This window comes from Alteromonas sp. BL110, from assembly GCF_003443615.1.
GTDB lineage: Bacteria > Pseudomonadota > Gammaproteobacteria > Enterobacterales > Alteromonadaceae > Alteromonas.
This window is the reverse complement of record NZ_CP031967.1, coordinates 519,043-749,728: the sequence shown is the minus strand read 5'-3', so window position 1 is coordinate 749,728 and position 230,686 is coordinate 519,043. Positions and strand designations below refer to the sequence as shown.

The 230,686-nt window shown below is 44.7% G+C and carries 186 protein-coding genes, 5 tRNA genes, 1 other RNA gene, 1 pseudogene and 1 riboswitch (2 of these 194 running past the window's edge); of the genes and pseudogenes, 148 read left to right on the top strand and 45 right to left on the bottom strand.

All coding sequences use genetic code 11. From position 1 onward, the window contains the following. The 6 genes from D1814_RS03255 to queF form a co-directional block, all read right to left on the bottom strand. On the bottom strand, window positions 1–696 hold the 5' portion of the coding sequence (locus D1814_RS03255) for an isocitrate dehydrogenase (RefSeq protein ID WP_118490081.1). It extends 312 nt beyond the left edge of the window; the window shows 696 of its 1,008 coding nt (coding positions 1–696); the start codon lies at window positions 694–696; its stop codon lies off the left edge, out of view. A gap of 355 nt (window positions 697–1,051) precedes the next feature. Then, complete coding sequence (locus tag D1814_RS03250) at window positions 1,052–2,662, bottom strand: histidine kinase (RefSeq protein WP_118490080.1); 1,611 nt, start codon at window positions 2,660–2,662, stop codon at window positions 1,052–1,054. Window positions 2,663–2,673: 11 nt separating this feature from the next. Next, complete coding sequence (locus D1814_RS03245) at window positions 2,674–3,048, bottom strand: DUF3192 domain-containing protein (protein ID WP_118490079.1); 375 nt, start codon at window positions 3,046–3,048, stop codon at window positions 2,674–2,676. Between the two features lie 197 nt (window positions 3,049–3,245). Further along, the gene (ppnN, locus tag D1814_RS03240) at window positions 3,246–4,607 is read right to left on the bottom strand and encodes a nucleotide 5'-monophosphate nucleosidase PpnN (RefSeq protein WP_118490078.1); all 1,362 of its coding nucleotides are present in this window, start codon (window positions 4,605–4,607) and stop codon (window positions 3,246–3,248) included. A gap of 10 nt (window positions 4,608–4,617) precedes the next feature. After that, on the bottom strand, window positions 4,618–6,174 hold the full coding sequence (locus D1814_RS03235) for a diguanylate cyclase (RefSeq protein ID WP_118490077.1): 1,557 nt from the start codon (window positions 6,172–6,174) through the stop codon (window positions 4,618–4,620). 74 nt (window positions 6,175–6,248) lie between these two features. Continuing rightward, window positions 6,249–7,109, bottom strand: a complete 861-nt coding sequence (queF, locus tag D1814_RS03230) for an NADPH-dependent 7-cyano-7-deazaguanine reductase QueF (protein ID WP_118490076.1) — start codon at window positions 7,107–7,109, stop codon at window positions 6,249–6,251. Window positions 7,110–7,271: 162 nt separating this feature from the next. Between queF and syd the strand changes: the two genes are divergently transcribed. After that, window positions 7,272–7,814 carry a SecY-interacting protein gene (gene syd / locus D1814_RS03225; RefSeq protein WP_118490075.1) on the top strand — a complete coding sequence of 181 codons (543 nt, stop codon included), beginning with the start codon at window positions 7,272–7,274 and terminating at the stop codon, window positions 7,812–7,814. Between the two features lie 62 nt (window positions 7,815–7,876). On the opposite strand, the gene D1814_RS03220 is transcribed toward syd, so the two are convergent. Further along, on the bottom strand, window positions 7,877–8,188 hold the full coding sequence (locus tag D1814_RS03220; protein WP_118490074.1) for a hypothetical protein: 312 nt from the start codon (window positions 8,186–8,188) through the stop codon (window positions 7,877–7,879). Window positions 8,189–8,563: 375 nt separating this feature from the next. Between D1814_RS03220 and D1814_RS03215 the strand changes: the two genes are divergently transcribed. Both D1814_RS03215 and D1814_RS03210 read left to right on the top strand, forming a co-directional pair. Continuing rightward, window positions 8,564–8,929: a DUF3192 domain-containing protein gene (locus tag D1814_RS03215; RefSeq protein WP_118490073.1), complete on the top strand. Its 366-nt coding sequence runs from the start codon at window positions 8,564–8,566 to the stop codon at window positions 8,927–8,929. 226 nt (window positions 8,930–9,155) lie between these two features. Then, window positions 9,156–9,803 (top strand): GNAT family N-acetyltransferase, encoded by a 648-nt coding sequence (locus tag D1814_RS03210; RefSeq protein ID WP_118490072.1) that lies wholly within the window; start codon window positions 9,156–9,158, stop codon window positions 9,801–9,803. Window positions 9,804–10,783: 980 nt separating this feature from the next. Here D1814_RS03210 and D1814_RS03205 read toward each other — a convergent pair. Both D1814_RS03205 and D1814_RS03200 read right to left on the bottom strand, forming a co-directional pair. Further along, a complete protein-coding gene (locus D1814_RS03205) occupies window positions 10,784–11,086 on the bottom strand; it encodes a DUF3301 domain-containing protein (protein ID WP_118490071.1) in 303 nt (100 codons plus the stop codon). Beyond that, window positions 11,087–12,136, bottom strand: coding sequence for a DUF3549 family protein (locus D1814_RS03200; RefSeq protein WP_118490070.1), 1,050 nt, complete (start codon window positions 12,134–12,136; stop codon window positions 11,087–11,089). A 237-nt stretch (window positions 12,137–12,373) separates the two neighbouring features. Between D1814_RS03200 and D1814_RS03195 the strand changes: the two genes are divergently transcribed. Genes D1814_RS03195 through D1814_RS03185 form a run of 3 tightly spaced genes read left to right on the top strand, consistent with a single transcriptional unit; the run spans window position 12,374 to window position 14,068 of the window. After that, window positions 12,374–12,718, top strand: coding sequence for a YqcC family protein (locus D1814_RS03195; protein ID WP_232368966.1), 345 nt, complete (start codon window positions 12,374–12,376; stop codon window positions 12,716–12,718). Further along, on the top strand, window positions 12,715–13,566 hold the full coding sequence (truC, locus tag D1814_RS03190) for a tRNA pseudouridine(65) synthase TruC (RefSeq protein WP_118490068.1): 852 nt from the start codon (window positions 12,715–12,717) through the stop codon (window positions 13,564–13,566). Before D1814_RS03195 ends, truC begins: the two co-directional genes overlap by 4 nt. 52 nt (window positions 13,567–13,618) lie before the next feature. Next, window positions 13,619–14,068 carry a flavodoxin domain-containing protein gene (locus D1814_RS03185; RefSeq protein ID WP_118490067.1) on the top strand — a complete coding sequence of 150 codons (450 nt, stop codon included), beginning with the start codon at window positions 13,619–13,621 and terminating at the stop codon, window positions 14,066–14,068. A 97-nt stretch (window positions 14,069–14,165) separates the two neighbouring features. Here the strand turns inward: D1814_RS03185 and dapD are convergent, their stop codons facing one another. The 3 genes from dapD to map all read right to left on the bottom strand — a co-directional run bounded on the left by dapD (window position 14,166) and on the right by map (window position 18,682). After that, window positions 14,166–14,990, bottom strand: a complete 825-nt coding sequence (gene dapD / locus D1814_RS03180) for a 2,3,4,5-tetrahydropyridine-2,6-dicarboxylate N-succinyltransferase (RefSeq protein ID WP_118490066.1) — start codon at window positions 14,988–14,990, stop codon at window positions 14,166–14,168. Continuing rightward, window positions 14,987–17,638 carry a [protein-PII] uridylyltransferase gene (glnD, locus tag D1814_RS03175; protein ID WP_118490065.1) on the bottom strand — a complete coding sequence of 884 codons (2,652 nt, stop codon included), beginning with the start codon at window positions 17,636–17,638 and terminating at the stop codon, window positions 14,987–14,989. The genes dapD and glnD overlap by 4 nt, the downstream gene beginning before the upstream one ends. Before the next feature lie 249 nt (window positions 17,639–17,887). After that, entirely contained in the window at window positions 17,888–18,682 is a 795-nt protein-coding gene (map, locus tag D1814_RS03170) for a type I methionyl aminopeptidase (RefSeq protein WP_118490064.1), read from the bottom strand. A 411-nt stretch (window positions 18,683–19,093) separates the two neighbouring features. Here map and rpsB point away from each other — a divergent pair, with 411 nt between their 5' ends. The 17 genes and pseudogenes from rpsB (at window position 19,094) to tilS (ending at window position 38,986) form a co-directional block, all read left to right on the top strand. Further along, on the top strand, window positions 19,094–19,825 hold the full coding sequence (rpsB, locus tag D1814_RS03165; RefSeq protein WP_025254289.1) for a 30S ribosomal protein S2: 732 nt from the start codon (window positions 19,094–19,096) through the stop codon (window positions 19,823–19,825). Between the two features lie 121 nt (window positions 19,826–19,946). Further along, window positions 19,947–20,819, top strand: a complete 873-nt coding sequence (gene tsf, locus D1814_RS03160) for a translation elongation factor Ts (protein WP_012517564.1) — start codon at window positions 19,947–19,949, stop codon at window positions 20,817–20,819. A gap of 237 nt (window positions 20,820–21,056) precedes the next feature. Then, window positions 21,057–21,794: a UMP kinase gene (gene pyrH / locus D1814_RS03155; protein WP_069943865.1), complete on the top strand. Its 738-nt coding sequence runs from the start codon at window positions 21,057–21,059 to the stop codon at window positions 21,792–21,794. Between the two features lie 23 nt (window positions 21,795–21,817). Next, window positions 21,818–22,375 carry a ribosome recycling factor gene (frr, locus tag D1814_RS03150; protein ID WP_118490063.1) on the top strand — a complete coding sequence of 186 codons (558 nt, stop codon included), beginning with the start codon at window positions 21,818–21,820 and terminating at the stop codon, window positions 22,373–22,375. Between the two features lie 9 nt (window positions 22,376–22,384). Then, the gene (gene uppS / locus D1814_RS03145; protein ID WP_118490062.1) at window positions 22,385–23,167 is read left to right on the top strand and encodes a polyprenyl diphosphate synthase; all 783 of its coding nucleotides are present in this window, start codon (window positions 22,385–22,387) and stop codon (window positions 23,165–23,167) included. Window positions 23,168–23,221: 54 nt separating this feature from the next. After that, on the top strand, window positions 23,222–24,085 hold the full coding sequence (locus D1814_RS03140; RefSeq protein WP_118490061.1) for a phosphatidate cytidylyltransferase: 864 nt from the start codon (window positions 23,222–23,224) through the stop codon (window positions 24,083–24,085). Continuing rightward, complete coding sequence (gene ispC / locus D1814_RS03135; protein ID WP_118490060.1) at window positions 24,085–25,272, top strand: 1-deoxy-D-xylulose-5-phosphate reductoisomerase; 1,188 nt, start codon at window positions 24,085–24,087, stop codon at window positions 25,270–25,272. Before D1814_RS03140 ends, ispC begins: the two co-directional genes overlap by 1 nt. Then, on the top strand, window positions 25,266–26,618 hold the full coding sequence (gene rseP, locus D1814_RS03130; protein WP_118490059.1) for a sigma E protease regulator RseP: 1,353 nt from the start codon (window positions 25,266–25,268) through the stop codon (window positions 26,616–26,618). The genes ispC and rseP overlap by 7 nt, the downstream gene beginning before the upstream one ends. A 58-nt stretch (window positions 26,619–26,676) precedes the next feature. After that, entirely contained in the window at window positions 26,677–29,154 is a 2,478-nt protein-coding gene (gene bamA, locus D1814_RS03125; RefSeq protein ID WP_118490058.1) for an outer membrane protein assembly factor BamA, read from the top strand. Between the two features lie 61 nt (window positions 29,155–29,215). After that, a complete protein-coding gene (locus D1814_RS03120; RefSeq protein ID WP_118490057.1) occupies window positions 29,216–29,731 on the top strand; it encodes an OmpH family outer membrane protein in 516 nt (171 codons plus the stop codon). Window positions 29,732–29,954: 223 nt separating this feature from the next. Beyond that, entirely contained in the window at window positions 29,955–30,404 is a 450-nt protein-coding gene (gene fabZ, locus D1814_RS03115) for a 3-hydroxyacyl-ACP dehydratase FabZ (protein ID WP_118490056.1), read from the top strand. A gap of 1 nt (window position 30,405) precedes the next feature. Next, window positions 30,406–31,177 (top strand): annotated as a pseudogene (gene lpxA / locus D1814_RS03110) (acyl-ACP--UDP-N-acetylglucosamine O-acyltransferase). Between the two features lie 2 nt (window positions 31,178–31,179). Next, the gene (gene lpxB, locus D1814_RS03105) at window positions 31,180–32,328 is read left to right on the top strand and encodes a lipid-A-disaccharide synthase (protein ID WP_118490055.1); all 1,149 of its coding nucleotides are present in this window, start codon (window positions 31,180–31,182) and stop codon (window positions 32,326–32,328) included. Further along, a complete protein-coding gene (gene rnhB / locus D1814_RS03100; protein WP_118490054.1) occupies window positions 32,321–32,893 on the top strand; it encodes a ribonuclease HII in 573 nt (190 codons plus the stop codon). The genes lpxB and rnhB overlap by 8 nt, the downstream gene beginning before the upstream one ends. Before the next feature lie 4 nt (window positions 32,894–32,897). Beyond that, window positions 32,898–36,362, top strand: a complete 3,465-nt coding sequence (gene dnaE, locus D1814_RS03095) for a DNA polymerase III subunit alpha (protein WP_118490053.1) — start codon at window positions 32,898–32,900, stop codon at window positions 36,360–36,362. 68 nt (window positions 36,363–36,430) lie between these two features. Further along, window positions 36,431–37,387 (top strand): acetyl-CoA carboxylase carboxyl transferase subunit alpha, encoded by a 957-nt coding sequence (gene accA, locus D1814_RS03090; RefSeq protein WP_118490052.1) that lies wholly within the window; start codon window positions 36,431–36,433, stop codon window positions 37,385–37,387. Window positions 37,388–37,660: 273 nt separating this feature from the next. Then, on the top strand, window positions 37,661–38,986 hold the full coding sequence (gene tilS, locus D1814_RS03085; RefSeq protein ID WP_118490051.1) for a tRNA lysidine(34) synthetase TilS: 1,326 nt from the start codon (window positions 37,661–37,663) through the stop codon (window positions 38,984–38,986). 167 nt (window positions 38,987–39,153) lie between these two features. Here tilS and D1814_RS03080 read toward each other — a convergent pair whose 3' ends face one another. Continuing rightward, window positions 39,154–40,053 carry a GGDEF domain-containing protein gene (locus D1814_RS03080; protein ID WP_118490050.1) on the bottom strand — a complete coding sequence of 300 codons (900 nt, stop codon included), beginning with the start codon at window positions 40,051–40,053 and terminating at the stop codon, window positions 39,154–39,156. A 268-nt stretch (window positions 40,054–40,321) separates the two neighbouring features. Here D1814_RS03080 and D1814_RS03075 point away from each other — a divergent pair, with 268 nt between their 5' ends. After that, complete coding sequence (locus D1814_RS03075) at window positions 40,322–42,289, top strand: cation:proton antiporter domain-containing protein (RefSeq protein ID WP_118490049.1); 1,968 nt, start codon at window positions 40,322–40,324, stop codon at window positions 42,287–42,289. A 70-nt stretch (window positions 42,290–42,359) separates the two neighbouring features. Here the strand turns inward: D1814_RS03075 and D1814_RS03070 are convergent, their stop codons facing one another. After that, window positions 42,360–42,587 carry a hypothetical protein gene (locus D1814_RS03070; RefSeq protein ID WP_118490048.1) on the bottom strand — a complete coding sequence of 76 codons (228 nt, stop codon included), beginning with the start codon at window positions 42,585–42,587 and terminating at the stop codon, window positions 42,360–42,362. A 628-nt stretch (window positions 42,588–43,215) separates the two neighbouring features. Here D1814_RS03070 and tadA point away from each other — a divergent pair. Further along, entirely contained in the window at window positions 43,216–43,707 is a 492-nt protein-coding gene (gene tadA / locus D1814_RS03065) for a tRNA adenosine(34) deaminase TadA (RefSeq protein WP_220667660.1), read from the top strand. Between the two features lie 112 nt (window positions 43,708–43,819). Here tadA and D1814_RS19380 read toward each other — a convergent pair whose 3' ends face one another. Both D1814_RS19380 and mltF read right to left on the bottom strand, forming a co-directional pair. Then, a complete protein-coding gene (locus D1814_RS19380) occupies window positions 43,820–43,975 on the bottom strand; it encodes a hypothetical protein (protein ID WP_012517585.1) in 156 nt (51 codons plus the stop codon). A gap of 249 nt (window positions 43,976–44,224) precedes the next feature. Continuing rightward, window positions 44,225–45,628: a membrane-bound lytic murein transglycosylase MltF gene (gene mltF / locus D1814_RS03060; protein WP_118490047.1), complete on the bottom strand. Its 1,404-nt coding sequence runs from the start codon at window positions 45,626–45,628 to the stop codon at window positions 44,225–44,227. Window positions 45,629–45,804: 176 nt separating this feature from the next. On the opposite strand from mltF, the gene purL reads away from it, so the two are divergent. Then, window positions 45,805–49,692: a phosphoribosylformylglycinamidine synthase gene (gene purL, locus D1814_RS03055; RefSeq protein WP_118490046.1), complete on the top strand. Its 3,888-nt coding sequence runs from the start codon at window positions 45,805–45,807 to the stop codon at window positions 49,690–49,692. A 257-nt stretch (window positions 49,693–49,949) separates the two neighbouring features. Further along, window positions 49,950–50,090 carry a hypothetical protein gene (locus D1814_RS19375; RefSeq protein WP_162889815.1) on the top strand — a complete coding sequence of 47 codons (141 nt, stop codon included), beginning with the start codon at window positions 49,950–49,952 and terminating at the stop codon, window positions 50,088–50,090. 157 nt (window positions 50,091–50,247) lie between these two features. Here the strand turns inward: D1814_RS19375 and smrA are convergent, their stop codons facing one another. The 4 genes from smrA to D1814_RS03040 form a co-directional block, all read right to left on the bottom strand. Then, window positions 50,248–50,835, bottom strand: a complete 588-nt coding sequence (smrA, locus tag D1814_RS03050; protein ID WP_118490045.1) for a DNA endonuclease SmrA — start codon at window positions 50,833–50,835, stop codon at window positions 50,248–50,250. 155 nt (window positions 50,836–50,990) lie between these two features. Next, on the bottom strand, window positions 50,991–51,116 hold the full coding sequence (locus D1814_RS19675; protein ID WP_259462653.1) for a hypothetical protein: 126 nt from the start codon (window positions 51,114–51,116) through the stop codon (window positions 50,991–50,993). A 132-nt stretch (window positions 51,117–51,248) separates the two neighbouring features. Continuing rightward, window positions 51,249–51,323, bottom strand: a tRNA-Arg gene (locus tag D1814_RS03045). Between the two features lie 192 nt (window positions 51,324–51,515). Then, window positions 51,516–70,994 carry a BapA/Bap/LapF family large adhesin gene (locus D1814_RS03040; RefSeq protein ID WP_118490044.1) on the bottom strand — a complete coding sequence of 6,493 codons (19,479 nt, stop codon included), beginning with the start codon at window positions 70,992–70,994 and terminating at the stop codon, window positions 51,516–51,518. Window positions 70,995–71,241: 247 nt separating this feature from the next. Between D1814_RS03040 and D1814_RS03035 the strand changes: the two genes are divergently transcribed. From D1814_RS03035 to D1814_RS03020, 4 genes are all read left to right on the top strand, one after another. Further along, window positions 71,242–73,191: a TolC family outer membrane protein gene (locus D1814_RS03035; protein WP_118490043.1), complete on the top strand. Its 1,950-nt coding sequence runs from the start codon at window positions 71,242–71,244 to the stop codon at window positions 73,189–73,191. 77 nt (window positions 73,192–73,268) lie between these two features. Continuing rightward, the gene (locus tag D1814_RS03030) at window positions 73,269–75,368 is read left to right on the top strand and encodes a type I secretion system permease/ATPase (protein ID WP_118490042.1); all 2,100 of its coding nucleotides are present in this window, start codon (window positions 73,269–73,271) and stop codon (window positions 75,366–75,368) included. Next, window positions 75,365–76,732 carry an HlyD family type I secretion periplasmic adaptor subunit gene (locus D1814_RS03025; protein ID WP_118490041.1) on the top strand — a complete coding sequence of 456 codons (1,368 nt, stop codon included), beginning with the start codon at window positions 75,365–75,367 and terminating at the stop codon, window positions 76,730–76,732. The genes D1814_RS03030 and D1814_RS03025 overlap by 4 nt, the downstream gene beginning before the upstream one ends. Continuing rightward, on the top strand, window positions 76,732–77,328 hold the full coding sequence (locus tag D1814_RS03020; RefSeq protein ID WP_118490040.1) for a helix-turn-helix transcriptional regulator: 597 nt from the start codon (window positions 76,732–76,734) through the stop codon (window positions 77,326–77,328). The genes D1814_RS03025 and D1814_RS03020 overlap by 1 nt, the downstream gene beginning before the upstream one ends. On the opposite strand, the gene D1814_RS03015 is transcribed toward D1814_RS03020, so the two are convergent. From D1814_RS03015 to D1814_RS03005, 3 genes are all read right to left on the bottom strand, one after another. Further along, window positions 77,303–79,237 carry a bifunctional diguanylate cyclase/phosphodiesterase gene (locus D1814_RS03015; RefSeq protein ID WP_118490039.1) on the bottom strand — a complete coding sequence of 645 codons (1,935 nt, stop codon included), beginning with the start codon at window positions 79,235–79,237 and terminating at the stop codon, window positions 77,303–77,305. The two genes, D1814_RS03020 and D1814_RS03015, sit on opposite strands and share 26 nt — an antisense overlap. A gap of 6 nt (window positions 79,238–79,243) precedes the next feature. Next, window positions 79,244–79,924, bottom strand: a complete 681-nt coding sequence (locus tag D1814_RS03010) for a transglutaminase-like cysteine peptidase (protein ID WP_118490038.1) — start codon at window positions 79,922–79,924, stop codon at window positions 79,244–79,246. Between the two features lie 168 nt (window positions 79,925–80,092). Continuing rightward, the gene (locus D1814_RS03005) at window positions 80,093–81,274 is read right to left on the bottom strand and encodes a flagellar assembly protein T N-terminal domain-containing protein (protein WP_118490037.1); all 1,182 of its coding nucleotides are present in this window, start codon (window positions 81,272–81,274) and stop codon (window positions 80,093–80,095) included. Window positions 81,275–81,613: 339 nt separating this feature from the next. Between D1814_RS03005 and D1814_RS03000 the strand changes: the two genes are divergently transcribed. Then, a complete protein-coding gene (locus tag D1814_RS03000) occupies window positions 81,614–82,051 on the top strand; it encodes an LPP20 family lipoprotein (protein ID WP_232368964.1) in 438 nt (145 codons plus the stop codon). Window positions 82,052–82,198: 147 nt separating this feature from the next. On the opposite strand, the gene flgN is transcribed toward D1814_RS03000, so the two are convergent. The 3 genes from flgN to flgA all read right to left on the bottom strand — a co-directional run bounded on the left by flgN (window position 82,199) and on the right by flgA (window position 83,847). Then, the gene (gene flgN / locus D1814_RS02995; protein ID WP_118490035.1) at window positions 82,199–82,630 is read right to left on the bottom strand and encodes a flagellar export chaperone FlgN; all 432 of its coding nucleotides are present in this window, start codon (window positions 82,628–82,630) and stop codon (window positions 82,199–82,201) included. 56 nt (window positions 82,631–82,686) lie between these two features. Beyond that, window positions 82,687–83,016 carry a flagellar biosynthesis anti-sigma factor FlgM gene (gene flgM / locus D1814_RS02990; protein WP_118490034.1) on the bottom strand — a complete coding sequence of 110 codons (330 nt, stop codon included), beginning with the start codon at window positions 83,014–83,016 and terminating at the stop codon, window positions 82,687–82,689. Window positions 83,017–83,118: 102 nt separating this feature from the next. Further along, window positions 83,119–83,847, bottom strand: coding sequence for a flagellar basal body P-ring formation chaperone FlgA (gene flgA, locus D1814_RS02985; protein WP_118495289.1), 729 nt, complete (start codon window positions 83,845–83,847; stop codon window positions 83,119–83,121). Between the two features lie 272 nt (window positions 83,848–84,119). Here flgA and D1814_RS02980 point away from each other — a divergent pair, with 272 nt between their 5' ends. The 13 genes from D1814_RS02980 (at window position 84,120) to flgL (ending at window position 97,020) form a co-directional block, all read left to right on the top strand. Continuing rightward, window positions 84,120–85,049 (top strand): chemotaxis protein CheV, encoded by a 930-nt coding sequence (locus tag D1814_RS02980; RefSeq protein WP_118490033.1) that lies wholly within the window; start codon window positions 84,120–84,122, stop codon window positions 85,047–85,049. Window positions 85,050–85,064: 15 nt separating this feature from the next. Continuing rightward, window positions 85,065–85,895, top strand: a complete 831-nt coding sequence (locus D1814_RS02975; protein ID WP_118490032.1) for a CheR family methyltransferase — start codon at window positions 85,065–85,067, stop codon at window positions 85,893–85,895. Window positions 85,896–86,097: 202 nt separating this feature from the next. Continuing rightward, on the top strand, window positions 86,098–86,532 hold the full coding sequence (gene flgB, locus D1814_RS02970) for a flagellar basal body rod protein FlgB (protein ID WP_118490031.1): 435 nt from the start codon (window positions 86,098–86,100) through the stop codon (window positions 86,530–86,532). A gap of 2 nt (window positions 86,533–86,534) precedes the next feature. Then, window positions 86,535–86,957, top strand: a complete 423-nt coding sequence (gene flgC, locus D1814_RS02965; protein ID WP_118490030.1) for a flagellar basal body rod protein FlgC — start codon at window positions 86,535–86,537, stop codon at window positions 86,955–86,957. 31 nt (window positions 86,958–86,988) lie between these two features. After that, window positions 86,989–87,675 carry a flagellar hook assembly protein FlgD gene (gene flgD / locus D1814_RS02960; RefSeq protein ID WP_118490029.1) on the top strand — a complete coding sequence of 229 codons (687 nt, stop codon included), beginning with the start codon at window positions 86,989–86,991 and terminating at the stop codon, window positions 87,673–87,675. A 14-nt stretch (window positions 87,676–87,689) separates the two neighbouring features. Continuing rightward, entirely contained in the window at window positions 87,690–89,075 is a 1,386-nt protein-coding gene (flgE, locus tag D1814_RS02955; protein WP_118490028.1) for a flagellar hook protein FlgE, read from the top strand. Window positions 89,076–89,300: 225 nt separating this feature from the next. After that, complete coding sequence (locus tag D1814_RS02950; RefSeq protein WP_118490027.1) at window positions 89,301–90,044, top strand: flagellar basal body rod protein FlgF; 744 nt, start codon at window positions 89,301–89,303, stop codon at window positions 90,042–90,044. A gap of 46 nt (window positions 90,045–90,090) precedes the next feature. Further along, window positions 90,091–90,879 (top strand): flagellar basal-body rod protein FlgG, encoded by a 789-nt coding sequence (gene flgG, locus D1814_RS02945; protein ID WP_014997599.1) that lies wholly within the window; start codon window positions 90,091–90,093, stop codon window positions 90,877–90,879. Between the two features lie 11 nt (window positions 90,880–90,890). Then, window positions 90,891–91,571 carry a flagellar basal body L-ring protein FlgH gene (gene flgH, locus D1814_RS02940; RefSeq protein ID WP_118490026.1) on the top strand — a complete coding sequence of 227 codons (681 nt, stop codon included), beginning with the start codon at window positions 90,891–90,893 and terminating at the stop codon, window positions 91,569–91,571. A 21-nt stretch (window positions 91,572–91,592) separates the two neighbouring features. Continuing rightward, window positions 91,593–92,708: a flagellar basal body P-ring protein FlgI gene (locus tag D1814_RS02935; RefSeq protein ID WP_118490025.1), complete on the top strand. Its 1,116-nt coding sequence runs from the start codon at window positions 91,593–91,595 to the stop codon at window positions 92,706–92,708. Between the two features lie 60 nt (window positions 92,709–92,768). After that, entirely contained in the window at window positions 92,769–93,719 is a 951-nt protein-coding gene (flgJ, locus tag D1814_RS02930) for a flagellar assembly peptidoglycan hydrolase FlgJ (RefSeq protein WP_118490024.1), read from the top strand. A 27-nt stretch (window positions 93,720–93,746) separates the two neighbouring features. After that, window positions 93,747–95,789, top strand: a complete 2,043-nt coding sequence (gene flgK / locus D1814_RS02925) for a flagellar hook-associated protein FlgK (RefSeq protein WP_118490023.1) — start codon at window positions 93,747–93,749, stop codon at window positions 95,787–95,789. A gap of 7 nt (window positions 95,790–95,796) precedes the next feature. Then, window positions 95,797–97,020 (top strand): flagellar hook-associated protein FlgL, encoded by a 1,224-nt coding sequence (gene flgL, locus D1814_RS02920; RefSeq protein WP_118490022.1) that lies wholly within the window; start codon window positions 95,797–95,799, stop codon window positions 97,018–97,020. 6 nt (window positions 97,021–97,026) lie between these two features. On the opposite strand, the gene D1814_RS02915 is transcribed toward flgL, so the two are convergent. Next, window positions 97,027–98,001 (bottom strand): hypothetical protein, encoded by a 975-nt coding sequence (locus D1814_RS02915; protein WP_118490021.1) that lies wholly within the window; start codon window positions 97,999–98,001, stop codon window positions 97,027–97,029. Window positions 98,002–98,240: 239 nt separating this feature from the next. Between D1814_RS02915 and D1814_RS02910 the strand changes: the two genes are divergently transcribed. From D1814_RS02910 to pseI, 15 genes are all read left to right on the top strand, one after another. Next, the gene (locus D1814_RS02910) at window positions 98,241–99,086 is read left to right on the top strand and encodes a flagellin N-terminal helical domain-containing protein (protein ID WP_118490020.1); all 846 of its coding nucleotides are present in this window, start codon (window positions 98,241–98,243) and stop codon (window positions 99,084–99,086) included. Window positions 99,087–99,789: 703 nt separating this feature from the next. Continuing rightward, window positions 99,790–100,638 (top strand): flagellin N-terminal helical domain-containing protein, encoded by an 849-nt coding sequence (locus D1814_RS02905; protein ID WP_118490019.1) that lies wholly within the window; start codon window positions 99,790–99,792, stop codon window positions 100,636–100,638. Window positions 100,639–101,400: 762 nt separating this feature from the next. Continuing rightward, window positions 101,401–102,240 (top strand): flagellin N-terminal helical domain-containing protein, encoded by an 840-nt coding sequence (locus tag D1814_RS02900; protein WP_118490018.1) that lies wholly within the window; start codon window positions 101,401–101,403, stop codon window positions 102,238–102,240. 88 nt (window positions 102,241–102,328) lie between these two features. After that, complete coding sequence (locus D1814_RS02895; protein WP_118490017.1) at window positions 102,329–102,829, top strand: flagellar protein FlaG; 501 nt, start codon at window positions 102,329–102,331, stop codon at window positions 102,827–102,829. A gap of 11 nt (window positions 102,830–102,840) precedes the next feature. Further along, window positions 102,841–104,271, top strand: a complete 1,431-nt coding sequence (gene fliD, locus D1814_RS02890; protein WP_118490016.1) for a flagellar filament capping protein FliD — start codon at window positions 102,841–102,843, stop codon at window positions 104,269–104,271. Between the two features lie 21 nt (window positions 104,272–104,292). Beyond that, complete coding sequence (gene fliS / locus D1814_RS02885) at window positions 104,293–104,721, top strand: flagellar export chaperone FliS (protein ID WP_118490015.1); 429 nt, start codon at window positions 104,293–104,295, stop codon at window positions 104,719–104,721. Further along, window positions 104,718–105,035, top strand: coding sequence for a hypothetical protein (locus D1814_RS02880; RefSeq protein ID WP_118490014.1), 318 nt, complete (start codon window positions 104,718–104,720; stop codon window positions 105,033–105,035). Before fliS ends, D1814_RS02880 begins: the two co-directional genes overlap by 4 nt. After that, the gene (locus D1814_RS02875) at window positions 105,035–108,397 is read left to right on the top strand and encodes a motility associated factor glycosyltransferase family protein (protein WP_118490013.1); all 3,363 of its coding nucleotides are present in this window, start codon (window positions 105,035–105,037) and stop codon (window positions 108,395–108,397) included. Before D1814_RS02880 ends, D1814_RS02875 begins: the two co-directional genes overlap by 1 nt. Before the next feature lie 78 nt (window positions 108,398–108,475). Continuing rightward, window positions 108,476–109,171, top strand: coding sequence for a pseudaminic acid cytidylyltransferase (pseF, locus tag D1814_RS02870; RefSeq protein ID WP_118490012.1), 696 nt, complete (start codon window positions 108,476–108,478; stop codon window positions 109,169–109,171). Window positions 109,172–109,173: 2 nt separating this feature from the next. After that, entirely contained in the window at window positions 109,174–110,295 is a 1,122-nt protein-coding gene (gene pseG / locus D1814_RS02865) for a UDP-2,4-diacetamido-2,4,6-trideoxy-beta-L-altropyranose hydrolase (RefSeq protein WP_118490011.1), read from the top strand. A 12-nt stretch (window positions 110,296–110,307) separates the two neighbouring features. Continuing rightward, the gene (locus D1814_RS02860; protein ID WP_118490010.1) at window positions 110,308–110,949 is read left to right on the top strand and encodes an acetyltransferase; all 642 of its coding nucleotides are present in this window, start codon (window positions 110,308–110,310) and stop codon (window positions 110,947–110,949) included. Further along, complete coding sequence (locus tag D1814_RS02855; protein ID WP_118490009.1) at window positions 110,949–111,539, top strand: hypothetical protein; 591 nt, start codon at window positions 110,949–110,951, stop codon at window positions 111,537–111,539. Before D1814_RS02860 ends, D1814_RS02855 begins: the two co-directional genes overlap by 1 nt. Before the next feature lies 1 nt (window position 111,540). After that, window positions 111,541–112,479 carry a ketoacyl-ACP synthase III gene (locus D1814_RS02850; RefSeq protein WP_118490008.1) on the top strand — a complete coding sequence of 313 codons (939 nt, stop codon included), beginning with the start codon at window positions 111,541–111,543 and terminating at the stop codon, window positions 112,477–112,479. Next, on the top strand, window positions 112,469–112,696 hold the full coding sequence (locus D1814_RS02845; protein WP_162889814.1) for an acyl carrier protein: 228 nt from the start codon (window positions 112,469–112,471) through the stop codon (window positions 112,694–112,696). Before D1814_RS02850 ends, D1814_RS02845 begins: the two co-directional genes overlap by 11 nt. Before the next feature lie 3 nt (window positions 112,697–112,699). Then, window positions 112,700–113,725: a pseudaminic acid synthase gene (gene pseI, locus D1814_RS02840; protein WP_118490006.1), complete on the top strand. Its 1,026-nt coding sequence runs from the start codon at window positions 112,700–112,702 to the stop codon at window positions 113,723–113,725. Here pseI and pseC read toward each other — a convergent pair. Together pseC and pseB are read right to left on the bottom strand one after the other, a co-directional pair. Beyond that, complete coding sequence (gene pseC / locus D1814_RS02835; RefSeq protein WP_118490005.1) at window positions 113,706–114,875, bottom strand: UDP-4-amino-4,6-dideoxy-N-acetyl-beta-L-altrosamine transaminase; 1,170 nt, start codon at window positions 114,873–114,875, stop codon at window positions 113,706–113,708. The genes pseI and pseC overlap by 20 nt on opposite strands. Continuing rightward, window positions 114,872–115,873: a UDP-N-acetylglucosamine 4,6-dehydratase (inverting) gene (pseB, locus tag D1814_RS02830; RefSeq protein WP_118490004.1), complete on the bottom strand. Its 1,002-nt coding sequence runs from the start codon at window positions 115,871–115,873 to the stop codon at window positions 114,872–114,874. Before pseB ends, pseC begins: the two co-directional genes overlap by 4 nt. A gap of 281 nt (window positions 115,874–116,154) precedes the next feature. Between pseB and D1814_RS02825 the strand changes: the two genes are divergently transcribed. The 36 genes from D1814_RS02825 to ppnP all read left to right on the top strand — a co-directional run bounded on the left by D1814_RS02825 (window position 116,155) and on the right by ppnP (window position 154,034). Beyond that, the gene (locus D1814_RS02825; RefSeq protein WP_118490003.1) at window positions 116,155–116,952 is read left to right on the top strand and encodes a flagellin; all 798 of its coding nucleotides are present in this window, start codon (window positions 116,155–116,157) and stop codon (window positions 116,950–116,952) included. A 163-nt stretch (window positions 116,953–117,115) separates the two neighbouring features. After that, window positions 117,116–118,579 (top strand): sigma-54 dependent transcriptional regulator, encoded by a 1,464-nt coding sequence (locus D1814_RS02820; protein WP_118490002.1) that lies wholly within the window; start codon window positions 117,116–117,118, stop codon window positions 118,577–118,579. A gap of 136 nt (window positions 118,580–118,715) precedes the next feature. Continuing rightward, a complete protein-coding gene (locus tag D1814_RS02815; protein WP_118490001.1) occupies window positions 118,716–119,855 on the top strand; it encodes a sensor histidine kinase in 1,140 nt (379 codons plus the stop codon). A 16-nt stretch (window positions 119,856–119,871) separates the two neighbouring features. After that, the gene (locus D1814_RS02810) at window positions 119,872–121,209 is read left to right on the top strand and encodes a sigma-54-dependent transcriptional regulator (RefSeq protein ID WP_118490000.1); all 1,338 of its coding nucleotides are present in this window, start codon (window positions 119,872–119,874) and stop codon (window positions 121,207–121,209) included. Window positions 121,210–121,449: 240 nt separating this feature from the next. Then, entirely contained in the window at window positions 121,450–121,785 is a 336-nt protein-coding gene (gene fliE, locus D1814_RS02805; RefSeq protein WP_118489999.1) for a flagellar hook-basal body complex protein FliE, read from the top strand. Window positions 121,786–121,797: 12 nt separating this feature from the next. Continuing rightward, the gene (gene fliF / locus D1814_RS02800; protein WP_118489998.1) at window positions 121,798–123,492 is read left to right on the top strand and encodes a flagellar basal-body MS-ring/collar protein FliF; all 1,695 of its coding nucleotides are present in this window, start codon (window positions 121,798–121,800) and stop codon (window positions 123,490–123,492) included. Window positions 123,493–123,504: 12 nt separating this feature from the next. Further along, window positions 123,505–124,545: a flagellar motor switch protein FliG gene (gene fliG, locus D1814_RS02795; protein ID WP_118489997.1), complete on the top strand. Its 1,041-nt coding sequence runs from the start codon at window positions 123,505–123,507 to the stop codon at window positions 124,543–124,545. 72 nt (window positions 124,546–124,617) lie between these two features. Then, window positions 124,618–125,400: a flagellar assembly protein FliH gene (gene fliH, locus D1814_RS02790; RefSeq protein WP_118489996.1), complete on the top strand. Its 783-nt coding sequence runs from the start codon at window positions 124,618–124,620 to the stop codon at window positions 125,398–125,400. Then, window positions 125,393–126,727, top strand: coding sequence for a flagellar protein export ATPase FliI (gene fliI, locus D1814_RS02785; RefSeq protein WP_118489995.1), 1,335 nt, complete (start codon window positions 125,393–125,395; stop codon window positions 126,725–126,727). Before fliH ends, fliI begins: the two co-directional genes overlap by 8 nt. Before the next feature lie 72 nt (window positions 126,728–126,799). After that, on the top strand, window positions 126,800–127,246 hold the full coding sequence (fliJ, locus tag D1814_RS02780; RefSeq protein WP_118489994.1) for a flagellar export protein FliJ: 447 nt from the start codon (window positions 126,800–126,802) through the stop codon (window positions 127,244–127,246). Between the two features lie 349 nt (window positions 127,247–127,595). Further along, window positions 127,596–129,860 carry a flagellar hook-length control protein FliK gene (locus D1814_RS02775; RefSeq protein WP_118489993.1) on the top strand — a complete coding sequence of 755 codons (2,265 nt, stop codon included), beginning with the start codon at window positions 127,596–127,598 and terminating at the stop codon, window positions 129,858–129,860. A 225-nt stretch (window positions 129,861–130,085) separates the two neighbouring features. Further along, a complete protein-coding gene (gene fliL / locus D1814_RS02770; RefSeq protein WP_118489992.1) occupies window positions 130,086–130,625 on the top strand; it encodes a flagellar basal body-associated protein FliL in 540 nt (179 codons plus the stop codon). A gap of 33 nt (window positions 130,626–130,658) precedes the next feature. Continuing rightward, a complete protein-coding gene (gene fliM, locus D1814_RS02765; RefSeq protein ID WP_118489991.1) occupies window positions 130,659–131,717 on the top strand; it encodes a flagellar motor switch protein FliM in 1,059 nt (352 codons plus the stop codon). Between the two features lie 17 nt (window positions 131,718–131,734). Next, the gene (gene fliN, locus D1814_RS02760; RefSeq protein WP_118489990.1) at window positions 131,735–132,142 is read left to right on the top strand and encodes a flagellar motor switch protein FliN; all 408 of its coding nucleotides are present in this window, start codon (window positions 131,735–131,737) and stop codon (window positions 132,140–132,142) included. A gap of 28 nt (window positions 132,143–132,170) precedes the next feature. Then, complete coding sequence (gene fliO, locus D1814_RS02755) at window positions 132,171–132,620, top strand: flagellar biosynthetic protein FliO (protein ID WP_118489989.1); 450 nt, start codon at window positions 132,171–132,173, stop codon at window positions 132,618–132,620. Further along, on the top strand, window positions 132,613–133,368 hold the full coding sequence (gene fliP / locus D1814_RS02750; RefSeq protein ID WP_118489988.1) for a flagellar type III secretion system pore protein FliP: 756 nt from the start codon (window positions 132,613–132,615) through the stop codon (window positions 133,366–133,368). Before fliO ends, fliP begins: the two co-directional genes overlap by 8 nt. 8 nt (window positions 133,369–133,376) lie before the next feature. Then, the gene (gene fliQ / locus D1814_RS02745; RefSeq protein ID WP_012517675.1) at window positions 133,377–133,646 is read left to right on the top strand and encodes a flagellar biosynthesis protein FliQ; all 270 of its coding nucleotides are present in this window, start codon (window positions 133,377–133,379) and stop codon (window positions 133,644–133,646) included. 12 nt (window positions 133,647–133,658) lie between these two features. Beyond that, complete coding sequence (gene fliR, locus D1814_RS02740; protein WP_118489987.1) at window positions 133,659–134,438, top strand: flagellar biosynthetic protein FliR; 780 nt, start codon at window positions 133,659–133,661, stop codon at window positions 134,436–134,438. 194 nt (window positions 134,439–134,632) lie between these two features. Next, on the top strand, window positions 134,633–135,757 hold the full coding sequence (gene flhB / locus D1814_RS02735; RefSeq protein ID WP_118489986.1) for a flagellar biosynthesis protein FlhB: 1,125 nt from the start codon (window positions 134,633–134,635) through the stop codon (window positions 135,755–135,757). A gap of 166 nt (window positions 135,758–135,923) precedes the next feature. Further along, window positions 135,924–138,023, top strand: a complete 2,100-nt coding sequence (gene flhA / locus D1814_RS02730; protein ID WP_118489985.1) for a flagellar biosynthesis protein FlhA — start codon at window positions 135,924–135,926, stop codon at window positions 138,021–138,023. A 29-nt stretch (window positions 138,024–138,052) separates the two neighbouring features. Beyond that, window positions 138,053–139,462 (top strand): flagellar biosynthesis protein FlhF, encoded by a 1,410-nt coding sequence (gene flhF, locus D1814_RS02725; RefSeq protein WP_118489984.1) that lies wholly within the window; start codon window positions 138,053–138,055, stop codon window positions 139,460–139,462. A 5-nt stretch (window positions 139,463–139,467) separates the two neighbouring features. Further along, entirely contained in the window at window positions 139,468–140,334 is an 867-nt protein-coding gene (locus tag D1814_RS02720; RefSeq protein WP_118489983.1) for a MinD/ParA family protein, read from the top strand. Then, the gene (locus tag D1814_RS02715; RefSeq protein ID WP_118489982.1) at window positions 140,331–141,062 is read left to right on the top strand and encodes an RNA polymerase sigma factor FliA; all 732 of its coding nucleotides are present in this window, start codon (window positions 140,331–140,333) and stop codon (window positions 141,060–141,062) included. The genes D1814_RS02720 and D1814_RS02715 overlap by 4 nt, the downstream gene beginning before the upstream one ends. 36 nt (window positions 141,063–141,098) lie before the next feature. Further along, window positions 141,099–141,482 (top strand): chemotaxis response regulator CheY, encoded by a 384-nt coding sequence (cheY, locus tag D1814_RS02710; protein ID WP_025254383.1) that lies wholly within the window; start codon window positions 141,099–141,101, stop codon window positions 141,480–141,482. 34 nt (window positions 141,483–141,516) lie between these two features. Further along, window positions 141,517–142,272, top strand: a complete 756-nt coding sequence (locus tag D1814_RS02705) for a protein phosphatase CheZ (protein WP_118489981.1) — start codon at window positions 141,517–141,519, stop codon at window positions 142,270–142,272. A 12-nt stretch (window positions 142,273–142,284) separates the two neighbouring features. After that, window positions 142,285–144,519 carry a chemotaxis protein CheA gene (locus D1814_RS02700; protein WP_118489980.1) on the top strand — a complete coding sequence of 745 codons (2,235 nt, stop codon included), beginning with the start codon at window positions 142,285–142,287 and terminating at the stop codon, window positions 144,517–144,519. A gap of 28 nt (window positions 144,520–144,547) precedes the next feature. Then, on the top strand, window positions 144,548–145,678 hold the full coding sequence (locus D1814_RS02695; RefSeq protein WP_118489979.1) for a protein-glutamate methylesterase/protein-glutamine glutaminase: 1,131 nt from the start codon (window positions 144,548–144,550) through the stop codon (window positions 145,676–145,678). Window positions 145,679–145,706: 28 nt separating this feature from the next. Beyond that, window positions 145,707–146,471: a ParA family protein gene (locus D1814_RS02690; RefSeq protein ID WP_118489978.1), complete on the top strand. Its 765-nt coding sequence runs from the start codon at window positions 145,707–145,709 to the stop codon at window positions 146,469–146,471. 7 nt (window positions 146,472–146,478) lie between these two features. Next, window positions 146,479–147,285, top strand: coding sequence for a chemotaxis protein CheW (locus tag D1814_RS02685; protein ID WP_118489977.1), 807 nt, complete (start codon window positions 146,479–146,481; stop codon window positions 147,283–147,285). Between the two features lie 17 nt (window positions 147,286–147,302). Next, window positions 147,303–147,794 carry a chemotaxis protein CheW gene (locus D1814_RS02680; RefSeq protein WP_118489976.1) on the top strand — a complete coding sequence of 164 codons (492 nt, stop codon included), beginning with the start codon at window positions 147,303–147,305 and terminating at the stop codon, window positions 147,792–147,794. Window positions 147,795–147,855: 61 nt separating this feature from the next. Next, window positions 147,856–148,290, top strand: coding sequence for a DUF2802 domain-containing protein (locus D1814_RS02675; protein ID WP_118489975.1), 435 nt, complete (start codon window positions 147,856–147,858; stop codon window positions 148,288–148,290). 122 nt (window positions 148,291–148,412) lie between these two features. Further along, entirely contained in the window at window positions 148,413–149,351 is a 939-nt protein-coding gene (gene metA / locus D1814_RS02670; RefSeq protein ID WP_118489974.1) for a homoserine O-acetyltransferase MetA, read from the top strand. A gap of 3 nt (window positions 149,352–149,354) precedes the next feature. Next, complete coding sequence (locus D1814_RS02665) at window positions 149,355–150,422, top strand: homocysteine S-methyltransferase family protein (RefSeq protein ID WP_118489973.1); 1,068 nt, start codon at window positions 149,355–149,357, stop codon at window positions 150,420–150,422. Window positions 150,423–150,431: 9 nt separating this feature from the next. Next, window positions 150,432–153,056 (top strand): methionine synthase, encoded by a 2,625-nt coding sequence (metH, locus tag D1814_RS02660; protein ID WP_118489972.1) that lies wholly within the window; start codon window positions 150,432–150,434, stop codon window positions 153,054–153,056. A 23-nt stretch (window positions 153,057–153,079) separates the two neighbouring features. Continuing rightward, entirely contained in the window at window positions 153,080–153,670 is a 591-nt protein-coding gene (locus D1814_RS02655; RefSeq protein WP_118489971.1) for a DUF938 domain-containing protein, read from the top strand. Window positions 153,671–153,749: 79 nt separating this feature from the next. Continuing rightward, window positions 153,750–154,034, top strand: a complete 285-nt coding sequence (ppnP, locus tag D1814_RS02650; protein ID WP_118489970.1) for a pyrimidine/purine nucleoside phosphorylase — start codon at window positions 153,750–153,752, stop codon at window positions 154,032–154,034. A gap of 104 nt (window positions 154,035–154,138) precedes the next feature. Here ppnP and D1814_RS02645 read toward each other — a convergent pair whose 3' ends face one another. Together D1814_RS02645 and D1814_RS02640 are read right to left on the bottom strand one after the other, a co-directional pair. Next, entirely contained in the window at window positions 154,139–154,981 is an 843-nt protein-coding gene (locus D1814_RS02645; RefSeq protein WP_232369009.1) for a LysR family transcriptional regulator, read from the bottom strand. Between the two features lie 68 nt (window positions 154,982–155,049). Continuing rightward, a complete protein-coding gene (locus D1814_RS02640; RefSeq protein WP_118489968.1) occupies window positions 155,050–156,018 on the bottom strand; it encodes a hydrogen peroxide-inducible genes activator in 969 nt (322 codons plus the stop codon). A gap of 159 nt (window positions 156,019–156,177) precedes the next feature. Between D1814_RS02640 and D1814_RS02635 the strand changes: the two genes are divergently transcribed. The 4 genes from D1814_RS02635 to betI all read left to right on the top strand — a co-directional run bounded on the left by D1814_RS02635 (window position 156,178) and on the right by betI (window position 161,808). Further along, complete coding sequence (locus D1814_RS02635) at window positions 156,178–156,831, top strand: carbonic anhydrase (RefSeq protein WP_118489967.1); 654 nt, start codon at window positions 156,178–156,180, stop codon at window positions 156,829–156,831. 11 nt (window positions 156,832–156,842) lie between these two features. Next, on the top strand, window positions 156,843–158,477 hold the full coding sequence (locus tag D1814_RS02630; RefSeq protein WP_118489966.1) for a SulP family inorganic anion transporter: 1,635 nt from the start codon (window positions 156,843–156,845) through the stop codon (window positions 158,475–158,477). 256 nt (window positions 158,478–158,733) lie between these two features. Next, window positions 158,734–161,157 carry a TonB-dependent receptor domain-containing protein gene (locus D1814_RS02625; RefSeq protein WP_118489965.1) on the top strand — a complete coding sequence of 808 codons (2,424 nt, stop codon included), beginning with the start codon at window positions 158,734–158,736 and terminating at the stop codon, window positions 161,155–161,157. Window positions 161,158–161,247: 90 nt separating this feature from the next. Further along, window positions 161,248–161,808 carry a transcriptional regulator BetI gene (gene betI / locus D1814_RS02620; protein ID WP_118489964.1) on the top strand — a complete coding sequence of 187 codons (561 nt, stop codon included), beginning with the start codon at window positions 161,248–161,250 and terminating at the stop codon, window positions 161,806–161,808. A 193-nt stretch (window positions 161,809–162,001) separates the two neighbouring features. On the opposite strand, the gene D1814_RS02615 is transcribed toward betI, so the two are convergent. Together D1814_RS02615 and D1814_RS02610 are read right to left on the bottom strand one after the other, a co-directional pair. Continuing rightward, complete coding sequence (locus D1814_RS02615) at window positions 162,002–164,077, bottom strand: M13 family metallopeptidase (RefSeq protein ID WP_118489963.1); 2,076 nt, start codon at window positions 164,075–164,077, stop codon at window positions 162,002–162,004. Then, a complete protein-coding gene (locus D1814_RS02610; RefSeq protein WP_118489962.1) occupies window positions 164,067–165,356 on the bottom strand; it encodes a GNAT family N-acetyltransferase in 1,290 nt (429 codons plus the stop codon). Before D1814_RS02610 ends, D1814_RS02615 begins: the two co-directional genes overlap by 11 nt. A gap of 119 nt (window positions 165,357–165,475) precedes the next feature. On the opposite strand from D1814_RS02610, the gene D1814_RS02605 reads away from it, so the two are divergent. The 9 genes from D1814_RS02605 to D1814_RS02565 all read left to right on the top strand — a co-directional run bounded on the left by D1814_RS02605 (window position 165,476) and on the right by D1814_RS02565 (window position 173,636). Next, window positions 165,476–165,925 carry a regulatory protein RecX gene (locus D1814_RS02605; RefSeq protein WP_118489961.1) on the top strand — a complete coding sequence of 150 codons (450 nt, stop codon included), beginning with the start codon at window positions 165,476–165,478 and terminating at the stop codon, window positions 165,923–165,925. 299 nt (window positions 165,926–166,224) lie between these two features. After that, entirely contained in the window at window positions 166,225–168,822 is a 2,598-nt protein-coding gene (gene alaS / locus D1814_RS02600) for an alanine--tRNA ligase (protein WP_118489960.1), read from the top strand. Window positions 168,823–168,956: 134 nt separating this feature from the next. Then, window positions 168,957–169,148 carry a carbon storage regulator CsrA gene (gene csrA, locus D1814_RS02595; RefSeq protein WP_032094439.1) on the top strand — a complete coding sequence of 64 codons (192 nt, stop codon included), beginning with the start codon at window positions 168,957–168,959 and terminating at the stop codon, window positions 169,146–169,148. Window positions 169,149–169,794: 646 nt separating this feature from the next. Further along, a tRNA-Ser gene (locus tag D1814_RS02590) sits at window positions 169,795–169,886 on the top strand. A gap of 37 nt (window positions 169,887–169,923) precedes the next feature. Then, window positions 169,924–170,000, top strand: a tRNA-Arg gene (locus D1814_RS02585). A gap of 53 nt (window positions 170,001–170,053) precedes the next feature. Then, window positions 170,054–170,130: transfer RNA gene (locus tag D1814_RS02580), tRNA-Arg, on the top strand. A 251-nt stretch (window positions 170,131–170,381) separates the two neighbouring features. Then, window positions 170,382–170,669: an OadG family protein gene (locus D1814_RS02575; RefSeq protein WP_118489959.1), complete on the top strand. Its 288-nt coding sequence runs from the start codon at window positions 170,382–170,384 to the stop codon at window positions 170,667–170,669. Between the two features lie 18 nt (window positions 170,670–170,687). Next, window positions 170,688–172,502: a sodium-extruding oxaloacetate decarboxylase subunit alpha gene (gene oadA / locus D1814_RS02570; protein WP_118489958.1), complete on the top strand. Its 1,815-nt coding sequence runs from the start codon at window positions 170,688–170,690 to the stop codon at window positions 172,500–172,502. 3 nt (window positions 172,503–172,505) lie between these two features. Next, window positions 172,506–173,636, top strand: coding sequence for a sodium ion-translocating decarboxylase subunit beta (locus D1814_RS02565; RefSeq protein ID WP_118489957.1), 1,131 nt, complete (start codon window positions 172,506–172,508; stop codon window positions 173,634–173,636). A gap of 52 nt (window positions 173,637–173,688) precedes the next feature. Here the strand turns inward: D1814_RS02565 and D1814_RS02560 are convergent, their stop codons facing one another. From D1814_RS02560 to pspF, 6 genes are read right to left on the bottom strand one after another with little or no spacing between them, the layout of a single operon-like run. Further along, window positions 173,689–174,492: an ATP-binding cassette domain-containing protein gene (locus tag D1814_RS02560; RefSeq protein WP_118489956.1), complete on the bottom strand. Its 804-nt coding sequence runs from the start codon at window positions 174,490–174,492 to the stop codon at window positions 173,689–173,691. Then, window positions 174,492–175,487: a peptide ABC transporter ATP-binding protein gene (locus tag D1814_RS02555; protein ID WP_118489955.1), complete on the bottom strand. Its 996-nt coding sequence runs from the start codon at window positions 175,485–175,487 to the stop codon at window positions 174,492–174,494. The genes D1814_RS02560 and D1814_RS02555 overlap by 1 nt, the downstream gene beginning before the upstream one ends. A gap of 1 nt (window position 175,488) precedes the next feature. Further along, complete coding sequence (locus D1814_RS02550) at window positions 175,489–176,382, bottom strand: ABC transporter permease subunit (RefSeq protein ID WP_118489954.1); 894 nt, start codon at window positions 176,380–176,382, stop codon at window positions 175,489–175,491. Then, window positions 176,369–177,349, bottom strand: a complete 981-nt coding sequence (locus D1814_RS02545) for an ABC transporter permease (RefSeq protein WP_232368962.1) — start codon at window positions 177,347–177,349, stop codon at window positions 176,369–176,371. Before D1814_RS02545 ends, D1814_RS02550 begins: the two co-directional genes overlap by 14 nt. A gap of 47 nt (window positions 177,350–177,396) precedes the next feature. Next, window positions 177,397–179,085: an ABC transporter substrate-binding protein gene (locus tag D1814_RS02540; RefSeq protein ID WP_118489953.1), complete on the bottom strand. Its 1,689-nt coding sequence runs from the start codon at window positions 179,083–179,085 to the stop codon at window positions 177,397–177,399. A gap of 3 nt (window positions 179,086–179,088) precedes the next feature. Further along, window positions 179,089–180,210 (bottom strand): phage shock protein operon transcriptional activator, encoded by a 1,122-nt coding sequence (gene pspF / locus D1814_RS02535; RefSeq protein ID WP_118489952.1) that lies wholly within the window; start codon window positions 180,208–180,210, stop codon window positions 179,089–179,091. A gap of 221 nt (window positions 180,211–180,431) precedes the next feature. On the opposite strand from pspF, the gene pspA reads away from it, so the two are divergent. The 7 genes from pspA to maiA all read left to right on the top strand — a co-directional run bounded on the left by pspA (window position 180,432) and on the right by maiA (window position 186,844). Further along, window positions 180,432–181,115 carry a phage shock protein PspA gene (gene pspA, locus D1814_RS02530; RefSeq protein WP_118489951.1) on the top strand — a complete coding sequence of 228 codons (684 nt, stop codon included), beginning with the start codon at window positions 180,432–180,434 and terminating at the stop codon, window positions 181,113–181,115. A gap of 79 nt (window positions 181,116–181,194) precedes the next feature. Beyond that, entirely contained in the window at window positions 181,195–181,434 is a 240-nt protein-coding gene (pspB, locus tag D1814_RS02525) for an envelope stress response membrane protein PspB (RefSeq protein WP_118495287.1), read from the top strand. Next, complete coding sequence (pspC, locus tag D1814_RS02520; protein ID WP_118489950.1) at window positions 181,431–181,877, top strand: envelope stress response membrane protein PspC; 447 nt, start codon at window positions 181,431–181,433, stop codon at window positions 181,875–181,877. Before pspB ends, pspC begins: the two co-directional genes overlap by 4 nt. Before the next feature lie 203 nt (window positions 181,878–182,080). Then, window positions 182,081–182,881 carry a phenylalanine 4-monooxygenase gene (gene phhA, locus D1814_RS02515; RefSeq protein ID WP_118489949.1) on the top strand — a complete coding sequence of 267 codons (801 nt, stop codon included), beginning with the start codon at window positions 182,081–182,083 and terminating at the stop codon, window positions 182,879–182,881. 214 nt (window positions 182,882–183,095) lie between these two features. Then, the gene (gene tyrR, locus D1814_RS02510; protein ID WP_118489948.1) at window positions 183,096–184,652 is read left to right on the top strand and encodes a transcriptional regulator TyrR; all 1,557 of its coding nucleotides are present in this window, start codon (window positions 183,096–183,098) and stop codon (window positions 184,650–184,652) included. A 350-nt stretch (window positions 184,653–185,002) separates the two neighbouring features. Continuing rightward, window positions 185,003–186,013, top strand: a complete 1,011-nt coding sequence (locus D1814_RS02505) for a fumarylacetoacetate hydrolase family protein (protein WP_118489947.1) — start codon at window positions 185,003–185,005, stop codon at window positions 186,011–186,013. Between the two features lie 177 nt (window positions 186,014–186,190). Beyond that, window positions 186,191–186,844: a maleylacetoacetate isomerase gene (gene maiA, locus D1814_RS02500; protein ID WP_118489946.1), complete on the top strand. Its 654-nt coding sequence runs from the start codon at window positions 186,191–186,193 to the stop codon at window positions 186,842–186,844. Window positions 186,845–186,886: 42 nt separating this feature from the next. Here maiA and D1814_RS02495 read toward each other — a convergent pair whose 3' ends face one another. After that, window positions 186,887–187,354, bottom strand: coding sequence for an Lrp/AsnC family transcriptional regulator (locus D1814_RS02495; RefSeq protein WP_014948689.1), 468 nt, complete (start codon window positions 187,352–187,354; stop codon window positions 186,887–186,889). 319 nt (window positions 187,355–187,673) lie between these two features. Here D1814_RS02495 and D1814_RS02490 point away from each other — a divergent pair, with 319 nt between their 5' ends. Both D1814_RS02490 and ffs read left to right on the top strand, forming a co-directional pair. Beyond that, window positions 187,674–188,732, top strand: coding sequence for a Glu/Leu/Phe/Val dehydrogenase dimerization domain-containing protein (locus D1814_RS02490; RefSeq protein ID WP_118489945.1), 1,059 nt, complete (start codon window positions 187,674–187,676; stop codon window positions 188,730–188,732). 86 nt (window positions 188,733–188,818) lie between these two features. Continuing rightward, an RNA gene (gene ffs, locus D1814_RS02485) (signal recognition particle sRNA small type) lies at window positions 188,819–188,915 on the top strand. Between the two features lie 15 nt (window positions 188,916–188,930). Here ffs and D1814_RS02480 read toward each other — a convergent pair. Beyond that, entirely contained in the window at window positions 188,931–189,236 is a 306-nt protein-coding gene (locus tag D1814_RS02480; protein ID WP_118489944.1) for a late competence development ComFB family protein, read from the bottom strand. 289 nt (window positions 189,237–189,525) lie between these two features. On the opposite strand from D1814_RS02480, the gene D1814_RS02475 reads away from it, so the two are divergent. From D1814_RS02475 to D1814_RS02400, 16 genes are all read left to right on the top strand, one after another. Next, window positions 189,526–190,614 carry a tryptophan 2,3-dioxygenase family protein gene (locus D1814_RS02475; protein WP_118489943.1) on the top strand — a complete coding sequence of 363 codons (1,089 nt, stop codon included), beginning with the start codon at window positions 189,526–189,528 and terminating at the stop codon, window positions 190,612–190,614. 290 nt (window positions 190,615–190,904) lie between these two features. Continuing rightward, window positions 190,905–193,853, top strand: a complete 2,949-nt coding sequence (locus D1814_RS02470; RefSeq protein ID WP_118489942.1) for a TonB-dependent receptor — start codon at window positions 190,905–190,907, stop codon at window positions 193,851–193,853. 45 nt (window positions 193,854–193,898) lie between these two features. Beyond that, complete coding sequence (locus D1814_RS02465) at window positions 193,899–195,371, top strand: sulfotransferase family protein (protein ID WP_118489941.1); 1,473 nt, start codon at window positions 193,899–193,901, stop codon at window positions 195,369–195,371. A 344-nt stretch (window positions 195,372–195,715) separates the two neighbouring features. Then, window positions 195,716–198,574, top strand: a complete 2,859-nt coding sequence (locus D1814_RS02460; protein ID WP_118489940.1) for a TonB-dependent receptor — start codon at window positions 195,716–195,718, stop codon at window positions 198,572–198,574. 59 nt (window positions 198,575–198,633) lie between these two features. After that, window positions 198,634–199,752: a prolyl hydroxylase family protein gene (locus D1814_RS02455; protein WP_118489939.1), complete on the top strand. Its 1,119-nt coding sequence runs from the start codon at window positions 198,634–198,636 to the stop codon at window positions 199,750–199,752. A 15-nt stretch (window positions 199,753–199,767) separates the two neighbouring features. Then, window positions 199,768–200,031: a hypothetical protein gene (locus D1814_RS02450; RefSeq protein WP_118489938.1), complete on the top strand. Its 264-nt coding sequence runs from the start codon at window positions 199,768–199,770 to the stop codon at window positions 200,029–200,031. 58 nt (window positions 200,032–200,089) lie between these two features. Beyond that, entirely contained in the window at window positions 200,090–201,073 is a 984-nt protein-coding gene (locus tag D1814_RS02445; protein ID WP_118489937.1) for an aspartyl/asparaginyl beta-hydroxylase domain-containing protein, read from the top strand. A gap of 1 nt (window position 201,074) precedes the next feature. Further along, window positions 201,075–202,889, top strand: a complete 1,815-nt coding sequence (locus D1814_RS02440) for a tetratricopeptide repeat protein (protein WP_232368961.1) — start codon at window positions 201,075–201,077, stop codon at window positions 202,887–202,889. 203 nt (window positions 202,890–203,092) lie between these two features. Continuing rightward, window positions 203,093–205,051 (top strand): tetratricopeptide repeat-containing sulfotransferase family protein, encoded by a 1,959-nt coding sequence (locus D1814_RS02435; RefSeq protein WP_118489936.1) that lies wholly within the window; start codon window positions 203,093–203,095, stop codon window positions 205,049–205,051. A 358-nt stretch (window positions 205,052–205,409) separates the two neighbouring features. Next, complete coding sequence (locus tag D1814_RS02430; protein ID WP_162889812.1) at window positions 205,410–206,096, top strand: 2OG-Fe(II) oxygenase; 687 nt, start codon at window positions 205,410–205,412, stop codon at window positions 206,094–206,096. 335 nt (window positions 206,097–206,431) lie between these two features. After that, window positions 206,432–207,193: a DUF3450 domain-containing protein gene (locus D1814_RS02425; RefSeq protein ID WP_118489934.1), complete on the top strand. Its 762-nt coding sequence runs from the start codon at window positions 206,432–206,434 to the stop codon at window positions 207,191–207,193. A gap of 6 nt (window positions 207,194–207,199) precedes the next feature. Further along, window positions 207,200–208,558: a MotA/TolQ/ExbB proton channel family protein gene (locus D1814_RS02420; protein ID WP_118489933.1), complete on the top strand. Its 1,359-nt coding sequence runs from the start codon at window positions 207,200–207,202 to the stop codon at window positions 208,556–208,558. 1 nt (window position 208,559) lies between these two features. Continuing rightward, window positions 208,560–209,084, top strand: coding sequence for a MotA/TolQ/ExbB proton channel family protein (locus D1814_RS02415; protein WP_012517736.1), 525 nt, complete (start codon window positions 208,560–208,562; stop codon window positions 209,082–209,084). An 11-nt stretch (window positions 209,085–209,095) separates the two neighbouring features. Then, a complete protein-coding gene (locus D1814_RS02410; RefSeq protein WP_012517737.1) occupies window positions 209,096–209,494 on the top strand; it encodes an ExbD/TolR family protein in 399 nt (132 codons plus the stop codon). 1 nt (window position 209,495) lies between these two features. Beyond that, window positions 209,496–210,107, top strand: coding sequence for an energy transducer TonB (locus tag D1814_RS02405; protein ID WP_118489932.1), 612 nt, complete (start codon window positions 209,496–209,498; stop codon window positions 210,105–210,107). A gap of 2 nt (window positions 210,108–210,109) precedes the next feature. Then, window positions 210,110–211,375, top strand: a complete 1,266-nt coding sequence (locus D1814_RS02400; RefSeq protein WP_118489931.1) for a tetratricopeptide repeat protein — start codon at window positions 210,110–210,112, stop codon at window positions 211,373–211,375. A 152-nt stretch (window positions 211,376–211,527) separates the two neighbouring features. Here D1814_RS02400 and D1814_RS02395 read toward each other — a convergent pair whose 3' ends face one another. Continuing rightward, a complete protein-coding gene (locus D1814_RS02395) occupies window positions 211,528–213,804 on the bottom strand; it encodes a GNAT family N-acetyltransferase (RefSeq protein ID WP_118489930.1) in 2,277 nt (758 codons plus the stop codon). Window positions 213,805–213,863: 59 nt separating this feature from the next. On the opposite strand from D1814_RS02395, the gene D1814_RS02390 reads away from it, so the two are divergent. The 10 genes from D1814_RS02390 (at window position 213,864) to D1814_RS02345 (ending at window position 221,797) form a co-directional block, all read left to right on the top strand. After that, window positions 213,864–214,289, top strand: a complete 426-nt coding sequence (locus D1814_RS02390) for an acyl-CoA thioesterase (protein ID WP_025254437.1) — start codon at window positions 213,864–213,866, stop codon at window positions 214,287–214,289. Between the two features lie 129 nt (window positions 214,290–214,418). Further along, a riboswitch (TPP riboswitch) is annotated at window positions 214,419–214,522 on the top strand. 55 nt (window positions 214,523–214,577) lie between these two features. Beyond that, complete coding sequence (locus tag D1814_RS02385; RefSeq protein WP_118489929.1) at window positions 214,578–216,668, top strand: TonB-dependent receptor; 2,091 nt, start codon at window positions 214,578–214,580, stop codon at window positions 216,666–216,668. Window positions 216,669–216,682: 14 nt separating this feature from the next. Then, window positions 216,683–216,946 (top strand): hypothetical protein, encoded by a 264-nt coding sequence (locus D1814_RS02380; protein ID WP_118489928.1) that lies wholly within the window; start codon window positions 216,683–216,685, stop codon window positions 216,944–216,946. After that, complete coding sequence (gene pnuC / locus D1814_RS02375; RefSeq protein WP_118489927.1) at window positions 216,946–217,590, top strand: nicotinamide riboside transporter PnuC; 645 nt, start codon at window positions 216,946–216,948, stop codon at window positions 217,588–217,590. Before D1814_RS02380 ends, pnuC begins: the two co-directional genes overlap by 1 nt. Beyond that, entirely contained in the window at window positions 217,556–218,416 is an 861-nt protein-coding gene (locus D1814_RS02370; RefSeq protein WP_118489926.1) for a phosphotransferase, read from the top strand. The genes pnuC and D1814_RS02370 overlap by 35 nt, the downstream gene beginning before the upstream one ends. A 187-nt stretch (window positions 218,417–218,603) precedes the next feature. Further along, a tRNA-Trp gene (locus D1814_RS02365) sits at window positions 218,604–218,680 on the top strand. Between the two features lie 359 nt (window positions 218,681–219,039). Continuing rightward, window positions 219,040–219,699 (top strand): alanine acetyltransferase, encoded by a 660-nt coding sequence (locus D1814_RS02360; RefSeq protein WP_118489925.1) that lies wholly within the window; start codon window positions 219,040–219,042, stop codon window positions 219,697–219,699. Window positions 219,700–219,708: 9 nt separating this feature from the next. Beyond that, window positions 219,709–220,209 (top strand): ribosomal protein S18-alanine N-acetyltransferase, encoded by a 501-nt coding sequence (rimI, locus tag D1814_RS02355; RefSeq protein ID WP_118489924.1) that lies wholly within the window; start codon window positions 219,709–219,711, stop codon window positions 220,207–220,209. A gap of 133 nt (window positions 220,210–220,342) precedes the next feature. After that, window positions 220,343–220,639, top strand: coding sequence for a 2OG-Fe(II) oxygenase (locus tag D1814_RS02350; protein ID WP_118489923.1), 297 nt, complete (start codon window positions 220,343–220,345; stop codon window positions 220,637–220,639). Window positions 220,640–220,867: 228 nt separating this feature from the next. Then, complete coding sequence (locus D1814_RS02345) at window positions 220,868–221,797, top strand: DMT family transporter (protein ID WP_118489922.1); 930 nt, start codon at window positions 220,868–220,870, stop codon at window positions 221,795–221,797. Between the two features lie 7 nt (window positions 221,798–221,804). Here the strand turns inward: D1814_RS02345 and D1814_RS02340 are convergent, their stop codons facing one another. Continuing rightward, complete coding sequence (locus D1814_RS02340; RefSeq protein WP_118489921.1) at window positions 221,805–222,701, bottom strand: LysR substrate-binding domain-containing protein; 897 nt, start codon at window positions 222,699–222,701, stop codon at window positions 221,805–221,807. A 187-nt stretch (window positions 222,702–222,888) separates the two neighbouring features. Between D1814_RS02340 and D1814_RS02335 the strand changes: the two genes are divergently transcribed. Together D1814_RS02335 and dkgB are read left to right on the top strand one after the other, a co-directional pair. Then, a complete protein-coding gene (locus D1814_RS02335) occupies window positions 222,889–224,055 on the top strand; it encodes an MFS transporter (RefSeq protein WP_118489920.1) in 1,167 nt (388 codons plus the stop codon). Between the two features lie 224 nt (window positions 224,056–224,279). Beyond that, the gene (gene dkgB / locus D1814_RS02325) at window positions 224,280–225,116 is read left to right on the top strand and encodes a 2,5-didehydrogluconate reductase DkgB (RefSeq protein ID WP_118489919.1); all 837 of its coding nucleotides are present in this window, start codon (window positions 224,280–224,282) and stop codon (window positions 225,114–225,116) included. A gap of 109 nt (window positions 225,117–225,225) precedes the next feature. Here the strand turns inward: dkgB and D1814_RS02320 are convergent, their stop codons facing one another. Continuing rightward, window positions 225,226–226,983, bottom strand: coding sequence for a diguanylate cyclase (locus tag D1814_RS02320; protein WP_118489918.1), 1,758 nt, complete (start codon window positions 226,981–226,983; stop codon window positions 225,226–225,228). 116 nt (window positions 226,984–227,099) lie between these two features. After that, window positions 227,100–227,291 (bottom strand): LytTR family transcriptional regulator DNA-binding domain-containing protein, encoded by a 192-nt coding sequence (locus tag D1814_RS02315; RefSeq protein WP_409049198.1) that lies wholly within the window; start codon window positions 227,289–227,291, stop codon window positions 227,100–227,102. A 525-nt stretch (window positions 227,292–227,816) separates the two neighbouring features. Between D1814_RS02315 and prfC the strand changes: the two genes are divergently transcribed. Together prfC and argS are read left to right on the top strand one after the other, a co-directional pair. Next, window positions 227,817–229,406, top strand: a complete 1,590-nt coding sequence (gene prfC, locus D1814_RS02310; RefSeq protein WP_118489917.1) for a peptide chain release factor 3 — start codon at window positions 227,817–227,819, stop codon at window positions 229,404–229,406. Window positions 229,407–229,438: 32 nt separating this feature from the next. Further along, window positions 229,439–230,686, top strand: partial view of an arginine--tRNA ligase gene (gene argS, locus D1814_RS02305; RefSeq protein WP_118489916.1) — the 5' portion only. The gene runs 483 nt beyond the window's last position; 1,248 of the gene's 1,731 nt are visible here — the first part of the coding sequence; the start codon lies at window positions 229,439–229,441; the stop codon falls past the right edge of the window.

Here is a 230,686-nt window from a genome sequence, read left to right as displayed (position 1 = left end):
GATGTCGCCGAAAAGGTTAGTCGTTACGATAACGTCAAACTGGTGAGGATTCATCACAAGCTGCATACAGCAATTATCAACAATCATTTCTGCTGACTCGATATCCGGATAACGCTCGCCAACCTCACGGGCAACTTTTAGGAATAGACCTGAAGTTGACTTAAGAATGTTTGCTTTATGAACCGCGGTTACTTTCTTACGACCTTCACGACGAGCTAGTTCGTAGGCGAAGGTTACGATTTTCTCAGCGCCGTCACGAGTAATTTTACTCATTGCTTCAGCTTCGTTGCCGTCTTCTGAAACTACTTGGCCTAGACCAGAGTACATACCCTGCGTGTTTTCACGTACAGTGATGATATCAATATCTTCATAACGTGCTTTTGTGCCTTTAAAAGACATTACAGGGCGAAGGTTAGCGTACAGTTTAAACTGCTTACGAAGACTAACATTGATAGACGTAAAGCCTTCACCAACTGGCGTAGTTAAAGGGCCTTTAAGCGCAACTTTATTTTTTGCGATAAGGTCTAGTGTTTCTTGAGGTAGAAGCTCGCCATGTTCTTCCAGTGCAACTAAGCCCGCATCGGCATAGTCATAGGCAAAGTCACAGCCAACCTTATCTAGAATTTTTGTGGTCGCATCGATAATGTCCGGGCCAATGCCGTCACCGCGAATGACTGTAATACGTTGCTGAGTCATGTGGAGGGATCCTCTGGTAATTCTGTTATCAAAATCGTTAGGTTTATTAAGTTTTTTGTTTGGCGCGTAAGGTGCCAAATTTTGCCTGCGTACATATTATAATGGAAAATGTAGGGAAAAGGGGTAAAGCACGGCAAAAGTTGTCTTATTTTACCCGATAGCCGGCGCAAGTTATAGCCATTCGTAAAGATAAATTTAATTGGTAATGGGCTTTTTCGACTATTAAATACTGTGGAAGTAATCGTTTAAAGTTGAAAGGTATTAAATACACTAGTTGATACCTTAGCACTCAACAGATGTTTATCATTGAACGTATAAACACATCTGGAGCGCCGCTAAAGAAACGTTAAAAACGCTATAAAGGTAGGGGGCAGAAGAGTAGTTGCCCACTAGACTCAAGCGCATCGAGAACATCATTGGGTTCTAAGCTTAAAATCCTTAAAAGGGTTTTCACGTTAATATCTTGCAGTAATGTATAAACATCTTGATTAAATAAGCATGCTTTCGCAAGTGAAAAGCTTAACACTAAGACTGCCTGTTCTTTTTGAATCGATTTGGGAACTTCGGTGCTCGCTTTGCCACACTGATGTATTACCGCGCGCCAGGTAGAACTTTGGTGCCAACTACCAGCGAGTTCCGACGCTATTGCTAGCCAAGGCGTATCGGACTTCACTTTAAACGCGTTATTAATAGAAACGGTTTTTTCGAGGTCGACGGGCAAGGATTTAGATACTTTGAAGCCTGGAAGGGTGAATAAAGGGGTGCAAATAAAGGTCATCGTTAAAGCTGCTGATTGTGGCGTAAACTTCGAATCTACAAGTTGCGCCAAGTAGCTGGAAAACGAACACGCTAGCAAGGTTATTTGTTTGCACATTCCCATAAGAGGAAATTGGTTTTGCGTTAATCGCTCTAAAAGGGCGAACTGAATAAGCATGTCGCCCACCCGTTCTATACCGTAGGTTAGTACTGCCTGTTTTATACTTTTAACAGGCAGTTGCAATCTGTTGTCTTGACTCGCCATGTGCATTAAAAAGTGATTAAAAGTGGGGACTTTTTCAATTTTTTCACACAGCTGTTCAATCACTACATCTTGCTTTTGCAATTCGTCGATAATGGTAATAAGCGCTTTCGGAGGTTGTTGGATAGCGAATGTTGAAGGCAGGTATGGTGTACCTCCCTGGTTTACTCTGGCACTGGCTGTGTCAGTGTACAGCGCCATAAAATGCTCAAATGGCAATGATAATGGCACCGGAGCTTGAATAGCCGTTAAAGGGAGCCACTTACCATCTTCGTCATCTTTGCTGAGCGTGAATACATAACCATGGTTTTGCTGCACATCGACTAATGCACCAGGCACGCCCTCAGCAAATACTTTTGCTCCAGGAAGTAAACCTTCGAATAGTCTAATAAGCGGTGCAATATGATGCCGATGATAAGCTGGTAAGCGACAGGCTATGCGGGTAAACACCGCTTGGTGATCGTTTTTTTTCACGTTTGTGGCGAAAACACCTGATAGAAGGCACAGCCTCTGCGCTAAATTCAGACGGTTATCTGCAATGAAGTTACTGCATTTTCCTGTCTGAAAGGCTTTTTGCAATTTTACCGTATCTTGCCAAATGGTCAGATTGTGTTTACGCAAAAAGCGAATGACTTCAGGAATGCTATCTCGTGGTGTTTTAGCGCTTGATAGCCAAAAGGTAGCAAGTAAAGAGGCGAGAACGTGCTGTAGGTAATGGTCGTTCAATCGACAGAGCTTGCCAAACAGTGCCAATAGCAAAAGTTGTTGCGTGTCTTTAGGTAAGTCGTTATCGATATGAAGCGTGGCCGCAGCTAGGGCTGGGTTTGCATTAACTAACGTCAATATCCGTTTTGCGTTTTTTAACCAATGATTAATACGCTGCTCAACTGATAACTCAGCTTCGCCTATATGAACAAGGCGTTTAAGTGTGGAAATGATGCCGGTCACTCCCCATCCTTTTAACTTTTTTGATAGCTGGAGTAAGCCCCTTCACCCCAAGCTATAAGCTTATCATTTTCGAACAGCAAAGGCGTGCACTCATCTTGTGTTGTTAAGCCGTCTGCGCGTACGTGCTGAGTTCTAAAAAACATTACTTGAATCGCTGTTGTGCCTTGCCGTTTAGCCTCTGTGATATCAGGCGAGCCCAGCAAAGCAAGCACCTCTTCTCGCGTACTGCCCAGCTTCAATTTAGTAATTTGGACGCGGTTGTACTCTTCACGGTCTTTCCAGTCCATATTTTCAGGTTTATCAGGATAAAAAGCGATAACCATAAAAACAAACACCGCATATAACGCGACGCCAGCTAAAATTAGACGAATAACCTTGGTATTCATGACCGTTACTTCTCGTTTTCTCTACTCAAATGTTCGTGAGGGGCATTAGTGCCAAAAAGCATGAGCATTTAACAAGGAAAACTCGCTGCTCGTAACATTTTTCTGCTTAACAACACTCTAGGCAAGTGTACCCTAAAACGCCTATTAAACATAAGTAGTAAACGTAAGCAAATGCGTCACCTTTTTATTTCGCTTTGTCAGCCATTTTTCACAATATAACAAGGTTCGTAAGCGCTTCCTGGAAGCTTCATTCTATGTTGTTTTACAAATGACTCTAATAACGTATCGACCTTTTCCATAAGCTTACTATCGCCGGTAAGCTCAAAGGGCCCGTGTTTTTTAATTTGTGCAATGCCCTCGGCTTTAACGTTCCCAGCAACAATACCTGAAAATGCTTTACGTAAATTTGCAGCAAGGTCACTTTTACTTTGATCTAAGTGAAGCTGTAGTGCCGCCATACTTTCATGAGTGGGTATGAAAGGTTGTTGGAAGTCCTGTTCGATTTTGAGGGACCAGTTAAAGCTGAAAGCATCACCCATCGCACCTCTAAACTTTCTCACTTTTTCTAGGTGCCTGCTCATAGTGCGGGCTACTTCTTCAGGATCATCCACGATAATCTGATATTTTGACTGAGCTTGTGCGCCTAACGTGGCACCTACGAAGGTATCTATGGCTTCGAAATACTCTTCGCTGCCTGCAGGACCGGTTAAAATAAAGGGGAATGGTTGTTGCGCGTTGCGCTCATTCATCAATATACCAAGTAAATAAAGCAGTTCTTCAGCTGTTCCTACGCCGCCAGGGAATACAATGATACCATGCCCTAATCTCACGAAGGCTTCTAAACGCTTTTCGATATCTGGCATGATAATAAGCTCGTTCACAATCGCATTAGGCGGCTCTGCGGCAATAATACTGGGTTCAGAAATACCTATGTATCGACCGGATTTGTGACGTTGCTTGGCATGACCTATCGTCGCCCCTTTCATTGGACCTTTCATTGCGCCGGGACCACATCCAGTACAAATATTCATATCGCGCAGGCCTAGTTGATAGCCCACTTCTTTCGTGTACTTATACTCGACTTGATTGATAGAGTGACCGCCCCAGCACACTATCGTATTTACGCTATCGTTACCTTCAAGCGCTTTAGCGTGACGCAGCATGTCGAACACCATATCGGTGATCTCGTTCCCCTCAGCAGGCGCTGTTTGATGAAGAAAAGCATACTTATTGCCCATGTAAAGCAAATCGCGTAGAACAGCAAATAAATGCTCATGAACACCGCGAACAAGCTTTTCGTCTACAAATGCGACTTCCGGCGGATTAACAAGCTCAATCTTTACGCCTCGCTCACGGCGTATGAGTTTTATTTCAAAATTCTCAAAAGGGGCGAAAAGCGCTTCAAAGTTATCTTCATCCACACCGCTGTTCAATACTGCAAGGCAGCAGTTCCTGAACATAGCAAAGAGCTCGCTATTCGTTGTGTCTTGCAGTCGAGAGACTTCTACTTGTGAAAGCTGACTCATCGAGCCAACGGGGTTAAGCTGTACTTTCTTCATACTTCACACCCTATAAGTCAGTGCTTAAATCAGTTACTACAAGGTTGCGACCGTTTCGCTTCGCTTTATAGAGGTATTCATCCGCGCGCTCAAAAACCGTTTCTGTTGTGTCTTCATTACCAAAGCAGGACGCGCCAAATGATGCAGTGATTTTTACTTTCTCTTGCTTAAATTTAAACGGCATAGCAGCCAGTTTAGTTCTAATTTCATTGAGCTTTTCGTCAATCTCTGTCATCTGCGATTCAGGCAGTAGCATCACGAACTCTTCTCCTCCCCACCGCGCAACAAAGTCGTTTTCAGAAAGGTTTTGTTTCAAAAACTTACTCACCACTTGAAGGGTTTTGTCTCCGGCGGCGTGGCCAAATCTATCGTTGATAGATTTGAAATGATCGATATCTACAACGGCGACTGCAAGTGTTGTTCCATTTTCCTTATAGTTAGCAAAAGCGGCATCCAGTTTCTCGTTATAAGCCTGTCTATTTGGTAAACGTGTGAGCGGGTCGGTGCGACTTTGCATCGCTTGCTCAGCCAGCTTCTTTTTATAAACACTGGTTTGCTGTTGCAATGTATCGATGCGCGATTGCATGGTCGATAACAGAGCCAAAAGTGCTTCTTGCCCCTGCTCATCGCTGTCTTGCTGCTCGCTTAAGGTTGCGACAAGTTTTTCTACGCGAAGCTGGGTTTGCTCTTTCAGTGATTCTAAGGAGTCGCTCTCTGATACAGTTTCCTCAATATAACTAATATGCCGTTTAATTTGCTCTGTACCAGCTTTGCGTTGCTCGAACTGTACTTGGCTATTTTCTATGGTTGTATTCACGTCGTTGCTTATTTCGCCAAGTGAACGATGAAGGCTTTGAATCACTTTCCCTGTTAAGCTTGCCTCTGACATTGCGTCTTGCACGATCATGCGTAAAATTACAACGCAACTCTTAAGTAGCTGCTCATTATCCATACCTTCATCAAGACGTTGCTTAATATCATTAAGCTGCTGATCACTTGGTTTTTTCTGAGCATAAGAAGTAATTAGATGGTTAAGCTCAACTAAAATAGAACGGTAGTGAGGGTTTTCATCTTTGATTGAGCCAGCTGTAGCGCTTTCTTTTTTTTCTGGTCTAGCTTCTACTGTTTCAGGTTGTTCAAGCCCTATCATTTCTTTATTCAGCGCAATACGATGAAGAGCAATGGCTTTGGCGTAAAGCTTATAGATACTGAATATATCGCCTACAGGCTGGTTTAGTTTAATTAACTCTTGTGTAGTAAGCCCTTTCAGTTCGCTGTCTTCAAAGACAATTTTCTGCAGCTGTTTCATTGCATCTTCTAGCGACGAAACGGTATCAATACTGTACTTTCTTAAGGTAATTTCTTGATGCTGAAGAGACTTATTAAGCTTTTCAATGCTAACAGCGGCTAGACTAAAATTAGGTGTGCCTGAAAGGTGGCCGCGCAGTACCTTAAGTTCAGTATCTATTTTATCGGAAAAGCCCTCATAAAATGCAGAGAGCTTCACGATAAATTGACAAAGAAGCGCGTTATTTTGTTTTAGGGCTTGTAATTGTTTTGCTTCCATAATCTCGTCTTTGTTCTAATTCGCAATTACCGTCGCGATTTAGTTAGCTTTTGATTGTGTGCTTCATCGCTGTATTACTGACGTGCCTGACGATGATTGGCATAAGGTGCTTCAAAATTCGACCGGAAAGGGTTGATATCTAACCCCCCGCGCCGAGTATAACGGGCACACACTGTTAACTTAGTGGGCCTGCAATGCTGCATAATGTCGCTGTAGATACGCTCAACGCATTGCTCATGAAATTCATTGTGCTGCCTAAAGCTAATCAGATATTTTAAAAGCCCTTCATGATCAAGGGCTTTTCCTTCATACCTAATTTGAATACTAGCCCAATCTGGCTGACTTGTGATTAAACAATTAGATTTAAGTAAATGAGAAACGAGGGTTTCTTGGGTATTGACGTTATTTTCGCTAACCGCTAAAAACTGCGTATTAGGAGAGTACTGCTCGATTTCCACATCAAGATTGTCCAACAAAACTCCCTCAAACTCTTTAAATTGCAACGAAGAAAATTGTTGAGGGAGAATGAGTTTTACCTGAACCTGCTCACCTGCACACTTAGATAGATCCGCTTGAAGCACTTTTTGTACTTCTTCTGGTGAATCAAACTTTGATTGATTGAAGCTATTCAAATATAGCTTGAAAGATTTTGATTCAATAAGGTTTGGGGAAGTAATAGGAACATGACACTCCAAAATTGCTACATTAGGCTTCCCTTTTTCATTAAGCCAAGAAAGTTCGTATCCCGTCCAAGTGTCTATCCCATCAAACGGTAATTGTGAATCGGCCAGGGCTAACGTATCCCGGCTTAAACTGCGAGGTACCCCTTGCAATAAGCTTGGGTTGTATTCAAATTCATAATCGACCTGTTTGCCCAGCGATAGGTCATCAGGTGCGGAGATAATAATTTTTTGAGGCGAATTGTCAGTCGACATAAGAACCTTTCATCTATCTACTTGAAGTGCTAACAGGCGTTCCGCTACAGCGTAATTTTACGAGGTTACGTTATGAACTAGCAGTACAGACTAAGCGACCCCAGTATTGACTTAACTGTTTAGTTGTATAGTGTACCCCAAAAATACGAGGGTAACGTCAAAATGGCTCTAACAATTCCTGCACAATTAGATAAATTTGTATCATCTTATGTCGAACAAGCTGAGGGTGAAGGGTTAAAAATCGCATTTGACAGCGAGTGGCCATCGCCTTGCTACAAAACCAGTGCTAGTGACGGCGAGCCCGTCAGCTGGACGCCCGTGCTACAATCTCCGCCACATTCTTTTGATAATGTTGAAGAAGCCCTGACTCTTAAACTAAATACAGATTATTGTCAGTTTTTCACCCGTTATTACAGCGACAATTTGAAAGCAATGGCGCCTCAAGGTAGCTGTGAATTACTTCAAGTGTTTAACAGCGAAGACTTTGAAAGGCTTCAACAAAATTTAATCGGTCATTTGTTAATGAAGCAAAGGCTAAAGCAAGCGCCTACGTTGTTTTTCGGATTAACAGACGAAGAAGATTTCATATTATCGGTTGTCAATGAAAGCGGTGAAGTTGCATTGGAACAGGTAGGAAAAGAGCCAGCTAAAATTCTTGCCCCGTCGCTTGCTGCATTTCTTGAGCAACTTACTCCTCGTCCTTAAAGCAAGCGGCGTTACACAACATACTTACAAACGGTCGCTACTTTCCTAGTTAGCACTTGTGCTTACTGAGCATTCATCATTTTAAGTAGTGTCTGTTTTAATTCGGCGACTTCTTTTTCTAAAGTTTCCACACGCGTTTGAAGGCTGTCTGTTCGGCGTGTATTAAGCGACGTGTTTTGTTCAGATGGGTTTTCTTTACCGGTGGCGTCAAGCTGAGGCTTATGTGCATTGAAACGCTTTATTGCTTCAATAGCTTCTGTTACTGACACCTTAAATGGGGCTTTAGACCTTAAAATGCCTACCGTTGGTGCTTTGCCTTCCTTATACATTTGAAGACACAAAACGTGAAGTTGCTGTAAGTTCGAATTTGACATGAGAGTAAAATGTTTGAAGATCGCGAATATAGCTAGTGTAGCTTGTTCACATAGTCAATTTCACTAATAAGTTACTGATTTCACTATTTTTTTGGATGTGCGAAAGCTGGGTGGAAAGATAAAAGTCATGTAAATCAGATAGATATGCTTTTGGTACTATTCTTGTTTATTTAGTTTTAAATCACGTTAGTTCACACCATTAAGTGGATGAAACATAAACGGAGCAGTCTGCATTCAGTGTCGATTCACATAGCAGGGGCGATACTTTAAATGGGTATAAGTATTGAGAATGCTTGCAACACTTAGGTTTGCAACTGTAAGGCCATTAGGCTCTAAACTTAAAAATAAAACCAACACAATATTTAAGGAATTCACATGAAAACGGTTCTTCTTTCTGTCGCTTTAGCATCTTCAGCTTTGCTTTCTGGCTGTGTCGTGTCTGTAGGTGGCGGTTCGGATAGTCACTATGGCGCTGATTGGGAAGATAGAGAGTTTAATAATCGCAAACATATCGCAAACCTAGAGACTGGCGCGAGTTATGAGAGTGTTTTAAGAAAAATGGGCGTTGCAGACTTTAACGAACTTTTTGAAAAGCAAGATGGTACATATCGCGTACTATATTACCGCACACAAAAAACAATGGGCGATGGTATAACGACGAAAGACGAATGTACGCCCCTTGTTTTTAGAAATAGCAGCTTAGTAGGTTGGGGCGATAGCGCATACAGCCTAATGCACTAATTTGTAATTTAGTGAATGTATAGCGATATAAAATTTGCCGAACAATTAAATGTTAATTAAAAGTTAACATGAAAGGGGTTTTCAAGTAGGCTAAAGTTTAGACAGTTTAAGTGAGTTGGTGACGCGAAGAAAAAGCGACTACCTTGTTACTCACTTGTTCTTTTTTACTATGCTTTTATCGAGTTTGGTAAAAATAACTAATCAGCTTTGCGTACATGGAGCCCCTATGAACACCGATGCCCTCAATAACGTGTTAGCCCCCTTGCAAGACACCGTCAAAGCGATTTACCTTTCAGTCGATGACCTCAAAGTTGCCGCGTCTCTACTTTACAATGCTTATGTGGATGATCCGTTATTTATCGATATCTTTCAGGCGGAAAAAGAAGGGTATGAAAGTCGCCTTCGTTCAGCTATTCGCGAGGAACTTAATGCGTTTTGGGTAGCAGAACAGCCCATGATTGGTTTGTTTGACGACGATAGATTGATTGCGGTGGCATGCCTTACCGCGCCAGATGCGGCTTTTGGTGCAGGGCGTTACTGGCATTGGCGATTGAGAATGCTGCTAACCGCAGGTTTATTCGGCACCAAACAAATGCTGGAAAAAGAAGAGAAAGTAAGAGCGTTAGTACCAGCAGATAACTTTCATATGCTAAGTTTTATCGCGGTTCACCCCGATTATCAACACCACGGTCTCGGTCATATATTATTAGGTGCCATTGATAGTGTTGTCGAAGAAGATAACAAAAGCGAGGGGGTTTCAGTATTTGTGACTGTAGATAAACACCGTACGTTTTTTAACGATGATAACTACCAGGTTGTTGGACAACTAAGCCTTTCCCATGTTCAGGGAGAAGTTATGTTTAGACAGAAATGACGCTTTTTTATTCAACGAAATATCCCTATCAAAATATCGCCAACTAAAGTTCTAATCTTTACGCCAAATTTACCACAGCGTTTGTAAGACATTTCCTACAAATGCTGTGAGTGATCTTACCTAAATTCTGAAAGAATAATTCATACTAAAGTATATAGCCCTTGTTTTTAAAAGGTTTTTTTTCGTTAGCCAAAAGTCGTACAAAAACTTTTCTTAAATCTCTGTAATTCAATATGGCGGTAATATTTGGAAGGGATACTATGAACATGTCACAAGGAAACACGACGAGTCAGGGATTGAGTCAGGAATTCATTAAAGGATTAAATTAGGACAACTTAAGGAAGAGATTCTCACAAGGTTGTGAGTAAAAGGAAGGGACGCAGTAGGGAGTTGCGAAACAAGGAAGTGACAAAGGATTGAAGGGAACGAACGGATTTCACGGATGGCATGTGTGATAGGAATGTCACAGACAGGACGTAGCATGGATAAGGACAAAGCTAGCAGGGAGCTAGTGGCACGGAGCCAAGAGCAAGGCAGCTTTTAAGGAATTTCTAGTTTGCATGGACGAGCAAACCAAGGATGAAAGAGGGACATGCTAAAGGATTAGCAAAGCTGTAGCAGGATGTGCAGCAAGCAAAGGACGAAGGAAGGGAAGGTCAGCGGAGCCTGACAAGGACAGCCTCAGGATGAGGAACACTGCATGAAGGATGTGCAGTAATAAAGGAAAAAAGGAAAGGGACCTACGCATGGAAGTGTAGCTCGCACAGGAAGTCGCGAGAGTAGATGGAAAGGGGCGTATACGGATTTTAATCGGGAAGATTTTAGTCGCAAAGGATAGCGGAGAAGGATACTCAAAATTCCAGGAAAAAGGGGAGCCGTCAGGTTCCCCTTTTTTTGGCGGTTTTGGGAAACATATTTTTCAATTTACTAAGAATTACTTCTTAGTACTGAAGAGATTGTAAATACCTGAGCATAAGCGTCTACACCCTATGCGGCGGTACCTCGGTTCGCATGACTTTCACGCCTACCAGTTCGACTTCGCCGGTATATCTGTCTTCACCATTACTTGAAAACTCAAAGTGAAATAAGCTGTGCCAGTCCGGCTTACCAAACTTAAATGAGAACCGAGTTTTAGCCCTTGCCACACTCAATAACTGCAAACCATGTTTATCGCAGTATTGCTTTAGATAAGCGTTTGTTCGCTCTGAAATAGCCCGAATACGCCAAAATTGATAGCCGGTAAAACCAATTGTTAACCATATGACCAATTCAAGTAATGTCATCTACTTTCTCGCCTGCGCAAACAACCGCTGAAATGCCTCGCTGAGAATATCCGAGTTGGCATCTGAGTGCAGCAATGTAAGCACTTGTCTGCGCAGTTTCGGAATTTGGACTAGATCAGAGAAGAAACCAGCAAATAAGGCACCTTGGTGGTCTTCTTTTTCGTCAACTTTAGCTGCTTGTTCTAAAAAAGTGCTAAGCAGTAGCGGTTCCATTTGTTCGAAATGCCGCGCCGCAATAACACTTAAAATATCGACTCGCTGCGATTTTTCGTTTTTCAATAAGTCTAGTAGCTTACTGTTTATCACCGGGTTGAAGTTCCCTTCTGAGGCCCCTCTCAGCGCCGCGAGGTTGATGTCGTCGCCATCATCAATTTTGCTCAAATACATAGCCAATAAGTTATCTGACAAAGAAACGCTCTCGCTTGTCTCCATAAGCGTATTAACGAATACATCTGAGTAAAGTGCTACATTGGCTTTAATTGCTTCCTCTAACACTGCTCGCTTTGCATGCACGCTGAGCCCATGTATAAAATCTGCCACGCTTTGCATAGATATTTGTTGCCAATCCACAAGTTGTGGGGCTTGAACGTAAGCTTCAACTTTCTGGCCCTCTTCGCTTAAGGGGTGGTTTAACGTGCTTTTGACTAGCGCATTAAACTGCGCAAGTTGCGATTGGTTCGGCACGAAGGAATAAGGGTTGTCGGGCAATTGCTGTGCATTTTCGGTATCTTCTGCAATCGACTTTCCTAGTGCATCAACAATAATCTCTAAAAAATGATTTCTAGCAGCGGCAACGATTAAGCCTTGTTCATCAAGTGGCAGTTTTACAAACCATATATAGTGTTGCGAGGATGCATTCTTGTTCCAAAAAACAATACCGAACCACGCATGTTGCTGACGAGGGTAGGGCGCGTAAGCACTGCCATTTTCTATTTCTAGAAACGTTTGATTATCAGTGGGTTCAATACGTCGACCTAAATCAAAAACATGATATTCAGTGCCTGCGTGTAACAAAAACTCACTGATAGAATTGATACTGTTAGCGCTCATAACTCGTTCCAAAATACTGCTATAATTAAATGTTGCTAGGCCCGTAGACCTTTGATGTTCAGCAAAGAGCAACCGCCTCTAGGGCGTGCTTATATTTGCTGTGGGCCATCAGCAAACCTCATTAATGGTATCACAGCAGAAGAATTTCAACGATATAACACACTGACTTATGTTGACCTTACGCCCCTGATATACTGCGCACTAAAAATTGAAGCGTATTTGTATTGCGGAGAAGTTGTGAATAAAGCGAATAGCGGCCGTCATTTAGTATTTATTAAAGCTCTAGAACAATTAGAATCTGTTATGCAGCAGGATGGCGTTTGGCCAGATGAAGTGCCAAATGAACAAGCGCTTAAAAATGCTATGGGAAGTGAAGTACCTTTCGCAGCTGACTGTTGTTCTTTTGAAGCTTGGTTAGCTTTTATTTTTATACCCAAAATGCGCATATTATTGACTCAATCACACCCTATACCGGCTATGCAAATCTTACCCGCGGCAGAAGTGTACTTATCACCCGCGAATCAAGGTACTCTGTCTGCGCTACAACACATTGACAATATTGCCAGTGGAGACATTGGATGAATAAGCTAGAGCAAGCTCCAAGTACCTTACATGAGAGGACTCCTGGGGATGCAATAGAGCTGGCGGAAAAGCAGACTAGTAAAAAAGCCGATCTTGAAGGACAAGGAAGCACGGACCTTCTGCACCTGCCTGTTTTATACCAAGACGAGCACATTATTGCGATTAATAAGCCGCCAGGTCTACTTGTTCACAGAAGTCCTATAGATAGGCATGAAACCGTATTTGCGGTGCAGACGCTCAGAGATCAAATTGGCAAGCATGTTTTTCCCGCCCACCGCTTAGATAGGCCTACATCAGGCGTATTGATATTTAGTTTTAGCTCAGATATTGCAGCAAAGCTTGGTCAACAACTGATGGATAAGCAGGTGATTAAGGTATATCACGCTTTGGTTAGGGGCTTCGTCAACCACACCGGCTTTATCGATTATGCCCTTAAGTATCGCTATGACAAAATCGCAGACAAACACAAAAGGCAGCAGCAAGCCCCCCAACCTGCGTCCACCATGTATGAACCACTTACAAAGTTTGAAGTTCCTGAGCCTGTAGGCAGATACCAAAGTGCTAGGTATTCATTAGTAAAACTTTCTCCCAGTACTGGGCGTAAACATCAGCTTCGAAGACACATGGTACACATTCGTCACCCTATCATTGGTGATACAACCCACGGCGATGGGAAGCAAAACAAATTCGCCAAGCAGCACTTTAATTTTAATAATTTGGCCTTAAGTTGTACTCATATGGGCTTTTCTCATCCTGTTAGCGGTAAATGGATAACGATTAATGGTGAGATGCACAATGAAATGCAACAATTCGTAAACAGGTTAAAACCGTTTAGCTTGATAAAATAGAAGCACTTTCCGCCTGTCGACATGGGCGACGATCATTGGTTAAGAGGTAAAAATGGCAACATTGAAGATAATTGCGGGTACGGTATACGGTAACGCACAACACGTAGCTGAGCAGGTGGAAGAAAATTTAGCTGAACAGGGTGTGGATTGCTCACTCGAAAGTGACCCATCGGTAGCCGATTTTACAGATGCTGACGCACTTTTAATTATTACCTCTACGACAGGCCAGGGTGATGTCCCACCTAACCTTGAATTTGCGTTTTCAGATCTAAAAGACGAATCACCTATGCTAACTGGCAAGCCCTTCGCTGTTGCAGCGCTAGGTGATAGTAGCTATGGCGAAAGCTTTTGTGGTGCCGGCAAACAATTCCAAGAATTACTCACTGAACTACAAGGTAACGCGGTTGCCGATATGTTAGAGGTTGATGCTATTGAAACCCTAGAGCCAGAAAAAGATGTGGTAGAGTGGGTCAACACCATTAAAGACAAGCTTTTGTCTTAAACGTTGAAGGCTTTATTGGTTATAAATAAAAAGAGGCGCTAAAGCGCCTCTTTGTTATTTACGAACGTCGTTAGTTATCTAACGAGGTTTAATGTGTTTATTCAACGCCGCGAAGGAGAGCGTTAATACCTACCTTAGCACGGGTTTTCGCATCAACTTTTTTCACGATGATTGCAGCGTATAGGCTGTATTTACCATCTGCACTAGGCAAGTTACCCGCAACAACTACAGAGCCCGCTGGTACACGGCCGTAGTGAACTTCACCGGTCTCACGGTCATAGATACGCGTGCTCTGACCGATGTAAACGCCCATCGAAATAACAGAACCTTCTTCAACGATAACACCTTCTACAATTTCAGAACGCGCACCGATAAAACAGTTGTCTTCAATAATGGTTGGGTTTGCTTGAAGTGGCTCTAGTACACCACCGATGCCTACGCCACCAGAAAGGTGAACATTTTTACCAATCTGCGCACACGAGCCTACCGTTGCCCACGTATCTACCATAGTGCCTTCATCTACAAATGCACCAATGTTTACGTAAGAAGGCATAACAACTGCGTTTTTACCTACAAAAGTACCTGTGCGTACTGCTGCTGGTGGAACAATGCGAGCACCATCCGCTGCAAACTGTTCTGCAGTGTAGTTAGTATACTTTAATGGCACTTTGTCATAAAACTTACTCTCCGCGCCTTCAATAACATCATTGTTGTGAAGACGGAAGAAAAGTAGAACCGCTTTTTTCAGCCACTGGTGTACTACCCATTCGCCAGCAATTTTTTCTGCAACGCGGCCTTTTCCGCTATTAAGTAGGTCGATAGCTTGCGCTACCGCATCTCTTACTTCATCAGGTGCTGATGACGGGCTAATGCTGTCGCGATTTTCGAAGGCGTCTTCAATAATGGCTTTCAATTCATTCATGGTATTGTGATATCTTCAAGTTGGTCGAGTTTAAACAGGATACGCTTTTTAAGGTTTACCTGTTGTTCTTGGGTTAATGCGATGCCAGCGTCATTGCTGACGATAAAAATATCTTCGGCTCGCTCACCAATGGTGGCAATTTTTGCAAGCTTAAGAGTCATATTAGTATCAACGAATGCATGGCCAATTTTAGCTAAAATGCCAGGTGCGTCCAGGGCTTCTAACTCGATAAGCGTGGCTTCATCGTTGATATTGAAAAAACGAACCTTGGTCGGTACGTCTAACTGTTTCATTTGGCGGGGCAATTTTCGCTTGTTTTCGTGAGAGCGGCCCGGCTTTTCTAATTGGGCAGAAATGGCATTCTCAATAGAAGCAATGCGCGACTCTGAGCTTATACGGCTGCCGTCATTTTCAAGAATAAGCATACTGTCGAATACATAGCTATCTTTAGTAACGGTAACGTGGGCATCGTGAATCGAGCAATTGCGGCTGTCTAGTACAGATGCAACTTGAGCAAACAGGGCTTTTCTATCTTTACCATATACAAATACTTCCGTGCCGCCTTTAGCACTGTTGTCATTTGCCTTTACTAAAAGACCATCGTGTTCTGGCGTAAGCCATTCATCCTGGGCTTTAATAATTTCATCGGTATGCCATGCAATCTGCGTAGGTTTAAAGCGAACAAAGTAATCGTCGTCAAGTCTTGCCCACAGCGCATCAATGGCGATAGGATCAATAGCACGCTCTTGCAGAATCTGTCTTGCCTGGTGTTTGTGAGTGGTTACTCGCTCGTTAAGCGTAACCTGACACTGTAGCCCATTATCTAATGCTTTTTGCGTCATTAAATACAGCTCGCGAAGCAAAGACGCTTTCCAGTCGTTCCAAAGGTTATCATTGGTGGCGCGAATATCGGCAAGGGTCAGCGTATAAAGTAAATTTAGATGATTGTGGCTTCTTACGGCACCCGCGAATTCACTAATAACATCAGGATCGTAAATGTCACGGCGTTGAGCAACGACTGACATAAGCAGGTGGTTTTCTACTAGCCATGCAATTAATTCTGCATCTTTACTTGGTACGTCGTGTTGTGCACAGAACTTAGCGACATCTTGTGCGCCAAGGGTCGAGTGGTCGCCATTACGACCTTTCGCGATATCATGGAAAATCGCAGCAATGTAAAGTATTTCTGGTTTGTCGAGGTTTCGACAAATTCTGCCGCAGCGCGGAAAATCTTTGTTCTCTTTCGAGAAAAAATAGTTTACATGCTTTACTAGTCGGTGCGTGTGTTCGTCCACGGTGTAGGCGTGAAACAAGTCAAACTGCATCATACCCACAATGGTATCCCACTCTGGAAGGTAGGCTTGTAAAATGCCGTACTGGTGCATAATGTCCCAACCGAAATCGAAAAATTCAGGCTGCTTCATTAACCGCATAAATTTTTCGCGGCATAGAGGACGTTCTACGTAATATTCGGCTTCAAAGGCGCGGTGAGCGTTGCGCAATTGTCGAATGCAAATGGTACTTAAACCTTTTACTTCTGGGGTGTTTGCCACCAAATGTAAAAAGTCTAAAATTGCCTCCGGTGAAGAAAATACGGTTTCGTGTCGTGGCGAAATCATATTGTCGAGCAGTTCAAAATCGTCGTTTATGGTTACGCTCTTTTGCACGCTTTGATTTAGCATGTCATACTTGAAGCGTTGTAGTAGCATTTGGTTTAGTTCAGATACACGCGCCACCGTGCGGAAAAAGTCACGCATCATTTTTTCCACAGATGCCTTACCTTCTTCACCGTACCCCATCATTTTTGCGACGTCGGGTTGATAGTCGAAAAGTAAGCGGTTTTCACTTCTGCCAGCGACTAAGTGCAGCGCGCATCGCATTTTCCAAAGATGCATACGACAGGCTATTAGCTCACTGTGCTCTTGCTCGGTGAAGTAACCGTGACCCACCAAGTTCCATCCGTCATACTCTTTAAAGTGCTTTTTCGCTACCCAGCCGATAGACTGGATATCTCGCAAACACCCTGGATTTTCTTTAATGTTCGGCTCAAGGTTGTATGCGGTGCCGTTGAACTTGGCGTGTCGCTTTTTCTGCTCGTCATACTTAGCCGAGAAGAAGGATTTGCTCGACCATGAATTGCGACCGTTTACCTCATCCCACAGTTTGTCGAATGTAGTTTCACTTCCACAAAGTAAACGGCTTTCAACTAGATTAGTGGCGATGGTAATATCGTCTTTCGCCAGTTTGACCGTTTCTTTAATAGTGCGTACCGACTGTCCAACATCTAGTTTTATATCCCATAAAAGGGTGATGAACATGCCAATTTTTTCTTGCACTTCGGGCTTTAGCTTCTTCTTGCTGACAATGAGTAAATCGATGTCTGAGTGGGGTTGTAAATGGCCGCGACCGTATCCACCCACTGCGCAAAGAGAAAGTTCGTCCACGGTATCTAAGCCGTAAAGTTGCCAAAGGTGACAAAGCAATGCGTCGACAAATTGCGCACGACCGGTGACTATTTGGTTAACCGGCGTAGCGTCGAAAGACTCTGTTATCCAGGTATAACTGGCTTCCACGCATGATTTAATAACGGGGATTTCATCAACAGAGCTAATTGTGTCGATATTCTTTATCAGTGATTGCAGCGTCAAAATGCACCTTTGAAATAGACTTCTTTTAAATCGCTAAGAACAATAGCATGAATTGATAGCAGTTCGCAGTAGCAAATTTATGCATAAGTTAGGTTGAATTGTGAATATTTATGGTTTTTTGTTATAGGTGTGTAGCCCTTTAAATAGGGTCATTGTATGAGGATAAAAAATAAAGATTTAGTATGTGGTTTTGGATGAGACAAAGAGGTAAACAAAGCGGCTGTATGCTCAACAGCCGCAATGTGAAAATTATCCGTGTGAAATAACACGCTCTAAGCTTTCTTCCTCGCGAAGCGTTAGAATTTCAACACCTGTTTCGGTAACTAGAAGAGTGTGCTCCCATTGCGCACTTAAACTTCTGTCTTTAGTCACAACAGTCCATTGATCTGGCAAAACTTTTGAGTAACGTTTGCCCGCGTTAACCATAGGTTCGATGGTAAAGCACATACCAGGCTCTAAAACGTCACCCGTTCCCGGCTTGCCGTAGTGAACAATCTGCGGCTCTTCGTGGAAGCTCGCACCAATACCGTGACCGCAGTATTCACGTACTATTGAATAGTTATGCGCTTCAGCATGGGTTTGACAAATATGACCAATATCGCCAAGACGCATGCCCGGCTTCACTTGTTCAATCGCTTTATATAGGCATTCTTGAGTAACGCGAATAAGGCGCTCGGCAAGAATAGATGGCTTACCTACTACGAACATCTTTGAAGTATCACCGTGATAACCGTCTTTTATAACAGTTACGTCAATGTTGATGATATCGCCGTCCTTTAGCTTCTTGTCAGAAGGAATGCCATGACATATACAATGGTTCACCGATGTACAGATAGACTTTGGAAACGGTGGGTGACCATAGTTTAGTGGAGCGGGCACTGCCTTTTGCTCATTTACTATATAGTCGTGACAAAGAGTATTCAGCTCATCGGTGGTTACGCCTTTTTTCACATAAGGCCCGATCATAGTAAGTACTTCGGCAGCCAGTTTACCGGCTACGCGCATTTTTTCGATTTCTTCTGGGGTTTTGATAATAGCTGTCACAGCGCCTCTCAAATCGTTTGAAACTAGTTTGGTGAAGAATTTAAATTACTTACGCAGTATAACACTATTCAGGCCATTCTTGGTAAGGTGCTGATATTCTTGGTTTTTAATTGCTGATTCTTAAGGCTTATAGCATTGCGGTGGGTAGTCTGAATATAGGTTGGCGAAAATACGTAAAAGCCTGGCTTTTTAACGTTAAAACTTGAGGCTATGGTGGTATTGTGATATAAAGCGCGCGCCCTGACGGAAAGCTCATTTTGCTATATGCATCATGCACCGTTTTATAGGGTAAATTTATTTTATTAAAACACACATATACCGACACTTCGTATCGGGGTGTTCAGTTCAACGCAGGTTGGCCTGAATCGATACAAGGGGTATATGGAGGCCTAACCCCAAGAGGAAAATAAAATGGCTAATGTTTCTATGCGTGACATGCTGAAAGCAGGTGTGCATTTCGGTCACCAAACTCGTTACTGGAACCCAAAGATGAAGCCTTTCATCTTCGGCGCTCGTAATAAAGTTCATATCATCAACCTTGAAAAAACGGTTCCACTTTTCAACAATGCACTTAACTACATTTCAGGTGTTGCGTCTAAGAAAGGTAAAATCCTTTTCGTTGGTACTAAGCGCGCCGCTGGCGAAGCAGTAAAAGACGCTGCTCTTAAGTGCGACCAGTACTACGTAAACAAGCGTTGGTTAGGTGGTATGCTGACTAACTGGAAAACAGTACGTCAGTCAATCAAACGTCTTAAAGATCTAGAGCAACAAGCTCAAGACGGTACGTTTGAGAAGCTAACTAAGAAAGAAGCACTTATGCTTCAGCGCGAAATGGACAAGCTTGAAAACAGCCTTGGCGGTATCAAAGACATGGGCGGTCTTCCAGACGCAATCTTTGTTATCGACGCAGATCACGAGCACATTGCTGTAACAGAAGCTCGTAACCTAGGTATTCCTGTTGTTGGTGTTGTTGATACTAACTCTAACCCAGACGGTGTTGATTACATCATTCCTGGTAACGACGATGCTATCCGCGCTATCCAACTTTACTTGGATGCTGCTGCAAACGCTATCAACTCAGGTCGCGAAAGCAACCTTGAAGTACAAGCTGAGCAAGACGACTTCGTAGAAGCGGCAGAGTAATTCTGATTGCTTACTGTCATATCTAGATAATATGGCGGTACTACAATACGAAACGTATTGAGAGGGGCGATATCGCCCCTTTTACCTAACGAATTTATATTTAATGCTGAGGAATTGAAAAATGGCAGTGACTGCAGCACTAGTTAAAGAACTGCGCGAACGTACTGGCGCAGGTATGCTGGATTGTAAAAAAGCCCTGGTTGAAACGGATGGTGACATTGAGTTAGCCATTGAAAACATGCGTAAATCAGGTCAAGCGAAAGCGGCTAAAAAAGCAGGCCGTATCGCAGCTGAAGGTGTTATCCTTACTAAAGTTGAAGGTGGTCGCGCGACCATGCTTGAACTAAACTGTGAAACTGACTTCGTAGCACGTGACGAAGGTTTCCTTAAGTTCGGTAACGAGCTTCTAGAAGTAGCAGCGGCTAACAACATCAATGATATCGACGCGCTTAACGATGCAGAGCTTAACGGTTCTAAAGTAAGCGAAGTTCGTGACGCACTTGTTGCTAAAATCGGTGAAAACATCTCTCCTCGTCGCGTTATCAACGTTGAAGGCGACACGCTAGGTGCTTATGTACACGGCGGCCGCATTGGTGTTATCTCTATCCTTACTGGCGGTGATGAAGAGCTAGCAAAAGACGTAGCAATGCACGTTGCAGCTGCAAGCCCGCAGTTTGTTAAGCCAGAGAATGTTCCGGCTGAAGTTGTAGAGAAAGAGAAAGAAATCCAAATCGAAATCGCTATTCAGTCTGGTAAGCCAGCTGAAATTGCTGAGAAAATGGTTGCAGGCCGCATGAAGAAGTTCACTGGCGAAGTGAGCTTGACTGGTCAGCCTTTCGTTAAAGATCCTTCAATCTCTGTAGCTGAGCTTCTTAAGAACAACAGCGCAGACGTAATTAACTTCGTACGTTTCGAAGTTGGCGAAGGTATCGAGAAGAAGACTGAAGACTTCGCTGCTGAAGTAGCTGCTCAAATGGAAGCTGCTAAGAAATAATTGAGCGTTTATCTTTTGCATTACGCAATAGTTAGATAAACTACAAAGCACCTCTTAGGAGGTGCTTTTTTATAGCTGCATATCTTTAGTATTGCTAATGCAGTGCGCAAGTGTGAAGCTAGGCGAGTTACAGCGTGCGCCTGCCAAACAAACGAAAGCGCTTTGTCCTATGTTTTTTACGTCAATGCTTTATTGAAAGACATAGGACAAAACGGGTTTACGAGGACAATTCAAACTATGAGTATCACACCAAAATCAGCATATCGACGCATTCTGCTAAAGCTTAGTGGTGAGGCCCTAATGGGCGAAGAAGGCTTTGGCATAGACCCTAAAGTGCTAGATAGAATGGCACAAGAAATAAAAGAGCTGGTTGAACTTGGTGTTCAAGTTGGTCTTGTTATCGGTGGTGGTAACTTATTCCGTGGCGAAGGCCTAGCAAAAGCGGGAATGAACCGTGTTGTTGGCGACCACATGGGCATGTTGGCTACGGTAATGAACGGCTTAGCTATGCGCGACGCGCTTCATCGTGCATTTGTAAACGCGCGTATGATGTCTGCTATCCCATTAAACGGCGTGTGCGATGCCTACAACTGGGCTGAAGCTATTAGCCTTCTTAAGTCGGGCCGCGTTGTGATCTTTTCTGCCGGTACTGGCAACCCTTTCTTCACTACTGACTCAGCGGCTTGCTTACGCGGTATCGAAATTGAAGCCGATGCGGTACTTAAAGCCACAAAAGTAGACGGCGTATACAGCGATGATCCAGTAAAAAATCCTGAAGCGACATTGTATGATCAATTGTCTTACCAGGAGGTGCTGGAAAAAGAATTAAAAGTAATGGACTTGTCAGCCTTCACTTTAGCACGAGATCATAGCTTACCAATTCGCGTATTCAACATGAATAAGCCGGGTTGCCTTAAGCGTGTTGTGATGGGTGAAAAAGAAGGTACCGTCATTTGCCACGCTGACAACGATTAATTAAGAACAATAGGATACAAAACGTGATTGATGAAATTGAATTAGATGCGCAAGAGCGCATGGAAAAAAGCCTAGTTTCTCTAAAAGGCCAATTCAGCAAAATCCGCACTGGTCGTGCGCATCCAAGCCTTCTAGATGGCATCATGGTACCTTATTACGGTGTAGACACACCGCTAAAGCAAGTTGCTAACGTCGTTGCGGAAGACAGCCGTACTTTAGCGTTAACTGTTTTCGATAAAAGCGCTATTCAAGCGGTTGAAAAAGCGATTATGCAGTCTGACCTGGGCTTAAACCCAATGAGTGCAGGCGGTTCAATCCGTATACCTCTTCCCCCGCTTACAGAAGAGCGTCGTAAAGACCTTATCCGCGTTGTGCGCAACGAAGCGGAAGGTGGTCGTGTAGCTATCCGCAACATTCGTCGTGACGCTAACGGCGACATCAAAGATCTTCTAAAAGAAAAAGAGATCAGTGAAGATGAAAGCCGCGCAGCAGAAGAAAATATTCAGACTATTACTAACGATTTCATTAAGAAAGTTGACAGCTTGCTTGCTGACAAAGAAAAAGAACTAATGGAAGTATAAGTAAGCATTATGATTGGAAAGCGTTTAAGCGCAGCCAAATCGACAAAGGCTGAGGCGCCGGCAGTGACTGCCGGCCCGAAGCACGTTGCTATTATCATGGATGGCAACGGTCGATGGGCGCAAAAGAAAGGGAAAATTCGTACCTTTGGTCACAAAGCCGGGGTAGAGTCTGTACGTTCTGTTGTGCGCTTTGCACGTCAAAACGGTATTGAATCACTGACGTTATTCGCGTTTTCAAGTGAAAACTGGAAACGTCCTGAGGAAGAGGTCAGCGTTCTGATGGAGCTGTTTAATCTCGTTCTCAATAGTGAAGCAAAACGGTTACACAAAAATGGTGTACGTTTGCAGGTTATTGGTGATGTCGAGGCGTTTGATGCCAAGCTAGTCGAAAAGATTCGCAAAGCTGAAGACATGACCAGAGACAACAAAGATTTGGTCTTAAATATCGCCGCAAACTATGGCGGTAGGTGGGACATCGTAAATGCGGCCAAGCAACTCGCATCGCAGGTTAAACGCGGCGACCTTGATGTAGAGAACATAAGTGAAGAGGCGCTTGGTACGCACATTTCTACAGCTAACCTTCCAGAGTTAGATCTTCTTATTCGCACTGGTGGCGAGCACCGAATTAGTAATTTCTTACTATGGCAGTGTGCTTATGCCGAATTGTACTTCACGGACGTACTATGGCCCGACTTCAATGAAGACGTGTTTCAATTAGCTGTAGACGATTTTAACGTTCGCCAACGTAGATTCGGTTTAACCGGTGAACAGGTAGTCACAGCCGATGGTTAATACCATGCAGGCAATTATCAGGCTAGCCCTGGTAACCAAAGCCAAGGGCAAATTATGCTAAAACAACGAATAATAACTGCATTAATACTCGCGCCACTGGCGCTTTACGCTATTCTTTTTCTTCCTATTTTCTGGTTTGAAATAGCTATAGCGGGCGTTGTTGGCATCGGTGCCTATGAATGGGCGAACATGTCAGGCGTGTGCGAGCGTCCAAAAAAACTTATCTATATGGCGGGGGCCTTCGCTATATGTATTGCCTTATCACTTACCGTTGATGCCAACACGATTTGGTATCAGGGGCAATTGCATGGACTTTACCGAGTTATATTGACCGTTGCTGTTTTATGGTGGATAGCATCGTTACTTATGGTGCTTGCCTATCCGAAATACTCAAGGTTCTGGAAAGATAGCCGTAGCGTAAGGACCTTGTTTGGCGCACTCACGCTCATACCAACATGGGTAGCCGTAGTTGCGCTTCGCACTAGTCTGCATGATGTGGACCCGTTTTATGGCGCATCGCTCATATTCTACGTTTTGGGTATCGTTTGGGCTGCTGACATAGGCGCTTTTTTCGTAGGCGTTAAATTTGGACGACATAAGTTACGCCCTAACGTATCGCCCGGTAAAAGTTTAGAAGGCCTTTTAGGTGGTATCGCAGCTTCATTCGCAATTATCGCTTTTGCGGCATTGCACTATCAGGTAGAGCCTTCTCGCATTTGGCTACACCTTGCAATTGGCGGTATAACCGTTGCTGTTTCTGCTCTTGGTGATTTGAACGAGAGCATGCTTAAGCGCTGCGCTGGCATTAAAGACAGTGGCAAGATACTACCAGGACATGGTGGCGTGCTAGATAGAATTGATAGCCTAACTGCAGCATTTCCAGTATTTGCCTTCTGCTATGTAACTTGGATGGCGTAATGCAAACAGTAACAGTGTTAGGGGCCACTGGCTCCATTGGTTGTAATACACTTGACGTAATAAATCGCCATCCAGACAAATACCGCGTTTTTGCTATCACTGGGAACTCTCAGCTTGAACTGCTTATGGAGCAAGCGAAAAAATGCGCGCCGCGCTATGTAGTGATCGCTGATGATACTCACTACAAAGTAGCGTGCGCATTAGCATCTGAGTATGGTGTTGATGCAGAAATTCTCGCTGGCGCCAAGGCGTTGGAAGAGGTGTCAAGTGCACCTGAAGTTGACGCTGTCATGGCAGCTATTGTGGGTGCAGCAGGTCTTTTGCCTACAATGGCGGCGGTAAAGGCAGGAAAGCGAGTTTTGCTTGCTAATAAAGAAGCCTTGGTCATGTCTGGCGCTTTATTTATCGAGGCTGCAAACCAAAGCGGCGCTGAAATACTTCCAATTGACAGCGAACACAATGCCATATTCCAATGTCTCCCACACGATTACGAATATGGTAATTTTGCTGCGTCAGGTATCCGCAAAATCTTATTAACGGGTTCTGGTGGCCCCTTCAGAGAAAGGGCACTTAATAGCTTTTCTTCAATTACCATTGATGAGGCCAGTACACACCCTAACTGGTCAATGGGCCGAAAAATAACAATCGACTCTGCGACTATGATGAACAAGGGGTTGGAGTTCATAGAAGCCTGTTGGTTATTTGGAGCCAGCGCTGAAGATATTGATGTTGTTATCCATCCTCAAAGCATAATCCATTCTATGGTGCAGTACATTGATGGCTCTGTGATTGCGCAAATGGGTAACCCAGATATGCGTACACCTATTGCCTATGGATTGGCTCATCCAGATCGTATTGAAGCGGGTGTCTCGCCCCTCGACTTTTCAGATATGGCTAATTTCAGTTTTCAAACACCTTGCTTTGATCGTTACCCTAATCTGAAGTTAGCTATTGATGCATGTAAGGAAGGGCAATGCGCTACGACCACAGTCAATGCGTCAAATGAAGTGGCTGTAGAAGCCTTTCTAGACGGCAAAATTCAGTTTTGTGATATCGCTAAAGTAAATGAAGCTACGCTCAATGCTATGCCGCATGTATCGGTAAGTTCTATTCAGCAAATATTAGAACAAGATTCTCTTGCAAGAACAAAAGCTAACGAGATTATTCGAGGTAAATTTCAGTGCTAGCATTTTTATGGAGCCTTGGGGCATTTATTGTCGCCTTAGGTATTTTGGTTGCCGTGCACGAATGGGGGCACTTTTACGTTGCCCGTAAATGCGGAGTACAGGTAGAGCGCTTTTCAATTGGATTCGGCAAGCCAATTTGGAGTAAGACGAGCAAGTCGGGCACTGAATATGTCATCGCTATGATCCCGCTTGGTGGTTACGTTCGCATGCTAGATGGACGCATCGATGATGTGCCGCCCGAACTAGAAGATAAGGCCTTCAACAATAAACCTGTATTGCAGCGCATGGCGGTTATTGCAGCGGGCCCTGGCGTAAACTTCATATTTGCATTTTTTGCACTCTGGCTAATGTACCTTGTCGGCTTAGAAACCGTAAAACCGGTTGTTAAAGCTGTCGAGCCACAAAGTATTGCTGCTGTTGCCGGGGTTCAACCTGGGGATGAGATCACCAAGATTGGCGACAGAATTACACCTGACTGGGAAGCCGTTAACTTAGAAGTTGTTTCTAACATAGGGTCAGAAAAAACTACTGTTACGGTTAAAAATTCATCAGATATCGAAAAAGAACTGACATTTACATTGGGTTCTTGGAACTTTGACCCAGATAGCGAGTCTCCATTAAGCAGCTTAGGACTAACCCCATATCGGCCAGATGCAACGTTAACTGTTGGGTTTGTTGGTGAGGGGAGTGCGGCTAAGCAAGCTGGATTGAAACCCGGAGATGAACTTGTCGCACTAAATGGAACTAAATTGACGTCGTGGGAACGTTTGGTTGACGTAATTGTTGAAAGTCCTGGTGAGAATATCTCCCTTGATATACAAAGGGATGGACAGCAACTTACGTTAAGTGCCACGATAGCGCGCCGTGATACACCACAAGGGCAAAGTGGTTATTTAGGTGTGAGCCCAACATTCGAGCCTTGGCCAGAAGGGTATGTGTTTACTCATCAATATGGCATTATAGAGGCTATTGGGAAGGCGCTAGACAAAACGTGGCGTCTTATGACACTCAGTGTCGATATGATAGGAAAGCTTATCACCGGCGATGTATCGGTGAAGAATTTGAGCGGTCCTATCTCAATTGCTCAAGGTGCGGGAACAAGTGCTGGGTATGGACTTGCGTACTTTTTGAGTTTTCTTGCCTTAATAAGCGTAAATTTAGGCATAATAAATTTATTACCCTTGCCCATGCTTGACGGTGGTCACCTCATGTTTTTTATTGTGGAGTGGATCACTGGTAAGCCTGTGCCTGAAGCGGTGCAGGAATGGGGTTACAGAATAGGTGGCGTGCTTCTGTTTATGATCATGGGTATCGCAATTTTTAACGATATCGCTCGCATAACCTGATACAAATCAGGAAGTACAAAACAGCTAATACAAAACGCGGCCAGGAAAAGAAAAATAGATGAAGTTAAAACAGTTAGTAGCAGCCGGAGCCATTCTTTCCAGTGCTAGCTTTGCCAACGCTGCGGCGCAAGACAGTGAATTTGTTGTTGAAGACATTCGCGTAGAGGGGTTGCAACGAGTTGCACTTGGTGCAGCTTTAACCTACTTGCCCGTTCAAGTTGGCGACGAGCTTAATACATTCAGGGTAACGCAGCTTATTCGCTCGCTATACTCTTCAACTCACTTTGAAAATGTAGAAATTCTTCGCGATGGCAACACCCTTGTGGTTCGTGTAGCGGAGCGTCCAACCATCAGTAATATCATTTTTGACGGCAACGATGACATTAAAGATGAACAGCTCCAAGAAAGCTTGGACGGCAATGGTGTCCGCATCGGTGAGCCACTTGATAAAACCGTACTAACCTCTATTGAGAATGGCCTTAAAGACTTCTTTTACAGCATAGGTAAGTACAATGCTGACGTAACGGCTATTATTACGCCATTACCGCGTAACCGTGTCGATTTGAAACTACTTTTCGAAGAAGGCGATGCGGCTGAAATCGAACAAATTAATATTGTAGGTAACGAAATCTTCTCAGACGAAGAACTGATGGAAGCGTTTGAGCTACAATATGATACGCCTTGGTGGGACTTTTTATCAGAGACTCGCTACCAGCAACAAACGTTGCAAGGGGACATGGAAACCTTGCGTAACCACTATTTAAACCGTGGTTACCTTCGATTTAACGTTGACTCTACGCAAGTGTCGATGACCCCTGAAAAGTCGGGCATCTACATAGCCATGAACGTAACAGAAGGTGAGCAATACACCATATCTGAAGTAGAACTCGTGGGTGATGTGCTTGGTCATGAAGAATACATCGAGCGCGTACTGCCGCTGACAGAAGGTGAGCTCTACAATCAAGCGGAAGTCACCTATACAGAAGAATTCATTAGTAAGTATCTTGGTCGCTTTGGTTATGCTTATCCAACAGTAACTACCGTACCTGAGATAAATGACGAAGACAAAACGGTTAAGTTGACGCTATCTGTAGACCCAGGTAAGCGTATCTACGTTAACCGTATTAAATTTAACGGTAACGTGGTAACTGCTGACAGCGTACTTCGTCAAAACGTAAGTCAGATGGAAGGTACTTGGTTATCTAATAACTTGTTAGAGTCTTCAAAAAATCAGCTTTCTCGTCTTACCTATATGGAAGAAGTAGAGTTTGAGACTGTTCGTATTCCTGGTTCTGAAGATAAGGTTGACGTTAACTATAACGTTAAAGAGCAGCCTTCGGGCTCTTTCAACGCAGGTATCGGTTACGGGGATAGAACCAAGTTAAGTCTACAGGCGGGTATCCAACAAGATAACTTCTTGGGCACAGGTAAGCGTGTTGGCCTAAACCTGAGCACGGTTTCTTATCAGCGCAGTGCGCAAATCACCTATAACGATCCTTACTTTACCATTGATGGTATCAGTTTGGGTGGAAGTATAGGCTATAGTGAATTTGACGGCTCTGACTTTAACGTAATTCAGTACAACTCGAAACGTTGGTCAATTGGTGCGAACATTGGTTATCCAATTAACGAATTCAACCGTATTAATTTTGGATTGACCTACAGCAATGTCGAGCTATTTAACCGCGGTTATTACGAGCAAACAGAGCAATTCTATAACCAGTTTACCGATGGTGAAGACCCGGATGCAGCCATTAAATATGATAGTTACTTAGCTAGCGTAAGCTGGAGCAGAAGTACCCTTAATCGTGGCTTATTCCCAACGGCGGGCTCTTCTCAACGTGCGTCGTTTAGCATTACCACTCCGAACTCTGACGTTAACTATTTTAAAACTGTATTTGATGGAAAATGGTACTTCCCATTATCCCGAGACCAGCGCTGGTCGTTCTTAACCCGTGTTCGTCTTGGTTACGGTAATGGTTATGGCGATATCAACGGCAATGAACAAATCCTACCGTTTACCGAAAACTTTACTGCAGGTGGTTCAGATTCATTGCGTGGGTTTGAAAATAATACAGTCGGTCCTCGTGGTATCTTCTTAGGTAACTCTGGCACTATTACCGGTCCTGATGGGGAACTTTTCCCAGCAGACCCTGCGGATGCTGCGCTTTCTTGGTCAACGCGAAGCCTGGGTGGTAACGCTATGGCACTCGGTGGTATCGAGCTAATTGTCCCTACGCCGTTTGTTGAAGAAGATATGGATAACTCTGTCCGCACAAGTTTGTTTGTGGATGTGGGTAACGTATGGGATACTGAGTTTGATTATGACTACTACCGTCAGTTTGATATAGCATCTACCCAAGATGGTGAGCTATTGGACTATTCTGACTGGAGCCTGTATCGTAGCTCGGCAGGTATATCGGTTCAGTGGATTTCACCAATGGGGCCGATGGTATTTAGCTTCTCGAAAGCGATACAGCAGCGTGATGGTGATGATGCTAGATTCTTCACTTTCAATATTGGTCAAACTTTCTAAGACATTAAAGCGAGCGCGTTTTAATCGCGCTCTATAATAAGATTCACAAAAGGAGTTCCCTTTGAAACAGTTGGTTAAACATATCGTTGCAGGAGCAATGTTGGGTAGCGCTTTAGTAAGTACATCTGTAATGGCAGAACAGAAAGTGGCTGTTGTTGATGTGCAAGGTATTTTTCAAGCGATGCCTCAAGCGGCTGAGATTCAAAATGCTATTCAAGCTGAGTTTAAAGATCAGCTTGAAGAAGTGAATCAACTGCAGCGTGACGGTCAGTTCTATGCAGAACGTCTTCAGCGTGATGCAGCTACAATGAGTGACACCGAGAAGAAAGAACTAGAACAAAAAATCTTGTCAGTTCGTGAAGAGCTTTCTAAAAAGGGTCAGCCTTTACAACAGAACATTCAGCGTCGCAGCAACGAAGAGCGTAATAAGCTGCTTGGCCTTATCAAGCAAGCTATCGATTCTGTTGCATCTAAGCAAGGCTACGACCTAGTACTTAATGCAGGTGCAGTTGCGTTTGCTAAAGAAGAGCACGATTTATCTGAACAGGTACTTCAGCAAGTAAGCAAAGCTAACTAAAAACTCTGGGCCTGCTGTACGTCAAAGAACAGCAGGCCCTAGTCAGTTATAAAATTTTCAGGCCAACCCCTTCAAAGGTGTTGGTCTGATTTGTTTTTCGCGCTTTACAGCGTATGGTTGCCGCCGTTTTTAGTTTTTACGGCGAGTTTGACCCAAATACCAATGCACCATCTGTATTGGTATGAAATAGTTAAAGGTCATGCTTGTATACAGGAGAAAGTTTTTGGCCAATTCACTTAATACCATCGAAATCCAGGAAATATTGGAACTGCTACCACACAGATATCCTTTCCTACTTGTTGATCGTGTTACTGATTATGTTCTAGGTGAGTCTGTAAAGGCTTACAAAAATATCACAATCAATGAGCCATGTTTCATGGGGCACTTCCCTGGACAGCCAATTTTCCCGGGGGTTTTAATCCTAGAAGCCATGGCACAAGCTGCCGGTGTTTTAGGTTTTAAGACCATGGGCAACAATGATAAGTTATACTTGTATGCAGGAATTGATAACGCACGTTTTAAGCGTCCTGTTGTTCCGGGCGATAAGCTTGAGTTTGATGTTGCTTTGGTAAAAGAGCGCAGAGGGATTTGGAAATTTAAAGGTACTGCAAGTGTCGATGGCGATATAGCTTGTAGTGCAGAGTTTATGTGTGCGATGAGAGAGATAGCCTAACGTGATCCATCCTACTGCGGTAATTTCAGATAGTGCAACGATTGGTGAAAACGTCACCATAGGTCCATTTTGTATGGTAGACGACAACGTCACCATAGGCGATGGCTGTATTCTGAAATCACATGTGGTGGTACGCGGCCCCAACGCGTATCGGTAAAAACAACAAGTTTTATCAGTTTTCTTCAATTGGTGAAGACTGCCAAGATAAAAAGTATGCGGGTGAACCTACCGAGTTAGTTATCGGCGACGATAACGAGTTTAGAGAAGGGGTAACCGTTCACCGCGGAACGGTCCAAGACAACGGCATAACCATTATTGGTTCCCGTGGACTTTTCATGGCTAACGCACACGTAGCCCATGACTGCGTTCTTGGTGATGATATAATAATTGCCAACAATGTGGCTGTGGCGGGTCATGTTCATATTGATGATTTCGTTATTATTGGCGGTGCTACAGGCATCCATCAGTTCTGCAAAATTGGCGCTCATGCATTTTTAGGGGCGGGCGGTATTATTCTGCGCGACGTCCCACCTTTTGTGATGGTTAGTGGGCAAAAGAATATTCCTCAAGGTATTAACTCTGAGGGACTAAAACGCCGTGGCTTTGCAAAAGAAGAAGTGCTTGAAATAAAGCGTGCCTACAAAGCGATTTATCGTGAAGGTAATACTATTGACGAAGCGGTGAACAAGCTCGCTGAGCCAGCGCAAAAATTTGATGGTGTGGCACTCATGGTTAAGTTCTTACAAGACGCGACGCGAGGCATTATTCGCTAATTATGTCTAAACCAATTCGTATCGGCATGGTTGCCGGAGAGCCCTCTGGTGACATCCTTGCCGCTGGAATGGTCGCAGAATTAAAACGCCAATATCCAGATGCTATTATCGAAGGTATTGGCGGTCCAAACATGATAAACGCAGGTTTTCATAGTCTTTTCGATATGGAAACTTTGTCGGTTATGGGGCTTGTTGAAGTCCTTTCCCACCTTCCCGCTATTTTAAAAGTTAAAAAGCAGCTACTCGCTCATTTCGAACAAAATCCGCCGGATATTTTCGTGGGTATAGATGCGCCAGATTTTAACTTAAGAGTAGAAAAAGCGCTTAAAGCCCGCGGTATCAAAACCATGCACTACGTGAGCCCTACCGTGTGGGCGTGGCGTGAAAAGCGTATCCATAAGATAGCGAAAGCGGCTAATCGCGTGTTAGGTTTATTTCCTTTCGAGCAGCAAGTTTACGATAAATACAATGTTCCCTATACCTTTGTAGGGCACACAATGGCCGACGCTATAGCGATTGAGCCAGATCAAGACGCATCACGAGTAGCATTAGGTGTAGATGCGAATGCCCCCGTATTGGCCGTACTTCCTGGTTCACGCAGAGGCGAAGTAGATACGCTTCTTCCTGTATTTCTCAAGACCATCGAAGCTATTCATGCTAAACGCAGCGACATTCACTTTCTTATTCCTGCCGCTAACGAGCATCGTCTTGCGCAAATAAAAGCACGCTTACTTGAAGCCAATAATGCAGAGGAGCGTTTACCTATCAAGGTAACTCAAGGCACATCGCGTGATGCCATGATAGCGAGCGATGTGATCTTGCTTGCATCAGGCACAGCTACATTGGAAGCTATGTTGTGCAAACGCCCTATGGTAGCCGCTTATTTACTGGCCCCGCTCACGTATAAAATCATGCAGCGCTTGTATAAAGCGCCGTTCTTCACTTTGCCAAATCTTTTGGCCAATGAGAAAATTATTCCTGAATTACTTCAAGACGAGGTAAACGCAGAGAATATGAGCAATCAGTTACTCAACTTCTTCGAAAGTGATAATTCAGCCCTTATTTCCCGTTTCACCGACCTCCACCATACGCTAAAATGCAACGCTGATAAAACAGCAGCAAAAGCTGTCGTGGAGGAATTGTTTGCATAAGTTAATTGCCGGTGTTGATGAAGTGGGGCGTGGCCCTTTAGTTGGAGATGTGGTTACCGCTGCGGTCATTCTAGACCCAGAAAACCCCATTGAAGGGCTAACCGACTCTAAAAAGTTGAGTGAAAAGAAACGTGTAGCCCTTGCCCAAGAAATTCGTGAAAAGGCGCTTTACTGGAATATCGGTAGAGCAAGCCCTGAAGAAATAGATAAGCTCAATATATTACACGCTACCATGCTCGCCATGACTCGAGCGGTAGAAGGCCTGCCAGTAATGCCTGACTTTGTGCGTGTAGACGGCAACCGAGTACCAGCCTGGAATTTTGAGTCTGAAGCGGTGGTAAAAGGCGATAGCCTACATGCTGAAATTTCCGCAGCGTCAATTATTGCCAAGGTAGAGCGAGATAACGACATGATTTCGTTGCATGAGGCCTACCCACAATATAACTTTGCAGGGCACAAAGGTTACCCTACAAAAGCACATTTTGAAGCTATCGCCGAATATGGCATCTTAGATTGCTATCGCAAAAGTTTTAAACCCGTAAAAGCGCTACTCGAAGAGAAATAACATCATGTCATCGCCATTTATTCATTTACGTGTTCACAGCGACTTTTCGATGATGGACGGCCTGAATAAGGTTAAGCCTATTTTAGGTAAAGTGGCCGCGCTTGGCATGCCTGCCGTGGCGATCACAGACCAAATGAATATGTGTGGCTTGGTAAAATTTTATTCCGAGGCACATAATTTAGGTATTAAGCCCATAATCGGTACCGATTTTTGGGTGACGAATGAAGTCTTTGGTGACGAACCTTTCAGGCTAACCCTTATTGCAATGAACAATGAGGGATATAAGAACATTACCATTCTTATCTCTAAAGCCTACCTTCGTGGTCACTTAGCGCACCGCGCGGTCATTGACCAAGAATGGTTAGCAGAACATAGTGAAGGCGTCATCGTGTTGTCAGGCGCTCAGCACGGTGATGTTGGTGTGGGTTTAATGAAAAACAACGCTAACATTCTCGACAGTGCGCTTGAGTTTTATCAAACCCATTTTTCTGACCGTTTTTATTTAGAGCTTATTAGAACTGGCAGACAAGGTGAAGAAGATTACTTACACCATGCCGTAGAGCTTGCTGAGCAGCGCGGCTTACCCGTAGTGGCCACTAATGAAGTGTGCTTTATTGATCGTGAAGGCTTTGATGCTCACGAAATCCGTGTGTGTATTCACGATGGCTATACGTTAGATGATAACCGCCGGCCTAAGCGCTACAGCGACCAGCAGTACCTTCGCACAGCAGAGGAAATGGTAGAGCTATTTAGCGACATCCCTGAAGCAATCGAAAATACGGTTGAAATTGCAAAGCGCTGTAACGTTACCGTACGCTTGAACGAGTACTTCCTACCCCAGTTTCCAACCGGCGGCATGACCACCGAAGACTTCTTGGTTAAAGTGTCTGAAGAAGGATTGGAAGAGCGTCTAGAATTCCTTTTCCCCGATGAAGAAGTGCGCAAAGCGAAACGGCCAGAGTACGATGACCGACTTCGCATTGAGCTTGAAGTTATCAACCAGATGGGGTTCCCAGGCTACTTCCTTATCGTAATGGAGTTCATCCAATGGAGTAAGGATAATGGAATTCCCGTAGGACCAGGGCGTGGTTCTGGTGCAGGCTCATTGGTGGCCTATGCCTTAAAAATTACCGACCTAGACCCGCTAGAATTCGATTTGCTATTCGAACGTTTCTTGAACCCAGAACGTGTATCAATGCCCGACTTCGACGTCGACTTCTGTATGGATAGACGAGATGAGGTAATCGACCACGTAGCTGAGCTTTACGGGCGTCAGGCGGTATCGCAGATCATTACGTTTGGTACTATGGCGGCAAAAGCGGTAGTGCGTGACGTAGGCCGCGTGCTTGGTCATCCTTATGGTTTTGTAGATCGTATTTCAAAATTGATTCCACCCGACCCAGGCATGACACTTGAAAAGGCGTTCGCTGCTGAACCTCAACTGCCAGAAGTGTACGAAAGCGATGAGGAGGTGAAAGACCTTATCGATATGGCGCGAATTCTTGAAGGGGTAACCCGTAATGCCGGTAAACATGCCGGTGGTGTTGTTATTGCGCCAACTACTATTACTGATTTTTCGCCACTGTATTGTGACGATGAAGGTAAAAACCCTGTAACCCAGTTCGACAAAAACGACGTTGAAACCGCGGGTTTAGTAAAATTCGACTTCCTAGGTCTTCGTACGCTGACTATTATTCAGTGGGCAATAGATATGATCAAAGAAGGGAAAAACGTTGATGTAGATATCAGCGCTATTCCGCTTGAAGATCCTAAGAGTTTCAGAACCCTTCAAAACGCTGAAACTACCGCTGTATTCCAGCTGGAATCTCGCGGTATGAAAGAGTTAATTAAGCGTCTTAAACCTGACTGTTTCGAAGATATCATCGCACTGGTAGCTCTGTTTCGTCCGGGCCCGCTGCAATCAGGCATGGTAGATAACTTTATTGACCGTAAGCACGGACGTGAAGAAATTTCTTACCCCGACGCTGAATATCAGCACGAATGTCTTCAAGAAATTCTTGAGCCCACCTACGGCATTATCTTGTATCAGGAACAGGTAATGCAGATAGCCCAAGAGATGGCGGGATATTCACTCGGTGGCGCTGACTTGCTGCGTCGTGCGATGGGTAAGAAAAAGCCTGAAGAGATGGCTAAGCAGCGTGGTACGTTCGCTGAAGGTGCTAAGGGCAATAATATTGACCCAGACCTAGCAATGAAAATCTTCGACTTGGTAGAAAAGTTCGCAGGTTACGGGTTCAACAAATCTCACTCTGCCGCTTATGCCTTGGTGTCTTATCAGACTTTATGGCTGAAAGTACATTATCCTGCGGAATTCATGGCTGCGGTAATGTCGGCAGATATGGATAACACCGATAAAATCGTGACGCTTGTCGATGAATGTGAGCGCATGGGCATTGAAATACTGCCGCCAGATTTAAACGCGGGCAAATATAAATTTACCGTCGATAGTGAAGGTCGCATTGTTTATGGTATCGGTGCGATTAAAGGGGTAGGTGAAGGCCCGATTGAAGCCATTATTGAAGCGCGGGAGAGTCAGGGGGCATTTAAGGATCTTTTTGATTTTTGCGCCAAAATAGATATTAAGCGTGTAAATAAGCGGGTACTAGAAAAGCTTGTATTAGCAGGCGCAATGGACAACTTAGGTCCTCATCGTGCAAGCCTTATGGCGAGTTTACCCGAGGCTCTAGCAGCCGCCGGTCAGCACGCAAAAGCCGAGTCTTTTGGTCAGTCAGACATGTTTGGGCTGCTTACTACCGAGCCAGAAGACGTGAAGCAAGCGTTTGCTGATGTACCTGAATGGCCTGAAAAAGTATGGCTAGAAGGTGAAAAAGATACGTTAGGTTTGTATTTAACCGGTCACCCCATCAACCAGTACGCAGAAGAGCTGCGTTACTACACCGACGGGCGTTTAGTAGATTTAAAACCCACGAACAAAGACCAAATGGCCAGTGCAGTAGGATTGGTGCTTGGCGTGCGTGTTATGACGAACAAACGTGGGCGCCGCTGGGCTATCGTGACACTGGATGATAAGAGTGCCAGAATAGACGTACGTTTCTTCCCCGATATGTACGAACAGTTCGAAAGTGTGTTAGAAACTGACAGAATATTGCTTATAAAGGGACAGGTCAGCTTTGATGATTTCTCTGGGGGCAATACAATCACCGCCCGTGATGTAATGGACATTGTTCAGGCACGAGAGAAAAACGCGAGAGCGCTGGCACTTAATATTGATACCCAGTTGCTTGAACCGAAGAAAATCAGTCAGATGCAATCTATCCTGCAGGCATTTAACGGTGGAAGTTGTCCTGTTCAGTTAGCGGTAACTCATCCAGACGCTGAAGTAACCTTAGCGTGTGGTGCAAGATGGTACGTTACCCCTGAAGACCAACTTTTACACGATCTCAAACAATGTTTGGGAGACAAAGCGGTTTCAATTCTCTACCATTAGGGTTAAGAGTTCGATAGATTGGACATCTCGCGTTTGCATAGACGAGCGTAGTACGAATAGGACATGAAATGAGTATACAGTTTTTGGACTTTGAACAGCCAATAGCCGAACTAGAAGCAAAAATTGAAGAGCTTAGGTTGGTGAATCAAGGTGGCGAGTTTGACGTTGGCATAGAAGAAGAAATCAATAAGCTTCGCGGTAAAAGTGCGGAGCTAACTAAAAAAATCTTTTCTGATCTTGGAGCATGGCAAGTTTCTCAACTTGCACGTCACCCAATGCGTCCATACACGCTAGATTACATTCCACGTATTTTTACAGAATTCGACGAGCTCGCTGGCGACCGCGCGTTTGCTGACGATAAAGCGATTGTCGGTGGGCCAGCGATGTTAGATGACCAGCCTGTGATGATTATTGGTCATCAAAAAGGGCGTGATACTAACGAAAAAATTAAGCGTAACTTCGGTATGCCTAAACCAGAAGGTTACCGTAAGGCCTTGCGCCTTATGAAGATGGCTGAGCGCTTTAACATGCCTATTATTACCTTCATCGACACGCCAGGGGCATACCCAGGTGTGGGCGCTGAAGAGCGTGGTCAGAGTGAAGCAATCGCAAAGAACTTATTCGAAATGGCTGAGTTGACTGTTCCAATCGTTTGTACCGTAATCGGTGAAGGTGGTTCGGGTGGCGCACTAGCAATTGGTGTTGGCGATCGCGTCAACATGCTTCAATATTCTACCTACTCGGTTATTTCACCGGAGGGCTGTGCCTCTATTTTATGGAAGAGTGCAGAAAAAGCCCCGTTAGCCGCTGAAGCCATGGGCGTAAGTGCGCCCCAAATTAAAGAACTAGGTTTAATCAACAGCATTGTTGAAGAACCATTAGGTGGCGCCCATCGCGACCACAATGGTATGGCAGCCAATCTTAAAGCGGTAATTAAGCAGCAGCTTAACCAGCTAAAAGAGCTAGATAAGGCCAAATTGATGGAAGAACGTTATCAGCGTTTGATGTCGTTCGGTTATTGCTAATTCTAGTTAGGGCTACGAGTTCTAAAACTGCGAATAGTCACGTCACGATACAAAGCGGTGTACGATTAGGCTAAGCGGCGTGCGATTAGCAAAATTGCTTGTTCTAAAATCAATCAAGCCGTTGCGTATTTCATATCGATTTAGATTAGTTCAAGGGGGTTGTTTACCATTGGTAACCACCCCTTTTTTGTTATGAGTAAGCAAGTATTTAATTAAACATAGCGCTAAAGCCCATTAAAACATAACATTGAAACAATAAGGTATTACTGGTCTGTGACCCCTCTACAAGCACCAATTATTGAACATATCGTCAACCGCATAGCGACATTACTAACAGATGTAAAGCGAGCACTTCAAACGCCTCTAGTAGTTGCCTACAGTGGTGGTGTGGATTCCACCGTACTTCTTCAAGCTGTTATTGCGTATAGGGACCAATTTGAGTGCCCAATACATGCTGTATATGTACACCACGGTTTAAGCGAAAACGCGGATGATTGGGCCCGGCACTGTGAACTGCAGTGCCGTCTCGAAGATGTTGAATTTCATCAATATCGCGTTGCCGTAGATACCAGTTCTAGAAAGAGCTTGGAGGCCGAGGCGCGTAAGGTACGATACAACGCACTGTTAGAAGTGTGCACCCAAATTGGCGGTGTGTTGCTATTGGGGCAACATGCTGAAGATCAGCTTGAAACCGTGCTATTGCAGCTAAAGCGCGGTGCAGGGCCCCAAGGCTTAGCTGGTATGGGGGAGGTACAGTTTCGCGGTGAAACCCTAGTAATGCGCCCCATGTTAGCGCTTGAAAAAGCGGCTATTGTCGCATTTGCAGAAGAGGAAATGCTGCAGTGGGTTGAGGATGAATCTAACCAGCAAAACAGCTTTGACAGGAATTTCTTAAGAAACGAGATAATACCTCATTTGCTTGAGCGATGGCCCCAGTTAACTAAGACAGTGGGGCGAAGCGCTGAGCTTTGTGCAGAGCAAAGTGCACTAGTCAGCGAATCTGCACAGCAATACTTCAAAGAATGTAAACGTACTGATTTAAGGCTAGATGGAGAAAAGCTTGCTGCATTATCTATCCCTTGGCAGGCTATGGTAATTCGCGCTTGGTTTAAAGCACAGGGGCAGCTTGCCCCCTCAAAAGCGCAGGCACACCAAGTACTTGCGATGCTGGGAGCGAAACACGATGCAACCCCTGAAGTAAACTTTAAGTGGGGCAGGGTTATACGTTTTGACCATGACCTTTACTGGGTAGTTAATGATACGTGTGAGATACCAGAACGTCTTGAGTTGGCGTTAGGCCAGTACATTCCTCTTCCTTGGTTACGCGGGCAGGTAAGAGTAACAATAACTGAAGAAAAAAATAACGATACGGTTTCTTTGCAAACTAATGCGCGTAATCTGCGGGTAAAACCTAAAGGTGCCAATGTATCAAAGCTATTGAAAGAGTGGTTTAAAGTATGGCGTGTGCCCCGATGGAAACGAGATGGTGTACCCACTGTATTTTTAAATGAAACGCCGGTGGCAATCATTATTGATGACAAAGTTGTCTATCTACAACCACAAGTAGAGCGTATCCATGTTGCCTTTAAACCCGTCTAGTCGATAATCAGGCTTATCACATTTTTTATAAGGTTTACTGGACCAATACCCGGCATTAGTAGGCGTAGAACCGGCATTCGCTTGAGCTTTTAAATTCTTTCGGCAGGTTACACTGATAAAGCGGCATTGAATTGCCGCTTTTAGTAGAAACAAACAAAACCTATTATTTAGGCGGCGTCGTAACTGTTTTTGCCTGAGTTTTTCACCCGATACAGCGCGTTATCAGCGCGATTAAATAAACTATCAATACTGTCGCCATCTCGATAAATTGCGCCACCGAGACTCGCCGAAACACCTAGTCGAGATAAGTAGGCAGAACTATTTATACTCATCTGGATTCGCTTGGCAGCACATGCTAATTGTTGCTGTGTTTGGCAGTCTAACAAACAGCAGAATTCATCGCCGCCATAGCGAAATGCTTCGTCCTCATCGCGCAGTACATTTTCTAGGTGTGTTGCCACATGAAGCAGTACTTTGTCGCCCTCACCATGTCCAAAGTTATCGTTTACATATTTGAAGTTGTCTAGGTCGATAACTAAAAGTGCAAATGGTTCATCATGTCTTTGTGTCCAGCCCAGCTGTCTTGTCATAGACTGCTGAAAGCCCGCGCGATTGCCTAAACTAGTCAACACGTCTTTGGTTGCCATTTGCTGAACACGCATCAAAGATAAGGCATGTTTTACTTGTTTTCCAAATAAATCATGCAGTTGGAATAGGCTCTCTCGTTGCGATAACGACAAGGGTGAACTAATGTAATAATAGACATGGGCTTGCTCGCCATTAACAGAGCGTGCCCCTTGTAGTGGTAAATCAATCAGTGTTGACGATATCTTTGCGTTACCGTAGACCCAACGAGAGTCGAAGTCGGATAAACTGAATCCGACAATAGGCAATAGCATATTAAGCTGCTGAAAATACACGCCTCCTAACTCTTGAAGTTCAAGCGTAGTCAGAAGCTGTGTTACGAAGCCTGATAATTCACTAAAAGAAAGTGATTTTTCTGTGCTCTCAGCAGGATAAAAATTGTCGTGTTGTGTGCTATCGTAGACTGACGTTGAAAAATCCACAGTAGTGCCCCTATACAAAATGCGTTGATATGCCGCAGAAATGAAACCAGTGTCAAAGCCCTGACGTTTCTGTGGTCATGCCCGCATTTTCGCGAAATTTATGACGATCACAGCGGCAAAACTTGCCGGATCTGCATTTACATAGGGGATTTTGCAAACTGAATGCCAACAAGATATTTGTCGCATTAGTCTTTAGTTTAAGTGTCAAGCCGAGTTTATTATCGCGCTTATTTTACAAGCGTAAGTTGATGTTGCTCTAGGAGGTTGTGTGGGGACGAGTTTTTTAAATATTGTGATATTGATGTTCATCTCGGTATGCGCGGTCGCCCTATTTAAACGAATTCACCTTCCACCTATCCTAGCTTATCTCTTTGCCGGTGTACTCGCAGGCCCACAGCTGCTTTCTGTGTTTGCACACCCCGAAGAAATGCATTTATTGGCCGAAGTAGGTATTGTTTTTCTACTCTTCTCCCTTGGGCTAGAATTCTCCCTTCCTAAGTTGTTGGCTATGCGCTCTTTGGTATTTGGCGTAGGCCTTGGGCAAATGTTGTTTACCACAGCGATATTTACCTGTGTTCCTCTTTTTTTCGGGGCTCCAGTTAGTGCGTCCATCATTATTGGCGGTACGCTTGCGCTAAGTTCTACCGCTATAGTTATAAAACAAGCCACCGAAATGGGCATTCTTAATAACAGGCGTACACAATTGGCCGTCAGTATATTGCTCTTTCAGGACTTAGCCGTGGTCCCGTTTCTTATCGCTATCCCACTACTAGCACAAACAGGCGAGGTGAGTATTGCGCTGGCGTTAGGAGAGGCATTGCTTAAAGGTGTGTTTGTCATCGCATTTTTAATGTCGGTAGGTAAGTGGTTACTTCCGTGGGTGTTCCGAGAAGTTGCGAGAACCAGAACCGATGAGCTGTTTGTATTGACCACTATTTTAATCGCGCTATTAGCCGGCGGCCTTACCTATTATTTTGGCCTGTCGATGGCGTTAGGCGCTTTTTTGGCCGGGATGATGTTAGGAGAAAGCCAATACAAATATCAGCTTGAAGCCGATATCCGCCCGTTTCGCGATATTTTGATGGGCTTGTTCTTTGTAACCGTTGGCATGCAGTTAGAACTCACCGTGCTCTGGAATAGTTTGTTTGAGATTGTCTTTGGCGTTTTTGCGCTAATGATAATTAAAGTTATCTTAGTAAGGACCGCGTCAACGTTAGTCAAAACTGACGCCATTGACGGCTGGTCCGCTGGCGTAAAACTTTGCCAAATAGGGGAGTTTAGTTTCGTTATCGCGGCGCTTGCCACAACCCACGGTGTGTTAACATCAGAACAATCATCATTGATTGTATGCATGGGCGTGATAAGTATGGCATTAACGCCATGGCTTATGAACAATAGTGTGACTATCGCTAAGCGTATTGTTAACAAAGATATTGCATTTGATGATAACACTAGCTTTGGTAATGCTGAGCCGCTGTCTAACCATGTCATTATTTGTGGGTTTGGCCGTGTGGGCCAGTCGGTAGCACGCATGTTGAAAATGGAAGGTATTCATTTTGTCGCTATAGATATGGACCCTGTAAGAGTGCACGAAAGCCGAAATGCAGGCGAACCCGTGATCTTTGGCGATGCCAGTCAAAAAGATATTTTGAGCAATGCTAATGTAGAAAATGCAAAACTTGTGCTAGTGACGTTTGATCAGGTCGATAAGGCCAAGCAAGTGATTACGCAGACCCGAAGTATAACAAATACTACAGATGTCATGGTTCGTACCAAACGAGACTACCAGTTAGAAAGTTTGTACAGCGCTGGAGCAAACCAAGTGGTGCCCGAGTTACAAGAAGGCAGCTTAATGCTGGTGTCGCAAGTGTTGCATTATGCCGGTGTACCTATGTCACGTATCTTAAAGCGGGTGCGAGCCGAGCGAAAAGGTCGTTATGATCATATGCACGGTTTTTACCCCGGTGAAACGACAGAAATTACCTACGGCACGGAAGATAAGCTAGAGTTTATACACGCAGTAGTATTGTCTGAACACGCCTCTTGCATTGGTAAAGCCATAAAAGATATCGACTTCTCTAGAATGCGGGTGGCGATTAAGGGCTTAAGACGAAATGGTAATGAAGTTAAAGACCCAGATCAGGACGCTATTTTACAGGCCCATGATGTGTTGGTTATAGCGGGTAAACCCCGACGAGTTGAGCGGGCTGAGCGCAAACTCTTAGAAGGGAATTGATGTTTAACTGCCAGCGCAGGGTACACTATAGGCGTAAGTTGCGCTGGCAGATGAATTTATTTCACTAAACTTAAGCGACGCGGTCTTTCTCTAAATCGGCAAACTGCTTTTTTAGGTCGTAGCGTTCATCAGTAACAATCTTTTCGAGTACAGATACACGCTCTTTCAAATCTGCAATTTCCTGCTTGTAAGCTTCGGCTTCTTTATTGCTAAGTTTCTTTTTGCTTTTGTCTTTTGCACTTTCGACAATGGTAACTAACGCCCAAGCACAAATGGCTACTATTGCAATCGCTGTCATGTTCACGGTGGTATCCCTCACAAATGGCTTTAAAAGAGTGTAGGTGAAAATGTGGTCAGTTGCCTATTTCACCCCGTATTTAGTTTTCATTTCTAATAAACAGAGGCTAAATACGTATTAGTAAAATTACTGCTTCGCTTAACGTACTATAAAGGTTTTTAAACTAAGTTTTTTTCAAAAAGTGTAACCAGTTAAGTCCTTCACACCAGCAGTGTTATAATGAAAGATTGCAAATAGGTTGCCAAGTGACAAAAGTCATTAATTTCTAGTGAGTTAGAATGTTTACCTAAGCTTATACTAAATAAATATTAACGAATTTCACCAAGTAAAATAGCAAGATTGACTAATGAGTGACCAAAATAGCAACCCTTCGACACCAAATTTCCACACTGGGGAAACGCAATCTAAAGAACAAGCCACCGAACATGTGGCAACGCAAGCGTTAGAGCCTGAAATGCTAAACGCTGAAGAGGCGCTTGAGAAAGTAAGCGCTTCAAAAGAAAGTACTACCCAAGAGAGCTCAATTAAAGAAAGCGCAATTAAAGAGAGCCTAGTTGAAGAGAACCGATGCAAAGAAGAGATTAGCCAGGAAAATCTTATTAACGAAACGGTTACTCATGAAGACGTAATGTGGATGAAGCACGCCTTAACCCTTGCTGATAAAGCGGAGTCAATGGGTGAAGTGCCGGTAGGAGCCTGCGTAGTTTTAAATGGTGAGTTAATGGGTGAGGGCTTTAATAGGCCGATATTGGATAACGATCCGTCTGCCCATGCAGAGTTGCGTGCTGTTAAAGATGCCGCTTCTAAGGTGCAAAACTACCGGCTTATTGACGCTACCTTGTATGTCACTTTGGAGCCCTGTTCTATGTGTGCGGGTATGCTTGTACATGCGCGAGTAAAACGGGTGGTGTTTGGTGCTAAAGATGCGAAAACTGGCGCTGCGGGTTCGGTAATGAATCTATTGCGACACCCTGCACTTAACCATCAAATTGAGGTGGTACCTGGCGTGCTAGCTGATGAATGTGCTAGCAAATTGTCAGATTTTTTTCGCAAGCGTAGAAAAGAAATTAAAGCTGCCAAAAAGGCGAAAAAACATCTAGAGGGGGATGCTTCAAGCTAATTCTTATGCCGTTGGCTTGAGCGCATGTTTATTAGTGTTATTCGCCTGTTTGGGTTATTGAGCTGGTTATTTTAATTAAGAGTTCTCAATCAACTGACCAGCTTAAATGTATTTAGCTAGGCTTACGGGTCAGTTGAGTGAACATATCACTTGTAACAAATAGCTTGCGACGTTGAAGTACTTTCTGATGGCAACGCTTAAGCATAAGTCTGCGTCTGTTGTTGTTTTTCAATTTTATTCCTTTTTTCATAAAGCGATTTTTTTTCATTTATTCTCCTTTCTCACAATAAGGTTATTGTTTCCTCGTTGTGACCACTTTTTTCCGCTAAGGAAAATACTCTGTCGTTTGAACTAAGCGCTATTTATTCGAAAGACGCTGTCCTTTTAGAGTTAATAATCTTTTAGAAAAATTAAGGTTCTGAGAATGCGAGTTAGTTAATTACTAACTCGTTCAAAGGGTACAGGGTAAAGATGACATCGAAATGACAGTTTTCAAGGAATGCTAGAGCCAACAGTATTAAATTTTTCCTTGTTCATCTAACCAGACTAGGCTGTCGTAGTAGCGACGAATGTTTTCTACGTATTGCAAAGCCTCATCACCTCTGGCGTAGCCATAGCGGGTGGTACGGTAATACTTCTTTTGCCTGAGCTGCGGCAAGCGACGCTTTACATCTACCCACAAGTCAGGATTACCCCCTTGTTGCTCAGTAAGAACTCTTGCATCTTCTAAGTGTCCCATTCCGATATTATACGATGCCATGGCCATCCAGGTTCTATCGGGTTCGCTTATTCGTGCGGGTATGCGGCCTAGCAAACTTGCAAAATAACGAGACCCGCCGCGAATACTTTGCTCTGGGTTCGTTCTATCGTCTACATCCCAGTCACTCGCTGTATCCAGCGTCAGCATCATTAGGCCGCGTACTCCGGTTCTAGAAACGGCTTCACTGTCCCAGTGACTCTCTTGATAGCTCATCGCCGCAAGTAGTCGCCAGTCTAGATCACCTGCATATTGTTGAAATAGCGGCTTGTATTGGGCTAGCGCAGTTTCAGCTGCGTAGTTAAATGCGCGGCTGTCTACATAATCGAACTGGCGAATATGACCGAAATACTTATCCTCCAGTACTGTAAACCAGCCTGACTGATGAACTGTACCAAAATACTCGATTAGCGCTGCTTTCACTGAATCGTCTTGATGTAATGGCAGCGCCCAAGCCATCGGCATATTTTCGTCAAGGGTTTTCGCTACAGCCAAATTTGGATAACGCCTGCGCTGTAACGCTAAACGGTTGCTGTCGGCTACTGTGTAAGCGATATCACCATTGGCCACTTGTTGTAGCAGTTCTTCAGAATCTGAATCTTCGGTGGTAATAAGCTCGGTCTTTACCGCTACTTTTTCAGTTTCTGTTGGTTCATCGCCTAAAGCGCTCAATAAATCAGAAAGTAAGTGAGCCTGACTGCTTTCTGCAACTGCAATGATAGGAGCATCGAGATCTAAAAGGTTTCTAGGTCTTGGTGTGCCCGCTTGAAATACAAGCTGCTGTTTGACATGTTGATAAGCGGGACCATACGTGAAGCGGTTTTTCAGTGAAGGCGGCACCGCATCGCCCGTGGCAACAATGTCTAAGTTACCTTCTTCTAGTTGTTCTAGCATGACTTCATAGCTGTAAAAAGGGTACAGGTCGAGTGTTACGCCAAGGTAATCGGCGAAGCCTGCCAGCAACTCATATTCAAACCCCTGGGGGCCTTCAGCGCCGTTATAAAAAGTTCCTGCGCCGTAAACGGTTCCTACGCGGATGGTTTCCCGTTCTAATAATGAGGAAAGGGCAGTGGGGACCGAGGGCACGCCACAACTCATAACAGCAATGGATAAAATGATTATTAGTTGTAGTTTTAATCGTTTTTTATAGTCTTGTGACTGCATAGACCTTTACTTGTTGTCATCAAACTCGCTAAGTTTAAAAAAAAGTTCATGTTAGCGCGTTATGAGGTTACTTACTGTGCATAATTGCTCTATAATCCGCGCCGAAATACTCATCAATCCAAGAGGCAACGCGTCGCATTGGTGGTCGTTGTTTCTAACAAACCAGGTAAATCAATATGTTGGTCCTTCGAGGCGCTCCTGCACTATCAGAGTTTAACCAAACTAAACTGATTGCAAAGCTGGGTCAATCCGGCGTTAGGGTTAAAAACCTATATAGCGAATATGTTCACCTAGTCGATTCCCAAGGTGACTTGTCTAAGCAGCAAATAGAAATACTCGAGAAGCTGCTCACTTACGGCCCCGCGAGGCAAGCACAAACACCTTCTGGAACCCTCTTCCTTATTACTCCTCGCCCCGGCACTATCTCTCCCTGGTCTTCTAAAGCCACCGACATCGCTCACAACTGTAGTTTAAAAAGTATCAATCGCATAGAGCGCGGATGCGCGTTTTATATCGAAACAGAAGATACATTAAGTGACGATGATTTTGCACTCATAGCTAGCTTCTTACACGACAGAATGACTGAGTCAGTATTTACTAAAACTGACGATGCAGTGGTACTGTTTACACAAACCGAAGCTAATACTTTCAACAGTGTAGACGTATTAGGGGAGGGCAAAGAAGCGCTGGTTAATGCAAACGTGGCATTGGGCCTGGCATTAGCTGATGATGAGATTGACTACCTGTTTGATAGTTTTACTAAGCTAGGCAGAAACCCGACTGACGTTGAACTTTATATGTTTGCGCAAGCAAACTCGGAACATTGTCGCCATAAGATTTTTAACGCAAGCTGGACCATCGACGGCGAAGACCAAGAAAAGTCGCTGTTCAAAATGATCAAAAACACTTACGAGTTATTACCTGATCACGTTTACTCAGCTTACAAAGATAACGCAGCAGTAATGGAAGGCTGGGAAGCTGGACGCTTCTTCCCAAATCCTCAGTCACATCAATATGAATACCATCATGAAAATATCGATATTTTAATGAAGGTAGAAACCCACAACCACCCAACGGCAATTTCACCGTTCCCGGGCGCAGCAACTGGTTCTGGTGGTGAAATTCGTGATGAGGGTGCTACTGGTCGTGGTTCAAAACCTAAAGCGGGTTTGGTTGGTTTTACCGTATCTAATTTACGTATCCCTGGTGCTGAGCAGCCGTGGGAGTTCGAATACGGCAAGCCACAGCGCATTGTTAGCGCTCTCGACATTATGCTTGAAGGGCCATTAGGTGGCGCAGCTTTTAATAATGAATTTGGTCGCCCAGCGCTACTCGGTTATTTCCGTACATTTGAGCAGGAAGTCAATAGCTTCAACGGTGTTGAAGTGCGCGGCTACCACAAACCTATAATGCTAGCAGGCGGTTTAGGTAATATTCGTCGCGAACACGTCGAAAAAGGCGAAATTACCGTAGGCGCTAAGCTTATTGTGCTTGGCGGCCCTGCAATGAACATTGGTCTTGGCGGCGGTGCAGCATCATCAATGGCGTCTGGTCAGTCAAACGAAGATTTAGACTTTGCTTCAGTGCAGCGTGATAACCCTGAGATGGAGCGTCGCTGCCAGGAAGTGATTGATGCATGTTGGCAGTTAGGGGATAACAACCCAATTCAGTTTATCCACGATGTGGGCGCGGGTGGTCTTTCAAATGCTTTACCTGAATTGGTTAACGACGGTGGCCGTGGCGGTAACTTTGAGCTAAGAAAAGTATTGTCTGATGAGCCTGGTATGACACCGCTAGAACTATGGTGTAACGAATCACAAGAACGTTATGTTATGTCTGTGGCACCGGAAAATATGCCGGTATTCGAAGCAATTTGCGCCCGCGAACGCGCGCCATTTGCGGTAGTCGGTGAAGCGACTGCCGAGCAGCACCTCAACCTGAACGACAACCAGTTTGACAACAAACCTATCGATATGCCGCTAGATGTACTGTTAGGCAAGCCGCCTAAAATGCATCGCGACGTAAGTTCAACCAAGGTGAGTTCACCAGCGTTAGACGATGTAGGCATTACCTTAAGTGATGCAGCAAATCGCATTTTATCTTTGCCTACCGTGGCAGAGAAAACCTTCCTTATCACCATTGGCGACCGCTCGGTTACCGGTCTTGTAAGTCGTGACCAAATGGTGGGGCCATGGCAAATACCAGTGGCAGATGTGGCGGTAACCGCAACAGCATTTGACACTTATCACGGTGAAGCGATGTCTATGGGTGAACGTACGCCAGTCGCGTTATTATCGCACGGCGCGTCTGCACGTCTTGCAGTAGGTGAAGCGCTAACCAATATTGCTGCAGCAAACATTGGTGATATTAAGCGTATTAAACTGTCTGCTAACTGGATGGCAGCAGCTGGACATCCAGGTGAAGATGCAGGTCTTTATGAAGCGGTGAAAGCCGTGGGTGAGGAGCTGTGCCCAGAGCTAGGTTTGACCATTCCTGTAGGTAAAGACTCCATGTCGATGAAAACCGCTTGGAATGAAAACGGTGAAGATAAAGCAGTAACCTCACCGTTGTCACTGGTTATTTCTGCGTTTGGTGCAGTAAAAGATATTCGCAAAACCCTAACGCCTCAGCTACGCACTGATAAAGGTGCAAGCCGCTTGTTGCTACTAGATTTGGGCGAAGGTAAAAATCGCTTAGGCGCTAGTTGTTTAGCGCAAGTTTATACACAGCTTGGCGATAGCCCAGCAGATGTGGTTTCTGCTACCCGCCTTAAAGGCTTCTTTGACGCTATGCAAATGCTTATCGAAAAAGGTTTGGTGCATGCTTACCACGACCGTTCAGACGGCGGCTTATTTACTACAGTGGCAGAAATGGCCTTTGCGGGTAAAACAGGTGTGAGCGTTAACCTTGATAGCCTAAAAGGTAATCACATTGCTGTACTATTCAATGAAGAATTGGGCGGTGTTATTCAAGTGCTTGAAAGCGACCTAGACGCCGTTAACGAAGTACTGGCTAAGTTCGACTTAACTGAATTGACTCACGATATCGGTACATTAAATAGCACAGATATGATTGAGTTTAGCCGCGACGGTGTAGCTGTACTTGCCGATAGCCGTGTATCAATGCGTACTACCTGGGCGAAAACTACCTTTGAAATGCAAAAGCTTCGTGATAACCCTGAGTGTGCTGAACAAGAACACGCGGCAATGCAAGATGCTGCCGATCCTGGTCTGCATGTAGCGCTATCTTACGATATCAACGAAGACGTTGCCGCACCTTATATTGCCAAAGGCGTTAAGCCAAAAGTGGCGATTTTAAGAGAGCAGGGCGTTAATTCACATCTTGAAATGGCAGCAGCATTTACCCGTGCAGGTTTTGACGCTATCGACGTGCACATGAGTGACGTGCTGTCGGGTCGCATTACCCTTGAACAGTTTGCGGGTCTTGCTGCTTGTGGCGGTTTCTCTTACGGCGACGTATTAGGTGCAGGTGAAGGTTGGGCGAAGTCTATATTGTTCAACAATATAGCGCGGGATCAGTTCGAAAGCTTCTTTAACCGCAATGACACTTTCAGTTTAGGTGTATGTAACGGTTGTCAGATGCTATCGAACCTAAAATCATTGATTCCCGGCACTGAGCACTGGCCGCACTTTGTTACTAACCAGTCAGCGCGTTTTGAAGCTCGCGTTGCTATGGTTGAAGTGATGGAGTCAAAGTCTGTGCTGCTTGATGGTATGGCAGGCTCGCGTATGCCGATTGCTGTGTCGCACGGCGAAGGTCAGGCTGAATTTGCAAATGAAAACGCGCTATCGCAGGTTAGCGGTCAGGTAGCCATGCGTTACGTAGATAACTACGGCAAGCCAACTATGCAATACCCAGCTAACCCGAACGGTTCACCGCAAGGTATTACTGGTTTAACGTCTGTCGATGGGCGCAGCACTATTATGATGCCGCACCCTGAACGTGTGTTTAGAGCCGTTGCAAACTCATGGTGCCCAGACGATTGGCAAGAAGATGGCGCGTGGATGCGTATCTTTAGAAACGCCCGTAAGTTTGTTGGTTAATGTAACAGAGTGACCTTAATAAACAGGGGGAAACCCCTGTTTATTTTCTATAAAAATACTGTTTAATAAATACGCATACCTTAAATAGGTGTCAAAGCTTTGGCAAAGTGTCAAAAATCTGCTTTTTGCCCTTGTCATCAGTTTGTCACTGATCTATTGTAGTGCGAGCAAGGATTGCAATTAGGTTACAGGAGTTGAGTTAGGGTTGTACCAGTGTTTAGCAATTGCTTACTGGTTTTAATAATAAGAGACGACCAATGAATCGTTCTTCAAAAGGGTTTGGCTTAACCGGAGTGGCTGTAGCTGTAGTGCTGATGTTCGTAACTGCTGTTTTTAGCACATCTGCGAAATCTGCCGAAGCTCCAACAACGCTAAGTGTGCAGTCTTCAGTTAAGTAGTCTGAAAGAAAAATTCTAACGCCCGTAGCAGGTCAACTGCTACGGGCGTTAATCATTAGGGCTATTAAAAAGTTTTTTGTGTATTGTGTTTTATAAAAAAGCTTAAAACGAGACGAACCCAATGCTCTGCCGTAGTCCGCAAAAGTTAGCTCTCACTTTATCCTTTCTTATTTTTTTCTCTGTTTATTAGTTTTTGCTGAGGGTGCTTTTTCAGCAACACATAGGTGGCGCCAAATCCGCCGTGCATAGGTTGGGCTGTATGATAGGCAATTACCTCATCAAGTTCACGTAGCCAATGATTTACGTAGCTTTTTTTCAAAGCGGGAAAGGGTTTGCTATTTTCACCCGTTCCATGTTTTATGAGCAGGGCACGAACCCCACGTTCGTGGCTTGATTTAATGGTGCTATAAATTAGGTCGCGGCTTTGTTCTAGGGTTTTTCCTGATAATGTGACATTGGTTTCCAACGGATATTTGCCAAGGCGCAGCTTTTTAAATACGCCGTCTTGTATGCCTGGCTGTTGATAATGTATAAAATCATCGGGCGGCACCGGCTTTACACCTTCCATGCTCAGTGGGTTAGCGAGTTTTTCACGGACGCTCAACTGCCTAGCCGCTCGTTTTTGCTTTTCGGCAAGCGCCTTTTCAGGGTCGTGTAATAAAGCCTTATCATCTGAAGCGATTGGTTTTACATCTTGCATTTCAGCAAAAAACGAATCGATATCGTCGTTTTCAAATTGGCTCATAGTATTCCCCGTATTAACTACTTATTATTTATACGTTACTTTGTGCCTGATGGTCTATGCGAAGTGTACTTATCGGAAAGCTAAACGCGCAGTAAGACGACGCTTTAAATAGGCAACGGCTATAAAAGTGGGGATTAATTTTTAAATTTCATCGTTTAGAAGATAGCACCGGGCTCAGATAGTGCCTCTATGGCAAGCCATTCCTCTTCCGTAAATGCTGAATCGATAGGTGTTTCAACATCATCGCCAGTTTCTTCTTGGGGGGACGAATCGAAAGTCATTGCGCTCTCCTGTTTAGAAGAGTATTGCTTAATTCGATTAAATTACAACCAAAGTAGAAGAAATAAACATGTCTCTAGGCTAGAGAAATGTATAGGAAGGTTTACTTTATTTAGGGTTTAAGTCAGCCAAAATGGCGTCCCCAGCTGGAATCGAACCAACATCTAAGCCTTAGGAGGGCCTTGTTTTATCCATTAAACTATGGGGACCTAACGCGTAGGAAGCTTTATTATACGTAGTTACAGAAAATACGAAACCCTTTGATTAATCAATGAGGTGTAGTGTTTCACAACGCCTCGCTTATGCAGCTAAAATGTTTTGTTAAATATCTTGTGACACTTGGAAGTCAATAAAAAAGCCCCCGTTAAATACGAGGGCTTAAGACTGACTTCATGACCAAACTAGATATCTGTTGGTGGAAGTTTATCTATCGCTGTCTTCAGCACCTCAGACTCTGTCGGAGACGCTGTTGTCACATCAGTGCTACCTTCTTTAGACGTATCGCCCACTAAGTCACTACCAGTATCAGACGACGTATTTGAGTTGCCCGAATCAGTGGATGTAGGCTCTGTTGAAGGCAGAATTAAATCTTCTGGTGGAAGATCTATATCTACAACATCAACAGTCACTTCGGTAACAGGCCCAGTAGTAACAATATCGCCTTCTTCAGGAAGGGTGATTGTGTCTTCTGGTACTGTACCGGAAGTGATAGGTTCTGGCGCTGTACTTTCTGGTGTAGAAAGCTCAGGCGAAAGCGGGCTTGTACCCTCGTCCGGGGCGATGGGCACAGGACCGCCAATATCAACCGTATCAAGCTTAGTGCCAGACAGGTCGATAGTATCTCCTCCACCAAAACCATCGCCCACAGTGGTACCAAGTGTGCTTACCTCGTCTTCAGGTAGCGTAATGATATCTGGTGTACTCTCTACAGGTTCTGGGCTCGCTGAAGGCTCGCTCATAAGCGGTGCAGTAGGCTCGTTTTCTGGTGTTACTAATCGAGTTCCAGCATTAAGGTCAACTGTTTGAAGCGTTTGCCCTGTTAGGTCAATCACGTCAGGTGCTGTAGGCTCGTCAGTTACAACGGTGCCACTGCTGTCTGACGCACTTACAGATTCAGATGAAGTGGTCGTCACTACTTCAGGTACACCTTCACCCGATGCCGTCACAAACACGTTAAACTCTGCCTGCTCGACAGTACCGTCTGGATATTCGATACGGTAAGTAAAGGTATCCGTTAAGATGCCACCAAATACCGCTTGCGTGTTATCTGGGGTATAAGTATACGCACCAGTTTCATCAATTTGCAGCGTGCCGTGATCACCGACTAACGTAATGCCGCCAGTGGCATCTTGGAAAATTGTTCCGTCAGTTGATACGGTTACGTCGTATGTTGGGCCAAACAGAACATCGTTTTCGAACAGGTTGCCTGTGGCGGTTTGTATTTCTTCAACAACAAATTGATCTAAAAAGTGTACTGTTGAGCTTAAATCGACACTAACGCCACCTAGAGCACTGACTGCTCCTGTGTCCACGTCCATTGTCACTCGGTACTCACCTTCCGTTAGGCCGTAAGAAGTAAATACACCACTACCGTCGAGACCTAATAAGCCGATTAACTGATCGCTGGAAAATGTTTCTACAACTTCCCATGTGCCGTTGTTATTTCGTTCAATGAATAGATCGAGACCTGAACCTAATGATAATAGATCGCCTCCATCCACTGTTAAGTTAAGATCCATAGTGGTATCCGTTGCCACTGTGAACGTGTTGCTTTGGGTATCTACAGTGGTAGGAATAACAATACCAAGAGCGCCAATTAACCAAGTGTATTCAAGCGCCTCGGCTTCAGCATAACCAGTGCTACTAGCAAAATCATAAATGAGTTCAGCGCGGGCCGAGTCTGCCGATACCCCTTGCCCTGACAAATTAAAGTTAAGATTGGCGGTAGAGGTATTCGTACCATCTGAAATGGTGTAGCTAAAGCTATCTGTACTACCCAAGCCGTCGCGTACACCGTTAGCTACGTAGGTGTAGCTGCCGTCTTCAAATATGGTGAGGTCGCCATAATCACCTTCAATAGTAATGCCCGATAGCCCAGTGCCCAATACAGTCACCGACTCACCATTGGTATGGGTAACTTGCGTCACCACACCACCCTCAGCAATGCTATCGGCTACATCGCCTGTATTAGCGGCATCGATTACATTACCTGATGTTGTCGTGCTACCTTCAAACTGATATTCCGTTAGTGTTGAAGTTATATCGGTAGACTGAAGCAAGGTAAGTGTATTACTTAGCAATGCTGCCGCAACCGCATCCAACACGCTATCGGCTAGAAGGCCCAATCCAAGAGCGTTGAGGCCATTAGTTATAGTGCTGACTAAGTCGCCTGCGCCTATGCTATCTGCTGCACCTAAAGCTGGCTCCAGAATGAAGTTGCGTACAACTGTACCTAAACCAAGCCCATTTAATACGCTGGCGTTGGTGCCGTTTAGTGCGGCCTCAACAGCAGTTAGAACTACTTCTTGGTTTTCTTCGCCAAGCACTACGCCGCCATCACCTAATTCTGTTAGCGTAATCGAGCCGTCGCTATTTTGATCGAATAGTGTCTCAAGGGCACTTTCATCATTGCGCACAACCACGGTGTAATCTCCGGCAGGTAGCCCAGAGAATTTCGCAACCAGCGTATCGTCACCGGTTACTCCGATTAGGTTTACGCCAGCTACATCACCTATTAACGGATTGTCCGGCGTCATAGCTGAGGCGACCACGTTGCCATCGGCATCTATAATATCAACACGATACGCATCAGCGACGGCGACTAACGCTGTTTGGCTAACTTCTACAACCACTTCGCCAAAGAAACCAGCATCAACGGTAAGTGTGGTGCTAGCCTCTGGCGAGCCCGCTGCTGGTGAGCCTTCGGTTAAGCCAAGCACTTGGAAGTCACTGTCGGTAACGGGTGCATTCACAATGGCCGTTTGTGCACCTAGCTCCATGTCATTGTTATCGGTTTGAGCTACTACCGGCGGGAAGTCGCTGCCAGATATGTTGATGGTAAGCGCCGCAATATCAGAAGTTTCACCATCTGAAAGGGTGTAATTAAACACTTCGTCCTGGCCAATTGCACTGCGGTCACCATCGGCGGTATAGGTGTAAGTGCCGTCTGCAGCAATTTCCAGTACGCCATAGTTACCTTGAATAGTAACGGTACCGGTAGCAGGAACAGCCACACTGTCCCCAGAGGCGTTGGTAACCAATGTTACTTGGGCACCGTCTAAGATAGTGTCGACACCTACGCCGCTAATATCACCGTCGATTAGGTTGCCTTGGGCCACCAAATCACCCGTATAGGTGTATTCGGTTAATGTGGTGGTGATGTCAGTGTCTTGCAATAAGGTTAATGTATTGCTGAGCAATGCATCGGCAATGACACTTAGAATGTCATCAAGGAAGCCGGTTAAACCAATTGCATCAAGAGGCGCGGTAAGTAAATTAACAAGCTGGCCCGCGCCAATTACTGTGGTGGCTTCCAGAAGTGTTTCTAGTACTCCCCTTACTTGCGTACCAACCGTACCAATTGGAACTCCCAAAACGCCGGTATTTAACGTTGTTTCAATAGTATCAAGAACGACTGTTTGATTGTCTGGTCCAAGTACAACGCCAGCTGAACCAAGTTCTTGAAGGTTAACATCGTTACTATTGTCGTTGTCTAGCAAGTCTTCAAGTAAGTTCTCATCATTGCGGACCACCACACTGTAGTTGCCAGCATCAAGGCCTGCCAACGTGAACGAAATGGTCTCGTCGCCGGTAACATCAAAAATGTCTAGGCCACCGACATCGGCAAGTTGAGAGTTTGCGCTTACTCCTTTGTAAACAAGTTGGCCGCTATCGTCATACACTTCAACAACGTAGGCATCCGCAACAGCCACCAGTGCTATTTGGTCAACCTCTACTAGCACTTCACCTACATGGTTAGGGGAAACGGTAAAGGATGCACTCGCATCAACACCGCCCGTAGCCTCGGCTAAGCCGATAACATCTACGTTGCTAGTAGTTTCCGGTGGGTTGACCGTGACCACAGGTTCGCCCATATCGACGGTGTTGCCGTCGTTTATAGCATCAAGAGCCTGTACAACAACATTTTGACTTGCTGTGCTCGCCGAGTTACCTGCTTCGTCTGTAACTGTTGCCACCACCGCGTAGGTACCTGCTGGTAGCGTTGTGCCTGTTAAATCAAGACTCCAGTTGCCACTGCCATCAATGGTAAGTTCAGGGTCAGTGCCAAAGGTATAGGACGTGCCGTCAACGGTAACGGTTAGGGTAGTGTTGTCATTAAGGTCAACCGTTCCATTAAAGATAAGCGTGCTATCGCTAGTTACAAAGTCTCCAACCACCCCAGAGTCATTTGAGATACTGTCGAACGTTACCGTTTGACCATTATTGTTTTCATCAATACTGGTATCGATAACAACTGAACCTGAAGCTGAGTCAGAATTACCCACAGCATCTGTAGCGGTAACTACAGCCGTGTAATTGCCTTCAGCTAACAGGGCGACAATATTGTCAGCTAGCGTCCATGTACCGTCTCCGTTATTTGTAGCGGTGTAATCATTGCCGTCAATCGTTACCACTACAACCGCATTCGGATCGTTCACCGTACCGGTAAGTTCTGGCGTGGTGTCGTTGGTAGTTAGATCGTCAATACCTACCGTAGGCGCGGTGGTATCAATTATTACTGTACCTGTGTTGGTGACAGTGTTGCCCGCGGCGTCTGTAGCGCTTACCGATGTTGGGTAGCTGCCTTCTGCAAGCGTAGCAACTGCGTTGTCAGTTATTGTCCATGTTCCATCACCATTGTTGGTAGCGGTGTAATCATTGCCATCAATCGTTACCACCACAACCGCATTGGGGTCGTTCACCGTACCAGTAAGCTCTGGCGTAGTGTCGTTTGTGGTTAGATCGTTTATTGCAACCGTAGGCGCGGTGGTATCAATTATTACTGTACCTGTGTTGGTGACAGTGTTGCCCGCGGCGTCTGTAGCGCTTACCGAAGTTGGGTAGCTGCCTTCTGCTAGCGTGGCGACTACGTCATCGGCTAACGTCCATGTGCCGTCTCCGTTATTGGTGGCGGTATAGTCGTTGCCGTCAATCGTTACCACCACAACCGCATTGGGGTCGTTCACCGTACCGGTAAGCTCTGGAGTAGTGTCGTTGGTGGTTAGATCGTTTATTGCAACCGTAGGTGCGGTAGTATCAATTACCACTGTACCTGTGTTGGTGACAGTATTACCCGCGGCGTCTGTAGCGCTTACCGAAGTTGGGTAGCTGCCTTCTGCTAGCGTGGCGACTACGTCATCGGCTAACGTCCATGTGCCGTCTCCGTTATTGGTGGCGGTATAGTCGTTGCCGTCAATCGTTACCACCACAACCGCATTGGGGTCGTTCACCGTACCGATAAGTTCTGGCGTGGTATCGTTGGTGGTTAGATCGTTTATTGCAACGGTAGGTGCGGTAGTATCAATTACCACTGTACCTGTGTTGGTGACAGTATTACCCGCGGCGTCAGTTGCAGTAACAGATGTTGGGTAACTGCCTTCTGCTAGCGCAGCAACTGTGTTGTCAGCCAGCGTCCAGGTGCCATCACCATTGTTGGTAGCGGTGTAATCATTGCCATCAATCGTTACCACCACAACCGCATTCGGATCGTTCACCGTACCAATAAGTTCTGGCGTGGTGTCATTGGTAGTAAGTTCGTTTATTGCAACCGTAGGCGCGGTGGTATCAATTATCGCTGTACCTGTATCGGTATCGGTATTACCCGCATCATCAGTTGCAGTGACAGATGTTGGGTAACTACCTTCAGCGAGTGTAGCGACTACGTCATCGGCCAGCGTCCACGTACCGTCGCCATTATTTGCAGCGGTGTAGTCAACGCCGTCAATGGTGACTACTACAGTAGCCGTTGGGTCATCAACCGTACCTGTTAGCGCAGGCGTAATGTCGTTGGTCGTTATATCATTGATGGTTACGACAGGTGCCACGGCGTCTACCGTGTCAGATGCAGGCCCACTGGTGTTACCCGCTTCATCAGTAGCTGTTGCCGTTACTACAACTCCATCTGCTATTGGTGTGTCTGGCGTTACGCTCCAATTGCCGTCGCCATCAGCGATGACGGTGAAATCTGGCGTGCCGTCTCCGTTTACATCCACATTTACCGTTGCGCCCGCTTCGGCTGTGCCGGTAATTTCAGTGCCGTTGCCTGCATCAACAGTAGGTATTGCTGGTGCCGTGGTATCAACGATAACCGTGCCTGTGTTGGTGGCAGTGTTACCGTCAGGATCTGTGGCTGTTACCGTGGCTGTATAAGTACCTTCGGCGAGGGCAGTGACTTCATCGTCAGTCAGTGTCCAAGTACCGTTACCGTTATTAGTGGCGGGGTAATCTATACCGTTGATGGTAACGACTACCGTAGCGTTACCATCGTCCACTGTGCCTGTCAGCGCAGGGGTTGTATCGTTGGTGGTTAAATCATCAAAGGTGACGGTTGGAGCCACTGCGTCAACCGTATCTGAGGCGGGGTTACTAATGTTGCCCGCTGCGTCAGTTGCCGTTACGGTCACAATTACGCCATCGGCAAGCGGTGTATCAGGCGTCACGCTCCAATTGCCGTCGCCATCTGCTGTGACGGTGAAGTCTGGCGTGCCGTCGCCATCCACGTCCACATTCACTGTTGCCCCTGCTTCGGCGGTACCAGTAATTTCGGTGCCATTGCCAGCATCTACAGTAGGGATTGCAGGTGGTGTAGTATCAATAACTACCGTTCCTGAATTTGAACCCACATTGCCATCGGCATCAGTGGCAGTAACCGTAGCGGTATAGCTACCATCTGCAAGTGTAGCCACTGCATCGTCAGCCAGGGTCCAACTTCCATCGCCATTGTTAGTTGCGGTGTAGTCCACGCCATCAATGGTCACTACTACGATAGCGCTTAGATCGTCAACCGTTCCCGTTAGCTCTGGTGTAGCGTCATTAGTGGTTAAATCATTGATTGAAACGACTGGCGCAACAGCATCTACCGTATCCGACGCTGGCGCACTGACATTGCCTGCTTCATCAGTGGCCGTTGCCGTTACAACCGCGCCATCGGCCAGCGGTGTATCAGGCGTCACGCTCCAATTGCCGTCGCCATCAGCGATTACGGTGAAGTCTGGCGTGCCGTCGCCATCCACGTCCACATTTACGGTTGCGCCTGCTTCAGCGGTACCGGTAATTTCAGTGCCATTACCTGCATCAACAGTAGGTATTGCTGGTGCTGTGGTATCAACGATAACCGTGCCTGTGTTGGTGGCAGTGTTACCGTCAGGATCTGTGGCTGTTACCGTGGCCGTATAAGTGCCTTCAGCGAGGGCTGTGACTTCATCGTCAGCCAGTGTCCACGTGCCGTTACCGTTATTGGTGGCGGGGTAATCTATACCGTTGATGGTAACGACTACCGTAGCGTTACCATCATCCACTGTGCCTGTCAGCGCAGGGGTTGTATCGTTGGTTGTTAGGTCGTTGAAGTCAACGATTGGCGCAACAGCGTCTACGGTATCAGACGCTGGTGCACTGACATTGCCTGCTTCATCGGTAGCTGTTGCCGTTACAACCACGCCATCTGCTAGCGGTGTAGAGGGTGTTACTGACCAGTTACCATCGTTATCAGCAGTTACCGTGAAATCAGGTGTGCCGTCTCCGTCAACGTCTACGTTTACGACAGATCCTGCTTCGGCAGTACCGGTAATTTCAGTACCATTGCCCGCATCAACAGTAGGTGCAGCAGCTGCAGTAGTATCGATAATTCCACCATTTTCGTTTGCAGTTGCCGTATTGCCCGAGGCATCAGTGGCAGTTGCAGTGACAGAATAATTACCTTCAGATAAGGCCGCTGGCACATCTACAGAGTAGGTACCGTTGGCTTGAACAAAGGCGCCAAATGTTTGCGTATTACCAGCATTATCAGTAACGCTGATAGATACGGTGCTGCCTGGCGCAATATCTGTAGTACCAGAGATGGTTGGGGTTGTATCGTTTCCTGTACCAAGCGAGTCTAAGGTTAGGTTTGGTACGGCGGTGTCAATATTTCCGCTGGTGGTATCAGACGCCGAGTTTCCTGCGGCATCAGTGGCGGTAGCAGTAACGTCGAAGTTTCCGTCTGCCATCGTATTGGGCACGTCTGCGCTAAAATTACCGTTGCTGTCGACAATAGCCGTAAATGTCTGTTCTGCTCCTGCACTGTCGGTGACGGTTATGGTCACTGAACTACCTGGGCTTAAATCGGTGCTACCGGTGATCGTCGGCGTGGTGTCGTTACCTGTGCCTTGTGCATCTAAGTTGATAGTCGGCGCGGTAGTGTCTACGCTACCGTTCGTTTCAGTGGCAATAGTCTCATTGCCGGCTGGGTCTTGGGCAACCGCTGTGACGGTATAGCCTCCTTCAGCCACTGGGTTAGGCACATCGGCCGAGAAACTGCCGTCTCCCTGAACGGTTGCATCGAAGGTTTGGCTTACACCTGCGTTATCTGTAACCGTAATCGTTACCGTAGCACCTGCAGGCAGGTCAGTATTCCCTGATATTGTAGGTGTAGTGTCACTGTCTGGGGCTAGTGTATCTAACAATAGAGTAGGGGCTGTCGTATCAATAACGCCTGTATTGTCTACGACGGTAGTACTATTACCCGCTTCATCACTCGCCGTGGCTTCTACACTGTATGCACCTTCAGCCAAAGGCGCAGGCACATCCACTGTAAAGTTTCCATTTACATCAACTGTAGCTGTGATGGTTTGTACATTTCCTGCGCTGTCGGTTACCACAAGAGTAACTTCACTGCCTTGCTCTAGGTTAGTGCTACCAGACAGAGTAGGGGTTGTGTCATTGCCTTCCTCAAGTGGTGTTAAGGTTAGAGATGGAGCTGTAGTATCTACGCTTCCTATATCATTTGCTGTCGCTGTATTACCTGCCTCATCACTGACGCTAGCGCTTATCGTGAAGTCGCCTTCAGCTAAATCGGTACCCGGGGATATAGAGAAAGTGCCATCACTCTGTACCACTGCACTTAAGGTCTGGGTTGCACCAGCACTATCGGTTACCAAAATGGTGACCACAGAGCCTGCTGGTTCATCGGTTGTACCGGTAATGAGTGGCGTCGCGTCGTTAGTGGTATCGGCAACATTTATAGTAAGTGTAGGTACAAGCGTATCAACTACGCCTGCTTCGTTATCGGTTGTACTGTTGTTTGCTTCATCTGTGGCGGTTGCAGATACAGTGAAGTTTGCTTCAGCCATCGCCGCTGGTACGTCGGCAGAGAATACGCCGCCCGCGGCAACCAACGCAGAGAACACCTGGGTATTACCCGCACTATCAACAACTGTTATCTGCACTGTAGAACCTTGCGGTAAATCTACAGTACCGCTAATGCTTGGCGTTGAGTCGCTAATTGTACCTGGGTCGTCCAGCGTAATAACAGGTGAAATTGTATCGATGACGCCGCTTTCAGCGTCCGATGCTGAATTGCCAGCTTCGTCTACAACCGTAGCCTCAACCGTGTAGTTACCCTCCGACAAATCGGCAGGCACCTCTACACTAAAGGAACCGTCGCTTTGTACGGTTGCTGTTAAGGTTTGTATATTACCAGCGTTATCAGTGACGGTAATGGAAACCGTGCTTCCAGCTGGCTGGTCAGTCGTGCCGCTAATGGTTGGCGTTGCATCATTGCCAACACCTTGCTCTGCCACATCAATAGCGGGTGATGTGGTATCTACCACACCGCCAGTTTCAGAGTCAGAGCCTGTATTTCCGGCACCGTCAGTTACTTCTGCGACAACTGTGTAGCTACCTTCGGCCAAATCTGACGGTACGCTTACGCTGAAGGTGCCATCTCCTTGCACTGTTGCAGTAAAGGTTTGAACTGCTCCAGCACTATCTGTCACTGTTAAAGTGACAACGGCACCAACTGGCGCGGTAGTTGTTCCAGAAATAAGAGGCGTAGCGTCGTTTGTCTGGCCAAGGGCATCTAGCGTAATGTCCGGGGCGCTAGCATCAATATTGCCGCTATCAGTAATGGTCGTGCTATTGCCCGCAGCATCGCTCGCACTAGCCGTCACATCATAGTTGCCGTCGACAAGGGCGCTAGGTACTTCAACTGAGAAAGCGCCACCCGCATCCACCGTAGCAGTAAGATTCTGTACATTACCGCCTGCATCGGTGACAACCAGTGTAATTGTTGTTCTCTCTGGCAAGTCGGTAGTACCACTTAATATTGGCGTGGCGTCATTGCCGCTGGTCACTGGGTCAAGGTTAATAACAGGCGGTGTGGTGTCAACTGTACCCTCGTTATCAACCGCTGTGTTTTGATTACCTGCATCATCAGTCGCCGTCACTTCTACTGTGTAGTCGCCTTCTGCAAGGTCAGCTGGCACATCAGCGCTAAAGCTACCGTTCCCTTGAACGGTGGCAGTGAAAGTTTGCGTATTGCCCTGGCTGTCAGTCACGCTAATGCTTACAGTGTTTCCCGCAGCCAAGTCGGTGGTTCCCGATATAGTCGGTGTAGCGTCGTTGGTTAGGCCTTGTGTGTCTAACGTTACGGTGGGGGCTGCTGTATCTATGATGCCGTTATTATCTATTGCGGTTGCTGAATTACCCGCATCGTCAGTCGCAGTGACGGTCACACTGAAACTGCCTTCAGCTAAATCGGCAGGAACATCAGCACTGTAAGTGCCATCGTTTTGAACAGTTGCTGTGAATGTTTGGGTATTTCCAGCGCTGTCTGTCACGCTTATGCTAACTGTGTCGCCAGCATTGAGGTCTGTGGTGCCAGAGATAGACGGCGTTGCATCATTGCCAAGCCCTTGTGAATCGATGGTTATCGATGGGGCTGTGGTATCGATGTTACCGCCATTTTCAGTTACCGATGCACTGTTGCCAGCGCCGTCAGTGGCGGTGGCAGTAACAGAATAGTCACCTTCAGGTAAGCTTGCAGGAACATCAGCCGTAAAGCTTCCATCGCCTTGCACTATGGCACTGAATGTTTGTGTGTTTCCACCACTGTCAGTCACAGTTAGCGTTATAGTGCTACCTGGCGCTAAGTCGGTGTCACCTGAAATAGTCGGCGTCGTGTCGTTGCTCGACCCAAGGGGATCTAACGATAGGGTAGGCACGGCAGAGTTTATGTCGCCACTCACTGTATCTGTAGCAGTATTACCAGCAGCATCAGTGGCCGTCGCAGTGACGTCGAAGTTTCCGTCAGCCATAGGAATAGGCACATCTGCACTGAAGTCGCCGTTAGCATCAACAGTTGCAGTAAAGGACTGAACCGTGCCAACACTGTCAGTTACGATGATAGTTACTGTGCTTCCTGCTGCTAGGTCGGTATTTCCGCTAATAGTTGGTGTGTTATCGTTTCCTGTACCAAATGCATCTAAGGTAATCACTGGTGCTGTGGTATCAACGCTTCCACCCGTTTCAGAGTCAGAGCCTTGGTTGCCCGCCGCGTCTTGAGCCGTTGCGGTAACTGTATAGTCACCTTCAGCTAGTGGTGAAGGTACGTTGGCTGCAAAACTACCGTCGGTTTGTACCGTTGCTGCAAAGGTTTGCGTATTACCCGCACTGTCGACCACCGTTAATGTGACAATGGCTCCAGCTGGAAGGTTTGTGGTGCCAGAAATGGTTGGCGTTAGGTTATTTTCTGGTGTTAATTCTTCAAGATTTAGCTCAGGTGGCGTGATGTCGATTACGCCTGAATTATCGAGAACCGACGTGCTGTTGCCTGCTTCATCAGTGGCGGTAGCTTCAACACTGTACGAGCCCTCAGCAAGTTCCGCGGGTATATCAACCGTAAAGTTTCCTGCAGCGTCAACTGTTGCTGTAATCGTTTGAATGTTGCCTGCACTATCTGTGATAACCAAGGAGATCACGCTACCTTCGGCTAGATCTGTACTTCCCGAAATGGTTGGCGTTGTATCGTTGCCTAACCCTTGAGGGTCTAAGGTTAGGGCAGGCGCTGTGGTGTCTATGGTGCCTGTTGCATTGGCCGACGCACTGTTGCCAGCATCGTCGGTGGCCGTTGCAGTAACCGTATAGTCACCTTCGGCGAGTGCGGCTGGTACATCAACAGTAAAGTTGCCGTTTGCGTCAACCGTTGCGGTCACAGTTTGTGTATTGCCAGTGTTATCGGTGATCGACAGCGTTACGCTCTCACCTGCTGCTAAGTCCGTAGAGCCTGAAATGGTAGGCGTACTATCGTTATTTGACCCCAGCGCATCTAGCGAGATAACAGGGGGGACGGTATCGACGATACCGTTATTTTCGGTGACAGAGGCACTATTTCCGTTGCTGTCAGTAGCGGTAGCCGTTACTGAGTAATCACCCTCGGCAAGAGGCGTGGGGACATCAGCACTAAAGTTACCGCTCGCATCAACAAGTGCAGTAAAGGTTTGGGTGTTACCTGCACTGTCAGTGACAAAAAGCGTCACGGTTGAACCCGCGGGTAGGTCAGTCGTACCCGAAATGGTTGGTGTAGTATCGCTCACCGTAACTTGCGCATCTAGTGTCAGTGCAGGGGCGCTGGTATCTAGCGTACCGGTATCAGAGGTGGTGGTTGTATTACCTGCATCGTCTGAGGCACTTGCTGTTACCGTGTAGCTGCCGTCAGGTATAGCGTTTGGCACATCCGCGCTGAAGTCGCCATTTGCGTCCACAATGGCGTCAAAGGTTTGTGTATTGCCTGCGCTATCTGTGACGGTTAACGTTACTGTGCTTCCCGGTGCTAAATCAGTGCTGCCCGATATGCTAGGCGTTTCATCGTTGCCTGTGCCCTGCGGATTTAGCGTAAGTACAGGGGCGGTGGTGTCAATATTGCCACCGTCCTCAGTTGTGGTTGTTGAATTACCTGCATCATCTGTTGCAGTAACTTCGACGCTGTAATCTCCTTCTGGCAGTGGAGACAATACCTCTGAAGCGAAGTTGCCATCTGCATCAACCAATGCGTTGATGGTTTGGGTGTCGCCATTGCTGTCGGTTACGGTGAGCAACACGACAGCACCTTCGGGTAAATCTGTGTTACCTGAAATAATCGGCGTAGTGTCATTACCTGAATCTAACGGGTTAACGTTAACAACAGGCGCTTGTGTATCAATACTTCCATTTGTTTCGTTTGCCGTCGCGGTGTTGCCTTGTGCATCGCTTACTGTGGCCGTAACGGTGAAGTCGCCCTCGGCCAGTGCATTAGGCACGTCCGCACTGAATGTTCCATCTGCTTGCACGGCTGCCTGGAAGCTTTGCGAGTCACCATTGGCATCGACTACAGTAATGGTAACCAGTGTGCCGGGAGCAACATCAGTAGTACCTGAGATAGTAGGAGTTACGTCGCTGGTAGCGCCTTGCGTGTCAAGGGTTAACAGTGGCGCTTGGCTATCTACATTACCTGTTGTATTAGCATTTGCGGTATTGCCTGCACTGTCGGTTGCACTGGCAGTCACAGTAAAGTCGCCGTCAGCTAGTGCGTTTGGCACATCGACACTAAAGCTACCATCTGCATCGACCAGCGCATTGACAGTTTGCGTGTTTCCAGCGCTATCTGTTACGACAAGTGTAACCGTGCTTCCTTGAGGAAGGTCTGTCGTGCCTGCAAGCGTAGGCGTGGTGTCACCCGTGCTGCCAGGGTTTTCTAGGGTAAGCGTAGGCGCGGTGGTATCTACAATGCCACCATTGTCGGTTACTGTTGTCGTGTTGCCATCGCCGTCAGTTGCGCTAGCAGTAACGGTGTAAGCGCCATCAGCGAGTGGGGTGGTAACATCTGCACTAAATGCACCGTCTGCACCTACTGTCGCGGTAATCGTTTGCGTGTTACCTGTGCTATCCGTTACGGTTAAGGTAACCGTGCTTCCTTCAGGCAAGTTGGTGGTACCTGAAATAGCGGGTGTACTGTCATTCGTTTCGCCTTGTCCATCTAGCACTAATGTAGGAGCACTAGTATTAATGTTGCCTGTTGTGCTGTCTGTCGCCTCATTACCTGCAGCGTCTTCTACCGTGGCAGTAGCTGTAAAGTTTCCATCAGCAAGTTCTTGCGGTACATCGACAGAGAAGTTGCCGTTGGCATCAACCAAGGTGTTGATAGTTTGTGTGTTACCAGCGCTATCTACGACCGTTAGCGAGACAACACTTCCTTCAGGCAAATCTGTGCTGCCTGATAGAGTCGGTGTGGTATCGTTGCCAGAACCCACTGGATTTAAAGATAACGATGGTGCGGTTGTATCTACAATGCCGCCGTTTTCTGTCACGCTAGCGGTATTTCCATTTTCATCGGCAGCGGTTGCTGTAACGGAGTAGTTACCTTCTGCCAATGCGCTAGGTACTTCAGCGCTAAAGCCTCCATTTCCATCTACAACGGCTTCAATAGTTTGCTGATTACCTAAGCTATCAGTGACCACTATTGTTACCGTGCTGCCTTGTGGTAAATCTGTCGTTCCGCTAATAAGCGGTGTAGTATCGTTGCCCACATCTTGTGGATCAAGCGATAGCGTTGGTGCCGCAGTATCAATATTGCCTTGAGTTGATGCAGAATCTTGGTTGCCCGCATCGTCAGTGACCGTGGCGGTAACGGTAAAGTCACCGTCGGCAAGCTCTGCTGGAACATCAACCGAGAAAGTACCGTCATTCTCGACTACAGCAACAAAGGTTTGTGTATTTCCTGCACTGTCAGTAACAGTGATTGCGACACTGCTACCTGGCGCTTGATCTGTGTTACCAGAAATGATTGGCGTAGTATCATTAGTACTGCCTTGAGCATCTAGATTAACCAGCGGCGATGTAATATCGATATTACCGCCAGTTTCCGTTGCCGTTGCGGTATTGCCGTTCGCGTCGGTCGCTGTAGCCGTTACGCTATATTCACCTTCCGCTAATGGATTGGGCACATCTACACTGAAGTTACCCGAACCGTCTACCGTCGCCGCAAACGTTTGCGTATTGCCGAGCGCGTCGGTAACAGACAGTGTAACAGTGCTACCAGCAGGTAAATCGGTAGTACCCGAGATAGTAGGTGTGGTGTCGTTATCATCACCTAGTGGGTCAAGGGTTAAGCTTGGCGCATTGCTGTCCACGGTGCCAGTTTGTGTCGTTGAAGCACTATTTCCCGCAGCATCGGTGGCTGTTGCTTCAACCGTGTAGTCACCATCAGCGAGTTCAGCAGGAATGTCTGCGCTAAATTCGCCGTTCGCGTCTACTGTGGCAGTAAAGGTTTGACTGTTTCCAGCACTATCGGTAACGGTAAGTGTAACCGTGCTGCCTGCTTCTAAATTCGTCGAACCACTAATCGTCGGTGTCGGGTCGTTACTTGTACCAAGAGGCTCTAGCGCAATGTTCGGTGCTTGGGTGTCGATGTTGCCGCCGTCTTCGGTAGCGGTCGTTGTATTGCCCGCATCGTCTGTAGCACTGGCCTCTACAGTGAATTCCCCCTCAGTAAGAGGCGTTTGCACGTCTACGGTAAATTCACCGTTATCATTAACGATTGTATCGATAGTTTGCGTGTTGCCCGCACTGTCGGTAACCACAATGGTTACCGTTGAACCAGAAGGTAAATCGGTAGAGCCAGAAATGGTTGGCGTAGTATCACTGCCGTCGGTTTGTGGGTTTAGAGTAAGTACTGGTGCGGTAGTGTCTATATTGCCACTGTTGTCTACAGCGGTAGTTGTATTGCCTGCAGCATCGGTTGCTTCAACAGAAACCTCGTAGCTTCCTTGTGCCAGAGCTTCGTCCACATCGGCGCTGAAATTCCCGTTTTCATCCACAACAGCGGTGACGGTTTGCGTATTACCCTGACTATCGGTCACGGTAATAGCAACCTCGCTGCCAGCGGGTAAATCTGTATTACCTGAGATAGTCGGTGTTGTGTCGTTAGTATCCGTTTGCGGGTCGATATTCACAACTGGTGGCGTGGTATCAAGTACGGTAGTGGCTGTGGCAGTAGAGCTATTACCATTTTCGTCAGTCACCGTTACTTCAATATCGTATTCGCCCTCTTCAGAGCCAGGAGGGAATGCTACATTGAAGTTACCATCCTCATCGGTTGTCCCCGTTATTATCTGGCTGTTGCCGTCGCTATCGGTTATAACAACCACAACCTCTGAATTAGGTGCGTCTGACGACCCCCCTATGCCTTCACTACCATTGGTAGGAGAGCCGGTTTCAATAACAACATTAGGGCCTTGGGTATTGATAACCGCATCGATTGACGTTGAAGCGGTATTGCCCGCCACATCAGACACAGTAGCGGTTACCGTGAAGTCGCCGTTTGCCAGTGCTTGCGGAACTTCAGCACTAAAGCTACCGTCTTCTTGCACTATCGCCGTAATTGTTTGCGTAGTACCGTCTGAGTGTACGATATCTAGTGTTACTGCCGCACCTGGTTCTGCGTCAGTGTTTCCACTGATCACTGGCGTATCATCATTGGTTGATCCAATGGGTTCAAGGCTGATCACCGGCGCTGTGGTATCTACTTCGCCTGTTACCGTAGTGGTAGAGCTATTACCTGCAGGGGTCGTTACGGTAACATCTACTGTGTACTCTCCTTCGCTAAGATCTGCTGGCACATCCTCATTGAACGTTCCGTCTCCACTCACTGTGGTAACTATCGTCTGCTCGTTACCCTCGCTATCTGTAACAACAATGACGACTTCACTGCCTGGAGGCGCATCGGTTTCACCAGAAACGTTAGGCGTAGTGTCGTTCGATGGTGCAGGTTGGTTTACTGTGGTCGACGGACTCGTAGAATCATAATCGCCACTCGCTGTTGCCTGCGCTGTGTTACCCGCCCCATCGGTCACCTCAGCAGTTACGCTGTATGTACCCTCTGCCACAGCATTTGGAACTTCAACGGTAAAGGTACCGTCGGCTTGTACAGTGGTAGTGAAAGTTTGAGTAACACCAGCACTATCGGTAACGGTAAGTGTTATGGTGCTTCCGGGCACGGCATCCGATAAACCAGAAAGCGTAGGTGTAGCATCGCCATTTATCCCTGGGTCGTTTAACGAAATGGTAGGCGCAGTCAGGTCGATGCCGCCCTGTGCTTCAGCACTAGCCGTATTGCCTGCTTCATCGGTCACGCTTGCGTTAACCGTAAATTCGCCTTCGGCTAATTCGGCAGGTACATCAGCGCTGTAAGTCCCGTCTGCTTGAACGATTGCTGTGATAGTTTGTGTGTTACCCACGCTATCGGTAATGGTTAGCGTGACAGTGCTGCCCGGTGCGGCATCAGTGGTACCTGAAAGGGTAGGCGTGGTGTCGTTGTCAGTGGCTATAGCGTCAATAGTAATTGATGGCGCAGTGGTATCGATTTCACCGGTAGTATCAGCGGTTGCGGTATTGCCCGCTTCATCGGTCACGCTTGCGTTAACCGTAAATTCGCCTTCGGCTAATTCGGCCGGTACGTCCGCACTGTAAGTCCCGTCTGCTTGAACGATTACTGTGATAGTTTGAGTATTACCCGCGCTATCGGTAATGGTTAGCGTAACCGTGCTGCCCGGTGCGGCATCTGTTGTTCCTGAAAGGGTAGGCGTGGTGTCGTTGTCAGTGGCTATAGCGTCAATAGTAATTGATGGCGCAGTAGTATCAATTTCTCCTGTGGTCTCAGCGGTTGCCGTATTGCCCGCTTCATCAGTAACGCTGGCATTAACCGTAAATTCGCCCTCAGCCAATTCAGCCGGTACGTCTGCACTGTAGGTACCGTCCGCCTGAACAATTGCTGTGATAGTTTGTGTGTTGCCTGCGCTATCGGTAATGGTTAGCGTAACCGTGCTGCCCGGTGCGGCATCTGTTGTTCCTGAAAGGGTGGGCGTGGTGTCGTTGTCAGTCGCTATGGTGTCGATAGTGATCGACGGCGCTGTGGTATCAATTTCACCTGTGGTATCAGCGGTTGCCGTATTGCCTGCTTCATCAGTAACGCTGGCGTTAACGGTAAATTCGCCTTCGGCTAATTCGGCAGGTACATCTGCGCTATACGTGCCGTCCGCTTGCACAATAGCGGTCACAGTTTGCGTGTTGCCCGCGCTATCGGTAATGGTTAACGTAACCGTGCTACCCGGTGCGGCATCAGTGGTACCTGACAGGGTAGGCGTGGTGTCGTTGTCAGTATCTATGGCGTCGATAGTGATGGACGGCGCAGTGGTATCGATTTCACCGGTAGTATCAGCGGTTGCCGTATTGCCCGCTTCATCACTAACGCTTGCATTAACCGTAAATTCGCCTTCGGCTAATTCGGCAGGTACATCTGCGCTATACGTGCCGTCCGCTTGCACAATAGCGGTCACAGTTTGAGTATTACCCGCGCTATCGGTAATGGTTAACGTAACCGTGCTACCCGGTGCGGCATCAGTGGTACCTGACAGGGTAGGTGTGGTGTCGTTGTCAGTAGCTATAGTGTCGATAGTGATGGACGGCGCTGTGGTATCGATTTCGCCCGTAGTATCAGCGGTTGCCGTATTGCCCGCTTCATCACTAACGCTTGCATTAACCGTAAATTCGCCTTCGGCTAATTCGGCAGGTACATCTGCGCTATACGTACCGTCCGCTTGCACAATAGCGGTCACAGTTTGCGTGTTGCCCGCGCTATCGGTAATGGTTAACGTAACCGTGCTACCCGGTGCGGCATCAGTGGTACCTGACAGGGTAGGTGTGGTGTCGTTGTCAGTAGCTATAGTGTCGATAGTGATGGACGGCGCAGTAGTATCGATTTCGCCCGTAGTATCAGCGGTTGCCGTATTGCCCGCTTCATCACTAACGCTTGCATTAACCGTAAATTCGCCTTCGGCTAATTCGGCAGGTACATCTGCGCTATACGTGCCGTCCGCTTGCACAATAGCGGTCACAGTTTGCGTGTTGCCCGCGCTATCGGTAATGGTTAACGTAACCGTGCTACCCGGTGCGGCATCAGTGGTACCTGACAGGGTAGGTGTGGTGTCGTTGTCAGAACCTGGCGCATTAATGGTGATTGTCGGGGCAGTAGCATCAATTTCGCCAGTGGTAGAACTATCTGCAGTATTACCCGTAGGTTCTAATACAGTAGCGTCTACAGTAAATTCACCATCGGCTAATGAATTTGGCACGTCCACGCTGAATGTACCATCGTCCTGTACGATAGCTGTGACAATTTGATTGTTTCCATCGCTGTCGGTAACGGTCAGCGTAACTGTACTTCCCGGAATTGCCGAAGTGATACCTGATAAGGTGGGTGTGGTGTCGCTCGTCAAACCGATTGCGTCAAGAGAAAGTGAGATATCTTGTGCTTGTTCACCTGTTTCAGAAAACTCAACGGGCGTAACATCGTCGTTACCATTTGCATTTTGATCGAACTGAAAACCGGCTGGGTCAACGTCTTCATTTATACGATCAACACGAACAAAGTTACTTCCGCCTGCACCCGCTCCACCATCAAGACCGGCAGCGGTAGCTTCCAATGACTCTAAAATGTCGCCGTCACCAGCAAGCGCGTCAAGAAAATCAGCATCGCCTGTTTGGTTCTCTCCTTCGACACTCTCCACGCCATCAACGCCATCAACGCCGTCAAGCAATGCGGCAAGCTCATCGACACTCTCGTCAAAGACGGCAAATTCATCGTCAGAATTGCTTTCTGTAAAATCTAATTGCAGCGGGAAGGTGACACTTTGTCCGGCTGGAAGTGTGCGAAGTTCGCCATCGACACTAACGGTAACAAACCCATTGGGTGAAACATCTAATACATCTCCCTCATAAACAGTCATTCCGACAGTAGCAACAACTTGTTCACCTGTTTCACCACGAACAATAGAAGCTTCACCATTTATTTCTGCAATGATTACTTCAGCCATATTTCCCTCTCAATCAATAAATATCACGCTATAGAAAAAGCGTAGCAGAGGTTTTTAAATCGGTTACCGGACCGTGGTACGGAGAGCACTTATTCTTTGGTATAAGCTCTAGGTAGTTACCCCTAATTTATTAATATTTAGTCTATTTAATTGAAGGTTAGGTTTGCAGAAATACATATAGCGTCTACTTTTTAAATGTAGGAAACGACACAAATGTCGCCTAGTTTTTATATAGTGAGACGCATATATGAAGTTGATTAATTCAGTGCTTACCAAAGTTGTTATTGGAGTAACTGGCGCTGTGCTTACTCATGCTGCTATTGCACAAAGCAACGGTGTAAACAACTCGCCGGTGAGTTTGGAAGATTATGTTCGCAAGGTCGTAAACGAAAATCCGGAAGTACAAGCCAGCTGGCGTCAACTCCAGGTAGCAATGTCAGACGTTGATATTGCGCGTGGCGGTTTTCGACCGCAGGTCGATGTATTAGCCTCGAGCGCGTATACCGATAGAAACTATGGTTTGGACCGTGAATATATGGGGCACACAGCTCAAATCACCCTCACCCAAATGTTATACGACGGCTTTTTAACAAGCAGTGAGGTAAAGCGGTTTAAGCAAGCGCAAGTTGTACGTTTTTTTGAACTAATGGGCGAAATTGAGCAAAAGTCGTTAGATACCGCCCTTGCTTATATGGATGTTCAGTTGTTTCGAGAGCTCTTAAAGCTTGCTGAAGAAAACCTGATAACTCACGTTGATGTGTTCAAACAAATTGAAGAAAGCGTGGAAGCTGGGGTAGGTCGTAGAGCTGACTTAGAGCAAATCAGTGGTCGCCTTTCTCTTGCCGAGTCTAACGTGCTTACTGAGCTATCTAATTTGCACGATGTTACCGCTCGCTTTTTACGGTTGGTAGGGGAGAAACCCGCTCAAAACTTACAGTCAGTATCGATAAACTCTGCTTTTGTTGATGCAAACGTCACGGATATTCAATCTTTACTTACCAGCGCCTACGGCACTAATCCACAGTTTAATGCTGCTATTTATAATATTGATGCGCAGCGTTATGCAGTAGATAGTGCAAAGAGTCTATATCACCCTCAGGTCAATTTGACCGCAAGTTACGGTGCGCAAACACGAGATCAAGCTGCATTAAATAACACCATCACCGAGGCAAGTGTTGGCGTTAATTTTTCCTATAACTTGTATAATGGTGGGTCGGATAGCGCGGCTATAAGGCAGGCTCTGTCGCAGGTAGACTTAGCAAAAGACTTAAGAGATAAAGCCTGTATCGATATGAGACAAACGGTACAGATTGCTTATAACGACATCATCAATATTACAGAGCAACTTCCTGCGCTGAATGCACATAGACTATCTTCAGACAGAGTGAAATCTGCATACATGGACCAATTCACCATAGGTGAACGCTCTTTATTGGATTTGCTCGATTCAGAAAATGAGTACTATGAATCTAGTCGTGCTTACTTGGAAGCGCAGTATACGCTAGAAAAAGCACGAGTAAGACTGCTTGCAGCATCTGGAAGCTTAGCGCAAACGTTAGGAATAACAAAAGATGGCGTGCCTGATGTATTAGACAAAGCGGAAGAAAAAATCACCTACGACCCTAATTACGTATGCCCTGTAGTTCGCACTGACTTTGAAGATGAATTGAATATTCTAAAGCGCGATTCTGATGGTGACGGTATTGTTGATTTATGGGATGACTGTGTAGATTCAACACCAGGCGCTATGGTCGATGACTTTGGTTGTGAAGCGAAAGAGGAGCCTGAATTAGCGCCAGAACCAAGTGCTGCAGACTTCACCTTGGACAACGCAAATATAATAGAGTCGTTTAACGTAAACATTGAGTTTGCCTCTAATTCTACCGAGGTTTTACCTGAGTATGAGAACTCCCTTCAAGAGGTTATTGATGCGCTTAATAGTGACGCTAATTCTGGAGTGATCATTCACGGTCATGCATCTTTAGATGGAGACGCCGCCTACAATCAGCGTTTGTCTGAACGCAGAGCGAAAACTGTCGCATCAATGCTTATGACAAAAGCAAACATAGAGGCTAGAAGAATCACCGCCGTCGGTTATGGGGAAACTCGTCCGCTTGTCGATGAAGAGTCAGAAGCGGCTAATGCCCGTAATCGTAGAATTGAGGCGGCTATCATCCAGCTTCCTTCAACGCAATAGTGATGTGGTAGACCTGTATGAAGGAAAAAAAGGTCGACAGCGACATATCATATCTTGAGAAACAAGGTGGCGTATTGATGGATTGTTTAATAACAATCTGCCATGCCCACCATTTGGATGTATCTCGAGTTAGCCTGCTTAGCGGACTGCCCTTGGACCACGGAGAGTTGTCTCCTACGGGGTTTGAACGCGCAGCGAAACGAGCGGGGCTGGCCAGTAGAACTGTAAAACGGGATTTAGACCATATCAATACTGCGATATTGCCCGCTGTTTTAGTGCTTAGAGATAAGCAAGCCTGCGTATTACATGGGCTTGATAAAACCCATGCCAGAGTCTCATATCCGGAGCTCGATGACGCTGTGCTCGAAGTACCAAGAGATGAGCTAAGTGACAGTTATACAGGGTATGTCATTTTCGCTCGCCCCGAGATGAATGCACAAGAAACCAATGCTCAAATAGACAAGTCATCAGTAGGCCATTGGTTGTGGTCCTCCATTAGAACAGCAAAAGGTTTGTATCGCGATGTTCTTTTGGCGTCCGTTTTTATCAGTTTGCTTTCTATCGCATTACCCCTGTTCGTGATGAATGTATACGACAGGGTAGTGCCAAATGCTGCTTTAGAAACTATGTGGGCGCTTGCTATTGGCGTTTTACTTGTGCTAGCGGCAGATTTTTTATTGCGCATGCTTAGACAGTACTTTGTAGAGTTGGCGGCGAGTCGATTAGACGTCACGCTATCGGCGAAAATAATGGAAAAAGTGCTGTCTATAAACTTAGCTAGCAAGCCCGCTAAAAGTGGCTCTTTCATAAATAGCTTACAGTCTTTTGAAAGTATTAGGCAGTTCTTTGGTTCTGTCACTTTAGTGGCGCTGGTCGATTTACCCTTCGGGCTACTGTTTGTCGTCATTATCGCCATGATTGATATTTATCTGATCATTCCAATTCTAATTGGCGCCACTGCTCTTTTCCTTTATGCGATGAAGGCGCAGCGGGTAATGCGTTCTCTTTCTGAAGAGTCGATGGAAATCAGCTCTCGCAAAAGCTCGCTTGTGACTGAAAGCGTTACGTCACTAGAAGACGTTAAAGCGTTTGGTTACCAAAGCAGAAACCAAAGCGCATGGGAAAAGCAGACCATTTTTCTAGCCAAAGTGAACGCCAAACTCCGCCTAGTATCTATGTCGGTAAATAACGCAGCGCTTTGGATCCAGCAATCGGTGGGCGTAGTTATCATTCTCACTGGCGTTTACCTTATTATTGAGGGGGTAATTACCCAAGGTGGGTTAATTGCTGCTTATTTACTATCAAGCCGAGCTATGGGGCCTGTTTCTCAGGCGGCAGCATTGCTTGCGCAGTTCCATCATGCTGAAACCGCAAAAAATGCCCTTGATGACATAATGTCTCTGCCAAGTGAAACAGGTAGCAACAAGCAAATAAAAAATAATGTCGTGCTAAAAGGGAATATTGATGCTAGCCAGCTCTGTTTTAAGTATCCAGATGAAACCGTTCTCGCGTTGAAGGACATTAACTTCTCTATCAAACATGGAGAACACGTCGCTATCTTGGGTAAAAACGGATGCGGAAAATCAACCTTGAACAAGCTCATCATGGCTTTTTATCGCCCTGAATCGGGGCAACTTTTGTTGGATGGGATAGACCTTCAGCAGTATGACCCAACGTTATTGCGTAAACAAATAGGCTATGTCCCGCAAGATGTGAGTCTTTTTCATGGCTCACTAAAAGACAATATCTTGCCAGAGGATACGCATCTTGATGACGCTGAGTTTTGGGAGATCATAAGTCAGTGCGGTTTGGCAAAGTTAGTCAATGGAAGTGCGAGTGGCATAGAGCAAAATGTGGGTGAACGCGGCTGCTTACTATCAGGAGGCCAGCGCCAGGCGGTGGCGATGGCAAGAGCCATAGTGCGAGACCCTGCAATCTACATTATGGATGAACCAACTTCAGCCATGGATTCAACCAATGAAGCGCAAATGAAGGAAACGATTAAAGCGGCAACAGCAGGTAAAACTCTCATTATCAATACGCACAGAACCACATTGCTCGATTTAGTAGAACGGGTAATTGTTGTAGAAAACGGAAAAGTTATTGCAGATGGTAAAAAGGAAGAGGTATTGGTGCAGTTTAGACAACCCAGTCAAGTATTGAAGAGGGCGCCATGATTTTGAAAAGTGATGGTGAAAAAAAAGATTGGCTACAGAGGCTTATGCGAGGCTGGCTTGCGCCGCCTCCAGGTCAAGATTGGGTGTTAGAAGCGGAATGGTCGCGCATTATGCAAACGCCGGTAAAAGCCCGAGGCCTACTCTATGTTGTAATAATAGTGCTGTTTTTGTTGGTGGTGTGGTCTTATTTCGCAGAGATTGACGAAGTTGCTAAAGGTGATGGGAAGGTTATTCCGTCACAACAGCTGCAGGTGCTCCAGTCCTACGATGGCGGGATAGTGCAGGAGATTTTAGTGCGTGAAGGACAAACCGTTGAAGCAGGGCAAGTGCTATTAAAAGTCGATCCCACGCGCTTTCTGTCCAGTTTAGAAGAAAATACCACTCAGTTTGCAGCACTTGCCGCGAAGGTACAGCGCTTGTCTGCGCTTACCCAGGGCGAGGTATTGCGGTTTAATCGAGAACTTAAGGAAGAGGCGCCTACTATCGTTGATAATGAGCGAAAACTCTATAACTCGAATTTAGCTGAGCTTGATGAAGTCGCGGCGGGTTCTGATTCCCGTATTTTGCAACGCCGACAAGATGTTGAAGAAGAGCGAGCTAATCTCTCTCAATATCAAAATGTGCTGACACTTTCTAAAAAAGAGCTTGCGGTGACTAAGCCATTGTTAGCATCAGGAGCAGTGTCGGAAATAGAAATTCTTAGATTAGAACGTCAAATAGTAGAGCTTGAAGGCAACATCAGCAAATCTAAAGTGGCAATAGAGCGAGGCCTTAACGCTATTGAAGAAGAAATTATTAAGAAGGAAGAGGCCCGCCTAAAGCTAATCAATCGATGGAATCAAGAATTGACCGATGCGACTGGTGAAATGGCTATGCTACAGCAGTCTCAAACGAGTTTAGAAGATGTAGTATCGCAAGCTGACTTGCGCTCCCCTATTAATGGAACGGTTCAACGACTACTCATCAACACAGTTGGCGGCGTTATTACACCAGGTAGTGCCGTTGTCGAGCTTGTTCCTCAAGATGATCAGCTTATTGTTGAGGCCAAAGTTTCACCGAAAGATATTGCTTTTATTAGGGAAGGGCAGCCGGCAATCCTGAAATTTAGTGCATACGATTTTACTATTTATGGCGGTATGTCGGCTGAAGTTCAGCACATTAGTGCAGATGCTATTACCAATGAAAAAGATGAAACCTATTACCTTGTCAGGCTTGAAACAAAGCGAAGCATCGCAGATGAATCCTTGGACATTCTGCCAGGCATGATTGTGCAAGTAGATATTTTAACGGGTAAGAAAACCGTTCTTAATTACATTTTATCGCCCTTATTTAATGTGACAGCCTCTGCGCTGAGGGAGCGCTAATGAGACATTTTATCGCAGAAAAAGACTTACAAGGGGCACTTACTCAATACTCTTGGTCTAGTTATAGTAGTGTCAATGAATTAAAGTGCGATAGTAGTGACTGTGTATGGATTATGGCGAGCGATAAAAGCTGGCGTCAGTTACTGCTTGAGGCAAAACAAAAAGCCGATAACCTCGTTTTGCTCACCTACAAATATGACCGCCTAGAGATGCAAACAGCACTAATGTTAGGTGCTAGAGCATATTGCCATGCGCTAGGGACACAATCTCTACTGTCTTCTGTAGCACGTGTTATAGAAGCTGGAGGCATGTGGTTGCCCAATGAATTATTGACAGTGACTACTTCAAATGTCGCTGCGAACTTGCAGACGAAGCGTAATTTACCTGTGCTGCGTGAGCTAACCAACCGAGAAAAAGATGTGTTAAATGGTATTTTGGAAGGGTTAAGCAACAAGGAGATAGCTAGAGAGCACGGTATTACAGAGCGTACCGTTAAAGAATATGTTGGTACGCTCCTTCACAAGTTTGAAGCGAAAGACCGGATAAGCTTATTGCTTCGTATAGGCGAATTTAGTCATCTAAAAGATGCTCTATAACTTCAATATGTGAAACCACACCGTCTATCCCTAATTCAATGAATAGTTCCTGATGATCGGAGCGCTTAACTCCGTCTGCATAAACTTTTATACCAAAAGTATGGGCAAGGGAGCAGAAGCCACGTATAAAGGCGTGATTGGCAGGATTGTAATCGATATCTGCCATAAACGCAGAGTCGATTTTTACATAATCCAAACCCATTTCCTGAACATTCAACAACTGCGAGAAGGACTCTCCAACTCGCTTTAAACCCACTTCGCATTCCTTGGCTTTAAGCGTTGAACAAAAGTCTCTAAACTCATCAGGGAAGCGCGTAGCTGTTGACTCTCGTACTTCAAGACATAATTGTTTTGCCGCTTTTTCGTTGGTCCCAATTTGATAATAAAGTTGAGCTAGAATTTCTGGGTTGAGCATAAATTGCTCAGAACATAAAAAAGCAAACTTCGAGTTTGTATTAGTGCGGTTTATGTAGTTGATTAAGCTGGTAACTGTGGTTAGTTCTAGCTGGGGTAAGAGCCCTAAATATCGAGCCCAATGGGTATAATAACCACTTTTCCTTAGCTCGCCATCTATAGTGACGCCCGCCCAACTCTGATAGTGAACCAAATTTCGGTCAATATCTAAAACCGGGAAGTTAAAGGTTTCTACACCACATTCGTCAATAGTATTTTGTAGTTCTTTTTCCCAGCGTTTTTGCTCTACCAAGCTAATAAATTCTTTGAGCGTTGATTCGATAAACGGCTCATCCATATCTAACAGTTCTGCTTCATCAATCATCGCATCTGCCCGCATCAACAGGGCAGAGAAACTATCGTCTGGGCGAAGTTTAACAACGGATTGAAATACCTTGGGGTCACCTACATCACTAAACGCACTTAAACACGCGCCATGGACCGCTTCTGAAATAGCAACAGCATCATGGGTTTCCGTGAGTAAAATAGCGAATTCATTTCTTTGCATTCTTGCAATACGGCTGTCAGTAAACTGATGATGATGTAATGAAAGGCAGTCATTAATCTCCTCAACAAAATCGCGAATGCGCCTTTTTCTGATATTTGCAGGTGAGCGTAAAAAGCCTTCGCCTTCGGTAAATCTGACGAAGAAAAGGCAGTTCACCCCTTCAGTGTCTCTAAATGCCAGCTGCCCTTTTAAAATTGAAATAAAGTAATCTCTGTTAGCAACGCCAGACTCGTCGTCAAACTGCGTTTTGTAGCGCATGAGATCTAGCCGTGTATTTTCTTCATCCATGATCTTTCTAGAGTTAGAAGCAAGAAAGTTCATGGCGCGCACTACACGCTTAAGCTCTAAGGTGCGAGGCTCCTTTAGCTGGATAAATTGCATTTGTTGGAATGATTCAGCCTGGCGCACGACACCGTCTAGTGGGCGAATAATGAAGCGTAGCGCCCAGCCGCCTAACAGGCCCGAAAATATGCCCACAAGAGATAAACCAAAAATAAGTCGCTGTGTAGCGCGCCACATTGATGCCACCGCAAAGCTAGTATCCGTCTCGACATAAACCGTGCCGTACTGACCCCAACCTTCGCTTACTTGGGCGATACCTGGTTTGACTATGGGAGAAAAATTATCTGAAAACCACTTTGGCGTATCTTCATCTAATTGCACTTCGTGGGTGTGTGCAGAGACAATTTCACCGTTAGATTTTTGAAGCACAATGGAAGCGTAGTGACCAATGTCAAATTGTGACATTATGAAAAGATCTAGTGAAACAGGGTCTTTGTCAAGCCCACTTAGGGTAAGGGCAAGCATACTAGCGTTGTCTAGGTTTTTTGAATAAAGCTGCTCTTCTACGTATTGCTTGGTAGTTATTCCATGAATTGTGACGCTACCTGCAATTGCAACAAGGACAACAACTGCTATGGCAAGCCATAATTCTCTTGTTATTGACATAAACTCCTAAGACCTTCTGCTAATCCCCTCTTGTTTCATGCGCTCAATAACATCACGCCACCTTGATAGTCTGCTGGTAGACGAAGAAACTTGTGCAGTTTTACCCGGCTGCCAAATACCCGAATCATTAAAACTGAATACAGGAATTAAGTCCGTCCGTTGAGAACCTGGCAACACATTAGACACTAAGCTATCTAGCACCAAAGGATCCGATGAAGGGGAATCATAGTATCCCAAAACCATATGTGCTTGCGTTACTCGGCTTCTACCAATCTTCGCTTTTACATAAATGAGGCGAAGTTTAGAACTATCGATACCTAAGTGTAGCAGAGCTACGTATTTTGCAATGGCATAATCCTCACAATCTCCGCGAGAATGACCAAAAAGCTCAGAAGGCGTGGCCCAATAGTCTTTTTGTTTGAATACGATATCGTCAGTAGCGTATTGGATATGCTCGTCAAAAAAAGCGTTTACACCGATAAGCTGCTCTTTAATGGCCTTGTTTTCAAGGTCGTTAAGTTTAGTTTCAAGCGCGCTAACATGTAATGCTTTGTCAGCTCCAAAATTATTTTTAACTTCCTGTTCGAGCTTTGGAAACTCGATAACGTAGTGATCCCTCAGTTGTTGTCCAGCCAGTAGCAAGGCTACTAATGCTAAGCAGTGTGACGCAAACAGAGAAAGGGTCATATTTTTATTATGTAGGTCATACTAAAGTATAAGAGAGAGTACTTGTCTCTATCTGAAGTTTAAGTATTAGATACTATACGTAGTTATAGGTATAACACGGGTATGTTGATAATCCAACCCTGTTTCCCACAACGCCAGTGACTTACATTTGATAAAGTGAAAGCTAATTTACTTCTTAACTACAAAATCATTTTCCTGAATGTTAGCAGTAATTCCCGACGTAGCGTTGACTACTACAGATGAATTGCCATAAGCACTATCAACAACAAACGTACCGGGGTAGAGCGTATATTGAAGATATCTTCTACCGCGATTGTCGACCACTTCTTTGGCCTGATAAAGATATAGTTCATCTTTTACAGATATGCCATTATCTCGCCCAAGTGATACCGAAATTTTATTGTTCGCAATACTGATCACGCGCCCCGTAACAGGTTGGCAGGCTGTCGCCTCTTTAATATCTTCTATTAATTGACTGATTGACGCATCTATTGCTTGACCGTAGCGTGATTGCCAAAAGGTTGACGAAAATTCATCGACGTTTTCAAACCTATCAAACGTCCACTCCTCATTAGTATCGTAAGAGGAACTGAACAACAGACCGCCGTTTATTCCGTCATAAACTTGTACAGACATTGCAAATGCGCGATGTGAAGTGCTGCTTCGCCATGGGGTAAACACGGATGCCTCTTTTTGCGTAACACTTAAATCATCAATAACTCCAATAATGACGAATTGTGTGTTACTTTGATCTGATAGCGTTCGTACGTTTTGGTCGGTATAGCGGCTATCAAACTTTGCAGTATGGGGAGCAACGTAAGTAAGGCTCAGATTATCTGTCTGTTCTCGCATTGCCTTAGCTAAACGCTGTGTAAACGCCTTATCAAAGTGCGGAATATTTCCTTGGGTCAGTTGTGATCTGTTTCTTATCCTAAAATGTGTAGTTGCAAAGTGCTTTTCGTCCTGCTGCGCTGAGCATATTTCCCCTTTGGGGAATATGTCTGCACGCACACTAACCGTGACTACATCGCCGTTATAAACTTCGCTCACAAGTTCTAATTGTTCGACTTCGCCCGTCGAACGAATCGTCATCTCTTCGTTTCTCAGAAGTCCATTGGTTAGTTTGGCTACACTTTGCACTGATGCCCCAGCAAACAACATAGCTTGTTTAAGCGCATCTTGTGTTGCTGCACGTTTTGCTGCTTCTTTGTTACCGTCCATTACCACGGCTTGCCCTGTGGCTTCATACCAAACGGCATGGGATTGCCCCGCCAACAGGCCAAGAAGGCAAACTGCGGCCATTGCTCTGCTTAAACATGCCATTAGCGTTGCTCTGCTTGCTTGTCGCACGTGACACCTCTGTGGTTGTTTAGTTATTGCGATTAAGTAATATCGTAATCTATGTGAGAACTATGCGAAAAAAGTGCCAATTAAAGGGCCTAGTTATCTTGGTAAGAAAACGGGCGCATATATTGCTTACCTTCTTCGGACCAAGGTATATGACTGCAAAGTAGCGTTATGGAATGTATCGTTATCGAATTTGATGTTCTTCATAACGCTTTTCCGCCTTGTTATTAGCTTATAAAGGTAAACATTTAGATGTCATTAACTCGTTATTGATGCACACAGAGGTTTTAAATTATGTGGTTGAATGGACTAAAAAATTCGAAATTACTTTTGCGGTCTTCCATGTTTGGCCTAGCAATTTCTTTGAGTAGTTGTGGCATTATTGATAAACACGTCGAATGGGAAACCGTAGAGCCTGAAACTTATCCTGTTTTAAAGGCGGTTGGCTATGCGCCAATTTCATCGCAAAAGGGCGAGTCTGACAGTATGAAGCTAATAATGGCGATGAAAGCGTCAAAATTAGATGCATACCGCGAGTTAACCGAGCAGGTATACGGTCAGAAAATAGAAGGTAGTCAGTCTGTATCACGCCTTGTTGTTGACAGTGAAACGTTACGCGCGTCTGTTGAGGGAGTAATAAGAGGCGCCGAGGTGGTTAAGACTTATCCCGTGGGTGAGGATACCTACGTAACGGAGCTTTCTTTAGATATGCAGCAAGTCTACGATATTTATTTGTCGACTGCTAAGCCGCGCCGAGTGAAAGATGTAAAGTATTACTAGGTAGTAAGTTAAAGGCAATTCGCGCTAATTACTTTGCAGTGGAATGCTAGAAAAAACGTGATAATAAAGTGAACTTGACTGCCGATGTGGTGAATTTAGCAGCCGATGTGGTCAATGCTCTGCGGCCATACAAAGCTATTTAAAAGCCTAAGCACTCACTCCAGAGCCTAAGGTTCCACCCTTCGGTTTACCTTTTTTGTCATAAGTAAGCGATTCTTTTGCTCGAACTTCCATCATCAAATTCCGCAAGTGTGTGAGGCGTAGCTGTCCTTGCTCTACGGCTTTTTGATTAATCTGTGTTCGATATTTGCAATCTTCAAGGAGCTTCTTAGCGTCAGCCATTAATGCTTCGTCGTCTTCCGACATTGCATTTTCACTTTTGATAGCATCTTCAATACTCGCGTCTAGCGCTTGAATAGAGGTTAGAAGGGCTGTTTTTTCGTCTAACAAATTCATCAAAGATTCAGCGTCACGCGAGCTAATAAGCTGCAGTTCTTTTTCAAGCAGTGACGCAAGTGAAGTCATTTGCTCCACTTGCCGTGATAATGCTTGTGTTAACTGACTCGCTTGTTCTGTCACTATACTTGTCTCATTGAACGTGTTTGATAAATTCTCGCTGATTATTTAACACCAAACTATTTAGCCTCAAATATTTGGGATTCTAGTTTAGCGATTTTATTTGCAAGCACTTCAGGATTAACCTTGTACTCACCACTTTGGATCGCTTTCTTAAGGCGATCAACTTTTTCCTGATTCACAGGAGCTTCAGTCCCTTTCTTCTGGACTTGATTCAACTGCTGAGCAGATTGCGTTAGCGAAACAGAATCTTGTCTTGGCGCTTGTGCTGTTTGCGCCGCTTGCGCTGAAGCCTGCTGTTGAGATTGTTGCGTCTGGTTCTGCTGCGCAACTTTACCGTTATCAACGGGGGTTTTAGGTAACCCATTGTTTATATTGTTAATTGCCATAATCAGTCCTCACTACTTTTTGCCTCTAGAATATATATCGGCCTTTTGGCAAATATCTTTAGCTAAATTGAGAACAAAATAGTAGATATTTAACACTCACTTTTACAAGTGTATCACGACTTCCTCAGGGCTTGCGACTCTGGCAATAATGGCCTTCTGGCTACTGGCATTTATGACTTTTATATTGTCGCCGACTACACCATCTTGTTGCGCTATCCCAGCGGTCTTTACTTCCATTCCCGCTACCTCCGCAGTAATTGTTATTCTATCGCCTTTACATACAAAGCATAGCATATTCGACTGTATCGCTTGGCCATCGGTAATGCGGCGTTTCATTCTAGCACCAATTAATGATTCTAAATCGGTGAACGCGGTGTAGCGTAAACGTCTCACGTCAACTTTTGCCTTCGTTAAATTCGATGAAGTTAATACAGTTCCAGGACTTATAGCGCCCTGAGTCACCACAATTTCCTTTGTTCGCGTAACTTGGCCGCTGGTAAACAAATACCACTCATTATTTTTACAGCTTACTCGAACCGATATATAAGATTGGCTCAACGCTTCCTGAGAAGCATTATATTGGAAACCAGTTGGGCAGTCTGGGATATTTATCCGATCGTCTATCTTCACAACATCCACATCGATGTTAGTATCCTGCGCATTATCAGTAAGTTGGTTTATCAAGTACTGCTTAGCACCGGCTTCTACTCGTTCGTGATTGGACGCTGCTGCATAGCAATATCCACTTTGTAAACCGATTAGCAAACCGACTACCAAGCTGGCGAACGAGCGGGAGAATCTGGTACGCATTTTTTCGTTTATCTTTTTCATCATGACATTTCGTGTTCAGTTTGCGATTAATTGACTATGCTTAGTGAAATCTATGTTTATAAACAGCGGGTTTATCGGCAATGCTTAGTTCAAGGTGTAAAAGCATACGCTTCAACGCGACAAGGTTTAATCGGCAGTGTTGAAATGCTGGTACAGCTTAAATAAACCTTAAGTGTCATTTTTCTGTCGTTTGACCTGCAAAAATTTAGTGATATTGTCTATTCTTATCATAAGAGGCAATGATCATGCCCAGTATTACTTAGAGGTGACCTATGTCGGGTATTTTAGATTCGGTAAACCAGCGAACGCAGCTTGTTGGGCAGAACCGCTTAGAGTTGTTGCTGTTTAGACTGAACGGCCGTCAGCGGTTTGGAATTAATGTGTTTAAGGTGCGAGAGGTGTTGCAGTGTCCTCCACTTACGGCAATGCCAAGATTAAATCCACTGGTTCGCGGTGTTGCACACATTCGTGGGCAAACAATTTCAGTTATTGACCTGAGTATGGCTACACGGGGTCGTAAAATTGAAGACCTTTCTAATGCATTTATCGTTATTGCTGAATACAACCGTTCTGTTCAAGGCTTTTTGGTTGGCGCTGTTGAACGCATTATCAATACTAATTGGGATGCCATTATGCCGCCGCCCCAAGGCACGGGGCGCGCCAGTTATCTGACGGCGGTTACAGAGGTAGAAAACGAACTCATTGAAATACTAGATGTAGAAAAAATTCTTAATGAGATCTCTCCGCTAAACGCTGAAGTTAGCGCTGACGTTGCTGAAGGGCTAACAACAGAAGGTCAAGAAAACAAAATTATCTTTATAGCGGATGACTCGGCGGTAGCGAGGAATCAGGTGAAAAAGGCGCTTACGTCATTAGGCCTTGAAATCGAGCTCGCTAAAAATGGACTTGAAGCACTTAATCGTCTCAAAGAAATTGCTGAAGAGTATGGCGACGTAACAAATCGCGTTGGTGTATTAGTTTCTGATATCGAGATGCCCGAAATGGACGGCTATACACTTACTGCAGAAATTAAGAATATTCCTGAACTTCAAAAACTTCATGTCGTTCTGCACACGTCATTAAGTGGGGTTTTTAACCAGGCAATGGTACAAAAGGTGGGTGCAGACGATTTTATTGCAAAGTTTCACCCCGACGAATTGGCGACTGCTGTGCAGAAGTGGCTGATGACCGAGTGCGAATAACGGAGCAGAAAAGGATTGGCTAATAAAGACGTTTCGCCTGCGAGCTATCTTAAGTTTAGAGAGTTTCTTGAAAAGCAATGTGGCATAGTTTTGGGCGAGAATAAACAGTATCTCGTCCGCAGCCGTTTGGCTTCGTTACTTTTTAAGCATAAATACGAATCTGCAGACGAACTGATTGATGTCGTTGTGCGCGGTTTTGATAGGTCCTTGTTACAGAGTGTTATCGACGCGATGACAACCAACGAAACATTATGGTTTCGCGATAATTACCCGTTTGATCTTCTTTTGAAGGATTTATTACCATCTTTATCAACTAAAAATCAGAAGATCCGTATTTGGAGTGCGGCTTGTTCGTCAGGGCAAGAACCTTACTCCATTGCAATGTCCGTGCTTGAGTATCAACGTCAACGTCCTGGTGCCTTAAGAGCGGGCGTTGAAATTGTGGCAACTGACTTGTCATCAGAGATGCTGCAAAAGTGTGAATCTGGCATTTATGACGAATTGTCTCTTGCCAGAGGTTTATCGCCACAGCGAAGGCAAGCTTTTTTCCAACAAAATGAAAAAGGGCTTATGCAGGTGAAGCCTGAAGTTCGCCGAATGGTAAACTTTAGAAGTTTGAACTTGCTGACAAGTTATGCCGCGCTCGGCCGCTTTGATATCGTTTTCTGCCGCAACGTATTGATCTATTTTTCAGCGGAAGTGAAACAAAAGATCCTGCAACAAATTGCCGGACAACTGCAGCCAAACGGCGTGCTATTTCTTGGCGCGTCAGAGTCTATAAGTGCTGCAAGCGATATCTACAGTATGGTGAAGTGTCATCCTGGCCTTTACTATCAAAAAAAATGATCTAACTTACCGGCTTGATAAATAAAGTTTTTTATAACTCAAGCCGAGTTACTAACCTCTATACACCCCGTCAAAATCTCATTGTGGCATTTGCCTTGCTAACTATTTCAACAAACGACAGTAAAACGGCAAAAGTTTAACGCTTCAATCCCCGTATATCTGTCAATACGAAACGTTTTCAAAGTATGTCAGAGGTCATGTTATGGCTATTAACCTAGATAAGCTGGTGGGCTTTCACGAGTCAGCACTCAAAATACGCACAGAGCGTATGGAGGTTATTTCAGGGAATTTAGCTAACGCAAATACGCCTGGTTACAAAGCCAGAGATATTGATTTTAACAAAGCCATGCAGTCAGCAATGAGAGAAGCCTCTGGTGGTAGCTCACAACATGCTTCTTCCGGATTGGTAAGGACAAATGAGCGCCACTTAGGCGGCAACCCTTCGTCCGTTGCGGCAAATTTTGACATGCAGTACCGCGTTCCTACTCAACCCGACACCGGCGACGGTAACACGGTTGAAGTTCAAGCGGAAAGAAACCGGTTTTTAGACAATGGATTGCGCTACCAAGCAAGCCTTGAATTTTTGAATGGAAAAATCAAAGGCATGAAAAAAGCACTTAGCTCAGGAGGTCAATAGTCATGAGTTTATTTAACGTAATGCAAATTTCGAGTACGGGTATGGAGGCGGAAAATGTCCGTCTTAACACCACGGCGAGCAATATTGCTAATGCAAACTCGGTAAGCAGCAGCTATGACGAAACCTATCGAGCTCGTCACCCTGTTTTTGCAACGGCGCTACAAGATGCCATGCGGGATCAATCAAAGGGCGCAGGTGTTCAAGTTAAGGGCATAGTCGAAAGTGATGCTCCGCTTCAGGTGGAATATGCGCCCAATAACCCAATGGCAGATGAAGAAGGTTATATCTACAAACCTAACGTCAACATTGTAGAGGAAATGGCAAATATGATGTCAGCGTCAAAAGCGTATGAAACTAACGTACAGGTAGCGGATACCACCAAGCGAATCTTTCGCCGCGTACTGCAGTTAGGTCAAGGGCAGTAATTTGCCGCTTGAATAATGTGAGGATTAATCAGTGAATACCATAAACAATACCGGCTTAAATACTGACCTGTACTGGCAGGAAGAAACTGTCAAAGTTGCCGATGGTACCGAGCAGCAGTTAACCCAGGAAGATTTCTTTTCAATGTTGACTGAACAGCTTGCTAATCAGGATCCTACGGCACCGGTTGATAACGATCAGATGGTGGCGCAGATGACGTCATTTACCATGGCAGACGGCATCTCCCAACTTAACGAAAAATTCGAATCGTTTGCGGCTTCAATGACATCGAATCAAGCGCTGCAGGCTTCAAGTCTCATCGGTCAGAACGTGTTAGTTCAAGGTAATGTCGGTTACATGGCGAACGAAGGAGAAGGGATCTCGGGCGTTATTGTTAACGAAAAAACGGTTCAAAATATGACAATTAGCATTGAGAACCAGTTTGGCGAAGTTATTAAAACCATTGATGCAGGTACGCAAAGTGCAGGCAACATTGAGTTTGAGTGGGATGGCAAAGATCAGCATGGTAACCAGATGGCACCAGGTGAATATGTTATCAGCGCTACTGGCGAGCTAAACGGTGAAGGTGTGCAGCTGAATACCGCCGTGAATCGTCATGTTGGAAGTGTAAGCTTGGCCGGCAGTGGTCAAGGCGTAATTTTGAATTTGGATGGTGATGTCAGTATCAATCTTGATGACGTCATTCAAATCGGCAGTTAGTAGGAGAATCAATAATGTCTTTTAATATTGCACTGAGTGGCGTTTCTGCCGCACAAAAAGATTTGGATGTAACCGCCAACAACATCGCAAACGTAAATACTGTTGGCTTTAAAGAATCACGTGCTGAATTTGGTGACGTTTATGCGGCATCACTACTTTCAGGTGGTAAAACGAAAGTGGGTGACGGTGTTCTTACCCAAGAAGTTGCACAGCAATTTTCTCAAGGTAGCCTTCAGTTTACCAATACATCGCTTGACTTGGCGATTACGGGTAACGGTTTCTTTGCTACGGTACCTGAAATTACGTCACGGGATTTCTCGTTTACTCGTGCCGGGCAGTTTAAGTTGGATAGTGACAACTTTGTGGTTAACAGTAATGGAGACAACCTTCTGGGCTTCCCAGTTAACTCTGATGGTACAAGCGCATCGGTTGCTCTAAGTACCACTGAGCCAGTGCGTATTCCCGATTCATCAGGTTCACCTGCGCAAACTTCAGAAGTTGATCTTCGTATGAATTTACCGGCCGGAGATGCTGCGCTAGATCCGCAAGATTTTGACCCAGAAGATCCGTTAACTTACAACGCGGCAACGTCAGTCACTGTATATGACTCTTTAGGTGATAGTCATGTAATGACTTACTACTTTATCAAGGATAATGCCGCAGGTGTAGATAACGAATGGTATGTTGCCACTGCAATCGACGATACCCTTGTGGATATGACTGATTCAACAGGTGCTGATACCGACCCTACTACAGCAGTTAACTCGGTAGGCGGTAATACAGGTAACGCAGTAACCGCATCTAAACTTATTTTCTCTCAAGGTGGTGATTTTTCTGGTATGGAAACGCCAGATGGCTTACCAACGCTAGATTTTAAAATGCAAACTGAAGCATTGGGTGCGGGTATTCTTGCAAATGGTTCGGATCCTACGCAGCAGATAAGCATAGACTTTAATCTTGATGTAAATAGCGCCACACCTAATGAACCGACTCAGTTTGCATCAGCCTTTGAAGTAACCTCACTAGAACAAGATGGTCTGCCAGTAGGCCGACTAACAGGTATCGATATCGGCCCCGATGGCTTAGTTCGTGCTACCTTCTCTAACGGTACATCTGAACCTATTGTTCGCGTTGCACTCGTTCGTTTCTCTAATGAGCAGGGCCTAACGCAAGAAAGCAGCACGCAGTGGAAAGAGAGTATTCTTTCGGGTGAGGCTCTAGCAGGTGAAGCAACAACCGGTACTTTCGGTGAGATTAATTCATCGGCCCTTGAACAAGCCAACGTTAACCTGACCACTGAGCTAATCGACATGATCATAGCTCAGCGTAACTTCCAGGCTAACTCTAGAGCACTTGAAGTGAACAACTCACTGAACCAGACTATTCTGAACATTCGATAGTTAAGGTAAAGGGCCGTTTATTAGAATATAAAAGCGGCAATACGTTGGCGTGTAAGCCTTCCATTATTACCGATATTTACAAGAGCCGCCCAACAGCGGCTCTTTTATTTTCCTTTAAATATCAACTTAATACCTTTCATATTTTCTAACTGACGTAAAAATCCACAGATTGGCATCGCCTTTGCAAAATCTTGTTTAAGGTTTAATCAGAGTCAAAAGTCAGTCATGGACAAACTTCTCTACATTTCAGCGAGTGGCGCATCCCAGGACCTATTAGGAACGGGGATTAGGGCCAATAACTTAGCTAACGCACAGACCACCGGATTTAGAGCTCAATTAGAGCAAGCGAGATCGATGCCGGCTTACGGCGAAGGTTTGCCAACCCGCGTGTTCTCTATGACTGAAAGCCCGTCAAATAACTATGAATCGGGCCCTATGATTAAAACGGACAGAGATTTAGACGTAGCCATTCAGGGGGATGGTTGGTTTGCGGTACAAGATAAAAATGGGCAAGAAGCTTATTCCCGTGATGGCAACTTCAAACTGGGCGACGACGGAATTTTGACAGACATTCACGACCGTGTGGTGCTAGGTGACAACGGGCCAATTTTTTTACCTGTACCACTTGATAACCTAAACATTGCCGCCGACGGCACTTTGTCCATGAGGCAGTTAGGCGCCCCTGCCAATGTTATTGAGGAAGTAGGCCGGCTTAAGTTAGTTTCTCCAAACTACGCTGATATGGAGCGAGGCACCGACGGCTTATTTAGAATGGAAGATGGTTCTATTGCGCCTGCTAATGCAAACGTCAAAGTGATGTCTGGCATGCTTGAAGGCTCAAACGTTAATGCTGTTGAAGAAATGGTCGACATGATAAGTCTTCAGCGCCATTACGAACTACAAGTCAAAATGATGAAGCAAGCTGAAAAGCTAGATCAAAGTGGCAATTCGTTGCTACGCATACTGTAAACGAATTTTTATTATCGTTGCCCCATGAGCAACGTCGGAGGTTAACATGCATCCAGCACTGTGGATTAGTAAAACCGGATTAGACGCCGCACAGACCGATGTGGCAGTGGTATCTAACAACCTAGCAAACGCATCAACCGTAGGCTTTAAAAAAGACCGCGCAGTATTTGAAGATTTGCTTTATCAGAATATCAATCAGCCGGGCGGTCGTTCCTCTGCTGATACAGAGTTGCCTTCTGGATTAATGCTTGGTTCAGGTTCAAAAGTGGTCGCTACGCAAAAAGCACATACGCAGGGTAACTTGCTCACCACTGAAAACGCGTTGGATATGTCAATTCAAGGCCGTGGCTATTTTGAAATATTACAGCCCGACGGCACTATTGCTTACTCAAGAAACGGTCAGTTTTCACTTAATGACCAAGGCCAAATTGTTACCTCTGGCGCTGGCTTCTTACTGCAGCCTGAAGTGGCTGTTCCAGAAGATGCACAGCAAATCACTATTTCTCAAGATGGTGAAATAAGCGTGAGCATTCGCGGACAAGCGGAACCCCAGGTATTGGGGCAAATGAATATCTCTGACTTCGTTAATCCAACGGGCCTTCAGCCAATCGGACAAAACCTGTTCGTGGAAACTGCATCTAGCGGAGCGCCAATTCAAGGTGTTCCCGGTCTTCAAGGACTAGGCTACATCTCTCAAGGCACGTTAGAAACGTCTAACGTAAACGTGACCGAAGAGTTGGTGAACCTAATCGAAAGCCAGCGCTTGTACGAAATGAACTCGAAGGTTATTTCGTCAGTTGACCAAATGCTTGGTCAAGTTATTCAGCAACTTTAATAGGTAGCGTCATGCGTATTTTAGGTTTATCTGCTGCATTACTGATTCTTGGTGGTTGCGCCAGTACAAGCGAACCGCCTGTTCAGGCGAATGATCCCTCGTTTGCGCCAGTAGTGCCAGATTACCCGCGTGAGACTGTGGTTGAAGATGGGTCATTGTTCCGTTCACATATGGCAAACAGTTTGTATTCTGATGTTACCGCGAGAAGAGTTGGCGATATTATCACAGTAACCCTTAACGAAAGTACGTCTGCGAGTAAATCTGCAGACACTTCTACAGCCAAAGATACCAATGTAAACCTAGACACTATAACGGGTCTTGGCGGTCAGGCTGTAAATATTGGCGGTCAATCTATTCAGTTAGGCATTGGCTCGTCACGCGATTTCACCGGTGATGCTGAAGCTAACCAAAGTAACAGTTTAGACGGTGCTATTTCGGTAACCGTTGTAGACGTATTACCGAACAATAATTTGGTTATTCGCGGTGAGAAGTGGCTAACGCTGAACCATGGCGATGAATACATCCGTCTAACTGGCATTATACGCCCTGCAGATATCAGTCCTGAGAATGAAATAGTGTCTACAAAGGTAGCCAATGCTCGCATTCAATATTCAGGCACGGGGACTTTTGCAAGAGCACAGGAAAAGGGCTGGTTAACTAAGTTCTTTGATTCAACTTGGTGGCCTCTTTAGGCTTTTGGTAGGAGAGTGGACATGCGTTTATTTTCAGTCGTATTAGCCGTCGTATTTGCACTGCTTTTATCTTCACAAGTAGCGGCGCAGCGTATTAAAGATTTAGCCAGCATACAGGGCGTTCGTAGTAACCAATTAGTAGGGTATGGTCTTGTAGTGGGTTTACCTGGCACAGGAGAGCAAAGCCCATTCACAGAGCAGAGTTTTAGAACTATGCTGAGTAATTTCGGCATCAGTTTGGATGCCAACACTAAGCCCAAAATCAAAAATGTTGCAGCGGTGGCTGTACATGCTGAATTACCTGCTTTTGCAAAACCGGGTCAGACGATTGATATTACGGTTTCGTCTGTAGGCGAAGCATCAAGCCTTCAAGGCGGAACACTACTTCAAACGTTTCTTCGTGGGGTCGATGGCAAAGTATATGCGGTAGCACAAGGTAGCCTAGTAGTGAGTGGTTTTGGCGCTCAAGGTGGCGACGGGTCTCGCATCGTAGTCAATACACCTACTGTTGGTAGAATTCCAAATGGCGCTATGGTTGAACAGTCGGTTCCTAGCGGTTTTGCCAATGGCGATACGCTAACCCTTAATCTTCATTACCCAGACTTTTCAACGGCCAAAGCACTTGCAGACACCATTAATGAACGCTTGGGTGCACAGCCTGAAAATGGCTACATCATTGCAAAGCCTATCGACGCCGCATCTGTAAGAGTAACTGCACCGAGGGACGTGGGCCAGCGGGTTGGTTTCTTGGCTACCTTGGAGAATTTTGAATTTACGCCTGCCGATGCACCGGCGCGCGTAGTAATAAACAGCCGTACAGGCACTATTGTGATTGGCAGCGACGTTCGTTTATTACCTGCTGCAATTACACACGGTGGCCTAACCGTAACGATTTCTGAAAACCAGCAGGTTGCCCAACCTAATGCATTTGCAGATGGCCAAACTGCCATTACCACCCAGTCTATTGTTGATGTGGACTTGGCTGATAGCAGGATGTTTAAGTTCGAGCCTGGCGTTACGCTAGACCAACTTGTACGCGCGGTAAATGAAGTAGGCGCGGCACCGGGTGATTTAATGGCCATTTTAGAAGCGCTACGTCAAGCGGGCGCTTTACGCGGTGAGCTTGTAATTATCTAAAGCGAACAGTCTTTAATAGCATCTGGTAGGAATAAAACGGGTTAGAGCGGAACAAATACGATGGAAGCACTTAGCACAAAAAATCAGCTTGATATGGCTCGCAATGTCCATGATATGGGCAGCATTAACAAAATGCGCGAAGCCATTGCGTCAGGCGATGAGACGGTATTGCAAGAAGCTGCTCAGCAGTTTGAGGCAATATTTGTGCAAATGATGTTGAAGTCTATGCGTAAAGCGCAAGATGCCCTTGCCGATGAAAATAGTCCGTTCAATTCTCAACAAGTGAAGTTTTACCGTGACATGCACGACCAGCAGCTGGCTACAGATTTGACATCAGGCGGTGGCCTGGGGTTAGCTGATGTCATTGTGAAACAGCTGGGTCAAACCGAAGATAGCTATACGCCAGCGAGCGTCATAAGAAGTGACGGCGATATTTCATCGCTAAATAGAAACCGTGAGTACAAGGTTGCTGAGGCACTAGATTTAGCACTTTCCTCTAATTCGATCAAAAGCCAGTCGGCGCAAAAAGATGTCATGTTCAAAAGTCCCGAAGACTTTGTTGAGAGCCTTATGCCTATTGCTGAAAAAGTAGCGGCAAAATACGGCATGGATCCGAAAGCGATCATTTCTCAGGCTGCGGTAGAAACAGGCTGGGGAAAATTCGTTATCCACAAAGCTGACGGAAGTAGTTCACACAATCTGTTTGGTATCAAAGCGAACAAAGGATGGCAAGGAGAGCAGGCCGTAGTCGATACACTGGAATTCAACAATGGACTACCCCAGAAACAAAAAGCTGCATTCAGATCCTATTCATCGGTAGAAGAGGCAATGGAAGACTACGGACGCTTTATTACCTCACAGCCTCGCTATAGCCATGCTGTGGAAAATGCTTCAAATGCTGCACGTTACACAAGTGCGCTCCAAGACGCGGGTTACGCTACTGACCCTGAATATGCCAGCAAGATAATGGCTGTTTACAACAGCGAACGTCTTAACGCGCTAATGCCATAGTTTAGGGCCATAGATGAGGAGAAAGCAGTGAGTTCTGTTGATTTATATTCATTAGCCACAAGCGGCGTAAACGCTAGCAGCAAGTTACTTCAAACTACAAGTAACAATATTGCTAATGTTAATACACCTGGCTATGTTCGCGAGCGCACTGAGCTTCAAAACAGTCAAGTTTTTGGTGTGGAGATTGGCAATACTGAGCGTATTATCAATGTGTTTGCGCAAAATCAGCTACGCCGCGATATCACCGCAGTAGGGGAACTCGAAGCCTTTTCTAGTAAAACTACAGCAATCGATAATCTTTTAGCCAGTGAAGCAAACTCAATTTCTCAAGGCCTGAGCGAATACTTTTCAGCCTTACAAACCGCCGCTGATGATCCGACAAACCTTGCATCTCGTGAACAGGTACTTAGTAAATCTGAATCCCTCTATAACCGAATGAGAACCTTGTCGGATTACATGCTTGAAAAAGAAGAAGAACTCAATTTAGAGGTCACTTCAATGGTAAATAGAGCGAATACTCTGATAGGCAACATTGGTGATTTAAATCGCAATATTGTTATTGCAAATGGCAACAATACTAGCGACCAGCCTAGTGCTCTCCTTAACGAACGAGATCAGGCGATAGACGAGCTTGCCTCAATAATGGGAATTACGGTAAAGGAGAGTACCACCCAAAACGGCGCTGTTACTATTAATTTAACATCGGGCGAATCGCTGGTTCTTGAAAACGGCGCATTCAATCTTTTTGAGTTAAGTTCAAATGCTGATTTGACAACCAAAGAGATCAAACTAGAGACTAATTTTGGCTCACAAACTAAAAACGATGCTTCAATACGCGTTGTCGAAGATGACTTAGGCGGGGCATTAGGTGGCTTGTTCAAGTATCGCAATGAAGTTTTAGGCCCTACGATGCGTGATGTAGGTCAGCTTTCGGTCGCTTTTGCCGATGCGATGAACACACAAAATAAATTGGGTATGGACCTAGATGGGCAAATAGGCGGTAATATTTTCGACATTCCTTCTTTCAGAGGGCTAGCCTATGAAGACACCAATGGCGATTACGTAGTTACAGCACAGGTAACTGAAGGCAAGGGCGCGGAATTAACTGACGCCGATTACAAAATTGAAGTGACGGCCGTAGCCGCTGGTGTACCTAGTGAAATAGAAGTCACATTTTTAAATCCAGACGGCACGCCTAAAAAAGACGGTTCTGGCAATGATATTATTTATTCAAACTTTGCAGTAACCCCTGGTTTTAATGAGTTACCTGGAGGCATCGAAATAGACTTTGCGGGTAGCGATCCTTACACCGTGGGTAACGAGTTTTTGATTCAGCCAACAAAGGATATTGCTTCAAATATAAGTTTAGATACAAATCGCCCAGAAGATTTAGCCTTCGCCAATCCGGTAAGAGCTGGGGCTAACAGTACAAACTTAGGCAGTGCTAACGTAATAGATGTAACTGTTTCTAATACGGAAGTGGGAACCTCTGCTTTTGATGGAGCGGGTGGCCTTTTAAACTCAGCACCAGCTCAAATTAACTTTACGGCTGCAGATACCTATGAAGTGTTAGATGGAAGCGGGACGGTTTTAGCTACTGTAACGGGTACAACGGATTTAACGAATCTTATCACTCAAGCGGGGATAAGCCCTGATCCAGGTTTTGATTTAAGCTTAGATGGTGTGCCAAAAGCAGGTGATAGCTTTTCAATTAGCTATAATACAGATGGTTTCAACGATAACAGCAATGCGCTTAATTTAGCTGCTCTTCAAAATGAAAATAAAGTTCAGGTGAGCAGTGAAGCAACCAATACGCCAAGAACTTTTCAAGATGCCTATGCGTCTATGGTAGGGCGCATTGGTGAAGATGCATCCATGGCAAGTGTCTCATTGGCTTCGGCTGAAGCGATGAAAGTTCAGTCTGAAAATTGGTTTGAGTCAGTGTCGGGCGTAAGCTTAGACGAAGAAGCTGCTAACTTGATAAAATATCAGCAGAGCTATGCAGCTGCAGCACGTATTTTGTCTACGGCCCAAGAATTATTTAATACCATTTTGCAATCGGCAAGGTAGGTGAGCTATGCGTATATCAACAAATCAAATTTATGATCAAAACATGCGCTCGATTATGCAAAATCAGGGCGATTTGGCAAAGACTCAAGAGCAACTATCAACTGGCAAGCGCATTATCACGCCAAGTGATGACCCTGTTGGTGCCGCGAAAGTACTGCGCTTAACCGAAGAAATTGACGAGCTTACTCAGTTTCAACGCAATAATGATTTGGTAACAGGCTCGCTTGAGCAGCAAGAAGCCGTTCTTACAAATATCACTAACTCAATTAACCGTGCGCGAACGCTTATCGTTCAAGCGGGAAATGGGATTTTAGACGATCCCGACAAGCGTGCTATTGGCTCAGAGTTAGAGCAAATAAAGCTTGAGATATTTGATTTGATGAATACACAAGACGCAGACGGTAATTATCTTTATGCCGGTTTTCAATCTGGGAATCAGGCGTTCACTTACAATCCAGCCTCAGGTGGAAATGCCATTACTTTCTCTGGAGATGCTGGCGTTAACTTCATCCAACTCTCTAATAGTTCGAAAATTCAATCAACAAGCAACGGTTATGAAGTTTTTGAAAATGTATTATCTCGTTTTAATTTTTCGGTTACTGGGAGTACGGTGGGGTCTTTAGATGGTGCCACCATTTCAGAGCAAGGCACTTTTGATACCTTTTTTAACAATAACTATGACGCGCAGAATAGCTCGAATAACGATTTTCGAATAGACTTTTTGGGCTCAGGTCAGGCACAACTTGTTAATCAAAACAGCGGTGCAGTTATCGACACAGTGGGCTACACGTCTGGTGAACCGTTTACGATTAAAGGAATGCAGTTTGATGCTGTCGCCGCGCCGGGTACGAGCATCGATTTTTCTCTCGATCAGCCAGAGAAAAAGAGCATGGCGCAAACCATTCACGAAGTGCAAACACTACTATCAGATAGCACCATTAATCATAGCGCATTACAGGACGCTATTGCCGATGCTTTAGTGGGTTTAGATAACGGTTTAGAAAAGATATCACTTGAGCGTGCGTCTATAGGTAGTCGACTTAACATTGCTGAAAGTACTTATGAAAGTAATTTGGATATGGAAATTGCGGCCAAAGCACAACGCTCTTCTATTCAAGATGTTGATTACGCTGAGGCTTCAACTGAATTTGCTAAGCAGGAAACAGCTTTAAGCGCGGCGCTAGCTACATTTCCACAGGTATCAAACTTGTCGCTATTTAACTATATCTAGTCAGTGTTAAAAGAGCGTTTTAATGCCTTTAATCTTGCCCAGATAAACCCTGGCTTGATTGTCGACATGACTCGAATAGTAGGATATGTAAAGAAGATCGTTATCTAATACCAGACCCGGATAACTAGTATCACCACAGCTTGGCATTGTTAGTACTTCGGTGAGCTTTTTGCTCTTGGCATCGAAATGCCAAATACGCGTTGAAAACCGCCGTTTTTCCCAATTTACGTGCCGGCCGGCGACCAAAAATGTGGTAGCGTTTAGAGCCACGGCGCAGGGTCCACCAATATAAATGCCTAAATCACACCAATCCCACTTTGTATAAGGTGGTCTAGACGTGCCAAATTGGGCGGAAAACGTATCAGCGTCTCGTCTTAAAAATACGCTTGCTTTTCCGTCACCGTCAAACAAAAGAGAAGCTTCATTCGGAAAACCTTTATTGTTTTTTGCTAGGCCAAAAACGCTTGATTTATGAATGCGCATGGCTCGTGTTGGGTCGCCTTCATACAACGTAATGTGATCAGCTGGGCGATGATAAGCGAAACCGAACGCTTTGTTGTTAGTCCATTGCGGTTTCCATATCCACCAACCATTATCTCCAAACCAATGTTTACTAGACCAAGATTTTCCATTGGTGGTGAAAATACTAAGCATTTTTGTGTGGGCTTGATCGTTTTCATCAATAGTCTTTGCAAAGGCCGTTAATATCACCCTATGCCCGTCGAACATCAGTTTAGGATCTCTTAAGTCTGTACCCGGTTCGTTAACCAAAACCTTACTGACAATCTCAGACGTTTTTTTATTAACCGTAAGGATAACTATTACGCCATCTTTACTCACATGGTCAGTTGCTTGGCGATAACAGCACAACAGTGAATTGCTACTTTTGTCGAAAGGATTTTCTATCAAATCAGTAAAGGCTGCATGTATAGCGGGCGGTGAGATACGACAAATTTCAACTAATTTAAGTTTTTTATTCAATTGAAATCTCCTTTAAAAATCTGATGTTTAGTGAAAGATTCTAGCGCTTTGAGCGGCAATATATTACCGCTAATCGGCAAATATCGTAATTTTTTCTAAAGAGAATTTATATGTTGTCGATACAGTTTCTGAGAGAGCCAGTTCATCAATTACCCCTCAGGTCTTGATGACTACTAAAACAAAACGTCGGAAATTCCGACAGCCAGCGCACGCTGGACTGAGAGTGTAGGAGAGACTTTATGTCTATGTTCGTTAATACCAATGTATCCTCATTGAATGCCCAGCGTCAGCTTTTTGATGTAAGCAATTCTTTGAGCACGTCTTTTGAGCGTCTATCTTCAGGCTTCCGTATCAACAGCGCTGCTGATGATGCCGCAGGTCTACAGATCACTGACCGTATGACTTCGCAAATTGAAGGTCTAAACCAAGCTGTACGTAACGCTAACGATGCGATTTCACTGTCGCAGACTGCTGAAGGTGCGTTATCTGAAACAACAACAGCACTTCAACGTATTCGTACACTAGCTATTCAATCACAAAACGGTATCAACAGTTCTGCTGACCGTGCAGCGCTGCAAAAAGAAGTTTCTGCATTACGTACAGAAATTTCACGTATCGCTACAACAACTGAGTTTGCTGGTGTAAGTATTCTATCTGGTGCATTTTCTGCCTCGTTCCTCGTAGGTGCGAACGCGGGTCAGACAATTTCAGTTAATTTGTCTACACCTACTCTAGCCGCTGCTGGCGTTTCAGGTTTTGGTCCATCAGGTCTAGGTATTGGTGCAGGTGATGTTCTTACTGCAGAAAATGCCTCAACTATTCTTGATAATGTAGACAGCGCAATATCTGCGATTGGTAGCTTACGTGCCGATTTAGGTGCCTTACAGAACCGCTTCCAGTCAACTATCCGTAACCTAAGCAACATCTCTGAGAACGTATCGGCTGCACGTTCACAGATTAAGGATACCGATTTCGCTACTGAAACCGCTAACTTAACGCGTAACCAGATCATTCAGCAGGCAAGTACTACTGTATTATCACAGGCTAACCAGCGTCCACAGGCTGCATTACAGCTTCTAGGTTAATCGTAATTAACGTGAAGCCAGGAGGTAGTGCTCTAGTTCACGTGCGTTTAGAGCTGGTCTTTTAAAGGCCAGCTTTTTATATCCCAGCCATTTCATTGTTATAAAGCCCACCCACACCATATTTGTGCCTTCAATTCATTCCCTAAAACACTGAAGTTATTCGGTTTTTTTTGGTCATCTTCTTTTTTGTCTAAAAATTTTAAAAAACATCTAAAGTAAAAATCGATCTTTGACGATAACTATTACAAAGGGGAGATAAACAATGTTTCTATCCTCTACGCTCCTAAAACTGATGTTTAAGAGCGCTAGAAGCACAGTTTTAATTCAGGTTTGTTTTTAATGTCTGAATTTAAAAGTTAGGAAATACAGTGCTTTAAATCGACAAAAAGTTTTGAAAAAAATACTAAAGTAATTTCAAGTTAAGGTCGATAAAAGGTGGAGTTTGCTGATAGATGGTTAGAGCTGCTGACCGGCGAGATTAGAGCCAGGAGGTAGTGAGAGGTTTGAGGTTCTGGAACACCAAACCCACCGACCAGCAAAGAGAAGTAGCTTCTCTATTTAGCAAGTTCCATTGGTAGTGTGCCAATGAAACGTCAGAATAAACTGACAATGTTTTCAAAGCACAGGTTATGCCAAATATTTTAATTAATTGCGCAAATAATAAAACCAATAGCGCCATACACGAAACTGTTAGGAGAGACCCATGAGTCTATTTGTTAATACCAATGTGTCATCATTAAATGCACAACGTCAATTGTTCACTACAGGTAATAATCTGAGCACTGCTTTTGAACGCCTTTCTTCAGGCTTCAGAATTAACAGCGCGGCAGACGATGCGGCTGGACTGCAAATTACTGACCGTATGACTTCTCAAATTCAAGGTTTAGACCAAGCGGTTCGAAACGCTAACGACGGTATTTCATTAGCGCAAACAGCTGAAGGCGCAATGGCCGAAACAACAACTGCTTTGCAGCGTATTCGTACCTTGGCTATTCAATCTCAAAACGGTATTAACAGCTCTGCAGACCGAGCAGCTCTACAGAAAGAAGTGTCTGCACTAAGAACGGAAATCTCAAGAATAGCGACGACTACCGAATTTGCCGGTGTAAGTATCCTTTCTGGTGTGTTTTCAGCATCTTTCTTAGTTGGTGCAAACTCAGGACAGACGATTTCAGTTAATTTATCGTCTCAAGCACTAACTGCAGCAGGTGTAACCGGCTTCAGTGCTACTGGTCTGGGAATCATTTCAGCAGACGTTCTAACTGCGGCTGGCGCATCAGCACTTCTTGATGATGTTGATACGGCAATATCGGCAATTGGTGGTCTACGTGCAGATTTAGGTGCTATCCAAAATAGATTTCAATCTACAATTAGAAACTTAAGTAATATCTCAGAGAACGTATCAGCGGCAAGATCGCGAATTAAAGATGCGGACTTTGCCACCGAGACGGCAGAATTAAGCCGCAACCAGATTTTACAGCAGGCGAGTACTACTATCCTAGCGCAGGCAAACCAGCGTCCACAGGCTGCACTTTCATTACTAGGTGGTTAATAAATTAGACGCTTTATTTGGGAAGGAGTTGAGAGGCCATCCCCTAAAGAAGGTAAGCGGCCAATGAGGCCGCTCCCTTAAGAAAGCGTCGACTAACAGGACTGAGAGTGTAGAAGTGTTGGTTGAGAGGCCAGTTTATCCTACTAAATACCTGCCAGCCGACAGAAACTGAATTTGCTCAATCTCCTAACGTGAGCAAATTGGCCGAGAGTTAAATTGTCTCGGCCTTTTTTTTAGTATTACCGAAACATCCCGCCAATTTCAAACAAATTGCAGAGCAAGACAATCTGTTCAAATTTTTATTTGCAGCTTCAATGCCAACTTTAAAGCACAACAAAAAATTTCTGACTTTTTCGTTTACCGATATGCATTAACCGTACATTTCTACTTTCTGTGTTGTGAGTTGAATGGGAACATCTTTCTCGGCTTGTCTTTTGGCTCTTGCATTGAAGTGCTTCCATTAAACAATCTGCTTACCTGGACCTACATTTGTCTAAAAAATTACGGAAAATCGCGTTGTTAGATAATTTTTCTAAAATATTTTTTTATATAATTCATTGCCTTAGGGGTGTCTTGATATATTTTTCAAAAAAAAACAAAAATAATACTAAAGAACCTAAAGGGTTGGCCGATACCTATAGTTGAGGGGTAATTTACTTTACTTTTAACAGAGGCGTTAGCTCGGAGTAGTGACCAAGCTAATATGAACTGGAAGGATTTGATCGTACCACATTGGTCGACGAGTCCCTAGGAGGTATTCCAATGAGTTTATTCGTTAACACAAATGTGTCTTCGATCAACGCACAACGTCAGCTTTTTGACGTAAATGATCGTCTTAATACATCGTTCGAAAGATTGTCGTCAGGCTTTAGAATTAACAGTGCAGCAGATGACGCTGCCGGCCTTCAGATTTCTGATAGACTTACATCGCAGGTTGAAGGTTTGAACCAAGCTGTACGTAACGCAAATGACGCTATTTCACTATCACAAACAGCCGAAGGTGCGATCAGCGAGATTACCACTAGCCTACAGCGTATTCGCCAGCTATCTATTCAATCGCAAAACGGTATTAACTCTTCTGCAGACCGCTTAGCACTGCAAAAAGAAGTATCAGCGCTACGAACAGAAATTTCTCGTATCGCAACGGATACTCAGTTTGGTAACGTGAATATTTTAGATGGTAATTTTTCCGCTTCATTCCTAGTAGGTGCGAACGCAGGACAAACTATTTCAGTAAACCTTTCAACCGGTAACCTAGGCTCAATAACAGGCTTTAGTACAGCAGGTCTTGGTATTGATGGTGATAGCGTTGAAACTGCTTCAGGTGCTGCTGCGCTATTAAGTGCCGTCGATGCTGCAATATCTGGTGTTGGGGGCGTTCGTGCTGATTTAGGTGCACTTCAAAACAGATTCCAGTCGACTATTCGTAATCTGAGTAACATCAGTGAGAACTTGTCAGCGGCCCGCTCTCAAATCAGAGATACAGATTTTGCTGCGGAAACGGCTGAACTAACACGTAACCAGATTATTCAGCAAGCATCTGTTTCAGTTCTGAGCCAGGCTAATCAGCGTCCACAAACTGCGCTATCGTTGCTTGGATAAGCTATAATACAATTTAGCCTTAGTTGAGATGTAACGGGTGCTTGCTTAGGCAGGCTCCCGTTTTGTCGTTTCAGAAGGGGGTAGAAACGTGGAAATACCGAATATTCAAAATGGTCAGCCTTTTGCATCAAAACCGGGAGTGGGTGGATCGACAGATAGTGCGGTAAATACTGCACCGTCGGTAAAGGAGAATCTAAGTTCATCTAAAGAAGTGCAAAGTGGCGTTATCAATACAGATGAGCTTACAAAGGCGCCTTTAACTCAGCGAGTTAATGCTGAATTAGAAAAGGAAAATTTGTCTCAAGGTTTATCTCAAGACGCCGATAACCAAGGTGGAGAGAGGAATGTTGCTAGACTTGAAGAGGCAGTGGCAAAAGTTGAATCATTCCTAACTGTCCAAAACAGGGACTTAACTTTTTCGATCGACGAAACTACCAACCGTTCGGTAGTAACGGTTAAAGACGGTCAATCTGGAGATGTTATTCGGCAAATACCTTCCGAGGAGCTTTTAAAGCTTGCCGAAAGAATCCAAGAACTACAGCAGGATGTAGGGAATAGTGTAGGGGTGTTTATCAACAATCAGGTTTAATGAGGTAGGTTATGACTATTCAGTCGCTAGGTGTAGGTTCAGGTTTAGCCCTTGACGATCTTGTTCAGCAGCTTTTAGATGCTGAGAGATTGCCTAAAGAGGAAAGGCTAAACGCCAAAGAAGAACAGATTGAAGCTGAAATATCTGGTCTTGGTCAAATAAAGTCAAAGCTGTCAGATTTTAAAGATGCGGTAGACGATTTGCGTAGCGATACTGATATCAATGGTCGAGAGCCTACAATCGTTAATCCCTCTGAAGATGATGACATTTTATCGGCTGATGCGTCGAGTTCAGCCTTGCGCGGAAATTATGATATTACCGTACAACAGCTTGCGTCAGGGAGTCGTATAACAACTGACGCAGGGGCGTTTACTTCAAGTACAGATCCTGTTTTAAGTTCTGGAACAGGCTCGTTAACCTTTAGCATTCCTAGTGGCGATTCATTTACTATCAACGTGGATTCTAGCACTTCTCTTGTTGACCTAAGAGAAGCGATTAACAGTGCTGACGATAACTTTGGTGTAACCGCCAATATCATAGATACAGGCACTGCTGAAGGGCCTCGCTTGGTGTTTTTGTCTGAAGAGTCCGGTGAAGGCAATGATCTAGTTATCAACAATGATACAGGCGCTGCTGAACTAGACAGACTTTCAACTGCTGGCGGTACCAGTAATATTAGTGCTGCTAATATCGAGTCGGCGAAGAACGCCATTGCATTTGTGGATGGTATTGAAGTTCAAAGCGAATCGAACAAGTTTGAGAATACAATTCAAAACGTTACCTTTGACGTAAACGAAATTTCACCAAAAGATAATGCAGGCAATTTTTTATCAACAACACTGAAAATTGGTTTTGACAAAGAAGGGCTAGAACAAAAAATTAGAGATTTCGTTGATAATTACAATGCAATAATTGACGAGATAGGTACATTAACGCGCTACGGTGAATCCGAGTTAGAAGAAGATGGAGCATTAGCTGGAGACTCATTACTGAGAGGCGTTCAGTCAGGGCTTTCTTCAATTATCGGAGACAATGTTTCTTCGTCAGAACTGGGTGGCTTGTTCAGACTTGGCATAGAGCTAGATCAAGATGGAAAGCTTGAAATTAGTTCTTCAGACTACGGAATCGGGTCTGGTGAAGACAGACTAAAAGATGCGTTGGAAGATAATTTTGACGATATCGCTACATTGTTTACTGATGAAAACGAAGGTATCGCTGTTCGTTTATACGATTTCGTTGATGAGTTCACATCATCTGGTGGCCTTATTTCTCTGCGTGAAAAAACGGCTAAAGAGAATAGGGAAGATGTCTATGCTGATAGGGAAACCTTGGAGCTTCGTATGTTTAGCTATGAGCAAATCTTACGAGACAAATACCTAAACTTAGATCAGACTGTGGCCCAATTGAATCAGACAAGCTCGGCATTATTAGCCGCACTATAACGTACGAGTTTCGGAGAAAGTATGTCCCTTAAAGGTATAAATGCCTACAAAAAAGGCAATTTGAAGCAAGATGTTGCCAATGCAGATCCACATAAATTAACCTTGATGTTGCTCCAGGGCGCGTTAGACAGGATTGCCTACGCAAAAGGCGCAATGGAAAGAAAAGAGCTTCAAGAAAAGGCGACTTTTATTTCTAAAGCCACAGCTATTATTATTCACTTACGTGATACATTAGACGTGAAAGTGGGGGGGGAAGTTGCTGAAAACATGTTCGCCCTATATGAATTTATGATTGAAAAGCTTAATGAAGCTCACGTAAACAATGACGTAGCTTTGTTGGATGAAGTGTCTTCACTTTTAGCACCGATTAGAGATGCATGGGTGCAAATTCCTCAGGAAGCCAAAGAAGAGGCATTTCGGGCGCAACGAGAAAGTAAGCAAGCCATTTGAACCTTGATAAATTAAACCATTCCTTAACACCAATTTTTCTAGGTAAAGTTAACGCAGCAATTGCGGTTTGCGTGGCGGCAGAGCCTGCCGCGCTCTCGACTGAACAATTCCATTACCTTATTAGCCTTCGACATTCTTTAGTGCTGCGCGAGTTGCGCCGACTTTCAGACGATGCCCGCTCAGCTTTCGCTGAAAATGAATTAACTATTAACCGAGAACTCGAAGCGCTAGCGCTTGAGTTGAAGTTAGCAGCAAAAGAGGAGATAGTTGGCTTTTCAAGAGCGCAAAAAGCGGCAAAGAGATATAAAAAATAATGCTTAAAGCCATTAAATTCTACCTTTTAGATGATGAAGAACAGCAAACATCACTAGAAGTCGAATCTGCATATGTGATAAAAAAGAACAAAGAAAAAAGTCTAATAGCCTTCAAGCGTGTGATGCCTGTTATCTGTGCTCAGTTAATGCAATCGCGAAGCACGTCTACATCTGTGTTCATCAATAAAAATAAAGAGCTTGATATTGTCGATTTTAATAGCGGCAAGGTATTGTATGGCGACCAGGTAACCGCCAATATCCATAAACATGTGGATGCTTTTTTACGTTCTCCGTGGGTTCTAAACAAAGACGGCTTTTCGCAGCAAGCCTATCCCCTTGATGATAACGCTGACGTATTGGTGGCGTTGGGGTTGGGTTTAGGCATTCATCTTTTAGATATAGTGAGAGAAACTAACTTTAAAAGCATTATTCTTTACGAACCTAATTTTGAATACACACACTGCTCTTTGTACACAGGTGTGTGGCCGGAAATTTTTAAGGTTGCCGCTGAAAAAGGGACGGCGATTTACTTTCAAAGCCAGCGTGACGGAAGTTCGGTCTTAGAGGACTTAAGTGAATTAAAGCAAGTTAGCCCTTTTACTAGTGTTTATTTTTATCAGCACTATCACAGTATGAGCTTCGACTCGGTAATGAAAAGCCTGTCAGAGCTAACCATCGATAGCGTACAAAAACGTTTATTTTCTTTCCCTTCATTGCAACCATTCGACGATTATTTAGTCCCATGGAGCCCTATAGTCACGAAAAGTCATTGGGATAAAAGCCAACTTAGTCGCGACACGTTTGATAAAAATATAGCGTCGTTCTCAAAGTACTACCCAGACATTGCACACGAATTCAAAGATTATGTCCCGCTTAAATGGGAGCCTCGAGCGAATCAGCGTGGTGAAGTAAACCTTTTCCATATAGAGACCAGTACGCCACTTCATGGCGAGAGTCCAAAACGTGAATCTGAACGGGCTTATGAGGCGTTTGTTAGACAGCCCAACCGGGATAACTTAATTTTAGGTTACGCAGGTGGGAAGCTGATTCATTACTCGCACCATAAAATGGTCAGAAGAATTCAAGAGCATTTGGCAGGAATGGAAGAGGAAGAAGGCGAGTTACCTGAAACTGTTAAGTCGATGCTTCTTTTTGGAATGGGAGCGGGCTATCAGCTTGAAGCTTTAAGTGAGTCTCGAGATATCGAAAAGCTCTTTGTTTGTGAGCCTAATCGAGATTACTTTTTTGCTTCCCTGTATGCGATAGATTGGGCAGCAATACTTAACAAGGTTGAAGAAAAACGACATCGAATTTATCTCAACATAGGTGATGATGGTAGCAACTTAGTTCGCGACCTGTTAAGTCAGTTCCATTCCATTGGTACCCATATTATTGCTAACACCTATCTCTCCCTTGGTTACGATAACGAGGTGCTACTGCCTGCTGTTGATAAACTCAGAGAAGACCTACGTTTGATAGTTGCTATGGGAGAATATTTCGAACACTCTCGCTTCGGAACAACACATACCAAATGGGCGGTTGAAAACAATATAGGGTTTTATCGAAAAGCGGGTGTGCCAGCCCTAGGTAAAAGCCTAAGTGATGTTGCTGTGTTTATTGTAGGGAACGGCCCATCTCTTGACAGTTTAATGCCTCTTTTAAAAGAAGAAAGAGAACATGCAATTGTCATCTCGTGCGGTACGGCTCTTCAGGCAATGTATAGCAATGGCATTGTTCCTGATTTTCATGCTGAAGTGGAATCGAACCGAGCAACATTTGACTGGGCATCTCGAATTGGTGACAAAGCGTATTTAAAGCAAATTAATTTCATCAGCTGTAATGGTGTGCACCCTGATACGGCAGATCTTTATAAAAATACTTATCTCGCCTTCAAAGAGGGGGAGTCATCAACGGTATTTATGAAAGAGCTCTTTCCTGAGCTAGATTTACCCTTCCTTCATTTTTCCTACCCTACTGTGTCTAATTTCGTTATTAATTACGTGTTGGAACTTGGCTTTAAACAAGTTTATTTGTTTGGGGTAGATCTCGGTATGGTTGATGTTAAACATCATCACTCAAAGTCTTCAGGCTATTATAAAAAAGACGGTGACGAACTGTTCAATCACGCAGAACGGACAGACACTTCATTGGTAGTGCCGGGGAATTTAAGACCCTATGTAAATACCAAATTTGAATTCAATATGTCTAAATCTGTGATTGAGAAAACCCTTGCAGCATTTAGTGACGCCGACGTCTATAACTTAAACGATGGCGCAAAAATTGTTGGCAGTCCCCCATTAGAGCAAGACGCACTAATTATTACCAATTCATTGGAAGACAAACAGGCAGCGATGAACTGGATTCAAAATAAGGCTCATGCTCCTATTCCAGCGACTGAATTCCAGAAGCGATTTGCTCAACGTTTTAACCACGATGCGCTGATTGAGGATATAACCAATTTCAAAGCGTTATCTGAAAGGGAATTTAATGGGCGCGAAGATATTGATAAGCTTGTGTTCGACCAGCGAAAATTTTTGGTCGAAGCATATTTGCGTAAATGCTCTATTCTGTTTTTCTACTTCAATGGTACATCTAACTATATAAACAGTATTTTTAGTAAACTAACGCATTTCAAGAACGACGAACTTGTGATGGAAAAGTTTGAGGCAATAAGAGAGTGTTGGCACAACTTTCTCGATGATGCGTTAACGAGTATTTCGATGTACCCAGATGCCTTTGACACTGTTTCAAGTTTTACAAGAGAAAGGCAAGAAATCGCCCTTCAAGAATTTATCGAAAGAGAAAGCGTGGCTTTCGTTAGTGAATCTGTTAATGACCTACTTAGTGCGCTAGAAATTAACCAAAACGCTGAAGATACCCAATGCCACTATCAAATTGAAGTTATTTCTAGTGTTTCTGGTCTTAAAGAGCGAAAGTCTGGCATCAGCCGAATGGCGTATATCGTAAATGACCCAGAAGTTCTATTGGCGTTACACGAGCGGCTCAAAGCAACTGAAAGCGATATTGTTGTATTTAGCCCGTTCGATAGCTTTGATGACAAAAGACTAGAAAAAGCCGTGTTTACCGCGGTACTCGCGCTGACGTCGAGCAATAAACTGAAGTTGGTGTTTCCTAAACTTGAGCAGGAAGATTGGGGGAGCTTCTTTGAAAATTACTTCCCTATACTATCCCGCGGTATGACATCATTTGAAACCTATAATATGTTTGCTTTAGCTTCTGAACCTCTGGCCGATAAAGAGATGACCAATGAAGGCGGTGATAGATTTTGGTTGTGTCCAAGGCCGTTAGAAGTATCACTTTGCGAAACAAAACTCATTTTCAGTAAAAAGAAGTCGGCCTAGAGTGATCAATTTGATACGTCATCGTGCCATTAGCGTCAACAGTTACTAAACCAGAATACGCTAACAGCAGAGACATATATGAATGTAGCAATAATTCCAGCGCGCGGCGGTAGTAAACGTATTTTGCGAAAAAACCTTCGTCTTTTCTGCAACAAGCCTATTATTGCCTGGTCTATCGAAGCCGCTTTAAACTCTGCGCAATTTGATAAAGTTATTGTAAGCACTGATGATGACGAAATTGCACAGTTTGCTATTGAAAAGGGGGCATCTGTTCCGTTCGTCCGACCCGTTGAGCTGTCTGATGATCGCGCAGTGACCCGCGATGTAGTTAATCACGCGTTGACATGGCTAGCAGAGAACGAGCAACCGGCAGATTATTGCTGTGTGTTATATGCTACTGCCCCTTTTGTAACATCTAATGATTTGGTTAGCGCTTTTGAACAATTAAAAAGTTCAAAGAGAAACTTTTGCTTTGCAGCTACAAGTTTCCCTTTCCCGATTCAGCGTGCTTTTTACTTCACGCCTCAAGGCGATATTGAAATGTTTGATAAAAAGCAAATGAAAGCACGTTCTCAAGACCTACAAGAAGCCTATCACGATGCGGGGCAATTTTATTGGGGAAGAGCTGATGCTTTTTTGCAAAACTTGCCTATGTACTCTCATCATGCCAGCGCGTTTTTGATGCCAAGATACCGCGTACAAGATATAGATACCGAGGAAGATTGGGAAACAGCAGAACTTTTATTTAGCGCGATACAGTCTCGAGGGTTGTAAGGGTGGACAACTCAGTTACGGTGTTTATCCGCGCGGACAGTGCAGAGCACATAGGAACAGGTCACGTTATGCGCTGCCTAACGTTGGCTAAGTTGCTGTATGATCGAGGCGTATCAATAACCTTTATTTCCAAGCCTCATAAGGGGCATTGTTTAGATGAAGTAAGAGGTGCAGGTTTCAAGGTTATTGAGCTACCTTTGGCAGACTCCGCCAAATACGAAGGGAGTTGGTGCCCTCATGCTAATTGGTTAGGTAGCACAGAACTGAGTGACGCAGAGATGTCACTGACGGCATTGCAGCAGGTGACGCTATCGGAGCGTGTTATTGTTATAGTCGACCATTTTTCGCTTACATCTCAATGGCACAATACGGTGAAAGAAGCCCTTAGTGCCAAAGTCGTTGTAATTGATGGTCTAGCAGATCGTGCGCTGCTATGCGATGTATTAATTGACCCTAATTTAGTGCTCGATGCCCAAACGAAATGGGGCGGAAAAATACCTAGGTGCACCAGGCTCATTATTGGCCCACAGTACTTTCCGTTGCGAGAAGAGTTCACTCAAGTCTCTCCTATACTGCGCAAATCAGTAAAGCGCATTTTTGTTTGCTTTGGCGGCATGGACAAAGATAATGCAACCTTGTTTGTATGTGAATTACTCGCCAAATGGAATGAAAAGTTAGATGACCCTGTCAGTGTTGACGTTGTTATAGGCAAGCACCATCCGCATAAGCAAGCGATAATAACGTTCTGTGGGCAACAGGGTATTGAATTACACGTGCAGGCATCGAATATTTCATCATTGATGTTACGGAGTGATTTAGCTATTGGCGGAGGGGGTACCATATCCTGGGAGCGCTGTAAGATGGCCTTACCTACAGTTATCCTCACTATTGCTCAAAATCAGGTTGCACAGGCAACTTCATTAGAAGCGAGGGGGGCAGTGGTTTATATTGGTGACTTCAGTTCAGAATGCGAAAACTTAAACGAGGTTGAGCAATGTGTTATCAACGTGCTTGATAACTTAAGGTGCTCTTCAGATAAATTGAATGAAATGTCCGCTAAGGCGCTATCGGTTATGGATGCATACGACCACAACCAACCGTGGTTAGATGAAATTATCAGTTAAAGGCAGGATGTATTGAAAAAGGTAGTGATCATAGGTGGCGGCGGGAATGGCTTAGTTGTCGCTCAAATTGTTCTTGATTTAATCAAAGCTGGCGAGTCCATCGAGCTTGTAGGTTTTTTAAATGACAATATTCCTGTAGGAGAGTACATCGAGCGATGGCCAGTATTAGGCGCGCCCCATGAATGGGAAAGCTTAGACGGTGATGTTTCGTTCGTTTATGCGCTACTGTCTGTTGGAAAAATGAAAGTTCGCGCTGAAAAATTCAAGCAACTCAATATTCCGCAAAGCCGACTGGCAACAGTGGTTCATCCATCTGCGAGCATTGGTTTTAATGTAAAACTTGGTAGTGGTGTTGTCGTCGCTGCCAACGCTGTACTTCAACCTGGCGCAAAGGTAGGAGATAACTGTTTTATTCGCGCGAATGCAAACCTAGGGCACGATGTTACGCTTGATAATCTAGTTGATATCGGCCCTAATTCAACGCTATGCGGCTATGCTCATGTCGGAGAAGGCGTTCAGATAGCACCAAATTCAGTGGTTAGAGACAGCGTACGTATTGGTACATACAGCACTGTGGCAGCTGGCGCTGCCATTTTTAAAGATGTTGCCCCTGGCGCCACTATGTTGGGAAATCCGGCTAAAAGGATTCGATAATGAAAACAGAACTTAAGTTTAAAGGCTCGCGAAAGTACCTGCATAGTACGGATTTCTATACGTGGTTTAGCACTGCAGTATGTGATGAGAATCAAATCGTGACTAAACTCATATTTAAGCAGTTAATACATTGCCAATGTGAGGTTTTACTTGGGCAAGCAGCAGTGGGTGTAGAAGAAAACATTGTTGGCGCTGTGCAGCTTCTCGATAAAAGTAATCGGGAAAGTATAAGTGGTGTAATTGTCGAGACTGATACACCAGTGGACGAATCTTACCCATTTGATGAGGATAAATTGGTAAAAGACGCCGAGATAATATCCTCGCAGCAACAGGCCACTGCTTTTTGTCTCAATGACTGCACAACCGTTGAACTTGTAGTGGCATTAACGAAAAAGCTTCATAACACACTCTTTAGTCTAAATAAGGGGAAGTGGTTGGTGGGACAGCTTAACTTTTGCGATGAGCTGCCGATAGTTTATGGAAGTCTTTCTATTAAAACTACGCGAATGATGCAAAACAAATTTTCGATTAACGACGTAATAATCGATGGTAAACGTTTTGGAACCGTGCAGTTTATTGTTGGAGAATAGCATGATAGGCATTAAAGCTATTTCAAGCTACATACCTAAAGACGGTGTAGATAACTTCAAGCAAGCTGAAACCTTCGAGGAAACAGCATCATTTGTTGAGACCAAGCTCGGCGCTCGGTTTTTGCCAAGATTAGAACAGGGTGATGATACCTCTGATATGGCAGTGAAGGCAGTGGAAGCATTGCTTAATGAATCAGACCTCGCTAAAGAAGACATAGATGCACTTATTGTTGTAACCCAAAACCCAGACGGTCATGGCTTGCCACACTGCGCAGCCCTAGTGCATCAAAAGCTCGCATTGCCTAATCACGTTGCGGCCTTTGACGTTTCGTTGGGGTGCTCAGGGTATGTTTATGGTTTATCAATTCTACAAGGCTTCTTGGCTGCGTCTGGTAAGAAAAATGGCGTATTGGTTACCGCCGATCCGTACTCAAAAGTGATCACCACACCTAATAGAACAACCTCTATGCTGTTCGGCGACGCCGCTTCTGCAACATGGATGGGAGAAAATCCCCAATATTCAGTTTCAGATTGTACCTTTGGTACCGATGGAAAAGGCGCTGAGCATTTAAAAGTAGAGCAAGGCGAGCTTTATATGAATGGAAGGCAAGTCTTTAACTTTGCTTCGTTGAACGTCGCTCCTGCTATAAAATCATTATTAGAAAAGAATGGTTGGTCCGAAGACAGTGTGGATGCGTTCATTTTGCACCAAGGGAGTTTGGCTATTGTCGACGCAATAGCAAGGCGTTTTAAAGGAAGTGAAGATAAGTTTATAAAAGCCTTAGAAGAGACGGGGAATACTGTTTCTTCATCCATCCCGCTCATATTGAAAAACTATTTAAATAGCGACAACTCAACGCGACTCGTATTAAGCGGATTCGGTGTAGGGTTTTCGTGGGCGACCTGCTTATTAAAGAGGAATGAAGAACATGTTAACTGAAGTAGACGTAAAGCAAGCAATGACTGACTCTGGTGTAACAGCAGATGTGAGCAATTTAGGTAGCGAACAAGCGTTTTCAGAGTATGGTTTAGATAGCTTAGATTTATTCAATCTGTTTGTAGAGCTTGAAGGCAAAACTGGCGTCACTGTGCCAGACGAAGACCTCGATAAGTTAAAGTCTATTGACGACGTACTTGTATATTTTAATAAGTCTTAATAGATGTATCCGTTTACCGAACAAGTATTCATCATTGCCGAGCTGTCCGCTAATCACAATAACGATTTTGATTTGGCGGTCGATACGATAAAAGCAATGGCGAAAGCAGGAGCTAACGCGGTTAAAGTACAAACTTACACCGCTGATTCGCTGGCCATAAATATAGATAATGACATTTTTGGAGAGCGCAAAGACGGCCTATGGAAAGGCCGTACTTTATGGGATTTATACAAAGAAGCATCTATGCCTTATGAGTGGCATGAGCCGCTTCAAAAAGTAGCTCAAGAGTTGGGTTTGGTATTTTTTTCCAGCCCATTTGATTTAGATGGTGTAGCACTTTTAGAGCAGCTTGACGTCCCCCTCTACAAAATTGCTTCGTTTGAAATTACTGATATTCCTTTGATAAGGGCGGTAGCGAAAACGGGCAAACCTATTATTATTTCAACAGGGGTAGCGCAAGAAACTGACATTTCCTTAGCGTTAGAAACCTGTCACCAAGAAAAAAACTTTCAAGTAACACTTTTAAAATGCACGTCAAATTACCCCTCTACTCTTGCTGATGCCAATCTTAAAACCATGATAGACATGCGTGATAAATTCGACACCATAGTAGGTGTTTCTGACCATACTATGGGCGCTGTGGTACCCGTAACGGCGGCAGCAATGGGAGCAAGGGTTATAGAAAAGCATTTTATCTTAGACAGAGCGCTTGGTGGTCCAGACTCCGCGTTTTCGATGGAGCCAGACGAATTTGCTGATATGGTGGAGGGGGTTCGTCAGGTAGAGCTTGCCTTAGGTAAAGTCACCTACGAGGTCAGTGAAAAAGATAAGTTAAGACGCCGTTCGCTTTACGCTAGTGTACCTATTGAGAAAGGTCAGCCCTTCACTCATGACAATGTTAAGTCGCTTAGAACCGGCTTTGGCTTGGCGCCGCAATATTTAGACGCACTGCTAAGTCGAAATGCTTCGAGAACTTACGATATTGGCGACCCAATTTTAGCTGAGGAAGTTAACGCGATAGACGATTAACAATGTCGACTGTCGTATCAACTACATATTGCGCTTCTTCTTTGGTAAGTGAAGGGTATAGCGGAAGCGTAATCGCGCGTTCGTAGTATTGTTCTGCATGAGGGTAATCACCCTTTTTGAAGCCTAATGTTTGATAAAACGGCTGAAGGTGAATGGGAATGTAGTGAACGTGAGCAAAAATTCCTTTTTCTCTTAGGGTCTCAATTGCTGCTTTATGGGAATCTGAACTTAAGCCTGTGCCTCTTATAACGTACAAATGATAGCTACTGTAGCAGTCGGGCATAACTTTAAGCGGTGAAATTTTATCTTGTCGTTTGAATGCGTCGTTGTAAAAAGACGCAAGTTCGTTTCTTTGCTTAACAAATTGCTCTAGCTTTACTAGCTGACTTTTGCCTAAGGCCGCTTCTACATCGTTCATGCGGTAGTTAAACCCTAGTTGTACTTGCTGGTAATACCAAGGTCCGTGAGGTTCTTCAGTCATTTCCTCTTGATTAGCGGTAACACCATGGCTACGCATCAATTGCATTTGCCGCGCTAACTCATCGTTGTTCGTTAACGCCGCTCCCCCTTCCATCGTCGTAATTATCTTTACGGGGTGGAAACTGAAAACCGTTATATCTGAATACTGACAGCTACCCACGGGGCGTTCGCAATATTTCCCACCAATCGCGTGTGAAGCATCTTCAATAACATAAAAGTTATATTTCTTAGCTAGTGTAGCAATCGCTTTCATATTGCACGACTGACCTGCGAAATGTACGGGAATCAATGCTTTAGGTAGTGTTCCTTGCTTTTTTGCCTGCGCTAACTTAGCGTCTAATGCGTTAACAGATATGTTGCCAGTGTCAGACTCTATATCAACAAAGTCGACTGTTGCACCACAATAAATAGCACAGTTCGCTGAAGCTACGAAAGAGTTAGGACTTGTCCATACAATATCGTTTTTCTGTACCCCAAGAGCGAGGCAAGCGAGGTGCAGCGCTGACGTAGCGCTATTCACCGCGACCGCATGCTCGGCGCCGCAAAATTGAGTCAAGGACTTTTCAAAAGCGGGAACAGCAGGTCCTTGCGTAAGCCAGCTTGATTTTAGTGTGTCAACAACAACGGTAATGTCATCTTCATCAATTGACTGGCGTCCGTAAGGGATCACTTAGCAGCATCCTTATTACAAGAAATAATTTCATCTACCGTAAGAAAATGAGGGTTTGTGTCTGACACGTATTCAAAGCCAGCAACTACTGCATTTCCCTTTTCACCAAGAGCGTTAGTTTTAAAGTCGTTACTTCTATTAAAAAACTTTATTGCCGGCGCTATTACAAAGTGGTCATCATACTCAAATGTATGAAAAGCCATATCGCCAGGGCACATCATTTCGTGAAGCTTTTCACCCGGTCGAATACCCACTATTTTTATTGGCACACCTGGTGCCATGGCTTCGGCCAAATCGGTGATTCTAATTGAAGGTATTTTAGGAACGAAGATTTCGCCGCCCAGCATTCGCTCGAAATTCTTCAATACAAAGTCTACGCCCTGTTGAAGCGTTATCCAAAAGCGGGTCATATCTTTATGTGTAACAGGGATATGGTCTGTACCTTCTTCAATGAGCTTTTCGAAAAAAGGTACAACCGAGCCTCGAGAGCCTACTACATTTCCATATCTCACTACTGAAAATCGAGGTTTGCCTGAACCCACCATATTGTTCGCCGCAACAAAGAGTTTGTCGGAGGCAAGCTTAGTAGCGCCGTATAGGTTTACAGGGTTAGCCGCTTTGTCTGTCGACAAGGCGATGACTTTGCTTACCGAGTTATCAATAGCTGCGTTAATAACATTCTCAGCACCATCAATATTAGTGCGGATACATTCCGTGGGGTTATATTCAGCGGCAGGAACTTGTTTCATAGCCGCTGCATGAATAACGTAGTCCACACCCTGCATTGCTCGGGTAAGGCGGTCTTTGTCTCGTACATCGCCGATAAAGTAGCGCATACATGGAGCGTTAAACTTTTGCTGCATTTCGAACTGTTTGAGTTCGTCACGCGAATAAATGATTAAGCGCTTGGGGTTGTAGCGTGATAACAAGTTTTCGGTGTATTTATGACCGAATGAACCTGTACCACCTGTTATCAATATAGACTTACCGTCAAACATAGATCGCCCACGATTTTTATGATTATCGTTTAAATATATCATGTGTCGGCAACAATGCCATAAACCATTAGGCCACAACGATTATTCATCAAAAATAAATATAAAATAGAGGTGTCCACGTACCAGTATGTTTATTTAAAAAGTGCTGCAGTCACAGCATCAAACGCGCCTCTCGTTTATAGTTTTACTTTTGGTGGTATGAACTTTTATACGTTGTATTGATTAGAAGTTATACAGCGATATGCTATATTTGGAAGAAGTGTTAATGAGAGGGCGCTACCATGCAAATTAATAACAGCAGCTCAACATCGCTAATTGGTCAAATCCAAGAAAAGCAGGACAACTTGTTTGAGAAGCTGGCTTCTGGAAAAAAGGTAAATAATGCCCTAGATGATGCGTCGGCCCAACAAATCATCGACCGATTAACATCTGAAGTTGAAGGTAACCGCCAATCGTTAAACAATGTATATGACGGAATTTCACTTGCACAGGTTGCAGAAGGTGGTTTAGGCAGCATTAATGATGATGTAAACCGTATTCGCGAGCTTACTTTGCAGTCTGGTAATGGCGTGCTCAGCAGTGGTGACCGCCGCGCTATCCAATTTGAAATAACCCAGTTACAAGAGAATATTTCGCAAACTATCGAGCAAACAAATTTTGCCGGTAAGCCGTTATTATCTGAAAATGGCTCACTTGAATTTCAGTCAGGTTCTAGTCCTGGTCAATCGATTAGTGTAAATACACAAGACGTAGCGGCGCAGCTAAATGATGTTTTATCTATTGATATTACGTCAGGCACAAGTATTGAAGATGCACTAGGTGCAGCAGATGCGGCTATAGAAACTCTTGGCAGCGCACGGGGCGATTTAGGCGCAACACAAAATCGCTTTGAAAGTGCTGCGCGCTCACTTACTCAAGCTAATGTAAATACCGCAGAAGCGCGAAGCCGTATTCAAGACTTAGATTTTGCACAAGCTACTTCGCAGCAAGCTTCAAACGATGTATTAGGCCAAGCAGCTCTTACTGTTCAAGCGCAAGCGAACCAGCAGCAAAGCCAAGTTTTATCGTTATTGAGCTAGGCTATATGATGTAGGTTAGGCTAAATTTAATCGAAAGAAGCAGGGTAACCTGCTTTTTTTATTGATATATTTCCCAAATCAGCGGTTGCGCTCCGATCTTTTGTCGTTACAATTTAGAAATGCGCTAAACTGTAAATAATAACAAAGCGTCCTCGGGGAATTGATGAAGAACATTTTGCTGATTAGTGATAATCAGGAACTTATTCAAAACTTGGAAACTATCGTTACCTTCATGGGAGAGTCGTGTCAGTCACGAGGTTTCAGTGAATGCGAACGATACCTCCATGAAAGTGGTGCAGACGCGGTGCTTATCGAGCACCGCTCGCCCACGGCTGTAAGTAATTTGGTAGAAAAGTTTCCACACATACCGTTTGTCGCTTTAGTTGAGAGCAATACACAGGCGTCTGCGAGTTGTAACCTGGTTAGTGTTGTTGCAACACCGTTAACTTATCCAGTCCTAACGCAGGCTATACATCGTTGCCAAGAGTATTCAAGACGCAAACCTGGCTTATCTCGTGCTGCAGGCACAAAAACTCGATTATTTAGAAGCCTGATTGGCAAAAGTGAGCAGATTCAAATTGTTCGGCGCTTAGTTGAGCAAGTCGCGCCTACCGATGCCACCGTGTTGATATTAGGTGAGTCTGGAACGGGGAAAGAGGTAGTTGCGCGCAATGTTCACTTCTTATCTGAACGTAAAGACGGTCCATTCATTCCGGTAAACTGCGGCGCTATTCCCGGCGAGCTGCTAGAAAGCGAGTTGTTTGGTCACGAAAAGGGAGCTTTCACCGGCGCTATTAGTGCTCGAAAAGGTCGTTTTGAGTTAGCCGAAGGCGGCACATTGTTCCTTGATGAAATCGGTGATATGCCGCTTCAAATGCAGGTGAAGTTATTGCGCGTGTTACAAGAGCGTACTTTCGAGCGCGTAGGTGGGAATAAGCCCCTTCAATGTAACGTACGCATTATTGCTGCAACGCACCGTAACTTAGAAACCATGATCAGTGAAGACAAGTTTCGAGAAGACTTGTACTACCGACTTAACGTTTTCCCGATAGATAGCCCTGCGCTTAGACAAAGAAAAGACGATATTCCCTTACTACTTCAGGAATTGAATAGCCGAATTCAAGGAGATGGCGTTGAAAGCGTGCGTTTTACCGAGCAAGCCATTGCGTCGTTAATGGAGCATGAGTGGGCAGGGAACGTTCGAGAACTCTCAAATTTAGTTGAACGATTAACTATCCTTTATCCAGGGCAGATTGTTGATATTGCTGATTTACCGGAAAAGTATCAATACGGTGATGTTCAGGCTTACGAGCCAGACTATCCAGAAGAAATGCTAGAGCGTGAAGCCTTTAACGAACTATTTGCTGAAGCCGCTGCGCAAGAGCCAGAAGAAGATGTTAATGAGCAGAGTCATGATGGCCTAAATGGTATGGTGTCTTCTTCGCTACCTGAAGAAGGGGTCAACCTCAAAGAGTACCTTTCCGAGCTGGAAGTAAACCTAATTCGGCAGGCACTGGAGCACCAGGATTGGGTAGTAGCACGTGCCGCCGACAAACTTGGAATGCGCAGAACCACGCTTGTTGAAAAAATGCGGAAATACGATATTCAGCGTACTGAAGAAGCGTAATGTCAGGTAATTGACGTTGCGTTTTTCTTCTAAATTCCTATCTATCTAATTGATAATTAAGCCAATGATGAATTGGCACATCTTCTGCTTTATCTAAGCCATAGTTTAACAGCGTCTGCAATTTGACGAGGATAATATGGCTTTCGACAGCACACCACAAGCTACAGAGTATTTCGCATCTGCCTATGCACTTAACGGCGGCTCGGCGGCATCTCAAGATGATTATCAAACGTCGCAAAATGATGATATTGAATCACTGAGATTGCAGGCGAGTCGACTCGAACATCTACTTCAAGTAATGCCAGCGGGTGTTATTGTTATTGATGGTAAGGGCATTGTTCGCCAAGCCAACGAGCAGGCAAAAGCATTATTAGGTGAACCGCTGGAAGAGGAAGTGTGGCGCAGTATTATTACTCGCTCTTTCAAGCCTCGCGCAGATGATGGTCATGAAGTCTCGCTCGTTGATGGTAGACGTGTGAAGCTTTCAATAACCCCACTAGACAACGAGCCAGGTCAGCTAATTGTTATCACAGACTTAACCGAAACTCGCCAGCTGCAAGCGCGCGTTAGTCACATGCAGCGGTTGTCTTCTCTTGGAAAAATGGTGGCATCACTAGCACACCAGATTAGAACTCCACTCTCTGCAGCTATGCTTTATGCGTCGAACTTAACGCGTAAAGGGTTAGGGGAAGAAGCACAAACACAATTTGCGAACAAACTAACTGACAGGCTTAAAGAGCTAGAAAGCCAGGTCAATGACATGTTGCTTTTTGCTAAATCTGGCGAAGAGCAGGTGGTAAGCAAAATTAGCCTCGCTGAATTGTTTGCGGCCATTGAGGGGAATGCACAAAGCATGATAGCTCAAGCGCTGCAAAAGCTAACGTTTTCAGGTTTCGATCAAAACGTAGCAATAACTGGGAATTTAACTGCTCTTCAGGGTGCGTTATTAAACCTTATACACAATGCAAGCCAAGTTACCCCGAAAGGTGAATGTGTACATGTTCAGGCTTCGGTAAGCGATCAGCGTTTACATGTTTCAGTTATTGATAAAGGTCCTGGTGTACCAGAACAATTAAAGACCAAAATCTTTGAACCCTTCTTTACAACGAAAACTCACGGTACCGGTTTGGGTCTTGCTGTGGTGAAGTCGGTGGTAAGTGCGCATAGTGGCGCACTTAATGTAATTGACGTACCCGAGGGCGGGGCATGCTTTAGCGTGTCATTATCGTGCTCGGCGAATGCTAAAACCTCACAAACATTGACTCATGTAGCGTAAGTCATAGGAGAGAATAATGTCTAAAACTACCATATTAATTGTTGAAGATGACGCGGGTTTACGCGAGGCGCTCCTAGACACCCTTTTATTAGGTAACTACAACGTGATTGCCGCTGATTGTGCAGAAGAAGCGTTAATGATGCTGTCGTCTCAGAATGTAGACCTAGTGGTTAGCGATATACAAATGGGCGAAATGAGTGGTTTAACGCTGCTAAAAAGCATCAAAGCTAAATGCCCTAATATGCCTGTGCTGTTAATGACGGCCTACGCCACCATTGATGATGCGGTTCAGGCGATGCGCGATGGCGCAACGGACTATCTCTCAAAGCCTTTTGCGCCAGAAGTATTGCTTAACTTAGTGGGGCGCTACGCGCCTGCACAAAAAATTGAATCACGTACGCCAATCGTAGCCGACCCTTCGAGTTTGAAGCTACTTGAGCTTTCGCGCAAAGTCGCCAAGTCTGAAGCTACCGTTATGGTGATGGGTCCAAGCGGGTCAGGTAAAGAAGTGCTGTCTCGCTATATTCACGACCAGTCACCGAGAAGCGATGCGCCTTTTGTTGCCATCAACTGTGCTGCTATTCCAGAAAATATGTTGGAAGCGACTTTGTTTGGTTACGAAAAAGGGGCTTTTACCGGTGCTATTCAGGCGTGCCCAGGTAAGTTCGAACAAGCCCAAGACGGCACCCTGTTACTTGATGAGATAACTGAAATGGATTTGGCACTGCAGGCTAAATTGCTGCGCGTGCTGCAAGAGCGTGAAGTAGAACGCCTTGGCGGTCGAAAAACCGTTAAACTTAATGTGCGTGTTATTGCTACGAGTAACCGGGATTTGAGAAAAGCAGTAGACGCAGGCGAGTTCAGAGAAGATCTCTACTACCGTTTAAATGTTTTTCCTATCGAGTGGCGTCCTCTATCGGAACGCCCGGGTGATATCGTTCCGCTTGCCGAACACCTTATTCATCGCCACGCCAGTTCACAAGGCTTAGGTACCATTAGGCTAAGTGCTGCTGCTCGCAATAAATTGTCGCAATACAGCTGGCCTGGAAACGTTCGAGAGTTAGAGAACGTGGTTCAGCGCGCGCTTATTCTTTGTGAAAACAATGAAATAGATGCCGGCGATTTAATGATTGACGAAGACATGTCAGCCCCGCTTGAAGTTGCACAAGAGCAGGTTGAAGATAACAAATTGGGCTCAGAGCTTCGCTATCAGGAACACCAAATTATACTTGATACATTGGTATCGTGTAATGGTAAGCGCAAGGATGTGGCAGAGAAGCTGGGTATAAGCCCTCGAACTCTTCGTTATAAACTCGCGCGTATGCGTGAAGACGGCATTGAAGTGCCTGCATAGTACCGCTTTCTAAATCTTTTGTTTCATCCTTGTTATCCGTCGCCTCTGTAGTAAAGAAGGCGGCGGTTTTTTGTTGCTCACATTAAATCAAACGCCATAAATTTGGCTTACCCTCTTATTTTCTTCTTATCTCGTTGATTTGTAGTGCTTTTTAAAGTTGGCAAGCCCCTTGCTAAATCATTCTTATAATTAGTTATTCGCCGTTGTTCAGGCGGTTTTTAAGAAACGCTAGGAGTGGGTATGGACGTTAAAGCCAATAGTTTGTATCAAGAAATGCAAAACATGATCGGGCAAACTCGTCTTCAAGTTAACGAGCCTCAGCAGCAACCGCTTACTGAAGTAAACAGCTCAGCAAGCGATTTCTCGGTCATGCTTAAGAATGCGGTAGATGGCGTAAACGGTATGCAGCTTGAATCGAAAGATGCTCAGCAGCGCTTTGAACTGGGCGATCCTAGCTTAAGTTTAGCTCAAGTTATGTTGACAAAAGAAAAGGCAGGTATTGCGTTTGAAGCTACTGTTCAGGTACGTAACAAAGTACTTGAAGCCTATAAAACAATAATGAATATGCCGGTGTAGGCGGAGTAGGTTATGGCTGAAGCAACAGGTACAAACCTTACGGTTCCCGATCAAAATCAAGTAGCGGACAATGAGCCAGAGAATAAATCTGGTTTTATGGATACGTTGGGTAGCGCTGATATGATGCGCCAAATGGCCCTTGTGGTCGTTTTGGTCATTTGTGTGGCTATTGCTATTTTCATTCTTATCTGGTCACAAGAGCCTGATTATCGTCCCCTTGCTAAGATGGAAACCCAAGAGCTTATCGAAACCCTCGATTATATGGATGCCAGTCAAATTGATTATAAGCTTGAGGGCAATACAGTTTATGTAAGAAGCGATGAATTTCAAAACATTCGCCTAGGCATGACCCGTCAGGGATTAACAAAGTCTTCAGACGCTGGAACCGATATTATCATGCAGGACATGGGATTTGGTGTAAGTCAGCGCGTTGAGATGGAGCGTCTTAAGCACGCTCGCGAGCAGCAGATTGCCTCGACTATTGAAGATATCGCGAGTATTCAAAAAGCCCGAGTGCTGCTGGCGATGCCAAAAGAAAACGTGTTCGCCCGTCGAGAAAAGAAAGCTTCCGCAACGGTCGTATTAACCGCTAAACGCGGCGCTGTCATCGCTGGTGAAGAGGTAGATGCGGTTGTTGATATCGTGGCTTCCGCCGTACAAAACATGGAGCCGTCTAAAGTAACGGTAACAGACAGTAACGGTCGTTTGCTAAATTCTGGCTCACAAGATTCAATGAGTGCTCGTGCCAGAAAAGAATACGAAATTGAACGTCAGCGCGAGCAAGAGTATCTCGAAAAAATTGACGCTATACTGATTCCAGTATTGGGTATAGGCAACTATACGGCGCAAGCCGACGTTGCTATGGACTTTACTGCAATGGAGCAAACCCAACGCAGCTATAATCCAGACTTACCTGCGGTTCGCAGTGAAATGATTGTAGAGGAGAACAGTGTAGGTGGTGGTGTTGGCGGTATTCCTGGCGCATTATCAAATCAGCCTCCGCTGGATTCTAATATCCCAGAAAATGCAGTGGGCGCTAGCCAACAAACCATGCCTGGGCGCACAGCAAAAGAATCAACGCGCAATTACGAGCTTGATACCACCATTAGTCATACCAAAAAGCAGACAGGTGTAATCCGCAGACTAAGTGTGTCGGTGGCAGTGGACTATACCCAAGTTGCTGGCGAAGATGGCGCTATGACGCCAACGCCACGCAAACAAGAAGAAATCCTTAATATTCGCAGACTATTGCAGGGCGGTATTGGCTTTGACGTAACCCGCGGCGACTCGCTAGAAGTGGTTAGCGTACCCTTTACTCGTATGGATGCAGGTGAAATTGAAGATGCGCCTTTGTGGGAACAGCCGGGTTTTCTGCCAATTCTTAAGCTAGTTGTTGGTGGCTTGGTTATAATAGTACTTATCATCTTTGTGATTAGACCTATGTTGCGTCGTCTTATCAACCCAGATGAGTCTAACGAGGCAGATGAATTTGATGCCGATGAAGGCTTAGACTTAGGCGATGACACAATTAGCATGTTAACGTCTGACTTTGACGAAGGACAGGTAGGCTTTGCGCCAGATGGCTCACTTATGCTGCCTGACCTACACAAAGACGAAGATGTACTTAAAGCCGTACGCGCGCTAGTGGCCAATGAACCAGAATTATCAGCCCAGGTAGTAAAAGGCTGGTTAATGCAAGACGAGTAGTGAGATAAGATTATGGCTGAAGAACTTGCCAATGTTGAAGAAGCGTCATACGACGTCAGTAAATTAGAAGGCGTAGAAAAAGCTGCCATCTTACTACTTAGCTTATCTGAAGAAGATGCGGCGCAGATATTAAAGCACCTTGAACCAAAGCAGGTGCAGAAGCTGGGTTCTGAAATGGCGAAAGTGGACGATATGACGCAAACCAAAATCACGTCAGTTCACAAGCACTTCATTGAAGAGATTCAGAACTACAGCACTATTGGCTTCCAGAGCCAAGACTTTGTTAAGCGAGCGCTAACTGCGGCCTTAGGTGAAGACAAGGCGGCAAACCTTATCGATCAGATCCTAATGGGAAGTGGCGCTAAAGGTTTAGATTCATTGAAATGGATGGACTCTAAGCAGGTAGCGAGCATCATTCGCAACGAACACCCGCAGATTCAAACCATTGTACTGTCTTACCTCGAACCTGAGCAAAGCGCTGAAATTTTGGCACAGTTCCCAGAAAAAGTACGCCTTGACCTGTTGATGCGTATTGCGAACCTAGAAGAAGTTCAACCAGCAGCATTGCAAGAACTAAACGAAATTATGGAGAAGCAGTTCGCTGGTCAAGCGGGAACGCAAGCAGCGAAAATGGGCGGCTTGAAGTCTGCAGCGAACATCATGAACTACTTAGATACCGCGATAGAAGGTCAGCTGATGGACGCTATTCGCGAGCAAGACGAAGAGATGAGTCAGCAGATCCAGGATCTTATGTTTGTCTTCGACAACTTAGTCGATGTAGACGACAAAGGCATTCAAGCAATATTGCGAGAAGTTCAGCAAGATGCGCTGCTTAAAGCTATTAAGGGTGCTGACGAAGAACTTAAAGATAAAATTATGCGCAATATGTCTAAGCGTGCTGCTGAAATGCTTGGCGACGACTTGGAAGCTCTTGGCCCTGTTCGTATCAGTGAAGTGGAAACCGCACAAAAAGAAATTCTTTCTGTTGCCCGTCGACTTTCTGACTCAGGTGAAATTATGCTTGGCGGCGGTGGCGGTGAAGAGTTCTTATAAGCGCTCTGATGCCCTTACTTCTGTAGCCTAGGTAGAACTATGCTTGGTAATAAAAGTCTCTGGTAAAAAAACATGTCTGGTAATAAAAATTTCAGTGAAAACGAAATAAGTGAAGCTAAAACCTGGGATCTGCCTTTTGTCGATGACCCAAAAACATCGAGGAAGGACCAGCCAACCAATGCATTGAATAAACGCTCAGATTGGAAGTATGAGCCCCCTGAAGTTGAAGAGGAAATCAAGCCTCCAACAGCTGAAGAGATTGAAGCTATTCGCCAAGCTGCCTATGACGAAGGTTTTCAAGAAGGTAAGGAAAAAGGTTTTGAAGAAGGTAAAGCCGAAGGCCTTGAAACCGGCTTGGCCGAAGGTAAAGAACAGGGTCACAACGATGGCCTAGAGCAAGGGTTAGAAGAAGGTCGCCAGCAGATGGCGGCACAAGCCGAAGTGTGGCAGGCCCTTGCCGACAAGCTTCACGACCCACTTTCACAAGCAAACGATGAATCGCGCGACCAGTTGGTGAAACTTGCCGTAACTCTCGCAAAAGCTGTCATTAAAACAGAGGTTAGTACTAACCAACAGGTGATACTCCAAGCGTTAAGCGAAGGCATTAAAGCGCTACCCATTAATCAAGCGGATTATCAAATTCACATGAACCCTGATGATATTGAATTGGTAAAAGCGCACTTCGGCGACGAAGAAATTGCCAAAAAAGGATGGAGTTTGGTTGAAGCCCCAGCGATGGAACGCGGTGGTTGCGATATTACTACTGCGCAAAACGCCGTGGATGTATCTATCGAACGCCGCTGTCGAGACGTCATTGATAAATTTTTATTGAATCAAGGTTTGTCAGATGACTAGCCCTTGGCATTCGTATTTTGAATCCCTAACAAAACAGGTATCTTCTCCCCCTGTCGTCGCTGCCGGTAAGTTAGTTCGAGGTATCGGTTTAACCCTTGAAGCAGTAGGTTGCCAGCTACCCGTTGGTAGTCAGTGCTTAGTGCAAACCATTGAAGGTGAAATAGAAGCCGAAGTGGTTGGTTTTGGGGATGATATTACTTATTTAATGCCTACTGAAGCCGTGCGCGGTATCGTGCCCGGAAGTCGCGTGATGCCGTTAAATAGGCAAAGCGGTCTACCAGTGGGAATGGGGCTTTTAGGGCGTGTGGTAGACGGAAATGGTCAACCTCTTGACGGACTAGGTGAAATAAATGCTGAAGCCCGCGCGCCAACGACCCGACCGCCAATGAACCCGCTTATTCGCCGGCCAATTAATGCCCCTATGGATGTTGGTGTACGCGCCATTAACGCGCTCAATACAGTGGGTGTAGGTCAGCGTATGGGACTTTTTGCCGGAAGTGGCGTGGGTAAAAGTGTGTTATTAGGCATGATGACCCGAGGCTGTGAAGCCGACGTGGTTGTCGTTGGGCTTGTGGGAGAACGTGGCCGAGAAGTTAAAGAATTTATTCATGACATCCTCACAGAAGAAGAGCGCCAACGTGCAGTTGTCGTTGCTGCGCCTGCTGACACATCACCTCTTATGCGCTTAAAGGGCTGTGAAACTGCCGTCACCATTGCTGAATATTTTCGCGATAAAGGCATGAAGGTGCTGTTACTTATTGACTCGTTAACCCGTTATGCAATGGCGCAGCGTGAAATTGCGCTGGCTGTGGGTGAGCCTCCTGCAACAAAAGGCTATCCGCCATCGGTCTTTGCTCGGTTACCAGCGTTAGTTGAACGTGCAGGTAACGGCAGCGAGCGACAAGGCTCTATCACGGCCTTTTATACGGTACTTACCGAAGGGGACGATTTACAAGATCCCATAGCTGATGCTGCTCGTGCCATTTTGGATGGTCACGTGGTCTTATCAAGAACCCTTGCCGATAGTGGTCATTACCCCGCAATTGATATTGAAGCATCAATAAGTCGCGTAATGCCAATGGTGGTGAGTGAAGAGCACCAGCTGATGGCCCGTCGCATTCGACAAGTTTATTCAAACTACAAACAAAACCAAGACCTTATTTCGATTGGCGCTTATGCAAAAGGTTCAGACCCTCGTATTGATTTAGCCATTCGTGCCGAGCCTGCAATCAACGCTTTGTTACAGCAAGGAATGAAGCAAGTCATTCCTTATGACGAAAGCTTGGAAGGTATGGCGGCCCTCGCCAAAGGGTTGGGACAAGGATAATGTGTTTTTCAGTAACGGGTGCTTGGGCTTTAACGAACAGTCAGCAAGGCTTTGTGAGTAAGGGAGCCAAAAATGTCTAAGCAATTAGAGCGTTTAGCTGAATTCGAGCGCGAAAAAGAGCAGCGTGAAGCCCGCTATTATCAGCAAGCGCAGCAAAACGTTAACCAACAAAAGCAAAAGCTTACCAGTTTAGAGCAGTACCGCGTTGACTATATCAAAGGTATTCAGCAGACCGGTCAAGCCGGTGTTACGGCTACTTACTACCAGCAACATTTATCCTTCGTTGGTAAATTAGATAAAGCGTGTGAGCAGCAAATGCAAGTAATTGCTCGTGCACAAATGGCAGCGGACCAGCGTAAGCAAATGTGGCTAAAACAACAGCAGAAAGTTAAAGCGGTTACCTTGTTGCTTGATAAGAAGAAGCTGGCGGAGCAGAAAAAAGAAGCCAAAGCAGAACAGGCCATGATGGATGAGTTCGCTACACAGCGTTTTTTCAGAGCTAAGCGCTCACCTTTCTAGTAAATAGTATGTTCTCAAGCCACTTTGGCTCAACCCTTGCTAAATCAATATAAAATGCAACAGCGCGCCATATTTTCAGTGCAATAGTTGTTACGCTCTAAACGCGTTTGTTTGAAGTTCTACCCATATTATAAGGTAAAAAATTCGACAAAAGCGAGTATAAATCCAATGCCAAACGGTAGTCCCAAAGGGTATCTGGGCAAAGCTAAGTGATTGAAATTTGGATAAGCGTTGGTAGGTTTGCGATTTACTTCTCACGGTCTGTTAAAAAATGACGCCCAGTGATTTATTCGCATCACATAATGCCTTCTTGGTGAAAGACGAGATAAATGTAGGACGGTAGGACAATATGCAACAAGTTGCCGCACAAAAAACAGACATTGCCGCATTACCTTTTTCTGCTTCTAGTACAGCTAAAGCAGTTGAAACAGGTATTGGTACGCAACAGCAAGCGAATAGTCAAAATAACCAAGCATTTAATCGACTTTATCAGGAAGCAAAATCGAGTAAATCAGACTTTGTTTTAAATGACAAAGAGACATCAGGCTCTCAATTCCGAGAGACAACCCGTTCGACCAGCTCATCTGCTAACACTTCAGTTTCTAATGAAACGGTAAAGAAGGGAAAAGACCGGGATGCCGGCCATACCGATCTTCCTGTTGATAAGAAAGTAACAGACAATCCAGCAGAGTCTGCGCCAAGTACAAAAGAAGAAAACGCTGCCATTGCCCAAAAAGATATAGCCGAAGCTATAGAAGCGCACGGTAACTCAGTCGGTGAAGAAAAGACCAGTTTGAAAGTAGATGACGCTGAAGGTGATATTGAGCAAAAAGCTGTAACCGAAGCAGAGTTTGTAATTGGAGAAGGCGGTAAAAAAGATGCTGAGGCTGGAGTTATTACCACGCCAGGTACGCCTGATGGAAAACCGGATAAGGTTGATGAAGAACCAGACTGGGTTGCCTATGTTGAAATCCTAGCCGATCGCTTTGGTAAGGCTGATAATAGAGAGCAAACTCAAGGGCAATCTGGTAACAGAACAACCAATGGTATTTCTGAAGTTTCAGATGAGACGGTTAATATTCTTTCTGTAAAAGAAAACGGAAAGCTTTGGAAGATCCCAGACGGTGTAGATGCCAGCGACGCGCCCTCGGTAATGGCGCATTTACTTTCTCAGCTAAATAGTGACAGCGAAGAGGGGGGGATCGCTGTTGAATCCCTTTCGACTGAAGCACAGCAAACACTCAGTGCTTTAACCGCACTATTGCTTGGCGCTGAAAGCGAACAAAATGGCGCTAGCGGCGAAGCAAGCGCTGAGCAGTCACAAATTCTTGCCAGTGATAAGTTAGATTCAAATGCCGATGAACTTTCTGGGCTAATTGCACAACTCATGCAGCAAAAAGACAGTGCTGGCAATGTAGAGCAAACCGTGAACGAGGGAGCGGAGCATACGCTGGCAGGTAGTAAAAATGCTACAGAAGAGTCTCTTGTGTTAGGTCTTTTATCTGATGAGCTTAAAGCAATGCGCAAATTATCTTCAGATGGAGCCAACTCTCAATTAGAAGCATTGTATTCTGACGCAACCAATGACATAGCGGATGAAGTAGCCATTGACGGAGCTGTTTTAGATAGTGGTGATGTAAATACTAACGGGACAGAAAAGAGTAAGGTAACGGCAACTGACACAGTGCCAGTGATGAATACCCAAAATCCTAGCTTCGAAATGACCGGTGATTCACAAACCGACTTATTAACTGCGTTAAGTGAACTCTCCCCACAAACTGCACAAAAAGTTACCGAGGCGTTTGCAGAGCGTGTAGTTGCAGTGATGCCAAACGCTTCGCAGCAGCAAGCAGTGAAGACAAACATCATTGCCGGTATTAATGAATTCCAGCAACAAGCTGAGCAAGGTAGAGAGCCGGGCATTGATTTGTCAGCTATCGTGGCAGACGCGGCAAAAGAGGCCGCAGTGAATACTGACGTTATTGCTTCAATGACGGCTCGGGTCGACAGCCAAGCGAGTCAGTTTCTTAACTTGATGACGCAAACGCAGTCGAGCGCGCAACAGGCTTTCGCAAGTATGGTGGGACAAACCGATACGGTAATGCAGGAAAACGCTCAGCTTCGCACTGAAGCGTCAAAGTCTCAACAGCAGTTTGAAGGTTTCGATAAAGCGGTCAACATTCATAAGCCAGAAGGCCAACAGCAGCTAAACGAAAAGATTCGTTGGATGGTAAACGCGCGTAACACCATGGCTGAGATTCGTCTTGATCCTCCGGAAATGGGCAGCATGCAGGTTCGTGTAAACGTCTCAGGTGATGCAGCAAGCGTGAGCTTTGTTGTCCAATCTCAACAAGCAAAAGAAGCGCTAGCTGATGCCATGCCTAAATTACGAGACATGCTTTCTGAACAAGGCATTGAGCTAGGTGATGCGCAAGTTAGAAAAGATAATTCGTCGAGTAACGAAAATGGCCAGCAACTTGCAAACAATAATGGCAGGGGAAATGGCACCGAAAACCGTGGAGAAAATGACGGTTTAGACGACATGGGTGAAACGCGAATTATCGAGCAATCAGTGACGCGGGCAGCCAAAGGTGGAATTGATTTTTACGCTTAAAGTTAAGTAAAACTATTATCAATAGGTAGCATGGTGAGATTATTTTAAGACTGCTATGTTTGATGTATTCGATAGAATCCGGTCAGACAGGTCGATGAATGCCGCTTAATAGCAATTGATGGCTGCTGTTACAGTATCAAGTAGAGGTAGATACGAATTATGGCATTGCCATTTGCGATGGAACATTGATAATACATTTTTCTTAATATTACTGATGAGTTACACATGGCTGATGAAGAGTTACAGGTAGAAGAGGGCGGTAAAAAGAAAGGCAAAATGATGTTGATCATCATTATCGCCGTGGTTCTTGTAGGTGGTGGAGCTGCCGCTTATTTCTTACTGTTTGCAGGAGGCGATGAACCTGCGGTTGAACAACTGGCTGAAGCTGATGCTGCTGCGGCCGCTGAGAGTGCACCGGCAGCAAGTTCGGGTAGTGCTGAAATAGGTACGGCGCTTTACGTTGCTATGCCAAGACCCTTCGTCTTCAACGTACCCGGCTCAGGACGAGACAGACTTGTTCAAATTAAAGTACAGCTATTAGTACGTGGTTCTGATAACGAAGAGTTGGCAAAAACGCATATACCGCTTATTGAAGGTACGCTGTTGCAAGCTTTTAGTACGTCAAATGCAGACGATCTAGTCACAGAGGCAGGTAAAATTGAGCTTCGAGAGCAGGCGGTAACAGAGGTGCAAAAAGCATTGAAAGACATTACGGGTAGCGATGTTGTGGAGCGCGTATTGTTTACTGGTTTCGTCATGCAGTAATGCAAATGCATTGGCTAATTAAGGTAGAAGACGGTGAGTGATTTATTATCTCAAGATGAAATCGATGCCCTGTTGCACGGGGTAGATGATGTAGAAGAGGAAGAAGTCGGCAGTAGCGACTCTGATGCTTCTACGCTCGAGTACGACTTCTCCTCGCAAGATAGAATAGTGCGTGGGCGTATGCCTACACTCGAAATTGTGAATGAACGTTTTGCCCGTCACATGCGTGTAAGTTTATTCAACATGATGCGACGTTCAGCTGAAGTATCGATTAACGGTATTCAGATGATCAAGTTTGGTGAATATATTCATACACTGTTCGTTCCAACGAGTTTGAACATGGTGCGTTTCCGTCCGCTTAAAGGTACGGGACTAATTACCATGGAAGCTCGCTTGGTGTTCATTCTGGTAGATAACTTCTTTGGCGGCGACGGCCGGTACCATGCGAAAATCGAAGGTCGTGAATTCACGCCAACGGAACGTCGTATTATTCAGATGCTGCTTAAAATAATTTTTGAAGATTATAAAGAAGCGTGGGCACCGGTTATGGACGTGTCGTTTGAATATTTGGACTCAGAAGTAAACCCAGCTATGGCGAACATTGTGAGTCCCACGGAAGTGGTGGTCATAAGTTCGTTTCATATCGAGCTAGATGGTGGCGGTGGCGACTTCCACGTGTCATTGCCATACTCAATGTTAGAGCCTATTCGCGAACTGCTAGATGCAGGTGTTCAAAGCGATAAAGAAGACACAGATTTACGTTGGAGTAAGGCGCTTCGCGATGAAATTATGGATGTGAAAGTAGGTTTAACTACGCACATGCTAGATGTGGATGTACCGCTTCGCGATGTGATGGAATTTAAGCCCGGTGATATCATTCCTGTAGAAATGCCGGAAACCATCACTGTATTAATTGAAGATTTACCTACGTTTAGAGCCAAACTAGGTCGTAGTCGCGATAATTTGGCACTAAAAATAGTAGAGAAGATTGCAAGACCGACTTCAGTGAAGTCTGAGCTACAGTTATTAACCCGCGGTGGTCGCATTATCGATAATGATGCAGAGCTGCAAGTACTCGAAGAAGACCTGTAAGGTAGAGGGGAGTTCCCATGAGTGAAGACGGTATGGACGATTGGGCTGCGGCGATGGCCGAGCAAGCCGAATCTGAAGCGGAACAAGAAACTGGCGACAATGAAGACGTGCAAGTTGCCGAACTTGACGAACTAACAGATGATGCGCCAATTACGCAAGAAGAGAAGAAAAAACTAGATACTATTCTAGATATACCAGTGACTATTTCTATGGAAGTCGGCCGTAGTCAAATTAGTATCCGAAATCTGCTACAGTTGAACCAGGGTTCTGTGGTTGAACTGGATCGTGTTGCCGGTGAGCCACTAGATGTATTAGTTAATGGCACGTTGATTGCTCATGGAGAAGTAGTAGTGGTCAACGATAAATTTGGTATTCGATTAACGGATGTTATTAGTCAAATTGAGAGAATCAAGAAGCTCAGATAAAACTTCTTATAAAGTAAGGGGTTGCGCAATGCTGCCCCTTTTATTTAGCCAGATAGCCGTCGCGCAGTCGACCCAGTCAATTACCAATCCCACGTCGATACTGTCAATTTTTCTTTCCCTGCTGGTGGTCGTAGGCGTTATTTTCGCCTTAGCGTACGTAATGCGTCGATTTAATGTCACTGCGATGGGCACAAACCAAATGAAAGTCGCGGCCAGCATGGTTGTTGGCACAAAAGAAAAAATCATGGTGATTCAGGTGGGTGAAGAGCAGCACCTCATAGGTGTTACCAGTCACAACATCTCTCATTTAAGCAAATTAGATAAGAATCTCGATGTGCCTGTGAAAGGTGTGAACAAAACCACGGGCGAGCAACAAAATGGTGCCGATGCTTTTAAACAAAAGCTTGTTGCCGCAATGGCGGGAAAGCTTAACCCAAGCTTAGAAAAAGAAAAAAAGGAAGAGTCGAGAGATGCGTAAGTTTACCTGGCTACTTTTAATCCTACCGTTATTGCTTCTTATGGAGCCTGCTTACGCTCAGCAGGGGATATCCGCAGTAACAGTTACGACTAACCAAGACGGTTCTCAAGATTACACCATGACACTTCAAGCGCTGTTTATCATGACAGCGCTAAGTCTTATCCCTGCGTTTATCATGATGATGACCTCGTTTACGCGTATCATCGTGGTACTGTCTATTCTGCGACAGGCAATTGGTCTTCAACAATCACCATCAAACCAGATATTAATAGGCGTGAGTTTGTTTTTATCTATGTTCATTATGGCGCCAGTATTTGAAGAGGTGAACGAGCGCGCCTTGCAGCCCTATCTTAACGAGCAACTCACCAGCCTAGATGCCCTAGAGCAAGCCAAAGGGCCCATGCGCGCGTTTATGCTTTCGCAAACACGGGTAAAAGACCTAGAAACGTTTGTACGGATAGCAGGAGATGAAGGAAAATATGCCGATACGGATGAAGTTCCGCTAACCATTTTGATCCCTGCGTTTGTAACTAGCGAGCTTAAAACCGCGTTTCAAATTGGTTTTATGCTGTTTATCCCTTTTCTCATTATTGATTTGGTAGTCGCATCTATATTGATGGCCATGGGTATGATGATGCTCTCGCCTATGATTGTATCCTTGCCGTTTAAACTCATGCTATTCGTATTGGTCGATGGCTGGAACCTAATTTTCGGAACCTTGGCGACCAGTTTTGGTATGGGCGTCTAGGAGGGCTTATGTCACCAGAAGTCTTTGTAGAAATACTGCGAGAAGCCATGTTTATGGTTATTGTTTTGGTCTCTGCGGTGATAGTTCCAAGCCTCATAGTGGGCTTGGTTGTGGCTGTATTTCAGGCTGCTACCAGTATCAACGAACAGACCATGAGCTTCTTACCTCGCTTGCTCGTTACGCTTCTTGCGCTGAGTTGGGGAGGAAACTGGCTGGTGCAACAGCTTATGGATTTTACTTTCAGAATGGTTGATATGATTCCGCAGGTTGTGGGATAGAAGGCTAACGCAGTGGAAGTAGAACTCGCCACCATCAATCAGTTTCTTGCGGACATGCTGCTGCCATTTATGCGCATTAGCGGCTTGTTTGTGGCTATGATTGGTTTGAGTGCTAAATCAATTCCCCCACAGGTAAGAGCCCTGCTAGGTATAATGTTAACGCTTATCATCATGCCGGTGGTGCCCCCGTCGCCCATTGAAAACCTGGTGGATGTGGGTACATTTTTAATTGTCGTTCAGCAGCTGCTAATAGGTATTGCTATTGGTTTTATATCAATGATGGTGCTCAATACCTTCGTGCTTGCGGGTCAAATTATAGCCATGCAAACTGGTTTGGGGTTCGCGTCTATTGTTGACCCCGTAAACGGTATTAACGTGCCCGCAGTAGGCCAGTTTTATCTAATACTGGCGACCTTATTGTTTTGGACCTTGGATGGGCATTTGTCCATGATCCAAATGATAGTTATGAGCTTCGAGGCGTTTCCCATAGGTGAAGCCTGGTGGACAGGCGAACAGTTTCGCGATATTGCCCATTGGGGCGGTTGGATGTTTATATCGGCAGTGACCCTGTCTCTTGCGCCCATAGTGTCACTGCTTATCGTGAATTTAGCGTTTGGCGTAATGACAAAAGCTGCACCACAGCTGAACATTTTCAGTATTGGCTTTTCTATTGCTCAGGTAATGGGGCTACTGATTATTTGGATAACGCTAGATAACTTTACTGCGCACTTTGAAACCCAATGGTTTAGAGCTGAACAGTTTATGTGTGAACTATTGAACATTTGTCCTTAGACAAACAATACTAGTCGTTTGCAGAATATGGCATGTCTGCGAGCAGGTTAGGTGGGTAAAATAAGCGAGAGAGGTTGGGGCGGCTAACAAGCCTTCCACCGCATGGATGCGGTGGCGGAGCTCCCATGGATGGGTTCACTGCGTGCTTGTTAGTCGTCCTGCCTCTCTCGCAACAGAGATGAACATAATCGAGCATGGCAGATTCAAGCGAAAAAACAGAAGACCCCACGGGGAAAAAACTCGATGATGCCCGAAAAAAAGGGCAGCTGGCCCGTTCCCGTGAACTATCCACAACTTTAGTGCTTATTGTTAGCGCCTTTATGTTTTTGTTCGTGGGTGAATGGGTTGCTGAATCTGTTTTCAAGCTTACCCAGCGAATGTTTATTCTCTCTCGCGACGAAACTTATGATACTACCCACATGTTTGGCGCTTGGGGCGAAGCTTTCTCAGCGGTAGGCCCTGCCGTGTTGCTTTACATGGTGGTAGCCATGATAGCCGGCATCTATGGCTCTATTGCGCTTGGCGGTTTTAACTTTACCTGGGAAGGCGCAAAGCCCAAGGGCTCCAAGATGAGCCCAATTCAGGGTTTTAAGCGAATGTTCGGCATGAACGGCCTAGTTGAGCTTTTAAAGTCCATCGCTAAAGTTGTGGTTATCATTAGTATGGCTATTGGGGCGCTGTTGTTCTTCGAAGATGAAGCGCTGCATTTAGATATGGAGCTTTATCCGGGCAACCTGTTTCACGCTATGGACATACTTAAATGGGCATTTCTCATTTTAGTATGTGGTATGATTCCCATCGCGCTTATTGATGTGCCTTATCAAATGTATAAGCACAACAAAGAAATGAAAATGACCAAGCAAGAGGTTAAAGACGAGCGCAAAAATGCAGAAGGCGACCCTATGGTGAAAGGTCGTATACGCCGCTTGCAGTATCAGGCTGCAACTAAGCGCATGATGCAGGAAGTACCACAGGCGGACGTAGTAGTAACTAACCCGACTCATTTTTCAGTAGCGATTAAGTATGACGAACAGGGTATAAGAGCACCTGTTGTCGTGGCAAAAGGGGCTGACGAACTGGCGATGCATATTCGAAAAATTGCTACTGCCAACGACGTACCCTTAATACCTTCTCCTGTACTCGCTCGTGCCATTTTTTATTCGACAGAAGTAGACGACGAAATTCCTAACGCCTTATTTATGGCGGTGGCTCAGGTGCTAGCGCACGTTTATCAGCTTAAAGCTCATAGGGCAGGGAAGGGCAAACGTCCTAAGCCACTTAAGCGAGATTTGCCTATACCTCCAGAATATCGTCGCTAAGCGACTGTATTAGCGCGGATTTTTCCCGCCTGTTTAAACATGGCGTGCACTTCTTAATCTATTAGCTGTACTTAAATACTGCTTCGTATAAAGCTGGCACGTTAGTTGAAAACTCTATTGAAGATTCACGTAAAGCGTCAATTTTCTGATAGAGAGACACCCAGCCATGCAGTTATCCGGTTATCTTCAGCGGTTCGATAAAAATCAGCTGCAAAATTTTACCAGTGGTTTAGGCGCGCCTATTGTCCTTTTGGCAATCATGGGAATGGTAATACTACCCATGCCGCCGTTTTTACTCGACGTATTGTTCAGCTTTAATATTGCGCTTTCTCTCGTCATTATTTTGGTGGCGGTACTTACCCAACGCCCTGTGGATTTTGGTATTTTCCCACTTGTGCTTCTAATAGCGACAGTTCTGCGTCTGGCACTAAACGTTGCGTCTACACGAGTTGTACTGCTTTACGGTCACGAAGGGGGAGATGCGGCAGGAAAGGTTATTGAAGCCTTCGGTGCGGTTGTTATTGGCGGTAACTATGCAGTGGGTATAGTCGTCTTCGCTATCCTTCTTATTATTAACTTCAAGGTAGTTACCGCTGGTGCTGGTCGTATATCTGAAGTGAGCGCTCGCTTTACCTTGGATGCTATGCCAGGTAAGCAAATGGCCATTGACGCCGATTTGAACGCAGGCTACATAGACCAAGACCAAGCGCGTCAGCGTCGTGAAGAAATAACGGCAGAAGCCGACTTTTACGGGTCGATGGACGGTGCATCAAAGTTTGTAAAAGGTGATGCAGTTGCCGGTCTTTTTATCATGCTTATCAATATTGTTGGCGGGTTATTTATTGGCATGATTCAGCACGGTCTTTCTTTTGGTAACGCCATAGAAATCTACACAATTTTGACCATTGGTGATGGTTTGGTAGCGCAGATACCTTCATTGTTACTTTCGGTAGCAACGGCGATTATCGTTACTCGAGAGAACGAAACCCAAGAAATGGGCAAAGAGATCCGTGGGCAGTTAGGAAATAATCAAGCGCTTTATATTGCATCAGGCGTGCTTTTCGTCATGGGTATTATACCGGGCATGCCTCATATCGCATTCTTGGGTTTTTCATTTTTGATTGCGGGCTTTGCATATTGGCAGACAGTTCAAGCTAAGAAAAAAGCTGCCGAGCCTCAATTACCAGAGAACATTACAAAAGATGAAACACTTGCGCCTGAAGTAAAAGAACTCGGTTGGGATGATGTTCAGCAAGTGGATACCATAGGTTTAGAAGTAGGTTATCGCTTAATTCCCCTTGTTGATAAATCCCAAGGTGGCGAGTTGTTGACACGGATTAAAGGCGTGCGTAAAAAGCTTTCTCAAGAACTGGGATTTCTTATTCCACCTGTTCATATTCGCGATAACTTAGACTTAGAGCCTAACACTTACACCATCGCTATGCTTGGCGTTACCATAGGCGATTCCGTTATTAGTCACGACGAAGAACTTGCGATTAATCCTGGACAAGTATTTGGCAAGCTAGAGGGGCGAGCCACTAAAGACCCTGCGTTCGGGCTAGATGCGGTGTGGATTAAGCCTAATAAGCGCGAGCACGCGCAAACTCTTGGTTATACAGTTGTTGATGCTGCTACAGTAGTCGCCACCCATTTAAGCCAATTACTTTCCAATAACGCTTATCAGTTACTAGGCCATGAAGAAGCACAACAGCTTCTAGATATGCTGGCCAAACAGCACCCTAAATTGGTTGAAGGTTTAGTGCCCGATATTTTGCCGCTTAGTACAGTTGTGAAAGTGCTGCAAACCTTGCTATTTGAAGGCGTGCCTATTCGCGATATGCGCACTATTGTTCAAACCCTTAGTGAATACGGTACACGCAGCCAAGACCCAGATGTACTGGTGTCTGCGGTGCGTATTGCACTTAAGCGTCTAATCGTTCAAGAAATTACCCAAGGGGCTAAAGAGATACCTGTCATAACCTTGGCGCCAGAGTTGGAACAGATGTTGCACCAGTCCCTTCAAGCAGGTGGCGAAGATGGTGCTGGTATTGAACCAGGTCTGGCAGACAAGCTGCAAAAATCATTGCAGCAGGCCAGTCAGCAGCAAGAGTTAGAAGGAGAACCTGCGGTACTCCTTACCTCAGGCATGCTACGACCCGTTCTGTCTCGCTTCTTAAAGTATTCTGTCGTTGGGCTGCATGTTCTTTCATACCAAGAAGTGCCTGATGACAAACAAATAAAAATAGTCAGTTCGGTCGGTCAATAATCTGACACTGGGTGATTGGAGAGGTTGCAATGAAAATTAGACGTTTCTTCGGCAAAGATATGCGTGAGGCGCTAAGCCAAGTTAAAGCTGAGTTGGGCAGCGATGCGGTGATCATGTCGAATCGCAAAGTCGCTGACGGCATCGAGCTTGTAGCAGCCTACGACAAAGAGCCTGAAGCTAAGCTTTTCACGCCTAAGGCGGCACCGCAAGCTGCGGCAAAAACGCCTGGCCAAAAGTCTGTGCCTAGCTTAAGTGAAATTATTGGTGACGACGGTCCTGACAGCTTAAGAGCGTTGCTGGAAAAGCAGCATGGTGGAAACGCAGAAGCCAGCAGTTCTGCCCAACCAACACAGCCTATGTCAGCGAACGCTAAGCACGCCAACGAAATTGCATCTCACTTAGATTTTTCAGAAGCGTTTATCGACGACCTTGGCACACAATCGCCAGCTCAAGATGTTGTCGAGCAAGAGACTTTTCCTGAGCACCAGGCGTCAAGTATGGGTGAAACACCAGTATCTCAGTCTGCTGAACTGGCTCAAATCAAAGAAGAGTTAGCTTCACTTCGCGACGTATTACAGTATCAAGTTGCGGATTTGATGGAAGCGAAGAATAAGCGTCAAAAACCTGTTCATCAATACTTGGTCACGCGATTAACCGATATGGGTTTAAGTAGTGCACTTGCAACACAGCTTATTAGCTACACACCGGCTCATTACAACGAACGTGACGCATGGGTATATCTTCTTAACCTATTGGCTAATCGCATAAATGTGACCGGAAACGATATACTTAGTTCACAAGGTGCCGTTGCGCTAGTTGGGCCTACTGGTACAGGTAAAACAACCACTGTTGCAAAGTTGGCCGCCCGCTACGCGCAGAAATACGGTGCAGAATCGGTGGCTATGATAACCATTGATACGTATAGAATTGCAGCCTATGAGCAGCTCGCGACATACGGAAAAATTATTGGCTGTACTGTGCGAAAAGCGCAAACTAGTGAAGAACTTGCAGATTTATTGTTTCAACTTCGTCATAAGCGACTAATATTGATTGATACAGCAGGTTTTAGTCAGCGTGATAGTCGATTAATTAAGCAAATTAAGCAGTTCGACAGTGGCCAAATGCCAAAAGTTAAAAAATATTTGGTTGCGCAAGCCAATACGCAATATCCGGCTTTGCAGAGAATCATTCAAGCGTATGACGATATTGAACTAAGTGGCTGTATTTTCACAAAGTTAGATGAGTGCTACTCTTTAGGAGAGGTACTTAGTGCAGCGGTTGAATACCAACTACCGGTTAGTTATGTCACCGATGGTCAAAAAGTGCCTGAAGACATTAAGATTGCAGAAGCGAAATCTTTGGTTTCCGCTGCTGCAAAGCTTTATAAAAAGTACGGTTTGAATCATACTAGTGGTAACAACGCAATTAAAACAGCATAAGCAGTATGATTGACGATCAAGCGAGTAGCTTAAGAAAAATGAAGCAATCACGGTTAATCAAAGTAATCGCCGTCACTGGTGGTAAAGGTGGCGTAGGTAAAACAAACATTACACTTAACACTGCTATCGCCATGGCGAAGCAGGGCAAGCGTGTAATGGTTCTTGACGCGGACCTTGGTCTTGCAAACGTAGATGTGATGTTAGGCCTACGAGTTGAGAAAAACCTATCTCACGTACTCTCTGGTGAGTGCACGTTGGACGAGGTTTTAGTAACCGGCCCTCACGGTATTAAGATTGCTCCTGCCACGTCTGGTACCCAGTCAATGGCAGAACTTTCACCCACACAGCACGCTGGCTTGATAAGAGCGTTTAGCGAGCTGCGTTCTCAAATAGACGTATTAATTGTCGACACCGCGGCTGGCATCTCAGATATGGTATTAAGCTTTTCTAAAGCATCCCAGGATATCATGGTGGTGGTTTGCGATGAGCCAACATCGTTAACTGATGCTTATGCGCTGATAAAAATCCTTAACCGTGAACACGGTGTTTTTCGCTTTAAAGTTGTGGCCAATATGGTTCGCGATGTGCGAGAAGGACAGGAATTATTTAGCAAATTAAGTAAAGTGACGGGGCGTTTTCTCGATGTTGCACTAGAATTAGTGGCAACGGTGCCATTTGACGAGAATATTCGCAAAGCGGTGCGTAAGCAAACTGCGATTGTTGATGCTTTTCCTGGCTCTCCTGCAGCCGTAGCGATAACTAAGTTAGCAAACAGGGCGCTTACTTGGCCTATTCCAGCTCAGCCCGGTGGCCACTTAGAATTTTTCATTGAACAATTAGTTGCAGAAAAAGCCGTAGGAAGTCAACGTTGAACAGCAAGGCAGCCGCTTATCAACAGCAAACAGATAAATCGCAATTAGTCGAAAGACATGCGCCTCTGGTTAAGCGTATTGCGCACCATTTGATGGCGCGCCTGCCTGCGAGTGTTCTTGTTGATGACCTTATTCAATCAGGCATGATTGGTTTGCTAGAGGCCGCTAGAAACTTTGATGGGTCAAAAGGCGCCAGCTTTGAAACCTTTGCAGGTATCCGCATTCGCGGTGCCATGCTGGACGAAATACGCAAAGGTGATTGGACGCCACGTTCTGTTCACCGAAATGGTCGCGCGATAACTGAAGCGATATCCCAGGTGGAAAGTGAAACTGGGCGCGACGCACGAGATTCCGATATTGCTGACAAGCTCAATGTGAGCTTGCAGGATTATCACCAGATGCTCAATGAAGTAAATGCTGGAAAGTTGGTGGGCATTGAAGATTTAGGTGTGTCGGAAGATGTGATCACTACTGAGCAAAGTCGAGGCAGTGATGCACCGTTAGAAGATTTAATGCAGGGCGCATTTCAAAAAGCGCTGGCCCATGCAATAACGACATTACCGGAGCGAGAAGCAATTGTTCTTTCACTTTACTATGATGAAGAACTAAACTTAAGAGAAATAGGCGAGGTTCTTGACGTAAGTGAGTCGAGAGTCAGTCAAATTCATAGTCAAGCCATGTTAAAACTCAAATCACGAATGAAATCGTGGCAAGCTGACGAAGAATAGAAATTAATAACAATTAACCCCTCAGTGGAGGCTATTTTGGACAAAAGCATGAAAATTCTCGTGGTCGATGACTTTTCAACCATGAGACGAATCATCAAAAACCTGCTTAAAGATTTGGGTTTTGCCAATATCCAGGAAGCGGATGACGGAAGCACCGCATTACCTATGTTACAACAAGGCGATTTCGACTTCGTTGTTACTGATTGGAACATGCCTGGTATGCAGGGCATAGATCTGCTCCGCGCGATTAGAGCCGATGACAAACTTAAGCATCTGCCAGTGCTTATGGTGACCGCCGAAGCGAAGAAGGAACAGATTGTAGCCGCTGCCCAAGCGGGTGTGAATGGCTACGTTGTTAAACCCTTCACCGCCGCAACGCTCAAAGAAAAACTAGATAAAATATTCGAACGTTTAGGTTGATCCAGACGCTCACCAGATAAATGAGGTTTACTGGATGTCAACGAATGTAAACGTTCCAATATCGTTAGAAGAAGCAAAGCAACTTGTCACTTTTCTTGAAGAAGGTGACAAAGCTTCAGCTAACGCACTACTTGAAGCTGTCTCAATGAAAGAAAACGTTGAGTTATTCGCTGAAGTAGGAAAGCTAACGCGTCAACTCCACGACGCTTTAAACAACTTTCAAATAGACGACCGCATCAAAAATTTGGCGACAGATGATATCCCTGATGCTCAGTCCCGCCTTACCTACGTAATTGAAGAAACCGAAAAAGCTGCTAATACTACTATGGATGCCGTTGAGGCAAGCATGCCCATCGCTGAATTGCTCGCAGAGCGAATCGAAAAGGTTATGCCAGAGTGGAAAAAGCTGATGAACCGCCAGATTGAGTTGGGTGAGTTTAAGGTTTTATGTGCAGACTTAGACGAATTGTTGGAAGACGGTTCGAATCAGTCAGCTAAACTTACACAGTTACTTACTGAAGTTTTGATGGCACAAGGTTATCAAGACTTAACTGGACAGGTGATTCGTCGCGTTATCGACTTGGTTAAAGAAGTCGAAGAAAGCCTTGTAAACATGCTTACTATGTTTGGCGAACGTGACGGTGCAGAACAAACTAAACCATCCAGCGTTAAGGCCGATAAGGTTGATGGTGTAGAGGCAGAAGGCCCAATTATTGATGCTGAAAAACGAGATGACGTCGTTTCAGGTCAAGATGATGTGGATGATCTTCTGTCTAGCTTAGGTTTTTAGGGGAGCGGGTGCATGTCGTTTGATGTTGACGAGGAAATATTACAGGACTTTCTAGTTGAAGCTGGAGAGATACTTGAACAATTACAAGAACAGCTCGTTGATCTTGAGAACAATCCTGAAGACGCGGATTTGCTTAACGCAATCTTTCGCGGCTATCACACAGTAAAAGGGGGAGCGGGCTTCCTTTCTCTTACTGAGTTAGTGGAGATTTGTCATGGTGCTGAAAACGTCTTTGACGTCATGCGCAACGGCCAACGAACGCTAACGCCTGAGTTAATGGATATCATTTTGCAAGCCACTGATGTGGTAGTTGAAATGTTTGAACGAGTGAAAGCTCAGGAGCCTTTAGAGCCTGCAGATGCACAACTCGTCGATGTGTTACACAAACTCAGCCGCCCAGAATCTCCAGATGAAAACATTTTTGATAATGCAAGCGCGGCTGAGCCCGAGGTCGTTGCAGAAGAGCCAGAATTAGTTATAGACGAACCAGTGCCTGCGCCATCGGATACCACTGAAAATAGCGGCGGTATAGAAGAAATCACTGAAGATGAGTTTGAGGCTCTCCTTGACGAGCTTCACGGAGGTGGTGCACCAGGGAAGTCGGCGTCAGCTAAAGCAGAGCCTGCACAAACGACAGCACCAGCGGCGAGCACAGACAGTGATGATATTACTGATGAAGAGTTCGAAGCGCTGTTAGATGACCTGCACGGAAAAGGTCAGTTTGGTGGGGACGAAAAAAGCGCTCCAGAAGCAGCATCAGCAGCTGCCCCGGCAAATAGTGCAGGTGACGAAGAAATCACCGACGATGAATTTGAAGCGCTGCTTGATCAGCTTCACGGCTCCGGTCAAGGGCCAACTAAACAAGACTCTGCTCCATCGGCACCTGAACCTAATGTAGACAAAGCGGCTACCGAAGCAGTTCAAAAAGCAAAGCAAGCAGCGTCAAGCGCTGCAGCTGCGCCTAAGGCGAAGCCTGCACCTAGTGCAACGAGTCCAGCAAAAGCGAGCAAAGCAGCTGCGCCAAAAGCGCCTGCCAAGAAAGATGATAAAAAAGGGGCACCTGCTCCACCACCTGCTGAGACCACAGTACGTGTAGATACTAAGCGTTTAGATCAAATTATGAATATGGTCGGCGAACTCGTACTCGTTAGAAACAGACTGATAAGTTTGGGAATCAACAGCAATGACGAGAGTATGTCAAAGGCCATTGCTAACCTAGATGTAGTGACGGGTGACTTGCAAGGTGCGGTAATGAAAACCCGCATGCAGCCTATTAAGAAAGTGTTTGGCCGATTTCCTCGTGTTGTACGTGACCTAGCTAGAAGCTTAAAGAAAGAAATTACCTTAGAGCTTGTAGGTGAAGAGACAGATTTAGATAAAAACTTGGTTGAAGCATTGGCCGACCCGCTAGTGCATTTGGTGAGAAACTCTGTCGACCACGGAATAGAAATGCCGGACGACCGTGCAGCGGCAGGTAAGCCTCGCATGGGTACGGTTCAGCTTTCAGCATCTCAAGAAGGCGATCATATTCTTCTTACCATCGAAGACGACGGTAAGGGTATGGATGCCGAGAAGCTAAAAGAAATTGCCATTAGCCGTGGCGTATTGGACGCAGACGCAGCAGCTCGCATGTCTGATGTTGAAGCGTTTAACCTTATTTTTGCACCAGGCTTTTCTACTAAAACCGAAATTAGCGATATTTCTGGTCGTGGTGTGGGCATGGATGTGGTTAAAACTAAGATTAACCAGCTCAACGGTACCATCAATATAGATTCGCAGTTAGGAAAAGGTACACGTTTAGATATCAAGGTACCGTTAACGCTTGCGATCCTACCCACACTAATGATTGTTGTAGGAAAACAGACCTTTGCGTTACCATTAGGTGCGGTGAACGAAATAATAAACATGGACATCAAGAAGACCAATACGGTGGATGGCCAGCTAACAATGATAGTTCGTTCAAAAGCAATCCCATTGTTCTTCCTTGGCGAATGGCTAATCCGAGGCCCTAAAAACATTAACAAAGAAAAGGGGCATGTTGTTGTGGTACAAATTGGTACGCAGCAAGTTGGATTTGTCGTAGACGCGCTGATAGGCCAGGAAGAAGTTGTTATTAAACCACTTGATGCATTGTTGCAGGGTACGCCTGGTATGGCGGGCGCAACAATTACTTCAGACGGTGGAATTGCCCTAATTTTAGATGTTCCGAGCCTGCTCAAACGGTACGCGCGTAAACCTATCAAGTAAGGCGATGAATTAACAGGAATGATAATCCATGGTCTTTAAAGTCCTAGTCGTGGACGACTCGACTTTTTATCGCCGTCGAGTAAGAGAAATTCTCGAAGGGGATAGAGAACTCGAGGTTATAGGTGAAGCAAGAAACGGACGTGATGCATTAGACAAAGCGGAAGCTCTTAAGCCTGATGTAATAACAATGGACGTTGAAATGCCTGTTATGGACGGTATTTCGGCCGTTAAGGCTATTATGGATAAACGTCCGACGCCGATTTTAATGTTTTCATCATTAACACATCATGGCGCGCAGGCAACGCTAGATGCGTTGGAAGCTGGCGCGCTCGATTTTTTACCCAAGAAATTCGAAGACATAGCCAAAGATAGAAAAGATGCGTCGCGATTACTTTGCACTAAAGTCAGGTTGATCGCGCGAAGAGGTCTGGGCGTGAAGCGCCCATCTCTTCGCACAGCAGAGACGAGAAAACTTCCTGACAACGCGCCCAAACAAGCTTTTTTCAAAACATCGGGTTTGCTTTCTGGTCATAGAGGCGCCGACAAGCAGCCTACCGTTTCCTCAGTGAGAGCAACGGGTAAACAGTACAGATGTTTAGCTATTGGGGCGTCCACAGGTGGACCGGTTGCACTTCAAAAAGTGCTTTCTCCATTACCTGCAGATTTTCCTTACCCTATTTTACTCGTGCAGCATATGCCCGGGACTTTCACTACTGCATTTGCACAGCGTTTAGATACTAACTGTAAAATTAAAGTGAAAGAAGCAGAGCATGGCGATATTTTAGCACCTGGGCACGCTTATCTTGCCCCTGGAGGAAAGCAAATGTTGCTTGAATCTATCGGTAGCAAAAAGCGAATTTCCATCGTTGATGCAAGCCAGTCTGATAAGGTGAATTATAAGCCAAGTGTAGACCTGACCTTTAGCTCGCTGGCTAAAGTCTATGGGGGCGACGTGCTTGGTATCATCTTAACGGGTATGGGGGCAGATGGTAGAGAGGGTTGTCGAATACTCAAGGATAAGGGCGCGACTATTTGGGCGCAAGACCAAGACTCCTGTGTGGTTTACGGTATGCCTCAAGCTGTCGCTGTGGCTAATATATCGAGTAAAAACATTAATATTGATGATATAAGCAGTTGCGTTCAAACCGAAATGCGATAGCAGTTTGAACAGTAATGGAACAGTAATTATGAAAGTGTGGACTGTGGCAAATCAAAAAGGCGGGGTAGGTAAAACTACTACAACCGTAAGCCTTGGCGGCTTGCTCGCTCAAAAGGGCAAGCGAGTGCTTATGATAGATACCGATCCCCACGCATCGCTTAGTTACTATTTTGGTATTGATGCAGAAGCGACAAGCCATTCTGTTTACGACATTTTTATTAAGTCTAACGAGATTACTGCCGATAATGTAATGGACTGTCTCAGTCCTACAAAGCTCGACAATCTATATGTGCTACCCGCTACCATGGCATTAGCGACGTTAGACAGAACCATGGGAAGCGAGCAGGGGATGGGCTTAGTGCTAAAAAAAGCACTTGCTAAAATAGCCAGTGAGTTCGACTTTGCTATCATCGACTGCCCCCCTGTTTTGGGAGTGCTAATGGTTAATGCCCTAGCGGCATGTGATAAGGTTATTGTTCCGACTCAGACAGAATATTTGGCGCTTAAAGGCTTAGATAGAATGATACGCACTATGGAAATAATGGGGCGTTCATTAGATAAGTCTTTTGATACCCTAATTATTCCTACTATGTTCGATAAACGAACAAACGCCGCACTAGCGTCGAGAAAGCGTTTAATGAGTGATTACGGTGAACGTGTATGGGAAGGTGTCATCCCGGTGGATACTCATTTTAGGGATGCGAGTCTGGTACAGCTTCCTATCTCTGCTGCGTATCCTAAGACAAGAGGTGTAAATGCCTACGATAAACTGTTAGCCGTATTGGAGAAATAACAAGACCATGAGCAAGCAATCGCCATTTGCCCGTGAAGAAGTAATGGAGGCATACCTAGACAGTCTTCTGAAAGAGCCTGAAACTCCTGAAGATGTCACTGCGCGTACGGCAAAATTGCTTGAGCAGGCCTCTCAGCGAATGGCTGAGTCAACGCTCGTCTCAACGGATAGCGATAGTGAAGCGCATGTCAATAAGGAAGAAGCGTTAGCACAAGAGGTTTCTTCGCTAATTGAAAGTCGAAATTCACAGACGATTGATAGCGAAAAGCAGCATTCATCGGTTGATGTACCTGTTAAGACTGAAGAAGAAAGTGAGGTAAGTGCTCCTAAGAGTTTAAAAATTCCACTAAAGGATACTCTCGGTTTCCGCTTTCAGGCGCTATTCTTTGAGGTTGCAGGGCTTACACTAGCGGTTCCCTTAACTTCGCTAGGGGGCATCCACCAAATTGAAAAAATAGGCCCTTTATTTGGAAAACCTGACTGGTTTATGGGTGTAATGTTGCACAGAGAGTCTAAACTAAGTGTTGTTGACTCTGCAAAATGGGTAATGCCAGAAAAATACGATGAAAACCTCGCACAATCGCTCAACTACCGATATCTTATAATGTTAGGAGAGAGTGCGTGGGGACTAGCAAGCGAAAAGCTTGTAAACACGGTCAATTTGACTACCGATGACGTAAAATGGCGCGAGTCCACAGGTAAACGTCCCTGGTTAGCAGGGATGGTTAAAGAAAAAATGTGTGCGTTAATTGACGTTGAAGAATTAATATCTATGCTTAACAAAGGCTTAGGCAGTAACGACCAGACGCCATAGTATTGGGAGCCAGGTTCATGAGCGACGAAAGAATGAATAATAACGCTAGCGACAGTAACGATGAAGTCCTTCAATGGGTGACGTATCGCTTAGGTGAAGAAACTTACGGTATTAACGTAATGCAAGTACAAGAAGTGCTGCGTTATACCGAAATAGCCCCTGTACCCGGTGCGCCCGATTATGTGCTTGGTATTATCAACTTGCGTGGTAACGTGGTAACCGTCATTGATACCCGTGCGCGTTTTGGGCTTCCACCAACGGAAATCACAGACAACACTCGTATAGTGATTATTGAGTCTGACGAACAGGTTGTCGGTATCTTAGTGGATAGCGTCGCCGAAGTGGTGTACTTAAAATCTTCAGAAATCGACAGCGCACCTAACGTTGGTACTGAAGAAAGTGCTAAATTTATCCAAGGCGTTAGCAATCGTGATGGCGAACTGCTTATTCTTGTTGATTTAAATAAATTGCTAAGCGACGAAGAGTGGGATGAGCTTAGCAGTATCTAAATAAAATGAATAGGCGGTAAGTATTGTCGATGCCGCCTAGATTTCCCCAAGGGTTACGTCCATGGATTGGCAGCTTGCTGCACCTACCTTAATTGAACTTATTTTGTGCGGTTTTATCATTGTGCTTGCTGTTGCGGTAAGTATCCTCTATTCGCACGTTAAGCAGTTACGTACAGCTTTAAGCGATAGTGATAAAAATAGTACCTCTGCTATTGCGCGAATTGAGGCGCTCGCAAAAAATGCAAATAATCAACAAACCGAGGCGCAAGCACGCACTCTGGTCATTACTCGCCATCTTCAAGAGCTAGATGAAAAGCAAGCCGATATAGAAAATCAGCTTCGTGAACTCAAGCTGCAAGACCCTTCACTACGTCTATATCAGCGCGCTGCAGACTTAGTTAAGCAAGGCGCTAGCATTGAGGAAATAATCGAGGCCTGTGACATTCCCCGCGCCGAAGCCGAGATGTTAATGATGGTGCATAAACAAAACTGCTAGTTGTTTGGTATTCATAAGCACGCCTTAAAAAGAAAACGTTTAGACGTCTAGACGTAAAGATGTTGACATATTGCCAGTAATAGACACAATACAGGTATTGTAATTTATCACTGGAGTCCTCTATGCCAATTCGTATTCCTGAGCAGTTACCCGCACAGAATGTACTACTAGGTGAAAATATTTTCACCATGGACATGGATAGGGCTGCCAATCAGGATATTCGTCCCCTTGAAGTCGGCATTCTCAATTTGATGCCGAACAAGATAGAAACAGAAGTCCAATTACTTCGCCTGTTGTCGAATACGCCGTTACAAATAAACGTAGACTTGATTCGAATTGATAATCAAGCGCCAAAAAATACCCCTCAGTCGCATATGGATGCCTTTTATCACGACTTTTCAGCGGTAGCCAATAAGAAATACGACGGCCTTATTGTTACTGGCGCGCCCCTTGCGCTGATTGATTATGAAGAAGTGAAGTATTGGGAAACCATGACCACAATATTGGAATGGGCACAGCGTCACGTTAATTCTACTCTGTATTTATGTTGGGCTGCTCATGCCGCTATGTATCACTTTTATGGTATTACTCGAGAACTTAGAGACGAAAAATTTTCAGGTGTCTTTAAACATAAAGTGAACGATCCTAATAACGAACTATTAAGAGGCTTTGACCCAACGTTCTATGCGCCACATTCTCGTTATGGACATATCGATACCTCTCTCTATAACAGTGTTGATGGTATAAATGTGGTAGCAGAATCTGAGGATGTAGGCGCTTATATTGTGGCGTCAGAAGATAAGCGTATGGTATTTGTAACAGGGCATCCAGAATACGACCCTGATACGCTTAAAGACGAGTACTTACGCGACGTCGCCGCGGGTCAAACCCCAGCAGTACCCAAAAATTATTTTGAAGGGGATGATCCAGCCAAGTCTCCTATTGTACAGTGGCGCTCACACGGCAGCCTCTTGTTTACTAACTGGCTGAATTATTATGTCTACCAGACCACGCCTTTCGATTTAAGTCAGCTTGCTGAAAAGCCACAGCCAAAGAGGTAGCACGTGAGCCAAAAAACAAATTCAAACGCGCAGGCAACGCTTACAGAAGCCGCAAAACAGCGCATTCTTATATTAGACGGTGCAATGGGAACCATGATCCAGCGCCACAAATTGGAAGAAGAAGATTATCGCGGAACACAGTTTGCCGACTGGCACTGCGACGTAAAGGGTAACAACGATTTATTGGTGCTTACCCAGCCAGACATTATTTACCAGATTCATTGTGATTACTTTGAAGCTGGCGCGGATATTATAGAAACGAATACCTTCAACGCGACTACTATCGCTATGGCCGATTATGATATGCAGGCACAATCTCGCGATATCAATGTGGCTGCGGCTAAGTTAGCGCGCAAAGCGGCTGACCTGTACACTGCAAAAACACCTGATAAACCTCGCTTCGTGGCCGGTGTGTTAGGTCCCACAAACCGCACGGCGTCTATTTCACCTGATGTTAACGACCCAGGTAAGCGCAATGTCACGTTCGACGAATTAGTGGAAGCGTATAGCGAATCTACCGAAGCTCTCATTGAAGGCGGTGCTGACTTAATCATGCTTGAAACTATTTTCGATACGTTAAACGCCAAAGCGGCAGCATTCGCCGTAGAGTCGGTATTTGAAAAACTAGGTATGTCTTTACCCGTGATGATATCAGGTACTATCACTGATGCTTCAGGGCGTACGCTCTCTGGGCAAACCGCGGAAGCATTTTACTACTCAATGCGACATATTAGCCCGTTTTCCTTCGGCTTAAACTGCGCACTGGGGCCAGACCTATTGCGTCAATACGTAGATGAAGTTGCTAATGTGAGTGAGTGCTTCATATCCGCACACCCTAATGCAGGTTTGCCTAACGAATTTGGTGAATACGATATGGAAGGGCCTGAAATGGCCGAACACATCAAAGAATGGGCGCAATCCGGGCTTGTAAATGTTGTTGGTGGCTGTTGCGGTAGTACCCCAGAGCACATTCGCGATATTGCCAATGCGGTTGAAGGTATTGCGCCGCGTAAGGTACCTGTATTTGAACCTAAAATGCGTTTGTCAGGCCTAGAGCCGTTTGTACACTAGGAGGGCATAATGAGCGCAGAATTTTCTACATTTATTAATATCGGTGAGCGCACCAACGTTACAGGCTCTGCTCGCTTTAAACGTCTTATTCTTGAAGGTGATTATGAAACCGCACTTGATGTCGCAAGACAGCAGGTAGAAAACGGTGCTCAAATCATTGATATCAATATGGACGAGGCCATGCTTGATTCAAAGCAGGCCATGATCACCTTTTTAAACCTGATTGCCTCTGAGCCCGATATTAGCCGTGTACCCATCATGATCGACTCGTCTAAATGGGAAATTATCGAAGCCGGGCTAAAATGCGTGCAGGGTAAAGCCATCGTTAACTCTATTAGCTTAAAAGAAGGGGAAGAACTCTTCTTAAACCAAGCCAAGCTAATAAAGCGCTATGGTGCTGCAACCGTAGTTATGGCGTTTGACGAGACTGGCCAGGCCGATACACAAGCCCGCAAAGTTGAGATTTGTCAGCGCAGCTATAAGCTGCTGACAGAAGAAATCGGCTTTCCACCTGAAGATATTATTTTTGACCCCAATATTTTTGCAGTAGCGACGGGTATTGAAGAGCACGATAACTACGCGGTTGATTTTATCGAAGCTACCCGCGAGATACGTAAAACCTGTCCGTACTCCCATATTTCTGGTGGCCTTTCTAACATTTCTTTCTCGTTCAGGGGCAACAACCCAGTACGCGAAGCTATGCACTCTGTATTTCTGTACCACGCTATTCGCGCTGGTATGGATATGGCTATTGTTAATGCCGGTCAGCTAGAGGTATATGACGAAATTCCCGCTGAACTTCGAGATGCGGTTGAAGACGTGATTCTAAATCGCAGAAGTGATGCCACAGAGCGCTTGCTTGATATTGCCCCTAATTATCAAGGTGATGGTAAGGCCGCCGCGAAAGAAGACTTAAGCTGGCGCGAGCAAGAAGTGAATAAGCGTTTAGAGCATGCGCTTGTTAAAGGCATCACCGATTACATTATTGAAGATACCGAAGAAGCGCGTCAGCAAGCTGAGCGTCCGCTACACGTTATCGAAGGGCCATTAATGGATGGCATGAACGTAGTAGGGGATTTATTCGGTGAAGGTAAGATGTTCCTTCCGCAAGTAGTAAAGTCGGCCCGCGTTATGAAAAAAGCGGTTGCCCATTTACAGCCTTATATTGAAGAAGAAAAGTCGGACGACGCTAAAAGCAACGGTAAAATTCTTCTAGCTACGGTAAAAGGTGACGTTCACGATATTGGTAAAAATATTGTAGGCGTGGTGCTTCAGTGTAATAACTTTGAAGTGATTGACCTTGGCGTGATGGTGCCGGCCGCAACAATTCTACAGACAGCTAAAGATGAAAATGTAGATATGATTGGCCTTTCTGGTCTTATAACCCCTTCGCTAGACGAGATGGTACACGTTGCTAAAGAAATGGAGCGTCAGGGCTTTGATATCCCCTTACTTATTGGCGGTGCAACCACATCAAAGGCGCACACAGCGGTAAAAATCGAACAAAATTACCATGCGCCTGTGGCTTACGTTCCAAACGCAAGTAGAGCCGTTGGCGTATGTCAGCGTCTTTTAAATAAAGCGTCTCGCGATATTTACGCACAAGAACTGGCCAAAGAATACGATACGGTACGTGAACAGCACGCCCGTAAAAAGCCGCGTAGCAAGCCAGTGACATTAGTTAAGGCTAGAGAAAACGCCTTTAAGCCAGACTTTACGACTTTGCCTGTAAAACCTGCGAATTTAGGTGTTACACCGGTAACAGCCGATTTAGCTACGTTACGTAACTACATTGACTGGACACCTTTCTTCTTAACTTGGTCTTTAGCAGGAAAGTACCCGCGTATACTTAAAGATGAAGTAGTAGGTGAGCAGGCCCAGTCATTATTTAATGATGCCAACGCCATGTTGGATAAAATTATTGAAGATAACAGTCTTAAGGCAAAAGGCGTTATTGGTTTGTTCCCCGCTAACCGCGTTAATGACGATGTTGAGATTTATACCGATGAATCTAGAAGTGAGGTTCAAGGCGTTGCTCATCATCTGCGTCAGCAAACGCTAAAAGACAAATTTGCCAACTATTGTCTGGCAGACTTTGTTGCTGAGAAATCGAGTGGCATAAGCGACTATGTAGGTGCTTTCGCAGTTACAGGTGGTATAGGTGAAGACGAGCTTGCTGATAGTTATATTCAAGCTGGCGACGACTACAACGGCATAATGGTCAAAGCAGTGGCAGACAGATTAGCCGAAGCGTTTGCGGAATATCTGCACGAGCAAGTGCGCAAGCATTACTGGGGTTACGCCGCTGACGAATCACTAAGCAATGAAGAGCTGATTCGTGAAAAATACCAAGGCATTCGTCCAGCTCCGGGCTACGCTGCGTGTCCAGAGCATACTGAAAAACAGCTTATTTGGGATTTATTGTCAGCAGAGCAGCACACAGGTATGAAGCTTACCGAAAGCTATGCGATGTGGCCGGGCGCATCGGTATCCGGATGGTATTTTGCTCACCCTGACTCGAAATATTTTGCCGTTGCTAAAATTCAAGCCGACCAGGTAGAAGATTACGCTACACGTAAAGGCTGGACCTTAGAAGAAGCCGAGAAGTGGCTGGGTCCTAACTTAAGTGATTAATGCTGACGAGGCAGGGAAAGTGTATGCAAATAGATAAGCCTTTTAGTCAGGCCTGTGAGAACAACAAGCGCGCTATTTTAGGCGTGCTTGAGCAAGCTTTTGCGAACTGCCGACAAGTATTAGAGATAGGAAGCGGCACGGGGCAACACGCTGTATTTTTGGCTGAACACTTACCCCATCTTATTTGGCACACAAGCGATCAACCACACTATCACGAAGGCATTGCCGCGTGGCTGAGTGATTCAAATACGGGGAATGTGAAACCTCCCATAGCATTTACCGTTGGGCAAGATGACTTTCCCAGTCTCGACGTAGACGGCATTTTTACGGCAAATACTGCACATATTATGCAGAAAGAAGAGGCAAAGCTACTAATGGCATCGGTCGCGTTGCACTTACCCAAAGGGGGCATATTCTGTCAGTATGGCCCTTTTACACACAGCGGCAAATTTACTTCTGAAAGTAACCAAGCCTTCCACGCTTCGCTGCTAGAGCGAGGCTATGGAGGCTACCGCGATATCAATGAGCTTACCGCTTGGGCAGGCGAGTTAAGCTTGCGAGACATAATCGACATGCCCGCCAATAACCATATGCTTATTTGGCAAAAACGCTAAAGAAGTATCAAGGCTGCAGCACTTTGCTTTAAAAACAGTTAAAGCAAAGAAAGTCAGCACTCACATCAAAGGAGTAACTATGAGCTTTAAAGTAAACCATTATTTCGACAACAAAGTGAGCTCAATTGGGTTTGAATCTGCAAACGGCCCTTGTACCTCGGGCGTAATGTCGCCGGGTGAATACACATTTTCTACCTCTCAAAAAGAGCTGATGAAAGTGGTTGAAGGTGAGCTAGTGGTAAAGCTACCGGGAAGTGGCGAATGGCAATCTTTCGCCACAGGTACCAGTTTTAATGTGCCTGCCGATGCATCTTTTGACGTAAAAGTGTCTACGCCTACTGCTTATCTTTGCTTTTACAGCTAGACGCTAGCGCTTAAATAGCTACGCAACCTTGCCATTCGCATTGATATTGCGTAGCTTTTTAATTACCTAACCTACCTCTAATAATGCACGAAGTGCGAAATAACCTACTTATTACCCAATGAGAGGGTTTGGGACATCGTGATAAAGTCATCTACAAACCCCAACACGTCAGTAGCTTTTCGATGGCCCAAATAAAGAGTTTTAGTCACGCCCGCTTCACCCATAGATTTCGTGCATAGCAATTCGCTTTCCTTTGCTTCTTTAACAAGCCACTTAGGCAAAGCAGTAACACCGCGTCCCGCAGCAACCATTTGCAAAATAATTTCGGTGGTTTCAATGGTTTTGTGCTGTTTGACCGTGCAGTTAGCGGGCGTAAGAAAATGCGTGAATATGTCTAGGCGACTATGCTCCACAGGATAAGTAATAAGGGTTTCATTACTTAAGTCCCGTGGGGTTATAAAGGGTCTCTCTGCTAAGTGATGGTGTTTATCCATAACTAGTACTTGCTCGTATTCAAATACGGGGGTGTAGGTAATGGTGTCTAAGTGCAGAGGGTCGGGCGTAAGCAAAATGTCTATATCATACCCGTGAAGCGCCTGTAACCCGCCAAACGAAAATGCACGGCGTACGTCAACATCAACATCGGGAAAGGCTTTTAAAAAAGGTGCTACCACTTTTAACAACCATTCGAAGCATGGGTAGCATTCCATCCCAATACGCAATATGCCTTGTTTTCCGTCGGCAAACTTTTGTAGCTGGGCTTCGGTGTGTTCAAATTGTGGTAAGACTCTGTGGGCAAGACCTAAAACACTTTGTCCTGCTTGGGTGAGCGTTAGCCTTCTCCCTTCTTTTTTCCAAAGCGGCACGTCAAAATGCGCTTCCAACTTTTTCATTGCGTGACTTAACGCTGATTGTGTAAGAAAAAGCGATTTTGCTGCTTCCGTCATAGTACCTTCAGCATCAATTGCTCGTACTATTTTTAAATGTTGTCTATCAATCATAGTGGCCACTTAACTCAACGTTTCTGATAAGAACTGGGTGTAGAATTAACTATAGTGACTGCATCAGTAAGACGAGATTCTATGATTTCTTTTATGATTATAGAGATCTCTCTGAAGGTCTTTCTACCTGGCGCCGTGTTTCTCCAAGCCAGAGAGTGCTGACGTTCTATGGGCATATCTGCTATTTCACACACGTGCAAAGCTTCAGGTTTGTGTAGCTCAGAGTGAATATAAAGGCCTGGTAGAAAGGCTACGCCCATACCCATGACTACCATCTGGCGCAGCGTATCAAGGCTAGTACCCTCGTAATCACGCTGTAAATCGGCTCCAATTTCATCGCAAATACGTTGTACTTGATGATGAAAATGATGTCGATCCTCTAGCGTTAATACTTTTTCACCACTTATTTCTTCAGGCTTAACATAAGCTTTCCCCGATAACTTGTGATCTGAAGGCGTAACGAACTTCAATGGCTCTTTGAAAAGTGGCTGAGTAATCAACTGTGAGTTTTCGCCCGAAAGTGGCGATAAAATTAAGTCATACTCGCCCCGTAAAAGACCATGCTGTAGAGCATTAGGGGCGCCTTCACGTACGTAAAAACGCAAGCCAGGTTTGCGTTTGTGTAAATCGGGCAAAACAAAGGGGAGTAAATAGGGCCCCAACGTGGGAGGAATACCCAATCTAAATGTCACCATTTCCCCTTGGGATAAGTCACGAGCAATTTCACCGAACCTTTGAGACGCTTGTAAGACTTCTTCAGCCGCATCTAGCAGCGCTTTTCCTTGCGGTGATAAAAGCGTGCCGGTGCGTGAGCGCTCAAATAAAGTTAAGCCTAAAAGGTTTTCCAGTGCACTAATTTGACTGGTCAGAGTAGGCTGACTAATTCCTAGTATTCCCGCAGCCTGTCTGAAGCTCAAGTACTTAGCGACTGCTACAAAATAGCGGATTTGGTTTATTGACGGGGTCTTTCCGTTAAATTGCATGGTGGAATTAGCCTTCTCTTACTAGACTTATAGTTGATGATGTTTTGGTTGTGATAGTATTTAGCTATCGCGAGTTAGTATATTAAACTATTAATCTATCAGGTGAAACTGGCGTAATTACATAATCATTACAATTATTAAAAAAATTGGGAGTTATATATGGATCACGTTATCTCTGGTGTTGCTAAATTTCAGAAAGAAGTCTATCCGAATAAGAAAGCTACGTTCCAAAAACTAGCAACCGGCCAAAACCCAGAAGTGCTTTTCATTACGTGTTCAGACTCACGTATCGACCCTAACTTGGTAACTCAGACTGACCCAGGTGAGCTTTTTATCTGCCGTAATGCGGGCAATATCGTTCCTCCTCACAGTAATCAAACCGGTGGCATGACGGCATCTATTGAATTTGCTGTAGCCGCGTTGGGTGTTTCTCATATTGTTATCTGTGGCCACACTGACTGTGGCGCAATGAAGGGAGCTATCAACCCAGAAGGTTTGAGTTCACTACCACATGTTAAAGAATGGCTAGGTCACTGTCGTGTTGCTACTGACGTAGTTAAAGAGCGCTGCGGTCATTCAGAATTGTCGCTAGAAGATTTAGAAGCGGTAACAAAAGAAAACGTAGTACAACAAATTCAGCACCTTCGCACCCACCCTTCTGTGGCAGCAAAAATTGCGACAGGTCAGGTTAAGCTACACGGTTGGGTTTATAACATCGGTGAAGGTGATGTGCTTTGCTACAACGCCGAAAACGGTGAGTTTGAAGCTATGGACCAAAGCGCTGCAGAAGCCCAGCTTTCGCGCGGCGAATAAGGTCAGACACTATGGTTAAATTTAATCTTTCTAACTTACGAGGCGATTTTACCGGCGGTCTAACGGCCGGTATCGTTGCTTTACCCCTGGCGCTTGCACTTGGTGTAGCATCAGGTCTTGGGCCGATGGCCGGTCTGTACGGTGCTATCGCCGTTGGCTTTTTTGCTGCGCTGTTTGGTGGAACGCCGGCGCAAATTTCAGGTCCTACAGGACCAATGGTGGTTGTACTTGCCGGCTTATTCGCAAGCCTTTCTGGCGACGTTAGCCTTATATTCACAGCAGTGATATTGGCGGGTATATTCCAAATTGTATTTGGTGTGCTTGGCGTAGGTCAGTACATACGATTAGTGCCTTATCCGGTAATTTCGGGCTTCATGTCGGGCATTGGTGCGATTATTATTATCCTTCAATTAGGAAGACTGTTGGGTCATGAGCCTCCAGGTGGAACAATTGGTGCACTGTCTTATCTTCCTACAGCCCTTGCTGACATTGACTTTGCTACACTTGCACTAGGTTTAGGTACATTAGTAATTGCATACAAATGGCCTCCTCAATTAGGCAAGTATGTCCCAGGCGCACTTGCTGCGCTAATTATTGGTACGCTGGTAAGTTTAGCGCTTTCAGTACCAATTCTTGGCGACATCCCTACTGGTTTACCAAGCCTTCACCTACCAGTCTTCGACCAAAGTAAAGCACTGCTAATTCTTGAAGCCGCGTTTATTCTTGCCGTATTGGGCGCTATCGATAGCCTATTAACGTCACTAGTTGCTGATAACATGACTCGTACTCGCCACGACAGTAATAAAGAGCTAATTGGTCAAGGTATCGGTAACACATTTGCTGGTCTTATTGGCGGTATCGCAGGAGCTGGCGCAACCATGCGTACGGTTGTAAACATCCGTAGCGGTGGTAAATACAACATTTCTGGTATGGTTCACGCGTTAGTGCTTCTAGCCATCGTGTTAGGTCTTAGCCCATTAGCGGCGCAAATTCCTCACGCAGTACTTGCTGGTATTCTGGTTAAGGTTGGATTGGACATTATCGACTGGAGCTACCTGAAACGCGCACATAAAGGACCACGTTGGGACTTTGGCCTAATGATTATGGTGCTTGCTCTAACGGTGTTTGTAGACTTAATTACAGCGGTTGGTGTGGGCGTGGTATTTGCTGCACTTGCATACGTTAAGCAGATTGCACAACTTCAAATTGAGGAGCTTAAGAAGATCCCTGAATCGCTAAATGATCCTAAAGAGAATGACCTATTAGAGTCGCTTAAAGATAAAGTGTCAATCTTTAGCTTTGGCGGTCCACTTAGCTTTGGCGCGGCAGCTGATTTGGGGCATCACGTGCGTGAGCGAGTGAAACCGGGTTCTAAAGTAACTATCTTAGACTTCTCTCGAGTACCTTTGATGGATGTATCGGCGGCTATGGCAGTTGATACAGTAACATCAGACGCACTTGCTGCTGGTCGACAGCTTGTAATTTGTGGCGCTAATGCCGAAGTTAACAAGGTACTTGAGGGCGTAAACGAAGCGCACCCAGGTATACCTAACTTCGAAACTCTTCACGACGCTTTACTTTATGCAAAAAAGCAAGTAGTCGGGACTGAAAGCAACACGAGCTTTCAAGCCGCAACGCAATCGTAATAAGAGTTTGACGTAAACAAAACCTTTCCCTTTTTTAGCCCTCCTCTGGAGGGCTTTTTTATACCCATAGCTTAATTTTTCCTGTAGCACGGCGATTTATTGAGGAAGGTTTACAACTTCCAAGTCGAATTAAGCATACCCTCCCAGGAAAAACTTAGCAGTTAAATTAATTGATTGTTCAATTAAACTTAACGGAAGTGTAACAATACCCTACTAAAGTAGTGTGCAAACAATACACAACTAGTTTGGGAAACACATGAAATCATACAATAAATTGTCCATAGCAATACTTGCTGCACTTTCACCTATGGCTGCATCGTCGCAAGTTTCGGCAGAAGAAGCGGTACGCGCTGAGGAAGAACGTATAGAAGAAATTACCGTTGTCGGGCGCAGCGTTTCTTACGCGAACAACGCAACCAGCGAAGATATGTTTAAACAGCAGGCAAACCTTAGTAGCGTTTTAGCCGCGGTGGACAATTTGCCTGGTGTACTTATTAACGAAGGCGATACCTTTGGTGCTGATGATTGGTCAACGTCTATCGTTATTCGTGGGTTTCAGGTAAACCTAAACGAACAGCAAATAGGTATGACGGTAGACGGGATTGCCAACGGTAATTCAAACTACGGTGGAGGTGCAAAAGCCAATCGCTATATCGATACTGAGAATGTTAATGGCGTAGAGGTGTCACAGGGTACGGCTGATATCGCTTCTCGTTCACACGAAGCATTAGGCGGTACGTTAAACTTCACCACCATAGACCCGTCAATAGAGAAAGGCTTAGTCACCAGCGTAACCGCAGGCTCGTTTGATGCGTCAAAATATTATGTGCGTTATGAAACGGGCGAAATATTTAAAGACACTTACGCTTGGATAAGCCTTTCAAGTCAAGAAAGCTCTGACTTTATGCAGCAGGCTGCGGAAAATACCCGCGACCATTTAGCTATGAAGTTCATCTCTACCGTTAGCGATGTATCACTTACCGGTTACCTGTCTTACGACGATACCCACGAAGACAACTACCAGCGTATTTATGGTTTAGCGCAATATGAGCAAAACCCGGACTGGGATCAGCTAACTGACGAATGGACAGGTGTGCCGTATCAGGATCAGGCATATCGCAGAGGTTGGTCTACATTACGAGAAAACCTTTTTGCCTATCTTCAGGCTGAATTTACCATTGGCCAAGTCGACTTTATGACTAACGTGTACTATCACGACAACGAAGGTCGCGGTGAATGGGTTCCACCTTATATCGTTGATATCACTGATGACGGTGCGCAAGGACACTCTGAACTTGTGGTCGGTAATACGGTTTACGGCGGGCAAGAACTCGGTCAAATCTACTTCGTGGATAGACAAGGCAATCAGCTAAATCCTATTGAAGGTTGCCAAAGCTCACTAACCTTTCCTTATGGCGGTGCAGGTGCACAGTACGATCCGGGCTGTCATGAGCAAGGCGCTATTCCAGTAGGTTCTTACCGCCACACCCATTATGACAAGGAGCGCTTCGGTATAAATGCCGATGCAGTGTGGTACACCAAAATAGGTGACTTTGATAATACGGTACGATTCGGTATTTGGTGGGAAGACTATGAGCGAGGTGAGTCACGAGACTGGCACAAGATCACCAATTCATCTATCAGTGTAGATTATGACAACGTGCCTTATTGGGTGCAGTACGACAGAACATTCCCGGTTGATACCCTAATGTACTATGTGGAAGACGAGCTAGACCTAGGTTTTGCTCGTATCCGTGCCGGTGCGAAGAAGTTTAACGTCGATATTGAAAAAACGGACAATTTTGATTCGGCTAACAACTTAGCGGTGAATACTGATTCAGATACATTGTTTTCAGCAGGTATTGTCGCTCCTTTACCCATTGAAGGAGTAGAGGTTTTCGCGGGTTACGGTGAAAACTTCGCAGCAATAAAAGACGCCCAGCTTGAACGCAACGACACCGACCTTCGTTTTATAAAGCCAGAAACAGCTGACAACATTGACGTGGGTTTCCGCTACGCATCACCGGGCTTCAACGCCAGTGTGACCTACTACAATATTGAGTTTAACGACCGTATTCAGTTTACCAGTAACGAAACTTCAGAGGGTATAGACTTTCTTGAAGCCGCCGCTGGTGGTTATAAAAATGTAGGGGGAATCGAGTCTAGCGGTTTCGAAATTTCAGCAGACGTTATGCTAACCGACGAGTTCTCATTGTTTACCTCTATTACCCTAAGCGATTCTGAGTACGTTGCGACGGTAGGCAGTTCAGGTACGCAATACGATACTCTTGCTGACGCCCAAGCGGCCATTGCAGACGCTGAAAACCCTGAGGTATCGCTGGTAGCTATTGAAGGTAATACCGTTATCGGTACGCCTGACACAATGGCGGTTGTGAGCCTCGACTGGGCGCGCGATAACTACTTTGCTGGCCTGTCGACCAAATACGTTGATAGCCGCTACCTAGACATTGAAAATGCCGCACAAGTCGATGACTACATAGTTAGTGATTTTTATATTGGTGGTTTCATTGAAAACATTGGCCCAGGTATTGAGGAACTGGAGGTTCGTTTAACAGTAAACAATCTGTTTGATGAAGACTATGCGTCCACCATAGCACCTGGCGCATTTTGGATTGGTGCTCCTCGCGCCGTTGCAGTCAACGCACGCCTAACCTTTTAATCGTGATATCATGCCTGTGACAGCTTAGCGCTGTCGCAGGTTATTTTTTTTAGATTTAAGGTTTGGAGTTGTAGCATGCCCAAGGTGGGAATGGAGCCAGTTCGTAAGAAACAATTAATTGAAGCAACGCTGGAAGTGATGGCTGAAGTGGGCTATCACGGCACAACAATTAGCTTAATTAGTAAAAGAGCAGGGCTTTCTTCAGGAATAATCAGTCACTATTTCGGTGATAAGCAAGGGTTAATTGAAGCAACTATGCGCCACCTTCTCGATGCACTTAAAATTACACAGCGCATTGACGACCCGTTAGAGCGGATTGATTTTATTATTGAAAATAATTTTTCACAAACGCAAGGGGCGAGTTCCGCCACCAATACCTGGTTTAACTTCTGGGCTCTGTCACTTCACAATGAAGGCCTGCACCGTCTGCAAACTATTAATCATAAGCGCTTAGAGCGGAATTTAGCTTTCAGCTACCGCAAGCTGCTTGAGCCTTCACAGGTCAAAAATGCCGCTGCCTCCACCGCAGCATTAATTGATGGTTATTGGCTGCGCTATTCAATGGGAAGCGTAGGGAACGGTGATTTCTCAGAAGCTGTTGCGCGCTCTAAGCAGTACGTTCGCGATTTAGTTTCCCAATACGGAAAATAAACAAGCGCACGGAAAATAAGCGCTTCCTGCAGACGCGATAAAACCCCCAAGGTATTGATATTTTAAATATAAAAAGGCGGTAGGACATAAGTCGTACCGCCTTTTTTATATGTTAAGCAGTTGGTGCCCAATACATTATGCTATCCGGGGCAATGGGCCACTATATGGCTAACCAAACTGCTCAATCAACGCGTTACCAAATTCTCACGCGCTCTTCTGGCGCAAGATATAGTGCATCACCTGGCTTCACATCAAACGCCTCATACCAAGCATCATGGTTTCTTGGCGCTTGAGCACGGTAACGGCCCGGTGCGTGGGTACCTGCACGTAGCTGGTTAAGCATGCTTTCTTCCGTGCGCTTTTCTTTCCACACTTGTGCCCAAGCTAGGAAGAAGCGTTGATCGCCCGTAAGGCCGTCAATTACCGGCGCCTCTTTGCCGTTAAGGCTTAGCTTGTAAGCGTGGTAGGCCATAGCTAGACCGCCCACATCCCCAATGTTCTCACCTAAACTGTTGCGACCGTTTACGAAGTTACCTTCGATAGGCTCGTATTGGCTGTATTGTTCGGCTAGCATGTCTGCTTTTTCTTCAAATGCTGCACGGTCGGCATCTGTCCACCAGTTGCGCTGAATACCGTTGGCATCAGACTTTGAACCTTGGTCGTCAAAACCGTGGCCCATCTCATGGCCAATTACCGCACCAATAGCGCCGTAGTTAACAGCTGCATCGGCATTTGGATCGAAAAACGGCGGCTGTAAAATAGCCGCTGGGAATACAATTTCATTAAATGAACTATTGTAGTAGGCATTAACGCGCTGCGGTGTCATACCCCAGCGGTTGCGGTCAGTTTTTTCTAGCTCGCGCTCAACTGACTGGTCTTGAAAGAAAGTACGTAGGTTGCGCACATTGCCCACTAAGTCTTTATCGCTAATGGTAACGCCGTCGAATGACTGCCATTCATCTGGGTAGCCAATTTTAGGGTTAAACGCCATTAGCTTTTCTTTTGCGTTAACCTTGGTTTCTTCGCTCATCCAGTCTAGGTTTTCAATACGCTCACCTAGCGCTGTACGCAAGTTCTCAACCAATTCCGCCATTTGCTCTTTTGAGCTCTCTGGGAAGTATTCGTCAACGTAAATCTTACCAATAGCAAAACCCAGAGACTCAGTGCCTGACATTTGGCTTACTGCACGCTTCCAGCGAGGGCGAGGCTCTTGTTGGCCGCTCAGGGTGCGACCGAAGAAGTCAAAATTAGCTAAGTAGATATCTTCTGAAAGGAAGCCAGCGTTATTTGAAATAGTGTGATACTTCAAATACGATTTCCAGTCGGCTAAGTCAGCCTCATTAATAATTTTTATAACGTCTTTGACTGGCTCTGGTTGACTAATATTTAGCTCAGGTACCTTGTAGCCAGTTTGAGCAAAATATGTGTCCCAATCAAAACCCGGGTATGCGTCAGACAATTTACTACGCTCGATTTGGTTAAGCGTTAGGTCGCGGTCACGGCGTTTTTCGCGGGGCCATTGAATGTCTGCAATTTGTGTCTCAAGAGCAAGAATGTTCGCTGCTTTTTCTGCTGCGTTTTCTTCGCCTGCAAAATTAAGCATTTCCTCAATGTGTGCTACATAAGCTTCACGAATTTTAACAAAACGTTCGCTATCGCTTAGGTAGTAATCGCGATCAGGAAGGCCTAAACCACCTACACCAACACTTAGCTGGTATTCATTCGGGTCAAGGCGGTTGTACCACATGCCACCATAAATAGGTGTGCTTGAACCCACCAGCCAGCTATTACCAAATGCTTTGGTTAGGTCAGTTCTGTTTTCAATACTATCAATAGACGTAAGTACGTCTTTAATTGGCTCAATACCTTTTTCATTAATGGTATCGGTGTCCATATAGGCAACAAAGAAGTCATGAACAAGCTGCTCTTCCTCATTTAGAGACGTTTTCTCCATAAGCCCATCAATGATGTTTTTGACCTGCTCTTCACTGCGTTCCGCTAGACCAGTAAATGCGCCATAGCGGGTTTTATCTGCTGGAAGTTCATAGTTGTCGTACCATGTTCCGCTGGCGTACATAAAGAAGTCGTCACCAGGCTTTACTGCCTCGTTGCGCGCGCTCAAATCAACGCCGAAAGAACCTAGCTCAGCTTCGCCTTTCATCTCTGGTGCTTCAACTTTGCTGGCTTGGTCTTTTGCTTGTTCAGGTTGGCCACAACCTGCAAGGCCTAAAGATGCCGCAATCGCTACGGCAAGAAGTTTATATTTCATCATTTTTCTCGTTGTGATTATAAGTGTCGTCGTTAGGTGCAGTGACACTCATTGTTTTTAAAGTAGGCACAAATTCCTTGTTAAACGGTAAAGCATTCCGTGCCTGATTAAAATAGCTTGCGATATGCGGCGTTTCGCGCTGTAAAAAGTCTGCTACAGCACTGTGGAACGATGCATGTCTTAATTTGTGGTGTGAACGGCAATAAATAGGCTCGAAACCTCGAAGTATTTTATGTTCACCCTGAGTGCCGGGGTTGAATAGTTTTAGCTTTTTCGAGATGGCAAATTCAATGCCTTCAAAATAACAGCAGGCAAAGTGTAACCCGTCTATTTCTTTAAGTGCTCCCCAGTACCTGCCATACAGCCCTGTTTCATCATAGAAAAATAGGGCGCTGGCTACCGCAACTTCATTTTCCATTGCAGTTACAATAAGCATGTTGTCACTCATGGTGTCGACAAGTTGCTCAAAGAACGCATCATTTAAATATCCCACGTGGCCGCTGCGTTTTAAATAGGTTGCTTTGTAACACTTTGTGAAAAAGTGCAGAGTTTTTGGGCTAATTTCATTTCCCGTATGGTGGGTAAATCGAACGCCTTGCTCACTGAGTTTTCGCCGGCTTTTCTTTATGTCTTTCCTTTTGCGGGATGTCAGTGCGTTAAGAAAATCGTCGAAGTCACTATACCCGTAGTTATGCCACTGAAACTGAACGGCGTAACGGGTTAAATATCGCCTTGCAGCATGGGTTAAACCCGAAGCTTGCGTTTCGCTGCTAAGTAAAAGTTGTGCTGACGTTTTCTCATTGGGAAACAGGTAGTGAAAAGAAGAAAGCTCTTCCCCAAACACTGACGCTACATACTCTGTCAAAGTATGCTCCAGTTTCTCTATAAGAGTGGGCGTTAGGGCTACGCTATCATCGCAAAGTATCCTTGGGCCTGTAACAGGGGTGAAAGGAATTGCTGATATCCATTTAGGATAATAGTCGAGCCCGTGCTGCGCATATGCGTTGGCCCATGCATGGTCAAATACATACTCGCCATAGCTATGCGTTTTCAGAAAGCCAGGAACAAGGAGGCTGATTTTTTCTTGCTGAGCATGGGTTATAGCAATATGACAAGGTTGCCAACCCGATTCATTTTTGCACGAACCGCTGCTTTCTAACGCATATAAAAACTCATAGGAGAGAAAAGGGCCCGCATTTTTTGCGAGTTGTTGCCAACGCTCTTTCGAAAGGTTTTCGATAGAATCTATTATTGTTATGCGATAGTCAGGTGCTGTCATGCAGTTAACATCATATAGAGGGTTTATGCGCAAAGCGCTTAGATAGTCGCAATTTACGATTATTTAGCGCTAAAATAACGCGGTTTCTACGTTAAATATAGAAGAGTAAGTTTACAAAAATGTCAGAGTTCGATCGAAAAATCATTACCGACGCGATTACTCGCATGCTGGCACGACGAGAGCATAGCTTTAACGAAGTAGTGCGTAAGCTACAGCAAAAAGGAATAGCGAGTGAGGCTTTCATGCCTATTTTGGAGGAATTCAAAGACGCTGATATTCAAAGTGATGCCAGGTTTGCTGAAAGCCGAGCGCGTGCGCTGTATCTGAAAGGGAAGGGGCCTCGTGCAATAAAACTAGACTTACAGCAATATGGTGTAGATGAGAGTACTGCTAACCATGCAATGACAGAGATTGATGCTGACTGGTTTGAAAGCGCGAAAAAAGTAAAAGAAAAAAAGTTTGGCGAGTTTTATGAAACAGAGTTCGCCTTAAGGCAAAAGCAAAAGCAATTTTTGCAGTACCGTGGCTTCTACCAAGAACACATCGATTATGCGGTCAGTGCGAATTAAACTAAACGTTCCTTTTCGGCCAGTTTTGCCAAGCACTGTACCTTCTTTTAATCACCTAAATGAATATCCGCTATTTTTTACTAAATTAAGGTGAATTTTGACGCTATCTCGTGTCCTTGCCACTTAACAAAATTGCGCTTTCCGTGGTATTGTTGCGCAAATTTGTGCGCATTTTTACTATTCAAAGAATGGTATTAGGGTATGGCGCATTGAGTAATGACGAAATGTCCCGATTATAAGTCTTATCAAATAGGCAATTCGCACGTTTCAAAAATAGAATAAAGGAAGTTAGGTTTTCAATGACATTATCAACTGCTGACTTACGTAACAAGTTTATCGATTATTTTAAAAGCCATGGCCATCAGGCGGTGGCAAGCTCGTCACTGGTGCCGGCAGATGATCCCACGCTTCTTTTTACTAATGCAGGCATGAACCAGTTTAAAGACTGCTTCTTAGGCGCAGAGAAGCGTAGTTATACCCGAGCAGTCTCTTCGCAGCGATGTGTGCGCGCTGGCGGTAAACACAACGACCTTGAAAACGTAGGTTATACTGCCCGTCACCATACTTTTTTCGAAATGATGGGTAACTTTAGCTTCGGCGATTATTTCAAAAAAGAAGCGATTGAGTTTGCATGGAACTTTCTAACTAAAGAAGTAGGTTTACCAAAAGAAAAGCTACTCGTTACCGTTTACTCTGACGACGACGAAGCGTTCGATATTTGGGAAAACCACATCGGTGTGCCTAAAGAAAAAATCATCCGTATCAGCACATCAGATAACTTCTGGTCTATGGGTGATACTGGCCCCTGTGGTCCTTGCTCTGAAATCTTTTATGACCACGGTGCACACATCTGGGGTGGCCCTCCGGGAACGCCTGAAGAAGACGGCGACCGTTTCATTGAGATTTGGAATTTGGTATTTATGCAGTTTAATAAGCAAGCTGACGGTACCATGGAGCCTCTGCCAAAACCGTCTATTGACACGGGAATGGGCCTTGAGCGTATTTCAGCTATTTTGCAAAACGTGCACAGTAACTACGAGATTGACCTGTTCCAAAACTTAATTAAGTCAGCTGCATCAATTGTTGGTACTGATGACCTAGAAAACAAGTCTCTGCGTGTTATTGCCGATCATATCCGTTCGTGCAGCTTTTTAATTTGTGATGGCGTAATGCCTACCAATGAAGGGCGTGGTTATGTGTTGCGCCGCATTATTCGTCGTGCGGTTCGACATGGCTACCAGCTAGGCGCAAACGATATTTTCTTCTACAAGCTGGTGGCATCACTGGCTAAAGAAATGGGCGAGGCTTATCCAGAACTTGTCGACCAGCTGCCTGTTATTGAAAAAGTACTGCGTGTTGAAGAAGAGCAATTTAGCAAAACCCTAGCTCGTGGTATGGCTATCCTAAACGATACTCTGGAAACCCTTGAAGGCGATACAGTGCCAGGTGATGTAGTGTTTAAGCTTTACGACACTTACGGTTTCCCTACAGATCTAACGAACGATGTGGCTCGTGAGCACGACCTTAAAATTGATGAAGAAGGTTTTGAAGCTGCTATGCAAGCTCAGCGAGCCCGTGCTCAGCAAGCAAGTAATTTTGGTGCAGACTACAACAGCAAACTAGCTATTGACCACACAACCTCATTCACAGGTTATACCGATGTGGAAGGCCAGGCTAATGTGGTTGAGCTTATTGCGGACAATGCGTTTGTAGAAAAGCTAGAAGACGGTCAGGAAGGCGTTGTGGTACTAGACAGTACGCCGTTCTACGCTGAAAGCGGTGGTCAGGCTGGTGACAAAGGTGTACTTCGCGTTGCTAACGGTGAGTTCATTGTGACAGACACCCAAAAAATGGGCAATGCATTTGCGCACAAAGGTATTGCCAAAGGCTCGGTGTCTAAAGGTGATACGGCAACTGCTGCGATTGATTCTGCAAATCGTGAAGCCATCAAAAAGAACCACAGTGCTACCCACTTACTTCACGCCGCGCTGCGTGAAATTCTTGGTGAGCACGTAACGCAAAAAGGTTCATTGGTTGAAGCGTCTCGTATGCGTTTTGACTTTTCGCATTTTGAGGCAGTTACCGCTGAGCAGCTTACAAAGATTGAGAAACGCGTTAACCAAGAGATACGCGCAAACCATACGCTAGCCACTGAACTTATGGACCTAGAAGAAGCCAAAGCATCAGGTGCTATGGCACTGTTTGGCGAAAAGTACGATGAAAAAGTTCGCGTTGTAACAATGGGCCCATTCTCTGTCGAACTATGTGGCGGTACACACGTTGCGCGCACAGGTGATATTGGCTTGTTTAAAATTACTAGTGAAGCGGGTATTGCATCGGGCGTTCGACGCATTGAAGCGGTCACTGGCGAGCAAGCACTTGAAGTTGTGCAAACTCAGCAAGCTACGCTGGCGTCATTGTCTTCATTACTGAAAACAGATAGCCAAAATGTACTGGATCGCGTAGTTTCTCTACAAAATCAGACTAAAGAACTAGAAAAAGCACTCAATTCCGCTAAACAAAAACTGGCGAGTCAGCAAGGTGCTGATATGCTTAGTAATGCAGTAGAGATAAATGGCGTTAAAATTCTTGTTGCGAATTTGGAAGGTGTTGAAGCGAAGTCATTGCGCTCAATGATGGATGACATTAAAAACCGAATTGGCGAAGGGATCGTAGTATTAGGTGTGGCCAACGATGCGAAAGTGAATCTTATTGCTGGCGTTACTAAAAACCTCACAGGTAAGGTAAAGGCAGGCGAGCTGGTGAACTTTGTTGCATCTCAAGTAGGTGGCAAAGGAGGCGGTCGCCCTGATATGGCACAGGCAGGTGGTGACCAGCCTGAAAACTTGAACCAAGCACTAGATTCGGTTAACGCTTGGTTACAAGATAAGCTATAATTATTTTTGTGTATAACAGTGAGTTTTTGAAGTGACACAGAAACAGGGAATCACTGTCGCTACCATCGGGTCGTGCCGTTGGGTTGGCAAATCTTAATGGATGATGTTCAGTATTAAGGAACAGGAGCAAGCGAATGCTTATTTTGACTCGTCGAGTTGGTGAAACGCTTATGGTAGGTGACGATGTAACCGTTACCGTACTAGGCGTAAAAGGGAATCAGGTACGTATAGGTGTTAATGCACCAAAAGAAGTTTCTGTGCACCGTGAAGAGATATATATGCGCATTCAGGCAGAAAAAGGCGGTCAGCCAGATTCTGCGGAATAATTGCATTGTACGCTTCATTGGAAAAGGTCAGCTTTAGCTGACCTTTTTTGTTTTAAGCAAGAAAATTTCTCTTGGCTTTTTTCCTTTCAAGTACTCTTGAAGCCAGGTTGCGAAGTAGTTATACCAGTCCACATAGATAGTTACCCACTCAGCTAGAATTAAAATATTCGTAATCGCGGCGTGTTACTGCAGGTATAGAGTTCTACATCTAGGTGACACAACAAAGAGTACGGACATTCTAAACTCGCCCTTAGGGAAGGTCTAACAAGCTTCCTAGCTTTATTCTGGGAATTTGAAAGGGAACAGCCATTCCTGCATCCCCACGCTGCGCTAGGAAACTTGCCAGCGCCTTCTGAATGGGCAATTATCTATGCGGATTGGTATTGGTAATCTCAAAAATTACTCACGATATTTGTGAATAATTGACTAAACTATTTAAAAATTCAGTTGAAAGCCTTAATAGGCTGAACAAATTTAAACGGAAATTAAGAGTCAGCGACGAATAATTTTCGATTTAATTGTTTGTATTGCGAACAAATTACTGGTTTTTTGCTCGAATCGTTTAAAATGGCAGCGAGTGAACAATTTCTTTATAAAAAAGGTTTGACTCAGGCCAATGAATCCGTAAAATGCACCCCGCAGTCAAGGAGAGGTGGGTGAGTGGCTGAAACCAGTTCCCTGCTAAGGAACCATACGCATATACGCGTATCGAGGGTTCGAATCCCTCCCTCTCCGCCATTATTCGTTGGCAGTGGCGGTCAACAACAAGTTTTGCGCGTGTGTAGCTCAGCTGGATAGAGTACCTGGCTACGAACCAGGCGGTCGGAGGTTCGAATCCTTCCACACGCGCCACTTAATTTAAAGCGTCACCTTTTGAAGTAAAATTCAAAAGCATACAAGTTTACGCGTGTGTAGCTCAGCTGGATAGAGTACCTGGCTACGAACCAGGCGGTCGGAGGTTCGAATCCTTCCACACGCGCCATATCAAAAAGCCCACCTTTTTAGGTGGGCTTTTTCATTTCTGAATTCCTTCATTTCTTTTTAAGCCACTTTGCACAAAGCCTCAGCTTCATATAAATACTATGTGTTTGTTGCAAATTTATTAAGTAATAATGCATTAAGTTTCATATTGGTGGGTTTTATTCAAATTTAAGTGGTTTTTTATGCTGTTTTGTTGTGTTTTTAAAAACCTCGTGATACTTATTCAGGTACAAAATAACAACAGGATTGAATATGAATTCGGAATCCGTCGCTAGTCTGCTCATTGAAGCAGGCACTCTTATGCTCATAGGAATGGTGTTTGTCTTTTCGTTCTTGGGGCTTCTTATTGTGGGCATTCATTTGATTGCACGTTTTTGTGAAGCTTTTCCAGGTGAAATACCGGACCCTTCGGATAATGTTAACCGGCGTTCAGCCAATTTGACTCGGAATAATCAAGCGGTACAACCGGGAATAGACGGTAACGTCATCGCTGCTATTTCTGCCGCAATTCATACCCATCGCCAAAATTCTAAAAAATAATCCATATCAGGAGTTACCATGTCTAAGCCTCTGGCCCTTACCGAGCTGGTCTTGCGTGATGCCCACCAATCACTTCTTGCTACGCGTATGCGTATTGAGGATATGCTCCCCATTGCTGAAAAATTAGATAAGGCAGGCTTCTGGTCTGTTGAATCTTGGGGCGGTGCAACCTTTGACGCCTGTATCCGTTATTTAGGGGAAGACCCTTGGGAGCGCATTCGTAAGTTAAAGGCCGCTATGCCCAATACCAAACAGCAAATGTTATTGCGTGGTCAAAACCTATTAGGTTATCGCCACTATGCTGACGATGTTGTTACTCGCTTTGTAGAGCGCGCTCACGAAAGCGGTGTAGACGTGTTTAGGATTTTTGATGCCATGAATGACATCAGAAATTTGAAAACCGCCATTAAAGCTACCATAGACAGCGGCGCTCACGCGCAAGGCACTATTTCTTACACAGTAAGCCCAGCGCATAATCTAGAGCTATGGCTAGATATGGCTAAACAACTTGAAGACCTCGGCGTGCATTCTATCTGTGTGAAAGACATGGCCGGGCTTTTAAAACCCTATGAATGCGAAGCATTAATTACAGGGTTAAAAGAAACCGTCGATGTACCTATTGCCATGCAGTGCCACGCCACGACAGGGTTAAGCACGGCAACCTATCAAAAGGCCATTGATGCCGGTATTGATATGCTCGATACGGCTATCTCATCAATGAGCATGACCTACGGTCACAGTGCAACTGAAACTATGGTTTCAATCGTTGAAGGTACAGAACGCGATACGGGCATTTCGCTACCAGAACTGGAAGACATTGCCAGTTATTTTAGAGAAGTGAGAAAGAAATACAGTAAATTTGAAGGAAGTCTTAAAGGCGTAGATGCGCGTATCCTATTGGCCCAAGTGCCAGGTGGCATGTTAACCAACATGGAAAGTCAGCTAAAAGAGCAGGGTGCTGAAGATAAGTTCGAAGAAGTGTTAAAAGAAATCCCTCGGGTACGTGAAGACCTTGGATTTATCCCTCTTGTAACGCCCACCTCTCAAATTGTCGGTTCGCAGTCGGTACTTAATGTGCTAACTGGCGAGCGCTATAAGAGCATTACCAAAGAAACTGCTGGTGTACTGAAAGGCGAATATGGCGCTACAGCTGCACCAGTAAATAAGGAATTGCAGGCGCGCGTGCTAGATGGTGCAGAGCCCATAACGTGCAGGCCTGCTGATAATATCGCGCCTGAGCTAGATACGCTAATTAAAGAGCTAGATGAACTTGCCGAGAAAAAGCAGCTTTCGCTCTCAGATGACAAAATTGATGATGTGCTGACTTATGCACTATTCCCGCAGATAGGCCTCAAGTTTATCCAAAATCGCGGCAATCCTGATGCGTTTGAACCTTCACCTAGCGCGCAAGAGTCGCAAAGCGCAAATACGCCGAAGCCTGCTGAAGCCAAGTCAAACTCACAAGGGGCTACCGCGAGTGAATCTTACGACGTAAACGTAGACGGTAAATTGTATCGCGTAGAAGTGGCACCCTCAGGTACGCTAACGAGCGTTACGCCTGCCGATACGGCTCAACCCCAGCCACAAACTGTTAGCCCAGCTTCACCTGCCGCTGCGTCGTCGCAGTCAATTGATGCGCCACTAGCGGGTAACGTATTTAAAGTATTAGTACGAACTGGCGATAGTGTATCTGAAGGTGATGTAGTGATGATCCTTGAAGCCATGAAAATGGAAACCGAGATCCGCTCTGCGTTTTCCGGTACGGTCAATGACATTACCGTGGGTGAAGGCGATGCTGTAACTAGCGGTCAACCGTTAATCTTATTGGGGTAATACATGGATAAGTTAATGGTACTTTGGGATAGTACCGCGCTTGCGCATTTTGAAGCAGGCCAGCTCATCATGATGGCGGTAGGCTTCGGGTTACTCTATTTAGCCATTGTGAAGAAATTTGAGCCATTGCTCCTATTACCCATTGGTTTTGGCGCTCTGCTTACGAATATTCCAATTGCTGGTTTTTCAGAAGCGGGTGGCTTATTGCACTACATATATAAAATTGGCATTGATACAGGCGTATTCCCATTGCTCATTTTTATGGGGGTAGGTGCAATGACAGATTTCAGCGCGCTTATTGCAAACCCCAGAATGCTGCTTCTCGGCGCTGCCGCTCAATTCGGTATTTTTGCTACCTTGTTTGGCGCAATAGCGTTAAATCTTATTCCGGGTTTTGAATTTACGTTAAAAGATGCCAGTGCCATTGCCATAATAGGGGGCGCAGATGGGCCAACGGCTATCTTTCTTGCTTCACGTTTAGCACCTGACTTGCTAGGTGCTATTGCGGTCGCTGCATATTCTTATATGGCGCTGGTACCTATTATCCAGCCGCCCATTATGAAAGCGCTGACCACAAAAGAGGAACGCGAAATTAAAATGGGTCAACTTCGGCCTGTATCAAAGCGTGAAAAAATTATCTTTCCACTCGCCGTGTTATTTATGACCATCTTGTTTTTACCAGCTGCCACGCCGCTAGTAGGCATGTTCTGCTTTGGTAATTTGATGAAAGAATGTGGCGTTGTAGACAGATTAAGTAAAACAGCCCAAAACGAGCTAATCAACACAGTGACCATTTTCCTTGGTTTAGCTGTAGGCTCTAAGCTATCAGCTGACGCATTCCTTACGGTGGAAACTTTGGGTATTTTGGGCCTAGGCGCAATTGCATTTGGTATAGGAACCGCTGCTGGCGTGTTAATGGCTAAGTTGATGAGTAAGCTATCGGGCGGGAGTATAAACCCGCTCATTGGTGCTGCGGGTGTATCTGCCGTGCCTATGGCTGCGAGAGTCGTGAATAAGGTGGGTCTGGAAGCAAACCCTCATAACTTCTTGTTGATGCATGCAATGGGGCCTAATGTAGCCGGTGTTTTAGGAAGTGCGGTCGCTGCAGGTATTTTGCTTGCACTGGTTGGCTAACTAGGGTGATACAATTTTGATATTGAGAGGGCAGTTTACTGCCCTCAGCGCTTTAACGAATGGTATTTTGCGGTACTAGCGACTGATAAGCAGTCACTAATTTCTTAGTGCGGGTGTGCTGCGGCCACCTGAAAATAGTTTCAGTTTTACCTTCCTCTACAATTTCGCCGCCTTCCATTACCACAACTCTATCTGCAATATGCCTGACAATCCCTAAGTTATGGCTTATGAAGATAAATGCCAACCCCAGCTCTTGTTGTAGTTGCAGTATTAGGTTCACCGTCTGTGAGCGAATAGTAGGGTCTAACGCCGCAAAGGGTTCATCTGCAACAAGCACTTTGGGTTTTAGTACTATAGCTCGAGCCAACGCTACGCGCTGCTGTTGGCCGTCAGAAAGCATGTGCCGGTAAAAATAATAGTGCTCGCGAAGTAACCCTACTTTTACCAACATATCTTCGATAATAGGTTTGCGTTCGGCTTCGCTAAGACCCGTATTTAAACGCAAGGGTTCGTCTAGGATTTTACCTACCGGAACCGATGGGTTCATAGATTCCGCACTGTGTTGCAGAATCATTCGAATGTCATGGGTCCGCTTGCGTTGGCCGTCTTTTGACTGATACTTGGCTAAATACTTGTGAGTGTTTATTTCAATTTCACCCGCATCGGCAGGTAGAGCGCCAACCAATAATTTAGCAAGAAGGGATTTACCCGAACGGTTTTCCCCTATGATGGCAATAGTTTCCCCCCGTTTAACGCTCATATTAACCGGACCAAGTTGAAATACCTCAGGGCGCTTTAACCAGCGCTTCTTTTCGTTATGTATAAACGTAAGGTCTTTTACCTGCAAAATGTCCATTACAGCTTCTCCATATGTAGCGGGTAATGACAGCTGTAGTTATGATCATGAATTTTGCGTACGGCGGGTGTTTGCACACAGGCGCGTTGAGCCCGAGGACAACGGGGGCCTAGACGACAACCAATAGGCAAATGTTGTAGCGTTGGTATAGAGCCGCTTAACGTAGGTAACGCAGACTTAGGCGGTAAGTCTTTTCTGAAGCTTGGCGCACTATCTAATAGCGCTTTAGTGTAAGGGTGAAGAGGGCGCTTTTTAATGTGCTTCATCTTTCCCGATTCCACAGTTTGCCCCGCGTAAAGCACTGTCATTGAATGTGACATACTCGCGATGGCAAGCAAATCATGACTGACAAACAATATCGATAGCGAGCGAGTTTGATTAAGACGCGTAAAAAGTTTTAGGATCTGCGTCTTAGTTGTGGGCTCCATGCCTCGAGTGGGATCATCTGCGATAAGTAATTTGGGTTGAGACACTACCGCCATCGCTATCATGAACTTTTGTCCAATATCAGCGGGAATTTGGTGAGGGAATGCACTTAAGTAATGCTTGTGGTGCTTTATTCCCACCTTATGTACAGTGCTTATTGCTATCTTTTTTCTGTGCTGCGCACGTTGCCAAAACCAGCTACCTTCAACAAATTCATCAGGAATGCTTTCTTCAAGCTGTTCACCTAAAGTGGCCGACGGGTCAAGTGCCGCTTGCGGGTTTTGAAAAACCACAGCAATTTCACGACGCATTACTTCGCGGCGCTGTCGAACTGACATACCTAATAGGTTTTCACCATTCCAGCTCATGCGGTCGGCGGTTAAATTCCACTGGTTTGGAAGCGCTCCGCAGATCGCGGATACAATAAGGCTTTTACCAGAACCTGATTCGCCCACCAGAGCACGAATCTCGCCTGAGCTCACTGTCAAATTTACCTTATCCAACGCTTTTATGGTGCTGTCACCGTTCTGCATTTCTAAGGTGAGGTTTTTGATATCAAGCATTGGCATGTTAGTGACTCACCCTTTTTCTCAGTGAAGAACGCAAGCCGTCACCTACGATATTGATGGACAGTACGATAAAAAATATCGCCATACCGGGCACCGCAACATTCCAAGGCGCTAGGTAAGTAACGTCTAGTCCGTCGGCTAGAATTACACCTAATTCAGGCAACGGTGATTGGGCGCCCAAGTTTAAGAAGCCGAGCGCAGAGATATCGATAACTGCGATTGAAAGAGCCAGTGTTCCTTGAACCACAAGCATTTCCGTCATATTAGGTAAAATAGAGTGAACAAAGAGCTGCCATTTGCTTGCACCGTCAAGCGTTGATGCAACAATGTAGTCTTTCTTCATTTCTGCGCGCACGAAGCTGCGAGTGTGGTGCACAAACTGAGGAATAAGCGCGAGGGTGATAGCCCACATACTGTTCACCAAACCCGTACCAAGTATCGCAACTATGATAATAGCAATCAGCAGAGTAGGGATGGCCATAAGTGCATCGAGTAAGTGGTTCGCAACACTCGAGCGAACCCCGCGCAACATACCTGCGAGCGTACCTAAACTCACGCCAACTAACATCGCAAGTACTACGGTTAAGAAGGCCGAGCCCAGTGTCGTTCTGCAGCCATAAATGATACGGGTAAATAAATCTCTTCCTAGCGCATCTGTGCCAAACAGATGGGTAATAGAGCCATTCGCTAACCAGCTAGGCGGAATCAACAGCCCGTCAATATTCTGTTCCACAGCGTCATAAGGGGTAATGAGAGGGGCAAATAGGGCACATACCACAAATAGCGCTAGCATAATTAAACCCAGCATAGAAATGTGGCTGGCCTTGAAAGACGCCCAGGTCCGTTGCCAAGGGGAGGGATGGAATTCTTCTTCGTACAAACTAAACTGTGGCACGCTCGTATTTCTCTCTACTTGGGTCAATCATACGGTTTAACACATCCACCAGAATCGTCAGGGTAATCACGACCGTTGATACCGCCATCATACCAATACGCAAAGCGGGGTAATCCCGTTGATAAATGGCTTGTATCAGCCAGTTGCCAATTCCGGGCCATGAAAACAAGGTTTCGACAATCATTGCATTGGTTATAAGCGTAGTAATTTGAATCGCCATTAATGGTAAAATAGGAAGCAGTGCGTTACGTAGAATATGGCGGGTAAATATTTGCCAACTAGAAAGCCCGCGCGACACCGCAGCGGCAATATACGGACGATGTTTTACGTCTATAACTGAGCGCCGGGTTATGCGTATCATTGAGGCAGTAGTTATGGCACCAATAGCGAAAGTTGGCAGCGCTAAGTGTGACAGGGCATCTTTAAATGCTAAGGATTTATTTTCGATATCCGATAGCAAAACATCAAATAGAATAAAGCCTGTTACTGGCTCTATATCGTAAATTAGGCTTATTCGACCAGACAGCGGTGCCACGTCCAATTCCAAACTAAATACCAAAATAAGCAGCAGAGCGAACCAGAAGACGGGGAAAGAATAGGTAGTAATACTCGCACTATTTATTAAGTGGTCAGACGTTGAATAACAGCGAATGCCGGCGTAATAGCCTAATGGAATACCGATAAATAAGGCCATAAGCATTGCGTAGGTTGCCAGTTCTATCGTAGCGGGCATAGCAATACCGACTTCTTCTCTTAAGGGTAGGCCAGACGTGAAGCTGTAGCCCCAATCGCCAGTCAACAAATTACCTACATAGTAGATAAACTGAAAAATATACGACTGGTCTAGCTTAAACTGTTTCTCCAGCGCAGCGCGCTGCATCTCATTTTGTGGCACAAGCCCAGTCAAATTTTCTAACGTATCGCCTGGAAAAAGATAGGCCAGCGAGAACGAAATAATTGTTAACACTAGAAGCGTTAATATAAATAAAGTGCAGTATCTTAGGAGAATTTGGATCACAGTGCTTTCTCTACTCCGCCAAAACGCACACCGCCAAAGGGGTTGATTGTCATGCCTTCTAACTCATTTCTGTACGCTTGATAGCGATAGGCATGCGCAATAGGTACTACTGGGAGACGTTCGTATAATAACCTATTAACTTGCTTGTAAATAGCAGATCTCTCGTCAATGTCATCAGTTTGAAGCGCTTCGTTAAGTAACTTGTCATAACTATCATTACACCACATTGCCCGGTTCGTTCCCGATGGAATTGCTCCGCAGCTCAATAAGGGGCGATAAAAGTTATCAGGGTCGCCGTTATCGGCAGACCAGCCGATTAATACGGAGTCGTGCAGGCCTTCTTGTAGATGGCGTCTAAAGGTAGCCCAATCGTAACTTACAATAGTCGCTTCTACACCTACATCGCGAAGGTATCGCTGAATAAGCTCGGCCATCTTTGTAGCGTTAGGGTTGTAAGCGCGCTCGACCGGCATGGCCCAAATTGTCATTGAAAATCCAGGGGCTATTCCGGCATCGGCCAATAATTTTCGCGCCAGAACAGGGTTGTAGGCAGTGTCATCGGCATCGTTTTGAAATGCCCAGCTAGCCGCAGGTAGCAGGGTTTTAGCCCGTGTTGCACTGTCGAAGTAAACCGCTTCTAATAAGGTGTTTTTATCAATAGCCGCGGCGAGTGCTCGCCTTACATCGGGGTTATCAAACGGCGGGCGCTGTGTATTAAAGGCCCAAAAGCCCACATTTAGCCCCGGTTTTTCTGCCAATGTCAGGTCATCCTCTGTGCGTATAACTTCAAGTTCAGTTTGTGCCGGGAATGCGGTAGCGTCACATTCCCCAGTCATTAGCTTGGCCAGGCGTAACGAACTTCGCGGTGTTATATCGAAAATAAGTTGTTCAACTTCGGGCTTGTTTTGAGCTTCGCTTAAATTTTGTTGCGCTGACGCTATATCACTCCCGTTTTCTTCACGAGCTTGCGTGCGCCAATAGTTGTCGTGGCGCAGATACTTAATAAAGTGATCTTTTCGGTAACTTTCAAATTTAAAGGGCCCCGTGCCTATTGGAAGCTGGTCAATTTTGCTGGGTGTACCAGCTTGTGCAAGCTTCTCGGCATACTCCTGTGACAGTATAACGGCGAAATCCGTAGCTAAATTTGCCAAAAATGAGCTGTCACGGCGTTTAAGCGTAATTTCAACGCGATAACCATTTACCCGTTCAACAGACGCGATATTTTGAGCAAGGCCAATACTTTCAAAATAGGGATAGCTTCCGCCCGACACGTAGTGATAGGGGTGTGAATTTAAGCGCCAGCGGTCGATACTAAAAATAACGTCGTCGGCATTGAAGTTTCTGCTTGGTTCAAAATAGCGCGTAGTGTGAAACCATACGTCTCTACGCAGCTGAAAGGCGTAGGTGAGTCCGTCATCACTAACTAACCAGCTACTTGCAAGACTCGGTACAATGCGGCCAGAATCGGGGTCGAAATCGAGAAGTCTGTCGTACAATTGATGAGATGATGCATCAGAGGTTGTGCTCGATGTATCAAGCTGCGGATTAAAAGTTACTGGGTTGCTTTCAGAACAATAAATAATACCTGTATTATAAAACGCTTGTTTATTCTGCTTTGCACAGGATGCAACAAGAAGCGCTGTACATAAACATAATGACAAACGCTTCACCAAACCATGGGACATGCTCTACGCCTCGACGTTTTCAGCGGAAGAATCTAGTAAGTTATATTTTTTGAGATAGCCTCGCAGCTGATGATAAGTCAGGCTCAATTTTTCAGCGGTTTTCTTTTGATTAAACTGACTGTCAGCAAGAGCCTGTTTTATCATATCTATCTCATGTTGTTGAGAGCGTTCTTTCAAATCTATGGGATATTCGACAATTTCTTGCTTTTTTTGGGGGGTAAGTGGCGTAACGTCAGCACTTTCAATACGTTCATTTACTATTGGCGTGTCTGGCTTTGAAATAACGTCAAGCGAATCTGAGGCACTCACTCTATCATTTGTTTTCACTCTTCCTTTAGGACGGAAGGCCGACTCGAAGGGGTCTAACACAATTTCGTGAACTGGGAGATGGGGATTATTTGTTCTATATACTGCACGTTCGACCACATTCTTAAGTTCACGGATATTACCAGGCCAATCATAATCGAGAAGAATACGCTTTGCTTTTTCAGTGAAGCCGCTAAATAGTTCCATTTCCATTTCACGGGCCATATTAATGGCGAAGTTCTCGGCCAACATCATGATATCTTCACGACGCTCGCGAAGTGGAGGGATGGTGATAACGTCAAAAGCAAGTCGGTCGAGAAGGTCTGCGCGAAACTCACCGGCATCGGCAAGAGCGGGCAAATCTTCGTTTGTGGCAGCGATAAGGCGTACATCGGTTTTTACTGACTTGCTGCCACCTACACGCTCAAACTCTCCATATTCCACTACCCGTAGTAGCTTTTCCTGAATAAGGCCGGATGTATTAGCGAGTTCGTCAAGAAATAGGGTACCATTGTGCGCCACTTCAAAGCGACCTTCGCGACGTTTCGAAGCGCCGGTAAAAGCACCGGCTTCATAACCAAAAAGCTCACTCTCTAATAGGCTTTCACTTAGCGCAGCGCAATTTAACTTAATATAGTTTTGATCCCAGCGCTTTGATAAGAAATGCAGTCGCGCGGCTATCAGCTCTTTACCAGTCCCACGTTCGCCAATGACGAGGACGGGTTTATCTAGGGGGGCAATCTGTGAAATTTGCTCTAAAACTTCTAGAAAACTATTCGCTTGCCCAAGTAAATTGTCTTGCTGTCGATACCTACTCATTAAATCCCTCAAAAATTAGTCATTTCGACCAATTAATAGTGTAGAGCAAAAAATATTGATAAACGAGTATTATTTGCGCTTATAAAAAACGTATAAAAAATAGTGGGTTAGCATCTTCACAAAGTTGGCAAGTATATTGAATACTATCTATACCAAGAGTAACCTATTTATCAAGTGTGGTGTTTTCTAACACTTACCATTTTTAGCAAGAGGTAATTATTATGGGTATCTTCTCGCGTTTTACAGATATTGTGAATTCGAATATTAATGCGATTTTAGACAAAGCCGAAGATCCTGAGAAAATGGTTAGATTAATCATTCAGGAAATGGAAGACACGTTGGTTGAGGTGCGCTCTGCATCTGCAAAGACGCTAGCCAATAAAAAGGAAATTGTTAATCAAATTGCAAAGTATGAAAGCGATGCAAACGATTGGGAAGCAAAAGCAGAACTTGCGTTAAGCAAAGATAGAGAAGACTTAGCCCGAGCTGCGCTGCAAGAAAAGAAAAAGTCTGCAGAAGCTGCAGAAGCGCTGAGTAAAGAATTGGCCGTTGTTGACGAACAAATTAGCAAGCTCCAGGATGAAATTGGTCAGCTGCAAGAGAAGCTTGCAGACGCTAAGACGCGTCAGAAAGCCATTATTATGCGCCAGAAAACCGCAAGCTCTCGTTTAGAAGTTAAAAAGACACTAGATAGTACGAAAGTAGATAATGCAATGGGACGCTTTGAGCAATACGAGCGCAAAATTGATGACCTTGAATCACAGGTAGACGCTTATGATTTGGGTAAAAAGACGTTGCAAGATGAGTTTGCTGAACTAGAAGCCAGCGACAAAGTGGAAGACGAACTAGCTGCGCTTAAAGCTAAAGTAAAAGGTACGAGTAAAAGTACCGAAAAATCAGAATAAAATAATAAGAATAGGGGCGCCCTCTTGATGGAAAGCCGTGGAGAGGGTAGCTACATCAGAGTTTGTAGGAGACATTGAGATGGATGAAGGTACAATTGCAGTGTTGGTTATGCCCCTTGTGGTGTTCTCAATATTTGTTGCTCCCATATGGCTAATTTTACACTATCGAAGCAAAAAGCAGGTCAATCAAGGACTGAGCGCAGAGGAATACGCATCTTTACAAGACCTTGCCGAGAAAGCTGAGAAAATGAGTGAGCGCATTGAGACATTAGAGGCCATTCTAGATAGTGAGGCACCCGAGTGGAGGAATAGAGCATGAGAAATGGTAAGCAGCTCTATCGCAACCCGGAAAATGCACGCATTGCGGGTGTATGTTCAGGTATAGCGGACTACTTCGGATTGGAAACCTGGTTAGTTAGAATTTTAGTGGTTACCGGTTTCTTTTTACTCGCAGGTCCCTTTATATTCGTTGCCTACATAGCCGCATGGTTCATCCTAGATAAGAAGCCGGCCGGGATAGATAATACTCCTACACCACCGGTTTTTTCGAAAGGTAAAGGTTGGACGAATTCCAACGCTGGGCAAGTGAAAAGCCCGAAAGTTGAGGTGAAAACCAAGGTTTGGCAGGCCGGTGAGCCACCGAAACAGGCGTTTCACGATATTCGCAATCGCTTCGAGAAAGCTGAAGTTCGCTTACGTAAAATGGAAACGTATGTGACGTCTCGCGAATATCAGCTGAATAAAGAAATCAGTCGATTATAACTCGCTTTATACCTCACAAATGTTTAACGGGAAATCGCTCGCCTTGGGCGATTTTTTATTATTTAAATCAACGGTTTTAGTGGTGCATGTAAAATTCCTGTTACAGCAATGATGAGGGTGCCATGAGGCCTTCCACTGTTCGGCGTCGCGAATTTCATTAGACTAAAAGGTAAGTTATCTCACACTTATTGGTCACAGAAGTTATGCCAAAATCAACGCAATACCAGTCGAGGCAATCTGATGAGAATGGCATTATCCATTGGTCAGATGAAGAAAACCAAATTTGGTCGGAGCTTTATGCGAGACAAATTCCACTGGTAGAAGAAAGAGCGTGCCAAGAGTATCTGGACGGGCTTGATTTATTGAAATTAAGTGAAAAAGAAATCCCTCAGTTGCCAGACATCAACAAAGTTCTGATGGAAAAAACGGGTTGGCAAACCGCTGAGGTGCCTGCCCTAATAAACTTCGGCGAGTTTTTTAGGCTGCTGGCAAATAAGCAATTTCCTGTTGCTACTTTTATCCGTACTCGAGAAGAGTTTGATTATTTGCAAGAGCCCGATATTTTTCATGAGGTATTTGGCCACTGCCCGTTGCTAACAAACCCAGCCTTTGCCCATTTTACCCATACTTACGGAAAGTTGGGTTTAGCGGCCAGTAAGGAAGACCGAGTTTACTTAGCACGTCTTTATTGGTTCACGGTAGAATTTGGACTGGTGCGTGCTAAGGATAAGTTAAAAATATATGGCGGCGGTATTTTGTCCTCACCAGGCGAAACTATTTACGCGTTAGACAGCGATACACCATTGCGTAATCCACTTACTGCTATCGATGCTCTGCGTACGCCTTATCGTATCGATATTATGCAACCTCTCTATTATATTCTGCCGGAGTTCGACCATCTGTTCGAATTAGCCGAAATGGATATTATGGCGCTAGTGGAAAAAGCTAAATCTTTAGGTTTGTTTTCCCCACTTTTCCCGCCGAAAGAGAAAAAAGCCAGTTAGAGCTATTGTTAATTAAATGTGTTTTATATAGGATGCCGCTCATCGAAGCGGCATTTTTTTGATTCTAGAGTTTAGTCCTTTGTCCTCGCGTAGTTTACGTCTTAAAATAAGCTGCTTATCGCAATTTTAAAGTTCTGTAACATTTCTCTTGTTATCTTTTTGTAAAAGTGTGATATCCTGTACATATATGTTTACAATAAAGCTATAACACCCTATGCGTCTAGAAATAAGCTGTCAGGACCGTCTTGGAATCACTCAAGATGTTTTAGATATCCTCGTTACCAAAGAAATAGATTTGCGTGGTATCGAAATTGATCCCGCAGGTAAAATTTTCCTTAATTTTCCCAATATTGAGTTTGCAGATTTTCAGCATCTCATGCCTCAAATACGCCGCATAGACGGTATCGATGATGTAAAAACAACTTTGTTCATGCCGGGAGAGCGAGAGAAAAACCAACTCTCTGCCATTTTACGGACTTTACCTGACCCCGTTTTCTCAATAGATGCCAAGGGTAATATATTATTGTGTAACGAAGCGGTAAGCGCTGGGCTTGAAATGCCAAGTAGCGAAATAATCGGTACAGAAATTAGTGAGGTTGTTAAGGGGTTCAACTTTACTAAATGGATGGATGGAAAGTCACCGGGTCCACAGTCTTCTAAAGTGAAATTCATTCAGCAGGATTATCTTGCCGATATGCTGCCGATCACTGTACCAGATGGTGAACAAAATATGATTATGGCAGGCGCCGTGGTTATATTGAAATCGGAAATGCGCCTTGGACAGCAGTTTACTGCTTTTCACCAATCGCCTACTGACAGTTTCGATCGCTTTGTCGCTCATTCCCCGTTTATGAAGCGAGTGGTTCACGAAGCCAAGCGCATAGCCGACTTAGACGCACCTATTTTAATTTTCGGCGAGACAGGCACGGGTAAAGAGATGATTGCGAGAGCGTGCCATCAGTCTAGCCGCCGCAGCGAAGGCGCATTTTTAGCACTTAATTGCGCTTCGCTCCCCGACAGTGTGGCAGAAACTGAATTGTTTGGTTACGCTGCTGGGGCGTTTAACCAACCGAGCGCCAAAGTTGGGCTCTTAGAACAGGCGAAAGGCGGTACACTTTTACTTGATGAAATAGCCGATATGTCTTCACAACTTCAGGCCAAACTGTTGCGAGTTTTAGAAGATGGTGAATTTAGGCGCGTAGGAGATTCAGAGCCGGTTAAAGTCGATGTACGATTTATTTGTACCACGTGCCGTGACCTAGGACAGCTGGTGGAAGAGGGCCGATTTAGAAAAGAGTTATATTATCGCCTAAACGTATTGAGCTTAGTTATGCCGTCTTTAAAAGATAGAAGGCAGGATATCGTGCCGCTAGCCGAATCATTTATTGTACAGCACAGTACTAAATTGGGCCGCCGTCCTGCAAAACTAAGCAAGTCTTGTGTAGATTTTCTTCAGCAGTATCCATGGCCGGGCAATGTAAGACAGCTTCAAAATGCCCTTTACCGCGCATTATCATTGCTTGATGGAAAGGAAATTACCAAAGAAGATATTCAGCTGCCAAGCTGTGCGCCTAGTGTTACTTATATAGATGAAAACTTCGATGGAACATTAGATGAGGAAGTGAAGAAGTTTGAAAAGGACTTGCTCAAGCGCTTGTACCCTTCCTATCCAAGTACACGCCAATTAGCGAAAAAGCTAGGGTTGAGCCATACTGCTATTGCCAACAAGCTGCGAGAGTATGGCATCAACAAAGCGACTGTTAAGCTCTAACCAACTAAAATAGTATTGCCCTTTGGTTCACGCATAGTGGCAAAGGGCGACACTGATTGGGGGCTTTTTGGTAAGTCTATGCCCCCGTTACGATAAATTTACATCGCCTACGAAGCAGACACCCAGCGCCCTTCGTGCACGATTGACAATATTGTGCGTACACCCTTTCTTACAGCCAAACAAAACTTCGTAACCCGAACACTTCTCAACGTATACCAACTAGTGGCATAACTATATTCACACAATTCTTATTATCTGCTGGTGTGCCAGTACCACTTTCATTTCAAACTTTGCGAGTGGAGTGACGATGCACATGTGCTAAGCAAAAGAGATATGTCGAGGAACGAATAATGAAACTAGCTACCTACAAAGATGAAACCCGCGATGGCTGCCTGATGGTAGTGTCGAAAGATCTTTCTCGCGCTTGCAGTGCAAAGGATATTGCGAAAACAATGCAGCAAGCATTAGATAACTGGAAAGAGATAGCGCCCCAACTTCAGATGAAGTACCAAGCACTTAATGACAACACCTGCAATAGCGTTCCGTTCGATGCATCTCGCTGCGAGTCTCCTTTACCACGAGCCTATCAATGGGCAGACGGAAGTGCGTATGTAAATCACGTTGAATTAGTAAGAAAAGCTCGTAATGCAGAAATGCCCGAAAGCTTTTGGACTGACCCGCTAATGTATCAAGGTGGTTCAGATGACTTTATTGGGCCTCTTGATGACATAATCTTGCCAAGTGATGACTGGGGCATTGATTTTGAGGGAGAAGTCGCCGTTGTTACCGATGACGTGCCGATGGCATGTTCACCAGAGCAAGCTTCAGAGCGCATCCGCCTTATAATGCTGGTTAATGATGTTTCCCTTCGAGGCTTAATCCCTGGCGAACTAGCAAAGGGGTTTGGTTTCTTTCAATCTAAACCTGCTTCTAGCTTCTCGCCCGTTGCAGTAACACCAGACGAGTTAGGGGATGCTTGGGAAGATAGTAAAGTTCATCTGCCGTTACGTTCAACTTATAACGGAGAATTGTTCGGCAAGCCCGAAGCGGGACAAGATATGACCTTTGATTTTGGTCAGCTAGTTGCACATGCTGCAAAGAGCAGAAATTTAGGCGCAGGGACGATTATTGGCTCTGGTACGGTGTCAAATAAGCAAGGTACAGATCATGGGTCAGCTATTTCTGAAGGTGGAGTAGGTTACTCATGCATTGCAGAAGTTCGCATGATTGAAACAATACGCGATGGCAAACCTTCTACGCCTTTCATGCAGTTTGGTGACCGTATTCGAATTGAGATGCTAGATACAGAGGGTAATTCAGTATTCGGTGCTATCGAACAGCAGGTGAAACCACTGAACTAGAGATTTAGTAGCGATTTAGTGGTGGGTGCGGCAACGAACTTTTTGTTCACAGAGCTGGCCTTTATTAATCGGGCTGATCGTTGTTTCTCACACTATTATTGATAGTAGAGAAAGCGCTAATGCGTAACGACAACCAGCGTTTTCTTTGGCTATATGTTTGACCGATGGAGTATTACCATGAGCATCAAGCTTTACGGTTATTGGCGTTCAACCGCTACGTATCGAACGCGCATTGCACTTAACTTAAAAGGTGTTGAGTATGAGTATGTGCCGGTGCACCTCGTCAATAACGGCGGGGAGCAACACAGCAGTGAATATTCGCGCTTAAATCCTGCGAACCTCGTCCCCACACTTGTTAATGAAGACGAAGACATTATTCTCAATCAATCTTTAGCCATTATTGAGTATCTTGATGAGCGGTATGAAAGTGAGTACAAGCTAGTGCCAGAGCACAGAACAGAGCGTGCTAGAGTAAGAGCGTTAGCGCAAGACATCGCCTGTGATATTCAGCCCATAGGTAACCTTCGTGTGTTAAATGCGCTTAAAGGTAATTTCGAGGCATCTCAAGATGATGTAGCTAAGTGGGCTGCGCATTGGATTACATTGGGGTTTGATGGAATTGAACAACGCCTACAAACCCAAGCTGGTAAATATTGTTTCGACTTTGACGTTACCCTTGCCGATATATGCTTAGTACCACAAGTGTACAATGCACAGCGCTTTAACGTGGATATGACTCGCTATCCGCTTATTAGTAAAATAGCGAACAACTGTAACGAATTGAGTGAATTCAAACAGGCAAGTCCTGAGAATCAAGTAGACGCGTCTTGAATGATGGGGTCAGAGTCACGACTCTGACCCCCTAGTTTTTCGCTATTGACGTTTAATGGGAAGCTCGGTGGTGTTTTTCACTTGCTTCAATGCGAAGGTCGAACTTAAGTGATCCACGAGAGGAAGATGCGTCAATTTCGTTTTAAGTAGGAATTCGTATTCTTCAATGCTTTCTACTATCACTTTCAGCAAATAGTCTTTTTCGCCGCTAGTGGTGTGGCACTCTACTATTTCATCTATATTTTGAACCGCATTTTCAAAGTCGGTCAGCGAGTCACCGTCGTGGTTTTTTAGCGTGACATAAATAAAAACCGATACGCCTAAGTTCAACTTTTTGCTGTTTAGCAAAGTGACCTTACCTAGGATGATGCCGTCAGCTTCCATTCTCTTTACACGACGCCAACATGGTGTGTGCGACAACCCAACACGTTGACTTAAATCTGCCATTGATACCGTGGCGTCTTGCTGAAGCACGCGCAAAATTTCACGGTCAAACTTATCCAATTTCATTAACACTGTTTCCGTCGTCTTTATGATGTTTATTATATATCAAAAAAAATTCTAGGATAGCTATCCTAGAAAAATAGTATTCAATTCTATTGCGTTTCAGTTTGTAAAATTCATTAACAAACTTTGCAAGGCATGTCCTCAGAACTATCAGATACACTTTTCAAAATGTTGATGATCTTTGCAGTACCGCCGCTAGGCCAATAAGTGTATCGCAAATCGTTACCAGACTCTCACATCAATCCAAATGAGCGCCGTTTAGAATTCGTGACAGCTTAGACTTGGATAGGCTTTAACTCATCACAGTATTAATAGGGAAAATATGTCAGTTTTTGATCACCCAGAGTTCGATAATCACGAACACGTTGCGTTTTATCACGACGAGAAGGCGGGCCTGAGTGCCATTATTGCTGTACACAACACTAACCTCGGCCCAGCACTTGGCGGCTGTCGCATGTGGCCCTATGTTAATAGTGGTGAGGCGTTGACCGACGTATTGAGACTATCTAAAGGGATGACATATAAAGCCGCCATGGCCAACCTAGAACTTGGCGGCGGTAAGTCGGTAATAATCGGCGACCCCCGCAAAGCAAAATCGCCGGAAATGATGAAAGCGATGGGTAAATTTGTAGAGTCACTGGGTGGGAAATACTTTACCGCTGAAGACTCGGGCATCTCAGTGACTGATTTACAAACCATGGCAACTCAGTCTGATTACATAGCGGGTGTTCAAGCTCAGTACCACTATGCGGGTGAAGTACCCGATGGAAACCCTGCACCGTCGACGGCATATGGTGTTTTTGTTGGCTTAAAGGCTACCGTAGAGTATGGCTTGAAGCGTAGCTTGGATGGAGTCAGTGTGGCCATTCAAGGAATGGGGCACGTTGGCTATCGTCTTGCTAAGCATTTACATGAACATGGCGCTAAACTTTACGTTGCTGATATTTATCCTGAAGGCGTAGAGAAAGCGGTGAGCGAGCTCGGCGCAACTGCGGTAGCGCCTGAAGAGATTTTGAGTTTAGATGTAGACGTACTTGCACCTTGTGCATTAGGGGCAGCAATAAACGACCAAACGCTGCCGGCAATTAAAGCGACAGTGATTGCAGGTGCCGCTAATAACCAGCTTGCCCGTGAAGATATCGGTGAGCTGCTTCAACAGCGCGGCATATTGTACGCGCCAGATTATGTGATTAATGCAGGTGGAGTTATTGATATCTTCCATCAGCGTATGGAATCGAGTTCTAACGAAGCGTTACGTACGCATATTGAACAAATAGGCGAAACGCTAAAAGAAATTTATACCCGTGCTGAGCAAGAGGGAGCGGCGACTAATCGTGTCGCAAATGTGATTGCTGAAGAGAGATTTTCTATAAAGGGTTGAAAACTCTTGGCCAAATAGTCATAATGCGCCCCGCACTCAGGCAGGGGCGAATGACTTTGCTTTGAATGCGATTTTCTATGGTGGGCTTTTGGTCCTCCCGCAATGATACTTTGTGAACCCGGTCAGGCCTGGAAGGGAGCAGCCGCAGCAGACGACTCATGTGCCGGGATGTGGCTGGAGGCCCGCCACCCAAATCTCTTATTCTACTTCTTCTATATCTTCTTCGGTATTTTCTTTCTTGCTTTTATCTGTTTCGTCTAGGTATTTCAGTGCTTTGCTAATCGCGTGCTCAACATTCATTTCCATTTGGTTGCGTTCACTTTGCGGCAGGTAAAATGCCATATCAACTTCATATCGAATATAACGCGGCGGCACCTGATTTAGCGCAAGGCAGCACAAATCTGCCAAATAATCGGGGCTTTTGGTCGTATCAAGACCAAGTTTACTAATTCTTTCTAAGACCAAGTGCTCGTAATAATTGTGAATATCGTCGTCTAGTTTCACCTTCGTTCCCCTTATAGTTTTTGTAAGCATTGTGCTTTAGCGTTTTGAATAGTATGCAAGCAATACGTTACATAAGTAGTCTTGAGCTTAAAAGAGCCCTTAGCTTAAGTAAAACCTCTAGTTCAGATAAAGCCCTTAAACTTGAAATGGATACATTCGTTTACGCCCCACAGCGATACGACATTACCCTTAACTATGTAACCTTATTATGTATAGCTTGTATTCTGGGGATGTCGAGGTGACGGTGTTAGTATTACACGGTACATATCAGTAATAAGGCAATACTAAAATGAAGAAAAATATAGAGCCCTGCTACTACGGCGATTACTTGCATTTAGATAAGGTGCTAGGCGCGCAAGAATTGCAAAGTGAGAAATACGGCGATGCGGCCCACGAAGAGATGTTGTTCATTATCGTACATCAGGTTTACGAACTCTGGTTTAAACAGGTCCTTCACGAACTCAATGCCGTTATCGATACGTTTAACCAAGAAACGGTGAAAGACCAGCAGTTAACGCTAGTTGTACATAGACTGCAGCGAATCATACAAATTCAAAAACTCATGAATGACCAAATTGCCATTATGGAAACCATGACACCGCAGCAATTTCTGTCGTTTCGAGATTATCTTGTGCCCGCGTCCGGCTTTCAGAGTATCCAGTTCAAACGTTTAGAGATTTCTCTCGGCTTAAAACGTGACTTTAGGATCGATTTTGACAAGCAAAGCTTTTATAACCGGCTTACTGACAAGGACCGGGCACTGCTCGAAAGCTTAGAAAGCAAACCAAGTTTGTTTGAACTGGTGGACGATTGGCTTTCTCGCATGCCCCTTTTAAAAACTGAAGGGTTCGACTTTTGGCAATACTATAAAAATGCTGCTGACGAAATGTTGAAAGATGACCATAGCACTATTTCTACTAGTGATATGTTGTCGGAGACAGAAAAGCGCCAAGAGCTTAAAGACCTGAAAGCTACTATGGACAATTTCGATGCTTTATTTGATGAAGCTAAATTTGAAAAACTGAGAGGCGAGGATAAGTTTCGTTTAAGCCATAAGGCTATGCTCTCAGCTTTATTTATAAAGCAATATTCGGAAGAGCCAATATTCAATCTTCCTTTTCAACTTATCACAGCACTTACTGAAGTAGATGAGCAATTAACGATATGGCGCTATCGTCACGCCATGATGGTTCAGCGTATGCTGGGTACTAAAATAGGGACGGGCGGCTCTTCTGGTCACCACTATCTAAAGAAAACCACGGAATCTAACCGCATTTTTTTAGACTTCTTCAACATGGCAACATTTCTATTACCCAAAAGTTCGTTGCCTGAATTGCCCGAAACGGTGCGTAAATACTTGGGGTTTTATTTGAAATAGTACTAAATACAACCGCTTATGCGCTTTTTCTTATGGTTTTTCGTCGCATTTTTTGTGGGTTAAATCTTGTACGTAAATAGTTAAATCAATAAGTTAGCTGCACACCATTGGTGCAGCTGAAATAATTTCATCGAACTCCCCTTGATTTTCACCTCTTTGTTATGTCAATTATACAAAAGGATTAATTTATAAAATCCTAACAAAAACATGGGTTTATTACGTTTTTAAAGTGTTTTAAATAAAACTTAAAGCGGAAAAGCTCTAATAAGAAATAAAACCAGGGAAAAACAATGAAATTCAACAAAACGCTTACAGCCGTGGCTGTTGCTGCGTCTATAGGTATCTCTGCGCCAGTTGTTGCGCAAGAATCTAAAGGTACAATTACTGGTACTTCTGTATCAGCAAGTACGGACCAAGCACTTGCTGGGGTCGAAGTTACTATCGTTAACTTGGAAACGGGTTTAACCAGAACACTCGTTACTGACAGTGACGGTAGATATACATTCCCTCTTCTTCCTCCTGGCAACTATAGTTTGACCGCCAAAAGAGACGGTTTTTCCATTGCACAAGAGAAACAGTTTAGCGTTAGACCTTCTGGTAAGACGAACCTAGATGTAGCGCTTGAAGCTGGCGACGTTGAAAGAATATCTGTTCGCGGCACTTCAATTTCAAATATCGACGTTACATCAAGTGAATCTCAGTTATATGTTGACCAAGAGTTTATTGCTAAAGTTCCCGTCCCCCGCGATATCTCTTCTGTAGCTTTACTTGCCCCAGGTACTGTTTCTGGTGACTCCGACTTTGGTAACTATGCGTCGTTTGGCGGCTCTTCTGTTGGCGAAAACGTTTACTATGTAAACGGTATTAACGTGACAAATTTCCGTAACGGTTTGGGCGGTTCAGAACTTCCCTTCGAGATGTACGAGTCGTTTGAGGTGAAAACCGGTGGGTACTCCGCTGAATTCGGTCGTTCAACGGGTGGTGTAATTAACGCACGCACTAAAAGTGGTAGCAACGAGTTTAAGTGGGGCGCAAGCGCATACTATGAGCCAGCGGCTCTTCGTGCTCACCAACCTGACGTATTCTACAGAACCCAAGAAGATGCAGATGAAGCTGGTACAGCCTATTACGTTGTAAACAAAGAAGATGAAACTGGCGAAACAAATGTCAACCTGTGGGCGTCAGGTGCGCTTATTGAAGATAAGTTATTCTTCTTTGGTTTAGTAAACCAGAAAGTACGTCAGCGTGATTACGCAGAGACAGCCACCACCTATGACCGTGAAGGTAATGACACATTATTAAGCGCTAAGCTTGATTGGTATATTACACCAGAGCATATTCTTGAAATTACCGCATGGGATAATACTGAAGAGCTTGAGTCAGAAAAATTCTTATATAGCCCAGACAGCAATAACGTTGGCTCATCTCTGGGCGAGTATACACTGGAACGAGGTGGTACAACTTGGGGTGCTCAATATACAGGGATTATCACCGATGATCTAACTGTAAGTGCGCAGTACTCGGTTAACAAAACTAGTTACAGCAACCTTAACGATGGCGCTAACCCACTAGGTGATGCCCCAGTTATTTACGACAGGTTTACCAACATTGAGTATGGTGCTTACGGTCTTACAACTCCGTCTGTTCAAGAAGATAAGCGTACAGCTATTCGTTTTGACGTTGAGTGGTACGTGAATGCCGATCATGTTCTTAAGGTCGGTATCGATAATGAAGACCTTGAAGCATATGAGAATACTTCTCGCGCAGGTGGTGTGGCATATCGCTATGAAAACTGTGGCGCTAATCTAGATCAGCCAGGTAATGAAGACTGCCAGGTGCGTCAAGAGTTCTACGTGAATCAGGGCGACTTTGAAACTAAGAGTTTTGCTTACTATATTGAAGACACGTGGACAGTAACGGACAACATTACGGCAAGAATCGGCCTTCGTAATGAAACCTTTGAAAACTTTAATAAAGCCGGGGAGAAGTTTGTTGATGTAAGTGACCAATGGGCACCTCGCTTAGGCCTAAGTTGGGACATAAAAGGTGATGGTGAAAGTAAGGTATTTGCAAACTATGGCCGCTATTATCTACCGGTAGCAACGAACACCAATATCCGTCTAGCAGGTGATGAGCTTTATACGCGCCAGTTTTTTGATGTAGAGTCGATCAATGATGACTTTACGCCAGTACTAGGTGAAGCGACAGGCAGCTTAACGGTTTACAGTGATGGCACACTGAAAGGAACGACAGAAACGGTAAATGCAGATCTTGATCCTATGTATCAAGACGAATATATCCTTGGTTATGAGCAAGTCATTAACGACTCTTGGAGTTTTGGCATTAAAGGTACTTACCGCGATCTTATAAGCTCACTAGAAGATATCGCTATTGATGCCGGCTTCGATGACTACATTCAACAAGAGTTTGGTTCATCGTGCACACTGTGTTCTGGTTTCCACTATTATGTCCTTACTAATCCTGGCAATGACGTAACTATAACAACGGATCCTGACGGGGATGGTGATGTTCCATTCGGTACTTACACTATTCCAGCTGACATGTTGGGTTACCCAGAAGCTGAGCGTCAGTACGCCGCAGTTGATTTAACTGTTGACCGAGCGTGGGACGATCTTTGGATGATGAGCTTTACCTACACATGGAGCCACAGTTGGGGTAACACTGAAGGTGCGGTGCGTTCTGACAATGACCAAACAGATTCTGGTTTAACCACAAACTTCGACCAACCAGGTCTTCTTGATGGCGCATATGGTAATTTACCAAATGATCGTCGTCACGCTGTTAAAGTAACAGGCGCGTACCAAGTATTTGAGAATTTTACACTTGGTGCAAACTTCCGTTGGACATCGGGCAGACCTCTGAATTCATTTGGTTATCACCCAACTGATCTGTTCGCAAGTTATTACGATGCAGAATCATTTGTAAAAGATGGTGAATTAGTATCTCGCGGCTCTGAAGGTCGAACTCCTAGTACGTGGACTTTAGATTTAAGTGCGAAATACTTAATTGAGCTAGAGCAAGCGGACGTAGCGCTTCGTGCTGACATTTTTAACTTGTTCAATAATGATGATGCTACTCAGTTAAACGAAATAAACGAGCGTTATGCAGGGCAAAGCGATGAGGGAATATTCCTTGGAGAATATAACCCAAGCTATGGACTACCCACATCCTTCCAGACACCTCGTTATGTGCGCTTCAGCGTTGAAGTGAACTTCTAAGCAAAAGTGAAAAAGCCCAGCGTAATGCTGGGCTTAAACTAAACAATGAATCAACTTTTAAAACAATTAGTATCGGCAGCTAAATCGACGGATCGAGCATCTGTCGTTGAAGTAACAAATAAATTACTTTCACTAAAGGCCCCGCTAAACGAACGCTGGTTAGGTGTAGCGCAAATTGCAATGTCGTTTGGGTGTTACTTGCTTGCAAAACGCTGCATCGAGCAAACGCTAAAAAATGGTTTACAAGACACTGTGCTTGCACAGGCGTTGGGAATGTTATCTGACTGCGGAAACACTAAGCAAGCTTACAAATTTATTCAAGCGATAGGGGAAGCCGGATACAATTCAATTACTCTACTTCACTTAAACGCAGTTCTTGCATATCAATTAGGAGAGTTTGAAACCGCCAAAGCTTTACTTAACGAAATTTTAAAAAGAGCACCGGAATCAGGTGAGTCGGCGCATTTACTATCCACATTGCTTGAGTCAGATGAAGCTCAGCATTTAGAAGCTCAACTTACTCAGCTAGTAGATAAATTTAGTAAAGTGCCAAACAGCGTTTCAAAAGCTTGTTTCTACAATGGGTTAAGTATTCTTTCTACTAAATTAAACAAAGAAAAACAGAGCTTTTCATACATTCAAAAAAGCGCAGAAACAATGCGCGCATTGTCAACTACTAACGCACAGTTTGACTATGGGCCATTATCCCAATGGGCTAAAGATAATTCTCAATACTTATCTTCAGTAAAAAATAATATAGCGGGCCAGCATTCCAAGCTATTTCCACAACCAATTTTCATATTAGGTCTCCCCCGTTCTGGCACTACCTTGGTTGAACAAATATTAGTGAGCAATGTTGATGCACTGTCCGTGGGTGAATTGAACGCCTTTTCCTGCGCTGTGGATAATGTTTTTAAAACGAAAAACACGCTTGATAGTTTACGTTCTTTAGAAACACTGGATGCAGAAAAGTGTTACGAAATTGCAGAAGAATATCAACGTATATGCGAAGAGTACCTCGGTGAAAAGGCTATTATTATTGATAAAAGCCTAAGTAATCTTCGTTATGCACACGTGATTGCCCGTGTTTTTCCAGATGCAAAATTAATCGTTACAAAAAGAGAGATGATTCAGAATGCATGGTCCATTTTTAGGACGCACTTCAGCAATGGTTTAAATTGGTCGTGGGATATTTCGACAATTAAACGTGTCGTAGAAAATGAGACAGAGTTAAGCGAAGCGTTTTGTAGACAGTACCGCTTTAATACATTTTCAATTGAGACAGAAGAGCTACAGAAATACCCAGAAACAGTAAGTTCGCAGCTTATTGAATTCGTTTGTGCAAATAGCAGTGAAATTAAACTTTTGCAAAAGGCTAATAACAAAGGAAACCGTTCTTTGTCTATTATTAAAACAGCGAGTATGTACCAAGCTCGCCGACCGATAAAAATGAGTAGTGCTATGTCAAACCATGTTCCTTCAGATTTCAAGACTTTGTACGAAACTTGCAGATTTTAAAAAATCGTTTCGATGTTCATCGTTTTTTTTCGAAAGGGTTATTAACTAGTAGTCTTATAAACTTAAGTATAAAACCTGAAATTTTGCCAACTTGGTTGCTAAATAATCAAAAAATAGAGCTCGATGTAACTCATATGTTAAATGTAAGTTAATATTTACAAAAGGAGATAAAAAGACGAAAAAAAAATTGAACTTTTGGGGAACACCTGTCTGATCCCAGTTGACCGTTCGCTTAGGATGTGGTTATTATCAAAGTGAGGCTTTGACCTTACTAATAATAATTCGTTATATAAACGATTTAAGAAACACACACTAAGAGCTTTAGTGGTCCAGGGAGACAATACATGTTTATAAACTCTAAGCTGGCTAAGTCAGTGAAGTTAGCGTGCGCATTCGGTGCTGCATCATCTATCGGCTTCACTGGTGCAGTTAACGCACAGGAAACCGAAGAAGCAGCGGACGCAGTAGAAAAAATCGAGGTAACAGGTTCTCGTATCCGTCGTACCGACATTGAAGGTGCGAACCCAGTTACAGTCATGTCACGTGTTGATATTGAGAAATTCGGTGTTACGTCAATTGGTGACGTTCTTCAAGCGATTCCTTCTGCAGGTTCGGCGATAAATACCAACAATAACAACGGTGGTGATGGTACAACGACAATCAACATTCGTGGTGTTGGTTCAAACCGTACACTGGTTCTTGTTAACGGTAAGCGCTGGGCGCCAGGCCTTGGTGGTTCAGTTGACCTTAACAACATCCCAGCTGCAATTATTGAGCGTATCGAAGTGCTTAAAGACGGTGCTTCCGCAGTATACGGTTCTGATGCAATCGCTGGTGTAGTAAACGTTATTACACGTCAGGATTTTGAAGGTGTTCAAGCATCTGGATACGTTGGTCAGTGGGATGAAGGCGACGGTAATAAAGAGCAATGGGATATCGGCTTCGGTACTGCTAATGATAAAGGTAATGTATACTTCAACATCTCTTACGTTGAAGAAGAGCCAACACTAGCGGGCGATCGTGAAATCTCAGCTGTTCCCGTATTTGGAACTCCAGAGGGTTTTGGCGGTTCATCCGCTCCTCCACAAGGTCGTTTCTTAACATTCCCAGCGTCAGGTGGCCTGAACAATTTACAGGGTGACGGTAACGGTGGTTTAGAGCCTTGGGTAGAGCCTACAAGCAGATTCAATTTCGCACCTTTTAACTATCTATCTACGCCTCAAGAACGTACTAACATTTATACTCAGGCACGGTATGAACTGACTGATAATGTATCTGTTAACGTTACAGGTTTTTATGGTAACCGTAAGTCTGAGCAAGCACTTGCTCCTACACCTTTGTTTTTAGGTACGGCTTTTGATGAGGCTGCTGAATTAGCTGCAAACCATCCATTCAACCCATTTAACGCGTTAATTACAACGAATCCTTCAATATACACTGACCCAGCGTCTGAAGGTTACAATGAAAACGGTGAAGGATTAGATCCTTCTTTGTACGATCCAAATTCTCAAGAGTTATATCTTTTTGGTCGTCGTATGATGGAAGCGGGCTTCCGTAGCTTTAGACAAAATGTTGATCAATTCCAATTTAACGGCGGCTTCGAAGGTGTATTCGAAATAGCTGAGACTGAGTTTTTCTGGGATGTGAACTATACATATGCTGATATAACTCAAAATACGTCTACTGATGGTCTACTTAATATGGATCGCGTAAGACTGGCGCTTGGAGACCCAGCGAACTGTACAGATGGGTGTGTTCCTCTTAATTTGTTCGGTGGTGCTACAGATATTGGTGAAGGCTCTATTACCCAAGAGATGCTTGATTACATCACTTTTACTGCGCAGGATGAGTTAAATTCCTCGCTAGAAAGTTACTCAGCAAATATCTCTGGCGAATTACTAGAGCTTCCAGCGGGTTATTTAGCATTCGCTGCTGGTTATGAGAAGCGTTGGCAGTCAGGCTATGACCAGCCAGATGCAATTATCGCTGCGGGAATCACTTCTGGTAATGCTCGTCAGCCGACAAATGGTGCTTTCAACGTAGAAGAAGCTTATTTAGAGCTTGCTGTTCCACTACTTTCAGATATGCCTGGAGTAGAGCAATTAGACCTAGAGCTTGCTACTCGTTATTCTGATTACAGTAACTTTGGTGACACTACAAACTCGAAGATTGGTTTGAAGTGGCGTATTAATGAAGATTTACTTGTACGTGGTACTTGGTCTGAAGCGTTCCGTGCTCCTTCACTAACTGAGTTATTCCGTGGTGCTGCAGATGCTTTCCCTGCACTATCAGATCCTTGTAATGCAGGTGGTGACGGTGCGCCAGGTTGTGCAGGTGTTCCAGCGTCTTATAGCCAACCTAACTCACAAATTCGCATCACAATAGGTGGTAATGAAGATTTAGAGGCAGAAGAAGCAGAAAGCTTCACTTACGGTTTTGTTTATTCACCAGCACAGGTCGAAGGTTTATCAATTACGTTTGATGTGTTTGATATTGAAATTGACAACGCTGTATCTACGTATGGTGGTCAAACTATACTAAATACGTGCGCTGAGACAGGTACTGTTCTTTGTTCTCTAATAACGCGAGGAGCTGGTGGTAACGTAGTTGATTTGGTCAACGTGAACATCAATACTGGTGGCGTGACAACTTCTGGTTTCGATTACAATGTTGCTTATAACTTTGAAACTGATTACGGTGATTTCCGCGTAAATTGGGATGGAACTTATATTGACGAACGTTCATCTATCGTTGTAGATCCCGCTACGGGCGCAACAACGGTATTTAATGACGCAGGTAAAGCAGGCGACCGCGACGTCGTTCCGCGCCTTCGTACAAACTTGGCTCTTACCTGGATGTATGATGACTGGACAGCTAACTGGTTAATGCGTTACATCGGTAACACCACTGAGCAGTGTAATCTTGGTACCAATGCTCAGTCTAATCAGCTGGAGCAAGAACTTTGTTCTGATCCTAGCGAGGAGATAGGTGGCAATAGCTTTAACGAGCTAGAAGCGATGGCTTATCACGATGTGTCGTTAGCTTACGCGGTAAACGACAACCTTCGTATTACGTTAGGTGTTAATAACTTGTTTGATACAGATCCAGAAGTATCTTATTCAACGTTTGCTAACAGTTTTGACCCGTCAATGTATGAAATTCCTGGTCAGTTTTTCTACTCGCGCGTTAACTTAACGTTCTAACATACGTGTAAACCGAAAAAAGCCTCTTCTGAGGCTTTTTTTATACGCGGAGATCGAACATGACAATCGAATATTTTATACAGAGAGCGAATGAAGCCTATGCGAATTCAGAATTTGAATTGGCTTTAAATTGCTTAAAAGAAGCTGGGGCTCTCGGTGATTTAAATTCAGCGCTAGATTTTTCGTATAAAAGCTCTTCAAAAGATCCTAATGAAGTTGTGGATTATTTATCAGCTATTCCAGTTGGAAAAAAACCAATAGCACAATATCATCAGTTGTTAATAGGATATTTTGGCGCTGTTTATCGCTCATCATCTTACGTTGTCGAGCGCTTGGTAGCATTATCAAAAGATGGGGTGATTGAAGCTTCACTTACTCTGATGGCATATGTTCCAGTAAACACGCCTGAGTTTAGTTGGATAGCATCCATTCTTCAAAAGCGAAGTCCCAATATTTATAATCAACTCAAGATAGATGACTTTGTTGATAACAGAACTACCGAGCTGGACCAAAATACAATTACCGAATTTATCATTTCAAGGTTTGATAGCTTTAGCACAGAGAGCAATGTTATAGACGAAAAAGCGTCCGTGCTCCTTTACGAAAATGTACTCACAGCATTCGAGTGCAATTATATGATTACTCGTTTTTCGCCCATGCTCGAGCCTTCAATGGTCATTGACCCATTAACCGGTAGAGGACGTGTTGATAGCGTTAGAACAAGTTATATAGCGACAATCTTTCCCGAAGTGGCAGACTGGATTACACGTAAGATTGATCATACCATCGCACAGTTGACATCGACAAAAGTTACCCAAGGAGAGGCGCTTAGCTTATTAAGATATCAACCTGGCCAGGAGTATAAGCCTCACTATGATGCACTCAGTGTGGGGGAAGATGCTGAAATATTTCAAGACGGCGGTCAACGGGTAAAGACGGCACTTATATATCTTAATAGCCTTACAAAAGAAGGTTGCACTCATTTTCCTAAACTTGGTAAAAGAGTGCAGCCAGAGTTAGGGAGTATGTTGGTGTTTTCTAATGTTGATGAAGATGGTAAAACACTACTCAATAGCTATCATGCTGGCGAAAAGTTAATAACCAAAGATAAATGGTTAGTAACGAAATGGATTAGGAAACATACAACAAATTATGGTAGTTTTATTTACGGAAATTAGAAAGGGACGGTACGGATGAAAAATTTTTTTCAGCCAATAACTTTGGCTTTTATAGCAATATCTATTTGCGCTTGTAGCTCTACTGACGAGAACCCTTCTACAGCATATGCCAAAGTCAACGATGAAGATGACGGTATGATTTGCAAGATGGAAAAGAAAACAGGGTCTAACAGAATGCAACGCGTTTGTTACTCGGTAGAAGAACGAGAGCAAATGAGAGAAACTGGCAAGGAAGGTTGGTTGCGACTGCAAAGAACGAGTGAGACAGGTGGCGGCTAAACTGTAAAAATTTGTTTCGATAGTTTAGTATGGGGAGCTAAAAGCCCCCCATTTTTATATGAATAGCAATAATAATCACATCACTCAATTAATTGAAAGTATTACGACAATTGTTGAGAAAGCTGAGTATGATTCAGCACTTTCGGCCTACGCGTCTTTATTCAAGCAATACCCCGAGTTTTTATCTCCAAAAGATGAAGAGCCTCTTACAAAGTTCAGGGCCACCCATATTCATAATGCGGCTAACTTGTCTCGTAGGGCACTGTACAATGCTTGCCATCACATAGGGAGCACGTCCAGAATAAAGCAGGCGGTGAATATGTTGTGTGGCGTTGAAAGAAAGGTTTATCAACACGAAGCACAAAAACCAAGTTTCCTTTTTATACCTGATTTGCCTTCGTCGCCATTTTCTGAAACTAGCGAGGTAGAAGGGCTTCAAGATTTGGTTAATAAGCTCTCTTCATCTAAGGAAGTCTTTCTGTCTTGTATAAAATATGCAAATGATAACTATGTTCATGAGATAGGAGAGGTGCCAAAGTCAGATGATTGGAAAAAACTGAGTGAAAATTGGTCTTCCATGCATTTGATGAAAGGAGGACACTTTACGGAGCACGCTAAGCGTCTTCCGCATGACCCCATATCCTTGTTTAATTCGCCTTTGTTAGCACACTGTCCGACCCACGCACCTGAAGTCGTCATATCGGTATTAAAGCCAAAAGCCTATATTCCTCCACATTACGGTATATCGAATATAAAGTGGACACTTCATATCCCACTTGTTGTTAACGACAACGCTTATTTAGATGTCGCCGGTGAGAAAAGAACGTGGAGTGCCAAAACAGAAGCTTTACTATTTGACGATAGTTTTGTACATAGTGCAGAAAATCCAGCTGACGCAGCGCGAGCGGTATTGATTATCGATATCTGGAACCCTCATTTAACCGAAGTAGAAAAGCAAGACATACAAATGCTGATGCGCGAATATGCTAATTGGTCCGCACATTTTGGTGCGCTTGCAGTGTTGGACAAGAGGTTTTACTAATATGATGCAAGGCCAGCCAAATATTATTATTCCCCAGCTTATTAATGCATTTAGGCAAGGCAACTTTTCAAACGTTGTTGACGCTATAGAGGCATCGCCTGCGCTTGTGAATGTAGACCCTGTTGTCGTTCAATTATACGGAGGGTCCTTACGCAAACTGACAGAACACAAAAAAGCGGCAAAAGTTTTTGAAAAAGGGTTGAAAAAGTTTCCTTCATCGACTGATCTGATGAATAGTTACGGAAACTTTCTTCTTGAGAGTGGAAATGCGGTAAAGGCATCACAGCTTTTTAGAAAGGCAAGCAGCATAAATGCTGAGTCCTTCGATTATAAATATAACTTTACAAGATCCCTCTATGCTGAAAAGAAATACCGTGAGGCCTTGCAATTAGGAAAGCAACTAGTTGAGGCTCGTTCGAATCATGTTTCATTACTTATCTTACTAGCCGCTATTCAAGTTGAACTAGGCAACATAGAAATTGCTGAAGCCCATTTGGTTTCAGCGCTTAATATTGATAATCGCAATGTTACTGCTTTGAATAATTTGGGTAACCTGAAGCGTGGGCAGGGAAAGCTCGTTGAAGCAATTCGCAATTACGAGCTAGCGTTAACACATGCTGTTCAAGCCAATGTCGATACACCATTAATTTATCAGAACTTAGCTGCGGTTATGGGGCTCAATGGCGATACTGAGTCATCATTAGAGGTGTACCAAAAAGGGCTGTCGCGTTTCCCCACCAATAGCGAATTGAACAAAGAATACGCCCATTTTGCATGGATAAAGAACGCTTCTTCGCCATTCGCTTTTTTCGAAGAGCAATTGTCTGACGAAAATGCGGAGCTTGTACTCGTATATTGTGAGTTGATGTTACGTATTGGCGAGCCATCAAAAGCGCGTTATTGGCTTGAAAAGTTAATAGGCCACACAGACAAGAGCATTAGCATTGCTGCAACCGCTCATTTAAGTAGTGCACTTAGAGACTTAGGCGAATTTGAAGCAGCACTAACTTTAAGTGAAAGCAAATTAAAAGCGGCACAAAGCAACACCGTTGCACTTCTCGTCGAGAAAGGATACGCGCTATTAAGCTTAAGAAAATACAAAGACGCTATTGTAGTATTTGAAAAGGTTTGTCGTATTGCTCCCCTCAATCAAGGATACTGGACACTGCTTTCTACAGCGTATAAAGCGAATGGCAATAGTAACAAATACAAAAATCTGTGTGATTATCAGTCTTTTGTCCACGCTACTAAGCTTCTGACAGACAGCGCAGCAAATATTAGCTTTGTGCAGGAACTGAAGGACCACCTTTCTACCTTACACAATGACGAAAGGCATCCGATTGGACAATCTTTAAGAAACGGATCGCAGACGTTTGAAAATTTGTTAGATAGCAAACATCAATTACTGCAAACGTTAAGAAGGCTGCTAGAAGAAAGGGCACAGGAATTTATAGGCAGTTTGAAAACTGAGAAGAAACACCCCTTTCTTTCTAGGTTAAGTGATAATCTTAATTTTATAGGAAGTTGGTCTGTACGCCTTCGTCGGTCGGGATTTCATAAATCTCATTATCATTCTGAGGGCTGGTTGAGTGGTGTTCTCTATGTCGACGTTCCTGAAGAAGTTAATCAAGGGGGCAATGGATGGCTATGCTTTGGGCGCCCTGATATAAACGGCGTTGCTATGGATGAAGATTATGCGATTAAGCCTGAGGCTGGCACCGTTGTTTTCTTTCCCTCGTACTTATGGCACGGAACCAACCCCATTGAAACTGAAAGCCAGAGAATGACTGTAGCTTTTGATATTGTGCCAAATTAATGAAAGTCATTGTGAGTCAGGAAAAAACTACGCTTTACCGCGTTATGTTAATACCTCCAATATAAGTTATATAAATATAAGGCTTTAGTTTTCTGCACTATTAGCTAAGTATACTTAAACTGACGTTTTATAGTGTTACCATAAACAAAATTATTGCTTCGATATTTAATACAGATGCGTAAATACTTAAAAAATAAATATTCATGAAACTTACTCAAGAAATATTAAACCAAGCAATGCAGGCTTTTAGCGCTGGTAATTTTACCCAAGTTATATCAATACTATCCCCTGCATATAAGCAGCACCCATTGGCAAAGATGGTATACGCTACCGCTTTAGGGAAAGTTGCTGAGTTCAAAAAGTCTTTTGAAATTTTTGAAAGTCTTCAATCGGATTATCCTCAAAATACTGATGTAGCATATAACTACGGGCTTTTGTTAAAAGAAGCTGGATTTGTTGATGACGCACAGAGACAGTTTTCAAAAGCGATAGCAATTAACTCAAACTACCACGTAGCTTTACATGCGTTAGGGAACTTAAAGTCTGAGCTTGAGCAATATGAGGAAGCGCAATTAGCATTTGAGAAAGCATTAGCAAAAGACCCAAAAAATGTTAGATATAGTCAAAGTTTAGGGAAATGTCTCTATCAGCAGGAAAAATGGGCTTTGTTGATAGCGCATACGAAAGTAGGGAACCTTTATCAAAGCGATAGGCTAAGCGCGGAATTATATACAGAAGCCTGTTATAGAATTCATTCGCGATTTGAGTTAAACGAAAATAGTAGTCTTCTAAGCTCAAAATATCCAGATTCCTATCCGATTCATTATTTTTTGTTTTTATCAGCGCTGGAGTCGAAGCGGTACGTTCTTGCAAAACAATATCTAGAAATATCTCTTTCAGTCGCCAGTGCATCTAATAAAAATGAGTTAATAACGTACTCCAGTTATATAACTTGGTTGCTTAACCCAAGTAGTGAAAACCTTGATATTCTGAATAGACGTCTTGCTTCAACTAATAACGAGCGACTGCTTGAGCTGGCTTTCAATATAAATGAGAACGTGGGGAAGTTAGCTGAAGCTGAGACTTTTCTTAATAAAATTCAATCGTTAGAAGGGAAGTCAAATAGAGGCAAAGGGGAGTTAAAGCGTTCGCTATTAGCATTTGCAAAAGGTGACTTTGAAGCAGGCTTGCTTTTAATCGAACATTATCTAGAAGGGCAACCATTGAGTTTGCCACATCTCTATCAAAAAGTTCGCATATTGGAAAAATTAGGCCGGTACTGTGAGGTAGAGGAAGTTATTCGCTATATAGCTCAAAATCTCAAAAGCTTTAATTCCAGTAAGTTTACCGACTTGACCGCTGGGGTGTCATTTAATGATTTTGAAGTTTCGCCAGCACCGATTGAAAAGACATCGAACAATCAGACGAATATTCTATTCATTGTGGGCTTTCCTAGGTCGGGTACAACGTTAGTAGAAAGTCTTCTTCAGAAACACATGGATATTGAGCTGTTAGAAGAAACCGATGCGGTCAGCACGTTTTATACCCGAATGGTTGAAAATGGCATTGTCGATAAAGACTCTGGTAACGTAAAAATAGACAGTGAAACTGAGCTGACAGCTCTCGCAGACAAATATCTTGATCATCTATCTACGTACTCACCTACCATCAACGAGACAAAGCTTATCGTCGATAAGATGCCACTTAACATCCCCTATTTACCAGCTATGCTAACCTTATTTCCAAAAGCAAAAGTGCTTTGCTGTTTACGGAATCCAAAGGCAGTTGCTTTGAGCTGTTTACAGTTTGAAGAAATCAATTTATATACCATTGAACAATTTTCGAAAGCTTACAATAGTGTTTTTTCTTGCTGGGAAAAAGTTCAGGATGTAATGGGAAGTAGAGCTATGAGTGTTAAATATGAAGACATAATAAATGACACTGACTACTTTATTGATACTGCGTATAGTTTTGTGCAACGTACTGGAGGTCTTAAAAACCGCAATAAAAGTGATAACTCATCCCTTGTTTTAACTCCTAGCTATTTTCAGGTCAATAAGCCAATTTATCAATCCTCTGTAGATAAATATCTGAACTATCTCACTCTTTTTTCTAAAGTCCCATCTAATCTAGACAAATGGATTAAAAAATTAAAGTATTAATCAGCTTGCTTTCGCAAGTATTAAAAAAGTAAAAATAGGGGGGGGCCAGTCTACCCCCACAGCCGACAATGTGTTTTCTGAAAGTAATATTGGCAGATAGAACGGCAGATAGAACTCGGCTTCAGGTAATCTACCGAGAAATTTAATTAATTACGCGAGGCTGCCAACATAGTCGATAATCATAATTGCTTCACCTATCGGATGGTGTAAGTTCTTTTTGTAGCGCATATTTTTTATAGGGCTATGGCCTCATTATTATTGTATGGTGTTGTGCAACTCGACGCTGTTGTAAGAAAAAACGCTTCAAAAGAAATGCGTAATAGATCTAAATAAAGTAGGAAAATCAATGATTCACGGTATGAGTTCACAGTTACCCCTAGCTGATATAAAAGCCTCTTTTGACGAAAAAAGAAAAGTAAGAGTAAAAAGTTTCCTAACACAGGAACACGCTGAAAGACTCTTATTGAGTTTAACTAAAGACGTTCCATTTGAGATGGCATTGGTACGCGGTGGTCGTTGTGAGACAATTTCCCCAAGTTCTTGGAAAGCTATCGATAACAAATCGAAACAAGAAATCAATGCAGAAGTGATGTCTAACGCGGCTAAAGGTATTGGCTTTGTGTACGGACGACATTTGGTGACATCAACAGAACGTATTGCGCAAATGAGTCAGTTTTACGATTGGATCAATAGTGAATCTTTAATTCAATGGGCTAGAGAGCTCAGTGGCTTTGACGATATTTGCACCGCAAGTGTCCAAGCTACCCGTTATACGCCAGGCCAATTTCTCACTCGTCACCAAGATATTGTGGAGCGCGAACAACGCCGCCTTGCATATGTGATTAATTTAGCGCCCCAATGGCACCCCGACTGGGGGGGATTGTTACAATTTTACAAAGAAGATGGTACAACCACCGAAAGTTGGGCACCGGAATTTAACACGTTGAGCCTCTTTGATGTGAAACACATCCATAGCGTTAGTTATGTAACCCCTTTCGCTCAACAGCCACGTTATGCGTTAACAGGTTGGTTTAAAGCGACTTAACCAATAGCAAACCGGAAGAATGAAAGCAAAACGACGGTAAGTTTTAATTTATAGGTTAAGAGATATACAAACGGTTTCAATAGCTGACAGTTGTAACTTTGCTGAAAACTGATTGTAAAACCAGCAGATAGCAGTATATCTTTGAAGTGTAAACAGCGAGTTACTTGACTAAGCGTAACATTCCATGTGAGTATAATACGTTCGTAGTACTGACTATTGATGTCTGTGCTACATTCCTGAAACAAAATTGTGAAAGTTTTAAACGCCCCTTGCCCGAATATTTTCCTTATCGGCGAGGATTCAAATAAGAAATTTGGTTGGGAACTATGTCCAAAATGAGCAAGAGAACTCTTATTGCTTCTACTGTTATGGGTGCATTCGCACTAACAGGTAGCGCAGTCTCTGCAGATACGCTTGAAGATCTTCATAAAGAAGAAGCGAAAATCCACGCGGCTGCAGCGAAATCTCAAGAAAAAATCAACACGTTGTTTGAACAGTCTCAAGAACTACTTGTTGAGTATCGTCAAACAGTAGATGAGACAGAAAACCTTAAAATCTACAACGATTACATCGCTAGCCTTGTTGCAGACCAGCAGCGTGGGATCGACTCTCTACAGCGTCAAATTGACAGTATTGAGCAAACTAAGCAGGGCATCGTTCCTCTTATGTTCCGCATGATTGATAGCCTAGAGCAGTTCATCAAGCTAGACCGTCCAATTCGTTTGGAAGAACGTCTGCAGCGTGTTGAGCGTCTTCGCGACCTAATGGCTAACTCTAACGTTACTGTTTCAGAGCAGTTCCGTCAGGTACTAGAAGCTTACCTAGTTGAAGTTGAGTACGGTACTAAGATTAACTCTTACCAAGGTACTATCGACGACGCAGGTACAGAAGTTACTGTTGACTTCTTTAACCTAGGTCGTACGGCTCTACTAGCACTTTCTCTTGACCAAACACACGCGTGGGTTTGGAACAATGAAAGCCGCACTTGGGAGAAGCTAGGTGATGAGTACCTTTCTTCAACTATTGACGCAGTAAAAATGGCTAACGGCACCATTCCTGCGGCTCTTGTTAAACTACCAATTAGCGCAGCGGAGTAATTGTTAATGAAACCAGTATTCAAATCTCTTTTAGCCGCTGCGACAGTTGCAGTTGCGGCAACCGGAGCGCAAGCTCAGGAAGCAAAGAGCCTGAAAGATCTTCTAGACCAGGTTCAACAGAACCGTGTTTCTGAAGCTCGTCTAGATAAGCAACGTGAAGCTGAGTTCCAATCAGCACGTGCTGATAAGCAAGCACTTCTACGCAAAGCTCAAGCAAACCTTAAAGCTGAGCAAGACCGTGGCGATCGTCTACAGAAGCAATTCTCAGACAACGAAGTAACACTAAACGAAAAAGCCGCTGAGCTTGACCAAGCTACTGGTACACTTGGCGAAATGTTCGGTGTGGTACGTCAGGCATCTTCTGAAGCTTACGGTCGTATTTCTACATCAATCGTTAGTGCACAGTTCCCTGGCCGCAGCCAGTTCCTAGCGGAAATGTCAGAAGACTCTAAAGGTCTTCCTAACATTAAAGAACTAGAAGACCTATGGTTTGCACTTCAAAAAGAAATGACTGAAGGTGGTGAAGTTGTTAAGTTTACTACTGAAGTAGTTAACCTAGACGGCGGTTCTTCACAGCAAGAAGTTGTTCGTATCGGTACTTTCAACCTTGTTGGTCAAGATGGTTACCTAGCTTATGATGCAGAGTCTGAAGTTGTTCAGCCTCTAGGTCGTCAACCAGACGGTCACTTCGTAGCGTCTGCTGAAGAGCTAATCGACGCGACTTCAGGTTTCACACCTTTCTACGCTGACCCTTCTCAAGGCGGTATCCTTGGTCTACTGAAGCAAAAAGCGACAATGTCTGAGCGTTATCACGCGGGTGGTCCGGTAGGTTACACAATTACGCTAATGCTAGCTGTTGGTCTACTAATTGGTCTTTATAAGTTGATCACGCTTACCATCACTGGTGGTAAAATGCGTTCACAGCTTAAAAACGTGAACAGCCCATCTGAAGGTAACCCTCTAGGTCGTATTCTTAAAGTTTACCAAGAGAACAAAACTGCTGATGCAGAAAACCTTGAACTTAAACTTGATGAAGCGATTCTTCGCGAGCTTCCAAAAATTGAAAGCGGCATCAACGTAATCAAGATTTTCGCAGCAATTGCTCCTCTACTAGGTCTACTAGGTACAGTACTTGGTATGATCGAGACGTTCCAAACCATCACACTATTCGGTACTGGTGACCCACGTATGATGGCAGGAAGTATCTCAATGGCTCTTGTAACTACTGCTCAAGGTATTATCGCGGCTCTGCCTCTAATCCTTACTCACAGCATCGTAGCTTCTCGTAGCAAGTCAATCATCCACATTCTTGATGAGCAAACTGCGGGTATCGTAGCTGCTCACTCAGAGTCGGAGAAAGCGTAATATGAATTACCTGATTGGATTATTCGAATCGGTCAGGGACTTTATCGCTACCGGCGGTGACGTACTTTATTTCGTTGCTGCCGCGCTCTTTCTCATGTGGGTTTTAATGATTGAGCGTTACTGGTATTTAACCTCGGTCTTCCCAAAGGTGAAGAAAAACATCATCGCCAATTGGGATGCCCGAGCAGATACCACATCATGGTATGCGCATAGAATCCGTGACGCGTGGATTTCTCAAGCGTCAGACGATCTAAACGCTAGAATGCTGATTATCAGAACCATTATTGCAATGTGTCCACTAATCGGTCTACTTGGAACAGTAACCGGTATGATCAGTGTTTTCGAGACAATGGCAACACAGGGCACCAGCAACGCACGACTAATGGCAGCTGGTATCTCCATGGCAACTATCCCGACAATGGCGGGAATGGTAGCCGCGCTATCTGGGCTGTTCATCAGTTCACGTCTTGAAGCGAAAGTGAAGCTGGCAAGAGAAGGGCTAGTTGATAGCCTGCCACATCATTAGAGAGAGAGATTATGGCTCGAAAAGTCAGAACCGAGGAAGAAGATGCACAGATCGACATGACGCCCATGTTGGACATCGTGTTTATCATGCTTATCTTCTTTATCGTTACCACTGTTTTCGTTAAAGAAGCAGGGATCGAAGTCAACAAGCCAGATGCGAGCCAGGCAATACTTCACAAAAATGCAAACATTTTCATTGCCGTAACTGAAGACGGAAATGTATGGCTAGATAAACGTGAAGTAGCGCCGGACAGCGTAAGAGCGAATATTGAAAGACTGCTTACCGAGCAGCCGACTGACTACGTAATCATTCAAGCTGATGTTAAAGCGAAACATGGTTTAGTAGTTGAAATTATGGATCAGGTTAAAGCCGCTGGCGTTAACCGAGTCTCGGTAGCGGCAAGGGGATAAGATGTTACGTATACTTGTATCTATTGTATTAGGTGCTGCGGTCGCATTTGCCCTGTTCGTTCTAATGGCCAAGTTGATTGAAAATTCATCTAGACCAGCAGACGAAGTACCGCCTGCACCGGTGATCGATATTGTAATGCAGGAACCAGACGACCAGACGCAAACGCGTACTCGTGTTCCACCACCACCGCCGCCTCCGCCTCCACAGCCTCCTAAAATGGAGCAAGTAGAGCCGGAAACAGCGGAACCTGATGCAGATGGCTTTAGCTTAGCTATTCCAGCTATCGACACAGGTGGTGTTGGTGTAAACATCGGTGGTGTTGGTGCAATGCAACGTGACGGTGAAGCAACACCTATCGTTCGTATCGACCCGAAATATCCACCTGATGCAGCCCGCGATGGCCGTGAAGGTTGGGTAAGACTGTCTTTCACTATCAACGAAGTTGGTGGTGTTGAAGATATCGAAGTTATCGAAGCTGAACCTAAGCGCGTATTCGACCGTGAAGCACGTCGTGCTCTACGTAAGTGGAAATACAAGCCTAAGATCGTTGATGGCAAGCCAGTTAGACAAACCGGCATGTTCGTACAGCTAGACTTTAAACTGGAGCAATGATCATGATGAAACGTACATTCAAAATGTCAGCCGTTGCTTTAGTGCTAGGCGCAGGTGCGGTTCTATCAGCACCCGCTGCCCTAGCGCAGTCAGCACCTGTTGTTTGTCCTGGCTATGAGAAAGGAAAAACAACGCTTGTAGGTGAGCGAACCGGTAAAAAAGTCCAGAAAGCTTTTGAGTTTTATAATGAAGACCAAGTCAATGAAGCATTGAACGTACTCTACGAAATCGACCCTTCAGACGATTTTGATAGAGCTTACGTTAAACGTTTTATTGGTAACTTACTTGCTGCGCAAGAAGGTCAGGGCGGTAAAGCACTCAACTATTTGGTTGAATCCGTTGAACCAAAAGTACTTAACGACCTTGAGCACTCTCAAACACTTAAACTGTTAGGTGACTTGAGTATGCAGGAAGAGAAGTACACTGATGCCATTAAATGGTATAACGAGTGGATGGACTTCACGTGTAAGGAAGACGCTGACGTTTATACGCGTTTGGCACAGGCCTACTATGAATCTAAGCAATTAGCTAAGATGGTAGAGCCGGCAGACAAAGCAATTGCTTTGTATGAAGAGCCAAACAAAAACCCGTATGTACTTAAGCTAACGTCTTATTACGAGCGTAAGATGTATCCTGAGACTGTTTCTGTAGCGGAAGATCTTGTTAGAACTTTCCCTCAGGAAAAGACTTGGTGGTCGCGTCTTGGCTTTTTCTACATCTTAGTTGAAGACTACAAAAAAGGTCTTTCAACACTAGAACTTGCTTACATGCAGGGTTATCTAGAAAAAGATTCAGAAATTAAAACGCTTGCTCAGCTTTATCAAAGCAACGGTATGCCTTACAAGGCTGCCAAACTGCTTGAAAAGCACATGAAAGAAGGCTTGTTGAAGAACGATGCTGATATGATTGCGAATATCGCTAATGCATATCACCAGGCTAAAAACTTTAAAACAGCGGCAAACTTGTATGCGCAAGCTGCGGCTAAGAGTTCAGACCCTGAGCATTATCGTAAACAAGGTACGCTTTTACTTGTAGCAGAAGACTATAAAGGTGCTATCAAAGCTCTAGAAAATGCTCTAGAACGTGGCGCTGAAAACCCAGAGAAGATTCACTTTACACTTATGGAAGCGAACTTCTACGCGGGTGACTTTAGATCTGCATATAAGCATGTACAGGAAGCTAAGAAAGATCGCTCGCTACGTCGTAATGCGGCTGCGTGGGAACCTTACATCAAGGAAAAAGCTAAAAACCGTGGTATTAATATCTAATATTCGGATTTAGCCAAAAGCCTCCTTCGGGAGGCTTTTTTTTGCCTAGTATTTTGCTGTGTTCAGAAGATTAGTAAGACGAGAATTAAAGGAAAAGGCTACATGATAGTAAACAATACACCTGTAAAAACTAATAGATAGACTTAGTGTTTTTACTTAAACTGTTCAAGAGCGGGACGCAAATCAGTTCTTATTAATGACGTAGCTTCTTTCAACCCATTTACATTAATGCCATTATTTATTAAAACACCCTCGATTCGCTTTATATCTGAGCATGAATAACTGAAAAGCACTTTTAGGTAGCTTTTTGTATCTATCACCTTTATCAGTAGGTCTAACTTTTCCTGTGCATCCCCAGTTATTCTAGACATATTGCGGCAATCTCGGGCATTGCTTAGCGCTTTAAATTGAGCGTCAGATTGTGCTTCTTTCGCCAACTTATGCAAAATTGGCCAAACATCTTCTAACGTTCTCGTACCCTGGATAAAATGACTCAGCTTTGCTATATAGATATCGACCACGGTTTTGGACAGTTCGTGCACATTAGCGGCGTCAAAGCTTGCTTTTAATGACATAAGGTTAGTTACTAGTTCAGTTGTTTTAGGGGAAAGGGGCAACAAAGCTAACGCGCTCGTCTCACCACTGGCCTTGTTAGGTTTTCGGCCATAATCGACTATTTCAAAACCATTTCGCGTCCAAAAATTATCTAGTTCTAATGTGGTCCCGTAGGAGGTGCAAGTTGCATCTAAGGCCTGCTCACGGGCTTTATCAACGACTTTTCCAACTACATAACTCCCGAAGCCTCTCCCTTGAAGCTTCGGGTGTACGGCAATACGGTTAATTCTCCAATAATTGTGTGTGGCAGCTTTAGGATCGGTAGAAAGCAGGGTTAGCCTCTGTGCAGCTAGATGGCCTTTAGGACGTCGTCGGCCCGAAGCAATACCTGTCGATACATGGCTTAACCTAACACCACCTTCAATATTTATAATTGCGGCTGCTACCACAAAGGTGCCTAACTTCATTGTGGCAACCATTACGTCAGGGCTATCCAGTAAACGCATAAAATCGTCAGGCGTGGTTTGGTAGTGCGCCAGCGAAAGCAGGGACATAATTTGCTGGAGCGTGCTTTCATTAACGTTTTCAAAAGAGCTCAAACAGAAATTGCATCTTTTTATTAGTTCGCGGCTATCTTCTGACTCAACACCTGTGAGGTTATCGCCCGCAGAGTTGACCTTAAACGAACATGTGCTGTTAAAAAATGCTTCAAGAGGGTCGTTATCAAACCATCGCAGTGGTGTCGACAGTGTTAAATGAATGCTGCCATTAGGCAAATTGGGAATGAGTTTATGAATAAAGCCGTTTCCCGAACCTTCATAGCCTTGCAGCGTTGTGCTCAAAATCCACTGAGTGTTATTCGCTATTATACGGTTTATGGCTGGGAGGGGCATTGAAGCGGCTTCATCGATCACAACCAGGTCATAAGTCGTATTATCTGCACTGTAAAGCAGTTCGCTGTCAGGTGGTACCCATTTCACAGAGCCTAAGGACGTTCTTCGTTCGCCAGCGGATCGCTGCTCCTGATTTTCAGAGTCGGTGTCATGAAACTGACTGACTGTTTTCTCGGCGTCATCGAATCGGTGAAGTTGAGACATTACGTTAGCAACGTTTTCACGCTGTTCACTAGTAAGCAAAACGTTTTTCCCTTTTCTTATTACGCTATCAATAAATATACCTAACAAAGAAGATTTACCTCTTCCCCTTGGAGCAGTGACCAAGGCGTTCAACTTATTTAATGAGTAAGACTGATACAAATGGCCGTATGCGTTTTCTTGCTCTTTGGATTTAAATAGGGAACCTCTATAAGCCCTTTCTAATGAAGGTTCCTCCACTCGATAGGTTGTTAAATCCGGAAGCCTAGCTGTAGATTCGCTAAGTATTGCTATGTCAGCATTTGTACGCAGGCATTCAATAAAGCGTGCCACGTATCGGCTATGGGTGATTGTAAAGCCTTCTGATAGAAAAGAGACTGAAGCACTACTGCTCCACTGTTTAAACTCAGGGCAGATAAGTATTAAGCACCCATGGCGTTTTACTATGCCTGCCACTGCCATTGCATCGCCGGGCTTAAAAGAATCCCTACAGTCCAATGTCGCAATATCGTACTCGCTGCCTAGCACTTTTTTCCGTCGTTTTCCCTTTAGCTCAGTACTAGTAAAGGTCGCTACGCTCAAAGATGCAATTTCATCAGCTAAAGTTGTAATAATGGATAATGCGGCTTGACAATAAGCATCACTACCAGAAATTACCAGCATTCTTCGGTGAATTGGGTAATTTATGTCTGATAGGTGTGAGCCGTTTTTGCAGCTATTCTCACCGCTATTTTCGGAGTAGGGAGCGAGAAGCCATTCGCGTAATTGATTTAGCGCCATGAATCAGTTTTTTCGGTATAATCTTGCGCTATAGTAGCGATTTATTGTGAGGAATTCGAATGCGCTTTCTTTCCCGGCGTTTAGTTATGCCAAATGATCTTAATTACGCCAATTCTTTGTTCGGTGGCCGCGCGTTAGAATGGATAGACGAAGAGGCTGCCATTTGGGCAATCTGTCAGTTAGAGACCAACTGTTTAGTGACCAAGCATATTGGCGAAATTAGTTTTGAATCGCCGGCGATGCAAGGTGATATTGTAGAGTTTGGTCTGGAAACCAAGGCGGTAGGCCGGTCATCTATCACCGTAAGTTGTCTAGTGCGCAATAAGGCCACTAAAAAGACTATCTGCTTTGCAGATGACATTGTTTTCGTAAAGGTTGACCCAGATACTCGTCAACCAACGGCACACGGCAAAACGTTAGAAGGTTTGAAAGCACAGACTGATGATGAAGTACGTCGTCTTAATATGAATATTAACGCTGAATAGCCTTGGGCTCTGAGTGCCTTATATCATATAAAAATTATGACCTTAGCTTAATGTCTTATCTGCTTGACGGCGTGTATTGAACTGGTAGACTCCGTCGCAGATGTTGAGGTTACTATTTGAGTAGCCCAACGCTATACCAAGGGGTGTCCGTTTTCGGTCTGAGATCCACATAAGTGGGAACCCTTAAACCTGATCCGGATAATACCGGCGTAGGGATGGTTCACAGCATAGCCTTATCACCTGCCGTTAGACCCGGATCTTTTTTCTTCAATAAGAACAAGAGATCCCATGTATAAAACACTTTTCACACTATCATTGCTAGCAAGTTCTGTTGCTGCCTATGCACAAGAATCTGCAGTGAACAACACGTCAAAAAACACGCCTTCTGATATTGAACGAGTCGTTGTATCTGGTGATTTTCGACAAACAACACTTGACCAGCTAAGTGCTAGTGCGACTATTTTAGACCAAGAGCGTCTTCGCAGTAGGCAGCCAAGCCATATTGACAGTGTGTTGAACAGCATTCCAAATGTTAATTTTGCAGCAGGTGCATCTCGTGGCCGCTTTGTGCAAATTCGCGGTATTGGTGAGCGTAGTCAGTTTGCTGAACCAATCAACCCTTCTGTGAGCTTTATTGTCGATGAATTTGATTTTTCAGGCCTTGCCGCAGCAGGCATTATCTTTGATACTAAGCAGTTAGAAGTTTATCGCGGGCCCCAGGCTACGCTTTACGGCACAGGCGCACTCGCCGGAGCTGTTAAGCTTTCTAGTAACAACGTAGGCAGCGATGCGCCAGACTACGTAGAAGCACGAATTGGTAACAAAGAAAGTTATCGTATTGAAGGGGCAACGGGCGACGATATCAATTCCGATTGGGGATACCGCGTTGCACTTGTGCATAACCGTAGCGATGGCTTTGTAGAAAACACTTTTTTAGATAGAAGTGACACCAATAATATCGATGAAACTGCTGTGCGCTTTGCTGTAGAAGGCAGCGTAGACGAGAGAACCACGCTTGCACTTACCTACCGCTGGTACGATATTGACAACGGATACGATGCGTTCTCGCTTGATAACGACAACAAAACACTGTCTGATGAGCCGGGCTTTGACGAACACCAAACTCACGCAGTAAGCGCGCGCTCAACAACGAGCACAGCCGCGGGAGACTTCATACTTATTGCCACTCATGCCTCTCATAACATTGCGTATGGCTACGATGAAGATTGGACGTTCACTGGCTTTCACCCGTGGGGTTACACTTCTTTCGATGCGTACTACCGTGATGTTGAAACCCAAACCGGTGAGTTGCGTTTTGTGTCGTCTGACAGTGCAGCACTTTTCGACGGTATGACAGATTGGACCTTAGGCGTATTTTATAAAAACACAGAAGAAAAGCTGCTGCGTCAGTATACATACCTTGATAGCGACTTTGCCAGTGAATATACGCCAACGACAACCGCCATCTACGCTCAAACAGAAAGCCGTTTGAAGGACAACTTAGTGCTTGTAGCTGGGTTGAGAGTAGAAAACTATGACTTCGATTACGCCGATAACAACCAACTTACACGCGCGTTTGACACCACCATGGTTGGCGGAAAAGTAGCGCTTCAATATACGCAAGGCGATCACTTCTACTACGGCAGCATTTCACGCGGTTTTAAAGGCGCTGGCTTTAATCCCGACAGCCGAGTAAACGATAATCAGCGATTCTTTGACGAAGAATACAACTGGAACTATGAAGTGGGTGTAAAGGGCCCGTTGCTAACGCCTGATCTTATTGCTCGAGCTGCGATTTTCTACATGGACAGGACAGATACGCAGGTAAGTGATTTTGACGTTATCACCCGTGATGACGGCACGGCAGGTTTTGTAGATATTATCGATAATGCTGATTTGGGTACAAACAAAGGGGCGGAGCTTGAAGTCAGTTGGTTTGCAAGCGATGCATGGCAGTTAGATGCAAGTGTTGGTTACCTAAGCGCTACATTTGAAGGGTATACACTAGCAGACGGTACTGAAGTATCTGAGCAAAGACAGGCTCAGTCACCTAAGTGGACCGCAAACCTTTACAGTGAGTACGCACTTACAGACACTATGATATGGCGTGTAGATGTAGACTACAAAAGCGAATATCGTTTTTCAGACGGCCATGATGTAACTGCACCAAGCACGACGCTGGTTAATTCAGAAATCGTAGTTTTACACGGTGACTGGCAAACTTCGCTTTGGATTCAAAATGCGTTTGACCGCGAGTATTACACTCGAGGTTTTGGTGGTTTCAGCAACGACCCTCGCGATGAGTATGCGTTTAACGAACCATACTACCAAATAGGTAACGGTCGCCAGTTTGGTATTACTGTTAAATACGCGTTTTAAAAAAGGAAAAAGTCATGCAAGTTATGGTTGAACTGTCGTTGTACCCCTTGGTAAATGAATATATTCCACCTATTCAAGATTTCATTGATAGGTTAAATAGCTATAGCGATATCACGGTGACAACATGTTCTACCAGTACCCAGGTTTCGGGTGACTACACTGTGGTAATGAAAGTCCTTGGCGATGAAATGCAGAGAACTCACGAAGAAGTGGGGCAGGCGATTTTCGTGGCTAAGTTTTTAAATTTTGATGCTATGCAAGCAAGAAAGTCATCTTAATGGCTAACTTCTTTTCTGAGTTTACTTCTCAAATTGCCGCTACTTCACTGTTAGAGTGGGTAGCGGTTGTTCTTGCCATCGCTTATGTGTTATTAGCCGCGAAACAAAATAGCTGGTGCTGGCTCTGTGCCTTTGTTAGCACAGCTATTTATACCTGGTTATTTTGGCAGGTGACTTTGCCATTTCAATCTGCGCTTAATTTCTTTTACATGATAATGGCAGGGTACGGGTATTATCAGTGGTCGAAAGGTGCGGAAGACGGCGAAGTTAAGCCAGTGCTTCATTGGCCGCTGTGGTTACATTCACTCATTGTCCCAAGCATGTTATTACTCGCATGGGGTCTCTCTGAAGTGGCGGGTTCGCAATTTAATAGTGAGTACCTACTATTAGATGCAAGCATTAACCTATTAAGTGTGGTTACCACATTTATGGTGGCCCATAAGATTTTGCAAAACTGGGTTTATTGGTTTTTCATCAACCTTGCCTCAGCGTATCTATACCTTCAAGTAGGCTATGCATTGTCTGCCTGTCTGTTCTTAGGTTACGTAGGCTTTGCAGTATTTGGTTATTATCAATGGCTTATGCAATATAAGAAACAAGGTGAACAGGTTGGATATCATAGCCACGCTGCAAAAGGCGCTTAATCTCAGCGAAAGTGCAGATGTTTCGGTACACCCTGCTGGCGCGGTAAACCGTGTTTATCGCGTTCAAGACCCAGCAAATAGCCTACTTAGTTTAAGTGAAGGTAACCCTCAAATTACCGTTCATGAAAAGCTTGAAGATGTGCCCATTGATTTAGCCGTAAAGTGGCTTGGCGATGATGATTTCAGTGGTGTGCAACGCAAACATCAGTTTGCTCTACAGCAACAGTTGTATGAAGTGGGAATAGCGCCGCAGCCAATTTGGTTAAGCAATGACGAAACCATCTGGGTAGAACAGTGGGAAAGTGATAGTGCAAGCACTGGGCTTTCTTCAAGTAGACATGCTTCACTCACGTTGGCTGAAACCCTCATGCGCATTCATTCGCTGTCTATTACTGCAAAGCCATTAAATTTAGTTTCAAGGTGGCGACATTATTGTGAAGTCGCAAAGCTTGATACGAGCAGTGACCTTTACTTGAATGCGCAAGCGCTTCGAAAGAACGTAATCAAAAGTGAACAAGACGATGAAGACTGTGTCTTGTGCCACAACGATTTATTGACCAATCACCTATTGCTTGGCAAAAATAACACGATCAAGATCATTGATTGGGAGTATGCCGCAATGGGAAATCGTTACTTCGATTTAGCAAGCTGCTGCCTTATCAATAAACTCGATATGAATGAAAGCGAAGAATTAGTTGCACACTACGCAAAAGTCATGAACATCGACGAAGGCGATGCATTGAACAAGTTCAAGCTACATACTGAAATTGTTCAAACTACAAACGACCTGTGGTTTGCTGCGCTTAATGCGGATAAAAGTAACTAGTCGCAACGCGTGAAGCGCTTTAGGCTTGCTCATGCGTAAGGCTAGTTCAATGGTTAGCTTAAACAGGCATATTGGACGTTATTCGATCGAAAAAACAGCGCATTGCGTGTTAATTAAGCATGCAATACATGGTAGTGATAAAAAGGCTTTACCTTTTTAATGTCATCCGTATAATGCACAGCGCGCTAGGGGTGTAGTTCGAATTGGTAGAACAGCGGTCTCCAAAACCGATGGTTGGGGGTTCGAGTCCCTCCACCCCTGCCACTTTCTCTTCTTATGAACAATTCAGTTCAAACATAAAAATATTTCTTTGTAAATTTATCACCTAGTTCTTTTTACATAGTTACTTATCGTAATTTTGATTCGCAATGCTTAACGCTAGTGTTTTGTCAGGTGGGGCAAAATACTCAAGGGTCTATGCGCTAGTTAATCCTTAAAGGCGTAATGCTTGTAAAGTAAAAGATTTCAATACTTACCGGGCTTACGGGTAGGATTTTTTTAAGCGTTTTGTACTTACGGCATCACGCACTTTAGGTAAAAGAATGCGATAGTTATTCATTCAGCTCAGCAACTTTAGTAAACTGAATCCAATTATGGTTTATTCACTTTAGGTCTTTAACGCAATGTCTCTTACTTCATATCAGCAGGCGGTATTACAGGAAATGGGGATCCCGGTGTGGATCACTAAAGACGCCCATGCGAAGATGAAAAGGAAGGAAGGCTTAAAAGAAGGCAGCGCCTCAACGCTAACGCATGGCGTCGCGACTAGTGCATCGCCACAAATACCTCTTAGCCAAAACGTTCAGGAAAATAAGCCGCCTTCAACGCCAATTTCTCAAGAAGAAAAGCAGTCACGCCTGGCTCAACTAAGGGCAAATGTAGGCAGTAGTGCAAAAGATAAACCTAAGCCTAAAGATGCTGCCACAGCTAAAACACCTGCGCTATCAAATGAGACAACTGAAAAAAATGACGCGAATAAATCAGAAGTTACGCAAAGGGAAGCAAAAGGGCCTGCATCGCCAGAAGGTATTCCATTAAGTGCTGAACAGAGAGCGAAGTCACAGCAATGGCTAAAAGATTTGCAGTTAGCCTGTGTTCAGTTGGGTATTCCTTCACATTGGGCTAGCACCGTAACGATTGGTCGTACGCTATCTGTAACCGAATTAGCCATTGTATTACCAGCTGCACCGCTTAAACTCACCACCGAGCAAAAAAGGGCGCTTTGGGCACAGCTTATTAGTGCGGGAATTGCATTAAACAACGCTTCCGTTCCACCCCAGTAGTTGAAACCTATGAAGTTAATCATCGTACCGCCTGAAGGTTTTGAGAAGCACATTGTAAATGCGCACGCTATCCATCAACACTCGCAAGTCGTACCCTGGAAACTTAGCACCTTCGCGGATTGCTTTACTAAACCCTATTACGGAGTGTTTGCCTTTGAAGGTGACGAGGTAATCGGCTATGCCATTATGCTTGAAGTTGTTGATGAAGCAACGCTAATGGATATAGCTGTAGATAAAAACGCTAGAGGGAAAGGAGTAGGGCGGGCTTTAGTTGATTTTGTCGTTGAAATGTCGGTGAAGAATGGCATGGGTGAAATCTGGCTGGAAGTACGTGAAAGTAACTACGCGGCTATTTCTCTGTACGAGAGTTCAGGTTTTGAACATATCGAAACTCGTAAAAACTATTACACCGTAGAAAGTAGCGATGACGACAAAAGCGGTATCAATGGAAATATCGCACAAAAAGAAAACGCTAAAATCATGAAGTGGGCGAACCCAAACCTAATCTAGTCTATGGCTCCACCCTTAGCCATATGCGCTTCATGTATATTAAAGCACTATCCGAACTCAGGATACGCTTTCCAGCGCATAGCCGTGCGTGTTTAAATTGCATTATGTTCTCTTCACCCAAGGTAGAATTAGCATGTCCAGAGTGCTCAACAAGCCAATAGTCTCGTCTAAACGATTTGCCATAAATGTAGTTACCTATAAAGAGGGGCATCGTGTGTTAGAACATAATGACCCTATGGGCAGCGGGCGTTATTTTAAATTTAACGTGGTGCTAAAAAAGCCGAAGCTGGGTGGTCAGTTTTGGGCGGAGAAAGTCATCTTTAGCCTATTCAACCGAATTTACTTCTTTCGACCTGACAAATATATGCACAGTGTCAGTAAAATAGAGAAGGGAGAGCGTAAACTACTTTCTATCGCTTTGTACCTGTAAGTCAAGTTTATATACCGTGACGAAAGCCCCGTATAGCAAAGTTTCCACATGTGTTTAAAAAGTTGACCATTTGGTCGATAAATTGTCGTCATTCTACGGTAGGCTAGGTTTCAATTCGCCGCCAATTCACTTATATTTGCGCCCTTGCAATTCCCTGCCTACATTCATCTTACTCGGCGGTGGATACTTCTCTTAAAGCCTTTCTTGTAATTGGATTTTTTAAAACGCATGTCTTCAATATCGTTGGCGGAAAAAGAGCAATCAAAAGGTGTGAAAATGCTATTGGTTGCGGTGTTGTGTTTAGGACTTAACTGGCCAGGCATGAAATTAGGGCTAGAGATAGTTGGCCCTGTATGGATGGTGTGCTTGCGCTTTTTGTTAAGTCTTCCTGTACTCGCGCTGTTCGTATTTATAACCAAAAAGCGCCTTCCTACGTTAAACCGTAAAGATCGCTCGGTAGTGTTTGTTGTCGCGTTTTTCCAGTTTATCCTATCGATGGGGCTTATTACCGTATCACTGCAGTTTATCCCTGCAGGCACCGCCAGTATTCTTATTTACACCACGCCACTTTGGATGCTGCTTATCGACACGCTATGGTATCGACAACGCCCGCCTTCTAAACGATTAATTCTCACCGGTATTTCGACTATTGGCTGCGCAATGATTCTATTTGCCTCGGGGCAGCCCGGGGCATGGCTACCGCTTTTGGGGATGTTGTTAGCGTCTGCATTGTGGGCGGTCGCTATTCGTAGAGTGTCTTTTCATAAATGGAAAGGTAGCGTCATTGAAGCGGTATTCTGGCAGTTCACCATTGCTGGTTTTGCCATGCTTGCTATTGCTCTCATAGTAGAACCAACACCAAATTTTGGGGCTTACGCAATAAGTGACTGGCTGTTACTTGCCTACATTGGGCCAGTTGCTACGGGTCTAGGCTTTGGCCTTATGGTAGCGGCTGGGCCCAAATTACCGCCAGATAAAATTGTGTTAATAAGTACTCTTACCCCGATTGTGGGCTATGTAAGCTCAGTGCTATTGCTTAAAGAAACGCTACTGCCTATGGTAATGGCTGGCGCAATATTGATGATAGCAGCGCTAATCGTAAACGGCCTTTCGCCAAGCATACTTAAGAAAATACTAGGTAAAGGACGCATAAAGTAATCACTCTTTAAAGGGTTAGACGAGGTTGTATAAAGTCTAAAAATGCAGAGATGCGAGACGATACGGCGCTATTTTTGTAGTACACCGCCTGTACCGACTCTCTGCGGTTTGGGCTGATTATATCGTCGTTAAATAGCGCTATGAGTCTTCCCTCGCTAATATCCCTGTGAACCATAAAGTGTGAAAGTAAAGCTATACCTTGCCCTGCAATGCATAGTTGTCGAATGGTTTCACCGCTTGACGCATGAAGGCTGTATTGCAAGTTGATATCTTGCTTAAGTGGCCACTTATTCAAACCTGGTGAGTCGCTAAAACCAATCAGTTTGTGGTTACTCAATGAACTTGCGCTACCGCCATCTTCAGGTATAGGATACTTTTCAAGGTACTGCGGACTTGCCACAATATGCAGTTTACTTTTTCCTAAAGGTCTAGCATGCAAATTCGAGTCGTTTAAATCGCCAATACGTATTGCAATGTCGGTTTTGTGTTCTAACAAGTCGATAATGCTATCGTGACTCGTAATATCGAGCGTAATGTCAGGAAATGATTCTTGAAACTCGCCCACTAACGGCGCAAGTTGGTGCAGTACGAAAGCGCTTGCTGCATCTACACGAAGCTTGCCTGATGGGGCGCGCTTTAACAATCGCAATGCTTCTTCGCCTTTTTCCAATACGTTTAGCCCGTCTCTGGCATATTGGAGAAAAAGCTCACCTTCTTCTGTTAGCTCTAATCTTCTGGTAGTGCGGTTCAAGAGGGTTACGTCTAAGCCATCTTCCAGCCGGGTTACCGCTCTGCTGACTTTCGCAACCTGCTGACTAAGTAAATTGGCTGCACTAGAAAAACTACCTGTATCCACAACGGTTAGGAAGGCTTCTAAATCTTCAGTTCTTGATAAGACTGGCATTACACACCTTATATTTCAAATATCGCAAAAGTATTTTGTCATTAGTGCTGTTTTTTGCAAATAAATTTATCGTCAAACTGTACGCACTTTATTCATGGCTTTCAAAAAACGATCTAGCCGTTCTAGAAGCCAACGGTGGCGTTGTTAGTGATGCCATCTCGTTAATTACTTTTTGAGGATAACTAAAATGCCTATTGCATTATTTGCGTTAACGTTAAGTGCGTTTGCTATTGGCACGACAGAGTTCGTGATAGTGGGGCTGGTACCTACTATCGCGACAGATCTTGGCGTTACATTACCAAGTGCAGGCTTACTTGTTAGCTTGTACGCCGTTGGCGTTGCCGTTGGCGCGCCCGTTCTTACTGCTCTTACGGGAAAATGGAATAGAAAACATGTTCTCCTAAGCTTAATGGCGCTATTTGTGGCAGGTAACATTCTTGCCTGGCAAGCCCCTAGCTACGAGAGCCTAATTCTAGCCCGCATACTGACAGGCCTTGCCCACGGTGTGTTCTTTTCTATCGGGTCTACTATCGCTACTGGGCTAGTGGCAAAAGAAAAAGAAGCCAGTGCTATTGCCATTATGTTTACGGGCTTAACCGTCGCCTTGGTTACTGGCGTACCTTTAGGCACCTGGATTGGTCAAAACTTTGGGTGGCGAGCAACTTTCCTTGTGGTTTCCGCACTTGGCACGCTTGCGCTAATCGGTAGTGCATTGTTGGTACCGGGTAATCTTAAACAAAGTAAGCCTGCCACCCTGAGTGAGCAAATGAAGGTGTTGGTTCAGCCTCGTCTGGTATTAGTGTATTTGATGACGATTTTAGGTTACGGCGGCACATTTACGGCATTCACTTATCTTGCTCCTATATTGCAGGAAGAGGCGGGTTTTGCGCCCTCAGCCATCAGCTTAATTATGCTGGTTTACGGTGTATCTGTTGCGGTCGGCAATATTTATGGTGGAAAGCTTGCTGACAAAAAAGGCCCAATTCGCGCGTTAACAATCATCTTTTCAGCCCTTGCCATCATCTTGTTTGCGCTGACGTTTACCATGGGCAGTAAAGTTGCCGCAGTAATTACTGTTTTGGTATGGGGCGCCTTTGCTTTTGGCAATGTCCCAGGACTTCAGGTTTACGTTGTTCAATTAGCAGAAAAGTTTACCCCTAATGCTGTTGATGTGGCGTCAGGTTTAAATATCGCGGCATTTAACATAGGTATAGCGATGGGTTCAATTCTAGGCGGTGCAATTGTTGATGGTATGCAGCTATCAGATACCGCATGGATTGGCGCAATTATCTCCGTTGCAGCGTTACTTGTTACACGATACAGCGGCTATTTAGACAAGCGTGCACTGGCCTGAGCGACGAAGCGCCTATAAAACGCCACCGATTCGGGGTTGAAACTGGTGCAAATGGGCTTATCAAAGAATGCTAACACAAGAGCTTTGCAATGAAAGAAGCGGGGGGTGATCATATTGGTCTGCACTTCAGACGGAATACGCAGCCGGTAGAAAACGCTATGCAGCGCATTGCCGACACTGTATTACCTCGCTTTCACAAATAACGGAACCAACAAGGAGGCATCATGCCGAATGTAAATCAGTCACAATCTAAAATTCCTTCGCTAGGTGTAGGCACGTTTCGCTTAAAAGACGATGAAGCCTATAACAGCGTGACAATGGCACTTGAAGTAGGTTTCCGTCACATTGATACGGCGCAAATTTACGGCAATGAAGAAGCGGTAGGTCGCGCTATTAAAGACGCTATTGCAAATAATCTTGTTGCACGTGAAGACCTTTATGTCACGACCAAGGTGTGGAATGACAAGCTGAATAAAGCAAGCTTTGTGGATAGCGTAAAAGAGAGTTTGGAAAAGCTTCAACTGTCCTATGTTGACTTGCTACTTATCCATTGGCCATCACCGGAAAATGGTGAAAGCATGGAAGAATACCTAGGCGAATTGCTGCGTGTTAAGGAAATGGGCCTAACGAAGGAAATTGGGATTTCTAACTTCACTGTTGCGCAAATTGAAGAAGCGGTGAGAATTCTTGGTGAGGGGACTATCGCCACGAATCAGGTAGAAGTTCACCCTTACCTGACCAACGAAAAAGTGCGTGCCGTATGCAAAAAACACGGTATCAAAGTGACAGGGTATATGCCGTTTGCTGTGGGTAAAGTGCTAAAAGACGAGATCATCGCTGCGATTGCAGATAAGCATGGTGTAAGCACTGCTGAGGTAGTTGTCGCGTGGGAGCTGGCTCATGATTTAGTCACTATTCCGTCGTCGACTAAGCGCAAAAATTTGGAATCAAATTTCAAAGCGCTCGAACTTACCTTAGATGTAGAGGATATAGCAAAAATTGATGCGCTAGATTGCGGCGACCGTCAAGCCAACCCAGATTTTTCACCTAAGTGGGATTAATCGAAAAAATTACCTTGTTAAGGAGCTTTTATGCAAGCTAACGTTTGGCGATTTGAGCAACGCCCTGCAATTTTCAAAAGAATATAAGCGAAAAGCGGTTGTTACGGTGTCATAAAGCCGGAACGATTAGGTTTCTTCCTTTATCCTTGGCAACGTAGAGGGCTTTATCAGCTCGCCTAAAGGCTTCGACAATATCGTTGGAGCCTTTACATAGTGTCCAACCTATACATGCTCCCAACTTCCTGTCATCAATCGATGCGATGCTTAGTTGGTTTATAGCACAGTGAAAAGCTTCCAATTGCTTTGCAAATTCCTCGGCTTCGCTAGACTGGCTATCATTAGGCTTTGTAATGCGCTTTGCAATGGCAAACTCTTCTCCACCATAGCGCGCGGCTACTTGCCCCCTATCATTAAGCGGCGCGAGAATGTTCGCAATGCCCTTTAGTACTTCGTCACCCACATCGTGTCCAAACGTATCGTTGATACTTTTGAAGTGATCTAAGTCGATTAGCGCAATGGCTAGCGCGTCATGATCGTGTAAGGTTTTATCAAACGTATTGTCTACGAACATATCCAGCGTACGACGATTGGGCAATTCCGTTAAACTGTCTTTGGAAGCTAGCTCTGCCAAAGTGCTATTCGTTAGTTCGAGTGCAAGGGTACGTTCTTTTACCAGCGCTTCTAATTTAGTTGCCTGCTCGCTTTTCAAACGCGCTGCTTCTTTCTGTGCGTCTCTTTCCCTTTGAACAACTTTCACCATATAACTCGCGGTGAGTGCGACCATAAATAGGCATGTCATAACTAGCCCTGACATGAAAGTGGCAACGGGCTCCAAGTAAAGGTCAACCTCAAAAAGAGCAATGACGGTCAAAATAAGCGTACTGAAGGTTATAGGAAGCATTGCGGCGGCAAGCCACTTGGCCCTGTCTGAGCTCCGTTTGTGTTCTGCGACGATAACAATACCCGCTATCAGTATATAAGGGAAAAAGAGGACAACAGGAAGTTTTAAGGCGATATCTAACCCCACCGTTTGCCAAAGTAAAATTCCCATAAAGGGCAACACTATACAAAAGCGTTTAACCGTTTTTGCCCCGTACACTTCGTGGTTGTCTCTGGCAAGAGTTTGAAACAATACCCAAAAGGCCGTAATCAAAACAGAATAAATGCTGATGGCATAGCTAATGTCATTCAAACTTGGTGTATTTGGCCACAGTAGTTCAAATGCGTAACCGAAAACGCGAAAAAACCAAAATGTTGTCGCAAAAATAAATGATGCAAAGCTCAAGAAAACTAAATTACGGCTGGCAATATAGCCTAATGCACAAAGTAGGGTAAGCAGCCCCATTGCGCCGAAAAATGCCATATCCCGCTGCAAGGTTTTCATATACAGGTTACTGTAATACTCAGGCGTAGCCACAGAGAAACTGTACCTAAGTATCTCGCCAGACATGGTGCCGCTAAATTCCGTATAAGATGAAGCTGGCAATACAGAAGGGAAGTGATAATTGGGCGTATTCACCGCACGAGTGTGGTAAGGCAAATCGTCGCCAGTTTGCCAGGTATTATGGCCGTCTGTAACAGCCAAGGTTTTTATAGCAGGGAAGCTTATCGAAAACCAAACGGGAACTTGTGTATCTAACTGATTATAAACACGAACTTTGAAATGCAAATACTGTGAAGGCGATCTATCAATAACGTCAGCACTATAAAACCATTCTTCATTGCCGTTAACATTAGCTGAGTCACTTACCGCAAAAACAACATCGCTATCTAAAGAAAGCATAGATTGTGGATTATTGAAATTAGCTGCGTTGGCCGTTTGGCAACAGCATGCTATTACAAGCCATGCGAGTAATAATCGCAGCATTCATCGTCCTTGTTTTATGTTTTTTATCTATAAATCAATATAGCACATTGTTTTTAGATTTGAGCGTGCAACAAATAAAACATAGGTATAAACGTTTGAAGCCCGTCGATAAAACGTTAACGAACTAACAACGATTTCAGCTTTTTGAGGTATCGACGGCTAACGGGTATTGAATTTACCGTCGTCCTTAGAAGCGTAGCAAGGCCATTATCCAAGAGTTTAATTTCTGCCACACATGATAACCTCACTAAGTATTGCCGGTGACATCGAACAAGCGCGGTTCTCTCTTCTAAGTTTTTTAAGGTGATAGCAAAATGCGTGGAGACAAAAAATACACCAACAGCAGCAAAATAGCGAACAAGTTCATGAAGTGTCCAGCGCCTCGCCCCAAGTAAAAACCAAACAAACTAAGCTCATGTGACATCAAATACCTTTTCGACAAAGACGTCATATATGAAGTAGCCAGTTCTAAGCGCGGCTATGCTAATAAAAGCAATATCACAGGGCATTGTTCTTATTTTTATAAAAGGGGCTTGTTACTTATGATGTAAACGCTGTGTACAACAATGTTTTAAATAGGTTAACGATATAAAAGTGTATATGCGTGGAAAAACAGTGGGTGGTCGCATAGCGAATTAAGCGGTAGGGAGTATGTAATTTCGCTCTACTGTTACGTGCAGTAAAATGCTAAAATCCGCGCAATTAACTACCAAGCCGTATCAAGCGTTTTACCGCAACACTAAATTTGCGCGGAAAAGCATTGCTTATCCGTTATAAAACGCGCCTGTAAATAATTGGTTTACAGGGATAATAGATAACGAAGATAAGTATTGATGTCAGATAAAAAGCTTCTTGAAGAGATTAAAAAGCGACGTACGTTCGCAATCATATCGCACCCGGATGCGGGTAAAACAACCATTACTGAAAAAGTATTGTTGTTCGGGCGCGCCCTGCAAACGGCGGGTACTGTAAAGGGGAAAAAGTCGGGTCAGCACGCTAAGTCTGACTGGATGGAAATGGAAAAAGAACGCGGTATCTCGGTAACTACCTCGGTCATGCAGTTTCCTTACAGCGACCACTTGGTAAACCTGTTAGACACCCCGGGGCACGAAGATTTTTCTGAAGATACCTATCGTACACTGACGGCGGTTGATTCTTGCCTTATGGTAATCGACGCAGCTAAAGGTGTAGAAGACAGAACCCGTAAGCTTATGGAAGTTACCCGTTTGCGCGATACGCCAATTGTGACTTTCATGAACAAGCTTGACCGCGATATTCGCGATCCTATGGAACTGCTTGATGAAGTAGAAACTGAGCTTGATATCCTGTGCGCGCCAATCACGTGGCCAATCGGCTGTGGTAAGAGCTTTAAAGGTGTATATCACCTTCACCGCGATGAGACTATTTTGTATCAGAGCGGCCAGGGTCACACTATTCAAGATGTACGTATCATTAAAGGGTTGGATAACCCAGAGCTAGATGCCGCAGTAGGAAGCGACCTTGTAGAAACTTTGCGCGATGAGCTTGAGCTTGTGCGCGGTGCATCAAATGAATTTGATCAAGAGCTCTTCCTGGAAGGTCAATTAACGCCTGTATTCTTTGGTACAGCATTGGGTAACTTTGGCGTTGACCACATGCTTGACGGGCTAGTTGAGTGGGCGCCTGCACCACTTGGACGTGAAACCGAAGAAGGCACAATCGAAAGTACCGATGGGAAGTTCAGCGGTTTTGTCTTCAAGATTCAGGCTAATATGGACCCGAAACACCGTGACCGTATCGCGTTTTGTCGTATTGTTTCGGGTAAGTACGAAAAAGGCATGAAAATGCGTAACAGCCGCTTAGGCAAAGACGTGCGTATTTCCGATGCCTTAACTTTCTTAGCGGGTGATCGTGCTTTACTAGAAGAAGCTTATGCCGGCGATATCATCGGCTTGCACAACCACGGCACTATCCGAATTGGTGATACCTTTACTTCAGGCGATAACTATCGCTTTACTGGCATTCCAAACTTTGCGCCAGAGCTATTTAAACGTATCCGTTTGAAAGATCCACTTAAGCAAAAACAGCTGCTCAAAGGCCTTATTCAGCTTTCTGAAGAAGGCGCAGTTCAGGTGTTTCGTCCCCTTGCAAACAACGATTTAATTGTGGGGGCGGTAGGTGTGCTTCAGTTTGATGTAGTAGTGGCACGACTTAAAGCCGAATACAATGTTGATGCACTTTACGAGCACGTAAATGTTGCTACAGCCCGTTGGGTTTATGCCGATGACGAGAAGAAACTAGACGAGTTCCGTCGTAAAGGTGAGCAGAACCTCGCCCTTGATGGAGGCGACAACCTGACGTACATCGCGCCAACAATGGTTAACCTGCAGCTATCGCAAGAGCGTTACCCAGATATTCAGTTTACGAATACGCGCGAAAATTAAGCTAGAAAAATTAATTAAAGACAATATACATTATGAACATACATGCACTATTAGTTAACCGTTTCACTGAAGCGCTACAAGAAATGGGCGTAGAAAATGCGCCAGTGCCAGTTTCGCGCAGTGCACGCCCCGAGTTTGGTGAATACCAGTTCAATGGCGCTATGGCCCTTGCCAAGCAGCTAAAGCAAAAGCCTCGAGATATTGCAGAGAAGATTGTCGAGACTGTAAAGCTTGATGATATAGCGAGTAAACTAGAAGTGGCTGGACCTGGCTTTATCAACGTACACCTAAACGACGATTGGCTATCTAACCAGTGTGAGCTGTCGTTAACCGATCCGCGTTTGGGTATCGCTAAGTCAAAAGAACAGAACATCGTTGTAGACTATTCATCGCCAAACCTAGCCAAAGAGATGCACGTGGGTCACCTGCGTACAACCATTATTGGCGACGCTGTAGTTAAAGTACTTGAGTTCTTGGGTCACAACGTAATTCGTCAAAACCACATGGGCGATTGGGGCACCCAGTTCGGCATGCTGCTGGCGCACCTATCAGACAAGCTTCAAGAGGAAGTGGCAGAAACTGCGCTGTCTGACCTTGAAGACTTTTATCGCGAAGCCAAAGTACGTTTCGATGAAGAAGAAGGCTTTGCCGACCGCGCTCGTGAATATGTAGTTAAGCTACAAGGTGGTGATGCTCAGTGTCTGGCGCTGTGGGAAAAGTTCATTGACGTGTCTATCGCTCACTCTGAAGAAGTTTACGCCAAGCTAAACGTAAGCCTTACCCGTAAAGATATTATGGGGGAGTCTGCGTACAACCACGACCTAGCTAATGTGATAAGCGACCTTAGAGAAAAAGGTATTGCGGTTGAAGACCAAGGCGCGCAGGTCGTGTTTATTCCTGAGCTTGCCGATAAGGAAGGTAACCCAGCTGTTTATATCGTTCAGAAGTCGGGTGGTGGCTATCTTTACGCAACTACTGACCTCGCGGCAATGCGCTATCGCAGCGGCAAGCTAAATGCCGACCGTACGCTTATTCTTACAGATGCTCGCCAAGCCCTGCACTTCAAGCAAACTGAAATTGTAGGCCGCAAAGCAGGCTTCATGAAAGAAGAGCAAACTTATGAGCATTGTCCATTTGGCATGATGCTAGGAAACGATGGCAAGCCATTTAAAACCCGTACTGGCGGTACGGTTAAATTGGTTGAGTTACTTGATGAAGCGGTTGAACGTGCAGGTAAGTTAATTGCTGAACGCGACAACGATTTAAGTGAAGAAGAGCTT

Bases quoted from the DNA above. Each gene is read 5' to 3' on its own strand.
- D1814_RS03070 (WP_118490048.1), bottom strand. From the start codon at position 42,587: ATGACAGCGATTGCAATAGTAGCCATTTGTGCTTGGGCGTTAGTTACC.
- D1814_RS02435 (WP_118489936.1), top strand. From the start codon at position 203,093: ATGAAACTTACTCAAGAAATATTAAACCAAGCAATGCAGGCTTTTAGC.
- pyrH (WP_069943865.1), top strand. From the start codon at position 21,057: ATGAGTATCACACCAAAATCAGCATATCGACGCATTCTGCTAAAGCTT.
- D1814_RS02385 (WP_118489929.1), top strand. From the start codon at position 214,578: ATGTATAAAACACTTTTCACACTATCATTGCTAGCAAGTTCTGTTGCT.
- D1814_RS02565 (WP_118489957.1), top strand. From the start codon at position 172,506: ATGGATAAGTTAATGGTACTTTGGGATAGTACCGCGCTTGCGCATTTT.
- D1814_RS03210 (WP_118490072.1), top strand. From the start codon at position 9,156: ATGAACACCGATGCCCTCAATAACGTGTTAGCCCCCTTGCAAGACACC.
- D1814_RS02675 (WP_118489975.1), top strand. From the start codon at position 147,856: ATGGATTGGCAGCTTGCTGCACCTACCTTAATTGAACTTATTTTGTGC.
- D1814_RS02505 (WP_118489947.1), top strand. From the start codon at position 185,003: ATGAAACTAGCTACCTACAAAGATGAAACCCGCGATGGCTGCCTGATG.
- D1814_RS02935 (WP_118490025.1), top strand. From the start codon at position 91,593: ATGCGTTTATTTTCAGTCGTATTAGCCGTCGTATTTGCACTGCTTTTA.
- rimI (WP_118489924.1), top strand. From the start codon at position 219,709: ATGAAGTTAATCATCGTACCGCCTGAAGGTTTTGAGAAGCACATTGTA.
- D1814_RS02345 (WP_118489922.1), top strand. From the start codon at position 220,868: ATGTCTTCAATATCGTTGGCGGAAAAAGAGCAATCAAAAGGTGTGAAA.
- tadA (WP_220667660.1), top strand. From the start codon at position 43,216: ATGTGGATGAAGCACGCCTTAACCCTTGCTGATAAAGCGGAGTCAATG.
- D1814_RS03000 (WP_232368964.1), top strand. From the start codon at position 81,614: ATGTTTGGCCTAGCAATTTCTTTGAGTAGTTGTGGCATTATTGATAAA.
- metH (WP_118489972.1), top strand. From the start codon at position 150,432: ATGAGCGCAGAATTTTCTACATTTATTAATATCGGTGAGCGCACCAAC.
- D1814_RS02555 (WP_118489955.1), bottom strand. From the start codon at position 175,487: ATGCCAATGCTTGATATCAAAAACCTCACCTTAGAAATGCAGAACGGT.
- csrA (WP_032094439.1), top strand. From the start codon at position 168,957: ATGCTTATTTTGACTCGTCGAGTTGGTGAAACGCTTATGGTAGGTGAC.
- D1814_RS02720 (WP_118489983.1), top strand. From the start codon at position 139,468: ATGATTGACGATCAAGCGAGTAGCTTAAGAAAAATGAAGCAATCACGG.
- D1814_RS03020 (WP_118490040.1), top strand. From the start codon at position 76,732: ATGAGACATTTTATCGCAGAAAAAGACTTACAAGGGGCACTTACTCAA.
- pnuC (WP_118489927.1), top strand. From the start codon at position 216,946: ATGGCTAACTTCTTTTCTGAGTTTACTTCTCAAATTGCCGCTACTTCA.
- D1814_RS02630 (WP_118489966.1), top strand. From the start codon at position 156,843: ATGGTTAAATTTAATCTTTCTAACTTACGAGGCGATTTTACCGGCGGT.
- D1814_RS02680 (WP_118489976.1), top strand. From the start codon at position 147,303: ATGAGCGACGAAAGAATGAATAATAACGCTAGCGACAGTAACGATGAA.
- betI (WP_118489964.1), top strand. From the start codon at position 161,248: ATGGAGCCAGTTCGTAAGAAACAATTAATTGAAGCAACGCTGGAAGTG.
- fliH (WP_118489996.1), top strand. From the start codon at position 124,618: ATGTCTGGTAATAAAAATTTCAGTGAAAACGAAATAAGTGAAGCTAAA.
- D1814_RS02640 (WP_118489968.1), bottom strand. From the start codon at position 156,018: ATGCAATTTAACGGAAAGACCCCGTCAATAAACCAAATCCGCTATTTT.
- flgA (WP_118495289.1), bottom strand. From the start codon at position 83,847: ATGAAAAAGATAAACGAAAAAATGCGTACCAGATTCTCCCGCTCGTTC.
- fliN (WP_118489990.1), top strand. From the start codon at position 131,735: ATGAGTGAAGACGGTATGGACGATTGGGCTGCGGCGATGGCCGAGCAA.
- dkgB (WP_118489919.1), top strand. From the start codon at position 224,280: ATGCCGAATGTAAATCAGTCACAATCTAAAATTCCTTCGCTAGGTGTA.
- D1814_RS02475 (WP_118489943.1), top strand. From the start codon at position 189,526: ATGAAGAAAAATATAGAGCCCTGCTACTACGGCGATTACTTGCATTTA.
- D1814_RS02455 (WP_118489939.1), top strand. From the start codon at position 198,634: ATGACAATCGAATATTTTATACAGAGAGCGAATGAAGCCTATGCGAAT.
- D1814_RS03140 (WP_118490061.1), top strand. From the start codon at position 23,222: ATGCTAAAACAACGAATAATAACTGCATTAATACTCGCGCCACTGGCG.
- D1814_RS03200 (WP_118490070.1), bottom strand. From the start codon at position 12,136: ATGAGCGCTAACAGTATCAATTCTATCAGTGAGTTTTTGTTACACGCA.
- dnaE (WP_118490053.1), top strand. From the start codon at position 32,898: ATGTCATCGCCATTTATTCATTTACGTGTTCACAGCGACTTTTCGATG.
- D1814_RS03235 (WP_118490077.1), bottom strand. From the start codon at position 6,174: ATGGAAGCAAAACAATTACAAGCCCTAAAACAAAATAACGCGCTTCTT.
- alaS (WP_118489960.1), top strand. From the start codon at position 166,225: ATGACATTATCAACTGCTGACTTACGTAACAAGTTTATCGATTATTTT.
- D1814_RS03215 (WP_118490073.1), top strand. From the start codon at position 8,564: ATGAAAACGGTTCTTCTTTCTGTCGCTTTAGCATCTTCAGCTTTGCTT.
- flhA (WP_118489985.1), top strand. From the start codon at position 135,924: ATGCAGTTATCCGGTTATCTTCAGCGGTTCGATAAAAATCAGCTGCAA.
- prfC (WP_118489917.1), top strand. From the start codon at position 227,817: ATGTCAGATAAAAAGCTTCTTGAAGAGATTAAAAAGCGACGTACGTTC.
- ppnP (WP_118489970.1), top strand. From the start codon at position 153,750: ATGAGCTTTAAAGTAAACCATTATTTCGACAACAAAGTGAGCTCAATT.
- D1814_RS02445 (WP_118489937.1), top strand. From the start codon at position 200,090: ATGAATAGCAATAATAATCACATCACTCAATTAATTGAAAGTATTACG.
- D1814_RS02615 (WP_118489963.1), bottom strand. From the start codon at position 164,077: ATGAAATATAAACTTCTTGCCGTAGCGATTGCGGCATCTTTAGGCCTT.
- D1814_RS03205 (WP_118490071.1), bottom strand. From the start codon at position 11,086: ATGACATTACTTGAATTGGTCATATGGTTAACAATTGGTTTTACCGGC.
- D1814_RS02900 (WP_118490018.1), top strand. From the start codon at position 101,401: ATGAGTTTATTCGTTAACACAAATGTGTCTTCGATCAACGCACAACGT.
- D1814_RS02440 (WP_232368961.1), top strand. From the start codon at position 201,075: ATGATGCAAGGCCAGCCAAATATTATTATTCCCCAGCTTATTAATGCA.
- smrA (WP_118490045.1), bottom strand. From the start codon at position 50,835: ATGAGCCAATTTGAAAACGACGATATCGATTCGTTTTTTGCTGAAATG.
- flgL (WP_118490022.1), top strand. From the start codon at position 95,797: ATGCGTATATCAACAAATCAAATTTATGATCAAAACATGCGCTCGATT.
- fliI (WP_118489995.1), top strand. From the start codon at position 125,393: ATGACTAGCCCTTGGCATTCGTATTTTGAATCCCTAACAAAACAGGTA.
- accA (WP_118490052.1), top strand. From the start codon at position 36,431: ATGAGTATACAGTTTTTGGACTTTGAACAGCCAATAGCCGAACTAGAA.
- D1814_RS02905 (WP_118490019.1), top strand. From the start codon at position 99,790: ATGAGTCTATTTGTTAATACCAATGTGTCATCATTAAATGCACAACGT.
- flgH (WP_118490026.1), top strand. From the start codon at position 90,891: ATGCGTATTTTAGGTTTATCTGCTGCATTACTGATTCTTGGTGGTTGC.
- D1814_RS02395 (WP_118489930.1), bottom strand. From the start codon at position 213,804: ATGGCGCTAAATCAATTACGCGAATGGCTTCTCGCTCCCTACTCCGAA.
- rpsB (WP_025254289.1), top strand. From the start codon at position 19,094: ATGGCTAATGTTTCTATGCGTGACATGCTGAAAGCAGGTGTGCATTTC.
- D1814_RS02400 (WP_118489931.1), top strand. From the start codon at position 210,110: ATGATGAAACGTACATTCAAAATGTCAGCCGTTGCTTTAGTGCTAGGC.
- D1814_RS02810 (WP_118490000.1), top strand. From the start codon at position 119,872: ATGTCTAAAACTACCATATTAATTGTTGAAGATGACGCGGGTTTACGC.
- D1814_RS02425 (WP_118489934.1), top strand. From the start codon at position 206,432: ATGAGCAAGAGAACTCTTATTGCTTCTACTGTTATGGGTGCATTCGCA.
- D1814_RS02415 (WP_012517736.1), top strand. From the start codon at position 208,560: ATGAATTACCTGATTGGATTATTCGAATCGGTCAGGGACTTTATCGCT.
- flgJ (WP_118490024.1), top strand. From the start codon at position 92,769: ATGGAAGCACTTAGCACAAAAAATCAGCTTGATATGGCTCGCAATGTC.
- D1814_RS02560 (WP_118489956.1), bottom strand. From the start codon at position 174,492: ATGGACATTTTGCAGGTAAAAGACCTTACGTTTATACATAACGAAAAG.
- fliL (WP_118489992.1), top strand. From the start codon at position 130,086: ATGGCTGATGAAGAGTTACAGGTAGAAGAGGGCGGTAAAAAGAAAGGC.
- D1814_RS02430 (WP_162889812.1), top strand. From the start codon at position 205,410: ATGAGTTCACAGTTACCCCTAGCTGATATAAAAGCCTCTTTTGACGAA.
- flgB (WP_118490031.1), top strand. From the start codon at position 86,098: ATGGCTATTAACCTAGATAAGCTGGTGGGCTTTCACGAGTCAGCACTC.
- fliP (WP_118489988.1), top strand. From the start codon at position 132,613: ATGCGTAAGTTTACCTGGCTACTTTTAATCCTACCGTTATTGCTTCTT.
- flgE (WP_118490028.1), top strand. From the start codon at position 87,690: ATGTCTTTTAATATTGCACTGAGTGGCGTTTCTGCCGCACAAAAAGAT.
- flgG (WP_014997599.1), top strand. From the start codon at position 90,091: ATGCATCCAGCACTGTGGATTAGTAAAACCGGATTAGACGCCGCACAG.
- fliJ (WP_118489994.1), top strand. From the start codon at position 126,800: ATGTCTAAGCAATTAGAGCGTTTAGCTGAATTCGAGCGCGAAAAAGAG.
- D1814_RS02495 (WP_014948689.1), bottom strand. From the start codon at position 187,354: ATGAAATTGGATAAGTTTGACCGTGAAATTTTGCGCGTGCTTCAGCAA.
- D1814_RS02320 (WP_118489918.1), bottom strand. From the start codon at position 226,983: ATGCTGCGATTATTACTCGCATGGCTTGTAATAGCATGCTGTTGCCAA.
- D1814_RS02980 (WP_118490033.1), top strand. From the start codon at position 84,120: ATGTCGGGTATTTTAGATTCGGTAAACCAGCGAACGCAGCTTGTTGGG.
- D1814_RS02855 (WP_118490009.1), top strand. From the start codon at position 110,949: ATGAAAACAGAACTTAAGTTTAAAGGCTCGCGAAAGTACCTGCATAGT.
- fliE (WP_118489999.1), top strand. From the start codon at position 121,450: ATGGACGTTAAAGCCAATAGTTTGTATCAAGAAATGCAAAACATGATC.
- D1814_RS02360 (WP_118489925.1), top strand. From the start codon at position 219,040: ATGTCTCTTACTTCATATCAGCAGGCGGTATTACAGGAAATGGGGATC.
- D1814_RS02635 (WP_118489967.1), top strand. From the start codon at position 156,178: ATGGATCACGTTATCTCTGGTGTTGCTAAATTTCAGAAAGAAGTCTAT.
- fliO (WP_118489989.1), top strand. From the start codon at position 132,171: ATGCTGCCCCTTTTATTTAGCCAGATAGCCGTCGCGCAGTCGACCCAG.
- pseI (WP_118490006.1), top strand. From the start codon at position 112,700: ATGTATCCGTTTACCGAACAAGTATTCATCATTGCCGAGCTGTCCGCT.
- D1814_RS02540 (WP_118489953.1), bottom strand. From the start codon at position 179,085: ATGTCCCATGGTTTGGTGAAGCGTTTGTCATTATGTTTATGTACAGCG.
- D1814_RS02610 (WP_118489962.1), bottom strand. From the start codon at position 165,356: ATGACAGCACCTGACTATCGCATAACAATAATAGATTCTATCGAAAAC.
- D1814_RS02465 (WP_118489941.1), top strand. From the start codon at position 193,899: ATGAATCAACTTTTAAAACAATTAGTATCGGCAGCTAAATCGACGGAT.
- D1814_RS02700 (WP_118489980.1), top strand. From the start codon at position 142,285: ATGTCGTTTGATGTTGACGAGGAAATATTACAGGACTTTCTAGTTGAA.
- D1814_RS02575 (WP_118489959.1), top strand. From the start codon at position 170,382: ATGAATTCGGAATCCGTCGCTAGTCTGCTCATTGAAGCAGGCACTCTT.
- fliG (WP_118489997.1), top strand. From the start codon at position 123,505: ATGGCTGAAGAACTTGCCAATGTTGAAGAAGCGTCATACGACGTCAGT.
- fliF (WP_118489998.1), top strand. From the start codon at position 121,798: ATGGCTGAAGCAACAGGTACAAACCTTACGGTTCCCGATCAAAATCAA.
- flgM (WP_118490034.1), bottom strand. From the start codon at position 83,016: ATGGCAATTAACAATATAAACAATGGGTTACCTAAAACCCCCGTTGAT.
- uppS (WP_118490062.1), top strand. From the start codon at position 22,385: ATGATTGGAAAGCGTTTAAGCGCAGCCAAATCGACAAAGGCTGAGGCG.
- D1814_RS02470 (WP_118489942.1), top strand. From the start codon at position 190,905: ATGAAATTCAACAAAACGCTTACAGCCGTGGCTGTTGCTGCGTCTATA.
- flhF (WP_118489984.1), top strand. From the start codon at position 138,053: ATGAAAATTAGACGTTTCTTCGGCAAAGATATGCGTGAGGCGCTAAGC.
- D1814_RS02845 (WP_162889814.1), top strand. From the start codon at position 112,469: ATGTTAACTGAAGTAGACGTAAAGCAAGCAATGACTGACTCTGGTGTA.
- pseF (WP_118490012.1), top strand. From the start codon at position 108,476: ATGAATGTAGCAATAATTCCAGCGCGCGGCGGTAGTAAACGTATTTTG.
- D1814_RS02950 (WP_118490027.1), top strand. From the start codon at position 89,301: ATGGACAAACTTCTCTACATTTCAGCGAGTGGCGCATCCCAGGACCTA.
- D1814_RS03185 (WP_118490067.1), top strand. From the start codon at position 13,619: ATGGCAACATTGAAGATAATTGCGGGTACGGTATACGGTAACGCACAA.
- maiA (WP_118489946.1), top strand. From the start codon at position 186,191: ATGAGCATCAAGCTTTACGGTTATTGGCGTTCAACCGCTACGTATCGA.
- tyrR (WP_118489948.1), top strand. From the start codon at position 183,096: ATGCGTCTAGAAATAAGCTGTCAGGACCGTCTTGGAATCACTCAAGAT.
- D1814_RS02420 (WP_118489933.1), top strand. From the start codon at position 207,200: ATGAAACCAGTATTCAAATCTCTTTTAGCCGCTGCGACAGTTGCAGTT.
- D1814_RS03220 (WP_118490074.1), bottom strand. From the start codon at position 8,188: ATGTCAAATTCGAACTTACAGCAACTTCACGTTTTGTGTCTTCAAATG.
- D1814_RS02820 (WP_118490002.1), top strand. From the start codon at position 117,116: ATGAAGAACATTTTGCTGATTAGTGATAATCAGGAACTTATTCAAAAC.
- pspC (WP_118489950.1), top strand. From the start codon at position 181,431: ATGAGAAATGGTAAGCAGCTCTATCGCAACCCGGAAAATGCACGCATT.
- flhB (WP_118489986.1), top strand. From the start codon at position 134,633: ATGGCAGATTCAAGCGAAAAAACAGAAGACCCCACGGGGAAAAAACTC.
- D1814_RS02350 (WP_118489923.1), top strand. From the start codon at position 220,343: ATGTCCAGAGTGCTCAACAAGCCAATAGTCTCGTCTAAACGATTTGCC.
- D1814_RS02875 (WP_118490013.1), top strand. From the start codon at position 105,035: ATGCTTAAAGCCATTAAATTCTACCTTTTAGATGATGAAGAACAGCAA.
- D1814_RS19675 (WP_259462653.1), bottom strand. From the start codon at position 51,116: ATGACTTTCGATTCGTCCCCCCAAGAAGAAACTGGCGATGATGTTGAA.
- D1814_RS02850 (WP_118490008.1), top strand. From the start codon at position 111,541: ATGATAGGCATTAAAGCTATTTCAAGCTACATACCTAAAGACGGTGTA.
- phhA (WP_118489949.1), top strand. From the start codon at position 182,081: ATGCCAAAATCAACGCAATACCAGTCGAGGCAATCTGATGAGAATGGC.
- bamA (WP_118490058.1), top strand. From the start codon at position 26,677: ATGAAGTTAAAACAGTTAGTAGCAGCCGGAGCCATTCTTTCCAGTGCT.
- fliQ (WP_012517675.1), top strand. From the start codon at position 133,377: ATGTCACCAGAAGTCTTTGTAGAAATACTGCGAGAAGCCATGTTTATG.
- purL (WP_118490046.1), top strand. From the start codon at position 45,805: ATGTTGGTCCTTCGAGGCGCTCCTGCACTATCAGAGTTTAACCAAACT.
- D1814_RS02490 (WP_118489945.1), top strand. From the start codon at position 187,674: ATGTCAGTTTTTGATCACCCAGAGTTCGATAATCACGAACACGTTGCG.
- oadA (WP_118489958.1), top strand. From the start codon at position 170,688: ATGTCTAAGCCTCTGGCCCTTACCGAGCTGGTCTTGCGTGATGCCCAC.
- fliS (WP_118490015.1), top strand. From the start codon at position 104,293: ATGTCCCTTAAAGGTATAAATGCCTACAAAAAAGGCAATTTGAAGCAA.
- D1814_RS02450 (WP_118489938.1), top strand. From the start codon at position 199,768: ATGAAAAATTTTTTTCAGCCAATAACTTTGGCTTTTATAGCAATATCT.
- pspB (WP_118495287.1), top strand. From the start codon at position 181,195: ATGGATGAAGGTACAATTGCAGTGTTGGTTATGCCCCTTGTGGTGTTC.
- pspF (WP_118489952.1), bottom strand. From the start codon at position 180,210: ATGAGTAGGTATCGACAGCAAGACAATTTACTTGGGCAAGCGAATAGT.
- queF (WP_118490076.1), bottom strand. From the start codon at position 7,109: ATGTCGACTGACAATTCGCCTCAAAAAATTATTATCTCCGCACCTGAT.
- ispC (WP_118490060.1), top strand. From the start codon at position 24,085: ATGCAAACAGTAACAGTGTTAGGGGCCACTGGCTCCATTGGTTGTAAT.
- D1814_RS03035 (WP_118490043.1), top strand. From the start codon at position 71,242: ATGAAGTTGATTAATTCAGTGCTTACCAAAGTTGTTATTGGAGTAACT.
- fliD (WP_118490016.1), top strand. From the start codon at position 102,841: ATGACTATTCAGTCGCTAGGTGTAGGTTCAGGTTTAGCCCTTGACGAT.
- D1814_RS02655 (WP_118489971.1), top strand. From the start codon at position 153,080: ATGCAAATAGATAAGCCTTTTAGTCAGGCCTGTGAGAACAACAAGCGC.
- D1814_RS19375 (WP_162889815.1), top strand. From the start codon at position 49,950: ATGAATCGTTCTTCAAAAGGGTTTGGCTTAACCGGAGTGGCTGTAGCT.
- lpxB (WP_118490055.1), top strand. From the start codon at position 31,180: ATGTCTAAACCAATTCGTATCGGCATGGTTGCCGGAGAGCCCTCTGGT.
- D1814_RS03245 (WP_118490079.1), bottom strand. From the start codon at position 3,048: ATGAATACCAAGGTTATTCGTCTAATTTTAGCTGGCGTCGCGTTATAT.
- syd (WP_118490075.1), top strand. From the start codon at position 7,272: ATGGCTCTAACAATTCCTGCACAATTAGATAAATTTGTATCATCTTAT.
- D1814_RS03040 (WP_118490044.1), bottom strand. From the start codon at position 70,994: ATGGCTGAAGTAATCATTGCAGAAATAAATGGTGAAGCTTCTATTGTT.
- ppnN (WP_118490078.1), bottom strand. From the start codon at position 4,607: ATGAAGAAAGTACAGCTTAACCCCGTTGGCTCGATGAGTCAGCTTTCA.
- D1814_RS02380 (WP_118489928.1), top strand. From the start codon at position 216,683: ATGCAAGTTATGGTTGAACTGTCGTTGTACCCCTTGGTAAATGAATAT.
- D1814_RS02825 (WP_118490003.1), top strand. From the start codon at position 116,155: ATGCAAATTAATAACAGCAGCTCAACATCGCTAATTGGTCAAATCCAA.
- D1814_RS02910 (WP_118490020.1), top strand. From the start codon at position 98,241: ATGTCTATGTTCGTTAATACCAATGTATCCTCATTGAATGCCCAGCGT.
- D1814_RS02645 (WP_232369009.1), bottom strand. From the start codon at position 154,981: ATGACGGAAGCAGCAAAATCGCTTTTTCTTACACAATCAGCGTTAAGT.
- D1814_RS02705 (WP_118489981.1), top strand. From the start codon at position 141,517: ATGTCAACGAATGTAAACGTTCCAATATCGTTAGAAGAAGCAAAGCAA.
- D1814_RS02390 (WP_025254437.1), top strand. From the start codon at position 213,864: ATGCGCTTTCTTTCCCGGCGTTTAGTTATGCCAAATGATCTTAATTAC.
- D1814_RS03025 (WP_118490041.1), top strand. From the start codon at position 75,365: ATGATTTTGAAAAGTGATGGTGAAAAAAAAGATTGGCTACAGAGGCTT.
- D1814_RS02605 (WP_118489961.1), top strand. From the start codon at position 165,476: ATGTCAGAGTTCGATCGAAAAATCATTACCGACGCGATTACTCGCATG.
- D1814_RS02405 (WP_118489932.1), top strand. From the start codon at position 209,496: ATGTTACGTATACTTGTATCTATTGTATTAGGTGCTGCGGTCGCATTT.
- D1814_RS02690 (WP_118489978.1), top strand. From the start codon at position 145,707: ATGAAAGTGTGGACTGTGGCAAATCAAAAAGGCGGGGTAGGTAAAACT.
- D1814_RS02335 (WP_118489920.1), top strand. From the start codon at position 222,889: ATGCCTATTGCATTATTTGCGTTAACGTTAAGTGCGTTTGCTATTGGC.
- D1814_RS02625 (WP_118489965.1), top strand. From the start codon at position 158,734: ATGAAATCATACAATAAATTGTCCATAGCAATACTTGCTGCACTTTCA.
- D1814_RS19380 (WP_012517585.1), bottom strand. From the start codon at position 43,975: ATGAAAAAAAATCGCTTTATGAAAAAAGGAATAAAATTGAAAAACAAC.
- metA (WP_118489974.1), top strand. From the start codon at position 148,413: ATGCCAATTCGTATTCCTGAGCAGTTACCCGCACAGAATGTACTACTA.
- flgC (WP_118490030.1), top strand. From the start codon at position 86,535: ATGAGTTTATTTAACGTAATGCAAATTTCGAGTACGGGTATGGAGGCG.
- D1814_RS03030 (WP_118490042.1), top strand. From the start codon at position 73,269: ATGGATTGTTTAATAACAATCTGCCATGCCCACCATTTGGATGTATCT.
- D1814_RS02340 (WP_118489921.1), bottom strand. From the start codon at position 222,701: ATGCCAGTCTTATCAAGAACTGAAGATTTAGAAGCCTTCCTAACCGTT.
- pseB (WP_118490004.1), bottom strand. From the start codon at position 115,873: ATGTTTGACGGTAAGTCTATATTGATAACAGGTGGTACAGGTTCATTC.
- D1814_RS03010 (WP_118490038.1), bottom strand. From the start codon at position 79,924: ATGACCCTTTCTCTGTTTGCGTCACACTGCTTAGCATTAGTAGCCTTG.
- pspA (WP_118489951.1), top strand. From the start codon at position 180,432: ATGGGTATCTTCTCGCGTTTTACAGATATTGTGAATTCGAATATTAAT.
- tsf (WP_012517564.1), top strand. From the start codon at position 19,947: ATGGCAGTGACTGCAGCACTAGTTAAAGAACTGCGCGAACGTACTGGC.
- D1814_RS02410 (WP_012517737.1), top strand. From the start codon at position 209,096: ATGGCTCGAAAAGTCAGAACCGAGGAAGAAGATGCACAGATCGACATG.
- D1814_RS03015 (WP_118490039.1), bottom strand. From the start codon at position 79,237: ATGTCAATAACAAGAGAATTATGGCTTGCCATAGCAGTTGTTGTCCTT.
- D1814_RS02815 (WP_118490001.1), top strand. From the start codon at position 118,716: ATGGCTTTCGACAGCACACCACAAGCTACAGAGTATTTCGCATCTGCC.
- D1814_RS02460 (WP_118489940.1), top strand. From the start codon at position 195,716: ATGTTTATAAACTCTAAGCTGGCTAAGTCAGTGAAGTTAGCGTGCGCA.
- dapD (WP_118490066.1), bottom strand. From the start codon at position 14,990: ATGAATGAATTGAAAGCCATTATTGAAGACGCCTTCGAAAATCGCGAC.
- truC (WP_118490068.1), top strand. From the start codon at position 12,715: ATGAATAAGCTAGAGCAAGCTCCAAGTACCTTACATGAGAGGACTCCT.
- D1814_RS02695 (WP_118489979.1), top strand. From the start codon at position 144,548: ATGGTCTTTAAAGTCCTAGTCGTGGACGACTCGACTTTTTATCGCCGT.
- mltF (WP_118490047.1), bottom strand. From the start codon at position 45,628: ATGCAGTCACAAGACTATAAAAAACGATTAAAACTACAACTAATAATC.
- D1814_RS02775 (WP_118489993.1), top strand. From the start codon at position 127,596: ATGCAACAAGTTGCCGCACAAAAAACAGACATTGCCGCATTACCTTTT.
- D1814_RS02685 (WP_118489977.1), top strand. From the start codon at position 146,479: ATGAGCAAGCAATCGCCATTTGCCCGTGAAGAAGTAATGGAGGCATAC.